The sequence below is a fragment of the Sorangium sp. So ce1153 genome, assembly GCF_051521595.1.
Classification (GTDB): Bacteria; Myxococcota_A; Polyangia; order Polyangiales; family Polyangiaceae; genus Sorangium.
The window spans coordinates 12,622,826-12,853,511 of record NZ_CP150361.1 but is presented as its reverse complement, the minus strand read 5'-3'; the positions used below and the strand labels follow the sequence as shown (position 1 = coordinate 12,853,511).

Below are 230,686 nucleotides of genomic sequence, written 5' to 3'. Positions count from 1 at the left end.
GAGGAAGATGTTGTCCGGCTTGAGGTCGCGGTGGACGATGCCCGCCTCGTGGGCGCGGTGGAGGCCGCGGAGGATCTGCGCGGTCACGTGGAGCGCCTCGCCGAGGTCGAGCCTGCCGCAGCGCCGGATGCGGTGGCCGAGGTCCTCGCCGCGGAGCAGCTCCATGACGAGGAAGGGGACCTCGTCGGCGAAGCCGGCGTCGAAGATCTCGACGATGTGCGCGCTCTCGACGGCGCTCGCCGCCTGCGCCTCGCGGTGGAACCGGGCCACCGCGTCCTTGTTCTGCGCGAGGTCGGCGTCGACGAACTTCATCGCGACGCGCTTGCCGATGGCGGTGTTGACCGCCTCGTAGACCATGCCCATCCCGCCACGCCCGATGGCCCGTACGATTTCGTACTTCTGGACCCGCTTTCCGACGAGCGCCCCCTCGACCGGCTGAGTCGCTGCGGCAGTGGTGTCGGTGCTGCTAGGCATGGCGGTTGCGGCTCGGGGGGGTGGGCGGAGCCCATGAAGCCCTATGGACGAACCGTATCAAAGAAAGCTGCGCCCCGTCCCCGCGCGGCAGCTTATCACCTGCGCACGCCAGGTTGCACCTTCGCCGGCGGGACCCCTGCGCGCCCGGCCAGGGCCTCCGTCGCACATCGGCCGCCCGCGCCCCTCAGCGCGGCATGGCAGCTGCGTCCGCGCGCGGCGCCTCGGCGAGGCGCGGATCGAGGCCGCCCTTCTTCTCCAGGGCCGAGAGCTCGCTGAACCCGCCGATGCTGTCCCCATTGATGAAGATCTGCGGGACGGTCCGCTGCCCGGAGGCCTTGACCAGCCAGGTGCGGAGGTCGTCGCGGCCCTCCACGTTGATCTGCGTGAAGCGCACCTGCTTCTCGGTCAGCAGGCGCTTCGCCATGGCGCAGTATCCGCAGTATTCGGTGACGTAGATGGTGACTTCGGCTGCTTGCATGGGCATCTCGTCCTCTTTCCTTTCCCGGGACGGCCAAAGATGCAAGCGCACAGCGCCTTCCCTTGCGGTAGGCTGCGCGCATGGCCGAGAAAGAGGGGACGATTCACCTCGATCGCTATACAGGCGACGCGAAGCAAGTCGTCGCCGGCGCTCAGCAAATCGCGGATGAGCGCCAGCACGCCGAGGTCACGCCGCTGCACTTGCTGACGAGGCTGCTCGAGCGTGACCGGGGCGTATCCGAGGTGTTTCGGCGGGCCGGAGCCGAGCCGAACGAGGTGCTCCAGCTCGCCGAGAACGCGCTGAAGAAGCTGCCCAAGGCGGGAGGCGGGGTGGCTTACGTGAGCCCGCGCCTGCTCGACCTGCTCGGGCGCGCCGAGCGCGAGGCGACCCGGGACAAGTCAGCGAATGTGGGCATCGAGCACCTGCTCCACGCGCTCGCCCAGGAGATCCGGGGGCCCGCGGGCGAGATCCTCTCCTCGTTTGGCATCGGCCCCGGGGCGTTCCGGCCGCACCTCGGCGCGCTGGAGGCGGCCTCGCGGGAGCCGTCGCCCGCGCCGGCGGGCGCGTCCGAGCCGGGCCAGCCCGCGCCCTACACCCGGGACCTCGTCGCCGACGCCCGCGAGGGGCGGTTCGATCCGGTCATCGGGCGGGACGTCGAGGCGCGCCGCCTGCTGCAGATCCTCGAGCGGCGCTTCAAGAACCACCCGCTCATCGTCGGTGAGCCCGGCGTCGGCAAGACCGCGCTCATCCGGGGCCTGGCCGACCGGATCGCCCACGGGGACGTGCCCACGAACCTGGCCGGGGCCCACCTCTACGAGCTCGACACCGGCGCGCTCGTCGCCGGCGCGAAGCTGCGCGGCGAGATCGAGCAGCGCCTCAAGGTCCTGGTCGACCGCCTGCGCGGCGAGCAGGACGCCGAGAGCATCCTCGTCGTCGAGGATCTCGACGCGCTCTTCGGCCAGGGGGTGCAGGGCTCTGGCGTCGGAGAGCTCCTGAAGCCGCTCCTGTCGCGCGGCGAGATCCGGATCATCGCCACCACGACGCCCGAGGGCGTGCGCAAGATCAACGAGCGCGACCCGGGGATCATCCGCCGGTTCTCGACGATCACGCTGGAGGCGCCGAGCATCGATCAGGCGACGGAGATCCTGCGCGGGATCGCGACGAAGTACGAGGCTCACCACCGCGTGCGGGTGGGGGAGAGCGCCATCGCCTCGGCGGTCGCGCTGGCGAAGCGGTACATCTCGGACCGCGCGCTCCCCGACACGGCCGTGGACCTGCTCGACGAGACGTCCGCCCGCAAGCGGGTGGAGGTCGACGGGGTGCCGGCGGAGCTCGACACGCTCACCCGGCGCGTCGACGCGCTCCGCGCCCAGATCGCCGCGCTCGCCGACGACGACGACAAGCTCAGCGTCCAGACCCGCACGCGCCTGGAGGCGGAGCTCGCCGAGATCGAGCCGAAGGCGTCGTCGATGCGCACCCGCAATGCGTCGCGCCGGGGCGTCATCGCGGCGTGCCAGTCCATCCGCCGGGAGCTCGTCGCCGCGACGGAGGCCTTGAAGGCCGCCCAGCGCGACAAGGCGTTCGCCAGGATCGGCGAGCTCGAGCACGTCACGATCCCGGAGCTCAAGCGGCGGCTCCAGGCCGCCGAGGAGGCCGCGCAGCGGGAGGGGGTCGCGCCGACCTCGAACGTGGTCAGCGAGTCGGACGTGGCGGCGACGCTCAACGACTGGACCGGCATCCCGGTGGCCAAGATGCTCGAGGGCGAGGCCGAGAAGCTCCTCAAGATGGAAGAGCGGCTCGCGCAGCGCGTGGTGGGCCAGGACGAGGCGGTGCGCGCGATCGCGAAGGCGGTGCGGCGCGGGCGCGTCGGCCTGCGCGACCCGGGCAAGCCGATCGGCTCCTTCCTGTTCCTCGGGCCGAGCGGCGTCGGCAAGACGGAGCTCGCGAAGGCGCTCGCCGAGTTCCTGTTCGACGACGAGCAGGCGCTGACGCGCATGGACATGAGCGAGTTCATGGAGCGCCACATGGCCCAGCGCCTGATCGGCGCGCCCCCGGGCTACGCGGACAGCGAGCAGGGCGGCTTCCTCACCGAGGCCGCCCGGCGCCGGCCGTACAGCGTGCTCCTGTTCGACGAGGTCGAGAAGGCCCACGCGGACGTGTTCAACCTGCTGCTCCAGATCCTCGACGATGGCCGGCTCACGGACGGCCGCGGGCGGCTGGCCGACTTCTCGAACACGGTCGTCATCATGACGTCGAACATCGGGTCGAAGCGCGTGCTCGACACCGACGCCAAGCTCTGGGCGACGGAGGACGGCCGCGAGGCGATCCGCGACGTCCTGCTCGAGGAGCTGCGCGGGTTCTTCCGCCCCGAGTTCCTGAACCGCGTCGACGACATCGTGGTCTTCAAGGCGCTCAGCAAGGAGGACCTCCGGGGCATCGTCGACATCCAGCTGCGCCGCCTCGAGCAGCTGCTCACGGACAAGGACATCCGCCTCGCGCTCACGGACGCCGCGAAGGCCCGGCTCGTCGAGCTCGGTTACGAGCCGAGCCTCGGCGCCCGCCCGCTGAAGCGGGCCATCCTGCGCGAGCTCCAGAACCCGCTCGCCGAGACCATCCTGGCCGGCGGCTACCAGCCCGGCCAGAAGATGCAGGTCGACGTGATCGACGAGAAGTTCGTCTTCACCAAGGCCGAGGGGTGACGGCGCGACCGTGGCCCGGGCCAGCCCGGGCCAGGCTGGGCGGCGCCCGCCGGGCCACGCCCGGGCGCTTGCGGTAGCGCCGGAGCGCTGCCAGCGCGCTGAGCCAGTGGGTTTTTTCTCCGGGAGGCGATTGTGGGCGACCGACGGCGATGCGAACCACTTGCCAAGGCGAAGAAGGTCCGTATACTGCCGCTCCCTCGCACACCGGGCCCTCCGATCGAGGGCAATTGCGTGGCTAAGGTGAGGGATCGCGGTCCCCAGGTTGAGGAAGACGCACCATGTACGCGGTCATCAAGACGGGCGGCAAGCAGTATCGGGTCGCCGAAGGTCAGAAGCTCCGGGTCGAGAAGCTTGCCGGCAATGCCGGTGACAAGGTCACCTTCAGCGAGGTGCTCCTCGTCGGCGGCGACTCGCCCAAGGTTGGCAAGCCCCTCGTGAGCGGCGCCTCCGTCGCGGCCGAGATCACCGGGCAGGACCGCGGCAAGAAGATCGTGGTCTTCAAGTTCAAGCGCCGGAAGAACTACCGCCGCAAGAACGGCCACCGTCAGCCGTACACCGAGCTCAAGATCACCGGCATCACCGCCTAGCAGGAGAAGTAGACATGGCTCACAAAAAAGGCGGCGGCTCCTCCCGGAACGGCCGCGATTCGAACGCGCAGCGCCGCGGGGTGAAGATCTACGCCGGGGAGCCCGTGCGTGCGGGCAACATCCTGGTGCGGCAGGTCGGCTCCTCGATCCACGCCGGCCACAACGTCGGCACCGGCCGCGATTTCACGCTCTTCGCCCTCGTCGATGGCGTCGTGAAGTACGAGTGGAAGTCCAACACCAAGAAGCAGGTGTCGGTCTACCCGGCCTCCTGATTCGACTCCTCGCCCAGAGCGATGGCGCCATGAACGGTGCCATCGCGTCTCGCTTGCCGCGCCCCGTGCGCTTGCGACCTGCTCCAGCGCGGTGACCACCTACAAGCTCCTCGCCCTCGATGTCGACGGGACCCTCGTCCGTCGTGACGGCTCCATCCACGAGGAAGATCGCCTCGCGATCCAGCGGCTCCAGGCAGCCGGCGTCCCGGTGTCGATCGCGACCGGGCGCCTGTACTCCGGGACGCGGGAGGTCGCGCGGCGGGTCGGCGTGATCGGTCCGATCGCGTGCGTCGACGGCAGCCACATCGTCCACACCGAGGGCGACGCGCACCTGTACTCGCGCACGATCTCCGGCGCGGAGGCGGCGCTCCTGCGCTCGATCACCGAGCGGCACGCGACGGCGTCGTTCCTCTTCGCGCAGGACAGCATCGTCCACGACGCGACCGGCGCGCCGCACCTCCACTACGTCCGGGGCTGGTCGCCCGTCATCGCCGAGGTCGATCGCGTCTCGTCGCACCCGTACTGGGAGCACGAGCACGGCCTGCTCGCGCTGGTGGCGATCGGGACCGAGGCGCAGGTCTCGGCCGCCGTCGAGGAGGTCCGGTCCGAGCTCGGCCGAGCGGCGTTCGTCGTCTCGTTTCCCCTCTTTCAGGACGGTCCCACGAGCATCTTCGCGATGATGGTCCGCGCCGCCGGGCCCACGAAGGGGACCGCGATCGCGTGGCTCGCAGAGCACTACGGGTGCTCGCCGTCGGACGTGGTCGTGGTCGGCGACTGGCTCAACGACCTGCCGATGTTCGAGGTCGCAGGGCGGTCGTTCGCGATGGGGCAGGCGCCGGAGAACGTGAAGCAGGCGGCGACGGACCGCCTGAAGGCCGACGCCATGCTGGGCGGCGGCATCGCCGAAGCGATCCGCCGCGCCTTCGGCCGCTGAGCTTCGGCTGAGCGCCGGCGCCGCGGAGGCGCGGGCGAAAGAGGAGCTGGGGAGGGGCGAGGAGCGCCGGCAAGAGCAGCGGGGGAGCCACCGCGTCAGCAGCGCTCCCCCGTGCTCCTCGCGCGTGTCAGGCCTTGCGCTGCTGCCCCGGCTGGGCCGCCGCGGCGAGCTGCTGCTGCTGCTGCTGCAGGTACTGCGCGACGGCGCGCGAGCGCTCGATCGCGAACTGCTTGACCTCCTTGTTCGGAGATCCGGCGAGCGCGTTCAGCAGCTTGGTCACCTTCTCGAGCTGGCGGGACTGGAACAGCGCCTCGAAGTAGTTGTTGGCCAGGCGCACGTCGCGGCTCATCTTCGCCTCGTGCGGCTGGAGCAGGCGGACCACCGCCTCGAGGTCGTTCTTCTGCCCGTAGAGCGCCGACAGGCAGAGCAGCGCCAGCGGGTCGTCCGGGTTCAACGCGACCGCCTTCTTGGCGTACTCGACGGCCTTGTCCCGCGTCTCCTCGTTGCTCGCGTAGAAGCCCTGGATCGCGATGTACGGCGCGGCCGTCTTCTTGTCGGCCGAGACCTTCTCCATCTCGGCGACCGCGCTCGCCTCGTCGCCGCGCTGCTTCAGGTACTGGAAGAGGTAGGCCCACGCATCGATACATCCGGCGTCGATCGCGATCGCCTTGTCGATGTACTCGCGCTCCTTCGCGTCCTCCTTGCGCGCCTGGTAGAGCTTCGCGAGGTGCAGCGAGGGGTAGGGGTTGTCCTTGAGCAGGTTCTGCGCGCCCTTGAGCGTCCCCTCGGCCTTGTCGTGCTTCTCCTGCTGGAGCTGGGCGATGCCGAGCGCGAGCCAGTCGTCGCCCGTGCCGCCCTTCGCCACCACCTTCGAGAGCACCTGCTCGGCGCGCTGCAGGCGGTTATGCTTGAGGAGCTCCTGCGCGAAGATGCGCCCGCGATTCAGGTCGTCGGGCTGCTCGGTCCAGTGCTTCTCGAGGCCGGCGAGCAGGTCCTCCAGGCCGATCGCGATGGGACGCCCCTGATCGTCCTGCACCTGCACCGCCGGCCCGTTGAAGCCGAGCAGCTGCCACATCTGCTCGAGCGTCAGCGCCGCGGGGCCCTGCTCGAGGAGGCCCTTCAGCTCATCGGTCGGCTTGTTCATCGGGATGACGATGAGCGCGTTCCCCGGCACGCCGTTCGGGAACGCGCTCACGGGCGCGACGATCGCCGCCCCCCCGCTGATGTTGAGCCCAGCCGCCTGCTGCTGTCCGTTGGTCGTCATCGTCGATGCTCCGAGATCTCTCCCCCATGCGCGCCGAGGGGCAGGAATCGCCCAGCCTCGCCCCGGTACCCTGCGCGCTGCATTCATGGGGGCAGTCGTTCGTGTAGAGGGGGCGCGAACGCTAGCAGGGAGGGCCGAGGCCGGCAACGGGAGAGCTCGCACCGCGCGGGGCCTCCCCGCCGTGATTCCCGCGGTGGTTCCACCCGTGATTGCGCCCGTGATTCCGCTGCTGATTCCCCCCGCCGCGCCTGCTGGCCTTGCCACGCCTCCCGCGCTCCAGGCCAGCCGCGCTGGCGCCTGCGTCGAGGTCGTCTTGTTTACGTCGCGTTCCGCGTCGCGCGTCGCGCGCGCGCTCGTTTGATCGCTGTCGTGGTCGCTCTCGCCGTCGCCGTCACGGACGCTCATGGTCGCTCGCCCTCTCGCGCGCCGTCCTAATCGAGTCGCGGCCCGGCGGCGAGAGGTGGCTCGAGCGCCGCGCGGGCGCGCGCGGGCGCCGCGCTGCGCAACCGCTCGGCCAGATGGGTGCGCCGCTCCTCCTTGCGCGTCTCCGCCAGCGCCAGCGACACGGCCCGCGGATCCGCGACGAGCACCACCAGCCGCTTGCCGCGGGTCACCGCCGTGTAGATGAGGTTCCGCGAGAGCATGACGAAGTGCTGGGTGAGGATCGGCACGATCACCGCCGGGTACTCGCTCCCCTGGCTCTTGTGGATGCTCGTCGCGTAGGCGAGCGTCAGCTCGTCGAGCTCCGCCTCCTCGTAGCCGACCTCGCGCTCGTCGAAGCGGACCTGGAGCTTCCGCTCCTCGGCGTTCACCTCCGTGATGAACCCGACGTCGCCGTTGTAGACCTCGCGGTCGTAGTCGTTGCGGAGCTGCATCACCTTGTCGCCGAGCCGCAACGTGCGCGCGCCGCGCGTGACGCTCGGGCCCTCGGGGTTCAGCGCCGCCTGGAGGCGCGCGTTCAGGGCGATCGCCCCCGCCTCGCCCTTGTGCATCGGCGTCAGGACCTGCACGTCCCGCCGCGGATCCAGCCCGAACCCCTTGGCGATGCGCTCGGTGACGAGGTGCAGGATCAGCTCGGCCGCCGCCTCGGCCTCGGTCCGCTCGATCACGTAGAACTCGCCGCCGGGCCCGCGCGCGCCCTCCGGCGGCTCGCCGTCGTGGATGCGGTGCGCGTTCCGGACGATGAGGCTGCCCTCGGCCTGCCGGAAGATCTGCGTGAGCCGCGCCGTCGGCACCTCGCCCGAGGCGATCACGTCCCGCAGCACCGCGCCCGGCCCGACCGACGGGAGCTGATCGACGTCGCCCACCAGCACGAGCCGCGCCGCGTCGGACGTCGCCTGCAGGAGCGCGTCGGCGAGCGCCAGGTCGAGCATCGACGCCTCGTCGACGACGATCGCCCCCGCCTCGATCGGCCGGCCCCGCTGGCGCGCGAACTTGCGCTGCTTCGGGTCGAACTCCAGGAGCCGGTGGAGGGTGACGGCCTCGCGCCCCGTCGCCTCGCTCATCCGCTTGGCCGCGCGCCCCGTCGGCGCGGCGAGCCGCACCGGGAGCCGCGCGCGATCGAAGAGCGCCAGGATGGCCCGGACGATGGTCGTCTTGCCCACGCCCGGGCCGCCCGTGATCACCAGGACCTTGTTCCGCGCGGCCTGCTCCACGGCGGCCCGCTGCGCGGCCGCGAGCGAGACCTTCGTCTTCTCCTCGAACGCGGCGATCGCCGCGTCGACGCCCTCGGCGAGGCGCGCCTCGTGCGCCGCGCCTTCCTCGTCGTCCCCCAGCAAGGACCGCATCCGGCGCGCGAGCCGCACCTCGGCCTCGTAGAGGTCCTTCGGGTAGACGGCCACCTCGCCGGTCGACAGCGCCTCGACCCGCACGTGGCCGCTCGCCACGAGCGCGTCGATCGCGCCGTCGACCTCGGCGGCGTCGCGCTCGAGCATCGTCGCGGCGAGCTCCGCGAGCTCCGGCCGCTCCGCGAGCGTGTGCCCGCGCGTCGACAGGTCGACCAGCGTCTGCAGCACGCCCGCCTGCGCCCGCTCCGGCGAGTCGGCCCGGACGCCGATCGAGCGCGCGATCCGGTCGGCCGTCTTGAAGCCGATGCCCCACACGTCGAGCGCGAGCCGGTACGGGGAGCGGGAGACGATGTCGATCGCGTGGGGGCCGAACCGCTTGTAGATGCGGCTCGCCAGCGCCGGGGACGCGCCGTGCGCCTGGAGGAAGATCATGATGGCCCCGATCGCCCGCTGCGCCGCCCACGCCTTCGCGACCGCCTGCGCCCGCCGCTGGCCGAGCCCGGGGACCTCGGCGAGCCGCTCCGGCGACCGGTCGAGGATCTCCAGCGTCTCGGCGCCGAACGCCTCCACGATCCGCTTCGCGTACGCGGGGCCGATGCCCTGCACCATGCCGGAGCCGAGGTAGCGCTCGAGCCCGTCGAGCGTGGCGGGCGCGATCGGCAGCAGGGTCTCGACCTTGAGCTGCTCGCCGTGCTTCGGATCGCGCCCGTAGCGCCCCGTCGCGCGCACGCGCGTGCCCGGGCCGACCGGCGGGAACACCCCGACCCAGACCTCCGGCGCGGCGCCGGGCGTGACCTCCACCCGCAGCACCCGGAAGCCGCTCGACTCGCTCTCGTAGGTAACGCGGACGACCTCGCCCTCGACCGTCGCGGACCCGTCGCCCGCCACCTCCCTGGCCGAGAAGAGCTTCTGCTGGCCCCCGCCGCCCGGCTGCCGCTCGCCGGCCCCGGCCGGGCGGTCGCCGCGCTCGTGCGGGCGCGGCGCGCCGTCCGGCCCCGGGGGGCGCGCCGTCGCGGCCGCCCCCTGGGCTGCCGGACCGGGGCGGCCGCTCCGCTGGGACCCTTGCACGAGGGCAGCATGTAGCCGCCGCCCCGCCGGCGGCAACGCCCTCGTGCGCCGCGGCGCGTGATAGTCCTCGCGGGTGCCGGAGCTCCCGGAAGTCGAGCACGCCGCCGCCTCGCTGCGCCGCTTCCTCGCGGGCGACCGGATCGCGTCCGCCGAGGGCGACCCGACCCGCGTGTTCCGCCGATCGAGCCACGACGCTTTCGAGCGCGAGCTGCCGGGCCGCGCGCTCGAGCGCCTCACGCGCTTCGGCAAGTACCTCGTGCTCGAGCTCGACGCGGGCGTGGTGCTGCTCAGCCACCTCGGGATGTCGGGCAAGTGGGTGCGCCGCTCGCCGGCAGAGCCCGCGCCAGGGCACAGCCGCGCGCGGCTGCGGCTCGCCTCGGGGAGCGTGCTCCACTACAACGACCCGCGGCTCCTCGGCCGGCTCGCGGTCCTGCGCGGGGTCTCGCCGCGCGAGATCCCCGAGATCGCCGCGCTCGGCCCCGATCCGCTGCGCGACGGGATCGACGTGGACGCCTTGCTCGCGCGCGCGCGGGCGAGCGCGCGCCCCGTGAAGGTGATCCTCATGGACCAGGCGGTGATCGCCGGGCTCGGCAACATCCAGGTGACCGAGGCGCTCTTCCGGGCCGGCGTGCACCCGGCGCGGCCGGGCCGCTCCCTCTCGCGCGAGGAGATGGCCGCGATCGCCGCGGGCATCGAGGCCTCGATCGCGCACACGCTCGCGGCGATCGGCGCGGGGGAGATCGCGTACCTGTCCGAGTCGGGCGCCGTGCCGAACCCGTTCCAGGCCTACGCGCGCGCCGGCGCGCCGTGCCCTCGCTGCGGCGCGTCGCTGGAGACGCGCGCGATCGGCGGGCGCTCCAGCGTGTTCTGCCCGCGGTGCCAGCCCGAGCGCAGCCGCGCGCGGCCGCGCAAGCCGCCCTGAGCCGCCCGGGCGCTGAACACGCGTCGCGTGAAGGGCGCGGTGCGACCGCCGGGCCGCGGTTGGCGTGTCTTCTTCGTGCCGGTATAGTGCCGCCGCGATGGGCCGCAGCACCTTGGTTTCCGTCCTCTGCGCCCTCTGCATCGCGGGCTGCGCCGGGAGGGCGCCCGTGGCGGCGCGCTCCAAGGACAGCCTGATGCGCGCGGCCGCGGCGGTCTCGCCGGAGCACGGGGCGGGCGCGCCGTCGGCCTCGCCCGGGGCAGCGGCGGACGAGGCCGCGGTCGCGCACGATGACGAGGAGCACGACGACGGCGGGGAGGTCGACGACGGCCTGGAGCTGCCGGCGGAGCCGGGCGCCGGCACGCCGGCGCAATCGCCGCTCGCGGCGATGAGCGAGGCCCAGATCGAGGAGCTGCTGGCGAAGGACCCGGCGGCGCTGGGGCCGATGTCCGTGGGCGCCACCAACGCGGGCGCGCTGTTCAACGGGATCCGGATGCCCGAGGGCGACCGGTGGGAGCTCGTCGATCCGGGCCACGCGTGGGGGACGCGCGAGACGGTCGACGCGCTCGATCGCGCGATCGCCGAGGTGCACCGGCAGTTCCCGGGGAGCCCGAAGCTCTACATCGGGCACATCAGCGCCCGGGACGGCGGCCGCCTCTCCCCGCACAAGAGCCACCAGGCCGGGCGCGACGTCGACATCAGCTATTTCCTCGACGCGCGGCACCGCTGGTACCAGCGGGCCACGGCGGCCAACCTCGACCGCGAGCGCACCTGGGCCTTCGTCCGGGCGCTGATCACCGAGACCGACGTGGAGCTCATCCTCATCGACAGCAGCGTGCAGCGGCTGCTCAAGGAGCACGCGCTGAAGATCGGCGAGGACAAGGACTGGCTCGACGAGGTCTTCCAGTTCGGATCGAGGAAGCCGCGCCCGCTCATCCGCCACGCGCGGGGGCACGCGAACCACATCCACATCAGGTTCTACAGCCCGATCGCGCAGGAGTCGGCGGTGCGGGCGTATCCGCTGCTCGTGAAGCGCGGGGCGATCAAGCCGACGGCGCACTACGTGCGCCACACGGCGAAGAAGGGGCAGACCCTGGGCTCGCTGGCCCGGCAGTACGGCACCACCGTCGAGGCGATCAAGCGGGCCAACGGGCTGCGCTCCACGGCGATCCAGGCGAAGCGCGTCTACAACATCCCGCGGCCGTCGAGCGGCCCCGCCGCCCCGCCGAAGCACGTCGTCGTGCCGCCGCGGCGGCTGCCCCCGCCCAGGGCCGCGGACGCGTCGCCGCCGGTGCGCCACGACGAGGCCGGGCCCGCGCTGGGCGGCTGAGCCGCGGTCGCGTCGCGGCGGGTGCGCCCCGGGCACGGCCGCGGCGCGCCGGGCCCGCGCGCGGCGTCAGTGCTTCACGTCGACGACGAGCCGCGCCGGCTTGGTCAGCTCGAGGACGCGGTACCGGTTCGGCGAGGAGACCCCGAGCACCCAGGTCACCTCGGCCTCGAAGTCGCACGTGCGCTCGAGCTCCAGGGCCACGCCGAGCGCGAGCTTGCGCTCGCGGAACGGGATCGTGGGCTTCCCCGCGTCCGTGTGCGCCGCGGCGGGGGTCATGCGCACGGCGAGCCAGCCGTCGCCGGCGACCTCCGTCGCCTCGCCGGAGCCGCACTGCCGCACCGGCTTGTCGATGTAGTCGACGTGGTAGCCCGGCACCGCGTCCCCCTCGAACTCGAACACGATGCGGTCATAGTGCTCGTGGCGGGCCGCGCGCACGTCGCGCAGGACCGCCACCTTCGCGCCGGCGCGCGGCTTGTCGGTGGCGCCCGCGGTGCCCTCGAACGTGTCCGTGCTCGTGGGATCAGCCTCCTTCGGGGGCCGCGGCGTGGGCGGCTCGTCGTCGACGGCCGGATCGGCGGAGGCGCGCGTGTCGATCGGCGTGACGTGCGGGATGGGCTGAGCAGGCTCGCTGCTGCCCCCGCCGCGGCAGCCCGCGGCGAGCGACACGGTCGCGACCGCGAGCAGCAGGTTCGCTGTCCTCATGGGGTTCCTCCATGGCGCCACGGGCGTCGCTCGTCCACCGCGACGCGACGTCGCCCGCGCTCCTGGCCGCCAGCGCCGGCGGTGAGCGCGTTCGGCGATCAGCGCGCCGCCGCCCGTGCCCGGGCCAGGATCGCCTCGAGCCGGGGCACGATCTCGTCCACCGCGCGCTTGCCCTTCACCGACCCCTCGACACGGAGCGGCGTCGCCCGGCCGTCCTCGCCGGGCACGACGAAGAGCGGGATCATCTCCGATGCGTACCCGGCGGCGGCGAGCCGGTCGCGGTCCCGGTCGAGGTCGAACTCGAGCAGGCGCAGCGCCGGGAAGGCCGCGTCGAGCTGGCCCGCCTTCACGGCGTCGTGGAACCTCGTGCACGGCTCGCACCACGAAGCGCCCACGTAGACGACGAGCTCGCGCCCCTCCCGCCGCGCGCGGTCCCGCGCCTCCTGCACCAGCGCGGGGACCTCGCCGCTCGACGGCGCAGGCTCGACGTCGGCCCGCAGCGCCGCCGGCCGCGCGGAGCCGCTCCCCGCCGCCGGCTGGGACGCCTCTTCTCGCGAGCAGCCGAGGAGCGCCGCGCAACAGAGGACCAGCCCGGCTCGCGCCGCCCACTTCCGGCCATGACCGCTCACGTCGTCGTCTCCTCCCTCTCGGCGACTCTCTTGCTCACGGATGGCCTCGCCGCCAGCGCCTCTCGCGCCGCGGCCTCACCCCTGAGCCCACGGCCGGCGCTGGCGCGCTTCCTGCGGCCCGCGTTTCGGCGACGTCAGGGCGACGCTAGGGCAGCACGAGCTTGATCGAGAACACGTAGTCGACGTCGACGGGCCGGCCCTGGTAGGTGACCGGCCGGTAGCGGCTCGCCGCGAGGGCCGAGAGGACCGCCTCGTTCATGTGGGGGAGCCCCTTGACGATCCGGCAGCCGGTGAGGGTGCCCGCCGTCGTCACCACGCACCGCGCGAGGACCGTCCCCTCGACGCGGGCCTGCCGCGCCTCGCGCGTGTAGACCACCGCGGGCGCCGCGATCGGCACGGGGCGCGTCATCCCCTCCTGGAAGCGCAGGATCTCCGGGGTGGTCGCCGCCGGCGCCGGCGCGGCCGGCGCTGCGGCGGGCACGGCCGTCGGGGGGGGCGCGTTCGGCTGGTCGTCATAGGGATCGGCTGCGGCCGTCTCGGCTGCGGCCGGGTCAGTTGCGCCGGGCCCCGCGCGCTGCGGCTCCTCCGCGGGCGCTCGCTCCGGGAGCGCGCTCGCCGCGGCCTGCGAGCTCGGCGGCGGGGGCGCCGGCGTCGCGGCGGCGAGCGCCTCGAGCTCGGCCGAGGCGGTCTCCGCCTCGGGGCGCACGACCAGCTCGGCCGGCCTGTAGCCGGGCCTGGTCAGCTGCAGCCGGTACTCGGCCCTGCTCCCGGCGCCCTGCAGGACGAGCCGGCACGGCGTCGCCAGGCAGACCTCCGTCCCGCGGTCGGACACGCGGGCGCCGGGCGGGGCGCTCTCGATCCGCACGATCCTGAACTCGGCCGCCGCGCCGGGCTCCCTCTCCGCCGAGCCCTCGGCGGGGACGGCGATCGGCACGAACACGGACTGGACGACCGCGGGCGCGCTCGCGGCCTGCGGCGCGCGCCCGCCGAGCGCCAGCACCAGCCCCCCGCCGACGAACGCCGCGACGACCGCCACGAGGTAGAGCGAGAGCGGCCGGTGGCGAGGGGGCGCGACAGGGCCGCTGAACGTCGGGGGAGCCTGGGGGGGAGAGAGCGAGTCCAGCTGCGTCATGCGAGGCGACGCGCTCGGCTCGTTCGGCGGCGCCGCGAGCGCCGAGATGCGCGGCCCAGAGGCCGACGGCGCCGGCGGCAGCGCGCTGCCGGGCTGCGACACGGGCAGGCGCTCGGGGACGGAGGCCCGGTCGGGCGTGGAGACCCGGTCGGGCGTCGACGCACGCGCGACGTCGACCGGCTCGCCCGCCGCGCCCTTCAGCGCGAGGAGGCACTCCTTCATCGACTGGAAGCGCCTGTCCGGGCTCTTCTCGAGACACCGCATCACGATGGCCTCCATCGCGGGCGACACGAGCGCTCCCGGCGCGCCGCTGGCGACGCGCGCGAGCGGCGGCGGCGGCTCGCTGACATGGGCCATGAGCGTCGCCGTGGGCACCTTCTTGTCGAACGGCACCTTGCCGCAGAGCATCTCGTAGAGCAGGACGCCGAGCGAGTAGATGTCTGCGCGCGGCGAGAGCTCGTTGCCCATCGCCTGCTCCGGCGCGGTGTACCTGGGAGAGCCGATGAACAGGCCCTTCTGCGTCAGGTCGTCCAGCTGCTCACCCGAGACGTCCTTGACCAGGCCGAAGTCGAGCACCTTGACGAAGTCCTTCTCGTCCCCCTGGTCGACGAGGAGCACGTTGCTCGGCTTGAGATCCCGGTGCACGAGGCCGAGCCCGTGGGCCTCGGCGAGCGCGCGGCAGATCTGCCGCGCGATCCGGCTGGCGCGCGCCTCGGGGAGCGGGCCCTCGTCGTGGAGCACGCGGTGGAGCGTGCGTCCGGCGATGTACTCCATGGCAATGAAATAGATGCCGCGCGGATCGTCCCTGCCGTAATCAAAGACGGTGACCGAGTTCGGGTGGGTGAGCCTCGCCGCGGTCGCGGCCTCGCGTGAAAAGCGGCGGAAGAACTCTGGATCTTGCTCGCGCCGCTCATCGGGGACGAGGAGCTTGAGGGCGCAGATCCGACCCAGCGCGAACTGCTCTGCCCTGTAGACCTTGCCCATCCCGCCGCGCGCGATGAGCGAGATGATCCGATATCGACCGGCGATCGTGGCGCCGATGAGCGGGTCTTGACCGCTGCTCCTGGCCGCACCCATGTCGATCATCATACGCACGGCCGCGGGCGCACCGCTACCCCAACGCCCGTGTCGTTCCGATTGCGCGGCTCACGATCGTCCGTGCGGTTACAGGCCGTCCACCGGCGCGGCGAGGTCGATCCAGCGCTGCGCTGGCGGCGGGTTTCCCTGGTCGCCGCTCCGACAGGCGCGGCGCGGTGAACCGGAGAGCACAGGCAGATTGCGATTCTGTTTCGTGGCGACTCCACGCCTGCGAGCGCGCGCGTCCCGGGACGCGCGCGCAGGCCGGCGGCCTGGAATTTATTCAACGCCTGGACCGCGATCTTGCTGCTGAAAATCGTGTCGCGGGTCCGGAACCTGGGGCGGGGGGTGCTGTCGATCCCAGGCGTGAACGCGGTGCTCCGCGGCGCACGCAGAGCGCGGTGAGGCTCGCCGCGCGCGCGCCGGGGAGCGCCCGAGCGGCGGGCTCTCGCGGGCTCGCTCCATTCAGGCCGCTCGCCGCGCGGTTCACGTCACGCCGCGCGCGAGCAGGGAAAGGGCTGGTCTCCGATGGACACGTTCAAGGTGGCTCCGAGCATGGCATCGTCGAATCCGTTTCTTGGCAACCTGCCCTTCGGCCATTCGCCGGCCTGCGATGCCGAGGTGCCCGCGGACGCGCCGGAGGGGTCGTATACCTACGCGCTGGTCAAGAGCGCGCCCGAGGTGCCCGCGGACGAGTGCGAGACCGAGACGCTGGCCGTCGAGGTGCTCATCCGGTGGGGAAACAGCCTGCTCCACGTGGCCCACCTGACCCCGCCGCGCGACTTCCATGTGGGAGAGCAGGCCGGCGCGGAGGGCGGGTGCGACTTCTTCGTACCGGCGGAGCGGCTCGGCGCCGCGAGGGTGCCTCTCGTGCTCGTCGGCGAGGGCGGCGAGGTGAGCGCCGTGATCCCGCCGGGCACGACGGGCATGGTCGAGCTCGGGAGCTGCAAGATGACGGTCGCGCAGGCGATCGCGTCGGGCCGCGCCGTGCCCTGCGGGGCGCTCGACGGGGCGCGGCGGATCGCGCTGCCGCTCGGCGGGCGGGCGAAGCTCGATCTCGGCGACTTCGGGTTCGAGGTCGCCGTGGGCCGGGCAGGCCGCCGCGTGGCGGGCAAGGTGAGCTTCGACCGCCGCAGCCTGCCGTTCACCGCGCTCTCGACGCTGCTCCACGTGGGCCTGCTCGCGGCCATGGCCGCGTTCATGCCCCCGCTGGCGATGGCCGACGACGGCGGCGTGAGCGCGGAGCAGGCGTACCTCATGTCGCAGGCGCTCGCGGCGACCGCCGAGCGCGAGCCGCCCGAGGCGAGCGACGGCGCGGAGGCGCGCCCGAGTGAGTCAGAAGGCGGCACGGGCGCGGCCGCGATCGGCGAGTCGGGCAAGGCCGGGAGCGCGACGAGCCGGAAGACGGGCGGGCGCTTCGAGATCGAGGGGCCGAAGGACAACCTCGACGTGCGGATCTCGCGGGCGCAGGCGCTCGACGACGCGGCGCGGTTCGGCATCATCGGCGTGCTCGAGGCGGGCATCGGCGGCGATCCGAACGCACTCTCGGCGCCGTGGGGCGGCGTCGACACGCTCGGGAGCGGCGAGAGGAGCGTGATCGGCAACATGTGGGGCGCGACGATCGACGAGTCGGGCGGCGTGGGCGGGCTCGGGCTGACCGGTGTCGGCGAGGGCGGCGACGGGCGCCACCTCGGCGTCGGGATGGGGCCCCTCGGCACCATCGGCCACGGCAACGGCCTCGGCGACGGGCAGAGCTTCGGTCCTGGACACGGCGCTTCGCGCTTCGCGAGCGGCGCTGGCCACAAGCCGAGCGCGCCGCGCATGCGGACCGGGACGCCGTCGGTGTCGGGCCGGATCCCGCCCGAGGTCATCCAGCGCATCGTGCGCCAGAACTTCGGTCGATTCCGCCTCTGCTACGAGAACGGGCTGCGCAACAACCCGAACCTCACGGGGCGCGTGTCGGTCGGCTTCTCGATCGGCCGCGACGGCGCCGTATCCAGCGTTCAGAACGGCGGCTCCGATCTGCCGGACGCCGGCGTTGTCTCGTGTGTCGTGCGCTCGTTCTACGGGCTGTCGTTCCCGCCCCCGGACGCCGGCATCGTGACCGTGACCTATCCCCTCCTCTTCAGCCCTTCCGGCAGCTGACTCACCTCCTCGCCCGGCGGGCGGCGCCGCGCCCCGCCCGCCGGACCGGAAGGCCCCCTATCGATCGCCCCCCGCCGCGACCTGGCCGACGGCCCGCTCCGCCTCGGCGATCTCCCGCGCTCGCTGCTGGATCATCACCCCTTGCGGCGGGCCCTGGAAGCGGCGGCGCTCCAGCGCAAACCAGACGACGGCCGTCACCGCGAAGACGATGAGCATGATGACAAGGGCCTTGTCGTTCGGCGGCTGGACGCTCACCACGATCAGCATCAGGCAGGCGAGGACGCTGATGATCGCGAGCGGCCGGTACAGGGGCCCGAGGTCCCACGGCCCCATCGTCACCCAGGTGCGGCCGTAGGCGCGCACGCCCATGATCGTGGGCATGACGTACGAGATGTAGAGGAAGATCACGCAGACGGCCGTGATCGTCGAGTAGACCGGCGTGTACACGGTGAAGCCAATGGTCAACGCGCTGACGACCCAGATCGCGGTCGCCGGCGTGCGGAACTTCGGGCTCACCTTGCGCAGCTGCTCCGAGAACGGCAGCCCGCCGTCGCGGGCGAAGGCGAAGGTCATGCGCGAGGCGGACGTCACCGTCGCCAGCCCGCAGAGGTACTGGGCGATGGAGATGCCGGCGTAGAGCGCGATCCTCACCCGCTCCGGGACGACGCTCTCCATGATCCAGAAGAAGACGCCGCCGCCCTTCGACGCCGCCTCGTCCATGTTCGGGATCGCGAGCACGATCGCGCTCAGCATGAGCCACCCGAAGACGCCGGAGACGAGCACCGCCCGGACGATGCCCCGCGGGACGGTCTCCGCCGCGCCGATCGTCTCCTCCGACGTGTGCGCCGACGCGTCGTACCCGGTGATCGTGTACGCGGGCAGGAGGAAGCTCAGGAGGAACAGCATCGTCATGCTGCCCGTCTCCGGCCATACGTCGCCCCCCTTCGGGCCGCTGTAGTTCGTGAACGTGACGAGCCGCCCGAGGTCGATCTGGGGCGCGTAGAAGAGCACCGCGACCGTGAGGAGCACCGAGACGACGAGGATGAGGTATCCGCTGAAGTCGGTGAGCAACGTGGTGACGCGGATCCCGAGGTGGTTGAAGAGCGCCTGTGTCCCGGTGATGAGCGTGACCCCGACGATCTGCGTCAGGAGGGCCTGATTCGGATCCATCTTGGCGATATCGACGCCGAACAGCGGGCCGAGCGAGCTCATGATGAACAGGTAGGCGCCGACGTTGATCGCCGCGAGGACGGTGACGAGGCCGATCAGGTTGAACCACGCGGTGGCCCAGCCGAAGCCCCGGCCGCCGAGGATCGAGGCCCAGTGGTACAGGCCCCCCGCGGTCGGGAACGCGGACGCGACCTGGCCCATCGTGAGCGCGATGCAGAGCGAGAGCGCGCTGCAGACCGGCCAGCCGATGCCGATGCCGGCCCCGCCGACGCTGCACAAGCCCATCTGAAACGAGGTGATGCCGCCCGCGATGATGCAGATGATCGAGAACGAGATCGCGAAGTTGGAGAACCCTCCCATCCGGCGCAGGAGCTCCTGCGCATAGCCCATGCTGTGGAGCGTCTTCACGTCATCGGCGATCACGCCCTCCACGCTGCGCGGCCCGTCGCCAGCGCGCGGCCCGACGTCCCCCTTCGTCTCACGGCTCATGAGCGGTCCCTTTCATCACGGGTCTGGAGCCCGGGAGTGACGGAGCCCGCCGGGCCCGTCACGATCGGCGCGTCTCGCCGATGAGCCCCCCCTCGGGGATCTCGCCCGCGCAACGAGAGCCTACAGGGGGGCACGCGGTACTGCCTAGAGCGACAAGACGGATGGCTTGAGCCGCCAAGACGGCAAGGGCGCCAGGAGAGAGAAGAAAGTGGCTCATCTCTCTCTTCGCTCCTGGCGTTCTTGGCGGTTCTCTCTCTTCCAACCGCCGCTGCGCTGGACCGCACGGCGGCGAGAGCGACGGCCAGCGAAACCTGCTTGTCGCGATCCCGATACGAGGAGGCGCGCCGGGCGCCGGCGCCGCCTCCCCCGCTGCTACCCTCGCCGCCGATGGCCGCCCCGAAGCTCCCCCCGCTCTCGCGCCGGCGCGCGCTGCTCGGCCTGGCCGCGCTCGCCTCGACCTCGTGCCGGCGCCGCGGCGCGCCGTCGCCGCCGGAGCCGGCGGCAGGCGAGGCGGCCGCGCCGGGCTGGAAGGAGCTCGCGTTCGAGCCGGCCTCCGGGGGCGAAGACCCCCAGCGCGCGCTGCTCCTCGCGCCGGCCCCCGCGGGGGCGCCGCCGCTGCTCGTCGCGCTGCACGGGCGCGGGGAGGCGGTGCGAGGCGTCGAGGTCGGCGCGCGCGGGTGGCGCGACGACTACGCCCTCGACGCGACCCTGAAGCGGCTCCTCGCGCCGCCGCTCGCGCCGGAGGACCTCGGGGGGATGGTGACGCGCGAGCGGCTCGCGCAGCTCAACGCTTCGCTCCGGGACCACCCCTACGCCGGCCTGTGCATCGCCACGCCGTTCACGCCGGATCTCCGCGACCGCTCCGTCGAGGGGGCCGCCGGCTTCGGGCGGTTCGTCGTCGAGCGGCTCCTGCCGCGGGCGCGCGCCGAGGGCGGCTGCCAGCCCGCCCGGGAGGCGACCGGCATCGACGGCGTGAGCCTCGGCGGCCGCCTCGCGCTGCTCGTCGGCCTGTCGAACCCCGACGTCTTCGGCGCGGTCGGCGCCCTGCAACCCGCGGTGCGGGCGAGCGAGGCGGAGATGTTCTCGACCCTCGCGCGCCGGGCCATGGAGCGCCGCGCGGTCGCGCTGCGGCTCGTGTCGAGCGAGGCCGACCCGTTCCTCCCCGCCATCCAGGCGATCAGCGATCGGCTGCGCCAGGACGGCGTCGCTCACGATCTGCTCATTGTGCCCGGACCGCACGACTATGCCTGGAACCGCGGCCCTGGCGGCGTCGAAATGGTGCTCTGGCACGAGCGCATCCAGCGCGGGTTGAGCCCGCCGTGACCGGGGCTGGCCCGGGTCACATGCCCCTGACCCAGGCCGCCGAACCGTGTTACTTCCTCGGCAACGACGTGGCCGACCCGACACGCATCGCCCGCGCCGACAGCGCGACCGACCCGCCCTCCGTGCGCGAGTGGCTGAAGCCGCTCGAGAGCGCCGGTCAGCGCCGCCACACGAGCGCGAAGCGCGTCGGCGGCAAGGCGGCGTCGCTCGGGCGCCTGCTCCGCGACGGCTTCCCGGTGCCGCGCGGCTGGGTCCTCGACGCGCGGTGCTTCACCGAGCTCATCGACAGGCAGCTCCCGCCCGGGCACGACATCGCGACGCTGATCCGGCTCTCGGGCACGAAGGCGGGCGTCGACCGGGCGGCGCGGGCGCGCGACCGCATCCTGAGCGAGCCGCTGCCCGAGACGCTCTCGGCCGCGCTGCGGGCGCTCTGGCAGACCGTCGAGCCCGAGGCCCCCTGGGGCCTCGCGGTGCGGTCGAGCGCCACGTGCGAGGACAGCGACGAGACGTCGATGGCGGGGCTCGCCACGTCGGTGCTCGGCGTGCGCGGCGAGGCCGGGATCGACGCGGCGATCCGGCAGGTCTGGGCCAGCGCCTTCCTGCCGCGCGCGCTCGCCTACCTCGCGCACGCCGGCGTCCGCGACATCGCGATGGGGGTCGTGCTGCAGGTCATGGTGCGCGCCGAGGCCGCGGGCGTGCTCTTCACCGCGCCCCCGCCGGGGCTCGAGGGCGAGCGCTGGCACGCCGGCGAGCGGCTCGTGAACGCGACGCTCGGGCTCGGCGCGCCGGTCGTCGACGGCGCCGTGGCGGCCGACACCATCCGGATCGCGCGCGACGGCGGCAGGGTCGTCGCGGCGGCGGTGGCGCAGAAGCGGCGCGCGCTCGTCGTGGGCGCGGCGGGGATCGAGGAGGTCGCGGTGCCCGAGCCGCGCGTCGAGCGTCCGGCGCTCGACGAGGCCGCGCTGCGGCAGCTCGCCGAGCTCGCCGCGCGCCTCGAGCAGGGCGGCAAGGGCCCGTTCGACGTGGAGTTCGCGGTCGAGGGCGGCGACCCCGGCCGCCCGCCGGAGGGCGCCGCGGCGGAGGGGTCGCCCGCGGCGGAGGGGTCGCCCGCGGCGGAGGGGTCGCCGGCGCTGGTCGGATCGCCCGCGCCGGCCGCCGGGGTGCCCGCGCCAGCGGCGGCGCCCTCGCCGGCCGGGGCGCCGGCGCCGGCAGAGCGGCGCGTCTGGCTGCTCCAGGTGCGGCCGGTGAGCGGCGGCGGCTTCCCCGAGGGGGGCGGCGCCGACACGATCTGGTCGCGCGCCAACGTGGGCGAGGCGCTCCCCGGGGCGGCGACGCCGCTCACCTGGTCGGTGGCCCGCGCGTTCTCGGACCGGGGCTTCCGCGAGGCGTTCGCCGCGCTCGGCTGCCGCGTCCCGCGCGGCGCGCGCCTCGTGACCAACGTGTACGGGCGCTTCTACCTGAACCTCACCGCCTTCATGCAGATCGCGGCGCAGGTCCCGGGGCTCTCGCCGCGGGCGCTGCTCGGCATGAGCGGCGGGGCGAGCGAGCAGCTCATCGCGCGCCTCGCCCAGCAGAGCGCGGGCGTCTCGAGGCGCCGCTTCTACGCGCGGCTGCCGCTCACGGGGCCGCGGCTCCTGCTCCGGCAGGCGCGGCTCGAGCGCGAGGTCGCGGCCTACGAGGGCGAGGCGGTCTGGGCGCAGCGCGCCCTCTCGGAGCTCGACATGACGCTCTTGCCGGACGACGCGATCGGCACGACGCTGCGGAGCGTCTTCCTGCTGCTCGAGCGGACCGGCACGCTGATGCTGCACTGCGCGTCGGCGTCGCTCGCGAGCCACCTCGCGCTCTGCAAGGCGCTGGAGCGGGTCACGCGCCGCCGCGCGTCCGCGCGCTCGGCGACCGGGGAGGAGCCCCTCGACGACCCTGCCGGGCGCCCGGAGACGAACATCGAGCACCTGGCGCAGGTGCTCGCGGGCGGCGTGCGCGAGCTCGACAGCGCGGGGCCGGGCATCGAGCTCGCCCGAGTGGCCGAGCTCATCCTGCTGGATCGGGTCGCGCGCGAGCGGCTCCTCGCCGGCGAGGTGCGGTGGCCGCGCGACCTGCCCGAGGGGCCGGCGCGCGACGCGCTCACGCGGTTCCTCGACGCGTACGGCGATCGCGCGGTGCGCGAGGCGGAGCTCGCGACGCCGCGCTGGCGGGAGGACCCGTCGCCGGTCATCGCGATGCTCGTCGCGTCGCTGCGCGGGGCGCCTGGCGACCCGGAGCGCGCGCTGGCGCGGGCGCGCGCGCTCGCCGACCGCGAGATGGCGATGCTCGAGACGCGCCTGCCGCGGGTGGAGCTCGCGCTGCTGCGCGCGCTGGTCGGCCGCGCGCAGCGCTACGTGCGCCTGCGCGAGCGCATGCGCACGTGGGTGACGCGCGTGCTCGGCATGCTGCGGAAGGTCGCGCTCGACATCGACAGGCGCCTCCGGCGCATCGAGCCCTCGCTCTCGCCCGGGAGCGTCTTCTTCTGCACGTACGAGGAGCTCGTGACGGCGCTCTCCAGCGGCCGCGCCGACGTGGGTCACGTCGTGCGGCTGCGCCGCGCCGAGCACCTGCGCGACGCCGCGCGCCCCGATCCGCCGCCCGCGTTCATCGGCCGGCCGCCGCCGGTCGTGCTCCCGCCGGCGGCGGGGGTCCGCCTGCTCGGGCTGCCGGCGAGCCCTGGCGTCGTGGAGGGCCGGGCTCGCGTGCTCGACCCGGGCGCGTCGGCGCTCGACGCGGTGGAGCCGGGCGAGGTGCTCGTCGCGCGCACGACGGACATCGGCCTCTCGCCGCTCTTCCTGGTGGCCGCCGCGGTCGTGACCGAGCTCGGCGGCCCCATGTCGCACGCCTCGATCGTCGCGCGGGAGTACGGCATCCCTGCGGTGGTGAACGTGCCCGGCGTGACGCTGGCGATCAAGACGGGCGACCGGCTGCGGATCGACGGCGATCGCGGCCTGGTCGAGCGGCTGAACGAACGCGACGAGCGCGCCGCGCCGCCGTCGCTGGGCGACGGCGCGGGGGGCGCGCTGGGCGACGCCGCGCCGCCCGGATGACCGCGGCGCGGTGGCGCGTGGGGCCGTCGGACGGCCCCACGGTGGCGGACGTCCTCGAGCGCATGGGCGGGGCGTCGCGCGGCCTCGCGGGCGCGGCGGCGGAGGGGCGGGCCTTCCTGAACGCGCGCCGCGCGCGGCCTGACGACGCGGTGGTCCCTGGCGACGAGCTCGCCGTGTGGCCGGCGCGGCGCGACGCGCCGGGCGCGCCGCCGGTCGAGGTGCTGGCGCGCTGGGGGGAGATCCTGGTCGCGTCGAAGCCGGCGGCGTTGCCGACCGTGCCGGAGCGCCGTGGCACGCGGTCGCTGGTCACCGAGGTCGCGGAGCTGCTCGGCCTGCCCGCCCCGCCGCACGCGGCCTCGCGGCTCGACGTCGGCGTGAGCGGCGCGGTGCTCTGCGCGACCGGCCCGCGGGGCCAGCGGCACCTCGCGGCGGTGCGCGAGGCGGGGCGCGTCGCGCGGGTGTACGTCGGCGTCGCTGGCGGGCGCGTCGAGGGGGCGGGCACGTGGGACGCGCCCATCGGCGTGGCGCGGGCGCGAGGCGGCCGCAGCTTGCCTGCGGTCGGCGGCGCCGGGGCGAAGGAGGCGTCGACGCGCTACCGGGCGATCGCCTCGGCTGGCGGCGGGGCGGCGGTCGCCACGCTGCTCCGTCTGGATCCGGTGACGGGCCGCATGCACCAGCTCCGGGTGCACGCCGCGCACGCGGGCGCGCCGCTCCTTGGCGATCGCGACCATGGCGGCGCGCGCTCCGTGACCACGGCGCGGGGCCGCGTGCTTCCGCTGCCGCGCATCGCGCTGCACGCCTTGCGTGTCGCGGTGCCGGACGAGGGCGGCGCGGAGCGGACGGCGCTGGCGCCGGTCCCGGACGAGCTCCGGGATCTCTGGGCAGCGCTCGACGGCGACGGCTCCGCGTGGGAAGAGGTGCTGACGACGCCCGAGGCGGCCCTGCTGCCGGGGGTTCCCGCTGGTATCCGATGACCTCGCCTCGTCCTCTCGTCCGTGTTGCCTTTGCGACCCTTGCTGGCCTCGCGCTCGCCGCTGCTGGCGTCGTCGCGGTGGCCGAGCCTGGGGATCCGCCGTCCCGCGCCGGGTATGCGCCGGACCCTGCGGTGCAGCCCAGCGAGAAGCAGTGGGTCTTCGAGGTGCAGTACGCGAAGGGGCGGGGCTCGGTCGCGCGCGCGCGACCGGTGAAGCTCGCCAGGGCCGCGGCGACGGCGCGCGTGATGGGCCGCTTCGCGATCGAGCTCTACGTCGGCAAGGAGCTGCTCGATCGCGTCCGCTTTGACGTGCCGCTGACGGGTGACGCGCCGGAGCGGTCGTCGAACATCCTGTATCGCCGGCCGACGTTCGACGAGGGCGTGACGTCGCGGCTGCGGGTGCAGATGGCGGACAATCCGCGCGCGAGCTGGGCCAAGCTGGTCGACCGGAAGACGGGCGTCGAGGAGCGTTTCCTGTGGCCCCCGGAGCCGGACGGCCGGCTCGTGTCGCTGGACGCAGCCCCCGCGGCGCTGGACGGGGGTGCTCCGGCGGACGCGGGCAGGCTGCCGGTGGATGCGGGGCCGTCGGACGCGGGCAGGCTCCCTGTGGATGCGGGGCCGTCGGACGCGGGGTGGCCGCCGGTGGACGCCGGGCGGCCGGATGGCGGGTGGCCGCCGGTGGACGCGGGGCAGCCGGACGCGGGGTGGCCGCCGATGGACGCCGGGGTTCCGGATGCCGGTTGGCCGCCGGTGGACGCCGGGCGGCTGCCGGACGCCGGGGTGCCGCCGGATCCGTTCAGGCCGCGGCGGAAGTAGCTCGCTGCGTCGAGGTCGACGGGGAGGGGCCCGTCAGGGTTGCCTGGCGTTGTCGGCCTGTGCAGCAAGGTTTCCCCATCGAGGCGCGGCTGCGGTACCTTGGCGGGCATGCAGGACCGCTCGCTTGCTGTCATCGCCTCGTTTGCTTTCGCTGTCGTCGCCGCTGCGGCGCCGGCCGCTGCCCAGCAGCCGGCTGCGGACTCCGCGGCGCCGCCTGCTGCCGCGGCCACATCGCCGAAGGATCCCGAGGGGCGGAGCGGCATCAGCCCGTACACGGAGCAGATCCTGAAGGGGCAGGGCTCGTTCGTGGCGCGCGACATCCCCGGCGCGATCTCGGCCTTCCAGGAGGCGATCAAGCTGGATCCCACGAAGATGCTCGGCTTCTACCGTCTTGGCGAGGCGATGCTCGAGTCGGGCAACCAGGCGGAGGCCGAGACGGCCTGGACGACGGCGCTCGGCAAGAAGGGCACGGACGCGCTTCACGCCAAGGTGCTCTTCTGCCTCGCGGATCTGCGCGAGCGTCAGAAGAACTGGCAGGGGGCGCGGGATGCGTGGGGCGCTTACGGCGCGTTCCTGACCAGCAATCCCAAGGCGGGTGGCTATCCGGCGACCGTGACGGAGCGTCAGAAGCAGATCGACCGGCGGGTGAAGGACGAGAAGGACTACGCCGCGGTCAAGGAGCGCATCGTCCAGCGCGAGGCCGAGCGTCAGAAAGAGGCCGAAGAGAACGCCAAGAAGGACAAGCTGAACCGCTAGCCGCTCCTCCGCACGCGCAGTCCCCCGCCTCGCAGCATCGTCAGACGGCGCCCCCTGCAGCGCACCCGTCGGCCGTCTCGACCTCCCCCCTTCTTCAGGAGCTGGCGCCGGGGGTAGAGAGCGCTCTGCGCGCGCGCGGGGAGGGCCGATGTCTGAGCGCCCCTTGCCCGTGCTTGTCCCTCGCGCAGCGAGGGGCAAGCACGGGCCCACGCGAGTTCGGCGGGCCCCCGCGCGCGCGCAGAGCGCTCTCTACCCCCGGCGCCAGCCGTCGCCCGGCTGGGGCCCCGCCTCGGTCCACCGGTAGAACCCCTCGCCCGTCTTCTTCCCGAGCCTCCCCGCGCGCACCATCTGCCGCAGGATCACCGGCGGCCTGAACTGCTCCCCGACCTCCCGGTGCAGGTGCTCCAGGATCGCGAGCCGCACGTCGAGCCCCACCAGGTCCGTCAGCTTGAGCGGCCCCATCGGGTGCCGGTACCCGAGCTCCATCGCGCGATCGATGTCGACCGCCGACGCCACCCCGGCCTCCAGCATCCGCATCGCCTCCGCGCCGAGCGCCACGCCGAGTCGGCTCGTCGCGAAGCCGGGCGTGTCGTTCACCACGATCGGCGTCTTGCCCAGGCGCCTCGCCACCGAGAGCGCCGCGGTCACCGTCGCCTCGTCGGTCTCCAGGCCCCGCACCACCTCGAGCAGCTCCATCACCGGCGGCGGGTTGAAGAAGTGAAGGCCCACCGTGCGCGCGCCCGCCCCGAGCCGGCGCCCGAGCTCCGTGATGCTCAGGCTCGACGTGTTCGACCCGAGCAGCGCCCGCTCCGGCGCCGCCGCCATCGCCCGGCCGAGCACCTCCACCTTGAGGTCCATCCGCTCGGGCACCGCCTCGATCACGAGATCGACGTCCGCCGCCGCGCGGTCGAGATCCGGCGACGCGACGAGCATCCCGATCATCTCGCTCCGCGCCTCGTTGAGCATCTTGCCCTTCTGCACGAGGCGATCGGTCGAGCGCTTGACGTCCTCGATCGCCGCGCCGATCCGCGCCGCGTCCACGTCGTGGAGGCGCGTCACGTAGCCGGCGACCGCCGTGACCTGCGCGATCCCCTGGCCCATGGTGCCCGCGCCGAGCACGAGCACGGCGCGCACGCGTGCGGCGGCGGACTCCACCACCGGCTCGCTCACTTCGGCGGAGCCGGCGCCCGCGGCGCGCCTTCCTTCTGTCGCGCCTCCTGGATCTGCCTGCGCACCCGCTCCACCTCCTCGGGCGTGAGCTTGCGCAGGTTCGCCGAGCCCGGCGCCGCGGGCGCCGCCGACCCGGCGGCCGCCGCGCGCAGCGTCTCCGCGGCCGCCCCCGCGGCGGGCCCGGTCGGCGGCGCGGGGCGCGCGCCCGGGCGGGCGTCGGCCGGCGGCGCGGGGCGCGCGTTGGCCGGCGCCGCGGGGCGCTCGTTCGCAGGCGTCGCCGGGCGGGCATCGGCCGGGCGAGCGTCGGCCGCGCGGGGGCTGGCCGGCGCGGCCTGCCCGGCGTCGCCGCCGTCGCTGCTCGTCGCGAGGAACGTGACGCCCGCGACCACGAAGACAGCGAGCCCCAGCGCAGGCACCCAGTTCGGGGTGGGCGGCTCGTCCGCCGGCAGCGCGCGGGCGGGCTCTCCGTCGAAGCCGTGGTGGTCGCTCGCGTCGTGCGCCGCGGCCGCGTGAGTGTCTTGATGGGCCGTGCTCATGCGCGGGACAGTTGCCGCACTTCGACAGCGGCGTCGAGGGGGTTCCACGCCCGGGCGGCCCGGGCGGCCGGGCGCGCGGCCGCGGCCGCGCGGCCCTGCGCGCTCAGCCCGCGAGCCTCCGGTGGCTGTCGAGCGCCGCGCGCTGATCCTCGAGGTCGTCGCCGTAGACGGCCTCGATCGCCTCGGCCGCGAGGCGGTGCTGCCGCTCCGCGGCCGCCTTCGGCTGCATGCCGTACGCGGCGTCGCGGATCAGCACCGTGCAGAACTCGAACCGGTGCTCCCCCATCCGCGACCAGATCCGCTGCGCCTCGCCGAAGCGCAGGTGGTCCACGAGGACCGACGCGTCCGGGATCATCCGGGCGAGCACGCGCGTGTCGAACTCACGCCCCAGCACCGCCGCGGAGATGACCGTCTGCCGCGTCCGGGGCTCGAGCCGCTCGAGCCGCGCGACGAGCAGGCTGTCCACGGTCCGCGGCGGCATGAACCGGCTCGAGCGCACGGCCTCGTGGGTCGACCCGTACCGGCCGTCCTCCAGCCAGTACGCGAGGATCTCCTGCGCGAAGAACGGGTTGCCGCCCGCGGTCTGGCCGAGCAGCGACTCGAGCATCGTGGGCATCGGACCCCCGAAGAACGGCTCCGCGAGCGCGAGCAGCCGCTCCTGCGGCAGCGGCGCGAGCTCGATGACCTGCGACGGGATGCCCGCTTCGAGCGGGATGCGCACCGCGTCTTCCTCGCCCCCGGGCGCCGCGGGGCGCGCCGAGCAGATCACCGCGAGCGGCAGATCGCGGCAGGCGGTCGTGATCGCGCGCACCGCCTCGAGCGAGGTCGGGTCAGCCCACTGCGCGTCGTCGAGGTGAACCACGACCGGCTGGAGCGAGCTCTCCGCGACGAGCAGCGCGGCGAGCGCGGCGAGCGCCTCGGCGCGCCGCTCGGCCTCGGCCTCCGGCGTCGCCGGCTCCTCGCCCCGCAGCCGGAGCAGCCGCGCGAGCGCCTCGCGCGACCTGTCGATCCCGTCGCGCACCTCGGTCCAGCCCTCGGGCAGCCGCTCCAGGAGGAGCTGGAGCGCGAGATCGAGCCCGGCCTGCTTGGCGCGCTGGCCGATCTCCGACGAGATCCCGAGGTACTCCTTCAGCGCGAACTCGAAGGCGTAGAGCGGGGTCTTCAGCGTCTGGTCGCAGCGGGCCTCGATCCAGAGCAGCGGGCGCATGTCCATGAGCTGCGCGCGCTGGTGGCGGTAGCTGTGCACGAGGTAGCTCTTGCCGATGCCCGCCTCGCCGAGGATGTACACGACCCCGGCGGAGCGGCCGGCGAAGATCGGCTCGAGCGCGCGCGTGAGCCGCTCGAGCTCGACCTCGCGCCCGATGGGGCCGAGATCGTAGAACTCCTCCTGCACGGCGATGCGCCGCCGCTCGAGCGAGTAGACGAGGATCGGCAGGTCGAACCCGTCGAACCGGAAGATGTTCTCGGTCGACCACTGGTGGCTCGCCTCGCCCGCGAGGAACGCCCGCTCGTCCGCCCAGATCGACGACGGCGCCGCCTTGCGCGCGATCTGCGCGGCGAGGTGGACGGCGCGGCCGACGCAGGCGAACTCGCGGCGGCCCCCGGCGCCGAAGAAGCCGACCAGGCAGCGCGCGCGGGTGATGCCCACCGCGAGCCGCGGCACGCCGAGGCCGTTGCTCTTCAGCTCGAGCGCGAAGTCGAGGGCGCGATCATGGTCGCTCTCGTGCGAGACCGGCGCGCCGAAGTAGAACAGCGCGCCGAAGCCGCGCTCCGTCACGTTCATGCCAGCGAACGTGGCGCCGTACATCGCCGCGATCTCGTGCAGCTGCTGGAGGAGCTCCGTCGGGCTCTCCACCCGATCGAGCGAGACCGAGACGGTCGTCACCTCCCGGATCTCGCCCTCCGGCGCGAGGTCGCCCGCGCCCGGCGGCAGGAACGACTCGGCGTCCGCGTCCCGCGGGGTGTCCGTGACCGTCAGCGAGGGGGGCTCGGTCAGGAGATCGGCCTCGTCGAACTCCACCGCGCTCTCCCGCGCGCTGGCGGTGGGGAGCCGCTCGCGGAAGCTGCGATCGAGGTGGAGCTCGCTGTCGTCGACGCCGCGGTCCGTCGCCTGGCAGGCCTCGATCGCGGGGCCATAGAGCAGGAAGTAAGCCCGATCGTCGGCGATGCGCACGATCGTCCAGTGGACCGAGCCCCACGCGAGCCCGATCCGGAACGGCATCTGCCCGCCTCCGGCGCCGAGCGCGCGGCGCGCGGCGAGCTCGAGCAGGGTTCGCCGTATCGCGAGGGCCGCGCTGCGGGCGTGCCGGGTGACGTTGCGCCCCGGCCGATCAGGGAAGAGCGCGGTGAACCCGCCGCCCGGCGAGAGCGCCGCGACGAAGCCGCCCGACTGGTGCACGGCCTCGAAGAGCGGATCGAACAGCGAGCGCAGCGCGTCCGGATCGATCGCCTGACGCGCGATCATCTGCTCGGCGAGATCGACGACGGCCGGGAGCGACACGTGCAGGACGGCCGCGTCGACCGCTCCCGCGTATTGCCCTTCGGCATCCTGTTCGAGGATGAAGTCCGGGACGAGCGGATTCATGTCGAAACTGTATCGGGGATCTCCTCCCGACACGAGCATGGCGGGGGGCTTTCGACCCCCCGGCGGACGTGCCTGGAGGCGCGTGGAAAAAGGCTGTTCGGGCGGTGCGCCGGGGCGGCTGTCGAGAGGCGCGCCCGGAGGCGGTCGAGGAGCGCGCCGGAGGGGCTGTTCAGGAGAAAGGCGCGGCGTGTGGGCCGGGGTCACCCGGGCCGGAGCGCGCCTGGGGGACCCTACCGCCAGGGGACGTCGTCGGCCGGCACCAGGCGGGAGGTGAAGAAGACGCGCACCGTGCCGAGCTCGCGCCGCGCGCCGTCGAGCGTGAAGGGCACCTTGCGCGTCTCCCCCGCGAGGCGCAGGGTCAGCTCGCCGCGCAGGACCTCGGGCGCGCCGGGAGCGGCGGACGGCGAGGGGCCGTCCCCGGTCGACGCGCGCGCGATCTCGACGATGTAGCTCCCCTTGGGCAGGCCCCGGAGCGCTAGCGACTCGGCGCGCGTGCTCGTCGCGTCGCGCGAGCGCACACCCACCGACCCGAGGGTGGACCCCATCCAGGAGAGGCGCCGGCCCTGCGCGTCGATGAGCGCGAGGTCGAGATCGGCGCCGCCGCTCCACTCGGCGCTGAGCTGCACGTCGCCCGAGAGGACGGTGGACGGCGCCGCGTCCGGCTGCGCGAGCCGCCGGTCGACCTCCGCCCGGATGGCGGAGGTCACGTCGAGGCGGAGCTGGCTCGCGAGCTCGCCCATGCCGCTCTCGCCGGCGCACCGGATCGCCGCGGCGACGAGCTGCGCGTCGGCGGGCGCGAGGTCGGCGAGCGCCACCCGGTGCTGGCACGCGAACGCGGGCCGGCCCGCGGCGTCCCAGAGCTCGGCGAGCCGCGTCTGGACCGCCCTGTCACCGGGGCGCACGTCGGCGAGTCCCCCGAGGATGCGCGCGGCGCGGTCGCGCTCGCCCTGCCGGGCCGCGAGGTCGGCGCGGGCGATCAGCGCGCCGGGGTCGAGCGCGTCGCGCCCGCTCCAGCGCGCGGTGAGCTCCTGCGCCTCGCCGAGGCGGCCGGTCGTGGCGTAGAGCGCGTAGAGGCCCATCGTCCGATCGCGGCTGTCCGGGGCCGCCGCGAGCGCCGCCTCCGCGGCCGCGGTCTTCGCGGCGCCCTCGGGCGCGAGCGTGTTCGTGGCGTCGAAACTCACGTGGCGATCGAACACCCGGCGCATCGGGATCATCCGCCGCGGCGCGGGCGGGAGCGACACCGGCGGCGGAGGAGGCGGCCACGACTGGTTGGCGTTGAGCTCGCCGCGGCTGCCCGGCGGGGGCTCCTGGGCGGGGCGACGCTTGAGGGCCGGCGATGGCGCCTCGCGGGGCGCCGGCGCCGGGGCGGCGGACGTCGGCGCGGGCGCGGGCGCCGGCCTCGCCTCCATGTCGCTCTCGGCGATGGAGTCGCTCGGCAGCTCGTCGAAGGAGATACCGGGGGACGCCGGCAGCGCCTTGCCGCCGCCGCCCAGCCCGAAGCCCGACAGCCCGAGATCCCCCTTGGTCGTGGCCTCTTTCTTCTCCAGCGCGGCGCTGTCGTCCGCCGCGTCGTCCGGCTGCTCCCCCGCGGCGCTCGCGCTCACGCGCTGGGCCTGCTCCTCGCCCGTGAAGGCCGAGGCGAGGCCGCCCCGCTCGAGGCCGAACGCCTTGAACATCGCCTCGCTCTCCAGCACGAGCAGCGACGTGAACCGGCTCGCCACGGAGAAGCGCCGCGACAGCTCGATGATCGCGGGCTTCTGCGCGTCGCCGCCGGTGTCCTCGAGCTCCGCGATCTTCGCGGCGGCGTAGAGGCGCGGGACGAAGGCGTTGCCCGCGCCCGTCCCGGCGGCGATGGTGACGGGGTAGGTCTGCTCGAAGCGCTCGCCCGAGACGCGGCCCCGGAGGCGGATCTCGCCGGTGACGCCGGCGCCGGAGCTCATCCGCGCGACGACGAACGCCTCGCCGCCGGCGCGGATCGGGTCGAGCCGCGCCGGCGTGACCTGGGTGAGGCCTGGCGGCAGCTCGATCTCCGCGTCGCGCAGCACGAGGCCGTAGGCGGCGCCGAGGACCGACTGCGCCGCGCTCGCGACCCGCTGGCCGGGCACGTAGGGGACCATCACCCCGCCGCCGCCGCGCGCGAGCGCCCGGAGGGACGCCGTGTCCGCGTCGCTCCCGAGCGCCACCGCGACCACGGCGGCGCCGTCCGCGGGGACCGCGCCGCGCACCGCGGCCTCGATGTGCGAGGGGCGCGTCGGCCCGACCGAGGGCGTGCCGTCGCCGAGGTAGAGGATCCGCAGCTCCTTGCCCTGGAGCGGGCCGGCGGCCGCGCGCGCCGCGATCATCGCCGCGGCGAGGTCGCTGCCGCCGTCGGGCTCGATGCCGCCGAGGAACCGCTCGACCTCGTCGGCCGACGCGGCGCCGGGCGCCATGGGCCGCGCGGCGCCGCCCTGGCCGCCCTCGCCGAGCGAGCGGCAGAGGGTGTCGCACGCGAGCACGACGACCTCGTCGCGCCGGTCCATCTCGCGGACGATCGACGAGGCGAGCCGCGTCGCGCGGGCGAAGCGCTCGCCGACCATCGACCGGCTCGAGTCGACGACGATCGCGTGGAGCCGCGACGCCGCCTCCTCCCAGCGGGGGAGCCGGGGGCGGAGCGCGATCGCGACGTAGGGCGAGGTGTCGCTCGCGATCGCGCGCGCCGCGGCGAGCGACGCCTCGTGCTCGGCGCCGTCGCCGTCCGGCGCGGCCGCGCCGCCGCCCCTCGACCCGCCGGCCGGCCGGCGCGGGGCGGCCGGGGCCGCGGCCGCCTTGTCGGGCTCCGGCGCCGCGGCGGGGGGCATCTGGTAGGCCCACGCCGTGACCGGGCGATCGCGATCGGGGAGCGCGTACTCGACCGTGAGGTCGCCGGCCGGCGTGAACCCCTGCGCCTGCAGCGTACGCCGGTCTGCGGCGCCCTCGGCGGGCGCCGCGGCGAGCTCGTAGCCGCGCGTCTCGACGCCGAACTCCCGGTCGTGGCCGAGCACCTGGAGGTCGAGCGAGAAGTCGCCGATGTTCGTGGTGCCGCTCTGGTCGTGCGCGAGCGGGTAGGTGAAGCGCCGGACGCCGCCCGCCTGCTCGACGAGCTGCGTGTAGGTGAGCACGACGCGGCGGGCGCCGCGCTTCGGGATGGGGAAGATGCGGAGCTCGAACCGGCCGCCGCGCTGCCACTCGAGCAGCGCCGGGTCGCGCCACGGGCCGGGGACCCAGATGATCTCCTCGCGCGGTCTGGGCGCCTTGGGGGCGGCGTTCTGGATGACGCCGCGCCAGATCGCGGCCCCGCGATCGCGGTCGACGAACGCGCCCTCGATCAGCTTGCCGTCGACCTCGAGCGCGAGCCGCTCGATCTGCGCGCCCGGCGGGAGCGGGAAGCGGAAGATGCCCTCGAGCTCCTCGTCGGTGTCGTTGGCGAAGGTCTCGTCGATCTCGGTCCGCGCGACGACGTCGACGATCCGCACCTTGACCGCGTGCCTGGCGAGCCGCACGGCCCGCTCCTTCTCCTGCGTGGCGCCCGGCCTGCGCGCCCTGAGCTCGCCGAGGCCGCGGAGCGCCGGGGCGTCGGCCTCCTCGGCGGACCGGTCGCTCCACGCGAGCGTGTCGGCGAGCGACGTCGCGCTCGCGACCCTGGGCGCGGCGCCCTTCGCGAGCGTCGCCTCCTCGCCGGCGCGCACCTCGACCGGCGCGCCCTGCTCGCCGGTGACGCGCACGGCGCCGCGGGCGACCTCGACGGAGGCGCGCTCCGCGCTCGCGGTGACCGCGAGCTTCGTCCCGAGCACCTCGATCTCGCCGTGGGGGATCTGGATGCGCGCGGGCGGCGCGCCGGCGGTCGGGGTGACGTCGAGGACGACGGCGCCGGCGTCGACCCGCGCGCGGCGGGCGTCGCCGGCGCCGAGCCACACGCGGGAGCCGCGGTCGATCGCGAGCGCCGAGCCGTCCTTGAGCGCGACGTGCGCGCGCGTGCGCGCGTCGGTGCGCAGGGTCGCGCCCTCGGGGAGCTCCGCGCCCGGGGCGAGCGGCGCGCAGGCGCCGGCGGCGTCGCACGCCTCGAGGCCGCCCGACCTGTCGGCCGACGCGCGCGACACCGAGGCGACCTTGCCGGACCAGGGCGAGCTGACGGCCGCGGTGCTGGCCGGACCTTCCTCGCCGCCGCGCCGCAGGAAGACCCCGGCCGCCACCGCGGCCGCCGCGGCCAGGGCGGCCGCGGCGATGGCCGGGCGCCGCCCGAAGAGCGGGCCTCGCGCGCGGCGCTGCGCCGGAGAGACCCGCTCGGCGCTGGAGGGGCGCGGCCCGCCGGTGCGCGCGGCGGCTGGCGCACCGCCCTGGCGCGCGTCGGTCGAGGCGTCGCTGGCGCGCGCGTCCGCGAGGGCGTCGCTGGCGCGCGCGTCCGCGAGGGCGTCGCTGGCGCGCGCGTCCGCGAGGGCGTCGCTGGCGCGAGCCTCGGTCAGCCCGCCGCCCTCGCGCGCGTCGACCATCGCCTCGCCATCGCGCGCTTCGCTGGAGCGCGCGTCGATCCGGTCGCCGCCGGTGCGCTCGTCTCCCTTCGCCTCGCCATCGCGCGCCTTGCTGTCAGCGGCGCCGATCACCTCGCCGCCGTCGCGCGCGTCGGCCGTCGCCCCGCCCTCGCGCGCCTCGCCCTCGCGCGCCTCGCGCGCCTCGCGCGCCTCGGGCGCCGCCTTGAGCACGGCGCCGCTCGACGCGCCTCCCGAGGGGCGCGCCGCCTCGAGCCGCCGGAGCAGCGCCTCGGCGAAGTCGTCCGCCGGCCGGAAATCCGCGCCCGCCGCCGCCACGATCTCCGCGGCCCGCGCCGCGTCGTGCCGGCGGTCGCGGCACGCGTCGCAGCCAGCGATGTGCTCGTACAGCGCCGGCCGCGCCGTCCCGTCGAGCACCTCCGCGAGCTGCTCCTCGACCTCGCCGCAAAGCCCAGCCGAATCCGTTCCTGTCGCGCTCATCGCCTACTCCTCGCCCAGCTCGGCCCTGAGCCGCCCGAGCGCCCGGCTGACCCGCTTCCGCGCGGCCGCCTCGTCGATCCCGCACGCGATGGCCACCTCCTTGAAGGAGAGCCCCGCCTCGAAGCGCAGCACCACCGCCTCGCGCTCGCTCGGCTTGAGCCGCGCCAGCGCGGCGCGGGCGCGCTCGGCCCGCTCGCGCTCCACCGCGAGCTCGCTCGCGTCCGGGCGCGGCCGGGTGTCGTGTACCAGGCGCAGCCGCGCCTCCCGCCGCGCCTTGAGCTCCGTGTGTCGCCCGCACAGGCGCCGCGCGATCCCGAAGAGCCAGGCCCGCACGCTCCCCTCGGCGCGGTACTGGGGGAACGCGTCGAACGCAGCGAGCAGCGTCTCCTGCACCAGCTCCTCGCTCTCGGCCTGCGACCCCGTGAACGCCATGCACAGCCGGCCGAGCGGCATGGCGTACGCCCTGGCGCACCGCGACAGCGCTTCCCGGAAGTCGCCTGCCCCGATCAGCCCCTCGATCGCGCGCGCTTCGTCGGCCCGCGCGTCGCCAGCCCGCGCGTCGCCCTCCGTCCGCGCGTCGACCGCGGTCCGCGCGTCGCCCTCGGTCCGCGCGTCGCCCTCGGTCCGCGCGTCGACCCCCGCCCCCACGAGCGCTAACCCAGCTGCCATCGCTGCCTCATCGCCGGCCATGTGCCCCCGACCCCCGAGTTCGTGACCGGATTTTTTCGCGCCCCGCCCCCCGGCGGACTCCGGTGCCCGATCCCACACTACAGGGCGGTCCGACCTTTGCCTTTTGCAATACGATCCCAGCCGCAGCAGAATCGGCAGTCGCCTCAGGAGCCGCGCTTATGAATGAGACAAGCCTGTCTGTGTTCGCGAAGGCCATCGCGCCCGGAGACGCCGGACCGGGCGCGCCCGTTGACACGTCGCCTGTGAAGCGATGGAGACGGTCCCTGGCGTTCGCCCTCGCCCTTTCCGTCGCCGGCGCGCTCGCCTCGCCCGCGGCGCGCGCGCAGGACGCGCCGGACGAGGAGGCCCAGGAGGCAGAGGACGAGGCCCCGCCGCCCGTCCAGCAACAGAAGGGACGCCGGAAGGTGATCCCGGCCCGGGTCGACGTCGGCGGGAAGGACCGGAGGGCGACCGCCGCGGACGCGAAGGGGGGGCCTTCCGAGAAGGACAGGGGCAAGGCGGAGCTCCCTGTCGAGGAGCGCGCCGCGCGCGGCGTGGCGATCATCGAGCGGGGCGGTCAGGTGCTCGGCCTCGGCGCGTTGCTCGCGGGCGACGGGCGCATCCTCACGGCGCTCTCGCCGCTCGGCGCGGGCAACGACCTGACGGCGCGCCTCGCCGACGGGACCACCGTGCGGGTGAAGCTCGGCCACCACGACCGCGCGTGGGATCTCGCGCTGCTCGTGCCGCAGACCGGCAAGTGGGCCGAGGGGCTCACCGCCTCGTCGCGCGATCCGGTGCGCCCGGACGCGCAGATCCGCTCGTTCACCGCGACGCGCGGCAAGGTCGCGGCCGTCCCGCTGGTGCTTCGCTCGCACCGGTCGCTGATCGGCGGCGACGACCGGCAGCTCGAGGAAGCGATCGAGCTCGGGTCGCGCATCTCGCCGCTCGATCTCGGCGCGCCCATCGTCGACGAGGACGGCCGCGTCGTCGCGGTCCTCGGCCGTGGCTGCGCCCCGAACGAGGGCAAGCCCTGCACGCCGGTCGCCTTCGGCGCGCCGATCAGCGCGATCAGGGGCTTTCTCCGGACCGTACCATCGACGGCGGTGCAGCCCGCGGCGTGGCTCGGGATCCAGGGGGTGAGCGAGGCCTCGCAGGTCGCCAAGGGGGTCCGGGTCACGGTGGTGCACCCCGAGAGCCCCGCGGACGAGGCGCGCTTGAAGGGCGGCGACCGCGCCGGGAGCGACATGATCCTCGCTGTCGACGGCGTGCCCGTCACCACCCCCGAGGCGCTCGCCGACGCGATCCGCACGCACGCGGTCGGCGAGAAGGTCCCCTTGACGCTGCTCAGCGGGGGCAAGTACCGGCAGGTCACGGTGCTGCTCCGCGCCGCGCCGGATCCGAAGGCCGCCGCGTCGAAGAAGCCGGAGGCCGAGCTCCCGCCGCCGAGCTCGAGCGGCAAGGCCACCGAAGAGTACCGCAAGTAAGCGAAAAATGATGTGGGCCCGCGGGCGGATTCTATAAGCTCGGCCCTCGGGCGCGATCCGGTTGACACTTCGTCAACCGAACCTCCAGGATCGGGCTTGAGCGGCTCGGTCTGGCGCGCTCGCGGTTCTCATTCAGCCTCGCGCCTCGCGCGGGGCCTTCGATCGGGTGATCCGTGTCCCAAACGTTTCGAATCGAGGTGGCCGGCGAGACGAACGTCGGGCGCAAGCGCAACCACAACGAGGACAACTTCGGCATCATGGTGGAGTACGGCCTCTTCATGGTCGCCGATGGGATGGGGGGGCATGCGTCGGGCGAGGTCGCGTCGAAGATGGCTGTCGACGCGATGCAGGACTTCTTCGCGCAGACGCAGGACGACCCGGAACGGACCTGGCCCTACAAGATGGACCGGTCCAAGGGCTATGAAGAAAACCGGCTGATCACCGGGATCAAGCTCGCGAACCTGCGTATCTACGAGACCGCGCAGCGCGAGGCGAAGAAGCGGGGAATGGGGACGACGTTCGTCGGCATCTTCACGGCGAACGACGGCGTCTACGTCGCCCACGTCGGCGACAGCCGGGTCTATCGCTTCCGCGAGGGCCGGCTCGAGATGCTCACCGAGGACCACTCGCTCCTCAACGACTACATCAAGATGAAGCGGCTCACGCCCGAGGAGATCGCGAACTTCCCGCACAAGAACGTGATCGTGCGCGCGCTCGGCATGAAGGACACGGTCAAGGTCGACACCCGCTTCGAGGTGCCGCAGCTGAACGACCTCTATGTCCTCTGCTCCGACGGCCTCTCCGGCCCCGTGAGCGACCACGAGATGGCCCAGATCCTGACGGAGCACCAGGACATCCAGGTCGCGACGTCGAAGCTGATCGAGCGCGCCAACGAGAACGGCGGCCCCGACAACGTTACGTGCGTCCTCGTGCGGTGGACGCAGTGAGCGGCGGGCACCCGCTTCGGATACGGGCCCACCTCGACGTTTTCGGTGCTCGGCGTACTGAAGTACGCCTCCGCGCCGAAAACGCCGATCTGGGCCCGTCTCCTGTGCGGGTGACCGCCGCTCGGCGACCGCCACTCCGGTGAGCGCCGCTCAGGGCAGGGCGCCGCCGCTCCAGGGGACGAGGACGAGGAAGATGAAGGCGATGAGCGCGAGCATGAACAGGCTCGTCATCAGGTAGGTCGAGCGCGGCGAACGCGCCGTGCTCCAGCCGTCGCCGTAGAACTTTCCTCGCGAGCGCGTGCGGATCCGCTGCTGCACGCCGCGGAGCAGGCTCGGCGGGGCCGCGGGGGGCGCGCGCATCGCGCCGCGGACCAGCTCGCGCAGATCGACCTCGTCGACGAGCGGCAGATCGCCGTCGTCGGGCAGATCGCCGTCGTCGGGCAGATCGCCGTCGTCGGGCAGATCGCCGTCGTCGGAGAGATCGCGCGGGGGCGCGGCGGGCTCGCGCGGGGGAGCGGCGGGCTCGCGCGGCGGCGAGGCGGCGTCGCGCCCTCGCTCGACGGGGGGCGCCGTGGGACGGCTGCCGCTCTCCACGCCAGAAGCGGCCGGGTCCTCGGCTTGCCCAGCGCTCCTGGGGTCGTCCGATCCGCTCATTTCCCGCCCCTCACCTTCTCGCCCATCACCTTCTCGACCAGCGCGCGGAGCTGCCCGCGCGCGCGATGGATCCGGCTCTTCACGGTCCCGTCCGGCAGCCCTGTCACCGAGGCGATCTCTTCGTAGGACATGTCCTCGACGTCGCGAAGGATGAGCGCCTCCCTGAACTCGGGATCGAGCTGGCCGATGGCGTGCTTCACGACCGCCTCGAGCTGCATCCCCTCCACGAGCTCGTCGGGGCGGCTCACGTCGCCGACGCTCACGCCCTTGGCGGCCGACAGCGGCACCCGCTCGGCCATGGCGTCGACGTCGTCCTGGGCGCCGGCGTGGCGCCGCGAGAGGTACTTCGTCCGGTTCTTACAGAGATTCACGGCGATGCGGTAGATCCAGGTCGAGAGCTTCGACTCGCCGCGGAACTGGTCGATCGCCTTGAAGACCTGCACGAAGACCTCCTGGGACAGGTCCTCGGCCTCGTCACGCCGGCCGAGCATGCGGTAGACGAGCGCGAACACGCGGCGCTCGTACATGACCACGAGCTCGTTGAACGCGCTCTCGTCGCGCGCGACGAGCCGCGCGATGAACTGGGCCTCGTTCACCTCGAGCTGCGCCGCAGGCTCGCGCTCGATCTCCACGCCCGCATGGGTCGGGACGGAGCGCCCGCGATCCGCATCCGCGCGGGCGGGGACAGCGCGCGCGTGGTCCCCGCCCGCGCGGGTCGGAGCCCCGCGTTCGCGGTGCGCATCCGCACGGGTCGGGGCCCCGCGTCCGCGGTGCGCATCTGCACGGGTCGGGGCTCCGCGTTCGCGGTCCCCTTCATCGCTCGCCACGCCGTCCGGTCCTCCAGGATTCAGGGCCTCGCCCCCGCCGTACGGCAGGCGCAGAGCCCTCGGTGAGACCACGGTAAACAACCCCGGCGCGACCGCGCCAGACAATAGCGAGCAGCCAACGGCGCCCGTCGCGCCCGCCGCGCGGCGCGACCGCGCCAGAGGCGCTCACGTGCGCTCGATGGAGACCGCCCGCCACGATCTCCTCAGAGAGCGCGGGCGCTCGATTGGTTCCGGCGCGTGGATTCGAACCACGATTAGGGGATTCAAAGTCCCCCGTCCTGCCCTTGAACGACGCCGGAGTGCTGCGGAAGCGGAGCGGACCGCCGCGCGGCGCGCACCTTAGCGCGAGTCGCGCTCGATCGCACCCGTCCCGGCCCATGAGCCAGGTCCGCGGCCCGGATAGCTGATCCCGCGCGCGGTGTCCGCCTCGGATCGACCTCGCCGCAGGCGGAACTGCCCGCGCTCGCGGCGACCCACGGGCGCCGGCTTCGCGCCGTCCGCCGGCGCCCTGCCCGCGCGGTGGAGCGGCAGCGCGGGCGCGCCGGCGCCCTCGGCCGACGCCGCGCCGTCGAGCGCGGCGTGCGCGGCGTCGGAGAGCGCCGCGGCCGCGGGCAGCCCGGCGGCGGGGAGCGCCGCGGCCGCGGGCAGCCCGGCGGCGGGGAGCGCCGCGGCGCCAGCCGCCCCGGCGAGCTCCGGGGCGGGGAGGACGACCTGGGCGGCCGCCGCAGCGACGCCCCGCGCGACGCCGATGTGCGCGGCTGCGCCGGCTGCGCCGGCCGCAGCCCTCGCCGGCGCGCGCGCGGGGGCGAGGGCGCTCAGGACCGAGAGGCCCAGCGCGAGCACGAGGGCCGCGCTGCCCGCGGCGAGCGAGACCGCGCCCCGCGAAGCGCGGGCGCGCCGCGCGAGCCGCGACCACGTGCCCGACGCCCGCCCGCGCGCCGCCTGATCCGCGTCGCGCGCGCCGCGCGCCGGTCGGAGCTTCGCCGCGACGAGCCTCGGGGAGCCGGCGCTCGGGAGCGTGTCGGGCGGGGAGGAGGGGATCGCCGGAAAGCAGGACGGGATCTCGAGGGAGATCGGCGGCGCGGGGGTCTCGTGCGGCGCGGCCGCCTCGGTCAGCGGGAGCCGGCCGAGCGCGAACGACTCCGCGCGCTCTCCGCCGGCCGCCGCGAGGACGTCCTGGTGGAAGCGGGGCGCGACGGCCCTGAGATCGTCAGGCGTCAGCGCGAAGCTGAGCGGGCCGGTGGACTCGGGCGCCTCGCACACGGCGGAGAGGGCGGGCGCCTCGTCGCGCGGGGGCGGCTGGGAGATCGTCCAGCCGAGCGCCTTCACCTCGCCGGCGGGCGTCCAGCACTCGATGCCCTCGCGCCACACGCGCGTGCTGTGCGGGAGCTCTCCCAGCTCGAGCGCGCGCCACAGCTCGACCGTGCTCATCGCCTCGAGCCGGTCGCCGTGGTCGACGCACCAGGGCTTCGACTCCGTCGGTTCCTCTCTGCTGGCGGTGTGCGAGCTGAACGGCATCGTGGGAGCGCTGCAGAGGCTCAGATGCCCCTGCCTGCGCGCCTCCCCGCCGCTCGGCGCCGGCACCCCGTCGCAAAGCCCCTCCACCTTGTACGCCGCGCTCGGGCCCATCAATGTCTCCCTAGCGAACCGCGGCGACCCACCCGATGCTGCTTCCGGGTGCACCACCGCTGCTCTCGTGCGTCGGTAGCGGATGGTGGCGCGGTGGGCCAAGAAAGTGCGGGGCGGAGCCGGGGGCCCGGGACCCGCTGTGCTGCCTGGCGGGCGGCGTCGGCAGCGGCGGGCGGCGTCGGCAGCGGCGGGCGGCGTCGGCAGCGGCGGGCGGCGTCGGCAGCGGCGGGCGGCGTCGGCAGCGGCCGGCGGGCCGCGCCGCCGTCAGAGGTCCGTGTAGTTGTCGGAGAACATCGCGCGCTGGCCGAGGAAGCCGATCTCGAGCATGCCTCCGACCTCCGTCTCGCCGGTGGAGCTCCGGATCACGCTGAGCGCCGGCATCAGCCGGATGAGCCCGCGGTACTTCGTGCCTTCCGGCGCGCGCGCCAGCGTCACGTAGACCGGGGCGCGCACGCTGACGCGGACGTCGGCCGGCGCCTCGTCGTTGAGCGCGACCGCGACCCGCGCGCCGATGGCCGCGCGGAACGTCGCGTTCGCCACCTTGTCGACGAGCCCGGCGTGCGCCGCGAACGTGAGCTCCTGGCTCTGCCTCGGCGCGCCGAGCACCTCGCGCCGGCAGCGCGTGACCGGGGCGTACGTCGCCGACTGGGTGACCGGATCGACGCCGCGGACGACGTCGCCCACGGGCTCGCACCAATCGAGCGTGTCCGTCGACGGGGTCCAGCGCGAGTCGAACGCGATCTGCCCCTCGAGGGTCGGCGCGAGCTTCTTCCCGCCATCGCCGACGTAGACCGCCGCCGCGCCGACGCTCCAGGGCACGGCGGTGAGCTCGCGCGGCACGAAGGTCGGCGGCAGGCTCTCGTCGCGCCGCTCGGGGCCGGGGCCGAGGTAGCTGAACCTGGTGCGGCCGACCGCGCCGCCGACATAGAGGATCAGCGGCGGATAGGCCGAGCTGCCCTCGCCCTCGAAGTCGAGGCGCGCGAACGAGGCAGACAGGCGCAGGCTGCCGACGGGCGCCTGGGCCACCTCGTCGGCGCTCGAGAGGCCGATCAGCGTGGCCAGCCCGCTCTGGGTGGCCACCTCGGCCTGGAGCACGGTGCTCACGTCCCACGCCGTCGGATCCGTCACCTCGCCGAACCCGGCCAGCACACCGAAGCCGACGCGCGCGACCGCCGCGCCGTCGGAGGTGCCCGTGACCTCGGCGGGCACGAGGTAGACGAGCTCGCGGCCCGTTTCGGCCGGCGCGATCGGCGCGCCGGCGGCGGGCGAGACCGGCGCGATCGGGGCGCCCGACGCGACCGGCGCGATCGGGGCGCCCGACGCGACCGGCGCGATGGCGCGGCCCGGCTGCGCGGGCGCCGCGGCGGCGCCGGTGTCCGGCGCCGGGGCCGGAGGCGCGCTCGGGGCGACGCCAGGCGGGACGGGCGCCGCGGGCGAGGCCGGCGCCGTGGCGGGCGTGAAGGGCGCCGCGGGGGAGGCCGGCGCCGTGGCGGCGGGCGGGACGGAGGCTGCGGGAGCGGCGGGCGCGCGCCGGGCGGCGCCGGGCGCGGCAGGCGGAGCGCCCGGCGGCGCGGGATCGGAAGGCGGCGCCACGCCCTGGGCGAGCGCGGGCGCCGCGAGCGAGAGCGCGGCCGCCGCGGCCGTCAGCGAGAGCGACAGCAGCGCTGCGGTGGGCCGGAGCAGCAGGGATGTCCTCATGGAGCCACCGTGAACTTGAACGTGAGGCACTCGGCGCCGCTCGACGTGTCGTATTCCGCGCGGATGCTCTGGTTCGTCTTGGGGTCGAAGGCGAAGATCTGGAACTTGCCGCTGCCGTTCCGGACCCTGAAGCGGAATACGTAGTTCCCGGGCTCCAGATCGAACTCGGGGAAGACCGTGTTGCGGATCGAGAACGGCCTCACCCCAGCCGGATCCGCGTCGGGGGCGGGGTCCTCGAACAGGTAGCCGACGGCGCTGAGGTGGTACTCGTCGCTGTGGAGCTTGAGCTTGATCCTCTTCATGGGCGAGAGCGATCCTCTCACACGCGCGCGGCACGGTACAGCGGGCTGGAGGGCGCGCGACGCGGCGGTGATCGGCTTTGCCCGAGCATCGAGGCGGCCGGCGTCGACGGCGCGGTGCTGGATGTGCGCGGTCACAGGGTACCGCAGAGGATGCGCCTCATTTCCCAGGCGGCGGCAAGCGCTTGCGGCCCGGGTCAGGGGCGGCGTCGACAGCCGCTTCCGGTACTGAGACGACGGGCGGCCGTGGGGAGACAAGGGGCGGGCGCGGGGAGACAAGGGGTGGGCACGGGGAGACAAGGGGCGGGCGCGGGGAGACAAGGGGCGGGCGCGGGGAGACAAGGGGCGGGCGCGGGGAGACAGGGGGCGGCCGCGGGGAGACAAGGGGCGGCCGCGGGGAGACAAGGGGCGGCCGCGGGGAGACAGGGGGCGGCCGCGGGGAGACAAGGGGCGGCCGCGGGGAGACAGGGGGCGGCCGCGGGGAGACAAGGGGCGGCCGCGGGGAAACACAAGCCAAGTCTCGTGGTCGTTGTCGTAGGAGATGCGCCGAAGGATGAATTTAGCCCTGGGTTCGTCCGTGCGACGCCGGCCGACGCGCGCGCTCAATCCCTGACGCACGTCCAGCACATGGCGCGTTGCTGGCGAAAGGTGTCCGGTCGGAATCCGGTTCTGTCCGCCGACGCTGTGGGCGCCGGTCGAGCACGGAAGGACCTCGTAGAGCTGGGCATTTATCAAGCAGGATACTTTCCTTGGGTGGACGGACGCGCGCTCACCCTGTCTCGATTTGACGCGCTGTTGTTGTCCTGTCTCGGCAAGGGCTGGGTGACAGCAGTAGACGTGTTACCGCGCTGACGCCAGCCGCGTACAGCCACCCCGATGAATGCCTTGAGCTCGGCATAGGGAAGGGGTACTGACTTCAGATCAGCGCTTGACCCGGGCCTCCGCGCCATGGCCTCCTCGGTGCGAGGGAGGCTGCGATGGCGCACGTTCTTCGACGCGTTCTCCGGGCGATGATCCCGTTCTGGATGTTTCTCGTTTGCGTGCTCGCGCAGGGGGGATGCCAGTGCATTCTCGACCCGCCCCTGGAGCCACCTCATGGCCTCGTCCTCTGCCGGACCCAGAGGGCACACAGCCCTGCCGTGGAGCGCCCCGCGCCGGAGGTCGAGACCGCCTCCGCTGGTACCATCCCGGGGACGTTCTCGATCACGAGCACCGGGGAGGCCGTGTACACTATGGACCTGGCCTCGCTGCCCGCGCGGGCGGGCGTCGGTCCTCGGATTCAGCTCGTCTATCGCAGCGACGGCGGTGATGGCGTCCTCGGCGCTGGCTTCTCCATCGCCGGGATGTCCGCGATCACACGATGTCCGAGCAGCCTCGCGCAAGACGGGGAGATCCGCGGCGTGAGGTACGACGGCGATGACAAGCTCTGCCTCGACGGCCAGCGCCTCGTCCCCGTGGGACAGGGGTCTGCAACCATCGAGTACCGGACGTTCCCGGATACCTTCGTCAAGGTGATCGGACACTACCCTCCGGAAGGCGGTGCGCCCGCCGAGGCGCTCTTCTTCGAGGCGTACCTGCCAACCGGCCGCGTCGTCGAGTACGGGCGCACCGAGGGCAGCAAGCCGCTCGCGCGGGGCGGCGTCCCGCGCGCGTGGCTCGCGAACGAGACCCGTGACGGCCGCGGCAACGCCATGACGTACGCGTACTGCCTCGCCGAGGCGGAGGACGGCCATGCCGCCGAGTACGCCGTGGATGAGATCCGGTACACGAGCTTCGAGGGCGCGCCGTCGCTCGAGCCTTCCCGGGCGGTACGCTTCGTGTACGGCACCAAGGATGCGGCTGCCATTCGTACCGGCTACTCGGGCGGCATGGCGCTCCAGCGCTCGCTTCGCCTCGAGGAGATCCAGATGCTGGGCCCAGGCGATGCGCTGGTCCGGAGCTACGGATTCCGCTACGAGCTCAGCCCGACCACGAGCCGGACGCTCCTGACCGAGGTCGAGGAGTGCGCGAGCGATGCGGTCTGCAAGCCTCCCACGCGTCTTCAGTACAGCCACGCGAAGCCCGGATTCGACCGGCTGGCGACGGACGTCGACAAGCCGATCTCCATACTGGCAAGCCCCATGGTGTTCGACGTCGACGGCGACGGGCGCGACGACCTCGTGATTCCCGACAGCGACGCGGCGCTCAGCACGCCGTCGAATCCGATCACCGCGTGGTGGGCGGCGCGAAACCTCGGGCCGCGCGCCTCACCGGCGTACCTCGCACCGGCGGAGCTCGCCTTCATCGAGGAGTGGCCGTTCGTCGCCGATCCGGCTGGACCCTCCGATCCGGTCCTTCTTCAGCCCGAGCTCGGGACCGTCCTCGACTACGACGACGATGGGCGCATGGACGTCCTGCTCCACGACGTCTACGACGCCAAGACCACGTGGCATGTGCTCCTGTCCCGGCCTGACTGGACCTTCGCGCTTCACGACACGGGCATCCGCCGGCCGTTCCCGCTCGGGGCCAAGCCCGCACCGCCGAGCCTGAGCAGCCCCGGCGCCTCGATGCACCTCGCCGACCTGGACGGCGATGGCGCGGCGGATCTGATCCAGTGCGAGGACCACGATCGCGAGGGACAGGCGCCGATCCCGGTCTCCCCCGCGTGGGCCGTCCACCTCTGGAGGCCTGCGCGCGGCGCGACGCCCGCGGGATTCGACCCCGCGGGCGAATCGATCGAGCTGCTGACCGGCTATCGCTGCGATGCGGAGCTCCACACGCTCGACGTTAACGCCGACAGCAAGATCGATCTCGTCGTGCCGTCTCTGGTGCGATTCGGTGACGGAACAGTCGTCGCCGGATCGAACTATGACGCGATCATGCGCCGGGGCGACGGCCGCTGGGAGGTGATCGACACCGAGCTGCCTGTCGTGTGGTCCGGGGGCCGCGTCGTCTTTCTCGACGTGAACGGCGATGGCCTGCCCGATGCCGTCGAATCCGGCTCCGGCGACCACCAGCTCTACACCTACCTCAACACGGGGCCGACCTTCGTGGCCTCGCCGTTCCGGAGCGTCGACGCGATCAGCTTCGGCGATTTTCTGGGTTTCCCTGATCAGGACGTGTTCTTCCCGCTCGCCGTGCCTCTCGACTTCAACGGCGACGGGCGGCAGGATCTCTTGATGCCTGTCCCTCCGGGCATGCTGCTGGGCGGCTCCGACGCGCTGCCATCGTGGGCGATCCTGCTGGCGACGGGCGACCGCGCGGGGCCGGCGTTCAGGCTCGTCGACCCGCAGGTCCCGTTCGAGGCCAGCCTCGGCGAGGCCGTCACGCTGGCTGATCCACGCGGGGCGCGCACCGGAGACGTCAACGGGGACGGCGCTCAGGACGTGATCCTGTCGCTCGGCGGCGTGTTCAACGTCTTCCAGAACCGCTCGGCGGATCAGGATCTCCTGGTCGCGGTCTCCGACGGCATGAACGCGCACGAGCCGACCGAGCCGGGCTTCGTGCCCAACGTGAGCATCTCGTACGGCCATCTGACCGACGCGTCGGCGGCGACGGGCGACAGGGCGGAGGATCCGGCGCGGGGGAGCCCGCTCTACCTCGCGCGTTCCGGCGCGGCGGGCGACTGCGGCTATCCGCGCCGCTGCGTCGTGGGGCCTCGGCGGGTGGTCAGCGCGTACTCCCTCAACAACGGCGCGGACCGACCGCGGCGCTTCGAGGTCAGCTACCGGAGCGGGCGCTACCACCGGCTGGGCCGGGGATTTCTCGGGTTCGGTGAGCGGATCGTCACCGATCTGGATACGGGCGCTGTGACGATGGACGCCTACGATCACGTCACCTTTGACGAGGAGCTCCAGGTCTTTCCGTTCGCGGGACACGTCCAGCGGACGTGGCGCTGGGCTCCGGGGCTGCCGAGTCAGCCCAGGCCGGAGCAGATCGAGCTCTCGTTCCTCGACGTGACGCGGACGCTCGTACCGACGAACGACGGCGCGACGTACTTCGCGCTGCCCACCGATCGCCACGTGAGACGAGTGCAAGGTGTCTATCCGCCCCCGAGCGGCGCGACGCCCGCCATCGAGGCGTATGTGCGGGAGATCGAGCGCGGCGGTGACGGCGCGACGCTGCTGCGCGACTCGGTGTCGAAGGTGACGGACTTCGACACGTTCGGCAACGTGCGCGCCGAGGAGGTCTCGACGGGCGGCGTCGACCTGACGTTCGAGGTCACGCGAAGGTTCAAGAACGACACCGAGCGCTGGGTCCTCGGGCAGCTCGAGACGCAGAAGGAGTGCAGCGCCGCGGCGGGGATGTCGCAGTGCCGGAGCCTCACGCGAACGACCACGATCTACGGCGAGGTGGAGACCGAGTCCACCGAGAGCGACGACGGCCTCCCGGACACGAAGCTGACGCTCACCTATGCGCGCGACGACTTCGGGAACATCACCGGCGTCACGGCGGAGGACGCCTTCGGCCACCGGCGGGCGTCCAGCACGGCGTACGACGAGGAGGGCATCTTCCCCGAGAGGTACGTGAACGCGGCGATGCACACCACGCTCGTGGAGTTCGACGACGCGCTCGGCGTGCTCCTCAAGCAGGTCGATCCGAATCAGCTCGTGACGACATGGGCGCACGACGGCTTCGGGCGCCTCGGCGTCGAGACGCGCCCGGACGGCACCACGACGACGGTCACGCTCTCGCGAACGAAGAGCGGCGCGCCGGAGCAGGAGGCATGGCGGGTGACGCAGCGGAGCACCACGACCGGCGGGGACGACGACACCGTCGAATTCGATGGCCTCGGCCGCCCGATCCGGTGGTGGTGGTACGGACCCGCGCCGAAACCGGCGCAGGGCTCGGGCGATGCGAAGCGCATCATGCAGGAGATCGGGTACGACGCGCTGGGCGAGCACATCGCGCGGCGCTCGCTGCCGGTCAGCGAAGATACGCCCGCGAGCGAGAGGCTGTACGACCGCTACGAGCACGACGCCGTGGGCCGCGAAGTGCGCCATACGACGCCGTGGAACGCGCTCACGGCGACCGAGTACGATGGCGTGATCGCGCGCGTCAAAGGCCCGCTCGAGCACGTGACGGTGACCGAGCAGGATCCGCTGGGGCGAACCGCGTCGATCACCGACGCAGCCGGCGGGATCACCCGCTACAGTTACGGGCCGTTCGGCATGCTGCACACGGTCACCGATCCGGGCGGCGCGGTGACGCGCATGACGCGCGACGCGTTCGGCCGCGTCCGGCAGCTTGATGATCCTGATCGAGGCACGACACTCTCGATCCATGACGGCTTCGGTGAGCTGACGTCGTCGACCGATGCGCTCGGGCGAGAGACCACGTGGGCGTACGACGCGCTCGGGCGACCCCGCTCGCGCCTGGACCAGGACGGGGCCGAACGCCTGACGACCACGTGGACCTGGGACACCGCGGCGCATGGCATCGGCAAGCTCCACGCGCTTGCGAGCCCCGACGGGGAGAAGACGTACGGGTACACCGACCGCAGCCAGCTCGACACGATCTCGCTCCGCATCGACGGCGAGCGCTCTCCCCTGGAGGCCAGGCTCGGCTACGACGAGCTCGGTCGCGTCGAGACGGTCACGTATCCGGTGCCAGCGGGCGCGGCGCCGTTCGTCGTGGGGCACGACCACGACGCGCACGGCCATGTGGTCGCCGTGCGCGACCGCGGAACGAGCCTCGCCTACTGGCGCTTGACGGACGTGGACAACGCGGGGCGCTTCCGGGAGGAGGTGTTCGGCAACGGCGCCGTCACGGAGCGGAGCTACTTCGCCGACAAGCAGCGCCTGAGGCACATGGCGACGCAGAGCGGCGCGGGTGAGGTGCAAGACCTGGACTACGGGTTCGACGATCTCCTGAACCTCACGCGCCGCACCGATGCGCTCCAGCCCGAGAACACGACCGAGCGCTTCCGCTATGACCCCCTCCAGCGGCTGACGTGCGCGTATTTCAGCGACATCGAGCGCGCGTCGGCGCCCTGCGCGCTCCGCTACGACCACGACCCGAACGGTAATCTCACCTTCAAGTCGGACGTCGGAACGCTCTCCTACGATGACCCGCTGCACCCGCACGCCGTCACCGGCGCAGGCACAGGCAGCTTCACGTATGACGCCGTTGGGAATCAGATCGCCCGGCCCGGCGGCACGACCGTGCGCTATACGGCGTTCGACCTGCCGGAGCGCATCACGCAGGGGGCGAGCACCATCACCTTCGGCTACGACGGCGACCAGCAGCGGATCCGCAAGACCACGCCGGAAAAGGAGACGCTCTACTTCGGCGATCTGTACGAGCGGGTGACCGCTGCGGCGTCGGGCACCGTGGAGCATCGGTACCACGTCCACTCGCCGGAGCGCGTGGTCGCGATCGTGACCCGCGGGGGCCCGGACGACGGCACCCGCTACGTGCACGTCGATCACCTCGGCTCGGTCGATGCGCTCACCGATGAGGACGGCGACGTGATCGAACGGCGGAGCTACGACCCGTTCGGGCAGCGCAGGAACCCCGTGTGGGGAGAGCCCGTGCCGGCGTCGTTCTCCAGCGAGACGACGCAAGGGTTCACCGGGCACGAGAGCGACGACGAACTCGGGCTCGTGAACATGAAGGGCAGGATCTACGATCCCAGGATCGGGCGGTTCTTGACCACGGACCCGATCGTTTCGATTCCGTCCTTCGGCCAGAGCTGGAATCCGTACAGCTACGTGCTGAACAGCCCGCTCAGCTTCGTGGATCCGAGCGGGTTCGAGCAGGAGTACCCGCTTCCGGTGGATCAAAATTATGCAGACTACCGCAATGATCCCGAGGTACAGCGTACCCTGACTTGCAGCGGGCTCGAGTGCCTCAAGTCGATGCCCAATCAGGTGGCAGGATCGCGCGAGGCGGCGGAGGTCGGCGCGGCGGCGCCGCCGGTCGACGTCAGCACGACCGGGAGCGCGTCCGGGTATGTGCCGCAGCCGGTGACCACGGCGCCGGAGCACACGGGCGCCGGCACCGTGGTTGGCCAGAGCTTGCTGGGCGCCGCGGAGGGGACGGGCGAACTGGCGATGGCGGTCGCGCGGTCGCTGGTGCTGAACGCGCTCACGCTCGGGATCTACAGCGGGTACGAGTTCGGCAGCGCGGCCTGGGAGGGGTACGAAGAGGGCGGGCTCCTCGGCGCGCTCAACGCCGTCAACCCGCTCTACCAGATCGCGCGTACTGGGGCCGACACAGCGCTCGCCATCAACCGGGGCGACCACCGGGCTGCGGGCGCGGCGGGGGTGAAGACGATCCTCCTCGGCGCGGCGACGGTGTACGGTGCGGGCAGAGGGCTAGGGGCGCTCGCGGAGGAGTCGGCGGCCGCGGTGGGGGCCGCAACGGCAACACCGAAAGCGTACTCGGTGGCGTTCGAGACCACCATCCCGAAGGCCGGGACCGGCAGATACCCTGCGCACTTCGCGGCAGCCAATGAGAATTTGCTTCGAGCGATGGCTGAGCCGCAGCTCGCACCAATGCTTCGTCAGACTCTAGGTCAACAGTTTGAGAGCACGATCCTGAGCCCAACAGGCCGCGTTCTTGGAAGATCACCGGCGGGGTGGACATGGCATCATGTTTCCGGTAGACCTGGCGTACTTCAGTTGGTTCCAATCGAGCAGCACGCGTCCGGTTCGTCCTGGCAGCATCTACTGCATCCAAACGGACAGGGAGGGATGAGTGAATGGGGACATTTCTACTAAAAGAAGTTCTCCAGAACTGGCAAAAGTATGAGCCCGATGAAGACGTCTATGTTCCATCCGGAACGAGCGTTACCTTGGACACCGTTGTCACCGTTCTTCCGTTCGACCGGCATCGTCCTCGGAGGTTCGAAGGTCTCGAATACATCTTGAGTTTTGAGCAAGTCAGGGACGCCGTCGTCGGGCTTGAGGCCCAGCTTCGACGCGCGACATCGGCTGAGGAGCGGCTCGCAGCAGTTCTTCACTATGCGCGACATGATGCGTTCATCGATCCCCAGCATCTGCCGGTGGTTAGATTACGGGAATGAATCGGCTCGCCACGAGCAAGCCGCTCAGCTACAGGTTATCGGCGCAATGCTGCGCAGCGAGCTCGGGTGACCCCGCTCGCGCCTGGACCAGGACGGGGCCGAGCGCCTGACGACCACGTGGACCTGGGACACCGCGGCGCATGGCATCGGCAAGCTCCACACGCTCACGAGCCCCGACGGGGAGAAGGCGTACGGGTACACCGACCGCGGCCAGCTCGACACGATCTGGCTCCGCATCGACGGCGAGCGCTCTCCCCTGGAGGCCAGGCTCGGCTACGACGAGCTCGGTCGCGTCGAGACGGTCACGTATCCGGTGCCAGCGGGCGCGGCGCCGTTCGTCGTGGGGCACGACCACGACGCGCACGGCCATGTGGTCGCCGTGCGCGACAGCGGAACGAGCCACGCCTACTGGCGGTTGACCGACGTGGACAACGCAGGGCGCTTCCGCGAGGAGGTGTTCGGCAACGGCGCCGTCACGGAGCGGAGCTACTTCGCCGACAAGCAGCACTCGCCGAGGAGCCGACGGTTGGGGTGCAAGCCGCAAGGGTGGGAACGAAGGCGCTCCCGGAAGGGTCCTTCTCAATCATCGATTGGACGGGATATCCTGCTGGCGCGCCGCGCCCCTCCGGTCCGTTCCGATTGCTGAGTGGCGCCGACTATGCCGCAGCTCGCAGCGCAGCGAACGCCACGAACCAAGCTCTACACGCTATCGACCCCACATTAAATGGTTTTCAAATTCACGAAATTATTCCAGTCAAATTCGGCGGCAATCCTACAGACCTATCCAACAAGATTGTGGTAACACAGGCTGAACACGCACCACTCACAACGTTCTGGAACCGTATGCGAGTCCACCTGGAAGGGGGAAGCAATAAATGATCGACATCGACTTGCTCACCGCGCAACTCGCGCGGAATCCGGCTGCATCGACCGAGAAAATCCGTGAATTTGCAACGCGATCCAAGGCTAGCCTTCCAGCAGGATACATCGAGTTCATGCAGCGTTTCGATGGCGCCGAGGGACCCATCGGAAGAAAGGGACGATATCTCGTCCTGTGGCCCGTGGCGAGCATCATTCATCTAAACGAGCAGTACCACTTCGACGAGTTTGCACCACACTTGCTTGCGTTCGGCTCGGATGGCGGCGGAGAAGCGTTTGCGTTCGATCGTCGGACTGAGCCGGCAACGATTGTGCGAGTTCCATTCATTGGGATGGACGAAGAGGTGCACTATGGGACTCGATTCGATGAGTTTTTGTCTCGACTAAGCGAAGAGTAGTCCGATGCCTCACCTCGCGTAAGTGAATGGAATGCCGCGAGAGAGCTAAAAAACTCCCGGTGGGCACACCGCGGGTTGTCGCTCGGGTTGGTTCGTTTCGCTGGCGTAGTTCATGAGTTGCTGGACGCCGCGGGCGTGCTGGCCCATGGTACGCCGGAGGCCAGGGGGGCTGGCTATCCGGCAGATCGTGGGTGGGCTCGCCCTCACGATCGGGCACTTATCGAAGGTGCCGGAGCGCAACCCGTAACACCCCTGAAGATGCCATGATGCAGCCAAATCTCCGACTCGATTCATTCTCGCCGGCATTGTCCGAGCGGTTTCGTAAGGCAACCCCGCAGAAGCGTCGGCTGGCAGCAGTCGTCGCTTGTGAACTTGCATCGGCGGCGGCTCACCTCTCGGGTCAGGAGGTCGCCCTTGCACTCGAGGCGCTTCGTCACGGCAGGGCCGCCCCGCCCGTTCTTCAGCAGCGACTCGAACATCTGGCCACTCAGCTCGACGACGAGTACCTCCGCCTTGATCAGGAAGAAGACGAGTCGAAAAAGCCCGAAAGTCTGACGCTATTCTCGAAGGCTCGTGCGATATGGGCGGTCGTGTTCGCCCTATTCCATGATCCCGAACAACTTCACGAGGCCATCTATGAGGCCATCGCAGCGATGAGTGATCCTGAGGAACTGGTGCGGGCGATAGAGAACGAGCTTGAGTGAGCTCACCCGACGCCGGCCGGCTCACCCCACCGGCTCGCGTTCGGGCGACTTGCATCGCCCGCGCGCGTGACGGATCAGGCTGCCGACAACTTGGCCGTTTCGGTCAGCGTCGCTCCGCCCGGGAGCGCGCCCGCTGCAGAGACACCTGGCGTTGAGGACGGGTTTGTGGTCGATTTCGCGCCCGAGAGTCGAACGGCTCTTAAGGATGGGCTCGAAAGGATTCTGGGTTGAGGCACCACGGTCGGGGAGGTCGATGCGTACGTTGGCGAGCGCCGTGCGGCCGCCGTCCACCTGGCGAGCGCTCGGGCCTGACGCGATCGACGAGGACCTCGTGCGTGAGCGCGGACGCCTTCCCGGGGTGAAGGTCCGGCGTCCGGCAGGATGGGGCCAAGGTCGTCCTTCAACGGTTGCAGCAGAGCACGTGCGTGTCACCGGGCTCCAACTCGCCGCTCACCACCTTGGAATCGGTCGAAGGGGCGCAGGTCGGCTCGTCCTTCACGAAGATGGACCGCAGCGCGCCGATCTGCCCTTCGATCGTGTCCGTGCAGAGCGGCTGCTCCAGCCCGGAGATAAGAACCGAGCCGAGCTCCTCGGAGCAGTCTGCCTGATGATACAGCGTGGTCTGCACGCGGCACTTGTCGCTGGTCGGCGCGCCACAGGAGCACGGGCTGCACGTGCGCGTGTCGTTGTAGAGGGAGAACTCCCGCCGAATCCGGTAGGAGTCCCAGCACTCCCCGCTCGGCTGCGGCGAGTAACAATGGAGGAACCTCGTGGACACGACGTCCATGTCTGGACCACACGCCCGGATGAAGGTCATGTTCGTTCGGCGCAACGGAGGCACCGGGGATACAGGTTGACAGTCAGTGACAAGTGGCGGCTCGATCGTCACAAAATCGTAGGAGTCACTGGGAATGGGATGACTAAGACCCATGCATGTGCCATTCCAATCGCTGCCCGCATCGATCGTAGCGACGAGGTCGCTACTGGAGCAGCGAGAAGAGGAGTGTAGGAGCACCCTGTCCGAGAGCAGACATTGAGCCGGTTTGCACTCGCAAGGCTCGCACTCGACTGACCCAGGCGTCCCTACCCACCCTTCCCATAAAACGTTGACATCGTTGAGCGGATCGCATGGTTCAGCGTTCTCGTATCGGCCGCTGTAGAGCAGGATGAGCTGGCTCGGTTCGGGATCCGGCAGGGTATCGGGCACCGGCGAAGAGCAGCCGATTAGGACATAGGTGGCCAGTGTGAAGAGCGCAACAGAGCGCAGTGCGGCTGCTACCCACCTGCCTTGGTCAATTGTCAGCGTTGCCATAAATCACCTCCACCACCTCCGCGCTGGAGCAGCAGAACGTTCGGGTCTCGCCGCTCTCGATCGTGCCGTCGACCATGGAGACGGTGGCTTTCGGCGAACACGTGCCCGGCTCGTCCCGTGCGAACACCACGCGCACCCCTGCCAGAGGCGAATCGGCAGGTGCGCCATAGCAGAGTTCCTCTTCTGTGCCGATGCCGTTGATCGAGATCAGCATGTCGGAGCAACTCGTGTCGCTGAAGAGCAACACATCCGCCACGCAGCTCCCGCCGGTTGGTTTTGCACATTCACATGGAGTGCAGGTACGGGCGTCTCGGATCTTCTCCCGAAACTCGAAGCGCGCGGAGAAGCCTGGCCGACACGAGCCGTCGTGTTCGGGGGCGATACAGACCAGCCCCTCGAAGTCTGCGTCATACTCACCGATCCACGGGCAAGCTCGTGCAAAGGTTCCGCTGAGAGGTGGCGGAGCGAACTGATCCGAGGGCCTGCACGCAAGAGCCATCGTCGGCGGCCTGATGGTGACCGAGGCGAACGCGTCGCCCGGGACAAGGGGCGAAGTCTCGATGCAGTGTCCCGGCGGGTCGGCTGCCCCGGCGAACTTGACCTTGATCCCTTCGTCGGCGCAGAGAGGCACCTCGTGCGCTATCACCCTGGCCGGCAGCGCGCACGCGGCAGGGCTGCAAGCGCATGTCCCGCATTCGTTCTGGTACTGAGGATCCGTGCGCACGTCGGCCCAGCCATCCCAGTAATCAAGTCGACCGTCCGGACAGATAGGAAAATCCGGCGTTTTGCTCACCCACAACAAGACCGGATGATCGTCCGTCCGGGGCCTGGGGATCTCGAGGTCCGCCCCGCAACCGAGCAGCGCAGCCATGCTGAGAGCAAACCAAGGTATTGACCGCATGAGAAGCCCTCCCGCTGCTCAGTAAAAGACCTTCTGGCAAGGCAGCAGACCGTCACAGGGATCGGGCTCCTGCGCCGGCGTCTTCAGGGTCTGCCATGTGGGAGCGGCGGGCCGCTTCGTACGCGGCCGCGCCGCGACGGGCGGCGGGGCGGCCCCCGGGAGCGGCTCTGGGCATCGCTCGAGCGGTCGAGCGGAAGGCGGGGTGGCTCGAACCGCGGCGGCCTGGACCACTGGCCCCAGGGGCTCAAGGCGCGGCGCGGCGCGACGAGGCTGCTCGCGCCACAGGACCGCGACCGCGCTGCCCAGCACCAACGCCAGCGCGAGCCCCGCGCCCAACCAGCGCGCGGGGGAGCGTCGCCCTGGGTCGCTCGGGCGTGGAGTGGGCAAGGCCGAGGGCGCCGGCGTCGCGGCGGGCAGCATCGGAGAACGCGGCGGGGTCGAAGGCGCCGGCGCTACGGGCACCATCGGCTCGAGGTCCGGTAGATCCGGCACTGGAGGCGACCACGGCGCGACGGGAGGCGCGTGGGGGGCGTGGTCCCGCGCGTCCCGCGGCGGCACCGCGCTCTTGAGCGTATCGGGCGTCTCGGGAGGGCGCGGCGCCTGCTCGTCCGGCGTGTGCCGAGCGCCGGCCGGCTCCGCAAAGATGTTCGCATGGGGAAGCTCCGGCGGTCCGCCAAGCTCTTCCCACGCGCGGGCAAAGGGAGTCAGGACAGAGAGCATATCTCCGATGCTCGGCTGCCGCCGCTCGGGGTTCTCCTCAAGGGCCCTTCGCATCATCAGCTGGAGCAGCGGAGGGATCCCGCTGGGAAAGCTCGGGGGCGGGAGCCACGGCGAGAGGGCGCGCTTGCACATGAGCTCGTACGTGATCGTGCCGAAGCCGTAGACATCCGCGCGAGAGTCCAGCCATCCACCGGTGAGGAGCTCCGGCGGTGCATGCCCGTACGGATCTCGACGAGCTTCTTCCGCACCGAGCTGAAAGAGACGAACAAAGCCGAAGTGCGTGATCGCGTATCGGCCGTCGCCCACGACGACGACCCGGTCCGGACCGAGGGCGCCGTGGATGAAAGAGAGCTCATGCGCGCGCAGGAGGCAGCGCCCGACGTCGATCAGCACCTGGAGATCCGTCGGCCCGAGATCGCTTCCGCGCGTGGCGTCGATGAGCGGGACCGCGTCGCCGAGCACGGGCGACGCTGCCCATGCCACGGAGCCGCTCACCCCCCCGTAGAGCACAGTGACGACCTCCGGGACCTCGACGGCGAGGCGCTGCAGGCGCGCGATCTCTTCCGCGAAGACTCCCTCATCGAGGCGCGAGCCCTCACGGATGTGCAACCAGACCAGATCGCTCGCGTCACCTACCTGCCGCGCGAGGAAGTGACGGACCATGCCGAGCTCCTCGTTGAGGAGCTCGTGGCCTTCCCAGATGTCGCCGACGGCTACCATACGAGCTTGACCTCCGCGCCGGCGCCTCGCGGGCGGATCTCGGCCTTCCGCGGCCAGACGACGTACACAATCGTTGCGGCGCCGAGCGTTGCGCCGGCGACGAGCGCAGCCGAGCCGAAGCCATGGAACAGGCTCGCTCGCGTGTTCGCCGCGTTCGCATCGTCGTACGTCTTGCGGAACTGCGCGCTGCTCGGGAGCATCGAGCCGTCCGAGAGGCGCGACACCTTGGCGGCCGTTTCGGCCTCCGCGGCGTCGCCGGCGAGGTGAAGGCCGACGCCGGCGCCGAGCAGGGCCGCCGAGGCGGCCGCGCCGGTGCCGATGATCCACGGCTTGCGCGCCCGGGCCTGGGTGCTGGCGGCGGCAGCCTTCGGGACCTCGAAGGCAAGGGCGACGCGCCGCGACTCCCCCGCCCGCACCCTCACGAGCGCACGGGCTACCTCACCCTGCTTGCCCGCCGCCGTGACCTCGTGCTGTCCAGGGGCGACGAAGACGGGGCCGCCCGTGCTCACCTCGCGATCATCCACGACGAGCCGCGTCGTGCCCGGCGGGGAGCTCACGTGGAGCTCGGCCACGCGCTGCCGAACCGCCGCGAGATCGGCGCGCCTGACCTCGTAACGGCGGCGCTCGATGTCGTTGGTCGGCGCGGGCATCTGCTCGACGCACTTGGAAAGCTCGGCCGCGGCCTCCTCGAGGCGGTCGAGGCGCAGATCGAACACGCCAAGCTGGCACAAGGCCATGGTCATGGGCTTGAGCGCGTAGATCCGCGCCCAGAGCTCGCGGGCGCGAGCGATCTCGAGCCGCTTGGCGGCCTTCTCCGCCTGTTCGATGAGCTCCTGGACCTCGCGGTCCCGCGGAGGAGGCGCCGCAGCCGCGGCCTGCAGGGGGAAGGTGGAGGCAAGAATGACGGCCAAGGCCGCAGCACGCGATGGAAGGGCGAGCAGAGTAGAAGCACCCACGGTTCACCTCGGTGCGAGCGAGGGGGACCCCACCGCCGCGGTAGCCCGTCCATCGCGGCTGCGTTGTCATACCACGGCGAAGCGACGGCCGACCAGCGAGGTAGGGCCCTGGAACCGGGTGCCAATCATTGTGCGCAGGTGCCTGAAATTCTCATCGAGAGCTGCGAAAAAGAACGAAGGCTCGCGGGTCTCCCGCGACCGGAATCAGCTGGGACAACCGCCGGCACGGCGCCGGGGAGGTGCCGGACGCACGAGACCGAGCGGCGCGCCGCCGTGGAGCGGGCTGGCACGGCCGCAGCGATCCACAGGCCACCAGAGCAGCGCTGCGCCCAACGCTCGAGCTCACGACCGGGCACGAAACCGACTGAGCCCCAACGCTCGAGCTCACGACCGGGCACGAAACCGACTGAGCCCCAACGCTCGAGCTCACGATTGGGCACGAAACCGACTGGGTAGGGCTCCTCTTTTCGCTGGACACTCCAGGCCGGCGGCGGTGCCATCGCCCGATGGCCACTAAAAAGACATCCTCGAAGACATCCTCGAAGGAAGAGCACCATGCAACGCTGGATGAGGACCAGGACGCGACCCACGCACTCGAGCTTCTCGCCGCCAAGGTCGGCGAGCCTGCCAGGTCGTCGCTCCAGGCGATCCTCGCCGGCACGACCGACGCGGACCTCGTGAGCGTCGGCAAGACGATCCTCTCCAGTCGGATCGTCACCGATGCTGCGCGGATCTACCGCAAGGCCTGGGATTTCTATCAAGAGGCGACGGACGAGCAGCGAAAGAGGCTCCGCGGGTTCTCGAAGCCGCTGCTCGCGGTCGCCGTCCAGCAGGCGCTCGCTCTGGAGAAGCTCGATCGCCAGCTCGCTGCCAAGAGCGCTTCCGCGGGCGTCGCCAGGGCAGCGCACGACAAGGCGACCGAGGCGGCGCAGTCGAGGGCGATCGAGCTCCGCGATCAGGCCTATGACGCGCTCCGCGATGCGGCGGGACGCGACGAGGGGCTGCGGGCGCAGGTCGACGCCGCGTTCGGGACCGCGACCACGAGCGAGACCCTATCGCGCGGGCTCGATCAGACGGCGAAGCTCTTGCGTGAATGGCTCGGGAGCGACGACGAGGCGCTCACGGTCAGGCTCGGTCTCGCGAATCTCGACGACGCGTATGCGAGGGAGCTCGTGGCCGCGGCCAAGGACGTCCGCAGCGCCGCAGCCAACGCGACGAACCGCCCCGCCGATGGGACGGTGACCCAGGGTGCGCTCGATCGCGCCGACGGGATCAACATCCTGATCATGGGGCAGATCCTGCGCGCCTTCGAGGGAGCCCACGGCATCGACCCGACGATCCCGCGGCTCGTGCCGATCTCGACGCGGCGGCTGTTCAACCGCAAGACCAAGAAAAAGGCCGCCGAGACCCAGCCGCCACAGAACGGCGATGGCGCACAGCCGATCGGCGACGGAGCAACGCTGAGCGACGGTTAGCTCCGCGCGGCAGACGCCCCCATCCCTGACCGGACTTCTCGCGGGCGGGCCTGACCGCTAGCAGCGGCCGCAGGTCCTGTTGCAGAACCCTTGCATCCAGGATTCGTTGCACTTGCCCCAGCTTGCCTGTTGAGCACAGGTATACTGGCTGCTGGGCGTCGTATCGCTGCACGTCCCGCCGCTGGTGCCACCGCCGGTGCTTGTCCCGCTGCCGCTGGTCCCGCCGCCGATCTCACCGTAGCCTGCCGAGTAGTCCGTCTCGCACGCGTGCCGCGCGGCAGAGTCCGCCAGCCGCAGGCTGGAGCGCCCACCCGAATTCCCGGCGAGCCTCTTGCCCTCCGGCGCGGCGACCTCCAGGCTCGCCGCATGAGCCGCCGCTTCAATACGGCCGGCCCCTGCCGCCCGGACCTGCACTACATGATCCCTGCGGCTCAGCGCCTGCCGAAGGCGCCGTCGCTCGTGGACCAGGCGAGCTACTTCGCCCTGCACGCGCCCCGTCAGACCGGCAAGACCACGACGCTGCGCGCGCTCGCCGAGGAGCTCACCTCGTCCGGCCGCCACGCGGCGCTCCACTTCTCGTGTGAGACGGGCGAGACGGCCGGCGACGATTACGCGGCCGCGCAGCGCGCCCTCCTCGACGCGATCCGCAAGCGCGCCGAGCAGGCGCTGCCCGCCGAGCTCCGCCCGCCGCCGTTCCCGCCGGCCTCGGACACGGGCTTGCTCGTGGCGGCGCTTGGCGCGTGGGCCGAGGCGTGTCCGCGCCCGCTCGCGCTGTTCTTCGACGAGATCGACGCGCTCCGGGGCCAGGGCCTCCTCAGCGTGCTGCGCCAGCTGAGGGCGGGCTTTCCCGAGCGGCCCGATCACTTCCCCGCGTCGGTCATCCTCTGCGGCCTGCGGGACGTGCGGGACTACAAGGCGCAGAGCGGCGGCGACCCGTCTCGGCTCGGGACCAGCAGCCCGTTCAACGTCAAGGTCGAGTCCATCCGCCTGGGCGACTTCACGCAGGATGAGGTGCGCGCGCTCTACGGGCAGCACGCCGCGGACACCGGCCAGCAGTTCACCGACGGGGCGATCGCCCGCGCCGTGGAGCTCACCGGCGGCCAGCCGTGGCTCGTCAACGCGGTCGGCCGCGAGATCGTCGAGAAGATGCAGGTGCCTCCCGCGGAGGCGATCACGACGGCGCACGTCGAGGAAGCGAAGGAGCGCCTCATCCTGGCGCGCGCGACCCACCTCGACTCGCTGGTGGCGCGCCTCCTGGAGCCGCGCGTGCGCCGCGTCCTCGAGCCGCTCCTCGAGGGGGGCTTCGCGGGCGGCGACACGTACGATGACGACGCGGCCTACGTGCGCGACCTCGGCCTCGTCGCGCCGGACAGGCCGCTCCGGATCGCCAACCCGATCTACCGCGAGGTGATCGTCCGCGTCCTCGCGAGCCCCGCAGAGGACGCGATCGCCGTCGAGCCGCGCGCGTTCGTCCGGGCCGACGGGCGCTTCGATATCGAGCGCCTGCTGCGCGAGTTCGCCGCGTTCTGGCGCGAGCACGGCGCCGTGCTCGCCGGCCGCATGCCCTACAACGAGGTGGCGCCGCAGCTCGTGCTCATGGCGTACCTGCAGCGCGTGGTGAACGGCGGCGGCCACGTGGACCGGGAGTACGGCGTCGGCCGCGGGCGCATCGATCTGCTCGTGCGCTGGCCCCACACCGGAGAGGACGGCAAGCGCGCCTGGCAGCGGGAGGCGATCGAGCTCAAGGTGTGGCGCGCCGGCGAAAAAGACCCGCTGCCCAAGGCGCTCGCCCAGCTCGACGCCTACCTCGACGGGCTTTCGCTCCCCACCGGCGTCGCCGTGATCTTCGACCGCCGCCCCGCCGCAGACCCCGAGTCCTGCACGCGCTTCGAGGAGGCGCTCACGCCGTCAGGCCGGCGGGTCACCGTCCTCCGCGCCTGACCGGACCTGACGGAGGACGCCGCCCGCCGCGCCGCCGCCGGCGGAGGACGGCCGGCGGGAGCGCGCCGTCACCGCCGCACGACGAACATCGCCGCGAAATACCCGTCCGTGCCATGCACGTGCGGCAAGAGCCGGAACGCATCCCCGCCGCCCGACAGCTCCCGCGCGATCTCGGCGTCGAACGGCGCCGGCTCCAGCCGGACGCCGAGGTCGTCCTCCGCCGGCGCCGCGAGCCGCGCCGCCACGGCCTCGCACTCCTCGCGCAGCACGCTGCACACAGCGAACACGAGCCGACCACCGTCCCGGGCGCGCGTCGCGGCGCGGCGCGCGATCGCGACCTGAAGGTCGGCGAGGCGCGGGAGGTCGTCCGCCTCGCGCCGGAGCGCGATCTCGGGGCGCCGCCGCAGCGTGCCGACCCCGGAGCACGGGGCGTCGACGAGCACCCGGTCGTAGCCCTCCGGGACGTCGCCCGCGCCCACGGTCCAGTCGACGGCGTACGTCTCGCCGACAAACGCCGCCGCCCGCGCCAGCCCGGCGCCGGCCAGCGCGCCGCCGGCCAGCGCGCCGCCGCCCTCCGCGCCCGCGCTCTCCGAGCTCGCCGGTGGCGCGCTCAGCGCCTCGCGGAGCTGCGAGAGCTTCGCGGGGTACAGGTCCGCCGCGTCCACCGCGCCGCCAGGGAGCACCGCGCGCGACAGCAGCCACGACTTGTTGCCCCGGCCGGCACAGGCGTCGAGCACGCGCTCGCCGGGCAGCGCGCCCAGCGTGAGCGCGAGCGCCTGCGCGCCCTCCTCCTGGCCGATCCACGCGACGCCGAAGCCGGGGAGCCGCCGGAGGTCGCCCGCGCCGCGCGCCACGATCGCGCGCGGCGAGACGCGCCCCGCCTCGAAAGACCCGGCCGGCGCGGCGCCCCGCAGCGCCTCGAGCCACGCGTCGCGGTCCTCGCCGGGCGCGAGGCAGAGGCCGGTCGGCGGCGGCACCGGGCCGGCCGACAGGAAGGCCTCGGCCGCGGCGCGGCCGAGCGAGCGGCGCAGGGCGCCCCGCAGCCACCCCGGCGCCGACGCCACCACGGCGCCCGCGAGCGGCGGGCGACCGCTGGACTCCACGGCCGCCGCGAGCTTGCGCAGCACGGCGTTCGCGAACGCGCCGACCCGCGGACCGCCAGCGGCCTGGGCGCCGTCCACCGCCTCCGAGACGGCCGCGAACGCCGGGACCCGGTCGAGGAAGCACAGCGAGTACGCGCCCATCAGCACGTGCGCGCGCACCAGCGGGTCGGTGGTCCAGCGGCCCTTCGCGGCGAACTCCGCGATGCGCGCCTCGAGCGCCGCCTGCGCGCGCAGGACGCCGTAGACGAGCTCGGTCGCGAGGCCGGCGTCCCGGGGGTCCAGCGCCTGCGCGCGGCGCAGCTCGGCGTCGAGGGCCGCGGAGGCGAAGGCGTCCGAGCCCCACACCCGCGCGAGCACGCGCGCCGCCACCGCGCGCGGCGCGCTCTCCCGGGGACGCGCCGCCGCGCTGGCAGCGTCGCGCGCATCGCGCCCGTCGCGCCCGTCGCGCGCATCGCGCCCGTCGCGCCCGTCGCGCCCGTCCCCCTCTGCCCGGTCAGCCAACGAGCTCCTTGAACTGCCCCTGGATCACGTCCCAGCGGCGCTCGACGTCGTTCTTGAAGGCGATGCCCATCAGGCCGATGAGCACCATGAGCCCGACGAGGCTCGCGATCTCGCGGACGCGCAGCGGCAGCGGGCGCCGCAGCACGGCCTCGAACGTGAAGAACAGGAGGTGACCGCCGTCGAGCACGGGAATGGGCAGCAGGTTGATGAGCCCAAGGTTGATCGAGATCACCGCCATCGCCCAGACGAAATAGCTGACCCCCTTCGCGCCCTCCTCGCCGATCACGTCGTACACCGTGATCGGACCGCCCAGCGTGGAGATGCTGACCTTGCCCTCCATAATGCGGACGATCCCGACCACGATGAACCGGATGACGTCGTACGTCTCGTCGATCGCGCTCTCCAGGGCGAACCGGAAGGCCGACGGGCTGTCGACGTAGGGCTCGGTCACCATCGGCGACCAGTTCGACGCCCGCAGGTAGAAGCGCGGGCGGTGCTGGCCGTACTCGTCGATCCAGTCCTCGCGGCGGAGCTCGATGGTGCCGCTCTTGCGCTGGCCCGAGCGCTGCCAGGTGATCACGTGCGGCCGGTCGGGCGCCGCGAACAGCCGCTCGACGAAGTTCGACCACGCGGTGACCTCGACGCCGTCGACCTCGCTGATGCGGTCGCCCGGCCGGAGCTCGGCGTCCCACTCGGCCGAGCCCTGGGGCACCTCGGCGACGTAGAGATCGGCCGGCTCGATGCCGGTCCGCGCGAGCAGGTCGCCGTTGCCCGTCTCGGGGGTCAGCGCGGCGACGCCCGACTCGTAGACGGCGAGCTCGGCCAGCCCGCCGAGCGCGCGCGGCACCGTGACCGGGCGCAGGTACGTGACCGGCACCGTGGCGCCGCGGTTGTCCTCGAGCGCGACCTCCAGGTCGGCGAAGGTCTTCACCGGCGTGCCGCGCACCTCCGTCACGACGTCGAACGTGCGCAGCCCCGCGCGGAACGCGGGCGAGTCGGGCCGCGAGACGCCGACCACGGCCGCAGGGCGGCTCGGCTTGATGCCGATCTCGCCCACCCGGTCGACGATCTCCAGCGGCTTCTGGACGACCTTCTCCTCCGGGACGACCGTGACCTCGACGTGCTCCTTGTCGCGGAACACCTTGAGCCGGAGCTCCTGGTTGGGGCTCTTCAGCACCTTCCGGTGGAGCTCGGCGAAGGTGCTGACGCGCTCGCCATCCACCTCCAGGATGCGATCGCCCGGGACGAGCCTGCCCTCGGCCGGGTGCCCCGGCAGGACCACGCCGACGGTGGGCGGGAGGAAGCGGGTCTCGCCGATGAAGACGGCGAAGTAGAGGAGCACCGGGAAGAGCACGTTCATCGCCGGGCCGGCCATGACGATGATCACGCGCTTCCAGAGCGCCTGGGACTCGAAGGTGCGCTTGCGATCCTCGGGGAGCACGGCCTCCTGCCGGTTCTCCTCGAGCATCTTCACGAAGCCGCCGAGGGGCAGGAGCGCGACGCAGTACTCCGTCTCACGGCCCCGCAGGCGCAGCACCCGGGGGCCGAAGCCGATCGAGAAGGTGAGGACCTTCACGCCGAAGATCTTCGCGCACACGAAGTGGCCGAGCTCGTGCACGAAGATGAGCACGGAGCAGAGCAGCGCGAAATACAGGAGGTCCACGGCGGCGGCTCTCTTTACGCGAGGCCGGGCCCGGTGGCCACTGGCCACTGCAGGCGCGCCGGGCGCGGCGCGTCGCGCGTCGCGCGGCGCCGGCCGAGCTCTCGGGTGAGCGGCGGCCTCGGCTTCGTCGCCCGCCGTGGGGCGCTCGGGTGAGCGGCGGCCTCGGCTCGTCGCCCGCCGCGGGCGCTCAGGTGAGCGGCGGCCTCGGCGCGGCGCCGTCAGCGCCGTCGGCGCCGTTCGCGCGGGCGCGCGCCCGGACGACCCGGTGGCGGGCGCGGCGCAGCCTGAGCTCGGCGTCTTCGTCCTCGTCGCGGAAGCGGTCCTCGAGCGCCGCGAGGAGCTCGTCCGACCAGGGCTTGCCCTCGGACGCCTCGATCGCCTCGAGGAGCAGGCGCGCCCGCGCGCGCTGCTCGGTCTCGGCGCGGTACCGCTTGCGCTGCACGAGCAGCGTCGCCACCCAGGCCGCGAGCGCGACGGCGATCGCGCCGAGGACCCACGTGATCGTGCTGACGAGCTGCGCCCCCCGGTCCGCCAGGTGGCCGATGCTCGAGAACATCGACTCGCTCTCGGGCCTGCCGCTCCGCTGCTGCACCTCCGTGAGCGCGTCGCTCGCGCCGGCCACCATCTCGCGGCCGATGACCCGCGCCGTGGCGCCCAGCGCGCGCTGGAAATCCTCGCTGCCGAGCATCGCGGTCACCCCGGGGCCGAGGTTCTCCGCGATCACGACCTGGAGCGCCGGGCCGAGCTGCTCCCGCAGCGCGGACGACATCACCGGGCCGAGGTCGGCCTCGTCCAGGCTCTCCTTCAGCTGCCGGACGCTCGCCTGCACCAGCGATCCCGTCATGCGCCGGAGCTCGCGCTCCCCGTCCTCGCTCAGCGCTCCGTCCAGCGCCCCGTCCATGGCGCTCCGCACCACCCCTCGCGCGTACCGCGCGGTGAGCTCGCCGATGCGCGCGGAGCGGTCCGCCTCGCTCAGCGAGGCGAGCGTGCCGTCGATGAGCCCGGCGACGAGCTGCCGCTGCGCCGCCTGCACGTCGGGGCTCGCCAGCATCCGCTCGATCCGCCGCTGCGTCTCCGCCTCCTCCAGCTTCCTGAGCCCCTCGTCGATCGCCGCCGGCGTCTGGATCCTGGCGACCTCCTGATCCACGCCGGTGATCCGCGTCGGGAGGGAACACCCGCCGGCGCCCCACAGGAGGGCCAATGCGGCCATGAGCCCCAGGAGATCTCCGGACCGAGCGCCGCGAACACGCATGAGAGGACGCTTTGCATTCGCGGTGCCTCCCGCCGGGCGCCTCGCGCCGCGCGCCAGGCAATCCAGCGCGCGGCGCGGGAGAGACCACAAATACCGGCAAGTCCGCCTCGTGGCGAAATGCCACAGAGCGCAGAAGTGAGTCAGTGGCTGTCCGGGGACGCGGACTCAGCGCAGTCGTGATATCTCATGGATCGAAATCGGCCGGGCGCCTCTGCTCGAGCGGACCGGAGCGGACGTCTCCGGCACGGACGGTTCCCCGGCCGGTTCTCGCGATGTGCCCTGATACGAACTGCGAGGTCCCATCATGAAGCACTCTATCGAGCATGATCTGAACGACACCGAGGCGAAGCTGGCGACCGAGCGAGCGATCGCGCAGTACCGGGAGCGTTACGCGGAGTACGAGCCTTTCCTCGTCTGGCGCGACGAGAAGCGCGCCGAGCTCGGCTTCTCGGTGAAGGGGGTCAAGCTGAAAGGCAGCATGGAGCTCCGCCCCAACGCCGTGGACGTCGATCTCGACGTGCCCTTCCTGCTGCGCCCCTTCAAGGGGGTCGCGCTCGCGGCGATCGAGAAGGAAGTACGCCACTTCATCGAAGAGGCGCACAAGGAACGGGCTCAGGGAGCGGGCAAGGCGACCTGACGAGCGGCCTGTTCCGGTGTGGACATGAGCGCCCCGCGGCGCTATCTTGCTGCAACACAGTATCAACTTCGCCGGCCGAAGCGCGCCCCGCACCATGACTCACTCCAGCGCTCGGCCGGCAGGGGGCTGCCTCCTCGCCAGCTTCGCCGACGGCGCTCAGCGCGGCCCCCTCCGCGGGCGGAGGGCGCTCACGGGGCGAGCGCCCTCACGGCCGTCAGCTTGATCGAGGCGAGCACGGTGTGCATCGCCGTGATGCGGCCTTGCGCGTCGATGTCGCAGCGCAGGACGTACCGCGGTGCGAGCTTGTCCATGCCCATGCCGGGCGCGCGCTCCGGCTCGACGACGAGCGCGGGGAGGCCGTTGAGGATGCGGAACTCGTGGCGCAGCTCGCTGCCGGCCTCGAGCCTCAGCAGGCCGACGAAGAGGCGCGCGACGCGGTTCTTGCCGACGACGATGCGGCGCGCGGCCTTGTACTCGCCGTTCGCGTCGTTGACGACGCGGACGTCCTCGCTGAGGAGGGCCTCGATGGCGGGGACGTCCTGCGCCGCCAGGGCCTGCAGGAAGCGCACGAGCGCCGCGCCCGAGCGCTCGACGAGCTCGGGCGAGGGGCGGCAGCGGTCGCGGTCGTACGGCTCGAGGGCGCGGCGGGCGCGGTGGTGCGTCGTCTTCACGCTGGCCTCGGAGATGCCGAGCGCGGCGGCCGCCTCCTGCACCGAGTAGTCGAAGACGTCGCGGAGCAGGAGCACGGCGCGCTGCTGCGGGGTGAGCGCCTCGAGCGCGATGAGGAACGCGAACGACGCGCTCTCGAGGAGGTCGTAGCGGCCCTCGGTGCCCTCCTTGCCCGGGATCTCGAACGACGGCGGCTCGGGCTCGGTCTCGACCGGCGAGGGGAGCCACGGGCCGTCGTAGGGGCGGCGCTTGCGGCGCCGGAGGGCGTCGCGGCCGAGGTTCAGCGCGACGCGGGCGAGCCACGGGCGGACCGGCTCGTCCGTGCGCGCGGGCGGGTGCTCCAGCGCGCGCACGAACGTCTCCTGCACGATGTCGTCCGCGTCGGCGGCGCTGCCGGTGAGCCGGTAGGAGAGGGCCCAGAGGAAGCGCTCGTGCTCGCGGTAGCTCGCGGCGACGAAGCCCGGGGGAGGGGCGGGCGCCGCGCGCGGGGCGGGAGAGGCCGTGGAGCTGCTCATACGGATCCCGGCTAACCCCGTCACGCCGCGCGGTCGAGCGGACGGCGCGCGTCTCGCGCGAGGATGGCGCCGGCGGCGTCCCGCGCGCTGCCGAGGCTCGCGTCGGCGAGCATGCCCGTCGGGCCGACCCAGTCGCCCGCGAGGAAGAGCCCGTCGAGGTCCGGGACGCGGACACCCGGGCGCGCGGCGTAGCCGCCCCCCTCCGCGGCGACGACGGCGTTGGAGACGACGAGCGAGGGGAGGAAGCGGCGCTCGACGAGCGCGTCGCGGTAGCCCGGCTGGGCGCGGTCGAGCAGGTCCTCGAGCTCGCGCTCGGCGGCGCGGCCGGCGCGCTCGGGGCCGTACTGGACGGCGTGGAACAGGGCGCCGCCCGCGGGGGCGAGGCGCGCGGCGTCGGAGTGGAGCGACAGGTAGAGGGGGCGGTCGACGCCGAGCGCGAAGCGGAAGCGCGGGCGGGGCAGCCTGGACAGCGCGACGTCGAGGCACGCGGCGTGGACCGGGACGGCGCGCTCGGCGTGCGCGGCGAGGGCCGGGCTCCCGGGCGCGAGCGCCGCCGCGGCGCGCGGGCTCGCGGCGACGAGCGCGGCGCCGGCGCCGAGGCGCTCGCCGTTCGCGAGCTCCACGAAGGAGACGGCGCCGCCCTCGGTCCCGATCCGCGTCGCCCGGACGCCGGTGAGGATCTCAACGCCGGCGGCCGTGGCGGCGCCGCGCAGGCCGTCGACGAGCGTCTTCCAGCCGCCGTCGAGGTAGAGCACGCCCTTGGCGAAGGCGAGCTGCAGCTGGGCGAGCGCGGCGCCGGCGCTCTGGCGTTCGTCGTCGGCGCAGTAGGTCGTGAGCCGGACGAGCATGCCGACGAAGCGGCGCACCTCGGGCGTCCGGAAGGCGTCGCGGAGCCAGGCCGAGACCGGGACCGACGCGAGCGGCGCGGGGTTCATCGCGGCGAGGCCGCCGAGGACGCGGGCCATCTCGACCTTCGCGGCGAGGCCGAAGAGGCCCGTCGTGAGGAGCGACAGGGCGCCGGACGGCATGGTGTGGAAGGTGCCGCGGTCGAGCGCGAACGCGCCCGAGGGGGGCGGCGGGGCGCCGGTGAACCGGACGCCGAGCTCGCCGAGCACCTCGTGCGCGGCGCCCCCGCAGTAGAGCGCGTGGGCGCCGAGGTTCATCGAGAAGCCGTGGCTCTCCTGCGTGGCGGCGCGGCCGCCCGGCGCGTGCGCCTTCTCGATGAGGGCGACGGACCGCCCCGCCCGGCCCAGGTACGCCGCCGCGGCGAGGCCCGCCAGGCCGCCGCCGATCACCACCACGTCTTTCGTATTTTGCATCACATGTCCCCTTTCCTGGCGGTACCACGATCGGGGGGCCGGAAAGGTTACGCGGCCTCTGTCGATTTGCGTCGATTTGCGTCGATTTGCGTCGATTTGCGTCGATTTGCGGAGCGGGGCGCGGGGGCCGGAAGAGCGGGGGACGAGGGGGAAGGTGAGGTGCCGAGGGAGGGAGGCGCGTCAGGTGGCGCGGACGAGCGGCGTGTCGACGAGGTGCTCGGAGAGGAACCACACGTGCAGCTCGTTCGTGCGGAGCACGTCGCTCATGAGCAGATCGGCGGTGCCGTCGTCGCGGTTGTCGGTCGTGATCTTCACCGCCTCGCGCGTCTCCGCGAGGATCACCTCGTGCGCGTCGAGGAGGCGCGACAGCTGGGTCGGCACCTGCTCGCGGCCGCGGGGCGGCCGCTCGACCTTCGTCATCTCCGCGACGTCGTGCGCCATGGCGACCGCGATGCCGCCGAGGGTCTGCACCCGCTCGCCGAGCAGGTCGATGAGCGCGGTCTGCTCCTTGAAGTGCTTATCGAAGAGCAGGTGAAGCTGATAGAAGGTCGGACCGGACACCTGCCAGTGGTGCTTCTTGTACATGTCGCGCAGGACGAGCGTGTCCGTCAGGATCTGATTGAGCAGCTTGACGCTCTCCGCGCGCGCCTTCGCGTCGAGCGCCAGCGGATACTCCACGAGCGTCCCGAAAGGCTGGATCTCCTTGCCCCGCTGGCGGAGCAGGGGTTGGGCCTCCCTCGCCCGCGTTTCTCCGTCCTTGCCCCGTCGCTGCTGCTGGCCCTTCGATGCCATGGTCCCCTCCGCGTCGCTCGGTTCACTACGTATCTAGAGCCCCGGCCCGCGCCGTCGATGGCCGCACGTGCCCTGTCGTGTCCGCGGGCCGCGCGCCACGCAGCCGCGCGCCACGCGGCCGCGCAGCCCGCCGGACGTGCCCGCGGGCCGCGCCTGCGTGGCTGCGCGGCTGCGCGGCGCGCGCGCCGCGGCGCACCGGCCGCTCGCCACCGGCGGGATTTTCGTGCAAAGTCCGGCCCTGTATGAAACGGCTCCTGCTCACCAGCGCGCTGCCCTACGCCAACGGGCACATCCACATCGGTCACCTCGTCGAGTACACGCAGACCGACATCTTCGCCCGTTACTGGCGCATGACCGGGCGGAGGAGCATTTACCTGTGCGCCGACGACACGCACGGCACGGCCATCATGATCCGCGCGCGGCAGGAGGGGCGGAGCGAGGTCGACGTCATCGCCGACATGAGCGCGGCGCACCAGCGCGATTTCGCGGCGTTCCAGATCCGGTTCGATCATTACGGCAGCACGAACTCCCCGGCGAACCGCGCGCTGTGCGAGCAGATCTGGGCGTCGCTGCGCGAGCGCGGCATGGTGACCACGAAGGAGGTCACGCAGCTCTTCGACCCGAAGGAGGGCATGTTCCTGGCGGACCGCTTCGTCAAGGGCACTTGCCCGAAGTGCGCCGCGCCGGACCAGTACGGCGACAGCTGCGACCGGTGCGGCTCGACGTACGCCGCGACCGATCTCGTCGAGCCGAGGAGCGCGCTCACGGGGGCGCGGCCCGAGGTGCGGAGCGCGCAGCACCTGATGGTCGCCATCGAGCCGGAGCGGCCGTTCCTGGCGACCTGGACGCAGGGCGAGGGGCGGATGCCGAAGGAGATCGCGAACTACCTCGCGGGGCACTTCCTGTCGGAGCCCCTGCGCGACTGGGACGTGTCGCGGCCCGCGCCGTACTTCGGGTTCGAGATCCCCGACGCGCCCGGGAACTACTGGTATGTCTGGTTCGACGCGCCGATCGGCTACATGGCCGCGAGCAAGGAGTGGTGCGACCGGGAAGGCGAGGCGTTCGACGACTGGTGGCGATCCGAGGAGACCGAGATCGTCCATGTCATCGGGAAGGATATCGTCTATTTCCACACGCTCTTCTGGCCGGCGATGCTGCGGGCCGCGCGCTTCTCGCTGCCGTCGCGCGTGCAGGTGCACGGGTTCCTCACCGTGAACGGGGAGAAGATGTCGAAGAGCAAGGGCACGTTCGTGCTCGCCTCGACGTACCTGAAGCACCTCGACCCGGCGTACCTGCGTTATTACTACGCGAGCAAGCTGAGCTCGAAGGTCGACGACATCGACCTGAACCTGGAAGAGCTCGTGAACAAGGTGAACGCCGAGCTCGTGAACAAGGTCGTGAACCTGGCGAGCCGGTCGGCGCGCTTCGTGGCGCAGACGGGGCTGTCGGCGGCGTACCCGGACGACGGGGGGCTGTTCGCGGCGGCGGCGGCGGAGGGGGAGGCGATCGGGGCGGCGTACGCGGCGTTCGATTACGCGCGGGCGACGCGGAGCATCGTGTCGCTGGCGGATCGGGCGAACGAGTATGTCGACCGGATGCAGCCGTGGGCGCTGGCGAAGCAGCCGGAGAAGAAGGCGGAGGTGCAGGCCGTGTGCACCGTGGCGCTCAACCTGTTCCGGCAGATCGTGATCTACCTGGCGCCGGTGCTGCCGAAGCTCGCCGAGGACGTCGCGCGGCTGCTCGGGTGCCCGATGGACCGGTGGGAGCTCGCGAAGACGCCGCTTGTGGGGACGAAGGTGGCCGCGTATGAGCACCTCATGAAGCGGGTCGATCCGGGTGCGGTGGAGAAGATGATCGCGGAGAGCCGCCCGGCCGAGGAGGCGGGGGCGCAGGGCGGCGCGGGGGCGGCGGCTGCCGGGGCGGGGGTGGCGGCTGCGGGGGCGGTGGCGGCGCAGGCTGGCGCGGCGCAGGGCGCGGGGGCGCCGGCGGCGGCGAGCCCTGCGGCGGCGCAGGGCGAGGCCGCCGAGGACGACGGCGCGGCCCTGGCGAAAGAGCCGCTCGCGCCGGAGTGCACGATCGACGACTTCACCAAGGTCGACCTGCGCGTGGCGCGCATCGTCGCGGCGGAGCACGTGCCCGAGGCGAAGAAGCTGCTCAAGCTGACCGTGTCGCTCGGCGGGGAGGCGCGCAGGACCGTGTTCGCCGGGATCAAGGCGTATTACAAGCCGGAAGATCTGATCGGGCGGCTCGTCATCGTGTGCGCCAACCTGGCGCCGCGAAAGATGAAGTTCGGCCTCAGCGAGGGAATGGTGCTGGCGGCGGGGGACGAGACGGTGCATCTGCTGGCGCCGGACTCGGGGGCGAAGCCGGGGATGCGGGTGCACTGAGCGACGGGCGCCCCGCCGGCGAGGCGCCGGCCTCAACGACGAGGCGGGGCGGCGCTGGCGGGCCACCCCGCGGTCAGTCGAGGTCGTCGCGCTGCTCGAGCGACGGGAGCGCCTCGCCCTCGCGGGCGAGGTAACTGACGACGATGGTGTTCCCGCGCCCGTCCGGGCGTGGCGGCGTCGAGAAAGTGTCCGCGTTCCAGATCTTCGAGTCGGGGTTCTTGAACGCGGCGTCGAAGAACCGCCCGCCGTCCGCGGGATCGCGATAGGCCACCTCGACCCGGCAGAGCGATGCGCGGCACTCGACGGACCGGAGGGCCGACGAGCGAGGCAGCGCGGCGGCGATCTTCTCCTGCAGGGCGATCTCGGCCTCTCGCGCCCAGTCCGGGTCGGGGGCCTCCTCGTGAAACACGCGTTCGACGCGAGCTTGCCCGTCCGCCAGGCTGAGCGACTTGCGTCCGTCCGCAAGCTCCACGCTGGTGCGCGGCGGCGGCGCGGCAGGCAGCTCCGTCGCGTCCTGCCCGTCGTCGTCATCGCCGTTGGACGGTGCCGCTTCGCGTGCGCGCGCCACGGCTGCGGCGCGCGCGCGCGCCTGCGCACACCGCGCGTCGGCTTGCGCGATCGACGCTTTCAGCGCGGACACCTGCTCGCCGAGGCCGTCCAGCTGGTGCTGCTGTGCCCGCACCTTGGCGACGCACAGGCCGAAGCCCGCGGTGACCACGGTCGCGGCGCCGAGTACGTACACGATTCGCATGCGCTCCTCCGCAATGACGGCGGCAACTCGACGTTCGCGCCAGGGGTTGCGCCCCCGCGCGCGAGCTGCGGGTGAACCAGCGGAGAGGGGCCGCGCCGCGGGTTTCGCCGCCGCCGACGCGCGCCGTGGCCCCTCTCCGTGCTCGACGTTCGAGCCCTGGACGACGTACCCCTTGCTCCCTGAAGGCAGGTTCAGGGCGCGCGGCAGGAGATCACAGCGTCGTTGCCGCCGCCGTCGGCGCAATAGGCGGACAGCAGGTCGGAGCGGACCACCGGCCCGTACGACGTGCACGTGGCGCCGCTGCCGCAGGTCGACGACACACCGGAGCCCGGCGAGGCCGTGTCGTCACACGCGACTGCGACGGGGATCGAACCCGCGACGTACTTGTCGCAGACCTCCCCCAGCATGACCAAGCTGCAGTTGCCCCAGCACTCGACCTTCACAGCGCCATACGACTCGGCGAGCGCAGGGAGCGAGGCGAGGCCGACGCTGGAGCTGATCATCAGGGCCACGACCCGGGGGCACGTCACGGCGAAGCGATGTCTGAACATGGATATCTCCTTCTGGCACGGCTCCTCCGCGCGGCGGCTCCTCAGTCGATACCGTATCTCCTGTCCTCGGCCGCCGCGCTGCTGGTGAACCGTGTGCCTGGCCTTGTTGCAACCGCCACGCCAGCCTCGAGGCAGCGTTCCAGAACGGCCGCGAGCCGTGGGATAGCGAGTGGAACGTGTCGCTGAGCTGCCACGGCATCCGGCCGTGACCCGGAGGTGTCATGGGACGTCACGCGGGCCGCCCGCGCGCCGAGCGGCAGGTGGAGGGCGCTGCCGTGTCATGGCATGCGTCGCCGACAGGGATCGAGGGAGGCCGTGCGCGTCGACGCGCACTCCCAGGGCCTGAGCGCCGCTATGCTCGGACGGCGAACCCATGACGCCATGGCAGTACGGGTATCGCAGCGTGGGCGTGCCGAAAGGCATGGACGCACGCGTTGTGGTGCGACGGAGTCCAGGGCGTTGGGTGGAATTCGGGTGCTCGATTTCTGACGAGGGCGCTCGATGAACGCAAGCGATCGCCCCCGGCCCTGCCGTGCCAGATCCGGCCCGCACCCGCTCTAGCCTAGATCGACCGTATCTGCTTGAGGTTGGGGACCGCAGCGACCCCGGGGCGATCGCGCGCATCCACGATCACCAGCGCACCGGGCCTGTCGAAGCGGTACTTCGTGCCCGACACGGGACCTATCACCGTCAGGCCGGTCTTGCCGGTGTACTCGAACACCACGCCGCTCGGTGCCTCCCGCCTCGGCATGCGCTGGTGGGGCACCACGCTTGCTGGCGCTGCTCTGGCTTCTGCTCTCTTACTTCCGCAGCATGACATCGTCCTCCTCCCGATCTTCCCTGTACACGGCAGGCGGTGCCGCCTCCGACCGCTTCGTCGCCCGTTCGAGCAGGATCGCCGCACCCGAGAGCGCGGGCCAGAGCAGGAGCTTCTCCCTGAAGCTCGCCCCGAGCAGCAGCGCAAGCGGCGCCGCGACCCAGACGCTCGAGCAATAAAAGCAGGCGAGGACGGACCCAAGGAGACCGCCGCCCGCGCGAGCGCGCAAGCGTGCGATCACGTCGAGAGGCCCGACCTCGGCCTGAAGCAGGTGGGTGACGCGCCAGACGGCGAGAGCGCCCACAATGAACCAGATCGTCGAATGCACTGGCAATATGCCCGGTCCGGTCAGGGCGCTCAGTGATCGCGGATCACGGTGAAGCTCTGCTGAGCGACGTTGCGGTCAGCGAGCTCCGAGGAGCAGCCAACGAGCGTCCGCTTGACGACCTGAAGCTCGAGCAGGTAAGCGCACTCCTCAGGGAACGCCAGGGCCGCGTCCACCCGGTACTTGAAGGTGCCGCCCGTCCAGACCGGGGATGTGGCCCCCTGCTTCTTGGCGGTGGCATAGCTGCTGCCGCCGGGAGAGAATCCCGTGATCTCGCCGCTCGCGATGCTCGCCGGCTCGACCGTCGCGTCCTTGAGCGCGAGCAGGTCGCGCACGAGGCTGTCCCCGTACGAGAGCCTGAGCTTGTAGTGGTCGAGGTGGCCGTCAGCATCGTACGCCCTGAACTCGATGACAAGCTGCTTGCCCTCGATGTTCCCGACGACGCCGCAAACGCCTACAGCGGTTTCGGCCCCCGACACATCGACGATCTTGACGCCGAGGATATCGGCGATGGGCTCGTCGGTGCGGAGGTGGATCGACCCGGCGATCGGGCTTGCAACCCGGTTATCGATCGTCAAGACGATGCCGTTGCGGCTCTCCGTCGCGCACGTCGGCAGGTCGTGGTCGTCCTTCAGCACACCGCCTTCGAGCCGGTAGCCCTTGAAACGGAGGCGGTACGTGCCGTCGGAGCGCATGGGGGACGTCGAGCTGTCAGAAGCCCTCCTTCTCGTCTTCCACAGCGCGAGCAGGTTCACGTTCCCCGTCCCCCAGAACCGCGAGATGTTCCAGGTCGCCGGATCGTGGGTCTTCTGGTAGTGCTTCCGCGTCTCGTAGACGAAGCGCTCTCCGCCGCCCTCGTGCGGCAGGTACGCAGGCGCGAAGAGGACGGGCGCCGACTGGAAAACCGACCCAGGGCCGGACGCCCAGTGCACGCGACGAGCAAACGAAGCGAGCTCGTCGGGCATGAGCGGCTCGTAGGTCACGCCGCCATCGACCGATATCTCCGGCTCGTAGAAGTCGGTATCGGTCGCGTCCCCGAAGTTCCCATTCAAGTAGATGTCGCCTCCGAAGGGCTGATCGCTCGATCCAGGGTTGGCGTAGCCAACCGGCTGCGCTGCGGTGCCGGAGTTGCCCCCGACGTCGCTGAGCGGTATGGAGCAGGCGCTGTCCACGAGCACGCAGTCCCCTTGCGGCTCGTCCGTCTGGTCGACAGCGCACGCGTTCGTGCCGGCGCGGAGCGTGACATCGATGGACGTCGAGATGTTCCACCGCGCGTCGAGGACCGTTTCGTCCACGATCGTCTCCTCCGTGCCGTCGCACCGCTGCCGGACCCTGAAGATGACGTCCGGCGAGCAGTCGAACCAAGGCTGCCAGGCGTACCAGGGCCAGAGCCGCAGCGGCTCGATCTCCGGCACTCGCGGCAAGATGGGCCGGATCTTCTGACGCAGATCCTCGAGCCGCGCGGGGTCGACTTCCCCTCCACGGAGGAGCAAGGAGGGCTCCTGGTCGGAGACGAGCCACCGGAACGCGGAGAGATCGGCGTTCGGCGACGGTGGAGGCACCTCGCGGACGATCCTCGCCGCCTCCAGCGCCGTGGCGATCGAGCGATGCAGCGTCGTATCGAGCTGCCAGCGGCGTCGCTTGTACCAGACCCTGGGGAGCAGGCCGCAGCACCACGTGAACTCGATCTGGAAAGCCCCGTCGATGCCGGTCGTGGCGCTGCCGAGCCGCTGCTTGCTGCTCCACCACCACCATATGTCGACGTCGAGCGCCGTGACTTCGGCGCCGGGTACTGGATTGCCCGCTTCATCGATGACCCGTCCGGTGATGACGAACTTGCGGCACCACCGGAGCCACCTCTTCCAGAAGGTGGCCGCGATCTTGACGGGCGGGAGCCTGAGCGTCGGCGTCACGCGCGCCCTCATCGTCAGCGTCTGCATGTTGACGAGCTCGGCGTCGTCGATCCCTTCAGGGCCGAACGCGATCGTGACGGTGCCTGGATCTTCGGCGAAGTCGAAGATCGCAGCGCCGTTGCCTCTCTCGTCGACGTTGACGAGGCGGCTCGTGACGCCGCCCGTCCTGTCCACGGCGACGACCTTGAGGCGTTGTCCCAGCTCGCGAAGCGCGCCGAGATCGGAGAGAACCGGAATTTCGAGGTGGTACTGGCCGGACATTGATCAATTTCTCCTGGGCTTTACGGCCCTTGAGCGGGGCAGCAGAACGGCGCGAGGCTCCGGGCGATGAGCGCGAAGCTCGATCTCCCGTCGCATCTGTGAGCCCGTGAGTTGCTGCTCCCAGCGATGATGGTGAACGCAGGGGTTGTCGGCTGGAGCGAGGAACCCAGGTGAGGTGACGTGCTATCCCGTGCAACGCCGCGCCTCGCCCTGAGCTCGAGTCGACAGAGCCCGTGCCGGCGTGCGGCCAGGCGTGCTGCCGTCGACTCCCCGGAGGCACGGGTGAAGCACAGGTCGCGCCAGTCCCTGAGCCTGCCACGGGGTCGTGCTCGGCCGCCGCGCGGGCGGAGATCTCTGGTTGCTCGTCGCTGCGCGAGGGGACGTCCTCACGGTCGCGAATCGGTAGGCGCAGCGTTGCGACGAGCAATGCGATCAGGGCGGAATGGCGGAGCCCGGGTTGAGCGCGCCCAACCGGACGGGCCCACGCGCCTCGGCGCGATGCTCCATGCACGCGAGCGACCCTTGACGATGTTAGGACGCCCGGGGAATGGCGGATGGGCGGCCCACGCGCGCGCCCGCGCGCCGTCCCGTGCGCGTCCGGCAGCGGGCTCGGGAGGGTCGGGAGGCGGCGCGGGCGCGCCGGGTGCAATGGCGCCAGCGGGGCCCCGGCGATAGCGCCGCGCCCGTACGCTCTGGCCCGATGCGCGAGGACACCGCCGCTCCACGCAGAGGCGCAGCTTCAGCCGCCATGTTGGAATCACCATCGCCACAGACGCTCCAGGAAGACCCTTGACAGCAGACCAGAACTCGCGACATGTCATGATAATGCAGCACGGCGAGCGCATTCCCGGCCCTCACGCCAATCCCGGCGGCGAGCGCCAGCACCACCCCCGCCTCGTTGCCCGCGACGAGGTCTTCCATGAAATCGACGACCTCTTCCGGAGAGGAGCGACCTCGGTCCTCGTCACGGGCACTCCGGGCGTGGGCAAGAGCGCGATCCTCGCCAGCTACCTTCAGCGCGTCAGCGCGGCCTGCGAGGTGGAGCGCGTGCGCGGCGTCATCGCCGGCGCGAGCCGCTACATCGCCCGCTGGGCCGAGCAGGTCGAGCGCAGCGTGCGCACGGAGGAGCGCTGGGCCGTCGCCTCACACTTCTTGAGGACCAGCGCGCTCGACCGGCCCGAGGTTGTCGCCCATTCCCTGGCGACGCAGATCGAGGACCGGTTCATCGACATGCGCGACGAGCACGCGCGCCCCGACCGTCGCCTCGCCGACCTTCTCGAGCGTGTCTCGCGCCGCGTCCTGGAGCCCGAGTCCATGCGCCTCCTCCTCCTCATCGACGACCTCGATGAAGCCGAGGACGAGAGGGGGTATTCCGATCTCGCCCGCCTGCTCCCGGCCCCGCTCCCGCCGCGCGTGGTCATGCTCGCCTCGTCGCGCCCCACCACTGACCTCACCTGGTTCATGCGGTACGCGCCGGCGCACGTCGACCTCGACGCTCCGCGATGGCTCCCCTCGAACCACGCGGCGTGCCGCGCCTTCTGGGACGGCGTCATCCGGGAGCTCCACCTGCCGCCGCACGTCGCCGATATGGCGGTGCAGCGCGCCCAGGGCAACATGCTCTACTCGGTCGAGCTCGCCGAATGGTTGAGACGGCTGCCCCCTGACCGCCGCCTCGCCGAGCCTCTCCCCCGCACGCTGCGTGGCGTCTTTCTCAAGCTATGGAGCCACGTGAACCGCCTCCCCGCCGAGCCGGAGGCGCTGGTCAAGCGCAGCCTCGCTCTGCTCTGCGCCGCCCCGTCGCCGCTCCCGCTCTCGTATATCGCCGCGCACACCGGCTGGAGCAACCGCCTCGACGCGACCACGTTTCTGCGCGTCGCTCGCCCCTTCCTCCAGCGCTTCGCGAGCCCCGGCGCCGAGGACACGTTCCGGCCCTTTCACGACGAGCTCCGGACCCTGATCACGGAGCAACTCGCCGCCGAAGCCGCTGCAACCAGGGCCGCTGCGCAACATACCAGTTCGACGCCGCCTGTTTCCTGTTCGACCTATCAGGCGCCTCCGCCGCCGAACGCGCCGCCTCCCGTTGCGGCGCCGTCCCCGCGCAATCAAGGCACGCTGGTGATGCGCGCGGTCGAGCCGCCCCAGGCACCGGCACCCCCTCAGGCGACGGCGGTACGCGCAGAGCGGCCTCTCGCCCGCGGAGAGGAGGCAGCGACCGATGAGGACGCGACGCTAAGCGCCCTGGCCGCTGCGGAGGCGCAAGTGCTCGGTCCTGTGGCCGGTCGCCACGCCTTCCTCGTCGGCGTGCGCCGCTACGACGACCGCAGCATCGGCGACCTGCGCTTCTGCGTGAACGACGTCGTGCAGCTCGGGGAGGCCCTCCAGAACGATCTGGACTACACGACGGTGATGGCGATGCATGACGACGTCAAGGAAGACCGCATGCTACCGCTCCGCAACCGCGTCTTGCACGAGCTGAGCGTCTTCGCCAACGGACTGAGCCCGAACGACCTGCTCCTCGTGCATTTCTCCTGTCACGGCACCCTGCACAAGGGCAAGCCAGTCCTCCTCTTTCGCGACACCAGCAAACAGGCGCTCTCGGAGACGTCTCTCTCGGTCGACAGGATCAAGCGGATCCTCCTCAAGTCCCCTGCACGCCGCAAGATCCTCTTCCTCGACGCCTGCCACGCCGGGGTCGAGCTCGGACGCTCGCTCGACGGTCCCGCCCTCGATCCTGCGTTCGTCCACGATGTCTTCGAGCTCGCCGAGGGCCTCGCCGTCCTGTCGGGCAGCACGTCCCAGCAGATCGCGATGGAGCGCGCTGAAGCCAGGCTCGGCGTGTTCACGTCGTTCGTGCTCGATGGCCTCCTCGGCAAGGCCGACCGCTCCAAGGGCTTCGTGACCGTCGATGACCTGAGCTATTACGTGACGCGCGGCGTCCAGCAATGGAGCCGCGAGCAGTCGCTCTCCCTGCAGATCCCCACGGCGAGAATCGAGGGCACCGGGAGCATGATCCTCGCCGACTTCCGCCATCGAAGATCCTGACGAGCCCACGCTCTGAACAGCGGATCCCGAGCTGGCTACGCCAGCAACTCCGGCTGCTTGGACGTGAAGCTTGCAGACGGCTCCTCCGTACGCTGGGAGGCGCTGGTGAGCATGAAGGACCGACCGTTCGGACCCCGCTCGGACCGGCTGGTCGGCTCGCGCGCGAGCCCCGCTTGCGGCTCGCGATGAAGTGGCCGCGACGCTCGCTCACGTCCAGGGGGACGCTCCGCCGGAATGGCAGTGATTTCATGCCCTCGATGCGATCTGTACGCCGCGCAATCGAGAGGCAGACACGGGATACAAGCCGGGATTCTCGACCACGTCAGTCATGGTCCGTTCTGCGGGCCGAGTCGCGATCCGTGAGCCCGGTCTCCGGCGCCGATTCAGGGTCGGCTGTCCAGGCCCTCGACCCGCGGGGCGCGCTGGTGCGTCCCGCGGTGCCTCAACGCTCGAGGCGCGATCATGCACCGATCAGGAGCTCACGGTGGATCCATCCGGGCTGTCCTTCTTTGCTTCGGGAGCCCCGGTCCGGGAATATGCGTCCTTCTCGGTCGCTACTCCGGGCTTCGGATGGCGCCCGTCCAGCGCGTCAGCGATCTCCTTGCGGCTGAGGACGCGCAGCGAGCTCAGCACCAAGAGCTTCCCTGGTGTCGGTACGACGAACCAACCCGTCGCCGGGACGCGCTTGGTCTCACCGGCCGTGGCCCGGATGGTCTCGCCATCTGCCGGGTACGTCGTGATGACCCGGCTGGGCTCGGCGATGTGCACGAGGTACACGTAGGCATCGCCATCGACTTGCCCCTCGAACGCTATCTTCGTGCCGGCTGGGGCCAGGAAGCCCGTCACCGCCTCAGCGGAGAGCTTCTTGACTGCATTGCGGACGAACACGGAGAGCTCCCACGGTAGGCGCTGGAGCTCGCTATCCCTCGTGGAGGGAGCGCCCTTCTTGGATCTTCGGATGAACGACTTCTTCGACGCCGTGTCGGGCTGTGGTGCCGGCCTGGCTCTCGCAGCGGTATTGCGGATCGGCATGATGGTCTTCTCCTGGGACAGTGTTGTTGGGTAGAGTAGAGCCTCACGAGGCTCGATGGGTTGTCGCAAGCAAGACGCCTGGCGACCAGGCGCCCGTGATCAGCTGTGTCTTGACTCATCGCGGCCGCCGTCGCGTCCTGCTCGGATCACCGCTCCCAGAGAGCGGTCCTTCACCGCGAGGCGCAACGAAAGCCCAGCGCGGTCCGCCCTTCGATGCGAAGCCCGCGGCCGCGCGTCGCACCACGAGACATCACATCGGACGATGCCCATGAGCCGCCTCGGCGTATGCGCAGGTCCTCCTCGCGCGGTGCGCCGGGCTTCTCCATCACCGGGTCGATGCAAGCGCCGCATTCCTCGTAATGGGGAAGCAAGAACTGATCCTGCACCCATTCCGCCGCATTTCCGCCGAGATCCCAGACCCCGTCAGGTGTCCTGTCCTGCGGGGACGTGCCCACGTCGTGCTCCCCCTTCGGAGAGCTCTCGCAGAGACCCTTCTCGCTCCGCCCGAAGGCGACGCCGTCGCATCGCGGCGGGTCCGCGCCCCAGGGAAACCTGCGCGACGTCGTTCCGCGCGCGGCGAACTCCCACTCGGCCTCCGTGGGGAGGCGTTTTCCGCGGGCCTTGCAGTAGAGCGACGCGGCGTCCCATGTCACCTGGATGACCGGCTTGCGTTCGTGACCCTCGCGGGGCACGAAGCGTCTGTCCGGGAGCAGGACAATCCCTGAGAACTCGGGGAAGAGATCGACGAGCAGAATGCCCCGCGCGCGCTCGTACACGTAGCGCGGGATGCGGTGCTCGGAGTCCTCCTTGATGTCGAGGGTCGGCGAGGTCACATCGAGCCACGCAGCGAAGTCTGCGTTGGTGGTCTCATGAGCATCCATGTAAAAGGGGGCCACGGTGACCTCCCGGAGCGGCTGCTCTCGCTCGAGCAGGTCCCGGCGGCACTCGGGCCCGAGGCGCTGGCACTCGGCCTCGATCTCGGCGCGCGTGCTGCCCATCCGGAATTGGCCTCCCGGGAGCCGCACCATGTTGGACAGTTGCATGCCGTCGCTGGTGTCGTTGCTGGCAGCGGACGGGCCAGCGGAAGCGTCGTTGCTGGCAATGGACGAGCCAGCAGAAGCGCCGCTGCTGGCAGGGGACAGGCCAGAGACCGCGTTGGTCTTATCACGGAACAGGCCTGAGCCGGTGAGCCCGAGCGGCACGAGGAGCGCGAGCACGCTGAGGATGAGCAACCTCCGCCGCTGCCGCGCGATCCTCCCTGGCGTCGCGCGCAGCATGACGCGCGCGCTCGCGGCGAGGGCGCGCAGCCGTCGCCACCGCGCGTTCGGCGCGGCGCCGTCCATCGTTTCGTTGAGGTTTCCACGGACCACCTCATGCGCCGTCGCCTGGAGTCCTGCCGGCGGTGGTGGCGCGGTCCCCGGGCGGGCGGCCTCGGTGTCCCTGGCGACCTTGGTGTTGCCTCGATGAGGCGTCTTCGGGCGCGTGGTCAAGGCCCGCAGGGCTGCCTCGTCCAGGTGGCCACTGGCGCCTTGCGGCGGCGCTGGCTCCGGTGGGATCGCCTGCGCGACCCTCGCCTCGCCGACGTCGCGGCGCATGGCCTCGTTGACCTGGGTCATGTCCGGGCGCAGCGACGGCGGCTTCGCCAGCATGCGCCCGATCAAGCTCGAGATCTCGCGCGGGATCTCCGGGGCGAGCTCCTCCAGCGGGCGCACGTCCTGGAAAAGGTGCATGCGCAGGACCTCGGCGGACTGACCGTTGAACGGCGGCCTCCCGGCGAGCAGCTCGTACAGAACGACGCCGAGGGCGTAGACGTCCGAGCGGCCGTCGACCAGCGACTCGCCGGCACATTGCTCTGGCGACATGTACAGCGCCGTGCCGAGCACGGCGCCCGGCGCGGTGAGATCGGCCCCCTCGCCGGCGACCCGGGCGATGCCGAAGTCGAGCAGCTTCAGGCGCTCTCCGCCCGGCGCCTCGTCATCGGCGACGAGCATCATGTTGGAGGGCTTCACGTCGCGGTGGACGATCCCATTCCTGTGGACCGCCGCCAGCGCGGACGCAGCCTGGCGGCCGATATGGAGCGCCTCCGAGAGGGCGAGCTTCCTGCTGCGAGCCAGGCGGCTGCGCAGCAGCTCGCCTCCGAGGTACTCCATCAGAATGTACGGCTCGCCCCGGGGGGTCTGGCCGAAGTCGAAGATCTTCACGAGCCCCGGGTGAGCCACCCGGCTCAGCGCCCGCGCCTCGTTAGCGAAGCGACGAAGGTGGCTCTCATCGCGGGCGAAGTGGCTTGAGAGCACCTTGACCGCCGCGAGCTGTCCAACGCTCTGATGGACCGCCCGGTAGACGATCCCCATCCCCCCACGCCCGATCTCCTCGGCGATGAGGTACTGGCCGATGCACGATCCGATGAGTGAATCCAAGCTGCGCCTCGGGTCAGGCTCCGCGGCCTCGATCTGCTCGGGAGAACCCTATAACGGCGAACTGTGGGGGAAAGAAGACATATCGATGGCCGGGAGTACGCGGCGTGGCCGAGGCAGCATCGGCGTGCCGCCCATGCTGTAACCATCTTCGTGGTCGGCGGGCCGAGGGCAACGCGCCTGCGGTGAGCGGCACGTCAGCTGCGGAAGCGCTGCACGTCGAGGTTGTGATGGGCAATCCACCGATAGATCTGCTTGCGCGACCGGCGCATCGCCCGCGCGATGTCCGCCACCACGCCGCGGTGGGCGCGGAGCAGCTCCTCGAGCTGGGCTCGGTCGGGCGGAGGCTCCCTCTCTTCAGCTTCGCGCCGCGCTTCTTCCTCGCTGGAGGCCACGCGGTCCGACGGTAGGCGCCGGTCGGGGGCGGTCGTCGGCCGTGACGCTGCGGGCGCGGCGCTGGAGGGAGGCTCCAGCCTGTCGGCCACGAGCTCGAGATCGAGCACCTCCGCCTCGCCTCCTCGGATGCGGAGCTGGGCGGCGAGAGCGAACAACTCGCGAACATTGAACGGCCACGGATGCAGGAGCAGTGCCTCCGCGAGCGCCGGGCTGATCCGCGGGCGCGGCGCGCCGAGCGCGTGCTCGAGAAGGAGCAGGATGTCCTCGCGGCGCTCGCGGAGCGCGGCGATGCCGAGCGGGAACTCCGAGAGCCTCGCGAAGAGATCGCCGCGGAAGCGGTGCGCCGCGATGTCCGCCGTGAGGTCGCGGTTCGTCGCGGCGACGATGCGCACGTCGCAGGCGACCGGAACGGTCGCCCCGACGGGGAGCACCATGCGATCCTGCAGCACGCGAAGGAGCTTGGGCTGCACCGCCTGCGGCAGGTCGCCGACCTCGTCCAGGAAGAGCGTGCCCCCATCGGCGGCGCGGAACAGCCCCGGGCGGGCCACTGCCCCGCTGAACGCATTGGCCAGGTGGCCGAAGAGCTGGCTCTCCGCGAGGCCCTCGGGGATGGCGCTGCAGTTCACGGCGATGAACGGCCCTCGCCGCCTGCTGGCGTCGTGCACGGCGCGCGCCACCACCTCCTTGCCGCAGCCGCTCTCGGCGAGGAGCAGCACCGTGACCGCGGTGGGGCCGACGCGGTGGATGGCGGCGCGCAGCGCGCGCATCGACGGGGCGTCGCCGAGGAGCGACGGCACCGGCGCGTCGGCCTGATGCTCCGGCTCGGCGCGCACCACGAGGTACGAGTCGCCGATCGAGAGCACGTCGCCGTCCTCGAGCAACGCCTCGTCGACGCGCTGCCCGTTCACGTACGTGCCGTTGCGGCTCTGCTCGTCGACGACCCGCAGCCGGCCCAGCGCGTCGGCGTGGAGCGTCGCGTGGAGCCGCGATGCGCGTCCGTCGCGGGGCAGGGGGATACCGCTCCTCACGTCGCGTCCCATGGGCGTCGCGCCCCGCGACGGCGTGAAGAGGACCGGCGGGTTCAGGATGTCGTGGCTGGAATAGACCAGGCGCAGGCGGAACACCTGTGGCAGGCCGCGCCGGACCACCGGCGGCTTCTCCTCGGTCGTCGCCTCGAGCTTGACCTCGCCTGGCCTGCTGGTGGTGGGGAAATCCTGGGCCATGCACCCGACAAATAGCGCATCGAGGAGGCCACCTGGAACGCCGACGGCTCCGGGACCGCTCGCAGCGACACTTGCAAGATTACATCGTTGCTGGATTCGTTGAAGGTGTCGGGGCGCGCGGGTCATGGGACCGCGCGCGGGCCGCCCGCGCGATGGGTATCAAGGCTCGGGCTGACCCGGAAGCAAGGCGACAAGACCCCCGGCGCCTGAGGCGCTGCGCGCGCCCCCGCAGCACCGTCGCGACCCCCGCGGCGTCGCGGCGTCGCGGCGTCCGGCGCTATCTTCGGCCTCCCACCCCGCCGAGATCCCGTGAGACCCCTTGTCGCTCTCGCATATTACCCGCTCTGGGCCGTCGCCGTGACCGTCGCGGTCACCGCGCTGCGCCTCGGGCGCAACGTGGGCCGCGGCCTCGTCGCCCTCTGCTTCTTCCTCGCCTTCTGGGTCACGGGGCTCATCCTGCTCGAGACCGACAGCACGATGACGCTCGCCGAGCACGTCGTCCCGAGCGGGATCATCGTCGCCGCGGGCCTCGCCCACGCCTACGCCGACGTCGCGGGCGCCTCGCGCCGCCCCGTCGTCCTGGCCTACGCCGCGAGCGCCGCGGTGGCGCTGCTCGGGGCCGTCGCCCCGCGCCTGCTCTACGGCCCTGGCGCCCGCTCGCCGGGCCCGCTGTTCTTCCCGCTCTCCGCCGTCATGGCCCTCGCCGTGGTCGCGGTCGTCGCCCTCCTCGGGCGCTCGGTGCTCGCGGCCCGGGGGCTCCAGCAGCGGCGCATCGCCGCGCTCTTCCTCGGCAGCGTGCTCGCGACGCTCGGGGGCGGCTTCGTCGTGGGGCTGCGCGTGCTCGGGCTCGGCGACGTGCTCCTCGGCGCGCCGGTCCTGCTCCTCGCCATCCTGATCGTGGCCTACGCCGTGCTGAACAGCGAGCTCGGGCGCTCCCGCCGCGTCGTCATGCAGGGGCTCGCCTACGCCGTCCTCACGGCGCTGCTGTCCACGTTCGGGCTGGCCGCCTTCTTCAAGCTCTTACCGTACCTCTCCCCCGGCGGCGGCGCGTCGCTCCCCTGGCTCCTCTTCGTCCTGTTCCTCGCCGCCCTGCCGCTCGATCCGCTGCGCCTGCTCGTCGTGGAGCACGTCGGGCGCCGGCTCTTCGACAGGCCCATCGGCGTCCGCGACCTCGCCGACGAGGTCGAGCGCGTCGAGGTGCGCGCCGACCAGGCCGAGCGGCTCGCCGAGCTCGGGCGGCTCGCGAGCGCCGTGGCGCACGAGATCCGCAATCCGCTCGGGGTCATCGCCGCGCAGGCGAAGCTCCTCGAGCGCCAGGGCGCCAGGCCCGAGACCGTGGCGTCGCTGCGCGCCCAGGTCGACCGGGCGCGGCGCTTCCTCGACGACCTGCTCCGGTACAGCCGCCCGCGGCCGCTCGAGGTGACCGAGGTCGACGTGCTCGCCACGCTCCGGCTCGCGGCGAGCCACGTCCGGCAGATCGTCGGCGAGGGCGCGCCGCCCATCGAGATCGCCTCCGAGGCACGCGGGTCGATCTTCATCGAGGCCGACCGCGGGGCCTTCCTCGACGCGGCCACGGCGCTCCTCCAGAACGCGGCCATCGCGCTCGACGGGAGCGCCGAAGGGCGGATCCGCGTCGTCGTCGCGCGCGGTCAGGAGCAGCAGCAGGACGCGGGCTTCGTCGTCGTGCGCGTGGAGGACAACGGCCCAGGGGTGCCGGAGGAGATCGAGGCGCGGCTGTTCCAGCCGTTCGTGACGGGGAGGGGGCGAGACGCGAAGCACCCGGGCACCGGCCTCGGCCTGGCGGTCGCGGCGCGGTGGCTGGAGCGGCACGGGGGCGGGCTGCGCCACGAGCGCGCGCCGGGAGGCGGCGCGCGCTTCGAGGCGCGGTGGCCGGCGCGGGCGGAGGAGCCGGCGGGGTGAGGCGATGACCGCCGCCCGGCGAGCGTGAGCGTGAATGCCGGGCGAGAGACCTCGGCTTCCTCACCCCGCGTCGCGGCGAGCGGCGCGGTCGCTGGAGGTCGATGAGCGCGGGCGAGAGGGCGCGGCCCGGGCTCAGCCTCCGGGCTGGCTCGCCGGATCCGCCGGATCGGTCTCCGCGTCCTCCTCGTCACCGTCGAGCGCCCCGTCGCCATCGCGGTCGAGCGCCATCCGCACCCCGGCGCCCGGCGGCGCGCAGGTGTAGGTCAGCGCGCTCGCCGCGGTCGCGAGCTGGCGCAGCGCCGACGCGCCGAGCGCCGCGCTCGCCGCCCTGTTCCGGCGGAACGTGCCATTGCCCTGGTAAAGGAAGCCCACTTCCTTGTTGTGCACGCGGCCTTTCACCACCAGATCGCACTCTCCCGCGTCGGCGCGCGCGATCAGGAGGTCCACGCGCTGCTCGGCCGCCGCGTCGCCGGCGCCGGCGAGCGTCGCCTGCTGGCCCACGATCGGCGCGAGGTTGTTGTCGAAGGCGTGCAGATAGGAAGTCACCTGCCGCCGCAGCACGTCGCCTGCCTCGCCCGGCGGGAAGCCGGCGACCCCGGGAGCCTCGTTGAAGCCGCGCTGATCGTGGAAGCGGAAGATCGTGTCCGCCGCCCCGTCGTGGGCGAAGCCGAAGCCGCGGATCTGATCGCCCTGGAACGCGTTGTCTCGGTCGTTGAAGCGGGGGTTCTGCACCATGCCGAACATGCCGACCTTCTGGTAGACGTTGCGCAGCTGGGCGACCTTGAAGCTCTGGAAGATGAAGTCGAACGTGTAGCGCCCGTCGGTCCCGAAGAAGCCGGGAAATGGAACTCCGTGCTCGGCGTTGCCTGCGGGATCGAGCACATGACACGTGCTGCACGCGCCGCCCGGCTGGGTGAAGAACGCCTTGCCCGCCTCCTGATCGGGGGTGAGCGAGTTGTCCAGCCGGCGAATGGGGTTGGGGGGATACATCACCTGGAGGACGAAGTCGGTGAACGCCTGCATGTCCGCCTCGGGGATGGTCGTGCTCCGGCCGAGCAGGCCGACGAAGGCGACGTTGAACTTCTTGAACGCGGCCTCCTCGTCGAAGGTGCCGCTGTCCGGCTGCGCGCTCGGCGCGTCGTTCCCACCCGTGCGATCTCCCCGCCAGTGCATCGGACCGTGGTTGGCCATCCCGCGCAGGCTCTGCGTCGTCATCGGCCCCTTGAGGGCGGCGAACTCGGCGGGCTGGCCGAAGAGCGTCGGATCGACCACGAAGGGCCCTGGCATCGGCGTGGTCGTCGCGTCGGGGTCGCCGAGGTCCCACGCCAGGCTGTCGGCGTCGCCGAAGACATGGCAGCTCGCGCAGGCCGAGTCACCGTGGCTCGACGAGAACGAGGCGTCGTAGAGGAAGCGCCGGCCGCGGACCACGCTCTCCGGCTCGGGGCTGTACATGGACACGTGCCCGACCTCGGCCCGGTCTTCGACGTCGAGGATGGAGATGGAGTTGTCGAAGCGGGTGAGGACGTAGAGCTGCTCGCGCGCCTCGTCCAGCACGACGCCGGTGGGCCCGCCGCCGGAGACCGGGATCTGGTGGGCGAGGTCGGGCGCGAAGGTGTCGGCCTCGAGCGCCGCGGTCGAGAAGACGCCGATCTTGTCCGAGCCGAGCGCGGCGACATAGAGCCTCTCTCCGTCTCCCGAGACGGCCATGCCCTGAGGCAGCGCGAGGCTTTTCTGGTTCTCGGCGCTCGGGACGGGGGCGCAGCACGCGCTGTAGTCGATGTGCTTGTTCAGGTGCCGTGGGGCCACGCCGCCCGTCGCCGGGTCGACCACCGTGATGCGGTTGTGGTTGAAGCGGCCGCGCACGCTGTGGCCCGCGAACACGCCAGGGCCCTCGAAGCGCTGCTCGTTGAACGCCTCCGTGTTGGCCACGTAGACGCGCCCGCTCACCGGGTTGACGGCCATGTTGTAGAGGACCGTGCCGACGCCCTGGAAGGCGCCCGCGGGGCCCGCGACCGGCGCGGGCGGGTCGGCCGTGGCGTCGAGGACGAAGACGTCCTTGTCGGGCAGCGCGAAGTTCACCTTGTCGTCCCAGGAGCGATTCAGCTCGTCCACCCAGTGCTGGCCGTCGAACCGGACGATGAGGGGCGCCGACGGCTGCGCGACGCCCGCGGCGTTGGTCGTGGGCGGGGGCAGGCCGAGGCCGAGGTTCACCACGTTGGTCTCCACCACCGTGGTGCGGTTGCCGGAGTGGAAGGCCGCCGCGTAGACGCGCGCGCCGTCGGGCGTGGCGGCGAGCGCGCGCGGCGTGTCGCTGAAGAGGGTGACGATGGTCAGCGGCGTCGGGCTCGGGCTCGCCGCGGAGAACACCCAGACGTCGGCGCGGCCCACGCCCGGCGTGGTGAGCGCCGGGTCCACCGGGCTGTTCTGGCCGCGGTGCGCGGTGGTGACGAAGGCGCGGCCCTTTCCGGCGCCGGCGAAGACGATGTCGCGAGGCTCGTCGCCGACGAGCAGGGTGCGCACCACGCGGGGCTTCCTGGGCTGCGAGACGTCGACCACGCTCACGCTGTCGGAGAGGTGGTTGACGACCCAGACCTCGTCGTTGTTGCGGGCCGCCACCGCGACGGGCTCCAGGCCGACGGCGACCGAGCCGCGGTGCTGGAGCCTCCCCTTCTTGACCTTGAAGATCTCCAGCCGGTTATCGGGCGTGTTGACGGCGAAGAGCGTCGACCCGTCGGGCGAGAGGGCGAGAGGGCGGACCTGGCCGCTCTCGAAGAGGGTGTAGGAGCGGGCCGCGGCGAGCGCGCTCGGGGCGGTCGCGGCAGCTCGGGGTTCGTCGACGAGCGGGCCGGTGTCGCTGCAGGCGGCGATGGCGAGCGCCGGGAGCGACCAGAGAACGAGCTTCATCAAGGACACCTCGGAGGCTGAGGGGGGAACAAACAACAAATGATACCATGGAGATGCGGTCGCCGAGCAAGCGCTGCCCTGGATCCGCGCCCGGGCGGTGCGGTACGGTCACGCGTGACCGAGACTGTCCTGCTCATCGACGACGATCCCGGCTTCCGCGACGCCTACCGCGAGCTCCTCGCGCAGGAGGGGTACACCGTCGCCGAGGCCGGGGTCGCCGCGAAGGCGCTCGCGGAGCTCCGCCGGACGAGCGCGCGCCTCGTCGTGCTCGACCTCATGCTGCCGCCGTCGGGGCGACCCGAGGAGGGCGCGGCGCTCGCGGAGAAGATCCTCGCCGAGCGGCCGGCCGCCAAGGTGATCGTCGTCTCCGGCGCGGGCGAGACGCCGCTGGCGCTGCGCCTCGTCCAGCGCGGCGTCTACGACTTCCTGGCGAAGCCTGTCGATCCGGACGTGCTGCTCGCCGTGGTCGCGCGCGCGGCGGCGCGCCTCGAGCTCGAGGACCGCGTGGCGGAGCTCGAGCGCTCCCTCACCGCCCGCGAGGGCGACGCCTCGACCCTGCTCGGGCAGTCGCCGGCCTTCCTCGAGGCGAGGACGCTGTGCGAGCGCGCGGCGCCGACCGACGTGCCGGTGCTCATCACGGGTGAATCGGGGACAGGCAAGGAGGTGTTCGCCCGTTACCTGCACGCGAGGAGCCGGAGGAAGGAAAAGCCCTTCATCGCGGTCAACTGCGGCGCGCTCGCGCCGACCCTGCTGGAGTCGACCCTGTTCGGCCACAGGAGAGGCGCCTTCACGGGCGCGATCAAGGACGCCCCTGGCCTGTTCGTCGAGGCGGACGGAGGCACCCTGTTCCTCGACGAGATCGGCGACATGGATCCGGCGCTGCAAGTGAAGCTGCTGCGCGCGCTCGAGACGGGCGAGATCCTGCCCGTGGGCGCGGCGCGCCCGGCGATCGTGGATGTCCGCATCGTGTCGGCGACGCACAAGGCGCTGGAGTCGATGGTCGCGGGCAAGACCTTTCGCGACGACCTCTACTGGCGTGTGCGCGGGATCGAGATCGCCTTGCCGCGGCTCGCCGACCGGGTGGGCGATCTGCCGCTGCTCGCGCAGCACTTCCTGAACGTGTCGCGGGCGCTCGTGCCGCGCTCGCCCGTGACCACGATATCGCCCGGCGCGATGCGCAGGCTCGAGGCCTGCGACTGGCCCGGCAACCTGCGCGAGCTCCGGCACGAGATGCAGCGCGCGCTGGTGATGGCCGGCGGGAGGGGAGAGATCCTCGAAGAAGACCTCTCCCCGGCGCGGCGAGGCGGCGCGCCCGCGGCGGCGGGGGGCGACGAGCCCGCGGAGGGCGCGACGCTGGAAGAGAAGATCGCGGCGCTCGAGCGGCGCGAGATCGCCGCCGCGCTCCGGGCGACCCAGGGGAACCGGAGCCAGGCGGCGGCGCGGCTCGGGCTGTCGCGCCAGGGGCTGCTCAACAAGATGGATCGGTACGGGCTGAAGGGATGAGCCCGGTGGAGATGCGATGGTGAGGTAAAAGTTCACTCACCTGAGATCTCGCCGTGAATCTGCAGGCGACCACAAAAACATGAGCCGCGCCGAGCCCACGCCGGCACTGAAGGACCGAGAGCGCGGCTCGCCAGGCACCGTGGCCAGTTCAGCCCGATCGAGAGCGTTGTCTCCGTCGATCAGGGATCACGGGTGCATCCGATCGGCGCGACGCCGGCCGCTCAGCACGTGCGATGTCGCTCGCTTGCTCCTCGCGAGGAGCGACCATCACCGATGAGAACTTCAGGAGGAGTCATGGCGCTTAGCAGGATGATGCTTGTGGGATGCCTGTCGCTGGTCGGATCTGCCCTCGTCGGCTGTGGGCTCGCCGGCGCCGATCGCCTCGGCGAAGGGAGCGGCAACGTGGTCGTGAGTCCGCCCACGTCCGATGGCGACGGCTGCACGCTCACGCAGGGCTACTGGAAGAACCACGAGGAGAGCTGGCCGGTGTCGTCGCTCACCATCGGCGGGGTGGAGTACTCGCAGGCGGAGCTGCTCGAGCTCTTCCGGACGCCCCCGAAGGGCGACGCCAGCCTGATCCTCGGACACCAGCTCATCGCCGCGCTGCTCAACACGGCGAGCGGCGCGAGCGACGGTGCCCTCGGCGGGGCGCTCGCGGACGCCGAGGCGTGGATGGCCGCCAACAAGGACGCCGACGGCCGGCTCCCGTACGGCGTGAAGCGGGGCAGCGCGGCCGACTCGGCCGTGTCGCTCTCGGGCTCGCTCGCGGACTTCAACGAGGGGGGGATCGGCCCTGGCCACTGCGACGACGGTCCCGGCAGCGGCTCCGGCGGCACGGGCGACGGCGGCACGGGCGGCAGCACCAGCACGGGCGGCAGCGACGGCGGCGAGGGTGGCTGCTCGCACGACGGCGGCACGGACAGCAGCAGCACCGGTACGGGCGGCACCGGCGGCAGCGACGGCGACCCCGACGGCGGCGAAGGCGGGTCTGCCTGGACGTGCGACGACCCCTGCGGCGGCGGCGACGGGTGCTCCGACGGCTACTCCTGCGTCCTCGGTTGCTGCACGTTCGTCGTCAAGTGAACCGTACCTAGAGCACCGGTCAGCTTCAAACGCCCGGGAATGAAGAGATGTGAACCACAGAGAGGCACAGAGGACACAGCGTTTTTCTTCCTGTTGTTCCTCTGTGTCCTCTGTGCCTCTGTGGTTTCATTTTCTCAGAGTTCCAACCTGTTCGGTGTCCTGACAAGCGCCAGACGCTCGGACCCCCATCACGCCGCGCCGGCCAGCCGAGGCAAGAGCGACGGCCAGCTCCGCGGCGGCTTGAACAGGTAGCCCGGCGCGGGCCCGTCGACGAGGTGCTCGACCTCGTCCAGGTGACCGCCCGGGAGCAACACCCCGCCCAGCGACTCCCGCACGAGCGGTATCCGCGCCGGATCGAAGCCCATCCCCTGCGACGCGACCCCGTCGACGAGGCTCGGGTCGAACCCGCCGATCAGGAGCCCCGCGCGCACCGGCGTCGCCCCGAGCGGACCCTCGCCCTCGCCCGCGACGATGCCGTCGACGATCGTCAGATACCGCCGCTGCGGCGTCCCGCGCAGCGCGCCGCCCCGATCCGCGAAGAACAGGATGCGGTTGAGATCCAGGATGGTGCGCCAGAGCGTGTTGTTCCCCTCCCAGCTCCCATCGATGACCTTCGGCGGCGCCCCGAGCCGCGGCGCGCGCGCCACGAGCGAGTGATCGCCCGGGAGCGGGAGCCGACTGAGCTTGTTCTCCACCGCCTCGCCGACGCCCTGCGGCCGATCGAACTCGTCGCCGCCCACCGACGGATCGCCCTCGGTGAAGTGCGGGAGCCAGTACTTCTCGTTGGTGAGCCCGATAACGCTCTTCAGCGACAGCGTGACCCCGGTCTTCTTGTGCGTCTTCAGCTTGGGAAGGTTGATGACGACATCGGCGTCGAGGAGCGTCTGCGGAATGCTGTACTCGTGCCGCTGCCCGCTGTGGTGCGGCACCGGGGTCGCGTAATGGCTCCGGTGGAACCGCAGCGCGCCCGGGCGCGGGGCGCCCGCGCTCGCGAAGAAGCTGTCCTGGCCGAGGTCGACGACCCGGTAGCCCCGCGGATCGCCGGGCAGGCGGCGGCGCAGGAGCAGGCCGAGGTTCCACGAGCGGCCGAAGCGGCGCACGTCGTCGAGGGCGAACACCGGCGCGACCCGGAAATAGCGCAGGTCGATGAAATCGACGTCGTGACCGCGGGCCTTGAGGTGATCGATGACCTCGAAGATGCCCAGCGGGCCGGCGACCTTCTCGATCTCGCAGCCCTCGACCGGCGAGTCGACGACGCGCACCCTGCCGCGCGGGCCCGCGGCGCGGAGCGCGTAGTCGAGCACGGGCCGGAGCAGCGAGCCGTGCGTGCTCGACGCGGCGAGCCGCTCGCCCGTGATCTTCTGGTGCAGGTTCTTCGACGAGACGAGGTTCGGCTTGATGACGACGCGGTCGCCCGGCGCGATCAGGTCGCCGAGCGGGTTCCACTCCGGCGTGCCCGCGCGGCCCGCGTCGAGCCCGAGCCGCCGGAAGAGCGCCTCGACGGCCTCGTACACAGGGCCCGGCGGGTCGAACGGCGCGCGATCGACGTAGCTCACCCCCGGCCTCGATACGGTCACGACCCGGTTCATCGTCGCTGCCATCCCGAGCTCCTCGCTAGCCCGCCGCGCCGTCCTGCCCCGGGGACAGGATCACCGCCGGCGCGGCGCGCTGGAAGTCCACGTTGAGCCGCGAGACGCTCGCGAGGTGCTTGCCCGTGCGGATGAGCGCGATGTCGTCCGCGAACTCGACCGCGATGCGCATCCGCTCGCCGAGGTAATGGCGGAACGTCGCGAGCACGTCGTCCAGCACCTGCTGCGAGAAGCGGCCGCCCTTGACGACGCGGAACGTGATGGCGTCGCGCTCCTCCTGCACCACCTGGAACCGCTTGATCGCGTAATCGAACTCCTTGAGATAGTGCGCGAAGAACGTGCCGGGCAGGTACCGCCCGTCCGTGCCCCGGATGATCGACTGGACCCGCCCCTCGATGCGGCCCACGCGCGGCGCCCCCCGGCCGCACGGGCACGGCACGGCCGGATCCATCGCCTCGGCGAGGTCGCCGATGCGGTAGCGCACGAACGGCATGCAGAAGTTGTTGAGATCGGTGATCACGACCTCGCCGATCTCCCCCGGCTGCGCGGGGCGCCCGTCGCGCAGGACCTCGACGATGTACCCCTCGGCGACGACGTGATGGCCCTCGTGCGCGTCGCACTCGTACGCGATGCCCGAGAACTCGCGGCTGCCGTACTTGTCGAAGACCTTGCAGCCGAACGCCTCCTCGATGAGCCGGCGGCTCGGCAGCGGCAGCGTCTGCGCGCTCGACATGATCGCGCGCGGCCGGGCCGCGACCTTGCCGGTGCTCTCGACGTTCTTGACGTAACGCGCGAGGAAATCGAGCGCCTCGGCGTAGCCGTCCATCAGCACCGGCTGGACGCCGGCGATCCGCTCGATCGTGCCGCTCAGGTTGTCGTCGGACAGCTCGAAGATCGGGATGAACGTCCGGTTCGACAGGATCGCGTCCGCGCGCTCGCGGGCCGCCTGCCACCGCGTCATCCCGATCGTCTGGTGCCACAGCCGCACCGTGGGGTCGCCGAAGCGGTAGCCGGTCCACTCCTGCGCGCGCAGCGTCGCCGCCCAGCGGAACTCGAGCTGCGCCCGGTCGGCGTAGCAGACGAACGGCTCGCCGGTGGAGCCGCTGGTCGTGATCTTGAGGACCTGCGACTTGTCGTGGTTCTCCGACATGATGTCGAAATAGAGGTGGCGCCGGATATCCGCCTTCGTGAGGAAGGGCAGCTTGTGGAGGTCCTCCTGGCCGTGGATGTCCTCGGGCCGGAGCTTCAGCTCCTGCATGCGCGCGCGGTAATAAGGCACGTTGCGGTAGCAGTGGCGCAGGAGCCGCCGCAGCTTCTCGTCCTGGAGCTCGCGGGTCTGCTCCGGCGTGAGCCACTGCGTCTTGCGCAGCGTCTCGTAGTAGTGCTCGACGTCGCGCGTGATCATCCAGTGGGTGTGGTTGAACGCGGCGAGGTAGGCGCGCCACCGCCCCGCGGTGACCGGATCGCGCTCCGGCGAGCGGTCGACGACCGGGTGGCGGCGGAGGTACTGCGTGGCGACGTCCGCCGGGATCCGGTCCACGCGGTACTCCCACACCGCCTTGCCGAGGTCGTAGAACGACCTCGCGACGGCGCCCACCTCGTGCCCGTCGAGGAAGGAGACGCCCTGTCGCCGCTGCTCGAAGAGCGTCTCGACCTCCTTGTACGAGTAGCCCTTGGCGTGCGCGGCGACGAGGATGAACGACTGCCAGTAGAAGTAGCTCCCCTCGTACGTGAGCAGGTCCTGGAAGACCTCGCGCGCGCACATCACGAAGCCGCTCTTGCTGTCCTGGAGCGACATGCCGAAGGTCTTGTTGAGGAGGTAGTTGAGCCCGCGGCTCAGGTGGTACCGGCGGTCGCGGCGCCGCCCCACGGCGCTCCGCCAGCCCTGGACGACATCGACGCTGTGCTCGTAGAGCTCGCGCCGCAGGCGCAGGAGGTCCTCGGGCTGGTACTGGAGGTCGGCGTCGATGATGGAGACGAGCTTGCCGCGCGCGGCGGCCGCGCCGGTGCGCCACGCCGCGGTGATGCCGCGGTTCTGCGGGTGGAAGCACCCCACGACGAGCCCCGGGTGCGCGGCCGCGAGCGCCTCTATCGTGGTCTTCGTGCCGTCGGTCGAGCCGTCGTCGACGAGGATGAGCTCCCCCGCGAGGCCTCCCTCGCGGAAGACGCCGAGGACGCGCTCGACGAGCTCGGGGACGTTCAGCTCCTCGTTCAGACAGGGCACGATGACGGAGAGCTCGATCGGTGTCTCCGGAGCAAGCTCAGATCGGGTGTCGGACATGGTGTGTTCGCCTATCTTGCCTGAGAGGGGAGCCCGCGTCCGGGCGAGGCGCGCGATGAGCGCCCGCGCGCCCGGGCGGCGCGGCGGCGCGGCGGAGGTCACAGCGGGACGCAGCGGAAGCACGCGCGGATCGGCAGCGCGCCGTGGGGCGCGGCGCGGCGCTCGGTGACGCGGAAGTGGCGCGCGAGGAGGCGGCCGAACTCGTCGGGAGTCCACTGGTGCAGGTGGTAGACGTCGCCGCCCCACTGGACGCGATCGCGCAGGAGGTAGCCGACGGGCGTGCGGCGGACGAGGCCCTTCAGCCGCGCGATGAGCGGGTCGTTCGGCACCGTGATGGCCGCGACGCCGGCCGGGCGCAGCAGGCGGGCGATGGCGGCGAGGACGGCGGAGGGGTCGACCGTGTGCTCCAGGACCTCGGTGCAGATGACGCGATCGAAGCTCGCGGCGGGGAGGTCGAGCCGGTCGACCTCGCCCTTGAGGAAGCGGGCGTCGTAGCCGGCGAGGTTCTTGCGGGCGGTGTCGAGGAAGACGTCGGAGACGTCGATGGCCGTGATGCGCGCCCGCGGGAACATCCGCAGCACGTGCCCGCCGCCCGAGCCGATCTCGGCGAGCTCGAGGCCGGCGCAGTCGCCGAGCATGTCGCGGATGATGGCGAGCCGCTCGCGCTCGATGAGCCGGATCGGCAGCGGGGCGCGGTCGTAGTAGTCGTCGATCGGGTGCTCGCGGGCGAGGCGGTCGTTCAGCGCCTCCACGTCGATGTCGCCGGCGGCGTTCGGCATGGCCGCCCCATAGCACGGGGGCGGCGGAGCCTCACCCGCGCGCGCGGCCGGGCTGAGCCTTCAGACGACGGCTCTGCGTGGGCGGCGCGCTCGTGCGATGGCTCGCGCGCGGGATGGAGCGCGTCCGCCCGGCAGGCCGCCGGCGCGGCGCCCTCAAGGCTCGACGCGGCACCTCGCGCTGCACCCGTCGCCCCCGGCCGTGTTGCCGTCGTCGCACGTCTCGAGCCCCTCGAGCTCGCCGTCGCCGCACGCGATCGCGGGATCGACCAGCGAGCGGCGCAGCTTCAGGTCGTTCCGCAGCGCGCTCACGCGCGCGGTGAACCCGCTCAGGTCGCTCTGGGTCGCCTCGCCGGCGCTGGCCGTGCCGATCAGCTGCGCCACCTCGTCGACGACCGTGAGCACGGCGCGCTCGTCCCACGCCGCGCTCGCGACCCGGGCGAGCTCGGCGTGGAAGCGCTCGTCGAGCGCCGGGATCGCGCGGATCCGGCCCGGCAGCACGGCGACGGGCGCCGTCTCGGGGTCGAACCACGCGTCCTCGAGGATCCGATCCATGCCGTGGGCGATGAACACGAAGCGCCCGTCGGCCGGGTTCTTGTAAAGGTAGTAGTTGTTCGCGCGGAATGCGTAGCCGTCCCAGTGACCGAGGAGCGCCTCGAGCGCGAAGCCCGTGATGAACCGGTCGAGGTCGAGGCGCTCGCTCACGCGCGCCTCGAGCTGCTCGTCCGGCGTGTCCCGGATGACGCCGGCCAGCGCGCGGAGCTCGGCCGCGCCTTCGTCCTCCCCGCCGTCGAGCTCCACGGCGTCGAGGTCCTCGACGAAATCGCCGCAGCAAGGGCCCTCGTAGAGGGCTCCCTCGTCGTTCACCTCGCCGAAATGGCGCCGCAGGAACCGCTTGTCGACGGCCTCGGTGACGACGTAGATCCCCTTGTCGACGCCGTTGAAGGTCACCACCGCGTGCGCGCTGCGCGCCGCGGGCACCCCGGCGCGGTCGTGCAGCTCCTCGCCGATCTGCTCGCGCAGGAACGTCGGGTCCTGCTTGGCGCTGTTCAACAGGAGCTTCTTGAGCCCGCGCAGCTCCGCCTCCTCGTCGAACTCGTCGATCTTCAGGCTGAAGCTCGGCTTGTCGGAGAGGTCCACGAGCGAGTTGCCCTTCTGCCGGATGCCGGCACCGCTGACCTCCTCGCCGTCATAGACGATGGTGCACGGGACGCGGTCATCGAGGTCCGTGGCGAGCTGGTCCAGGTGGCCCTGGTCGACGGTGATCGCGACCGTGTGCAGCACCGTCCGGTCGAAGACCGCGGCGGCGTCGTCGCTCGCGTCGCTCACCGCGCAGCCGCTCTGGCTCGCCGCGACGAGGAGGAGGGGGAGGACGGAGGAAGCGCGACGGAAGCTCATGGCGCTCAGCGTACCGTCGAACACCGCCGTGGACCCGCGCCTTTCCACCATGGCCGATCGCCTCGGTGGGGCGTGGCCGCCGACGGGCTCACGGGCCCCACGGGAGCTCCTGGAAGGAGGGCGCGGCGCTGCCGGCGTCGAACACGACCATCAGCGCGCCCGCCGCGAGCGAGGGCGCGAGCCCCTCGGGCTTGAGCCCCGGGAACCGCTGGACGAGGCGCGGCGCGAGGACCCCGGCCTCGGGCCGATCCACCCGCCACAGCGCGCCGGCGTCGCCGTCCTCCGTCGAGGGCGTGGACGTCACCGCGAGCGAGCCGTCCGGCATGAACAGGAGCTCCGAGATGCCGCCCGGCGCCGGCCGCCCGGCGAGCTCCACGTCGACGCGCGCGCGCGCCCACAGCGACACGCGCGCCGCCTCGAAGCGCCTCGCCTCATCGGCGGAGCGCTGGCGCTTCGGCCCCCCGGCGGCGGTGACCGGCGCGGGGCTCTCGTCGCCGAAGAGCGCGCCCGGGGCGGCGATCCGCCAGATCATCGCGTTGCCCTGCGGATCGAGCGGCGCCTTCAGCCCGAGGTACAGCGCGCCTTGCCGGAAGGTGAGGCCCTCGACGTCGAGCGCCCGCGTCCCGCCGGGCAGGCCGAGCGCGGCGGCGCGCGCGGGGGCCGCGTCGAGGACCTCCGCCAGGTGGATCTCGCCGTCGACGCGGAAGCCGCGGCCCTCCGGGCGGAGGCGGAGGAGCGCGCTCCGCTCCGGCTTGCGCTTCCCCTTCTTGCTGTAGCTCTGCGACGACAGGAGGTAGATCTCGCCCGCGTCGCCCGCGGCGATCCCCTCGACGTCGCTCAGCTCGTCGACGCCGCTCACGGTCACCGGCTCCGGCTCGATCGCGCCGCCCGTGGACATCGCGAAGAGCCACGGCGCGCCCTCGTCGCGGCGCTCGTGGCCCGTGTCGTCGCTGACGATCAGGTACCGCGACTCGCCGGGGCGCGCGAGGATGCCCGACGGCTCCAGGCGCGACCGGCCCGCCAGGGCCGGCGGCACCTTCATGAGCGCCTGGGCCGACGCCGCGGGGGGCCCGGGCGGCGCGGCGGGGGCGGGCTTCGGCGGCGCGGCGGGGGCGGGCTTCGGCGGCGCGGCGGCGGCCGCGCCGCGGCGGGCGCCGAACGTGATGTCGAACGCCTGGCCGGGGACGAGCGCCATCGGCGTGTCCAGCGCGATGGTGACGACGCGGCCCCACGCGGGCATCTCCGGCGTCGGCCAGCAGCGCGCCGGGAGCTCCGAGACGAGCGGGCCCACGGCGATGACCGAGCCCGGGATCGAGGCGCCGAGCTGGTCCCGGATCCAGAGCTCGGCCGCGTCCCCTTCCTGGAGGCCGAGCGCGGAGCGCTCGGGGACGCAGGCGACCGCGCGAGCGCCCGTGCGCGCGCTCAGGAGCTGCACCAGGGGCTCGCCGGCGGGGACGACCTCGCCGGGCTGCTTGTCGATCGAGGCGACGCGCCCCGCGTTCGCGGCGCGCAGCACGTACCCCTCGCGCCGCTGCTCGAGCAGCGCGATGCTCTCGGACGCGACCCGCACGTCCGCGTCGAGCTTCGCCGCCATCCCGGACCCGCGGTCCCTGAGCTCGCTCCGGCGCCGCTCCGCCGCCTTGAGCTGCGCGTTGAGGAGGCCCAAGGTCCGCGGCTTCTCGCCCGCGATCGCCGTGGCGGTCGCGTGCTGTACGTCGAGCTTCGTCAGGTCGCCGACGACCGCCAGCCGGTCGTCGACGAGCTGCTTGATCCTCGAGATCTCGCCGTCGAGCACCCTGGCCTCGGCGACCGCGCGGCGCTGCTCCTCGCGCTGCGCCGCGAGGTCTCGCTCGATCGACGCGCGATCCACGTCGAGCTCCTGCTCGAGCAGGGCGAGCTCCATCTGCAGATCGGCCTCGACCTGCGCCTTCTGCGCCTTCGCGATGCTGATCTCGGCGTCGATCACCGAGGTGTCGAGCTTCGCGATGACCTGCCCGGCCGAGACCTCCTGGCCGACCGTCACCTCGATCGAGGCCACCCGCGCTGTCTCGATCGGCGAGACCACCTCGGGCAACGCCTCCGCGAAGCCGAAGACCCGCCCGCGCGGGCTGCCGTCCAGGTGGAGCCACAGGGCGGCGCCCAGCGTGAGCACGAGGGTGAACACGGGGCCAGCGTCCTGGAGCGCCGAGCGGAGTCGCGAGTAGCTGTACATCGATGATCCTTGCGCGGTTGTGTCACGGCGGTCGCGTCGACCGGTCGAGCGGCCGCCAGCGCGCGAGCCGCCCGCCTCCCGGCGATGGATCTCGGCCGCTAGAGATCCAGCGTCGGCTCCTGGAGCATGAGCGAGACGTCCTGCACGCCCGGGATGGCCTGCAGCCGCGAGACGAGCGGGGCCCGGAGCTCGGGCGCGCGGACGCTGATCTGGTAGGCGTGCTCCATGACGGTCCCCTGGGCGGCCTCCCGGAGCGTCACGAGCGAGAAGGTCCGGCAGTGCGCGCGGAGGACGCTCGCGAGCGCCTCGTCCGCCTCGGGCCTGGCGGGCACGGTGAAGCGGAGCAGGCCGTCAGGCTGCCGCCGCGCGCCGTAGTTGGTGAAGTGCAGGAGCAGCGACCCGCCCCCGAAGACCGCCGTCCCGATGAGGGCCGCGCCGAGCGCCTGGAGCCCGCAGGCGACGCCGACGCCGAGCGCCGCGAAGACGAACATGATGTCGCGCGGATCGCGCATCGTCGTGCGGAACCGGACCGCGCTCAGGCCCACGGCGACGCCGATGCCGGCGGCGATGCTGCTGCCGACCGAGAGCATCAGCATGCACGTGATCACGCTGCCCATCGCCATGCTCTGCACGGACGATCGGGAGTAGGAGAGCCCGCGGAACGTGGTCATGTAGACGACCGCGATCGCCTGGCCGAGCCCGAACGCGAGCAGGAGCGACACGACGGCCCGGCGGAGGTCCACGACGCTCCCCTGGGTGATCCATCCGAGCCAGTCGGCCGTCATGACCCGCTCTTCCCCGCGGCGATCGAGGTCGCGGCGCGGCGCGGCCCGCCCCGCCGCGACCGCCTCACTGCGCCTCCGCGGCGGCCCCGCGGCCGGGGTAGGGGCGCGCTTGCTTGATGTAGAGCGTCGGCGGCTCGCCCGGGCTCGCGTCGTCGTCGAACTTGAACTCCACGTCCATCGCGTACCAGCCGCTGTTGCCCGCCGCGGGCCCGTAAGCGGGGGAGAACCGGGTGTGGATGGCGTCGAGCGCCAGGCCGAGCTGATGGACCTGCGCCGCCGTGAGGACCGTCTGGCCCTCTGGCACGAGGCTCGAGTGGGTCAGGTAGGTGATGGGCTGGTTGGGCTGGTTGAAGAAGTGGAGGAACTCGTCGTTGGTCACGCCGGCGGGCGGGGCCACCACCTCGACGTCGCCGCCCGCCTGCACGTTGACGTAGAAGGCAGGCTGGACCCCGGACGGGTCGAACGGGTTGTTGGTCACGGCCACGCCGTTCGCCTCCTCGGCGGGGAAATTGTGGTGCACGAGCAGCGCCATCCCGATCGTCCTGTGATCGATGCCGTAATAGGTGCGCTCATCGAAGGTGCGGAGCTTCCAGGCGCTCGCGTACGTCTTGCGGATGGCGTCGAGGACGTCCTCCCAGTCGGCCGGATCCCCTGTGTTCGAGTCGTAGCAGCCGGCGCACGGGAACCCGTCGAGATCCTCGCTGTTCGTGCTGGTGCGGAAGCGCATCTTGTGACCCGGGTACTCGGCCTCGATCTTCGCCTTGAGGAGCGCCTGGAAGTCGGCGTCGATGGGCGCGCTCTTCATCGCGTCGCGGAGCGCCTTCAGCTTCTCGTCGCGGGTCGCGGCGTCGGTGTTGAACTTCGCGTCGGCGAGCAGCGCCTCGATCTCGTCGTAGAACCCGTTCGTCTTCATGAACAGGTCGTAGTAGTAGACAGGGATCGCGAAGGCCTTCTGGATCGGGACGTCAGGGGTCCTGGCCAGGATGGAGTAGTGGGCCGCCTTGCCGCCGAAGGCGAGGACGGATTTCTTGATGGCGTCGCGGAGCGACTCGCCGTCTGCCGGCTCGGGGGTCACCTCCTCGAGGTCGCGCAGATCGGTGACCGTCAGGTCCAGCGTGGGGAGCGTGACGGGCTCGGGCTGGTGCGCCTCCCAGAACGCCTCGGCCTCCGCCTCGGTGACCTCGCGGACGCTCCAGGACGACGCTTCCGCGGTGAGCTCGACCAGCTTGTCCTTCAGCGCGAGCAGCTCCGGGTTGCTCATCGCGTCGCGCAGCCCCATGTTGGGCGTGCGCCGGTTCTGGGAGAGCACGTTGACGTGCGACAGCGGCGTCTGGAACTCCTCGGTGATGATCCCCTGGACGACCGAGATGTCGTTGGGCGCCTCGTCGAGGACGACGATGTCCTGGTGGGACAGGTACTCCGAGTCGAGATCCGCCGCCTTGGCGAAGTGGAGCCGCCCCACCGCCTTGCCCAGCGAGAGCGGCTGGTAGTTGATGCCGGCGTAGAGATCGCCGGTGGTGACCACGGGGATGTCGGCGGGGAGCTTCTGCGCCTCGACCGCCACGGCCTCCGACGTCGGGTGGAACGCGAGCTTCGACCCGAAGAAGGACGCCCCCTGGACCGCCTTGAACAGGGCGGCGATCATGTCCGCGGACGCGGTGTCGTACGGGGAGAGCTCGAGCGCCCACACGCCGGGGCCCTCGTAGTGCGTCACCGCGCCGAGGACGAAGCGGCGGTCGGGCGTGAAGTACTCGGTCGCGTTGAACTCGGCCAGGGTAGGGACGTAGGGCAGCCCGTCGCCGGAGAGGTGCGTCGATACGAAGTCGTAATGGATGCGGTAGAGCACGCTGTTCTGGAAATACAGCGCGTTCTGGTCGGCCTGATCCATGACCACCTTGACCGACCGCGCGCCGGGCAGGCTGGCGTCGACGGGCTCCGACGCGAGCGCCTCGAAGTCCGCGCCGCACCCGACGCGCTTCAGGAACTCCGTCGATCCGTCCTGGCTCGTGCCTTCGCAGACCTCCACGACCGCGCCGGGGCCCTCCGGGGGGTCGCTGCTGCTGCACGCCGCCGGCAGCAGGGCGGAGCCCAGCGCGAGCGCGAGGATGGACGTGATGCGGGTGCCTTCGTACATGAGTCCTCCAGAGACAAGTAAGCTGGCCGAGGGGTGGCGCGCGCGCCGGGGAGCCTGCGTCAGGGCGTCAGGGCGTCAGGGCGTCAGCGCGAAGCAGTAGATCCCGCCGTATCCGCCGCCGGAGCCGACGGTGGTCGTGCCGGGCAGCGGTCCGCCCTGCTCCAGGAGGTTGATGCCCGGCGCGCACCCTGCCTCGTCGAGGGAAGACATCCAGTTGGCCATGTTGATATCGCCGCCGGGGCCTCCGCCTGTGGGGAAGCCTCCGGACCCGCTGGACCCGCCAGGGGCACCGGCGCCGCTGGAGCCGCCGGGGAAGCCGCCGCCGAAGTTCCTCGGCCACGAGTGACCGACGCGCGGCCTGCCCTCGGCTTCCGTGCCCTCCGCGCTCGTCCAGTCCTTGCACGTCGCCGTCGCGCTGTAGAGCTTCCCTTCGTCGTTGGTCCCCGTCAGGATGTCGTGGTTGTCCACCTCGGGCTGGCTCGGATCGGGCTGGTGGTTGGGGACGCCGTCCTCGTTCGGCAGATCGTCGATGATCGCCTCGTCGGCCGCGGTGGGACGGTCGTTGAGCAGCTCTGTCTTGTTGTTGGCGACCAGCCGCCCGAGCCGGTCGTACCAGGGCCCCTCGCCGATCCGGTCGATCGCGTTGACCTGATTGCCGTCCTCGCCCGCCACGGCGCTCAGGAAGGCGCGCCACGTCTTGCCCCCCGCGCCCGGCATGCTGCGCTCGGCGATCGTCGCGCAGATCTTGTCCGCGCCGCGGAGGCCGGCGCCCGGGCCCGTCTCCCCGAAGCGGAAATCGCCCCCGAAGCCGTCCTGGGAGCCCGACAGGTCCTGCATGGCGACGAGGCTCGTCACGAAGAAGCTGAACTTCTCGGTGGTGCCGCCGCCGCTGGTCGTGGTGGTGCCGCCGCCGCTGGTCGCGGTGGTGCCGCCGCCGCTGGCCGCGGTGGTGCCGCCGCCGCTGGTCGTGGTGCCGCCGCCGCTGGCGGTGCCGCCGCCGGTCGTCGCGCTGCCGCCTGACGAGCTCGATGACGTGCCGGTCGCTCCGTCGCTCGACGACTCCGCGTCCGAGCCGGAGCAGCCGACCACGTGGGAGAGCAGCGCGATGGCGAGGGGGAGAAGCAAAGGACGATAGGTGCGTGTCATGGTGTCGGTCTCCTCATCGGGTCAAGCAAGGGTCAAGCAACGTTGTCGACCTCGCCGGGGATCGGCGAGGTTCATTTGCAGGTGAGATCGGCCTGGCAGGTCTGGCCTTCGGGGCACTCGGAGGTGTCGCTGCACGAGGTGAGCCCCGCGATCACCACCGCCTGCTCGATCTGGGACGAGACCACGAGGTCGACCCGGCCGGGCGCGATCGTCGTGGAGCCCACGGACCTGCGCGTGACGATGATGGTCGGGAAGCCCGCGACGCCGAGGTCGAGCAGCTGCGTGACGAGCGACGCCGGCAGCTCGAGAGAGCCCGTGTCGTCGGCGACGCACTCGATCATCCCCTTCGTGCCGCCGTGATGGCTGATATCGAGCTTCACGTAAACCGTGGAGACGCCGGTCTGCCCTGGCGGGGTCCACTCGAGCTGCACGGCCTGATCGGGCTGGAGCTCGATCGTGTCGTTCAGGAGATCGAGGGGGCTCACGCCCTTGGCCTCCAGCGTGAAGGCGCCGAAGTAATCGCCGCTCGCCTCGAAGCGGACCGGCTGGCCCTCGTCGGCGGGCGGGTAGCGGAGCTTCACGCCGGCGGGAGGCTGGTAGTTGTTCGCCGTGGGGGTCATCACGAGCGACGCCTCTTCCGACTCGAGGTTCAAGCCGGTGACCGTCACGGGCCCGGCGCTGTGCGCGCTCGGGTAGGCCTGGCACGTGTCGTCCTCCACGCAGACGGCGCTGCCCCCGCAGGGCTGGTTACAGAACGGGACGCGCGGCGTGAGGACCTTGCAGCTCCCCTCCTCGGCCGCCACCTCCCAGACCACCTGGGAGGGCGTGGGCCCGTCGTAGAGCTTCCCGATCACCGATGTGCTGCCGGACGCCTCCGCCGCGGTCGTGTCGGGCAGCGAGCGCACCTGGAAGGCGCCGATGAGGCGCATGGGGTCGCCCGTCTCTCCTCCCTGGCCCGGGGGATCGGCGTCCGGAGCGCCGGCGCCGTCGCCCGCCGAGGTCGAGCAGCCGAGGGACAGGAGGCCCAGCGCCCCGCCAAGGAAGCCGGCGCGCGAGGCGCCTTTGGAAAGGATTTTTACAATCGAGCGGACTTTTCGCGACATCTCGGTGACCAGGTGGTGACGTCGCGAGATGCCGGGTCAATTTTTTTTGGAGGCGTCAGCCCCGGGCGCTCACCTGCCGTCGAGCTCGGCGAGGCGCGCGCGCAGCCGCGGCGCGTGGACGCTGTCGCCGTGACGGGAGAGGAAGTCGGCGATGGCCGCGCGCTCGTCGGCCGCTCGCCCGAGGCGGCGCAGGCACTGCACCCGCCCGACCCGGGCCTCGGCGGCGAGGGGGCCGGCGCCGGCGAGGTAGCGGTCGAAGTAGCCGAGCGCCTCCGCGGCCTTGCCCTGCTGGAGCGTGATCTGGCCGAGCGAGACCAGCGCCGCCCGCGCCTCGGGGCTGGACGGGTGCTGCGCGAGCAGGGCGCGGTAGGCCGCGCTGGCCTCGGCGCTCTTGCCCTGCCCGAGCCGGGACTGCGCGCGCACGAGCAGCGCCTCGGCGCTCATCGCGCCCTCCTCCGCGCCCTGCCTGGCGGGCTGCGGGGCGCGCTCGCGGGCCTCGACGCCGCCGGCGGCCGCGGGCCCGGTCGCCGCCGCGCCGGCGCCGCGCGACGGCTCGGTCGCCGCCGCGCTGGCGCCAGCGGCGGCGGGCGCGCCCGCCGCGCCAGCGGCCGCGGGCTCGTTGGCCGCGCCAGCGGCCGCGGGCTCGTCCGCCGCGCCGGGCGAGGGCTCTGCCGGCGGCGCGGGCGCGGGTAGGCCCGGGGCCGCGCGCGGCGCGCCGCTCGGATCGAGCACCTCGTTCCCGCGCGGCGCGGGCGGCGGCGCCTCCGCGGGCCCGTCGATCAGCTCTGCCGCGAGCGCGGCCAGCAGGGTCGCCGCGACGGCCACGCCCGCGATCGACCCCGCCAGCCCGCGCCGCAGCGCCGGCCGCGGCGCCGCGCGCGGCCGCGCCCTGCTCGCCGGCGCGGGCTCGCCGTGGGCGCGCGCGAGCACCCGCTGCAGCATGGCGGCGTCGCTGAGCTCCCGGCCTTCGCCGCGCGGGTCGCCGAGCTTGCCGAGCGCCGCCCAGAGCGGCGCCTCGCCGCGGAGCTCGGGGTCGTCCTGCTCGGCGCGGCGGAGGAGCTCCGCGTCCTCCGGGCCGATCGGCTCGCCGCGCGCCTCCGCGGCGAGGATCGCGGGCAGGCGGTCCAGGTCGATCTCGGATTCTGGCGTCGCGGTCATGCTGTCCTCTTCCTGCCGACGGCGATGTCCTGGCGCACCTGCTTGCGGAGCGCGCCGATGCCGAGGCGGAGCCTGCTCTTCACCGTATCGGGGCTGACGTCGGTCATTCCAGCGATCTCCTCGATGGAGTAGTCGAGCGCGTGGTGCAGGAGGATCACGTCGCGCTGCGCCTCCGGCAGCGCTTCGAGGTACGCGCGCGCCTCGCGCGGGAGGGCCTCGAACGGGGGCTGGTGCGGCGCCTGGGCGATCTCCTCGTCGATGGCGCTCTCCGGCGCGGCCGGCGCGCCGTCCCGGCGCTGCTGCTTGACGTGCCGGAGGATCGTCCGGACGGCGATGCGCCTGGCCCAGGCCTCGACGGTGGCCTCGCCGCGGTACGTCGAGGCGCTCTCGAGGATCGCGAGCAGCGCGAGCTGCGCGGCGTCGTCGGCGTCGGCCGAGCTCCTGTGGAACGCCCGCGCGATCCGGCGGACCCGCCCCATGACGTGCGTCATGAGCCAGGCCTGGGCCTGCGGGTCCCCCGCGCCGGCGCGGCGCATCCGCTCGAGGTCGAGCGGCACGGGAGCGGCGGGTGACGGGGCGGGCGCGGGGCGCGTCATGGCGCAGGCCAGGCGCGGCTCGGGCAGCGCTCCGAGGCTCGCGCCGAGGGCGCGTGTCTGCTCAGCGTCCATCGCCGCGATCTGGTGCGGTGATGGGCCCGGATCGGGTCAATTTCTTTTACGCGAGGGGTCACGCCGCCCGGGCGCTCATCGCGTGCCCGCCGCGCCCGCGGCCGCCGGCGGGGACGGCAGGGCGACGCCGAGCTCCAGCCCCATGCCGGCGAGGATCCGCACCGGATCGGGCTGGAGCGCGAGGCCCGGGTGGACGGAGGCGTCGGGCCGCGTCAGGAGGAAGTCGACGCCCAGCATGGTCTTGAGGCGCAGCCACGGGGTGATCGGGTAGCCGAGCTCCGCGACCGGCGCGACGCTGAAGAGCACATCGGTCTGGGGCTCCGGCGGCGGCAGCTGCCGCGGGGCCATCCGCGGCCACGTCGCCATCGGCGGCCACGTCCAGGGAGGGGCGTACGGCGGCCGGTACGGCGGGGCCCGCAGCGGCTCCTGCGGCGGCGAGGCCGACGATTGCGTGCCGCTTTGCGGGACGCGCTGGATCACATCGACGCTGGCGCGCGCGCCGACCTGCAGGTCGAGGCCGAGCGGGAGGCGGAACCGGAGCTGGCCGCTCGTGCTCACCGGGTGGCGCACGAGGTCGAAGGCGAACCGCTCGTCGCCGACGGAGGTCGAGGGGACGAGCTCGTAGCCCAGGCCGAGCACGGCGCGGTCCACCGGCGCCCAGGAAGCGCGGAGCGCGGCGGCGCTCTGCCAGGGCGCCTCCCCGCTGAAGTTCGCGCCGGAGTAGCCCGCGAGGAGGGCGAGCGTGGGCAGCCGGCCCGGCTCGCGGCGGGCGCCCTGCTGGAGAGCCGCGGGCGCGCGCGGGCGCGGCGGGGCGTCGTCGGGCGTGTCAGGCGGCGCGGCGGGCGCGGGGACCGCCTCGGGCGCGAGCGCCGCGGTCGCTGGCGCGGCCGCGGCGACGTCCACCCGGGCCATGCCGGCGATGTGGCCCTCGCGGAGCTCCTCGGCGACCGCGCCGGCGATGTTGGCGAGCGACTCGAGGGCCGTGGCGGTCTGCCCGGGCGGGACCGGGATCCGGCGGCCGTAGATCTGATCGCCGTCGCGCTCGACCACGTACAGGGCGAGCTCGCCCTTCGACCCCGCGTCGATCCAGAGCACGCCCCGCGCGTCCCACGCCTCGGCGAGCGCGCGGGCCTCGGGCAGGAGGCTCTGCAGCGCGGGCCTCGGCGCGTCGGGGCGGACGATCTGGAGGCGGACGCCGAGGGGGCGCACGTGGGCCGCGACGAGGTCGACGGCGCGCTTGTCGGTGCGGTCGGCGCTCGCGGAGGCGGCGAGGACGAGCACCGGCTGGGCGGCGGCAGGCGCGTCCGCCGCGGCGGCCGGCAGGGCGAGGAGCGCGCAGGCGGCCGCGCTCGCGGCCGTTCGGGCAGCGCGGAGGGCGAGCGCGAGCGAAGCAGCCGGCACGGGCTGCGGAAAATAACATCAACCAGGCCGGGGCACCATCGAGACGAGGCGGGAGGCGAGCTCGGGCGATGGGGAGATCTGCCTATCGACGCGGGAAGGCGAGGTGGAAAAATCAATGATCTTCCCGCCTTCATGGGAGCTCGCGCCGGGAGCTCGCGCGGCCGGCGCGAGGAAGGAGCCCGGGGCGGCGATGCTGGGCGGGCGAGGCTGCCCACGCCGCGCCCCGCTGGCGCGGCGGCATCCCGCGTCGCCGCGGCGGGCATCCCGCGTCGCCGCGGCGGGCATCCCGCGTCGCCGCGGCGGCATCCCGCGTCGCCGCGGCGTCAGCGCGCGCCGGTCGAGCGCGGGTAGCTCCCGAGCACCTTCACCATCTCGCAGCGGGCGCGCAGCCGCTCGATCGCCTCGGCCACGCGCGGATCGCTCCGGTGCCCCTCCAGATCGACGAGGAAGACGTAGTCCCAGTGCTTCTGCCGGCTCGGGCGCGACTCGATCCTCGTCAGGTTGATGGCCGCGTCGTCGAAGATGGCGAGCACGCGGCGGAGCGCGCCGGGCTCCTCCTGCACGGAGAAGACGAGCGACGTCTTGTCGGTGCCCGTGGGCGGGGCGTCCCCCGGGGCGATGACGATGAAGCGCGTCGCGTTCTCGGGGCGGTCGTGGATGCGCTCGCGCAGGAGCGGCAGGCCGTAGAGCTCGCCGGCGCCGCGGTTGCCGACCACGGCCGCGGCCGGGTCGCCGACGGCCTCGTGCGCGGCCGCGGCGGCGGAGACCGTCTGGATGATCTGCGCGCCGGGCAGGTGCTTCGTGAGCCAGAGGCGGCACTGCGAGAGCGCGTGCGAGTGCCCGTGTACCCGGGTGATGCCGCTCAGCCCCTCCGCCTTGCTGAACAGGCAGTATGCGACGTCGAGCACGAGCTCCTGCCGGATCTGGAGATCGCTCTCGATCAGGGCGTCTGCCGTCAGGGTCACCGAGCCGTCGGTCGAGCTCTCGATGGGGACGACGCCGCACGCCGCCTCCCCCGCGCGCACCGCGTCGAAGACGCCCTCGATGGTGCCCGTCTCGCGGTAGCGCGCCGCCAGCCCGAACAGGTGCCGCGCCGCGACCTCCGCGAAGGCGCCCTCTGTCCCCGGGAAGGCCACCTTCATCGGCTCTTCGAGCGACAGGCAGGCGCTCATCACCTCGCGGAAGATGACCCGGATGGCGTCGCGCGGGAAGCCGCCCGCGCCCTTCGCCTGGAGCCGGGTGAGCACGCGCCGTTCGCGCTCCGGGTCGTGGAACTGCGTCGCGTTCGCGGCGCGCTTCGTGTGCGCGACCTCGACGGCCACCTCGGCCCGCTCGGCGAGGAGCTCGAGGATCCGATCGTCGATGCTGTCGATACGCACACGGAGCTCGTCCAGGGTCGCCATGAGCTTCTTCCACCTCGCGATGAGAACGGCGGCCATCAAAGCGCAGGGGGCGGCGCTCCGCAAGGCTCGCTTCGGCGCGGGGAACGCGCGGAACGCGCGCGACGGAGACGCGCGTCAGGGGCGAAGCGGCATCCGTGCGGGCTCGACGCGCGGAGCCGATGGGAGGGAGAAAAACCGGCAAGGGCGAAGGGGAAGAAGAGCTCTGGGCGGGAGCGATCGGGGCGGGAGCGGGAGCGATCGGGGCGGGAGCGGGAGCGATCGGGGCGGGAGCGGGAGCGATCGGGGCGGGAGCGGGAGCGATCGGGGCGGGAGCGGGAGCGATACGACGCCAGGTGTGCGGTACGGCGCGCACGAGGAATGTCGAGCATGACCTTTGATGGGTGCTGTCGAGAGAGAGGTGTCAACGGTGTTCAACGCGGCTGCGCGTCTGAATGCTGCTGCGCCGATTGGCAGGCGCAGCATGCGAGGGAATGCGGCCGCTGAGGGGAGGATGAAGTGTCCTGTAATTGCTTGTTATCGAGCAGGTGTTGACACGCTGCGTCCTGGCGTAGATACCTGGCCGTGAATTCAACGAACCTTGCGTCGGGAGATCCTCGAATGCGACAGGCGGGCTGGTTCTATCGTCTCGCGGTGTTCTGTGCGGTGGTGCTGCTGCTCGGGCGGGGGCATGAGGGCCTCGCGCTGGCGGGGCCTCTCGGGCCACCGCTCTTGTCGCAGTCGCCTCCGGGCGGAGGGGTGGCGCTCTCGTCGATTCCCTTGCGGCTGCCGAGCGACGGAGTCGGAGGCCTGTTGCTCGGGCCCCGGGTCGACGCGCCGCTGATCGAGGACGTGGGGGCACCCTATGGAGAAATGGTGCTCCCCGACCAGGCGCGCGTGGTGGCGTTCGAGGGGGCCGTGCTGGAGATCCCCCAGGGAGCGGTGGACGAGCCCGTTCGCATCACGATTCGCCCGCTGCCCCTGGGCGAGGTGCAGCCGATGGGGCGCGCGATGGTCAACGTCACGTCCGGCGGAAAGGCCTACCGCTTCGGACCGCACGGGCTCCGGTTCAAGAAGCCGGTGCGGCTGACGCTGCCTTATGACGAGCACGCGATCCCGCCGGGGATGACGGCGCAGCACGTGATGGGCTTCTATTTCGACGAGGCGCTCGGCACCTGGCAGCGCGTCGAACGGGCCGGCGAGGCGGCGAAGGGCAAGCTGGCGAGCCTGACCGACCACTTCACCGATTTCATCAACGCGACGCTGGCGATGGCCGACGCGCCGGGCGCACGCTCGTTCGATCCGAGCAGCATCAAGGGGCTCGCGCTCGGCAGCCCGTTCGCCGGGGTGACGCTGGTCGCGCCGCCGGAGGCGAGCTCGAGCGGCTCGGCGCACCTGAGCCACCCGATCGAGGTCCCGCCGGGGCGCAATGGCATGCAGCCGTCGCTCTCCATCGGCTACGACAGCGAGCGCCGCAACGGGTGGCTCGGCGTGGGCTGGGATCTGCGGCTGTCGAGCATCGAGATCGACACGCGCTTCGGCGTCCCGACGTACGCGACGGGCGAGGAGCGCTATGCGCTCGATGGGAGTGAGCTCGTGCGCGTCGGCGACGCGTCGAGCGATCCGCGCGTCTACCGGCAGCGGGTGGAGGGGCGCTTCGCGCGGATCCTGCGCCACGGGACCGGGCCGGACAGCTATCACTGGGAGGTCACCGACAAGAGCGGGACGACCTATGTCTACGGCCGCAGCGCGACCGCGCGGCTCGACGATCCGGACCCGAGCCGCCCGCGCAACGTGTTCCGCTGGTACCTGGAGGAGGTCCGCGACACGTTTGGCAACCAGATGCTCGTCCACCACGCGCGCCGGGCTGACCCGGCGGGCCCGGCGCCGCGCATCGAGGTGCATCCCGAGCGCATCGAGTACACGGCCAACACGTCACAGGGCGTCGAGGCGGCCTATGCCGTGGACTTCATCTCGGAGGGCGGACGCCCGGACGTGATGCTGAGCGGCAGGCCGGGGTTTCTGGAGCAGACCAGCGAGCGGCTCCGGCGCGTGGACGTGCGGTTCGGCGAGACGATCATCCGCAGCTACGCGCTCGAGTACACAGAGGGTGATTTCGGCAAGAGCCTGCTCCAGGCGATCGCGGTCCGCGGCAAGGGGAGCCGCGACGCCGACGGGACGCTCACCAGCGAGGAGCTCTATCGCCATACGTTCGAGTATTTCACCGCGCCGCGGACGGCGTCCGGGCAGCCCGCAGCGTTCGCGGCCGACGCCGAGACGTGGGGGCAGCTGGGGTCTCAAAACGGCCTGTCACGTACGGAGGACTCGACCTTCGGCGGCAGCGTGTCGGTGGGGCTCCTCGGCATCGTCAGCGTGGGCGGCGGCGGGTACAGCGGCAATCAGACGACGCGCGCCAGGCTGCTCGACCTGAACGGTGACGGATTGCCCGACCTCGCCGATGACGGCGGGGATGCGCTGCGCAACCTGCTGCGCCTTCCGAACGATGATCACTTCGATCCGTTCCACCTCAGCGGACTCTACACCGACGACCTCGGGCTCACGGATACCTCGGGCTGGAGCGTTCACGCGGGCATCAACGTGGGCGATGCGCTCAGCGCGTCGGCGGCGTACACGCGCAGCCGGGCGGAAGACGAGCGGGTCGTCTCGGACCTCAACGGCGACGGGTTCCCTGATCTCGTGTCGGTGGGGGACGTCGGACAGCTCCAGGTCGCGATCAACGATCGGCGCGGCGGGTTCCAGGGCGTGAGGGATTGGGGAAACATCGACGCCAGCGCACCGTCGGGTCGCCCGGACTTCGCGCTGGCGTCGCGCGCGGACTTCCATCCGGCCGACCCGATGCTCCGGTGGACCGCGCCGTTCGAGGGGGATGTCCGCATCGGGGGCGCGCTCCAGAAGCAGGAGGCGGGGGGCGACGGGCTGCGCGTGGAGCTCGTGCGCAACGGGGAGCTGCCTGCGTTGTTCAGCCACGCCTTCGGTCCGGACGAGCTCGGGCCGTGCGCGCTGGGTGCGGGCGATTGCGGGGGCGCGCCGCTCTCGGTGCACGTGCTCGCGGGTGATCGCTTCTATTTCCGGGTGAGCGCGGCGCCGGAGATCGACCCGGAGCGGATGGTGAACACGGCGTCCGACCTGCTGTCGTGGAGCCCGTCGATCACCTACGAGGTCAGCGAGGAGCTGCTCGGGCAGGTGGGGCCGGACGGGCGGCCCATCCATCGATTCGAGTATGCGCAGGACCACCGCCTCGGAGGGCTGCCCGAGGTGCCGTGGGTCGCGTCGTCGGACGGGCTCGTGAGCATCACCGGCGATCTGGTGAAGGGGCCGACGAGCGATGCGCTGAGGGTCTCGATCGCGCGGGAGAGCGAGGGCGCGTTCCACAGCGTCATGGACGAGGAGGTGGTGAGCGCGGACGCGGGGGTGCTGGCGCTCGCGGGGCGGCTCCACGGCGACGCGAACGGCCTGGTCGAGGTGAAGGACGGCGATCGGCTGTGGTTCCGGGTGAAGTCGGACGTACCCGACGACCCGGCACGCATCGCCTGGACGCCGACGGTCGACTACCGGACCTATTGCCGCGCGGATCGGCAGACCGGCGAGCGGCGGTGCGGGCCGGTGCAATGCGGGGTGCAGCCGAATGGCCGCGCCGGCTGCAAGCTGGACAGCGACACGGCCGAGGACGCGCCGCTGCCGGTGGCGTTGATCCAGCAGCAGCCGTACGTGGCGATGCCCGTGCAGCGGTGGACGCCCGGGACGCGGCGCACGCCCTGGATCGCGCCGGAGACGGGGACGGCGCGGCTCGAAGGAACGGTGGTGGTGCCGGGGACGAGCACGTCGGCTCAACCGCTGACGCTGCTGGTGCAGGGCGTACACCGGCTGCTGTACAAGCAGTCGTATGTGGCGCCGAGCATCGCTGGAACGGCGTTCCCCTTGGCGGTGGACCTGGAGGTGCAGGCCGGCGAGCCGATCTACGTCGCGCTGTACTCGAAGGGCTCGCCCGGGAGCAGCGCGGGCCTGAGCAGCGCGTCGATCGACGGGGCCCCGGTGCCGGTCGCCCTGCTCGTGCCCGACGCGGTGTCCGAGACGCTGATCGACGGGGCGCCGCAGGATCCGACGGCGGGCGGGTTCCACGGCTGGTCGATCGGCTTCATGAACGGGGACCGCGCGTTCTCCGAGGCGGACATCCTGTTCCCGACCCGCGACCCCGAGCGCGGCTTCACGCTCGCGGTGCCGCTCTCGCCGGATGGAGGCGCGCCGGTCTGGGGCGCGGCGGCGTCGGAGGCGTTCGTGGGCAGCGATCGGGTGCTGCCGTCGGTGGTGGGGCGGCTCTCGGGGCGGCCTCAGCGGGGCAGCGTGCGGTATGCGGAGACGTGGAACGCAGAGCTCACGGCGGGCGCAGGCCCCGTGGGAGGGGGTTACAGCTTCGGCAGCACGACGACGGATCTGGAGCTGATCGACCTGAACGGCGACCGCTACCCGGACAGTGTCACGCGCGCGGGCGCGGTGTTGAACACCGGCAAGGGATTCGGTTCGAGCGCGCCGTTCTCGCTGCCGGACGCGCTGCGGCGAGTCGAGCACCGGACGGTGCGGCTGAGCGGCGATCTCGCATCGCTCACGTTCAGCGCGGGGAATGAGGAGGAGCAGACGCTCAACAAGACCGACAGCCGGGGGCGTTCGCAAGGATACCTGCGCACGAGCTTCAGCGCCGGGACCAGCTACGGGTTGTCGGCGGCGCACGTGGATCTGCTCGACATCAACGGCGATGGGCTGGTCGATCAGGTGACGCAGAACCCCGAGAGCGGGCAGATGACGGTGGCGCTGAACCTCGGCTACCGGTTCACGGCGCCGGTGCCGTGGCAGCGGGAGGGATTCAACAAGGCCAGCTTCAATGCCGGCGCGCTGAACGACGCGCTCGGCGAGGTGCTGGGCTTCTTCACGGACGCGGCGGGCGTGGAGGCGGTGCGGCTGGAGGATACGGGCGCGCAGAGCATCGGGTTCGGGGCGAGTGCAGGCGGCTCCAGCGGCGGGGTGAGCGCGAGCGTGGGCGCGGGGATCGGGTACACGCGCACAACGGCGCGCACGATCGTGGACTTCGTGGACGTGAACGGCGACGGGCTGCCGGACAAGGTGATGAAGGATCCGGAGGAGACGTCCTTCCGGGTGCAGCTGAACCTCGGCGACCGGTTCGCCGCGGAGGAGCAATGGCCGGCCGGCAGCTGGGGAGTGAACCTCGACCCGCCGGAGTACGCGTTCATGGGCAGCGGCGATGCGGTGGGCTTCCGGCGCTCGGAGAGCCACGACGGCAGCGTGTCGCTCCAGGTCTGCTATTTCGTCTGCATCGGCGGGTCGGTCTACTACTCCGAGGGAACCGGGGCGTCGCACCTCGGGTTCGAGGACATCGACGGCGACGGGCTGGCCGACCACGTGCTGAAGCGGGACGGCGACAGCGCGGTACGGGCGCGGAGGAACACGATCGGCAAGGCGAACCTGCTCTGGCGGGTGCACCGGCCGCTCGGCGGGAGCGTGGAGATCGATTACCGGCGCGAGGGCAACCTGGTCGTGCCGAGGCAGGTCGCGGGCGACGCGCCGGTGGGCGAGAGCGGCTTGCCGGTGGACGACGCGCGCACGGGGTTCGATGACCGCACGGCGGCGGTCGACATGCCGACGAGCCAGTGGGTGCTGAGCGATGTGGTCGTGCACGACGGTGTGGAAAGCGTGAGCGGCGCGCAGGGGGTGCACACATACCGGACGCGGATCGAGACGTACGCGGACGGGGTGTACCACCGCGACGAGCGGGTGGACCTCGGCTACAGGCACGTCACGACCACGGCGCTCAGCGAGGATGGCGTCGCCGCGATGTCGGTCGAGGAGGTGGGGTACGAGAACGAGGACGTCTACCGGCGTGGGCTGGTGGCGCGCTCGACGCTGCGCGATGCCGAGGGGATGCTCTACACGGTGGAGGAGGTCGATCACCTGCCGGCCGACCTGGCGCACATCGCGGCGAACGGGTGGTTCTTCCCGAGGGAGACGGAGCGGAGGGGCGCGTTCTACGAGGGGACCACGGACGACCCGGAGGCGGTTCACAAGAGCACGCGGGAGACGCGGTCCTTCGACGACCTCGGGAACCTCACCGACGTGTTTGCTTACGGCGAGGAGGGGACGGCGGCGGACGACGTGCACCACCACGTCGAGTACGAGCAGGACGACGCTCCTTATTTCGTGAAGCCAGAGCTCGTCCGGACCACCGACGCGGAGGATCGCGTGCTGCGCGAGCGGACGGCGACGTACTGGCCGGGGACAGGCGCGCTCGAGACGCTCACGAATGTCATCACCGGGGGCAAGCGGCCGGACGGCTCGCCTTATGCGGGCGACGAGGCGACCTGGCACTTCGGTTATGACGAGCTGGGCAACCTCGAAACCTTCACCGATCCGAGCAGCTTCACGCTGACTTACGGCTACGACGCGGTAACACAGAGCTACCGCACGTGCGTCACCGACAGCTTCGGGTACCGCTCGAACAGCGTGCCCAATCCCCTGTTCGGCACGGTCGCGCAGGAGACCGACGTCAACGGGCACACGATGGTGCACCGATACGACGACTTCGGCCGGCTGATCGGGGTCTGGGGACCCGGCGATCTCGCGGGGGAGGAGGCGGTTCCGGTCGGGTGCATGCCGGGCAAGATCTGGAGCGAGGAGGAGCTCGACGGAGAGGGCGAGCCGGCGATCGGGTTCGAGTACGCGCTCCAGCCGGATCAGTCGGCGGCGCTGCCGGCGTGGGCGAAGACGAGCCACAAGGACGAGGAGCACCCGGGCGATCCGATCGTGACGGTGACGTTCGCGGACGGGCTCGGGCGGGTGATCCAGACGAAGAAGGACGTGGAGCGCGACACGGGCACGGGTACCGAGGTCGGGATGACGGTGAGCGGCGCGGTGGCGTTCGACGCGCTCGGCCGCGTGGTGGAGCAGGGGCAGCCGGCGTTCAGCGCGGAGCCGGACACGACGTTCACGGCCGTGGAGATGCTGAGGGCCACGCGCTACCAGCACGACGTGCTGTCGCGAATTCGGCTCGTCGAGGTGCCGGACCCCAAGGCAACCGAGACGGACGAGCATGCGCAGACGTGGGTCGAGCGGGACCTGGTGCAGTTCGAGGGGCAGCTGCGGTTCCAGGAGACGGTGATCGACGCGAACGGCAAGTCGCGGAACACCTACCGGGACGTGGGCGGACGGATCGCGGCGGTGGAGGAGTGGAACACGATCGCCGGCGTCGAGCAGCAGATCGTGACGCGGTACGAGCACAACCCGCTGGACGAGCTGGTGCGGGTAACGGACGCGCGCAACAACGCGACGACGGCGACGTACGACACGGTGGGCCGGATGGTGGAGCTCGTGAGCCCTGACGCGGGCCGCACGGAGTGGCGGTACGACCTGGCCGGGAACCTGCGAGCGAAGCAGACGGCGGAGCTCGCGCTGCGCGGTCAGCTGATCCGGTACGAGTACGACTACAGTCGGCTGAAGAAGATCGACTATCCAGTGACGCAGGACGTGGTCTACACGTACGGCGGCACAGGCCAGGCGGGCGACGCGCAGGGCAACCGCGCGGGGCGGCTGAGCCAGGAGACGAGCGCGGCGGGGACGCGGAGCTACCGGTACGATCGCTTCGGCAACGTGGCCGAGCTCGCGGCGGAGTTCCCGCGGCTGCGCGAGCCGCACCGGGGGCCGTACCAGGCGACGCTGAAGTACGTGTTCGATTCGCTGGGGCGGATGCAGGAGATCCACTTCCCCGGGAGCGGCGAGGAGATCGTGCGCTACGGGTACGACCACGGCGGTTCAGTGGTGTCGGTGGTCGGGGAGAACCAGCGGGTGAATCCGCAGCACCCGGACGAGCCGATGACGACGGAGTACCTGAGGCACATCGGCTACAACGAGTTCGGGCAGCGGGTGCGCGTGGTGGCGGGCAACGGGGTGGAGACGAAGTACCGTTACGACGAGTCGACGCGGCGGCTGTCGGACGTGGACGCGGACCACCAGACGCCGCAGATGCGGTCGATGGGGCGCGCGCCGCGGGCGTTCCAGCGGCTGCATTACGAGTACGACCTCGTGGGCAACGTGCTGGGCCTCGACAACGAGGCGCCGTTCGACGAGTCGCTGGGCGGGGCTGTCATGGTGGGGACGACGCAGCAGCGGTTCGCGTACGACGACCTGAACCAGCTGACCGAGGCGTCGGGGATCTACCAGGAGCGGGGGAACGAGCAGCAGCGGTACGCGCTGGCCATCGAGTACGACGTGCTCGGGAACGTGAAGAAGAAGGGGCAGGAGGTCGCCCGGTACGTGCCGAATGGGCCGGGGCAGTGGCGGTTCGACCAGCCGATCCGGGAGCGGACGTACCGGAACGAGTATCGCTATACCGGGCCGCGGCCGCACGCGGCGAACGAGGTGGACGAGTTCGTGCCGGCAGAGACGCAGCCGCGGCTGCGGGAGCTTTCCTACGACGCGAACGGCAACCACAAGCAGTGGAGATACCGGAACAGCCCGCAGCGCAGCTTGAGCTGGGACGAGGACAACCGGCTGGTGTCGGTGAGCGAGAACGGGCAGGAGCTGTCGCGGGCGCTGTACGACGGCGCCGGAGAGCGGCGCGTGCACCTGCACCGAGTCGCCGGGGAGGAGGAGACGGCGTACGTCGACCAGCACCTCGTGGTGCGCAACGGGGTGGTCGCGACGAAGCACCTGTTCGCGGGCGCGACGCGGATCGCGAGCAAGATCGACGCCGACTGGTTCCAGGAGCCGCCGGTGCTGTACTACCACCCGGACCAGCTCGGGAGCACGCAGTATGTCACCGACCAGGACCAGCAACTGAGCCAGCATGTCGAGTACCTGCCGAGCGGGGAGCTGTGGGCCGACCAGACGGATTCGCGGTTCCAGAACCGGCAGCCGTACCTGTTCACCGGCAAGGAGCTCGATCTGTCGACGGGGCTCTACTACTACGGGGCGCGGAGCTATGAGCCGCGGCTCGGGGTGTGGCTGAGCCCGGATCCGGTGCTGGCAGAGTACATGGCCGGCAGGATCAACGGCGGGGTGTACCGGCCCATCAACCTGGGCCTGTACACGTATACGTGGAATAACCCGGTTGTGCTCACAGATCCCACGGGACGGTGGCCTACGGCCGAGGAGATCGAGGCAGGCCTCACGCGTGCAGAGGATACCGTGCTCGGATTCTCCTACGGATTTGTGCTCGGTGCGACGCCTGTTGTCGGCAATCTGCTGGGCTTCTTGCCACCTCCGAAGGATACGGCGTCTTTTCAAGTCGGCATGGGAGCCGGGCAGATGGCAGGCGGCGCGGTGCAGATGGCTGTCGGCGGAGCGATCGCGGGCGGTTCAGCTGCAGGCGGCGTGGCGGCCACCGCCGGTTCGGGCGGTGCAGCGGCCCCTGCAGCAGTTCCGGTGGCTGTCGCGGGCGTCGAGGTGGGCGCGGTGCTCGTGACGAGCGGCCGTGCCGCCGTGATGCAGGGCGCCATGACCATGCAGATGGCGGCGAACGGGGGGGACAGCAACGGTGGAAAGGCGGTGGCTCAGGCAACATCAGGGGGAGAAACGCCAGGTGGGCTAAAGCATACGACGCACTCGAGCCAGCGGGCGACTCAGCGCGGTTTTTCGGATAAAGCCATTGACAACATCGTGAGAAATAACTCAAGAAACAGAGTTGGAAAGATGGATGAGCGTGGGCGCAAAACGTGGGAGTACTCCGATCCGCGTGGCAATACGGTGGTGACGAACGAGGGTGGAGAAATAGTGACGGTTTTTTCGCCCGCTGAGGGTGGAAACTATATCCCGAAGCCATGAGGTAATGTATTGATATGGAAGACGTGTCCCAAGCAATATCGATCGAGGTTCGAAGTGTACTCCGCAGCGGTTGGTCGTTGGCTACCGAGGGATCGATGCTCGTGGTGGTAGGCCCGGACGCACAAGATTTCATTTCCGAGGTTTGGCGCATCGCTCGGTTCGTTGCCTACGACGACTATGTATCTATTGAGCGCCAAGCCGGACCAGGAAAAAAATATAGAATATTCTCACGGTCGCGAAACGATCTCGCTTTTGAGATGACCGTTCGGGCGATTGAGTGAACCATGTTCATTGATTCGTTGATCCAATAGTTGTCCATTGGTGCATGATATTTGTCGCGTGCGGTGAGTCTGGAGCGGACGCAGCGATGAGAGCCCGTGGCTCTAGGGTTGGGGGGCCCGAAATTCGAATGATGTTCGACATGTTTTTTTTTGTGCTCGGTGCGGCCCACGAGCAGGAGTGCCTCGGTCTTGAAGGAGAGCGTGTTAGATGGCTGCTCGCCTCTGTGGTTTCATTGGATTCGGTAAGTGGTGAGCTGATGGGTGGGGTCGAGATCTGCTCGGAGCTTGTGGAGATAAGAGCAGGTGAAGCTGTAGATTTCGATCGCGGATTTACTCCAGAAAATCTGAGCCAACGCAGACCGTCAAATTGGTCTCTCGGCCGGAGCTCGCGCCGGCTTTCCCATGCAGCAGCACGTAGGGGAGCATGTACCAAGCGCAGCTGTCGCGGGCGCTGTACGACGGCTCCGGGGAGCGGCGGGTGCACCTGCTGTTATCGTGCCCGGTAGATGCGATTTTGGGGGCACTTTGTGAGCCGACTCCTTGATGGCCATCCGGAGCCTGGAACCCCCGGCCGGCGGCATCTTGTCGAGCCGACACCTGCTGGAGAGATCATCCTTGTCGGTGCTGTCGTTGTAGGATCTACAGGCTACGCGGGCTATCTGATCTTTGACGCTGCCGCGAATGGAGATCCTCCCAAGCCCCCGAGTCGTTCCCCATACCCGAGGACACGCCCAAGGATATCTCGGCGCCGCCGACGGCGACTGCCGGCCGGGGGCCTCTCACAGAAGCAGACTTGTGGGCCTCACATCCGGCTCTTCGGGACGCCGGCCGCTCAACCGCTCAGGTCGTCCTCGTGGGCGCCGCCGACCAGATCGTCCGTCTCGCCGGGCGCGAACCCGACCAGATCCGGCTCCGGCGTCAGCGCCACGCCGAACCTGTCGAGCACCCCGCGCCGCACGCGCCGCGCGAGATCGAGGAGCTCCGCCGCGGTGGCGCCGCCGCGGTTCACCAGCGCGAGCGTGTGGCGCGTCGAGATGCCCGCGGCGCCGTGCCGCGTCCCCTTCGCGAAGCCGGCGCGCTCGATCAGCCACGCCGCCGACAGCTTCACCCGTCCGCCGTCCGCCGGGTACCGCGGGATCGACTCGCCCGGCGCGAGCACGCCCGCCGCCTCGATGCGCGCGACCGCGCCCGCGGCGGCGCCGGCCTCGAGCGTCGGGTTCATGAAGAACGACCCCGCGCTCCGGCCGTTCTCGTCCGCCGGATCGAGCACCATCGACTTGCCGCGGCGGAGCGCGATCACCGCGCGGCGCACCTCGTCGAGGGGCGGCGCGGGCCCCCCCGCGGGCGCGGCGAGCGCCCGCTGGAGCTCGGGGTAGCGGACCGCCGCCGCGCCGCCGGGGCGCAGCGCGAACGTGACCGCCGTGATCACGTACCGCCCGCGCCACGCGCGCTTGAACCGGCTGTCGCGGTAACCGAAGCCGCAGTCCGCGCCGGCGATGACGGCCGCCGCCCCGGTCGCGCGGTCGACCGCGCGGACCTCGGCGATCGTCTCCGCGACCTCCTGGCCGTAGGCGCCCACGTTCTGGATCGGCGTGGCGCCGACGTCGCCCGGGATGCCCGACAGGCACTCGACGCCCGCCCACCCCTCGGCGACCGCGCGCGCGACGAGGTCGTCCCAGCCCTCGCCCGCCCCGGCGCGCACGAGGACGCGCGGCGCCGGTCCGCCGGTGACGTCGTGGTCCACCGCGCCCACGGGCCCGCGCACAGGCTCGATCCCGCGGACCCGCACGCGCAGCACCAGCGCGTCGACGCCGCGGTCCGCGACGAGCAGGTTCGAGCCGCCGCCCAGCACGAACAGCGGCACGCCGCGGGCGTCGGCGAAGCGGAACGCCTCGACCACCGCCGCTTCGTCCGCGGCCTCGGCGTAGAAGCGCGCCGGCCCGCCCACGCCGAGCGTCGTGAGCGGGGCCAGCGGGACCGACTCGCGGATGTCGAGGCTCAGGGCTTCTTCTCCGGCTTCTGCGGGCTCTCCGCGCCGCCCGGCTTCTGCGCGCCGCCCGGCGCCTGCGCCGGCTTCTGCGCGCCGCCCGGCTTCTGCGCGCCGCCCGGCGCCTGCACCGGCCGCGCCACCCGGATGCCCGCCATGAAGCCGCTGTCGACCGCCTGCACCCGCTCGACGAACGCCCGGTACTCGTCGATCGCCACCGTCCCCGTCGGCAAGCTGAGCGCGAAGTCCTCCTCGATCGCCGCGCCGTAGCTGCCCTTGCGCGACGCCGCGAGGCCCGCGTCCTCGACGCGCACGCCCTCGGGCGCGCGCGCGACCGCGTAGCCCGCCGGCAGCTCGATCCGGCGGCGCACGTGGTACTGGAGCGCCGTCTCGATCGCGAGCGCGCTCTTGCGGGCGCCGCGCGAGGCGTACGTCGCGCCGAGCGTGCCCGTGAACGCGCGCGGGAACACGAGGTGCACCGGCTCCAGCCCCGGCAGCGTCCACGCCGCGCCGTCCTTGCCCTCCGGCCGCGCGAAGCCGTGGATCGTCACGGCCGCGCGCAGCGCGACCTCCCACGACCCCTCCGTCGACGACACGACGACGTCCTCGACGTCGGCCCACGGGAGCCAGCCGAGCACGACGCCCCGGAGCATCTCGCGCCGCGCCGTGCCGACCACCGTCTCGAACGCCTCCGACAGCGCCTGCGCCGCCCGGCCGTGCAGCAGAATCGTGAACGTTCCCGCGGCGTTACCCTGCGCGTCCACCGCGAGCCGCAGGTCGACCTCGTCGCCCGTCTCGCCGCTCGTGCCCGCCACCGTGACGAGCTCGCCGCCCGGCAGCATGGCGGCGCGGCCGCGCAGCTCGGGGCTGATGCGCCCGGGCGGCAGCGGCGGGCCCTCGACGTCGGCGTCGATCCACACGTCGCCGCCCGGCAGGCGCGCGACGACGAGCGGGTGGCGGAAGCGCCCCACGTGCGGCGGGAAGTCCGCCGACGAGCTGAACGGCTCGGTCTCGGCGATCGCGAGGTCGGCGCGCACGCCGAGCTCGCGCAGCGCGCGGTAGATGACCCACGACCGGCTGCCCTGGCCGAGCTCGATCATCGCCCGCGCCGTCGTGCGCTGCGGGCCGCCGCCGAGGAGCGCCGCCATGTCCGAGAGCTCGGCGCCGCCGGCGACCTTCACCGCCTTGCCGGCGGCCGCGACGACGCGCTCGAGCAGCGCGGGCGACGGCGCCCGCTCCGGGCCCGCCGCCTCCCGCGCCCAGCGGGTCATGTACGGGTCGCGGTCCGCGAGCGCGCGGATGTTCTCGTCGATCGCCGCGGCCACGTGGCCCCAGGTCTGCGTCCCCAGGCTGACGCCCACGCCCATCTCCATCCGCGGCACGCCGTCCTCGATGCGCCGCGGCGGCTGGTCCTTGATGCGCCAGACGCTGACCGTGGAGCCGCCCTCGGTCCGCTGCTCCGCGGCGCCGAGCAGCGGGTGCGACCAGACGGCGAGCCGGAGCGACGAAGGGCGGCGCACCTCGATCTCGGCCTCGCGGACGCTCGTGCGCTCGGGGAGCAGGTCCCACGTGTCGATGACCAGCTGGCCGCTGTCGCCCGGCAGCGCGTAGCCCTCGGTGACCTGCTCGACGTAGTCGCCCTGCTCGAGCTGCGAGAGGTCGCTGTGGTCCTGCGCGGCGTTCGAGGCCGCGTCGGGCGCGAGGACGCGGCCGTCGCGCTTGTGGATGCGGCGGCGCAGGAGGCGCGCCGCGCCGCGGCCCTCGATGAGCGGGCCGTACGCGACCGCGCCCTGGGCCACGTCGGTGGTGCCCGAGACGCGGCGGAGGTCGTACGTCACGTAGTGGACGAGCCCGTCGGGCGAGATCGTGAACCGCTCGACGTGGCGCAGCACCGCCGTCGCGGCGCCGGGGAGGAACGCCTTGGCCTGGTCCTCGAGCACGAGCTTGCGCCCCTCGGCCTCGAGCGGCGGCGCCGGGTCCGGCGTGAGGCCGAGCGCGCGGGCGATCGGGCCGATGCCGGCGGGGGTGTCGCGCGCCGTGGTGCGGTCGCGGGCGAGGCGGCCCCGCGCCGCGCGGACGTCGCCGCGGCCGGCGGCGAGGCCGAGCGCCTCCAGCATCACGCGCTCGCCCGGCGCCATCGCGTCGTACACGGCGAGCGCGCCGCGCAGGTCGCCGCGGGCGACCCGCTCGCGGAGCTCCACGTCGCGCAGGGCGTCCGGCGCGCGGCGGAGCCGGCGCAGCCGCTGGATCTCGGCGAGCACCGCGTTCCTGTCGCTCGCGCCGAGGAGCGCGCCCAGGCATGCGGTGCCCGAGCGGTCGAGCCCGCCGTCGCAGGCGGCCTTCACCGCGTCGGCGCCGACGCGGCCGTGGATGCGGTCGTCGATCGTGGCGAGCAGCGCCGAGCCCGGCGCCGCGGCGGCGAGCTTCGCGTACGCGGCCTCGGCGACGTCGGTGACGCCGGCGCGGCGCGCGAGCGTCGCGAGCTCGGCGAGCACCATCCTGTCGGCGTCGGGGACCGCGGGCGCCTTGAGGCCGCCCGGCCCGGGGGGCGCGACCTTCACCCCGAGCTCCCGGAGGGCGGCCATGGTGCCCTCGCCCTGGCCGCCGCGGCGCTCGGCGAGCTCCGCCTCGTAGAGGCGCGCCTCCCACGATGCGGGCCACGCGGCGAGCACGCGCTCGAGGGCGGCGCGGGTGCGCTCGACGACCTGGGTCTCGGGCAGGTCGCCGACGCGGCGGATGGCCCGCGCGTAGAGCAGGTCGTGCCGCGGCGCCCGCGGCGCGCGCGCCGCCGGCCCGCGCGCCGCGCCGTCGCCGGCGGGGCCGTCGCCGGCCGGGTCGAGGAGGTGCTCGGCCGCGCGGGCGTCGCCGAGCGCGAGCAGCGCCGCGGCCGCGACCTCGACGGCCGCCGGGCCGCCGCGCGGGGCCGGGGCGAGGTCGACCGGGGCGGGCTGCGACGCGGCCGCCGTCGCGGCGGCGCCGGGGCGCGGCGCGCGGGCCCGGAGCGGCAGGCCGTTCTCGCCCCACGCGCCGAGCTCGATGGCGCCGCCGTCGCCCTTCTGCGCCACGCGGACGACCACGCGCAGCGTCCCTGGCTGGGCCTCCACGGTCGCGAGGCGCGTGACCTGCGCGCCGCCCGACGCGTAGTCGCGCTGGATCGCGGTCACGCCGCCCACCTCGAGCACGGCCGCGGACGACGAGGCGAGCGCGAGGCTCACCCGCTGGGCGACCGGGTTGTGGAGGTCGATGATCACGGCGCGCGTGCCCTGGAGGGCGCTCACCGCGTCGACGTCGATCGCGCACGCGTCGGCGCGGACGACGATGGGCGAGGCGCTCGCCGCGAAGGGCGCGATCCCCGGGTAGGACCGCGCGAGGGGCGCGCCCGGCGCGGAGCTCAGGGGCGAGGGCCGGGCGAGGCTCTGGAGCGGGGCCGGGTCGAGCGGGCCGACGAGGGCGGCCTCGCCCGCGCAGCCGCGGCGCGCGCCCCACGTCGCGGCCGCGGCGTCGTCGCCGACGTGGAGGGCGACGCGGTGGAGCGCGGCCGCGATCGCGCTGCGCACGAACGGCAGCGTCCGCTCGCCGCGGCCGGCGACGTCGGCGAACGCCCAGGCGCGCTGGAGGCGGCGGGCGACCTCGGGGAGCGCCTCGCGCGAGCGGAAGGCGATCGCCGAGGCGTCGGCGTCGGGGCCGCTCGCGGTGCCGGCGCCGAAGACGAGCGCGTCGAGCGACGCGAGGACGGTCGCGAGCGCGCCCTCGTCGCCCGGCGCGTCGACGGCGCGCTCGATGGCGTCGAGGTACGGCGCCGCGGCGGCGGAGCTCGCGATCTCGGCCTCCATGGCGGCGGCGAACGCGGCGGGGAGCGGCGCCTCGGCGGCGAGCGGGGACGCCGCGCCGCGCGGGGCGCAGCCCGCGGGCGCGGCGGCGGCGAGCGCCAGGGCGAGCGCCAGGACGGCGCGGGGCGCGACGAGGGCGCGCGCGCCGCGGCGAGGGCTGCGAGCGCTGGCCGCGCGCTGGCCGACGTTCCTGGTGCTGCGGGGCTCGGTGGTCACGATCGGCGTCTCCCGGCGCCGCGGCGGCGGTGCCTGTCCGCCGTTCCTTACGGGCCTGGGATTGCCGACGCAAACGTGAAGTTCGGCGGGCGGGAGCGGTCTGGCCGACCGCGGGGCGCGTCCCTGCGAGCGGCTCGCTGGCGCGCGAGGGGGTGCGCGGGCTTCGCCGGCGAGGGGACAGCCGGCTGCGGCCCGCTCTGCCGCGGCTCTGGCTGGCTCGGATGGGCCTATGGAGGTCGCCTGAGCCCGGATCGCGCCGCGGCGAGGTCGCCCGGACCTGCGCCGGAGGTCGCCACGCCCCGGGCCGCGCCGCGCCGCGCCCTCGAAGCGGCCGCCTTCTTGAGGCAGGGAATCAAGCCTTGTGGCACGCTGGCAGGACGACGATGAGAACACTGCCCCTGCAGGAGCTTTGCCGCCGTGCCGCAAACAACTGATCTCCACTTCCGCCGCGCCCTTCCCGAGGACGAGGTTCGCCTTCAGGCGATCCGGCGCGCGGCCTTCGCGCCGGTCTTCGCGTCCTTCCGCGCGATCCTCGGCGACGAGATCTACGAGCTGGCGCAGCGTCGGGGAGACGAAGCGCAGGAGGGGCTGCTGACGTCGCTGATGGCGGCCGACTCGGGCTGGGAGATGTACGTGGCGCAATCCGGCGACCAGCTCGTCGGCTTCGTGGCGCTCCGGCTCGATCGGGAGACGCACGTGGGCGAGATCGGTCTCAATGCCGTCGACCCCGCGCAGGCCGGCAACGGGATCGGCACCGCGATGTACGAGCACGCGGTGGCATGCATGAGGCAGGCAGGAATGAAGGTCGCCACCGTCGGCACAGGTGGAGATCCGAGCCACGCCCCGGCGCGACGCGCGTACCGGAAAGCTGGGTTCGACGTCGAGATCCCCAGCTTGTGGATGTGCCGCAAGCTCTGATATGGATCCCCAGGCCGAGAAGCTCGCCGAGCTCGCCGAGGTAGCCGAGCGGATCGAGCGCGATCTGAAGCGCTTCGATGAGCTCGCGATCATCGCCGCGCAGATCGCGCCTGTGCGGGAGCGGGAGAGCGCGCCTCATGGGCTCGCTCGCGTCCTCGCAAAGCTTCGACGATGGTTGATTCCTCGGCCGAGCGCCAGGGAGGAGGAAACCCGTCGATTCGATGAGGTCCAACGCCGCCTGGAATCACTCGAGAATTACGGTGCGGCAATGGCACGGGCTGCCGCGCAGGAGGCTGCGAACGTCAAGGAATGGGAGCTGAACGCGAAGCTCGCGGTTCGAGCCGGCGACGATGACCTCGCCCGCCACGCGCTCTCCTGGAAGCGGGAGGCGCTCGAGCGCGCGGCGACACTCGAGCGGCAAGCCGCGACGATCTCCGCGGCGATGGCCGAGTTCACGTCTGCTCTCGCCGCCATCAAGGCCTCCTCGCGCTGATGCGCGGGCGAACCATCCCAAAGAAAGGGTACTGATACAGTGACCGAGAACCGAGAGTCGGAGGCGCTTGAGATCGCTCCTGAAGCGATCACAGGCAGCGTGGCAGCCGGGCTCATCACAGCCCTGAATGCGGAGCTCTCCGCGCGCTATCACGAGCCGGGGGCGAACCACTTCCGTCTGGATCCAGACGAGGTCGCGCCTGGCGCCGGCATCTTCCTTGTCGCCCGCTGGCACGGTCGCCCCGTCGGGTGCGGCGCGCTACGTCGGCTGCGAGAGGCGCTGCTGGTGCAGGAATTCGGACCTCGCGTCGGAGAGCTCAAGCGCATGTACGTCGCGCCCGAGGCGCGAGGACGGGGGATCGGCCGCGCGTTGCTGCGGCGCCTCGAGGCGGAGGCACGGGAGCTCGGTCTCGACCGCCTCGTCCTCGAGACCGGGACGCGCCAGCCGGAGGCGCTCGCCCTCTATCGGAGCGCGGGATTCGCAGAGATCCCCCCGTATGGCGAGTACGTGGCGTCAGCCGCGACCAGCGTCTGTTTCTCCAGGAGCCTGTGACGCCTTGACGCGGCTGGCCGCCGGCTCGCGCCGCCTGACACGGCGTTGCAGCTGACGGGTCGAGCGGTTGAGAGCTGAACAACCTCTTGCGATGTGCCGGCCAACCTGTCGACACGACCGAGGAATCAACCCCGCATCGGGAATTCCCTTCCGGTGGCCGCGCAGGAGCCGTGTCGGTGCCTGCAAGAAATTGGACCGCGCCGCGCAGATTCTGCTAGGGGGAGTGACTTATGATCATCGCGCTCACCGGACAGAAAGGTGGGATCGGCAAGAGCACCACGGCCGTGAGCCTCGCCGTGGCCGCGCTGGCGAAGGGCCGGCGCGTGCTGCTCGTCGACGCCGACCCCCAGGGGACCGTCCGCACGTGGGGCGACGTGGCCGCCGAGGCGGGGCACGAGATCCCGACCGTCATGGCCATGGGCGCCTCGATGCACAAGCCGGGGCAGCTGCCGGAAGTCGCCGCCGCGTACGACCTCACGGTCATCGACTGTCCCCCTCGTCACGGTGAGATCGCGCGGTCGGCGCTGATGGTCGCCGACGTCGCCATCTATCCTTGCGGCCCCACGGCCGCGGACGCCTGGGCCCTGACCGCCGCGCTCGAGGTGTTCCGCGAGGCCGCCGCGCTGCGGAGCGCGATGAAGGGCTGCATCCTCATCACGCGCAAGCAGGGCCGCACCGCGCTCGGCAAATCGGCGCGCGCGGTGCTCGAGACCTCGGGGTTGCCCGTGCTCGCCACGGAGCTCGGCTATCGCATTGCCTACCAGGAGTCCCTCGCCTGCGGGCAAGGGGTGACGGGCTACGCGCCGCGGGACGCCGCGGCCAAAGAGATCACCCACCTTCTCGAAGAACTGGAGAAGCTTCATCATGGCGAAAAAGCAAGTCGCGGTCTCGCTAAGAAAGCCGCCGTCGCCTGAAAAGGCCGACGCGTTCGTCGCGGGCGCCACCGACGTCAAGCCGGCGCAGGACGCCGTGAAGTCGCGGCCGGCCGTCGACAAGCGGGCGCACGAAGACGGCAAGCCGGCCGAGGCGAAGCAGGAGCGGGCGCCGGCGCGCGCGCGCGCCCCGGAGGCGCAGCCGAGCGTCGCGGAGGCGCAGCCGAGCGTCGCGGAGGCGCAGCCGAGCGTCGCGGAGGCGCAGCCGAGCGTCGCGGAGGCGCAGCCGAGTGCCCCGGAGGCGCAGCCGAGCGCCGAGCCAGCTGCGGCCGCCGCGCCCCAGCCGCTCGCCACCACCTCGGAGCCGCCGGCCGTCCCGCCGGTGCTCGTCGGGAACGACGGCCGCGCGCGGCGCGCGGTCACGGTCTACCTCCCCGATCCGCTCGCGGATCGGCTCGTGCTCCACTGCATCGAGCACGACCGCGACGTGAGCAACCTGATCGGCGAGGCGATCGAGGTACACCTCGACCGGCGCCTCGGCCCGGCGTCCGTCTCCGCGGCGCCGGCCGCGGACGGCGCCGCCGCCGCGGCGGAGGCGCCCGCCGGCCCGAGCTACCGCGCCGACCCGTTCCGCGCCGCGGACACGAGCCCGAAGGGGCGGATCGACCGCATGGTCCAGGTCGGGCGGGTGCTGATGACGCTCTGGCGCCAGCGACCGCGCGTGAGCTGATCGGCAGCGCGCCGCGACTCACCCTTCTCGAATGTGGCCGGCGCCACCGCCTCTGCGGGCATGCCGGATCTGCGCAGGAGGCGAGGGGAGAGAGAACAAGGATCTTCCTGCCTTCCCTCCCTCCCACCTTCCTGTGAGCCTCTCTGGGGCCAATTGACATCCTTCAGGTGGGCGGGCAGGCTCTGAGTCGCGACGCCGCGCGATAGGCTCCGAGCCCGCCGCCGGGTGCGTGATGATCCGCCGCGCCACGGAACCGATCGCCGCGGCGGCAACTGGCCACCAGGACGAGCGATGACCCAGCATTTTCGGGACGACGGGGCGGCTGCGCGCGGCATCAACCAGAAGGAGGCGCAGCCCACGTCGGACGCCAGCCGCTCGGTTCACGCGCTGTTCGTGGAAGCGCCCACCGCCATCGCGGTGTTCCGCGGCCCCGACTGGGTGATCGATTTCACGAACCGGCTCGCGCAGCGCCTCTTCCGCGACCGCACCGCGGTGGGCAGGCGCCTCTTCCAGTGCGCCCCGGAGCTCGCCGGCTCCCAGGTGGCCGAGCTGCTCGATCGGGCTCACACCTCGGGGCGGCCCGCCGCCGCGTGCGAGCTCTTGATCCTCCTCGACCGGGGCGACGGCGAGCTGGCCGAGGGGTACTTCAACGTGACCCTGCAGCCTCTCCCGGCCGCCGCCGGCGGCACGGAGAGCGTGGTGCTCTTCGCGGTCGAGGTCACCGACCAGGTGCTCGCGCGGCGCCGGATCGAGCAGCTCGCCGAGCAGCTCGAGCACGAGCGCCACAAGCTGGAGCAGGTCATCCAGCAGATGCCCCACGCCGTGTACATCGCCGACGCCCCCTCCGGGCAGCTCGTGATGGGCAACGCGCAGGGCGCCGAGCAGCTCGGGCGCCCCTTCGTCGCGTCGGCGGATGTCGCCGCGTACAGCGCGGCGTACCAGGGCTTCCACGCGGACGGGCGCCCCTACGCGCCGCACGAGTGGCCGCTCGCGCGCGCCGTCGCCAGCGGCGAGCTCGTCCGGTCAGAGCCGGTGGAGATGCAGCGCGCCGACGGCTCCCGCGCGATCATCGAGTACAGCGCCGCGCCCATCCGCGACGCCTCGGGGCAGATCGTGGCCGGCGTCGTGGTGGGCGTCGACGCCACGGCGAGGATCCGCGCCCTGCGCGACGAGCAGCGCCGCAGCGAGCAGCTCAGGGGGCTCGCCGAGGCCTCGCTCGCCGTCAACTCGGCGCCGTCGCTCGACCGGATGCTCGCGGAGATCACCGAGCGGGCGCGCTCGCTCATCGGGGCGCACCAGTCGATCATCAGCATGGCCGACGACCAGGACTGGGCCCAGGCCATCAGCGCGGTCAGCCTCTCGGACAAGTACGCCGCGTACCGCGGCTACGAGGCGAGGATCACCGGGGGCGGGGTCTACACGCTCGTCTGCGAGCAGAACAGGCCGCTCCGCATGACGCAGGCCGAGCTCGAGGCGCACCCGGCGTGGCGCGGCTTCGGCGGCGAGGCGCCGCGCCACCCGCCGATGCGCGGCTGGCTCGCCGCGCCGCTCGTCGGCCGCGACGGGAGGACCCTCGGGCTCATCCAGCTCTCGGACAAGGTCGACGGGGAGTTCACCGGCGACGACGAGTCCATCCTGGTGCAGCTCGCGCAGCTCGCCAGCGTGGCCATCGAGAACGCGCGGCTGCGCGAGGAGGCGCTCGCCGCCGAGAAGCGCTTCCGCTCGATGGTGGAGGCGACCACGGTCGTCGTCTGGCGGACCAGGCCGAACGGCCATGTCGTGGACGACTCCCCGTCCTGGCGCGACTTCACCGGGCAGAGCTACGAGGAGTGGATCGGCTACGGGTGGCTCGAAGCCGTCCACCCCGACGATCGCGAGCACGCGGACGCCGCGTGGCGAGGAGCGGTCGAGTCGAGGAAGCGGTACGAGGTGGAGTACCGGCTGCGCCGGCGCGACGGCTCCTGGGCCCACACCGTCGCGCGCGGCGTCCCGCTCCTCGCGGACGACGGCTCGATCTACGAGTGGGTCGGCTGCAACGTCGACGTGAGCGACATCCGGCGCGCCGAGGAGGCGTTCCGGGTGCAGCACCAGCTCGTGCGCACCATCGCCGAGAACGCGACGCTCGGCCTGCTCATGATGGATGCGCACCAGCGCTGCACCTTCATGAACCCGGCGGCCGAGAAGATCACCGGCTTCACCTTCGACGAGATGAAGGCGCTCGATCGCCCCCTGCACGACCTCATCCACCACACGCGGCCGGACGGCAGCCCCTATCCCATGGACGAGTGCCCGATCGACAGGGCGCTGCCGCGCAAGAGCCAGGAGCAGGGGGAGGACGTCTTCGTCCACAAGGACGGCTCGTTCTACCAGGTCGCCTTCACCGCGAGCCCGATCCTCGACGGCAGCGTCCCGGTGGGCACGGTCGTCGAGGTCCGCGACATCACCGCGCAGAAGCGCGCCGAGGAGGAGCGCGAGCGCCTCATCGCCGCGCTCGAGCGGAGCAACAAGGAGCTCGATCAGTTCGCGTACGTGGCGAGCCACGACCTGAAGGCGCCGCTGCGCGGCATCGCGAACCTGGCGCAGTGGATCGAGGAAGACCTCGCCGGGACGCTCGAGGGCGAGTCGCGCGAGCACATGAGCCTGCTGCGCGGCCGCGTCCGGCGGATGGAGGCGCTCATCGACGGGATCCTCGACTACAGCCGCGCCGGGCGGGTGCGGCACGCGGTGGAGCCGGTCGACGTCGGCCAGCTCCTCGCGGACGTGATCGAGCTGCTCGCGCCGGCGCGCGGCGTCGGGCCGCGCGTCGAGGTCGAGCCGGGCCAGCCGGTGCTGCGGACCGAGCGGATCCCGCTGCAGCAGGTGTTCATGAACCTCATCAGCAACGCGCTCAAGCACGCGCGGCGCGCCGACGTGCGCGTGCGCGTCGGCCACCGCGACGCGGGCCTGCACCACGAGTTCTCCGTGGAGGACAACGGGCCAGGCATCGCGCCCGAGTTTCACGATCGCGTCTGGGGGCTGTTCCAGACGCTGGAGGCGCGCGACAAGGTGGAGGGCACAGGGATCGGGCTGTCCGTGGTGAAGAAGATCGTCGAGAGCCGAGGGGGACGCATCTGGATCGAGTCCGCCCAGGGCCAGGGCGCCACGTTCCGCTTCACCTGGCAGAAGCGCGATCCGAACGAGCGCTGAGGCCTGGCGGCGCGGCGGCGGCGCGCCGGATCCTTGGCAGGCTCAGCGGCGTGAAGAGCGGCGCTCCTCATTGGAGTTGAACCGGGCGTACCGGTGGTCCAAGCTCGAACAATGGGACACCCCGGGAGAGCCTGCGCGAACGTGAGCAGGCCGGAGTGCGCCCAGGCACAACGGCGGCCGCGAGACCTCCGCGGCGGTCGCCCTCTTGCCCTGGTAGGTGCCGCGGCGGCCATCGCGCGGAGGTTGACGTTCTCGTCCTTCCCGCCAAGGAGAACGGGGAGACAATGAACGTTGAAGAAAAGCTCCTGAACATCCTCCTCGTCGAGGACGACGAGGTCGACGTGATGAACGTCCGCCGGGCGTTCAAGCGGAACAACATCTCGAACCCGCTGTGGGTGGCCGGGAACGGGGTCGAGGCGCTCGAGATGCTGCGCAGCGGGGTCATCCCGGTGGAGCGGCGGCTGATCCTGCTCGATCTGAACATGCCCAAGATGAACGGGATCGAGTTCCTGCGCGAGCTGCGGGCCGATCCGGATCTCGTGTCCACGTCGGTTGTCGTGCTGACCACATCGAACGACGATCGTGACAAGGTGGGGGCCTTCAACCTCAACGTGGCCGGCTATCTCCTCAAGCCCGTCACCTTCCTCAGCTTCGTCGAGCTGATGGCGGCGCTCAACAAGTACTGGAGACTTGTCGAGCTACCCTAGCGAAACTCGCTGGCATTCTGGCCGTCGTCGCGGCGGAGCTCACCGACAGATCCACCACGCTTTGCCGAGCTGCCCGGCCCCCGGAGAGGGTGCTCGTCGCGCGGGGCGCGGACGGGCTGAACTCGCGTGGGACGTCCTGTGCCCGTCGTGCTGCGCACGCCGGACACAGGACGTCAATTGCGCTCAGACATCAGCCCGTCCGCGCCCCGCGCGACGAGCACCCTCCCCGGGGGCCTACCAGGGGCGAGGGGCCTGGCGAGGGCGCAGATTGCAACGGCGCCAGAACTGCTGGGACCATGGGCCATGCGCCTACCCAAGCTCCAGATCAGCGTCGCGATCACGGCGCTCCTCGGCCTGTGCTCCATGGGCACCTTCTGCGTCTTGCCCGATGCCAATGAGGGCGCCCCGCCGGATCCCTCGTTCGCGTGCGACGACAGCGAGCCGCCCGCGGCCGGCGAGGCCAGCTTGTTCTTCAGCGATCCGGGGGGCGGCGCGAGCCCGCTCCCCGCGGACGCCGTGCTCCAGCTGGAGTACGGCCCCCAGGGCGGCCAGCACGTGATGGTGGCCGTCCGGCACCACTCGAGCCGCGACGGCGTGTGGGCCTACCGGCTCGCATTCGAGCCGGAAGCGGCGGAGCCGGGCACGCCCGGGCCGGACGCGCCGCGCGCGCCCGTGCTCGAGGGCTCGAACACCGTGCCCGTCAACGCATGCGCCTCCGGGTGGACCGAGACGACAGCGCCCGTGTTCATCAACATCATGGACAGCGGGCAAGCAGACGCGGCAGGAGAGATCCCGAAGGCGCGCGGCGTGCTCCGCCTCGTCGCGACCCCCAAGGAGGCCGGCGAGAAGGCGTCCGCGGAGATCCAGGTGCAGATCGCGCTGTGACCGGCCGCTACTTGCCCCGCTTGACGACGCCGAGCGCCCGCTGCGCCGCCTTGACCGCCGCCTGCGCTTCCTTGCCCTCGACGCCAGCGAGCGCGGCGGTGACGGCGGCCGCGACCTCGCGCTTGCTGTGCGGGTGCACGTCCGCGAGCTTCAGGTAGAGCTGCGCCTTCTCCGGGAAATCAGCGTCGCCGCGCCGCGCCTCGACCCGCTCGAGCAGGCAGCCCGCCACCGCGGCCTCATCCATCTTCTTCAGCGCGTCGAGCGCGGCCGCCCGCTTCGCGATCTCCGGCCGCGCCTCGATGAGATCCACGAGCGGCGCGAGCGCCACCGGGCCGAAGGCGCGGATCGCGTCCGCCACGATGCCAGGCTTGTACCCCGCGGCGTACGCCGACAGGAGCTCGCTCAGCCCGCGGACGTCGCCGAGGTAGCCGAGCGCGTACGCGGCGATCTTCGCCTCCCGCTCGTCCTCGCCGCGGCTCGCCAGCATCCGCACGAAGGTCTCGACCATCTCCACGTCGCCGAGCTGGGCGAGCGCGTAGGCGGCCTCCTCGCGCACGCCGCGGGCGGCGTCCGCGTAGAAGGCGCGGCGGAGCGCCGGGAGCGCGGAGAGGTCGCCCAGCTCGGCCAGCGCCTTCAGCGCCTCGCCCCGCTCCTCCTTGTTCGGCGCCGCGCCGAGCGCCTTCGCGAGCTCCTGCACCCGCTCCATCCGGGCGGCGCGGCGCGCGCGCACCGCCTCGCCGCCCCGCCCGGCCGCCTGCGTGGCGTCGATCACGTCCAGCGCGTCGCGGGCGAGCGCCCGCAAGCCGGCGTCCTTCGCGTGCTCCGCGACCCGGCCGAGCATCGCCGCGGCGTCGGCGCGCGCCGGGCCGCCGTGCAGGACGACCGCCTGCAGCACCCGCACCGCGGTCAGCTTGGCCACGCGGCCCGCCTTGACCGTGAGCGCCTTCTCCGCGGCAGCGACCGCCTCGGCCCCGAGCGGCGCGAACGTCCTCGCGATCGTCGGCGTCGCGGTGCCGTCCGCCCAGATGGGGAAGATGCTGTCGACGAGCTCGCTCGCCGGCAGCGACGCGTAGTAGCGGGCGTGGTGGACCGCGGCGACGTAGCGGTTCATCTCGCCCGCCGCGCGCCGCCGCGCCACCTCGTCGGGGGTGAGCGTCTCGTCGGGGCGCGCCACGGTGACGCTCTCGTAGGTCGGCACGCGCTCGGTCGAGGCGCTGTCGATGTGCGTCGCGCCGGCGAGGCGCACGAGCGCCATCTCGAGCACCTGGTAGAGCTTGATGAAGTCGTCGAGCCGATCCGCCGGGTCGGGCCGCTGCGGGAGGCCCTGGAGCAGCGCGGCCTGCTTCTCGAGGCGGAGGTCGCGGAGCCGCGCGGCGAGCGGGTCCGTCACGCGGGCGCTGAGCCCGGTGAGCCCGGTGGCGAGCGCCTCGGCGAGCTCCTCGCGCACCTCGCCCAGCGCGATGGCCGCGGGCGAGGCGCCCGCCTCCCGGGCGGCGGCGTTCCACGCGGAGCCCGCGAGGGCCCCGCTCCGCGCCGCGGCGCCCTGCTCCACGCCCGAAAAATCGATGACAGCCCGGAGCTCCAGGCCGAGCGGGCCCTCGACGACCGCGGCGAGCGGCCACAGCGTGGGCAGCGCGGCGTCGATCCCCACATCGCCGAGCAGCGCGCGGAGCCGCGCGTCGCGGAGCGAGCCGGCGAGCCGCTCCTCGAGCGCGGCGTCGTCGGGCAGGTGGAGGGCCTCGCCCTTGTCGTCGACCGCCGAGAGCCGCGCGCCGCGCGCGAAGAGCGTGTCGATGCGCACCGCCACGGGCACGAGGTCGGGCGCGAAGACGTCCTTGCGGTGCTCCTGGAGCGCCGCGAGCGCCGCGCCCACATCGGGCAGCGCCCGCGCGAGCACGGTTTCCAGGGCGCCGGCGTCGAGCGGGCGCTTGTCGCCGAGATCGCTGAAGTCGACCCGGAGCGGCGGGTAGCCGGGGTAGGTCGTCGCGCGCGCCCCGGCGAGCACCTCGCCGGCGAAGCTCCGCTTCGGATCGCTCCGCTTCGCCATGAAGGCCGGGAGGATCTGCTTCTCGCTGAAGTGCCGGCCGGACTCGAGGTCGAGGAAGCGGCTCTCGCGGATGACATAATCGTCGCTCGTCGTCCGCGTCGAGAAGGCGTACTCGACCAGCGTGAGCCCCTCCGCGGGCTTCCTGTCGGACGCCTTCCACGTCTTGCCGACGAGCTCCTCGACGTGGCGGTCGTCGAGCGGCTCGCCCGCGAGGTGCTTCTCGAGCTTGCGCGCGGTGAGCAGGAGGTCGGCCATCAGGTTCGCGTACGCGACCGCCGGGAGCGCGCCGCGGCGGGCGCCCGCGGCCGGTCCGCGCAGCAGCGCGGCGAGGTCGAGCGTCCGGGCCGAGAGCCGCCGCAGCCGGTTCTCCCGGAGCCCCTCGGCGAGCTTCTCCAGCTGCTCGATGCGGTCGCCGCCGATCGCCGCGACGCCGGCCACGCCGAGCTCGCGCACGAGCGTGCTGACCTGCTCGACGCCCGACTTCATCAGGGCCGGCGCGTTCGCGCTGCCCTTCTTCACGCTCTTGCGCGCGGTCTCGCCGCCGGGCGCGCCGGGCGGCGGCGCGTCGCTCACGACGAACGACTCGGGCGCGCGCGCCCAGGCGACGAGCAGCGCCGCCGCGTGCTTGCAGAACGCCGTGTTGAACGTCCGCGCCGGGCAGGTGCAGCGCCCCTTGAAGCCGGGCGCCGGCGCGTCGCTGTAGACGAGCGTCACCTTGTACGGCGAGGCCCCCGAGCCCCTCGCCTCGCAGAACAGCTTGTTCTCGTGGCGGGCCAGGTTCAGGAGCTGGCCGCCGTCGTAGAGCAGCGTGCCCTTCTTGAGCTCCCCTGCGTCCTGGATGAACGCCCGGAGCTCGCCGGCCCCGATGCGCTGCACCTCGCCCGGCGCCGCGCTCACGGCGCCTCCGCGGGCGAGCGGACCGGGCCAACTTCGTCTCTCGGGAACAGCAAAGCGACCGCCGCCATCGGCCCCGGAGCCTACCATGGGCCGCGGCGCGAGGGCCGCTGGCCCGCCTCCGCCGGACGACGCGCCCGGGGCATCCGGCGGCCGCACCACCCCCGCCGGGCCGCCAGATCAGGCGGACGGCTGCGCGGCGGCCACCTGCGCCTCGCCGAGGCGCGGGTAGTCGGTGTAGCCGCGCGGGCCCTCGGAGTAGAAGGTCGAGACGTCGGGCGGGTTGAGCGGCGCCCGGCGCGACAGGCGCTCGGGCAGATCGGGGTTCGCGAGGAACGGCGCGCCGAAGGAGACGAGATCCGCCGCGCCGGTCCGCAGCGCCTGCTCCGCCGTCTCGAGCGTGTAGGCGCCGTTCGCGATGAGGGCGCCGCGGAACCGCTCGCGGAGGAGGGGCGTCACGCGCTCCGGCGCGTCGAACGCCTGCCCTTCCAGCGGCTCCACGACGTGCAGGTAGACGAGCTTGCGCGCGGAGAGCTCGGCGGCGACGTGGCCGAAGATCGCCTTCGGGTCCGAGTCGCTCATGTCGTTGTAGCCGCCCCGCGGCGAGACCCGCACGCCGACCCGGTCCGCGTCGAAGACGCCGGTCACGGCGTCGACGATCTCGAGCAGCAGCCGCGCCCGGTTCTCGACCGAGCCGCCGTACCGATCGGTCCGGTTGTTCACGCCGTCGCGGAGGAACTGGTCGATGATGTAGCCGTTCGCCGCGTGGAGCTCGATGCCGTCGAAGCCCGCGGCCCTGGCCCGGCGCGCGCCGTCCTCGAACTGCGCGACGACGCCGGCGACCTCCTCCGTCCCGAGGGCGCGCGGGGTGCTGTACGGCTGCGGGCCCTCGGGCGTGTGCGCGTGGCCGGTGCGGATGGCGAGCGCCGACGACGAGACGGGCGCCTGTCGCCCCGGCTGGAACGAGACGTGCGACGCCCGCCCGACGTGCCAGAGCTGGGCGAAGATGCGCCCGCCGGCCCGGTGGACCGCGTCCGTCACGAGCCGCCAGCCCGCGACCTGCGCGTCGGTGTGCATGCCCGGCGTGCGGAGGTACCCCACGCCCTGCGGGCTGACCTGCGTGGCCTCGCTGAGGATGAACCCGGCGGACGCGCGCTGCTGGTAATACAGCGCGTTGAGCTCGGTCGGCACGTTGCCCTCGGCCGCGCGGCAGCGCGTCATCGGCGCCATCACCAGGCGGTTCGGCAGCGAGAGGGGGCCGAGCGCGTAAGGGCTGAACAGCAGGTCAGAAGCGGTGGTCACGATCATGCTCCTTGTAAAGGAGACGTACCTTCCGAAATGGAAGCAGCATCCTTCAGGGAAGCAGCATGAATCGTTACTACCTACTGTCAAGGGACTTCCTTTTTGGTAGTGAAGCGGTCATGCTCGTGTCCAGGACGAGGAATGAAGCACTCATGCCAGCACCTCTGCGAGACGTTCCAGGCCGCGATGGACGTGCTCGCGAAGCCCTGGAACGGCCTCATCATCGCGACGCTCGAGGAGGGCGCGCTGCGCTTCGGCGAGATCGGCGGGCGGCTCGAAGCGATCAGCGACCGGATGCTCTCCAGCCGGCTGAAGGAGCTCGAGGCGCTCGGCCTGCTCGTGCGGCGCGTCTTGCCCGGGCCGCCCGTGCGCGTCGAGTACGAGCTGACCGACACAGGGCGGGGGTTCGGCGAGGTAGCGCAGGCGATCTCGAGGTGGGGAGAGATGCTCGCGGAGAGCTCGGCGCGCGGCGTCGCGGCGCGCGCCTCGACGCCGCGCGCCGCGGTGAAGACCAGCGCGCGGCGTGGAAGCGCGCGGCAGGAGCCAGCGGCGAAGCGCGCGCGAGCGCGATCGCCGCTGGCGCGCGTGACCCGCGTCACGAAGGGGTCAGGCTGATGCCTGTGCTGCGCTCAGGGAGGGCCTGACGCCGATTCACCGCATGACGAAGAAGCGGGATGAAGGCCTGTTCCCGCTCCCAGGAAGCCCTTGCCCATCGGGTGAAATGGTGATGTGATTCGAGGGCTTCGTGCGTTCGGCCCTCCTGATGACGCGAAGCGCTGACGCGATGGTTATCCTGAGGGCGTCGCGGTGGATCGTCGTATGGCAGTGGAGCACCAGCGCCGACCCGCGGGGATGAGGCTCGCACACCAGTTCTGGTTGTCTCTTGTCCTCCCGATCGCGATCGCCATCGTGCTGTATGGCGTCTTCGCCTCGGCGCACCGCAAACAGGTCCTGCGGGACGAGGCCACGGCGGAGCTCCGCAACTACGCCACCCTGCTCCAGGCGTTCGTCGAGAGCGCGCTCCAGCGCCGGGACCTCGCGCTCGTCCGGCGGCGCGCCGAGCACTTCGCGAGCGCCGAGCGCATCCTGGGTGTCGCCGCCTTCACCCAGGAAGGGGAGGCGGTCTTCATCACGGAGGGGGTGAAGCGCGAGGCGGCGCGCCTCGGCGAGCTCGCCCATCGGGCGTTCATCGAAGGGGGAGACATCGAGGAGACCTCCATCCTGGGCGGGCAGTCGGTGCTGCTCCGCACCGTCTCCATCCAGCCGAGCAGCGCCAATCCACCCCTGGTCGCCCTCCTGGTGCGCGATCGCCACTACATCGAGGTGCTGGAGAGCTCGCTGAATCACGGCCTCGCGGCGACTGGCGTCGTCCTGCTGCTGGTGAGCGCGATCGTGGCGGGGCTCGTGGGCCGCTTCACCGTGGCGCTCCCGGCGAGGGCCATCCTGTCCGGGGCCGAGCGGGTGGCCAGCGGCGACCTGGACGCGGCCGTGCCCGAGAAGGGCGCGGAGGAGCTCTCCCGCCTGGCCCATGCCTTCAACACGATGACCTCGTCGCTCCGGGAGGCGCGGGAGCGCGCCGAGCGAGAGGAGATGGCGCGGGTGAACGTGGAGCGCCGGCTCCAGCAGGCGCAGGCGCTCGCCGCCGCCGGGCAGGTGGCGACCTCGCTCGGCCACGAGATCGGGTCGCCGCTGAACGTGATCCAGGGCCGCGCGCGCCGCGCCGCCGACCTGCCCGGGTGTCCAGAGCAGCTGCGGGCCGAGCTGGAGACCATCGCGCGGCAGTCGGAGCGGATCACGCGCGTCGTCTCCCGCCTCGTCTCGCTCGCTCGGCCGTCGAGGCCTCCGCAGGAGGAGAGCGATCTCCGGCGCGTCATCGAGGACGTTGTCGCCTTCCTGGGCCCGGAGTGCAGGAAACGCGACATCGAGACGAGCGTCGTGTGTCCGCGCGATAGTGGGGAGTGGGCGCGCGTCGCCCTCGACTCCGATCGTCTGTTTCAGGTGGTGTTCAATCTCTGCCTGAACGCCATCGAGGCCCAGGACGGCGGCGGGGAGCTCGTGGTGCGCGTCCTCCCCGCGTGCGACGGCCCGGCGGGCTCTCGCGCCGTGTGCTTCGAGGTCGAGGACGCGGGGCCCGGGGTCCGCGCCGAGGACGTGCGCCAGATCTTCGAGCCGTTCTTCACGACGAAGTCGACCCGCGGCGGCAGCGGCCTCGGGCTGGCGATCGTCCACGGGATCGTCGAGGAAGCGGGCGGCTCGGTCGAGGTCGCCCCCTCGACGACAGGGGGAGCGCGCTTCCGGGTCACCCTGCCAACGGCTCAGCCCGCCTCGCCGCAAAGCGCGAGGGCGAGCACGGCGGCTGACGCGCGCGCGCGCGCGTCAGAGCGCGCGCCAGAGCCAGAGGATGCGCGCGTGTCGGGGGATGCGCCCGGGGAAGTGCAGAGAGACGTGCGGGAGGGCATGGAGAGGGACGTGAGTGAAGACGTGAAGGCGTGAGGGCCTGAGGGCCTCATGGAAGGACAGGAGCGATGAGTTCAAGCTCACCGAACGTGATGATTGTGGAGGACGACGACGACCTGGGCCGGTTCGTCGTTGACATCGCGACAGATCACGGCTACCACGCGACGCACGTTGCCGATGCCCTGTCCGGCATCAAGCTGCTCTCCTCGGCGAAGTTCGAGCTGCTGATCACGGACATCCGCATGCCGGGGATGGACGGCATCGAGCTGATCGCGCGAGCGAAGGAGCTCGACCCGTTCCTCGCGGTCATCGCCATCACCGCGTTCGGCTCCGTCGAGACGGGGATGCGCGCCCTCCGCGTCGGCGCCTCCGATTACCTCTCCAAACCTTTCCGTTCCGATGAGCTAAGCTCTCGCATGCGTCGCGCGCTCGAGCGCCGCGCGCGTGACATCGAGCACGCTCGACTCCAGCGACAGGTCGAAGAAGTTTTGCGCCGCGGCAAGTCGTGAGACCGCGGCCCGCCCCGGCCCCGTGACGCCGCTCTCCCCCGGCATCGACGGGCCTCGGCACCCGAAGCAGCACCGAGATTTCCAGGCGCGCACTCGTCGTCAGGAAGGTATTCATGCAACAGAACAACATCGCGGCGACGTCGAAGGACAAGAACGGGGGCGCGAGCAAGAAGAAGCCGCCGTCCCGGAGGCGCGGCGCCGACGGCCTGAACCTCGACGTGCGGGAGATGCAGCTCCAGGCGATCCTGGAGGTGCTCAAGGCCGTGAAGGCGGGGAATTTCTCCGCGCGCGTCGGCATCGGCGAGGTGCCCGGGACGATCGGTCAGATCGCCGATGAGGTGAACGACGTCGTCCAGCAGCTCCAGACCGTCGGCTCGGAGATCACGCGCGTCGCGCGCGAGGTAGGCACCGAGGGCAAGCTCGGCGCGCAGGCCGAGGTGCAGGGCGTCAGCGGGACGTGGAAGGACCTCACGGACAACGTGAACGTCCTCGCGGGCAACCTGACCAACCAGGTGCGCAACATCGCGGTGGTGACGACGGCGGTCGCGAACGGCGACCTGTCGAAGCAGATCACGGTCGAGGCGAAGGGGGAGATCCTCGAGCTGAAGAACACCATCAACAAGATGGTGGAGCAGCTGCGCGCGTTCGCGTCGGAGGTGACGCGCGTCGCGCGCGAGGTAGGCACGGAGGGCAAGCTCGGCGCGCAGGCCGAGGTGCGGGGCGTCAGCGGGACGTGGAAGGACCTCACGGACAACGTGAACGTCCTCGCGGGCAACCTGACCAACCAGGTGCGCAACATCGCGGTGGTGACGACGGCGGTCGCGAACGGCGACCTGTCGAAGCAGATCACGGTCGAGGCGAAGGGGGAGATCCTCGAGCTGAAGAACACCATCAACAAGATGGTGGAGCAGCTGCGCGCGTTCGCGTCGGAGGTGACGCGCGTCGCGCGCGAGGTAGGCACGGAGGGCAAGCTCGGCGCGCAGGCCGAGGTGCGGGGCGTCAGCGGGACGTGGAAGGACCTCACGGACAACGTGAACGTCCTCGCGGGCAACCTGACCAACCAGGTGCGCAACATCGCGGTGGTGACGACGGCGGTCGCGAACGGCGACCTGTCGAAGCAGATCACGGTCGAGGCGAAGGGGGAGATCCTCGAGCTGAAGAACACCATCAACAAGATGGTGGAGCAGCTCCGGACGTTCGCCGCGGAGGTGACGCGCGTCGCGCGCGAGGTAGGCACGGACGGCAAGCTCGGCGGTCAAGCCCAGGTGCCCGGCGTCGCCGGCACGTGGAAGGACCTCACGGACAACGTGAACCAGCTCGCCGGCAACCTGACCAACCAGGTGCGCAACATCGCCCTGGTCACGACGGCCGTCGCGAAGGGCGATCTCTCGCAGAAGATCACCGCCGAGGCCCGGGGCGAGATCCTCGAGCTGAAGGACACCATCAACAAGATGGTGGAGCAGCTGCGCGCGTTCGCGTCGGAGGTGACGCGCGTCGCGCGCGAGGTAGGCACGGAGGGCAAGCTCGGCGCGCAGGCCGAGGTGCGGGGCGTCAGCGGGACGTGGAAGGACCTCACGGACAACGTGAATGTCCTCGCCGGCAACCTGACCAACCAGGTGCGCAACATCGCCCTCGTCACGAAGGCGGTCGCGAGCGGCGACCTGTCCCAGAAGATCGCGGTCGAGGCGAAGGGCGAGATCCTCGAGCTGAAGGACACCATCAACAAGATGGTCGATCAGCTGCGCGCGTTCGCCGCGGAGGTGACGCGCGTCGCGCGCGAGGTAGGCACGGACGGCAAGCTCGGCGGTCAAGCCCAGGTGCCCGGCGTCGCCGGCACGTGGAAGGACCTCACGGACAACGTGAACCAGCTCGCCGGCAACCTGACCAACCAGGTGCGCAACATCGCCTTGGTCACGAAGGCGGTCGCGAGCGGCGACCTGTCGCAGAAGATCACGGTCGAGGCGAAGGGCGAGATCCTCGAGCTGAAGGACACCATCAACAAGATGGTCGATCAGCTGCGCGCGTTCGCCGCGGAGGTGACGCGCGTCGCGCGCGAGGTAGGCACGGAGGGCAAGCTCGGCGGCCAGGCGCAGGTGCCCGGGGTGTCCGGGACCTGGAAGGACCTGACGGAGAACGTCAACGTCATGGCCTCGAACCTCACCTCCCAGGTGCGCGGCATCGCCAAGGTCGTGACCGCGGTCGCGAACGGCGATCTCCGCCAGAAGCTGGCCCTGGAGGCCAAGGGCGAGATCGCGTCGCTCGCGGACACGATCAACGACATGACCTACACGCTCCGCGTGTTCGCCGAGCAGGTGACCACGGTGGCGCGCGAGGTAGGCATCGAGGGCAAGCTCGGCGGCCAGGCCAAGGTGCCCGGCGCGGCGGGCACGTGGCGGGACCTCACCGACAACGTGAACCAGCTCGCCGGCAACCTCACCACGCAGGTGCGCGCCATCGCCGAGGTCGCGACCGCCGTGACCAAGGGCGACCTGACGCGGGCCATCTCCGTCGAGGCGCAGGGCGAGGTCCTTCAGCTGAAGGACAACATCAACCAGATGATCTCGAACCTGCGAGACACGACGCGCGCCAACCAGGAGCAGGACTGGCTGAAGACGAACCTGGCGCGCTTCTCCGGGATGATGGCCGGGCAGCGGACGATCGAGGCGCTCTCTCGCCTCATCATGTCCGAGGTCACGCCGCTCGTCTCGGCGCAGCACGGGGCGTTCTACGTGCTGGAGTCGGAGGACAAGCACCCGACGCTCAAGCTCACGTCGAGCTACGCGTTCCAGAAGAGGAAGGGCATCTCGAACCGGTTCGCGCTGGGCGAGGGGCTCGTCGGGCAGTGCGGCCTCGAGAAGAAGAGCATCGTCGTCACCGACCTGCCGGACGACTACATCCGGGTGAGCTCGGGCCTCGGCGACGCGCCCCCGCGCAACATCTGCGTCCTGCCGGTGCTCTTCGAGGGCGGCCTCAAGGCGGTGATCGAGCTGGCGAGCTTCCAGAACTTCACGCCCATCCACCTGACGTTCCTCGAGCAGCTCACGCAGTCGATCGGCGTCGTGTTCAACATGATCGGCGCCAGCATGAGGACGGAGGAGCTGCTCCAGGAGCTCCAGAGGTCCAACACCGAGCTCGGCTCGCGCTCGCAGGAGCTGGAGGAGAAGGCGTCGGAGCTCGAGATCAAGAACCGCGAGATCGCGCGCGCCAGCGCCTCCCTGGAGGAGAAAGCCAGGGAGCTGTCGCGCACCTCGAAGTACAAGTCCGAGTTCCTCGCGAACATGTCGCACGAGCTGCGCACGCCGCTGAACAGCCTGCTCATCCTCGCCAGGATCCTCGCGGACAACGAGGAGCACACGCTCACGCCGAAGCAGGTCGAGTACGCGAAGACGATCGCCGCCGCCGGGCAGGACCTCCTGCAGCTCATCAACGAGATCCTCGACCTGTCCAAGATCGAGGCCGGCAAGATCGACGTGAAGACCCAGCGGGTCGCGCTGGCCGAGCTCTCGGAGTACGTCGAGCGCAGCTTCCGGCAGATCGCCGAGCAGAAGGAGCTCGAGTTCTGGGTCCGGGTCGCCACCGGCGTCCCGGCCACCATCATGACGGATCTGCAGCGGCTCCAGCAGATCCTGAAGAACCTCCTGTCGAACGCGTTCAAGTTCACGTCGTCCGGCCGGATCTCGCTCGAGATCGAGGTCGCCAGCCGGGGGATCCCGTTCAAGCGGGACACGCTCGTCAAGGCGAAGACCGTCCTCGCGTTCGCCGTCACCGACACGGGCATCGGCATCCCGCCGGAGAAGCAGACGCTCATCTTCGACGCGTTCCAGCAGGCCGACGCCTCGACCAGCCGCACCTACGGCGGCACGGGCCTCGGCCTGACCATCAGCCGGGAGCTCGCCAGCCTGCTCGGCGGCGAGATCTCCCTGCACAGCACGCCGGGGCTCGGCAGCAAGTTCACGCTGTACCTGCCGGCGGAGCGGCCGGAGCAGAAGGCCACGAAGCCCTCGCGCGCCGAGCTGCCCGAGCCGGTGGCGCCGCTGCTCACGAACGGCTCGTCCTCGGTCGCGCTCTCGGGGCGGAGCGTGCTCGTCATCGACGATGACGCGCGCAACGTCTTCGCCATCACGAGCCTGCTCGAGCGGCGGGGCGCGCAGGTGCTCCTGGCCGAGAACGCCAGGCACGGCATCGAGATCCTCCGCGAGGGCGACTCGACCGTCGATATCGTCCTCATGGACATCATGATGCCCGAGCTCGACGGCTACGAGGCCACCCGCGAGATCCGCAGCGACCCCCGCTTCAGCGAGCTGCCGATCATCGCGGTCACGGCCAAGGCGATGCCGGAAGATCGGCAGAAGTGCCTGGACGCCGGCCTGAACGATTTCGTGGCCAAGCCGGTGGACGACGCGCGCCTCATCTCGGTCATGCTGCACTGGCTGCGACCCGACTGAGCGACGGAGCCCCACCGTGTCCTCCGCTCCCGCGACGACCAGCATCCTGCTGGTGGACGACCAGCCAGAGAACCTGGCGGCCCTCAAGGCGATCCTGGCCGACGAGAGCTACCGCCTGGTCACCGCGGCGAGCGGGAAGGACGCGCTCCTCAGGATCCTGTCCGAGGATTTCGCGGTCCTCCTGCTCGACGTCCGGCTCCCCGACATCGACGGGTTCGAGGTCGCCTCGCTGGTGAAGCAGCGGGAGCGGTCGCGCCACACGCCGATCATCTTCCTCACCGCGGCGAGCGACGATCTCTCGGCCATCTACAGGGCGTACGCGGTGGGCGGGGTCGACTACCTGCTGAAGCCGCTCGAGCCGGAGGTCGTCCAGGCGAAGGTCGCCGTGTTCGTCGAGCTCCACCGGCGGGGCGAGCAGATCAAGGAGCAGGCGGAGCTCCTGCGCATGGCCGAGCAGCGGCGGCGCGACGCGGAGGTCGAGGAGCTCCGGCGCGCCGCGCAGGCGAGGTACCAGAACCTGGCGGACGCCATCCCGCAGTGCGTCTTCACGGCGAAGCTCGACGGCGCCGTCGACTACGTGAGCTCGCGCTGGCTGGAGTACACGGGGCTCGCGTTCGAGGCGCTCCGCGGCTGGGGCTGGCAGGCCGCGGTGCACCCGAACGACCTGAACCAGTTCGTCGGCAAGTGGCGTCGCTGCCTCGAGGCGGGCGAGCCCTTTCAGGGCGAGTGTCGCCTCCGGTCCGTTCACGGGGCGTACCGGTGGCACCTCTGCCAGGCGGTCCCGGAGCGGGACGTCTGGAAGCGGGTGGTCGGCTGGCTCGGCAGCTTCACCGACATCGACGACAGCAAGCGCCACGAGCAGGAGCGCATCCACCTCCTGACCCGCGAGCGGGCGGCCCGCGCGGAGGCCGAGGCCGCGGTGCGCCGCTCGGAGCTCCTCGCCGAGGCGTCGAGCTCGTTCTCCGCGTCGCTCGACGAGGACAGCGTCGCGAGGGCCCTGGTCCGCCTCGTCGCGGAGCGCATCTGCACCTGGTGCGTGCTCGACCTGCGGCGGGACGGCGGCGCGTGCAGGCTCGCCGCGGCGCACCGGGACCGCGAGGCGGCGCCGTTCGCGGAGCGGCTCGTCCCGCGGGAGCTCGCCCTGACCGGCGACGGCATCGGCGCGGTGATGACGACCGGGCGCCCCGATCTGCGCGTCGAGTGTGCGCCGCGCGACGTCGTCCAGGCGCTCGACGCCGACGATCCGGGCCTTGTCCACGAGATCGGCGCGAGCAGCTACCTGTGCGTGCCGCTCGTCACGCGCGGCAACGTGCTCGGCGCGCTCAGCATGGTCTGGGTGGAGCCGGGCGAGCGCTTCGATCCCCCTGATTTCGCGGTCGCCCTCGACATCGCGCAGCGCGCGGCGCTGTGCCTCGAGAACGCCCGCCTCCTGCGGATGACGCGGGAGGCCGTGCAGGTCCGCGAGGACTTCGTGTCGGTCGCCTCCCACGAGCTCAGGACGCCGCTCAGCGCGCTGGTCTTGCAGGTCCAGGGCCTCGCCCGCGCCGTCGGCCGCGCCGACGGCGGGCTGCCGGCCGATCAGGTGCTCGCGAAGCTGTCCCAGGCAGAGGGGCAGATCGACCGGCTCACGCGGCTCATCGACACGCTGCTCGACGTGACGCGCATCAACAGCGGTCAGCTCGAGCTCAGCCTCGAGGACGTGGACCTGTGCGACGTGGCGCGCGAGGTGGTCGCGCGCCTCGAGGCCGAGATCGCGCGGGCGAGCTGCTCGCTCCAGCTCGATCTGCCGGAGAGGGCGGTCGGCCGGTGGGACCGCCTGCGGATCGACCAGGTGATCACCAACCTGCTCACGAACGCCCTCAAGTACGGGCGCGGCAAGCCGATCCAGCTGCGGGTCTCGGTCGACGGGAAGTCCGCGGTGCTCCAGGTGATGGATCAGGGCATCGGGATCGCCCAGGAGTACATCGGCCGGATCTTCGGGCGCTTCGAGCGGGCGGCGCCGGCAAGCTCGTACGGCGGGCTGGGCGTCGGGCTGTACATCGTGGACCAGATCCTGCGGGCCCACGGCGGGACGATCCAGGTCGAGAGCACGCCGGGCATGGGGGCGAGGTTCCAGGTGGCGTTGCCGCTCCCACCCCGCGCGGCTGGATCATCGGGGCCGCTGGGCGAGCGCCCTGGATCATCGTTGACCGGACCTGCCGGCTGAGCAGCCCTCTGCCCGGGTTCGGCCGGCGTTCTGCCGGCGTTCTTGCCTGGACACCGCCGCATTGCGCCACGGTTGCAACCGGTGATTTCACTCGTGAAAGGCGCCCCACCGCCATCCCCGTAAAAACGGCGATGCGCGGATCGTGGCACCGTTGGCCTGCATCGTGCAACGACTCCGTGACAGAGCGCCCGGTGCGACACCCGGGGCATCCCTCGCCAGATCACCACGGAGACACGGAGGCACGGAGCGAACCCAGACCCGTGCCTTCGTGCCTCCGTGGTGCGTGCGTCCGTCGTGAGAGGCGGAAGGCGAGTGGGTCTCCCGGGTGGACATGTTCACGTCCGGACGGGCGCTCCAGGGCTCGTGATCTTCGCGCGGCGACGCTGCGTAAAAGATCAAAACAGTTTATAGGTGATGAGTCCTCCGCTGCATGACGTGATCGGTCCACCACCTCATCGGTAGTTCAAGTGAAACTTTCAATCAGCCTAGTTGGCCCCTCGATCAGCGCGTTCGGCAGCACGGGTCCGGCCCTGGTCACGTCGCCCTCGAGGGCAGAGGCGGTGCGCTCGGCCGGCACCCGCCGGCGGACCTCCGCGGGCTCTGCCCGGAGCTCGTCCCGGGGCACCACGCCGCGGAAGCGCGCCGCTGCCCGGACGGAAGAGCGCGGGGCGCAGGCGCTCCGTCGCCCCCGCTGACGCGGGCGGCGCGGCGGCGGACGCCGTTCAGGGCACGTCGACCAGCGCGCGTTGACGTTCGAAGGACGCCGGGAGCTCCGGCGTCGCGACCGCGCCGGCGAGGGTTGATTCAGGCTCCGTGAGGCCACGGGGGCACAGAGGACGCAGAGGAGAGAAAAGAGCCTCTGCGTCCTCTGTGCTTCTGTGGCTCCGGTGCGGCGGGGCGGCGTGGAGCGTTGCGTGGGGCGTTGACCGCGCCCTCACCTCGCCTCGGCGTCGAGCAGCGGGCCGAGGTCCTGACCTCTCATGAGCCGCTCCACCACCTTGACGAGGAGCTTCGGCGTGCAGCCGAAGCACGGGGTCCCGAGGGCGGCGAGCTTCTGCGCCATCTCGTGGTCGTACGACGGCTTGCCGCTGTCCGACAGCGCGAGCAGGCAGATCGACTTCACCTTGCTGTCGGCGAGCTGGCGCATGCGGGCGACGAGCTCCTCGGCGTTGCCGCCCTCGAACAGGTCCGTGATCAGGATGAGCAGCGTCTTCTCGGGGCGCTCGATGAAGTTCGCCTGGGCGTAGGCCACGGCGCGGTTGATGTCGGTGCCGCCGCCGAGCTGCGCCGTGAACAGCACGTCGACCGGGTCGACGAGCATCGGTGTCACGTCGACGACCTCGGTGTCGAAGAAGAGGAGCCGAGTGCGGAGGACGTCGAGCGACGCGAAGATCGCGGCCATGATGGAGCTGTAGACGACGCTCTCGCCCATGGAGCCCGACTGGTCGACGAGGATGGCGACGTCCCACTCGTGCCTCCGCGTCTGGTTCGCCCAGAAATAGAGCTTGTCCGGGACGAGGCGGCGCCGCTCCGCGTCCCACCCCCTCAGGTTCCTGCGGATGGTGCGCTTCCAGTCGAGGTTCCTGAGGACGCGCAGCGGGCTCGTCGTGTTGCGCCGCAGGGCGCCGAGGACGGCGGTGCGGACCTCGGACTCGAGCGCGCGCCGCACCTCCTCGACGACCTCGCGCACGATCTGCCGGGCGGTCTCCCGGGCGGCGTCGGGGATGAGGCCCCGCGCGCTCATGAGCGTGGCGACGAGCTCGACGTTCTTCTCGAGGAACGGCAGCGTCTCTGGCTCGAAGAGGAGCTGAGTCAGCCCCTTCTTCTCGATGGCGTCCTTCTGGACGAGGGCGACGATATCGTGGCTGAAGAACTCGCGCACCGCCGCGAGCCACTCGGGGACGTACGGCCGTGAGCCGCCGAGGTTGCCCGCGCGCTCGTCGTAGATGAACGAGAGCGCCCGGTCGAGGTCGCCGAGCCGCCGCGGGTCGACGTGGACCGCGGGCGCCGCGCCGCCGAGCCCGCCGAGGGAGAGGCGCGGGTCGACCCGCTCGGCCTCGGGGCCGAGCGCGAGCCGCCAGCGCAGGAGCGCGTCGCGGTCGCCGTCGGTGAGGTCGTCCTGCGCGCCGGCTGGGCCGGCGGGGGAGGCGGGCGGCGGGGGCTTGCGGGGGGTGCGGGCGGGCATGGCGATGGAGTGTCGGGGAGATGGGGGGGCACCGTCCAGAGGGGTCGCCGATCGGCTGTCCGGGCGCCGGCGCCCCCGGCCGGCGCGGGGCGCCGGCGCTGCCCCGACCGCCGCGCCGCCGCAAAATGGCGCCCGGCGCGGCGGCCGCGGCGAGCCTGGGCGTCCGGCGATCGTCCGCTACACTCCGCTGCGATCCTGGAGCGTCGGTGGTCGCCGGTCGACGCGTTCTTTTCGTGCTCGCGTCATGGCGGATCGCCCCTGCGCGCCGAGGAACATTGCCGGCGTGGCCGGAGTTGACAGGTCGCCGCGCTCGTGGAGCTGGGAGCTTTGAAGGCATGAGCAATGGACTTTTCATCGCATTCGAGGGCACGGACGCCTCGGGGAAGACGACCCTCACCTATGCCTTGAAGAAGGCCTTCGAGGAGGCCGGCCGGACGGTGACCCTGGTAGGGCACTCCGAGTTCCTGCGCTCCGGGTTCGACACCGAGACCTACCTCGGCCGCAAGCTCCAGGCGCTCGACCCGGTCGTCTGGGGAGGCAGTCGGCCCCACGACCCGATCGACCAGGTGCCCGTGGACTGCTGGATCTACCTCCTCGGGACCTGGTACACGCTCCTCTCCCTCCATCTCATCGAGCCGCAGCGCCGGGCGGGGCACGTGATCATCGCGGACTCGTGGGTTTACAAGCAGATCGTGCACCACAACCTCGCGGGGACGCTCGACGAGGCGTACGTGCTGCGCCACTTCGCGCTGGCGGCGAAGCCCGACCTCACCTTCTTCCTGCGCGTGAGCCCCGAGGTGACATGGCAGCGGCGCGACGATCACCTCCCGCGCGATTACGGGGTCTTCAGCGGATCGAAGGAGCTCTCGCGCGAGGCGTACCTGGGCCATCAGCGGCGCCTCGGCGCCAGGTTCCAGCCCTACGCGGAGCGGAACGGGTGGGTGACGCTCGACGGCGAGAAGGACCCGGATGAGCTCAGGGACGAGGCGCTGAGCCACGTGAGGCGGCAGCGATGAATCGGTCGCGCCGGCGAGGCAGGCGGCAGAATCCTGCTCTCCGGCGTGGACACCCTCCAGGGCGAGCTACCGGCCGAGCTCGCCGAGACGGCCCGCGCGCCGGTCTGGTACCCTGCGGATCTTCAAGTGAGGAGATCTGCCCAGATGACCCCTGAGACCGTCGATGTCCTCGATCCCGACCTGTATCTCGCGGGCGCGCCGCACGATCGCTTCGAGGTCCTCCGGCGGGAGGCCCCCGTCTACTGGCACCCCGAGCCGGCGGGCAGGGGGTTCTGGGCGATCACGCGGCACGCCGACGTCGCCCGCATCTCGCGCGATCCGGCCGAGTTCTGCTCGGGTCGCGGCCTCTTCATCGAGGACTTCCAGCCAGGGGACATGCGCGACAACCCCGATATCATGATCATGATGGACCCGCCCCGGCACGGGCGCTTCCGGGCGCTGGTCAGCAAGGGGTTCACGCCGCGGGTCATCCAGCGCCTCGAGGGGCACGTGCGGGAGCTCGTGACGCGGCTCATCGACGAGGCCTGCGCGCGCGGCGGGTGCGACTTCGCGAGCGACATCGCGGGCCAGCTGCCCCTGGCGGTGATCCTCGAGGTGATCGGCGTCCCGCGCGAGGATCAGGAGCAGATGCTCGACTGGACGACGCGGTTCTTCGGGGCCAGCGACCCCGACTACGGCGTCACGCCCGAGGAGCTGAACAAGATCCTCAACAACATGAACGCCTACGCGCACAAGCTCGCCGAGGAGCGGCGGCTGGCGCCCAAGGACGACATGCTGAGCCTGCTCATGGCCGCCGAGGTGGACGGCGAGAAGCTCTCGTACACGGAGTTCGGCGGCTTCTTCAACCTGCTGCTGACGGCCGGCCATGACACGACGAAGAACCTCATCTCCAACGGGATGCTCGCGCTGATCGAGCACCCCGACCAGCGCCGGCGCCTGCTCGCGGATCCCTCGCTCCTCCCGACCGCCATCGAGGAGATGTTGCGCTTCACGCCGCCGGTCTATTATTTCCGGCGCTCGGCGGTGCGCGACACCGAGGTTGGCGGGCAGCGGATCGCGGCCGGGGACAAGGTGGTCCTCTGGTATGTCTCGGCCAACCGCGATGAGGCGGTCTTCAGGGATCCACATCGATTCGATGTCGGACGGACGCCCAACGAGCATCTCTCCTTCGGCATTGGCCCCCACGTGTGCCTGGGCCTCGCGCTCGCGCGCATGGAGGCGCGGGTCGCCTTCGAGGAGCTCCTGCGCCGGCTCCCTGATCTCGAGCTCACCGCGCCGGCCGTGCGGCTCCGCTCGAACTGGGTGAGCGGCGTGAAATCGATGCCGGTCCGGTGCGTTAGCCCTGCGAGGTAGCGCGCCCTCCAGGCGGGCGACGTTGCACCCGGCGCCGATCCGCATCAATCGCTGGAGGATGGAATGGCCCACGCCACGGATCCCGAGCTGGCTCCGCCTCCCGCGGCCCGCACGCCTGAGCGCGCTCCTCGGGGCTGCCACGCTGCTCCTCACGACCGTGGCCATCGTGGTCGCCGGCGCGCTGATGGTCGCGTCGACGACCATGCAGCAGGCCACCCGGATCCTCGGCGACACGATCGAGAGCGTCCGGCTCGTGGAGAGGCTGGAGGTCGACCTCCTGCTCGACGCGCAGCAGAGCGGCCGCACGGTCGGCTCCGGCCGCGGGGAGCTGGCCCCCTCGCTCGCGGCGTGGGAGCAGGGCCTGAGGCGAGGCCTCACGGCGGCTCGCCACCACGTGAGCAGCCCGGAGGAGGGCAGGATCCTGGAGGACGCCGAGCAGCGCGTGGAGGAATACCTCTCGCGGCGTCTATCCGCCGATGCCGGCGCGCTCGCGCCGGCACCCAGCGCGCCCGGCGCGCCCGACCCCAGCCTCGACGCGGCGTTCAGGGCGCTCGATCGCCTGGTCGAGATCAACCTCGATCAGGCCCGCGCCTCGGAGGCGCTCGTCGCGCACCTGACCCGGCGCACGAGCGGCATCGGCGTCGCGGCGACGGTGTTCTTCCTCGCCGGCGCGTCCACGGTCCTCCTCAGCGCGCGGCGGCTCATCCACCGCCCCATCGTCGCGATCCAGGAGGCCATCGGGCGCTACGGCGCGGGCGACCGCGCCGCGCGCGTGCCGCTGACCGGGCCGCGCGAGCTCGGCGAGATCGCGCTCGCCTTCAACGAGATGGCTGAGTCGCTGGAGCGCCAGCGCGAGGCGCAGTTCGCGTTCCTCGGCGGTGTGGCCCACGATCTCCGGAACCCGCTCTCCGCGCTCCGGCTCTCCATGCACGTCCTCGACCCCGGCGACCTGCCGCCGGCGTCGCAGATACGCCGGACGATGGCCATCGTCCGGCGGCAGCTCGACCGCCTCGAGCGCATGGTCGGGGACCTCCTCGACGCGTCGCAGATCGAGGCGTGCAAGCTCGATCTCCGGGTGGAGGAGCGCGATCTGCGCGAGCTCGCGCGCGAGGCGGTGGAGCTCTATCGCCCGGTCTCGCCGGAGCACACGATCGCGCTCTCGCTCCCCGAGGCGCCGGCGCTCGTCCGCTGCGACGCGACCCGGATCGAGCAGGTCTTGAACAACCTCCTGTCGAACGCGCTCAAGTACTCCCCCGCCGGAGGGCAGGTCGACGTGGAGGTCCGCGCCGGCAGCGATGGAGTCGAGATCGCCATTCGTGACCAGGGGGTCGGGATCGAGCCCGCGGACATGGCGCACCTCTTCGAGCCGTTCCGGCGCCTCAAGTCCACGTCCGGATCCATCCCAGGCACGGGGCTCGGCCTCGCCGTGGCGAAGCGCATCGTCGAGGCGCACGCCGGCCGGCTCCTCGTCGAGAGCCGTCCGGGGTCCGGCTCGGTCTTCCGGGTCGAGCTGCCGCGCGCGTCCTGACCCGGGGCGCCGCCTCCGCCGGGGGCCCGGCGAAGCTCGTTCGCGAGCGAGCCACCCTGGCCCGCGTCAAGGGACCAGGCCGAAGGCTCGCGCTGCGTCTCTCACGGAGGAGTCGGCGGGGATCCGCAGGCCGGAGCGCGCCGCGCGCAGGAACTCCGCGAGCGACGTGAGCGCCTGGAGGTCGCGGGGCGCCAGCCTGCTCGCCGTGGCGTAGAGCTGCTGGCGAGCAGAGTCGACGGCGCGAGAGCTCTGCAGCTCAGCGCCCCGCGCGCTCGGACCGGAGTGCTCGAGCGGAACGGGCGTCAGGCCGCGGTCGTGGAACCACTGGAGGATGGTGGCCCGGATCTGCTCGATCCGGAAGACGCGCCAGCGATGGAGCTGCTCCGGCCGCTCCGAGAGCGCGGCCTTGAACCGCCGAAACGTCCCTTGCCCCTGCATGCAGTGCAGGAGCGCCAGCCGGAGCTCCAGGTCGTCCACCGTCGGAATGAACGCCTCCAGCCATCGGTACTGGTCCCGCGCGGCGATGGGCTCGATGAGCACGCAGCCCGGATCCTCCTCGACGCGCGCGCGCGTGGCGGGGTCGACGAGGCCGTCGTTCAGCCGGAGGACGGCGCCTGTGTCGAGGTGGATGAAATGTCGGACGCCTCGCGCGATGTTGTCGAAAGCGTTCGCGAGCGCGATCCAGTCGACAGGGACTCTCCGGCCCGCAACAGCAGCAGACTTCGTCGTGGTGGGGCTCATGATCGCGCCCGACCCGCAAGCAGGGCTCATGCCACCACCGCGGCTCGCGCGCGCCGGTAGTGCTGTCATTTGAACATGAAGGCGGTAAGGCGGGAAGAAAATCTCAATGATCTTCCCGCCTTACCGCCTTCATGTGAACCCTCTCTGGGCAAATGACAGCACCACCCGCGCGCCCGCGAGCCGCTGCTTGCCGCGGGGCGCCGCGGGTGTCGCGTTGTGCAACAGGCCAGTCCACGAGCGGAGTCGCCGCCGCAAAGCGGCTTTGATAACCCACCTCCGGCGCGAGGCCGGAAGGGTCACGGCTTCGGGTCGCTCGAGCGTCCCGCGCGCAGGCCGTACCGCTCCAGCTTCCGGTACAGGGTGGCTCGATCGAACCCCAGGATGTGGGCTGCCTGGCTCTTGTTTCCGCCGACCACCTCCAGGACGCGCAGGATGTAGCGCCGCTCGACCTCCTCCATGGGGACGAGCTCGGTCGGGTCGTCGCTCGAGACAAGCACGTGGGAGCGCCGGTACGTCCGGACCTTCTCGGGCAGATCGTCGACCGTGATCTGGTCGAACCGCGCGAGCGCGACCGCCCGCTCGATGCAGTTCTGGAGCTCGCGGACGTTGCCGGGCCACGCATAGGCCACGAGCTTCTCGGCCGCTGGCGCCGAGAGGCCCTTGATCGGCCGCTCCTTGACGGTCGCGAAGCGCTCGAGGAAGCGCTGCGCGAGCAGCAGCACGTCGGCGCCGCGGGAGCGGAGCGGCGGCAGATCGACGTGGACCACGTTGATCCGGTAATAGAGATCCTCGCGGAAGCGGCGCTCCTCGATCGCCGTCTCCAGGTCCCGGTTCGTCGCGGCGATGAGCCGGACGTCCACGGGGATCTCGTCGTCTGTGCCCACGGGCCGGACGGCGCGCTCCTGGAGGGCGCGCAGGAGCTTCGGCTGGAGCCCGACCGGCAGCTCGCCGATCTCGTCGAGGAACAGGGTGCCGCCGTGGGCTCGCGCGAACAGGCCGCTCCGCTGCCCTTTGGCGTCGGTGAAGGCGCCCCGCGCGTGCCCGAAGAGCTCGCTCTCGAGCAGGGCGTCCGGGACCGCCGCGCAGTTCACCGCGACGAACGCGCCGCCCCGCCGGCTGCGCTGGTGCACGGCGCGCGCGACGAGCTCCTTGCCGGTGCCGCTCTCGCCCGTGATGAGGATCGATGTGTCCGAGTCCGCGACCCGGTCGAGCAGGTCGAAGACGCCCCGCATCGCCGGGCTGCCGCCGAGGATCTGCTCGTACCGGTGGGCGTCGTCCACGGCGCGCCGCAGCCGGCGCACCTCCTCGCGGAGGGCGCGGTGGCGCAGGGCGCGCTCGACGGTCAGCCGGAGGGCGTCGAGCTCGAACGGCTTGGTGACGAAGTCGTAGGCGCCGGCGCGGATCGCCGACGTGGCGGTGTCGAGGCTCCCGAAGGCGGTGATGACGATGACCGGCAGATCGGGCCGGTTCTGGACGATGCGCTCGCAGAGCTCGAGGCCGCTCATGCCGCGCATGGTCATGTCGGTGACCACGACCTCGAAGTCCTCTGCGTCGAGGAGCTCGAGCGCCTCGGCGGCCGACGTGCGCCATGCCGTCCGGAAGCCCCGCTTCTTGAGCCCGGCGTCGAGGAGCTCGCAGACGCCCCGCTCGTCGTCGACGATGAGGACGCGCCCCGTCATGGCTTCTCCTGCGGCAGGTACATGGTGAACTGGCTCCCCGAGCCCGCCTGGCTGTCGACCTGGATCCAGCCGCCGTGCTCCTTGATGATGCCGTAAGCGACCGGCAGGCCGAGCCCTGTCCCCTCGCCGACGGGCTTGGTCGTGAAGAACGGCTCGAACACGTGCTCGAGGACGTCCGCCGACATGCCCTGTCCCTCGTCGCGCACGGACAGCGCGATGTAGTCGCCCTCGGCCCCTCCCTGGTCGGCGGGCGGGCTGGCGCGGCAGGGCCGGACGCCCACCGTGATCGTGCCGCCGGACGGCATGGCCTGGATGGCGTTGACCACCACGTTCGTGAGCGCCTGCTGGAGCTGGTCGGCGTCCGCGTGGACCATCAGATCCGGCGCGCCCCCTTCCTCGGCGATCGTGACGCCCTGCTTGTCCGCCAGCGGCTTCAGCATCGTGAACGTGCCGCGGATGACGCTGCTCAGCGCGGTCTCCTGCTTCTCGGCGCTGCGGCGCCGGGCGAAATCGAGCAGCTGGCGGATGATCTGGGTCATCCGCTGCGACTGCTCGAGGATGATCTGCCCGTTGCCCGGCACCTCGTCGCCCGAGACGTCCCCGTCGACGAGCATCCGCGCGCGCCCGGTGACGACCTGGAGGGGCGCGCCCAGCTCGTGCGCGATCCCGGACGCGAGCTTGCCGACGGTCGCGAGCCGCTCGGCGTGCCGGAGCTGCTGGAGGGCGGCGATCCGCGCCGCCGCCTCGGACTCGAGCTTCTGGTTGGCCGCGGCGAGGCGGTCGCACATGGCGTTCATCTCGCGTCCGAGCTCGCCGATCTCGTCCGCCTGGCGCAGCGACAGGCGCCCGGAGAGATCGCCGGCGCCGATGCGGCGCGCCTGATCGATCAACGTGCGCATGGGGCGTCCCACCAGCCAGACTCCGAGGCTCGTCGTAAGCAACCCACATACCAGCGTCAGGGCGCCGGTGGTGATCGCGGTGCTCAGGATCATGCTCCGGATGTACCGGCGCGCGCCCGCGAGCGACTCGGAGAGCTCCAGCGCGCCGGCGCGATCGCCGGGCACGGGCACTGGCACGCAGGTCACGAGGAGGTCCGCGTCCTCGTCGGGGATCCGGCGCACGACGACTCGCCCGCTGGCGGCGGGGAGGAGCAGCTCCGGGGCCAGCCGGGGTCGATGGGCCTCGGTCGTCTGTCCGTCGAGCCAGACCCAGCGGATGTTCACCTGCTGCTCCCGCTCGTTGGCGTCTGTCACCAGGCGCAGCGCCCGCGCCGAGCCCTCGGCGCGCCACACCTCCATGACGGCGGCCGCCAGCGCGCGGCCCATCGTGTGGTGATCGCGCTGGACGTCGTTCTCGAAGACGCTGGCCTCTCTGCGGATCTGGGTGTAGGCGCTCAGCGCGAGCACGAGGAAGACCCCGAACACGAGGGCGAGCGTCAGCTTGCGCGCGAGCTTCATGCCCGGCGTCGTAGCGCAGGTGGCGCGCGGCGCAGGCGGCGCGCGCCCAACCATCCGCCCGGCGCCGCCGCAAAATACGACATGCCGCATTTTGCGGCACCCGTGTGCGGCACCCGTGTCAGCCGTCCTGCCCGCGGCGGCGCGCGGGATCGCGGGGCGCCCGGCTGCTGTCCGATCGGGTGCTCGCTCGCGAAGGGGCAAGGGCGCTGCGCGCCGCGGGGAGGGACGCCGCTGGCGCGCCGATCAAGGACCGTTCTTGTCGGCGAAGCGGTACACGACGGTCCCGAGGGCGTGCACCTTCCGAGATGCGCTGTCGACGACGGTGACGCTCGTCCAGCAGATGCGCGCGTCGCGCGCGCGCACGACGGCGCGCGCGACGAGCCCGTCCCCGGGCAGCGGCCCGAGGACGTGCGCGTTCAGCGCGATGGTCGCGCCCGAGGCCCCCGGCAACGGCGGCACGACCGTCCACGGGCAGGTGGCGCCCGCGGCGTCGATGAGCGTCAGGACGGCCCCTTCGTGGATGGCCCCGTCGCCATCGAGGTTGGCCGCGGTGGCATCCAGCGCCATCTCCACCGCGCCGCGGCGCATGCTCACCAGGCGCAGCCGCCTCCGCGACAGGAACGGACTGGCCGCCATCGCCGCGCGGATCGCCTCCGCGTCGGCCGCCCCCGCGTCCTCCGAGGGCGCGGCGAAAGGCCCCTCTCCCTCGGAGGGAGGGATCGGAAGAGGGGAATCCGCTGATGCGCTGTCCGACCCGCCCTCGCTCACGGTCGACGAGGCGTGTGCGACCGGGTTCCCGTCCACGTCCTTGATGAGCGTCTCGAAGAAGCCCAGCTCGCGCACGCGGCGCACGGCGCGCGTCTCCACGGTCAGCGATTTGCGCGCCGCGCGCACGTAGCCCACGTGCAGCGCGGCGGTGCGGAGCGGCCCCTCGACGGCGCGAGGCGACGCGCGCGCGATGGCGAGCGCGGAGATCGACGCCAGCGACGCGACCGCGCCGCCGTGCACCAGCCCGAACATCGTGTTGCGCTCGTCGTAGGGCAGGGAGAGGCGCGACTGCGCTTCGTCGGCGGACTCGACCGCCACCCCGAGATCGGAAGGGTAGGAGCCGTCCTTGAACCAGGTGCTGACGTTCTCGGTCATGCCGCAGTCTCGCGGGGCTGGCCGGAGTCGTCCAGCCTTCAGGCTGCGGGGAAGCGAACGCGCAGCGAGCTCGGCCCGCGGTCCTGCAGGTTGGAGCCGGCGTAGCTCAACGTCTCTTCGGCGAGCTCCCAGCGCGGCAGCGAGAGCAGGGCGCGCAGCGACTCTTCCACTTCCATCCGGATGAGCGGGGCCCCCGGGCAGTAATGAGCGCCGCTCCCGAAGGTCAGGTGCCGGCTCTGCTGCCGGGTGATGTCGAAGCGGTCCGGCTCGGAGAACAGCCCGGGATCGCGGTTCGCCGCGGCGACCATCGCGAAGACGAACTGCCCCTCGGACACCCTGGTGCCCCGGAGCTCCGTGTCCCTTTTGCACATGCGGCTGAGGGAGAGCACGGACGGCTCGAAGCGCAGGCTCTCCTCGACAGCGCCGCGGACGAGGCCCGGCGACTCCCGGAGCTTCGCGAGCTCCGCGGGGTGGTTGAGGAGCGCGAGCACCGTGTTCGCGATCTGGTTCACGGAGGTGACGAACCCCGCGGCGACCATCTGGAAGCACTGCATGGCCGCCTCGCCCGCGAGCTCGGTGTCCCCGTCCTCCGCCGCGATGAACCGGCTCGCGACGTCCTCGCCCGGCGCCTTCCGGCGCTCCTCGACGAGCCTCATCATGTAATCGACCATGTCGCAGCAGCTCTGCTTCACCGCCCGCTTCTGCTCCTCGGAGCTGACCCCGCCGCCGGCGAGCTTCAGGAGGTCCGTCGACCATCTCATGAACTGCGGTCGATCGGCCTCGGGGATCACGAACATCTCGGCGAGCGTGTTGAGCGCGACCGCCTCGGAGAACGCCGAGACGACATCCATCTCGCCGTCGCTGCGCGCCTTCGCGATGGCGCGCTGCACGAGCCCCACGACGCGCGGGCGCATCCACTCGACGGCCGCGGGCGAGAACCCCTTCATGATGAGCTGTCGAAGCTGCGTGTGGCGCGGCGGGTCCTGGAAGAAGGCGAGCCGCGACAGGGAGTCGAACGTCTTCCTCGAGAGCTCGTCCTCGCCGAGCATGCCGAGGCCGCCGAGGAGCGCCGTCGCCCGCCGCGCGGTGAAGCTCGAGTCCCTGACGAGCCCCTCGATATCGGCAGGAGCGGTGATGAGGAAGCACTGGAGCGGCTCGAAGAAGTAGACCGGCGCCTCGGTCCGTAGCCGCTCGAGCGTCGGGAATGGGTCGGCGAAGAAGCGCTCGCTCGTGAGGTCGAATCCAGAGGGAACGGCCATGAGTCCTTCTTTCCTTGTGGCGCCCGTGGCGCGGCTTGTGGCGTCGTGGCGCGGTGAAGATTCAGGGCCAGGCTACGGTATCGTCACGCCGCCGTGAAGCGCGCTGCCCGCGCGTCGATCGCCGCGCGACGGCGGCCGCGATGGGCGCGCGAGGCGCTGCAGAGTGCGCCCTGCGCTCAGCCTGCACGCGCGGCGTGTGGGGCGTTTGCGGCAGGTGTGGCGCACGCGCGCAGGGCGGCCGCGCTCCGGGCGAGCGGCGTGTGTGCGCGCCGCAGGGGAAGCGGGCGGAGCGGATCAGCGCGATCCGGTGGAGGCCTTCTCGGGACAGCAGAACAGGTGATCTGGCACCAGCACGGCGCAGCCGTCCTTCCAGGGGTCGTCAGGCGCGTAGTCCGTCCGGTTCTCCGCAGGATAGAAGTACGCCCTGGGCTTCGCTGGATCCGCGCAGGCCTTGTCGCGCTCCGGCGCCGCCTCGCGGTGCTTGGGCGTGCCGGTGCCCTTCGAGCAGGCGGCGAGCAGCGCGCCGGCTGCGAGGAGCGCGCACAGCGCGGCGACGCCCTGCGCGGGCCCGCGGCGGTGGCTTCGGTCGAGCGCCGGAGGCATTCCCATGTCCCGCATGATGCACCTGCCCGCCGCTCGGCGGAAGGTGATCCGGCTCGGCCTCACGCGCGGACTCCAGCTGCGCCGCGCCGACGCCGGCTGCCTCGATGTCGGGAGCTCCCCCGCGCCCTCGGCGGGGTCCCTTCACCGGCCGTCGCCGCCGGTCGCGCTTGCGATGTCCGTCAAGGCGTAATGCCTCATCTCCTGGATACGGTCGAAGAAGGGCTTCACCTTCGCGAAGAACGACGGGAACGCCGCCGACCTGCGAAAGCCCTGGAGATGGCCTTCCATCGAGTCCCAGAGGATGCGGACGACGTAGCTTGTCGGCTCCTCGACGCACCGGGAGATCTCGTGACCGAGGCAGTGCTCGGAGCCGCGCAGCTCCGCCGCCGCGTCGCGGTAAGCGGAGAGGAACGCCTGCTCCTGCTCCGAGGGGATCGTGTAGCGGATGTACTCGATGATCATGGCAGCTTCCTGTGTCGGGGGAGGGGCGCTCCGCGGCAGCGGCGCGCGCCGTCTGGCGACCAGGGATAGGCGCCCGCGGCCTGGCCGTCGAATCGACAGTCGGCGCCCCATCCCATAGATGCTGTCGATGGGTCGGCGTGCTACCCATCGAACATGCGCCTGCAGTCGGTGGACACCCACCTCGTCGTGGCGTTGCACGCCTTGCTCCAGGAGAAGAGCGTCACGCGGGCCGCGCGCCGCGTGGGGGTGACGCAGCCCTCGATGAGCCACGCGCTCTCGCGGCTGCGGGCCCATTTCGAGGATCCGCTGCTCGTCCAGGTCGGCAGGCAGATGACGTTGAGCGAGCGGGCGCGGGACCTGGTCCCGAGGGCGGCCGAGGCCGTCGAGCGGCTCGAGCAGGTCTTCTGCCCGGTCGAGCGGTTCGACCCGCGGCGGTCCCGGCGCACGTTCCGGCTGGCGGCGACCGACAACCTGGAGCTGCTCGTGCTCCCGCCGCTGATCAGGCTCCTCGCCGTCGAGGCGCCGCACGTCGACCTGCGCTGCCGGAGCATCCCGGCGGACTTCGCCGAGCTCCTGCGGCGCGGCGAGCTCGACGCCAAGCTGGGGCGCGGCGGGCCGGTGCCCGACGGCTGCCGGTCCACGCTGCTCGCGGCCGAGGAGATCGTGTGCGTGATGCGGCGGGGCCACCCCGCGTCCCGGAGGGCGCTCACCGCGGCGCGCTACGCCGCGTGCGAGCACCTGATGGTCTCGCCGCACGGCGAGGACCACAACGTGATCGATGGCGAGCTGGCGGAGCGGGGGTTACGCCGGCGGATTGCCCTCACCGTGTCGCATTTTCTTGTCGCCCCGTTCATCCTCGCCGGCTCCGACCTGCTGCTCACCGTGTCCGGCCGCGTCGCGGAGACCCTGGCCCGGAAGCTCGACCTCGTGGTGCGGCCGTGCCCGGTCGGGACCAGGAGCTATACGCTGACGCTCGTCTGGCCAGAGCGCGCCGAGGGCGACGAGGGGCACCGCTGGCTGCGCGCCGCCATCCAGAGGGCCGTCGCGGTGGACTCGAGAGCGGCTTTGCCGGGCGCGTGACACGCTGCTTGCGCCCACGGCGCACATCCGGAGGACACGCGCGATCGCGGACGAGGCGACCCTGAGAGTGCCTGACGCTTCTTCGAGGAGCACCCGATGTGAGGGTGGTGGCCTGATTTGCCCCGGAGTGATTCACATGAAGGCGGGAAGGCGGGAAGATTATTGATCTTTTCTTCCCGCCCTCCCGCCTTCATGTTCAAATCCGGCCACCACCGATGTGAGAGCATGGCCGAGCCGACGCACCCCCGCTCCATGCGATGACGCATCCCGGCTCCATGCGATGACGTGTCCCGATCCATGCGATACGGCCTGACCTTTCTCGCCCTGAGCGCCTCGATCGCTTCGCTCGCCGTCCTCGCCGGCGGGGCAGCGCTCGCCCTCCTCTGGCCGGCGCTGAGCTTCGGCCTTGTCGGCGCCGCGTACCTGGCGCGCCGGCCCGCGATGCTGGGCAAGAGGCCTGACGGCACGCAGGCCGCGTGGGCGCTCGTCCTGCTCGGTCCGTACTTTTTCCTGAGCTGGGCGATCTGGCGCGCGGAGCGGGCGCTCGGGCGGGCGGACTGCGCCAACGAGGTCGCCCCCGGGCTGTGGGTCGGACGGCGCCCCCTGGCGCACGAGCTGCCGGCCGGCGTGCGGCTGGTCGTGGATCTGACGGCCGAGTTTCCGGCGGCCGCCGCGGTGCGCCGCCATCCCGGCTATCTCTGCGTGCCGACGCTCGACGGCACGGGCCCCGAAGTGGAGAGGCTCCGGGAGCTCCTCGAGCGGCTGCGCGGCGTGGACGGCGTGTACTTGCACTGCGCCTCCGGCCGCGGCCGATCGGCGACCCTCGCGGCCGCGCTGCTGCTCGAGCGCGAGCTCGCGGACGACGTCGACGCGATGGAGGCCCGGCTCCGGCTGCGCCGGCCCGGGATCCGGCTGAACGCCGCGCAGCGGGAGCTCCTGCGCCGGGCGCGCTCGCGTCTCGGCACCCGATGACCGCATGAGCGTCGAGACGGCTGACGGGCCGCCTCCCACCGGGGCTCGCACCGGTCATGGAGCGTCGGCTCGCGAGGCCGGTGACGGGGCTCCGCTGCCACGCGGCGTGGGCGGGCGGCGACACGCGGCGACACGCGGCGACGGCCGCTTCCGGCGCGCGGCGCGGGCTTCTCTGGCTGCGCTCCGCGGCACGCGGCATGCTCCTGCGGGTCCGCATGCCGTGCACCCGACCTGCTGCGTCGATCGTCTCGCTGATGCTGATCTCCGGTTGTGCCGCCGGACCCCGGCCGGCGCCGCCCGCCGCCACGAGCGTCCAGATCGCGCCCGCCCCGCGCTCGCCCGAGCCCGATGCGGCGGGGGACGACGCGTCCGGAGAGGTGGTCCTCGTCTGGGGCAGCACGGGCGATGAGCCGCCGAGGACATGGCATGTCGCCGCGGGCGGCGCGGTGGTCCGCGAGGAGCCCGGGATCGTCGTGGCGACCCGGTGCGGGGAGTGGCGCTGGGAGGCGCGCGAGAAGCAGGTGGAGACCACGGCCTGCGAGCTCTGGGACGGGGAGACGCGCGGGCCGGGCGAGGGCACGGCGATCGACGCGGAGCTCGTGCTGCGCGGGGACGGCGCGCGCCAGGCGGTGATCACGTCGCCGGACCAGGACGAGGGCAACGTGTTTCAGCACAGCGCCGCGGTGATCGGGAGCGTGGGACCGTACCTGTTCATCGAGGAGCGGACGTACATGGACCTGTGCGGCGCGCACGGCTCCGAGACCGTGGCGTTCACGGTGTGGGACGCCGAGCGCGGCGCGGCCGTCGACCTGCTCGCCGCCGTGCCCGGGGTGCCGGCGCTGCAGCGCGCAGGCGAGGCGCTCCTCGACGAGCTCGAGGACGACCCGGCGGTCGCGCGGACGTCGCAGGACGCGCCGGAGCTCGTGAAGCTCGCGCCGGCCTACGACGCCCGCGGCGCGCTCCGGCTCACCGCGCAGCTCGCGCGCTTCGCCTGCTATGCCTGCAGCGACGGCGCGTGGACGTCGTACTCGCGCTCGGCCGTGGTGCCGGTCGTGCGGAGCCCGGCTCGCCTCGCGGCGTGGGCGTCACCGCCGCCCGGTGTGCAGGAGTTCCTGGCGCGGACTCCGGGCGTCACGCTCGGCGGCTGGTCGCGCGCCGGCCAGCAGGACGAGTGAGCCGGGCGGCTGGGGCGCTAGCCGGCCGGAAGGGCGAGTGAGCCGGGCGGCTGGGGCGCTAGCCGGCCGGAAGGGCGAGTGAGCCGGGCGGCTGGGGCGCTAGCCGGCCGGAAGGGCGAGTGAGCCGGGCGGCTCGGGCGCTAGCTGGCCGGCAGGGCGAGTGAGCTCGGAGCAGCCGCCCTGCCGCTCGCGGCGCGGTAGCTCTTGAGGGTGATGGCGCTGGCGGCCCGCCGGATGTCCCGGGTCATCAGCGAGAAGACGAAGTCCTTCCAGGGGAGATAGCGCAGCATCCTGAGGTTCGTGTTGCGCGACCAGACCTCCCAGCGCGTCTCGGGCGCGAAGCCCTTGGCGATCGCGAGCGCGCTCTCCTGGCTCCTGTCGACGTAGCCGCGCATCTCGTCCTGGTAGCGGGCGAACGCCGCGCGATGGTCGCCGCCCGCGGCCGCGAGCTCGCCGGCCAGCACATAGGCGCCCACGAGCGCGAGGCTGGTGCCCTGCCCCGTGAGCGGCGAGGCGCTGTAGGCGGCGTCCCCGACGAGCGCCACGCGGCCGCTCCACCACGGATCCATGCGGATCTGGCTGGTGGCGTCGAAGTAGAAGTCCGGGGCGTCGCGCATCGCCTCGAGCACGCGGGGCATCTCCCAGCCTGCCCCGGCGAACGCCTCGGCCACGAGCCGCCGCTGCTGCGCGGCGTCGCGGTGGTCGTAGCGCAGCGGCGCGGAGGCGAAGAAGAGGCTGACCTTCAGCTCGGCGTTCCCGCGCGCGCTCTTGAGGCTCACGACCCTGCCGGGGAGGTTCAGCATCAGCTGCCAGCGGTCGAGGCCCAGGTGGTTCGGGGCCGTGAAGATGGCGAGGTGGCTGCCCAGGTGGCGGACGAAGCGCGACTCCTCCCCGAACACGAGGCGGCGCACGTTCGAGTGCAGCCCGTCGGCCCCCACCACCAGGTCGAACACGCGCGGCGCGCTCCGCTCGAACGTGACCTCGACCCCGTCGCCGCGCTGCGCGATGGCGGTGATCGAGTCGCCGAAGATGTACTCGGCGTCGCGCCGGGTCGCGTCGTGGAGGAGGTGCGCGAGGTCGCCGCGCATGATCTCGATGTCGGCCGGGTCGAGCACGCCGAAGCCGCGCTCGAGGTCCGCCACGCGCCCGCCGCGCTCGTCGATGAACGAGGTGCCGAGGGTGTCGGTGCTCGCGCGCCGGGCCGCGTCGCCGAGCCCCATGCGCGCGAGCACCTCCAGCGCCGGGCCGCGGACGTCGACCGCATAGCCGCCGTCGCGCAGCGCCGGCGCGCGCTCGACGAGGGTGGGGTTGAAGCCGTGGCGCCGCAGCCAGTACGCCAGCGCCGGCCCGGCGATGCTCGCGCCGGAGATGAGGATGTTTCGGTTCTGCATCGGAGGCTCTCCCGTCGAGCTCCAGCACGCCGGGCAGGCCGAGGAAGGGCGCAGCTGCCAGGTCGCTGGCGGTTGAATGTACGCCGTACATCGTGATGAGTACGGCATACACAGTCCACTGAATTTGATGTTTATCGAGGAGATTTTCGGAATTGCGGCGCACTGTGTACTAGTTCAATGCGGCCCAGGAACGGCTGCTCTTGGCATCGAGGCTCGAGAAGTGCTGCTCACCGTCCAGAAGTGTACTAGAACAGTTCGGCGGCGCGCCGCAGGCACGCGTGCTGCGGGTCGGAGCCCGCGCGCGCCCCGGCGAGGCGGGCCGCTGTCCGCCGAGCGCCGCCAGGAGGCGAACGTGAACCGAGCCGGTGACCAGCCAGAGCCGCCCTCCGTGCAGATCGCAGGCGAGCTGCGCCGCCGCATCCTCGCGGGCGAGCTCCGCGCCGGCGAGCGGGTGCCCTCGACGCGACAGATCACCGAGGCGTGGGGCGTCGCGATTGCGACCGCCACGAAGGCGCTGTCGATGCTGCAGCGCGAGGGGCTCGTGCGCGCCGTGCCGGGCGTCGGCACCGTCGTGGCCCCCCGCGAGCCGGCCGTGGCGCCGCCGGTGCGCGCGCCGCGGCGGCGCGAGGCGCGCGACGCCGAGCACGCGATCACCCGGGAGCGCGTCGTCCAGGCGGCGATCGATCTGGCGGACGCCGAGGGACTGGCGGCGCTCTCGATGCGGCGGATCGCGGCCGAGCTCGACGTGGCCACGATGTCGCTCTACCGCCACGTGCCCGGCAAGGACGAGCTGGTGCTCCTGATGGTCGACGCCGCGTTCAGCGAAACGAGGCTCCCGGAGCCTCCGCCGCCGGGCTGGCGGGCGCGCGTCGAGGTGGCGGCGCGGCTGCAGTGGGCGCTCTACCGCCGCCATCCCTGGCTCGCGCCGGCGCTGTCGATGACGCGGCCGCAGCTCATCCCGAGCGGGATGGCGCACACCGAGTGGCTGCTGCGCGCCATCGACGGGCTCGGCCTCGACCTGGGCACGATGCTCCGCGTGGCGATCACGATGGCCGGCTACGTGCGCGGCGTCGCCACCAGCCTGGAGTCGGAGGCGCAGGCCGAGCAGGACACGGGCGTGACCAGCGACGAGTGGATGGCGTCGAGGCAGGCGAAGCTCGAGGCGATCGTCGCCTCGGGGGATTTCCCCACCATCGCGCGCCTCGCCACGGAGCCCGACCACGACACCTCGCTCGACACGCTCTTCGAGCTCGGGCTGGGGCTCATGCTCGACGGCATCGCCGCGCTCATCGAGCGCGCGCGCGCGCAGCGCTGAGCCGCGCGCCGGGTGGATCGGCGGATCACGAGCGCGGCTGCGGGCAAGGTGCGCGGAGCGCGCGTGGGGCCGGGCGCGAGGAGCGCGCGTGGGGCCGGGCGCGAGGAGCGCGCGTCGGGCGGCGGGGAACGGCTATCCTCCTCGCGTGCCGAAGATCCTGGTCATCGACGATCAGCCCGCCGTCTGCGTCGCGCTGACGACGCTCTTCGAGCTGCACGGGCTGGAGGTCCGCGTCGCGGCGACCCCGGACGAGGCGATCGCGGCGATCCTCGGCGACGAGCTCGGGGCCGTGGTCCAGGACATGAACTTCCGGCAGAGCGCGACGTCGGGCGAGGAGGGGATGGAGCTGCTCCGCCGGATCAAGTCGATCGACCCCGAGCTGCCCGTCGTCGCCATGACCGCGTTCACGTCGATCGCGGGCGCCGTCGAGCTGATCAAGGCGGGGGCCAGCGACTACGTGCCGAAGCCGTGGGACGACCAGAAGCTCGTCGCCGTCGTGAGCAACCTCGCCCGGCTGCGGTCGCTCGAGCAGGAGCACGCGCGCCTCGTGGCGCAGCGCGGGCGCGCGCGGCACAGGCTCGCCGAGCGCCACGACCTCGCCGGGCTCGTGTACGCGAGCGACGCGATGCACGAGGTCGTGAGCCTCGCGGTCAAGGTCGCGCCCGCGGACGTGCCGGTCCTCATCACCGGGCCGAACGGGACCGGCAAGGAGCTCCTCGCCAGCATCGTCCAGGCGAACTCGCGGCGGCGCGACAGGCCGTTCGTCAAGGTGAACGCCGGCGCGCTGCCCGACGAGCTCGTCGAGGCGGAGCTGTTCGGCGCCGAGGCGGGCGCCTTCACCGGCGCGACGCGCCTGCGGATCGGCAGGTTCGAGGAGGCCGACGGCGGCACCCTGTTCCTCGACGAGATCGGCACGCTGTCGCTGAACGGCCAGAAGAAGCTGCTGCGCGTCCTCCAGACGGGCGAGTACCAGCGCCTCGGGAGCAGCGTCACCCGGCGGGCCGACGTGCGCGTGCTGAGCGCGACGAACCGCGATCTCCCGCGCGCCATCGCCGAGGGGGCCTTCCGCGAGGATCTCTACTTCAGGCTCAACGTGATCGAGCTCGCGCTGCCCGCGCTGCGCGACCGCCCCGAGGACATCGCGCCGATCGCGCGCCACCTGCTCGAGCGGCGCCTCGCGGGCGCCGCGGCCGCCGGCGAGCGGGTAGTGCTCAGTGAGCGGGCGCGCCACGCGCTCGCCGAGCACGACTGGCCGGGCAACGTCCGCGAGCTCGAGAACCGCCTCACGCGCGCGGTGCTCGTGCGCAAGGGCGACGCGATCGAGCCGTCCGACCTCGGGCTCGACGCGGCCTCGCGCGCCCCGCCGGCGCCGGCCGCCGCGTTCTCCGCCGCGTCCGCCGAGCGCGCCGCGTTCCCCGCCGCGTCCGCCGAGCGCGCCGCGTCCGCCGAGCGCGCCGAGATCGAGCGCGCGCTGGTCGAGGCGCGGGGCGTCGTCGCCAAGGCCGCGGCGTCGCTCGGCCTGAGCCGGCAAGGGCTCTACCGGCGCATGGACCGGCTCGGGATCCAGATCGAGCGCAAGCTCAGGTAGCGCGCTCGTCCAGCGGCGCGGGCGGCAGGCGGCACTCCACCTCGAGCCCTCCGCCCTCGCGGCGCCGCAGCGCGAGCGCGCCGCCGTGCGCGGTGGCGATCTCGCGGCAGAGCGCGAGGCCAATCCCGCGGCCCTGCTGCTTCGTCGAGTAGAAGGGCAGGAGCGCCTTCCCGAGCGCCTCGTCCGTGAGCCCGCAGCCGCGGTCCGCCACGGTGATCGCGAGCTCGCCGGTCGGGAGGCGCCGCACCGCGACCTCGGTCTGGTCCGGCGGGCTCCCGGCCTCGGCGGCGTTCTTGAGCACGTTCAGGAGCAGCTGCTGGAGCTGCGCGGGGTCGAAGAACCCGGGCTCGGCCGGCGCCTCGCGGAGCGTGAAGGGCGCGAGCCCGCTCAGCCGCTCGAGGAACGGGCGCCACGCGACGCGCTCGGGCGCGGGCGGCGGGAGGCGCGCGAGCTCGGCGTACGCGGCGAGGAAGCGGACGAGGTGCGCGCTCCGCTCCTCGATGGTGTCGAAGACGACGCCGAGCCGCTCCCGATGCCCCGGGCGATCGAGCAGGAGGCGGCCCGAGTGGATCAGCGACGAGATGGGCGCGAGCGAGTTGTTGAGCTCGTGGCTGATCAGCCGGATCGCGTTCCGGTAGAGCTCCGCTTCCTTGCGCGAGATCTCGCGGGTGAGCGACCGGATCGAGACAAGGACGTGCGCCTGGGTGTTCAGGCGGAACGAGCGGCGGGCGACGTACAGCGTCTCGAGCTCGCCCCGGCGCTCGACGGACACGAGCGCGTCCCGGCCCGCGGCGATCGCGGCGCGGAGCTCCGCGGGCTCGCCGGCGAGCAGCGCTTCCAGCGTGCGCTGGCCGAGCCCCTCGCCCGCGGTGAAGAACGCGCGCGCGGCGCCGTTGCCGTAGACGATCCGGCCTGCCTCCGTGTGGAGCACCATCGCGACGGGCGTGGCGTCGAGCGCCGTCTCGAGCAGGAGCTCCTTCTGGTAGAGGTCGTCGCGCTGCGCGCGCAGCGCGTCGCCGAGGCGGTTGTGGCGCTCGACGAGGTCCCCCAGCTCGTCCCGGCGCTCCTGCCGGACGCGCAGCGTGTAGTCGGCCTCGGCGAAGCTCGCGAGGCCGTCGGTGACCGCGCGCAGCAGGGCGAGCGCGCGCCCGAGCAGGAGGCGAGAGGCGAGCGCGCCGGCGACCAGGGCGAGCCCGAGCCCCGCAGCGGCGGACGCGGGCAGCGACGCCTGCGCTCGCGCGGCGGCGAGGCTCCCGGCGCACGCGGCGGCCGAGCTCAGGGCCACCACGAGGGCGTGACGGACGCGGATCGGCACGCGGAACGGTGGCACGCGGAGCGGTGGCACGCGGAGCGGTGTGGAGCGCGGCGTCACGAGCGCGAGGCCTCGGCAGGAGAGACCGCGCTCGCGCGGAGCGCGGGCACGAGCGCCGCCGCCATGCCGGCGAGCCAGACGGCCGCGGCGACGAGGCCGAGCCTGAGCGGATCGACGGGCAGATCGAGCCCGGGGGCGACGGCGCGCGCCGCGGCCCGGAGCCCCGCGAGGGCGAAGGCGCCGGCCGCGAGGCCGGCCGTCGTGAGCACCGCGTTCTCGACGAGCACCAGGCGCGCGACGTCGCCGCGGGTCGCGCCGAGGGCGCGGCGGATGCCGAGGGCCTGGCGGCGCTCGGAGACGAGCAGCGAGGCCATCCCGACGCGCCCCAGGAAGACCACGACGAGCGTCATCCCGATCAGCGTGAGGGCGAGGCCGCCCGCGCCGCGGCTCGTGCCTGTGTCGAGCTCGGCGCCCTCGTCGAGCTTGCGGACCATCACGAGGCGGCGCGCGTCGGCGCGCTCGAGGGCCTCTCGCACCCGCGCGATGGAGCCCTCGTCGGCGGCCCGGTCGCCGCCCTCGCCGCCGGTAGGGCCGAGCCGGATCAGGTAGCTCAGCGTGCGGCCGAGCGGCGGCTCCTCGGCCGCGAAGAGGACGGCGTCGGGATCGGGCCCGAGGGAGGCGCGGAACGACGGCACGACGCCGACGATGGCGAGCGGCTTCTGTCGGGCGCTCCGGCGAACGACCTGCCCGACCGCGCGGCCGCCCGGGAAGAGGCGCGCCGCGAGCGCCTGCGTGACGACGGCGGGCGTCGCCGCCGCAGCCGCGGCGTCCCCGGGGACGAGCAGGCGCCCGTCGAGCGGGGCGAGGCCGAGGACGGCGGCGGCACCGCCGCGGTCGTCGAGCATCCACGCGAGCGCGCGCTGGGGGGCCCGGTCGTGCGGGGCGAGCGGGTCGTGCGGGTCGAGCGGGGGGGGCGAGGGGTGCGAGTCGTGCGAGTCGTGCGGGTCGTGCGGGTCGTGCGAGGGGTGCGAGTCGTGCGAGTCGTGCGGATCGTCAGCCGAGATCGCCTCGACGACCTCCCGGTGCGTGAGGTTGTACGGCGACGAGGTCGCCTCGGCGGCGCCGCGGACGCCGGCGGCGCGCGAGAGGGCCTCGGTGTCGCGGCGGACCACGGCCTCGCGCTCGTCGCGGGAGGCGAAGCTCGGGCCGTCGCGCTCGGTCACCGCGAGCAGCAGCGACCGCGTGTCGATGCCGCGCGGCGCGGACGCGGCGCGGGTGTAGTGGAAGGCGAGCCCCGAGGCCTGCACGGCCAGGGCGAAGCCGAAGGCGGTCTCGAGCACCACGAGGAGCGCGGGCGTCTTCTGGCGGGCGAGCGCCCGGACGACGGGGCCGATCACGAGCGTCCGAGCCCCTCGGCAGGGGATCGCCGCGCGGCGCGCAGGGCCGGGTACGCCCCGGCGCAGAGCCCCGCGACGAGCGCGGCCGCGAGCGCCGCGGCGGAGGAGCGCGCGTCCAGGTGGTAGTCGACCGGCCGATCGTGGATGACGTGGTTGACGACCGCGAGCGCCGCCGCGGCCACGCCGAGGGCGAGCGCGGCGCTGCCCGCGGCCGCGAGCGCCGCCTCGAGCAGGAGCTCGAGAAAGACGCCCCGGGAGCTCGCGCCGAACGCGCGGTAGACGGCGATCTCGGCGCGCTTCGACCGGAACTTCCCCTCGAGCAGCCGCGCGACGTTGAGCGTGCACGCCCCGAGGAGCACGTCGGCGAGCAGGGCGAAGAGCACCGTGCCGGCGTCGTCGGCGCGGCGGGCGTGCATGCGCTCGCGCGGCACGAGCTCGGCCCCGAGGACGCGCCGGCCGCGCGCGCGCTCGCTCGCGGCGTGGGCGTCGAGCTCGGCCTGGAACGCGGCTCGGCGGGGCTCGTCGCGGAGCTCGACCAGGAGCCCTAGCCAGCCGTTGTCGGAGGCCGCGAACGCGTCGAAGCTGCCGCCCGGATCCTCGCGCTCGTGGAACAGCAGCGGCCGGACCCCGAGCGCGATGCCGACGGCGCTGGGCGCGAAGACCAGGGCCTGGCGCGGGGTGCGCGCGCCCGGGGCGGCCGGCACCGCGACGACGCCGGCGACCCGGAAGGGCTCGCCGAAGAGGCGCAGCGTGCGCCCGAGGCCGCTCGACCCGGGGAACAGCGCGCGCTCGGCCGACTCGGAGAGCACGACCGGGCGCTCCTCGCCGTCGCCCTCCGCCTGCGACCAGATCGCCCCGCGCCGGACCGGGGCGCCCATGATCCCGAAGAGGTCGCGCATGCAAAAAATCACCTGGACTGGAACGAGCGGGCCGCCGTCGGCGCTCCCGGCGGCCATGGCTGCGTACATGTCGCTCTTGCGCGATGGGTGGGCGCTCTCGAGGAGGACGCGGTCGCGGAGGCTCGGGGGATCGATCGCCGCCGGCTCGATGAAGGCGCCGCCCTCCCGCGGGATGGAGACGAAGTAGACCCCGCGCACGGACGCGAACGGATCGGACCTGCGCTCGCGGAGGACCGCGCGCGCCGCCGTCCATGCCGCGAGGCCGAGCGTGAACGAGAGCAGCAGGATGGCGGTATGACCCGGCTGCCGGCCGAGGCTCCTGAGGGCCAGCCGGAGCGCGTGGCCGAGCGTCATGTGCGGCCCTCCGCCGCCGCGTCCGTCTCCGCGGGGGCGGCGGGGGATGCGGAGGTCGCCGGGGCCGCGGGCGCCCACGGATCGATGAGCTTGCCGTCGAGCACGTGCACCTTGCGGCGCGCCCGCGCCGCCAGCTCGGGGTCGTGCGTCGTCATGACGATCGTCGTGCCGCCGGCGTGGATGCGCTCGAGCAGGTCCAGGATCTGCCGCGCCGAGCGCGAGTCGAGGTTGCCCGTGGGCTCGTCGGCCAGGAGGAGCGAGGGCTCGCCGACCAGCGCGCGGGCGATCGCGACGCGCTGCTGCTGGCCTCCCGAGAGCTCGCTCGGGCGGTGGTGGAGGCGCCCGCTCAGGCCCACGTCCGCGAGGGCGCGCTCGACGCGCTCGCGCCGCGCGCGCGCGCCCATGCGGCGGACGCGAAGCGGCACCTCCACGTTGTCGAACACGTCGAGGTCGGCGATGAGCTGAAAGCTCTGGAACACGAAGCCGATCTTCCGGTTCCGGATCGCGCTCGCGCGCGCGTCCGAGAGCCCCTGCACCGGCTCGCCTTCGAGCAGATACTCGCCCCCGTCGAGCGGATCGAGCAGACCGGCGACGTTGAGGAACGTCGTCTTTCCGGAGCCGGAAGGCCCCATGACGCTGAGGAACTCGCCGCGCGCGACGTGCAGCGTGAACCCGGAGAGCGCGTGGGTCTCGAACAGGCCGCGCCGGTAGACCTTCGTGACGTTCGTCATCCGTATCATCGCTGCCTCGGCCGCGCTCCGGGAGCGCCCGCCCTCCTCGCCGAGGTTAGCAAGCGCCGCGCCCGCGCCGGATCGGCCTCCGGGCGCCGGCGACGCCGGCGAGCCAGCGCCGCACCGTCGCGGCGCCGCCGCCGCGACGCCGGAGAACGACACATGTCCGCCCTCGGCGCGGACACCTGTCCGGACGCGGACAGCCGGCGGCGCGCGCGGCCCGGCGGCGAGGGCCGATCGGCGCGGGCACACCGCCTGCTTTGCCGCCGCGCATGCGTTCTCTCATCCTCTCTCTGCCGCTCGCCGCGACGCTCGTCTCTGGCTGTTCTCCCGAGGCGACGTCGAGCGCGAGCGCACCGACATTCCACAGGGACATCGAGCCGCTGCTCCAGAAGAGCTGCCTTGGCTGCCACGCCGAAGGCGGCGCCGCGCCGGTGAGCCTGTCGTCATACGCCAGCGCAAAGGCGCTCGCGCCGCTCATCGCCGAGGAGACCGCGGCGCGACGTATGCCGCCGTGGGGAGCCCTCCCAACAGACGAGTGCGCGCCGCCCCGCCCGTTCCGAGGGGACATGCACCTCTCCCTCGACGAGATCGCCATGCTCCGCGCCTGGAGCGACGCCGGCGCGCCGGAGGGGGATCCCGCGGACGCCCCGGCCCCCTACGCGCCTGTCGCTCAGGGCCTGTCGCGAACGGACCTGGAGCTCGTGCCCAGGATGCCGTACGCCGCGGCGGATGGGCCCGATCAGTTTCGATGCTTCGTGCTCGACCCTGCGCTCGCGGAGGAGGCGTGGGTCCAGGGCTATGACGTGCTGCCGGGAAATCGAGAGGTGGTGCACCACGCGCTGCTCTACATCGACGCTCGCCGCGAGAGCGAGGCGCTCGGCGGCGAGGGCGGCAGCTACGAGTGCTTCGGCGGCGTGCACCTCTCCGAGACCACGCTGCTCGGCGGGTGGGCGCCCGGCACGGAGGCGTTCGAGCTGCCCTCGGATATCGGCATCTCGCTGCCCGCGAACGCGCTGATCGTGATGCAGGTGCACTACCACCCGAAGCCCGGCAAGCCGCCCTCGCCCGACGCGACGAGGGTCGCGCTGCGCCTCAACGAGGCCAGGCCGCGCCGCGCGCTCCGGAACCTGCTCCTCGGCAACGCGGAGGAGCCGCTCTCGAACCGGGGGGCGCTCCTGCCCGGTCCGGGCGACCGAGGGAGCGTCGAGTTCAGGATCCCGGCCGACGCCAGAGGGCACGTGGAGCGGATGCAGTTCAACATCGACCTCCCGATCCCCGAGGTATCGATCTACGGCGCCGGCGTCCACATGCACCGGGCCGGGGTCGACATGAAGGTCGAGCAGATCCACGCGGATCCGGGGCGGGCCGGGGCCGAGAGCACCTGTCTGCTGCAGACGCCAGCGTGGGATTTCAACTGGCAGAGGGTCTACAGCTACGACGCGCCGATCGACGAGCTGCCCGCGTTGCGCTCGGGCGACCGGATCGACCTGCGCTGCACCTACGACAACACGAAGGACAACCCGGCGCTCGCCGCGCAGCTCGTCGAGGAGCACCTGCCCGCGCCGAGGGACATCGTCCTCGGCGAGTCGACGCTCGACGAGATGTGCATTGCGTTCCTGCCCATCGTCCACCCGAACCTGTGAGGAGACGCCGATGCGACACAAAACTCTCCATGCATGCCTCGGCGCGCTCGTGCTCGCCGCCTGCTCTTCTCCTGGCGCTTCGCCGGACGACACGCCGTCCGGGCACGGGGCTCCGTCGCAGGATCTCTGTCCGCAAGGGTTCGCCGATTGCGACGGGATCAGCGAGAATGGTTGCGAGGCCGCGCTCCAGACGAGCGTCGGGAACTGCGGCGCGTGCGGCGTGCGCTGCGCGGACCCCGGCGGGGAGGGCGCCGCGGCGCTCTGCACGGCGGGCGCGTGCACCATCGCGTGCGACCCCGGGCGGGCCGACTGCGATGGCGACGCGGACAACGGGTGCGAGGCTCGGGTCCTCGAGGACGAGGGGCATTGCGGAGCCTGCGGCGTGACGTGCTCCGATGCTTGCGATCGCGGCACGTGCGACGCCACCGTGCTCGCCGGGGAGCTGCCGCTGCCGACGTTCCTCAGGATGGACGAGTCCGGGCTCTACTGGTCGAACCAGGGCTCGGGCGACGCGCCGGATGGCAGTGTCATGCGGCTCGACGCCGGGGGCGGGACGCCGGTGGTGCTCGCGGAGGAGCAGGCGCAGCCCGGGCCGCTCGTGCTCGACGAGGCGACGGTGTACTTCGCGCACCGGGGCGGCATCGCGGCGGTTCCGAAGGCCGGCGGCGAGGTGACCGCGATCGCGTCGAAGGTCCATAACGTCACGGCGATGGCGGTCGATCGCGGCACGCTCTACTGGGTCGAGGCGGGGACGCCCCCGGCGTTCGACGACGGCGGGCTGTTCGCGCTCTCGCTGGGCGCCGCGGCGGAGAGGGTGTTGCTCGCGGCCATCGCGGGCCTCCCCAGCGGGGTCGCGCTCGACGCCGACCACGTGTACGTGACCGCCGCGGGCGCCGGCGCGGCGGACGGGGCGATCTACCGGGTCCGGCGCGATGCCGCGCCGCCGAGCGAGGCGGAGAGGCTGTATGACAAGCTGGAGCGGCCGCAGGGCCTGAAGGCTCACGGCGGCGCGTTCTGGCTGGTGGTGAAGAAGGCGATTGCCACCTTCGCGCCCGGGAAGGCCCTGGAGCGGGTGGTTCCGGATCTGCCGCAGGAGCCGGCGGAGCTCGCGTTCGACGACGCGCGGGTCTTCTGGACGACGGCGCGGGAGACGGATGGCCAGGTGCAGAGCGCGCGGTTCGACGGGAGCGACCTCGCGACGCGCGCGCGCAACCTGAACTATCCGTGGGGGATCGCCGTGGACGGGAGGAATGTCTACTGGACCAGCGTGTGGGCCGGCGGGCCAAAGACAGGGGCGTTGCGCCGCGCGCCGAAGTGACGGGCGGACCCGACCCAGGTGGCGGACCCGACCCAGGTTGGCGGCTGACCGGCGACGGACCCGACCCAGGTTGGCGGACCCGACCCAGGTTGGCGGACCCGACCCAGGTTCGGCTGCTGACCCGACCCAGGTTGGCGGACCCGACCCAGGTTGGCGGACCCGACCCAGGTTGCGGCAACCGGCAACCGTGGCCACCCAGGTTGCGTCAACCGCGGCTACCGCACCCAGGTGCGGCAACCCAGCGCAGATTCGCAGTCCCTTGCAGGTTGCGGTAGCGTCGCGCTTGACGGCTCCGGGTGGCGGAAAGTGACGGAAATCGGCGGTCGCCACCCCCGCAGCGGGACAAGTTCCTGAGATCATTCACGCCGGCTCATGGCGCAGCGCTTGTCTGCGTGCTCCGGCCATGAGTCAGCCTCGCGAGATCAATCCAGGCGCCACGTACCTGATCACCCGTCGCGTTCTCCGCCGGCACTTCCTCTTTCGCCCCGATCGGGCCATCAACCAGTTCCTGGTCTACGCCCTCGCTGTCTCGGCACGCCGCTACGGCGTTGAGGTTCATGCCCTTTGCGCCATGTCGACGCATCTGCACCTCGTCGTGACCGATGTGCAGGGCGTCTTGCCCCGCTTCTTGCAGTTCTTCCACCGTATCGTCGCGCTTGGGACGAAGGTACTGCGAAAGTGGGAAGGGCCGGTATGGGATCATGAGGCCACGAGCGTGGTGCGGCTGCTGACGCGCGCGGCCGTGGTGGAAAAGATCGCCTACGTCCTTGCGAACCCCGTGGCCGCCGGCCTCGTCCCGTATGCGAGGGAATGGCCAGGCGCCAAGGTGGATGTGGGTGAGATCGGCCGTGGCATGCTGCATGCCTCTCGTCCCTCGGCGTATCTCGATCCGGAAAACCCACAGTGGCCCGAGGAAGTTGCGCTGCCACTCGCGCTGCCGCCCACCGTCGAGCAGGACACTGCGGAGGGGTTTCGCTGTGAGGTTGCGGCAGAGCTGGAGCGACAGGAAGCGGAGGCCCATGCGGAGGTGACGCGGCAAGGGCTCCACTTCATGGGCGCCGAGCGCGCGGGCGAGGTCTCCCCTTACGAGCGTGTCACGAGCTTCGAGGCGTTGCGCGGTCGGAATCCGACATTTGCAGTTGGTCGCGAGCAAGGTGGCGCGTGGAAAACCGCTGCTGGTGCAGTGCGGGCTTTTCGGGCGTCGTATCGCGCTGCGCTCGAAAGCTGGCGTGCGGGTGTACGTGATGCCGTATTCCCGGCCGGCACATGGTGGATGCGCATGTTTCATGGTGTCAGCGTGAACGACGTGGTGCTCGTGGTGTAGGACCATGCTGCGGATTCTCGACAGCAGGACGAGCAAGGGCAGGCGGCGCTACAGCGGGGCAAGTAAGGCGGGCGACGGCATCGACTCGCCGTCATGGGGAACGCTCGTCCTGCGAATGTCTCGCGCTGCATGCCGCGCATGGACGCGCATGCGAAATGCCGCGCTCGAAGCGGCGGAGAGGCAGTCCACCCGGGGGCTCTGCGTAACCGAACGGATATTTCTTCTGGTAGACGAACCCAGCTTGAGGATCCTGAGAGCTCAACCTGGGTCGGGTAGGCCAGAACTCAACCTGGGTTCGGTCGCGCGCGGTCGTGTCAGGGTTCGGTTGCGTGTCAAACCTGCGTCGCGTGTCAAACCTGGGTCGGGTCGTGGCTAACCTGGGTCGGGTCGTGGCCGTCAGAGCAGCTCATCCAGGTCGTCCATCGCCTGCGAGAGGTCCTCGCTCATCTCCTTCAGCTTCTCGCGGTCCTTCTCCAGGAGCACCGCCTGCGCCGCGCGGGCCTTGTCCCCGAGCTTCCGCGCCGCGAGCACGTTCTCGAGCAGATAACGCCGCTCGGTCACGCCGAGCCCCGCGAACGCGCGCCGGAGGATCGGGAGCGTGTCCTTGAAGCGCTCCGGCGCGATTCCCCCGAGAAACTCATCGAGCGCCTCGACCACGGGGCGGCTCTTCACCAGCACCAGCGCGTTCACCTCGAGGAAGCCGGCCAGGAACGCCGCCGCTGCCTCGGGCTCCGCCGCGCCCCCGAGCCGCAGGCCCACGATACGCGTCACCTCGGCGTCGTCGATCGCCTGCGCCAGGTAGAGCAACCCGCACGCGAGGCCGGACGCGGTCGGGTTCACCACCTCGCTGTCCACGAGCCCCCGCGCCGCGTCGAGCCACGCCCCGCGATCGACGATCGGCTGTGACAGCGCCACGTCGTGCAGCGTACGCAGCGCCTCCTTGGCCGCGGCGACCGCCTCGTCGCTGCCCGTGCAGCCCCCGTGGACGCGCAGGACCGCGCGCGCGAACGTCTTCTCCAGCATCGGCGCGATCACGGCGTCGCCGAGGGACGTCAGCGACCGCGACGACCCGAACGACGCGAGCCCCGCGAAGGCGCGGCACGCGCGGGCGAGCGACGGCAGGTCGCTGTCGCCCGCGGCGAACTGGTCGCACGCGCGCAGCGCCGCGGCTGTGGCGCGGGCGCTCGACGCGAGCACGCCGTTCAGCAGCACGTCGGCGGCTTCGCCCGTCGTGTGGCACGCCGCGAGGTCCTCCTCGAGCAGCCGCGTCGCCACCTCCTCCAGCGTATCGCCGAGGACGATCTTCTCGACCAGCGCAACGTCGGTCGCCGGCGTCCACTGCGCCTCCCACGTCTCGCTGAGCTGCCCGAGCAGCTCGTCCGGCGGCACCTCCTGTGCCGCCTGCCCTCGCCGCCGCGTCGCGCCTCCCGTCCGCCGTGTACCGGCGTACGCCGCGTAGGGAATCTTCGCGATGCGGAGCCGGTGCAGGAGCACGCTCGTCCCGACCTCAACCTGGTTCGTCAGCGAGAGCCGGAACGTCTCGGGCGCATCCGTGGCGGGGAGCCTGCGCTCGCGCACCTCGCGCCAGAATTCCTCCTGGAGAGAATTCTTCCCGATGCGGCTCCCGACGCGACCGACGTTGCGTCCGATGACCGCCGGCCAGAGAAATCCGTCAACGTGGGTCGCGTCGCCGCGGCACATGGTCGCGATGGTCGCCTCGCGCACCTCGTCGAGGCCGGGCTCTGCCTTGCCGCGGAGGTCGGCGAGCGCGACTGCGAGGCGGAAGGCCTCGATGGTATCGGCGAGCGAGGCCATGAAGCCGCGCAGGCGGAGGTGCTCGGTGAAGTCGATCAGCACCTCCAGCGTGGCGCGCCGGAAGTCGCCGCCCGCGTCGTGCGCGCGCTGGTAGTACTGCGGCGCCCGGTTGCCAGCGCCGTAGCCGAGCTGCTCGCTGAGCCGCGGGAAGCTGAACGGGATCAGCGTCACCGCGCACGGCACCGGCGCTGGCAGCCGCGCCTCCAGCGCGGGGTCGACGTCGCGCGCCGCGAACGCCGCCGCGTGCGCCGCGCCGAGCACGGCCGCGACCTCGTGCGGCGCGAGGTCCGGCCCCATGCGCTCGAGGATGCGCCGCGCCATGTACGCGTCGCGCGCCCGGTGGACCAGCCGATCGCCGTCGCCGCGCGCGAGGTCCGCGTAAGCGAGCAGCGCCTCGCGGAACGACGTTGGATCGTACCTGGGCGCCTCGAACGAGGCCTCCCAGAACTCCTCGAACGACCGGAACCCCCGGGCCCGCGCGCACGCCTCGTAGATGCTCTCGTGTTCGCCCCCCGCGCTCGCCGGCCCGCCGCGCTCGTCGCCCTCGCCGTCCGCGTCCCCCTCGCGCCCCGCCTCGCCCTCGTCCTCGCCCTCGTGCCCCCCCGGGTCCTCGGCGTCGTCGTGGCCCACGGTGGCGCCCTCGAACGGCGCGAGCGTCATGCCGACGGGCACGTCGATGAGCTCCACGCGCGCGCCGTGCTCGAAGGCCCATTTCACCGCCACGTACTCGGGCGAGTAGGCCGCGAACGGCCACAGCGACGACGCGGGCGTCCCGTCGGTCCGGTAGCCGAGGATCGCGACCGGCGGGACCGTCTTCGGGTCGACGAGCGCCTCGAGGAGCGCCGTCGCGTCGCTCGGGCCCTCGACGAAGACCGCCTTCGGGCGCACCTCGTCGAGGTACGCGCGCAGCGTCGCGCTGGAGCGCGGCGAGTGGTGGCGCACCGGGAAGAGGTGGACGGCGGCGAGCCGGTCGAGATCCATCGGGGTTCCCTCAGGGCGCGAGCCGCTTCTTCGAGGCGGCGTAGAACTCCTTCCAGAGCCCGGCGCGCCCCTTGACCACGGTCTCGCAGTACTCGCGGACCGCCTTGAGGTCGTCGCCGCCTTCCTTGCTCACGGCGCCGAGGAGCGACCGGGTGAGGTCGTCGGCCGTGACCTTCCCCGTGCCGAAGTGCTGCGCGAGGATCCCGCTGTTGAAGAGCACGCTGATCGCCTCCGCGGTCGACAGGACCGAGCCGGGGGTCTTCACCTTGGTCTTGCCGTCCTTGGTGACCCCGGCGCGGAGCTCCTGGAAGAGCGTGACGAGCAGCTTGGCGAGCTCGGCGGGCGGCTCGACGCCGACCTGGTAATCGCCGCGCAGCTCCGCCTCGCGCTTCTGCACGATGCGGATCTCCTGCTCGAGGTCGTCGACCACCGGGACGGTGATGAAGTTGAAGCGGCGCTTGAGCGCGGCGCTCATCTCGTTGACGCCGCGGTCGCGCGTGTTGGCGGTGGCGATGAGGTTGAACCCGCGCTGCGCCGAGACCACCTGGTCGAGCTCCGGGACGGCGATCTGCTTCTCGGACAGGATGGAGATGAGCGCGTCCTGGATCTCCGACGAGGTGCGGGTGATCTCCTCGAACCGCGCGAACCGCCCGTCGCGCATGGCGCGGAGGATGGGCGAGGGCACGAGCGCCTTCTGCGACGGCCCTTCGGCGAGGAGCAGGGCGTAGTTCCAGCCGTATTTGACGTGCTCCTCGCTGGTGCCCGCGGTCCCCTGGACGACGAGGGCGCTCGTCCCGCTGATCGCCGCGGAGAGGTGCTCGGAGAGCCAGCTCTTCGCGGTGCCGGGCTCGCCGACCAGCATGAGCGCGCGGTCCGAGGCGAGCGTCGCGAGGGCGACCTGCACGAGGGAGCGATCGCCGATGTACTTGGGGGTGATCGCCACGCCGCCGACGGGCTTGTCGCTGCCGAGGATGTAGGTCTCCACGGCCCTCGGCGAGAGGCGCCACCCGGGCGGCTTCGCTGCGGTGTCCTCGGCGGCGAGGGCCGCGAGCTCGTGTTCGTACTTGGTCTCGGCGGGCTGGCGCAGGTCGCTCATGGGGCCGGGAGAGGCTACCGCAGAACGGGGTGCGGCGGCACGTCCGAGGCGTCGCGCGCGGGCAGGCAGAACCCTGTCCGCGAAGCGTCGCCGGGCGAGGTGATGATCCGAGCCCAGCGGGTCTCCGGTGTCGCGTCGCTCGAGAGCCATCCCCCGGGAGAGCACGGGGGCCTCTCGTGGGCCGAGAGGAGCCGCCTCGCGCCGGGCGAAGCGATGATCCACGCCCTGGATGACACCTGACCCGGCGGGGGCCTCCTGCGCGCGATGCTCGGCGCGGAAGCGAAGTGGCGCGTGCAGAACGGGAAAAGGCCCCGAAGGACCCCTGAGCCCGTGGCACTGGAGGGCTCGATGGATCAGGCGATGGGTCGGCTCGGTTCCCTGTTGAAATACAGTGCCCGGTCCGATGGCTACGCTCCTTGACGAGCTCTCTGAGCGCGATTGGCCCAGCTGGCTTCACAGCGCTCTTGAATCGCCGCTCGCACGATTGCTCGGCCGTCTCGTCGTCGATCCGCTGGTGAGGTCGGCGCACCGCGGCGAGGCGCTCGGCCAGCGCCGGAGACGATAAGCTGCTTGCCCCGGATGTGCCTTGACGTCGCGTCTCCTTGCGGAGGACGCTGCCCTCTTCCCGGCGCACGTTGCACCGGCAAGCGGTACAGGGGATGAGCGATGAGGCGCAAGCGCGGCGGACGAGGTACGTGGGTCGGAGTCATCGCGGCGGTCGTCCTCGCCGGCGGTTGCGCGGATGGCTGCGGCGCCGATCCGGAGCGGGACGCGCCCGGCGAGGGGGGAGGCGCGGCCGGCGGGGGCGAGGCGGGCGGCGGGGCGACGGGCGGCGGCGGAGCCGGTGGGGCGGGCGGCGGCGGGGCGACGGGCGGCGGCGGAGCCGGCGGGGCGGGCGGCGGCGGGGCGACGGGCGGCGGCGGAGCCGGCGGGGCGGGCGGCGGCGGGGCCGACGCGGGCGGCGGCGGGGCCGGGACGGGCGGCGCGGAGCCGGTTGCGCCTCCAAGCTGCCGCTCAGGAGAGCCAGGGGTGGAGGCGCTGTGCGGACCCGAGCGCATCAGCAGCTGCTGTGACAGCAAGCTTGTCCCGGGCGGCACGTTCAAGCGGCATTTCGACGGCGTGGTTCACACCGACGACTCCTATCCGGCGACGGTCAGCAGCTTTCTCCTGGATACGTACGAAGTGACGGTGGGACGGTTTCGCGCGTTCGTCGACGCCGGACAGGGAACGCGGGCGAGCGCACCCGATGAGGGCGCGGGGGAGCACTCGAAGATCCCGGGGAGCGGCTGGGATGGCTACTGGAACGGCTGGCTCGAGCAGGACACCGCGGCGCTCAGGGCGGCGCTGCGCTGCGATCCGGTTCTGGCGACCTGGACCGATGACGTCGGACCGAACGAGGACCTGCCCATGAATTGCATCAAGTGGACCGAGGCCTTCGCGTTCTGCGCGTGGGACGGCGGGCGCCTCCCGACCCTGGCAGAGCTGAACTACGCTGCTGCCGGCGGGGACGAGCAACGGGAGTACCCGTGGGGCCAGGGGATCGACCTGGACCATGTGAGCTACGGCTGCCTCGGGGATGGCAGCCCGGAGGGCGAGTGCGCGCTGAGCGACATCTTCCCTGTCGGGTCGAAGCCGATGGGGGCCGGGCGGTGGGGACATCAGGATCTCGCCGGAGGCGTGACGGAGTTCGTGCGGGACTGGTCGGGCCCGAGGCCGGTCCCGTGCGTCGACTGTGCCGTCGTGGAGGAGCCGACCGGCTACGTGTACACCCAAGGCGGGAGCTACCTCGAGGGCGCGCCGAGGCAGCGCGCGGCCGCCGGCGGCATCAACCGTATCTCGGCTCGCTACGACCTCGGGGTCGGGTTTCGGTGCGCGAGGAACCCGCCCTCTACGGAGTGAGAGGACCACGTGGAGCGTGCGCCCCCGAGACCCGCGACGGCGCCGCGCCGGACGGGGGCACGCCCGCGGCCGGCCGGAGAGCTCACGTGCGTCGCTCGAGGGCGAGCCTGACGCCCAGGCCCACCATGACCGCGCCGCTCGTCCGGTACACCCCGGTGAGGACCCTGGGGCGCGCGCGCAGCCATCCGGACAGGGCGCCGGCGAAATAGCCGACCAGCCCCTTCACCAGGAGGGTCGACGCTGATGCCGCCCGCGGTCGCCATGCCCGCCGACGAGCCCTGCGCGAGCGAGCGCGACATCACGAGGATCATGTCCTGTCCAGGAGCCACGATGACGAGAAGCGAGGTGAGCAAGAACAGGATGATCTGGGTGTTCGACGTCGCGCCGGCCCTCCTGGTTGCGCTGTCAGGGATCCTGCCCTCCCTGGCAGCCAGGAACGCCGAGAAGTATCAATACAATCGATCAGCCCAGAAACACGTTTTCGTTGTCCAGGACAGCAGCGCGTTGGAGGGTCTGTCGGCGGCTCGACTCGGCACGTGGAACTGCTTGCCGTGCAACGCGTAGTAGGTGCGACCGTTCGAGTAGTCCTCGCGAAGGCGCCTGCTCACCTCCAACCTGTGCTCCAGGGTCACGGTGACTCAGGAGAGCGCGGCGAGGGCGACCTGCACGAGCACGCGATCGACGATGTGCTCGGGGGTGCTCGGGACGCCGCCGATGGCGTGTCGCTGCCGAGGAGGTAGGTCGGTCCGCTCCCTGTCTGTTCTCGCGCTCGCGGTTCAGGCTGCCTCTTGCCGCGGCCACGCCGTGTCGAGCGGCGGTATCCCGAACCGCGCGCGCACCTCGTCGAGCGGCAGGTGGACGACGTCCCAGAAGTTCCAGCGATCGCTCAGGTCGACCTTGCAGGCCGCGCCGCGCGCCACCGCGCGCAGCACCTTGCGCGCCTCGAAGAGGCCCACCTGCGGCGCGGCGATCGGCGTGATCTGGATCCCGAGGTGGAAGTGCAAGATCACGAAGAGCAGGAAGGCGAACCCGTCGCGCCGGATGAACCCGGCCTGGAAGGAGCCGGCCTGGATCTCGCCCGCCGGATCCGTGTCGTACTCCGCGAGCACGTGGCCGAGGTCGTGGAACACGGCGCGTTCCGCGATCGCGTCCCTGCTCTCCCCCGGGAAAAGGAAGCCGCGCGCCGTGCTGTGCTCCCAGAACACCCGGCCGAGCGTGCCCTCGGGCAGGAGCCCGAGCTGCTTGAAGCGGAAGGCCCGCGCGCGATCCTCGACGCCCGCGCCGAACAGCGGCCCGATGAGCTCGCGCAGCCCGGCGAGGCCCTCGTCTCTCAGCGCCTCGCCCGCGAGCGCGCCCACGACCCGGCGCCGCATTGCGGCCTGGGCGAGCCGCCTGTGGCCGCGCGCCACGAGGCGGAGCACGCCGACCCCCTGCTCGCGCACGCCGAGCGCCCGGGCGAGCGCCTCCGCCGCGTCCACCTCGGCCGCCGTGACCTCGCCGTCCGCCATCGCGACCACGAGCGCGAGCTGCACGATCCGCTTGCGCCGGTGCGGATCCGGGATCGCGCGGGCCACCGCCTCGGGCGCGACGCGCGGCAGCCCGTCGACGTCGACCCGGGCCCCGTGCAGGGCCGCGAGCTCCTCGAGGACGGCGCGCTCGGCGGCTGCGAGCGCGCCGTCGGCCAGGGCCACCTCCCGCAGCGCGCCGAGCGCGATCGGGATCTCCTGAGACGAGAACACGACGATATCCATGTTGACCTCCTCTTCACACAAGGGGTTTCACTCGAGACATCACACAAGAGATCGCACGCGAGGCATCACACAAGGGGTTTCACTCAAGACACCCGACGATGAGGCTCACTCTCCCCGGAACGCGCGGACCGCCGACAGGATCGCCGCCGGGACGTCCGCCGGCAGCGACCTGGCCGTCTCCATGATCACCCGCACCCGCTCCACGCTCGCCTGGTCGACGAAGCGGCGGCCGAGGGGCGTGAGCGCGAGCGTCTTCGCCCGGCGATCCTCGGGATCCTCCTGCCGCGCCAGGAGCCCCCGCTGCACCAGCCCATCGGCGAGCCGGCTCCCGGCCGAGGCCGAGAGCCCGAGCGACGTGGCGAGGGCAGTGACGCGCATCGGGCCCTCCTGATCGACGAGGTGCAGCGCGGCGATCTGCGCCACGCTGAAGTCCTCCTCGTGCAGCGTGCGCGCGAGCCCCGCGATGATGCGCGAGAACATCATCCGCGTGAACTGCTCGAACATCGAGCCGAGGACCTTTTGCTTGGTCACAACATTATTGATTACGCATCAGTTGCGCACGCGCAAGTAATTTCGACGCGGTCGCGCGCGAGCTCCGGCGCGCGTCCGTCCACCGCCGGGTAGTGCTCAAATCTGGCCGGAGAGAGTTCACATGAAGGCGGGAAGGCGGGAAGATCATTGATCTTTTCTTCCCGCCTTCCCGCCTTCATGTTCAATTTTGAGCACTACCCACCGCCGAGCGCCTGCAGGTCCGCCGCGCGCCGGTTACCTCGACGCGCCGGTCACTTTCGCGCGCCGGTCACCTCGACGCGCCGGTCACTTTCGCGCGCCGGTCACCTGGATCTCGCGCAGGCGCGCCCGCGTCGCCGCGTAGTACGGCTCGATCTCCTTCGCCGCCGGCGTGCCCCAGAGGTTCTTCCGCTCCTCGGGGTCGCTCGCGAGGTCGTACAGCTCGAACCGAGCGCCGCCCGAGATCGTCAGCTTCATGTCGCCGCGGAGGAACGACCGCCGCGCGTCGTTGTAGGGCCCGGCCGGCATGTCGATCAGCACGTCGCGCGCCGGCGCCTGCTCGCCGGGGGCGAGGAACACGTCGGGCAGGAGCGACGTGCCGGACAGGAAGTCGGTCGCGGGAGCGCCCTCGGCCGGGCCCGGGACCCGCATGAGGTCGAGGAGCGTCGGCGCGAGGTCGATCAGGCTGCGCCGCGCCTGGACCCGCGACGGCGCCGCGCCCGGCACGTGGACGAGCAGCGGCACGCGCACGAGCTCCTCCCACAGCTCGAAGCCGTGGCGGAACATCTTGTGCTCGCCGAACGCCTCGCCGTGATCGCTCGTCACCACGATCGCCGTGCGCCCGGCGAAGGGCGCCGCCGCCACCGCGTCGAGCAGCCGGCCGATGTGCCGGTCCGTGAACGCCACCTCGCCGTCGTACAGGTCCCGCTGCGAGGACGCGCCGAAGCCCGGCACGTCGTCGTGCCGGAGGTAGTCGGCGTGCGGGTCGAGGTAGTGGACCCACAGGAAGAAGCGCCCGCCCGTGTTCTCGGGCGACCCGAGCAGCCGCAGCGCGGCGTCGGTCAGCGCCGGGCTCGTCGCCTTGTTATCGACGTCCCACGGCGCGCCCTCGGGCGGCGCCGCGGACATGTCCACCACGTCGAAGCCGCGATCGAGCCCGCCGAAGCTGCCGAAGTAGCGGTGCCCGTGCACGCTCATCGTGCGCACCCCCGCGCCCTTCAGCCGCTCCGCGACGAACGTGTCCTCCTCGCCGAACTTGTTGAAATGACCCCAGTTTCTGTGGGTCTCGCTCCCGTACTTGCCGATGAGCATCGGGCCGATGCTCTTGCCCGTGTACGACGCGAGCGAGTACGCGCGCTCGAACACCGTCGAGCGGGCCGCGAGCGCGTCGAGGTTCGGCGACACGGGCCGCGGGTTGCCGGCGTAGCCGAGGTCCCAGCGGAGCGTGTCGATCGTCACGAGGACGACGTTCAGGTCCGCCGGCACCCGCGCATCCGACGACGCGCGGGCCTCGGCGCGCGCCGCGCTCGGGGCGGGGGCGAGCTGGGCGAGCGCCGCGGCGGTCAGGTCGCCGCCGGTGCAGTCGTCGTCGACGCCGTTGTCGAGGATCTCCTCGGCGAGCGGGTGGACGCGCGGATTGCGGTCGTCGCAGTCGCCGCCGCCGAAGAGCGCGGCCGCGCGGTCGCCGTCGCGATCGGCGGCGCGGCGCAGGATCGCGAGGCTCTTGCCGCCGACGGGCGCGTCGCGCTCGAGCGCCTGGGCCACCGCGGGCTCGGCGTTGAGCGACGAGGCGGCGCGCGCGGTGAGCGCGAGCGGCACGAGCGCGAGGACGAGCGCGAGCGGGGCGCGCAGCGTCCGGACGGCGGCGGGCGCGAGGAAGGCGGCGAGCGCGACGACGAGCAGGAGCGCCGGCGCGCGCAGGTCGAGCTCGGGGCGCTTGAAGACGCCGTAAATACCGAGGAAGCCGCCCTCGCCGGAGACGCCGCCCGTGGCGACGCCGAGCGCGAAGAGGGTCGCGGCGACCCCGAGCGCGACGCCGCCGGTGACCGCCGGGTCGACGCAGGCCGGGCGCCCGTCGCTCGCGTTGGCGAGCGTGCGCCGGAGCGGCGGCGTCAGGGCGAGCACGGCGAGGCCCGCGATGAGGCCGAGGCCGAGCGCGCCGGCGGCGATCGCCGTGCCGACGAGGAGGGGGGCGGCCTCGAGCCCGAGCAGCGCGCGGGCGAGGTGCGCGCACAGGGTCATCCAGAGGAAGGCCGCGAGCACCGCGAGCGGCACGAACGCCGCGATGTCGGCGGGCCGGCCGATCGCGCGCACCCGCAGCGAGGCGACGAGCGTGGCCGGCGACGGCGGGCGCGACGGGTCGACGAAGATCGCGAAGGCGCCGCCGAGCAGGCCGACGGCGAGCGCGACCGGGGCGAACACGCCGATGTCGGCGAGGTAGGTCGCGCGCTGGAACGCGGCGTCGTCGACGGCGCCCGCCGTGGCCCAGCCGGCGTCGAGGGACGCGGCGAGGGCGCCGAAGACGCTGGCCCCGAGCGCGCTCCTGGCGAGCCGCCCCGCCCACGCGCGGGCCAGCGTGGGCACGGCGTTCCCCGGCGAACTCGGGGTGCGCTTCACGACGGGCTCCGCTTCCGCGCCATCGGGTGAGCGGCGTCGTAGACCTTGAGCAGGTGGTCGATCGAGACGTGCGTGTACCGCTGCGTCGTGGCGAGCGAGGCGTGCCCGAGCACCTTCTGGATGGCCCGGAGGTCGGCGCCGCCGTCGAGCAGGTGGGTCGCGCAGGTGTGCCGGAGCGCGTGCGGGTGCAGGTCGGCCCGGCCGGCGCCGAGCGCGCCGTAGCGCTGGACGAGCGCCTGGACGCGGCGCACGCCGATGCGCGCGCCGCGGCGGGACAGGAACAGCGCGCGGGGGTCGCGGGCGCCGGTCGTCGGATCGGCGAGCTCGCCGCGCCGCTCGAGGTAACGCTCGATGGCGGCGAGGGCGTGGGAGCCCAGCGGGACGATGCGCTCCTTGTCGCCCTTGCCGACGACGCGCACGGAGGCCTTGTCGCGCTGCCTGTCGACGTGGGCGAGGTCGAGCCCGCAGAGCTCGGAGACGCGGAGGCCCGCGCCGTAGAGGGTCTCGAGGATGGCGCGGTCGCGGAGCCCCTCGACGGTGTCGGCGCCAGGGATCTCCATGACCTCGGCGGCCGCGTCGACGTCGAGGAAGGTCGGCAGCGGGCGCCGGACCTTGGGCAGGGCGAGCTGGGCGGCCGCGTTCTTGTCGACCTCGCCCCGCCGCTCGAGGAACCGGAGCAGGGCGCGGGCGGCGCCCACCTTGCGCGCGATGGAGGCGGGCGCGTGGGTGCGCGCGAGCGAGCCCAGCCAGCCGCGCAGGAGGAGCACGTCGACGCCGTCGACGGTCGTGGCGTCGCCTGCGGCCGTGGCGTCGCCCTCGGTCGGGGCCTCGCTGGCGGCCGGGGCCTCGCTGGCGGTCGGGGCCTCGCTGGCGGCCGGGGCCTTGCCGGCAGCCAGGGCCTTGCCGGCAGCCAGGGCCTTGCCGGCAGCCAGGGCCTTGCCGGCAGCCAGGGCGTCGCCTGCGGCCGGCGTCTTCCCCGCGGCCTTCGCCTTGGTCCGCGCCGGCGCCGGGCGGCCTTCGGCGTTCGCGGCCGCCTTCTCGCGGGCGAAGCGCGCAAGCTGCTCGAGGTCGCGCCGGTAGGCGTCCACCGTGTGGCGCGAGGCCCGGCGCTCGGCCGTGAGGTAGGTGAGGAAGCGCGCGATCGCCTGCTCCAGCGTGGTCCCGCCGGATCGATCGCCGCTCCGCCGCGCGTGCATCACGGGGTTTGCCCTACCACCAGGACGCGGCGGCAGGCAAAGACTCGCCGGCGGTCGAGCTGAGGCGCCGCCCGGCGGGACAGATGGCCTGGAGGCCGGCCACCTGTACGGCGCGGGGGTGGATCGCCCGGGGCATGCGGTCCGCCACCGGCTGCGCGCGGTCCGCCACCGGCTGCGCGCGGTCCGCCACCGGCTGCGCGCGGTCCGCCATCGGCTGCGCGCGGTCCGCCACCGGCTGCGCGCGGTCCGCCACCGGCTGCGCGCGGTCCGCCACCGGCTGCGCGCGGTCCGTCACCGGCTGCGCGCGGTCCGTCATCGGCTGCGCGGTGTGATACGACGGCTCGTCCCGGGGGCGCTGTCGCGCGAGGAGCATGAAATGACGAACGCAGTCGTGAGCGAGCCATCCAACGCGGCTCCGCCGAAGCTCTCCTTTGCTCAGACCATCAGGAGCCTGCCGCGCTCCTTCTGGATGGGCTGCACCATGGAGATGTGGGAACGGCTCGCCTACTACGGCGTGCGCGTCGTCATGCCCATCTACATCGCCCAGGCCGACGAGCCTGGAGGGCTCCACTTCAGCCAGCAGGACAAGGGCACCATTTACATGGTCTGGGCCCTCATCCAGTCGCTGCTGCCGATGATCACCGGCGGTTACGCCGACCGGTACGGCTACAAGCGCACGATCTTCATCACGGTCTGGCTGAAGATCATCGGTTATCTGCTGATGGCGACCCAGCGGAGCTTCACCGGCTTCCTGCTCGGCGTGGTCGTGCTCGCGACGGGCACGGCGCTCTTCAAGCCCGGGATCCAGGGCACCCTGGCCCAGTCGATGGACAAGTCGAACTCGTCCGTCGGCTGGGGCCTCTTCTACTGGCTCGTGAACGTGGGTGGGGCGATCGGCCCGCCGCTCGCCGGCTACCTTCACGGCAAGGGCTGGCCCTGGGTGTTCTATGGCTGCGCCTGCATCATCTCCCTGAACTTCCTGATGCTGTTCACCTACAAGGAGGTCGACTCCGGCGCCGACAAGACCTCCGACGCGTGGAGGGTCTTCAAGGACACGATCAAGAACATCTGGGACGCGCGGCTCATCACCGTGATCCTGCTGCTCTCGGGGTTCTGGCTGATGATGTACCAGCTCTGGGACCTGATGCCGAACTTCTACACGGACTGGATCAGCAGCACCTCGTTCGTGCAGAACAACCCCTGGCTCCCGTCCTCCTGGCTCGACGTCAAGGACCCGCGGGGGGTGCAGCTCAAGCAGGAGAACGTCATCAACGTGAACGCGGTGTGCATCGTCCTCTTCCTCGTGCCCTTCTCGTACCTCGTGGCGAGGATGAAGGTGCTCTCGGCGATGACGCTGGGCATCCTGGTCGCGATCGGCGGTATCCTCGTCTCCGGGACCACGACCTCGCTCTATGTCCTCTTCCTGGGCATCCTGCTCTTCTCCATCGGAGAGATGCTGACCGGCCCGAAGAAGAGCGAGTATTTCGCGCTCATCGCTCCGAAGGGGAAGAAGGCGCTCTACCTCGGCTACGTCAACATCCCGGCGGCGATCGGCCCGGCGATCGGCGCGCAGCTGGCGGGGGTCCTGTACGGCACGCGAGGCGAGAAGGCCACGCTGGCCCTGCGCTACCTCGCCGAGAAGACCGACCACGCGCAAGGGAAGGCCTGGGACGGCGACGTGTCGTCGCTCTCCGGGCTCCTCGGGGTGTCGCGCCAGGACGCCTTCAAAAAGCTCCAGGAGGTGCTGCACCTCGACGCCGTCGAGGCCACGCGCCTGCTCTGGGACACCTACCAGCCCTACGAGATCTGGTACTCGTTCGCGGCGGTCGGGGTCGCCTCGCTCGTCGGCATGCTGATCTTCACCCGCCGCTCGAGGCGGTGGAAGGACCTCGACGTGTAGAGCGCGGGGGCGGTCAGGCGCTCGAGAGGCGCACGCCCTCACGCCCGGAGCAGCGCGACCCGGCGCCCGCCCGGCGTCGTCGCCTCGCTGAAGCGCGGCCCGCTGCGAGGCCGCGCCCCGCGGCTGTCGAAGATCACGAGCGTGCCGCGCCGGAGACGCAGCCTCGCGAGGTAGTCGTCGAGCTGCGCGAGCCCCTGCTCGAGCGGGTCCTTCTGGCCCTTGCGCCAGACCTTCAGCTCCATCGCGCGGCGCTGCACGGCGCGGGAGCCGTCGGGCTTGCGGTACGGAAAGCGGATGAGCAGGTCGATGCGACCGCGGCCGACGCCGTACTCGCAGTCGATGAACCCGCCGCCGTTGATCACCCGCTGGAGGAACGCCATGAGGACGAGCTGCGCGGCGACCTCGGGGTACGGCATCCCGGAGGCGAGGATCTCGCCGTGCTCGTGCCAGAACGCGGCGAAGGCCCGGAGCATGCGCCGGAAGGCGAGGCGACCGTCGGGCAGGAGGAAACGCGCGGGCGAGGCGTCGAGCCGCTCCTCGGCCGACGAGGAGAGCACGCGGACGATGACCTCTCGGTAGATCGGATTGGCGATGCGAAGTGGCCTGTCCTGGGCCACGAGGCCGAGATCTCGGACATACGAGGCGTCGTCGTCGAAGGCATCACCGCCGCCCTCGTAGGTCCCTGCGAGCACCGGCTCGAGCACCCGCCGGACGCGCGGCTCGACGAGCTTCTGGGCGAGCGAGTCGAGGTGCGTCGCGCGGGCGAGGATCAGGCGCTCCTTCGCCAGATCGACGTGCGCCTCCGTGACTGGCTCGCCCGGCGGGACGGCCATCTTCTCGACGATCTCCCGGCCAAGGGCGTTGACGAGCCACGGCTGCCCGGCCGTCACCTCGAAGGCCCGCGCGAGCGCCGCCTCGGTGAAGGCCTGGCCGGTGTCCTCCGTGTGCTGGGCGTAGAGCGCGCGCACCTCGTCCCCGGAGAAGTCGCCGACGCGCAGCGACTCGAGCTTGATGTTGAACGAGCTCGAGGTGCCGAGTCGCTCCGGATCACCGCCGCTCGCAGCCTTGTAGTCGCGCACGTCGCGCAGACCGCAGAGGATCGTCGAGGCGGGATAGGCGCCCGGCCGGTCGGCGAAGCCCGCGCGGAGCTGGCGGAGCACGCTGAGCAGGCTCTGGCCACGCAGGGAATCGATCTCGTCGAACACGACCACGAGCGGCCGCGGGCAGGCGCGCGCCCAGGCCGAGAGCGTGCGCCGGAGCAGGTTGCCCGGCGAGCCGGAGACCGGCGGCGGCGGCCAGAGCTCGCGCGGCAGCGTGCCCTCGGCCCTCTCGCGGAGCTCGTCGAGCAGCACGCGCTCGGCCGCGGCGATGTCCTCGTCCCACGCTCCTGCCGCCTCGCACGAGAAGAGCACGGCGGCGTGGCGCCCGGACGCGGTGAGCCGCTCCGCCAGGGCGCGCAGCGCGGTGGTCTTGCCCGTCTGCCGGGGGGCGTGGACCACGAAATACCCCATCTGCTCGACCAGGTGAGGGGCCTCCGGGATCCTGCTCTCGGCCGAGACCATGTAGTGCAGGTCGGGGCGGCACGGGCCGGCCGTGTTGAAGCGCCGCTTCATCGGCGGGAGCGTGGGCTCAACTGCGCTGCAAAAGCAAGGAAAGCCCCGCGTCCCACCGGTGGCGACGGCCTACTTGCACGCCTCGCCGAGGATGTACCCGTGCTTGCAGATGCAGCGGCACTCGACCTCGAACTCGGGCTCGTTGCACGCCGGCCGGACCTGCCTGACCTCCTTCGCCATCCGGCCCTCCCTGTCCTTCACCTGCACCACGATCTCGTAGTCCTCGTCGAAGAGGTTCCGGCCGGACCAGTTGTTCGGGCAGACTCCCACGTTCGCGAACGTCGAGATGTCGGCGTCGACGCTCGCGCCCCAGCCGTCGCCGGTCGGCTTCAGGTTGACCGTCCTCGACTCGGACATCACCCGACCGGTTTCAGGATCGCGGAGCGAGCCGGAGAGCTGGACCGCGCATGCGCCCAGATTCGTCGCGCGGACGCCCAGGAAGAGCACCCGCCCGCCCTGCGGCGGCATGATGATGTCGAGCCCGTCGCCGTCGCTCACCGGGCGCGCCGCGTCGCTCGAGTCGAGCGCGATGACCTCCATCCGGATGTCCGCGCCCTCCTCGCCCAGATACCCGAGCTTGCACGCCCCCTCGTCCGGGGGAGGCTGCTCTTCAGGCGGGGGAGGCTGCTCATCGTCGCCGCACGCCGGCGCGGCGAGCAGCAGCGCGACCAGCGCAGCCCCGGCCCGGCGCGACAGGCCCCGCGCGCGCCCCGTCCCCGGTCGCCGCGGGAGCGCGGCGCGCCAGGCCATCAGCGGTCCCGCCTCTCCGGCGCCGTCGGGTGGCTCGGCTCGTCGTCCGGCTCCTCCCGCGGGATGGGCGCGCGCGGCGGGCGCCGCGAGGCGCCGAACGAGCTCGAGCTGATCGGCGGCGTCGCGCGCGAGTCGGGCGCCGCGTGCTGGGACGGCGAGCCGCCGCGCCACCTGCCGTCCGCGTCGGCCTCGGCCAGCCCGGGCGGCTCGCCGGACGACGCGCCCCAGTCGTGCAGATCGGCCTGCGGGAACGGCGTGCGCTCGGCCAGGTACGCCGCGAGCAGGCGGTCGCGCTCCAGCTCCTCCGTGCTCGGCGGCGGCGGCGGATCGAGCGTCGGCAGGTCGTCGGTCCAGGTCAGGTCCGCGTCCTCCAGGCTCAAGGCGGTCCCGCCCCCGGAGAGCCCCCGCGACGCGTTCCGCTCGGTGGGCACAGGGTCCGGCGCGTAGCTGAGGGCACGCTCCGGCGCCTGGCTGGAGCCACGGTCCGGCGGATACCCGGGAGCGCGCCCGGGCGCGAAGCTGGGGCTGGGGCTGGGGCTGGTGGCGCGGTCCGGCGGATAGCCGGGAGCGCGCCCGGACGCGACGCCGGCGCTGGAACCGCGGTCCGGCGGATAGCCGGGAGCGCGCCCGGACGCGATGCCGGCGCTGGAACCGCGGTCCGGCGGATACCCGGGAGCACGCCCGGACGCGACGCCGGCGCTGGAGGCGAGGTCCGGCGGATACGTGGGAGCACGCGTGGGCGCGAAGCCGGCGCCGGGCGTGCGGTCCTGCGCAGCCGCCGGAGCACGCGTGGGCGCGAAGCCGGCGCCGGGCGTGCGGTCCTGCGCAGCCGCCGGAGCACGCGTGGGCGCGAAGCCGGGGCTGGAGCCCCGGTCCGGGGCCTGGCTGGGCGCCCGGCCCGGCGGCAGGCTGGAGACGCGGCCCGCCGGGGCCTGGCTGGGCGACCGGTCCGGCGGCAGGCTGGAGACGCGGCCCGGGGCGTAGCTGGGCGCCCGGTCCGGCGGGCGGCTGGGGACGTGCTCGGGTGGGAAGGAGGGGCTCCGCGACGTCGGCGGGGGCGCGGGCGGCGGCGGATCGATGGTCGGCAGCTCGTCGTCCCAGTCCCAGCTCTCCGGATCTGCTCGGGAATCCGACCGGCGCGTCGGCGGGCCGAGCGGGGCGTCCCCCGGCCTCCGCGACACAGGGAACGCCGCCGCCGGCGGCCCGATCGTCGGCAGCTGGCCCACGCCCTGGTCCCGCGAGGGCGGGTCGTCCCGGCGCTCCATCCGCCGCGACGGGCGCGTCGGCTCGGGCGCGGGCACCGCGTACCTCGTCGACGCGACCTGCCCGAACGGCCGCGAGTCCCGCGGCAGCCGCGGCGGGGGAGGGACCGCCGTCGCCGCGCGCGCCGCCGCCGTCGAGGGAGGCGGCTGCGTCGAGATCAGGTTCTCGTTGCGCGACCGCTCGGCCGGCGGCGGGCGCTCCGGCGCAGGCTGCCTCGGCTGCACGCTGGCCGGGGACGGCGTGGCGTGCGCGGAGCCCGCCAGCGGCCTGCCCAGCCACGCGGCCTCCTTGCGCGACGGGACAGCGCGCCCGCCCTCGTCGGCAGGGCGGATCGCGCGCGGCGCGAGCGTGTCGCCCGGCTCGGTCGGGGGGACCTCGTCGCCGAAGAGCACCGGCGCGGCGGCGGTCACGCGCGACTCGACGCCCGCGGCGCCCCTGCCGGCGCGGAAGCCGAACGCGGCGCGGATCGCGCGCTCGTGGTGCGGCTCCACCTCGACGGGACGGACGATGAAGCACGGCTCCGCGCCCGGCGCCCGCTGCGCGAGATCGACGTCGAACGGCGCGCCGAGCAGGTGCCCCTGCTCGTCGAAGAGGATGCGCACCGGGGGCTGCGCGAAGTGCGCGGGCGACGGCGGCGTCGAGAGCACGACGCCCAGCTCGCCGGTGCTCAGCTGGACGAACGTCCCCGTCGGGATGATGCCGAGCGCGCCGATGAGCAGCTTGCCGATCGCCCGGTCGGTCGCGCTCTCGGCGCCCGCCACCATCCGCTGGAGCACGGCGTCGAGCGACGAGGCGCCGCCCGGCACGCCGTCGAGCGCCGGGAACGGCGACGCCCGGAGCTCCGTGAACTGGCGGGCCGCCGCGAGGATCCGCGCGAGCACCGTGGGGCTGCGCCGGCCGCCGTAGAGCGGCCCCTGCCGGCCGCCCGGCCGCAGCCCGAGCGCCTCGTAGGCGATCACCGTGCGCGTGATCGACGGCGCGTGCAGCTTGCCGAGCGCCGTCAGCATGACCGCGGCGCTCGCCGGCAGCCGCTCCTTCTCGTCGTCGCTCAGGCTGCGCTCGAGGAGCGAGCGCCCGGCGGGCTCCTCGCCCTCGGCCGAGCCCGCGAGCGCCCCCGTGAGCCGCAGCCGGCTCACGTCGTAGAGGAGCGCCGCGGTGACGAGGCTCCCGAGCATCCGCCGGTCGGTCGTGAGCTGGCGGGCGATGCCGAGCGCGACGATCGCGGTCGACACGCTGAGCCCCGCCTCGTCGGGGTCGGCGACCTTGCCCGCGGCGACCGAGAGCAGGAGCCGCGCGTCCTCCTCGGCCGCGGCGACGAGCTTCTGCGCGACGCGCTTCACCCGCTGCGGCAGCGCCGCCTCGGACGAGCGCAGGGCCGCGTAGAACGAGCGCATCACCAGGATCGCCGCCGCGTAGGTGCGGCTGATCCGGCCGATGCGGGTGCCGTCGCCCTCGATCGACCCGCCGGGGAACGGGTTCGTGAGCTTGCGGACCCGGACGCCGCGCAGGTTCGACTGGAGCAGCCGCGCGGCGATGCTGCGATCGCGCTGCGCGTCGGCGAGGAGCCGGGCGAAGGCCGCGAGCTCGGCGCGGCGCACCGTCTTGTCGAGCACGAGCTCGGAGACGTCGCACGCCTCGAAGAAGCTGCCGAGCTCGAGGGCGACCTCGTACGTCTCGCGCGAGGCGCGGAGCATCTGGCCGTTGAGGAACAGGGTGTTGCCCGCGAACACGAGCGTCGCGGCCTCGCTCCCCGAGAGATCGCAGAACTGGACGACGCTCTCGATCGCCGACGGCACGAGCGACAGCACCGCCTGGTTCGAGTCGCTGTGCAGCAGGCACGCCTTCGCGAGCCGGTAGATCATCTGCACGAGGCCGAGCGCCGCGCGGCGCCGCCCGTCGGCCTTCACGCCCGAGATCGCCGTCTCGCCGGTGATCTCGTGGAGGTTGGCCTTCTCCTCGCTCACGGCTTCCTCCCGCCGCGCGGCGACGGAGACGGCGCCGGCCTCGTCGACGGGACGGCGCTGCCGGGCGCCGGCTCGATGGCCGGGCGGGCCGACGGGCCGAGCGGGATCGACACGGGGCCCTGCCGTACGCTGTACGGCGGCGCGGTGGCGCTGGAGGGCGGGGTGGGGGACCGGGGCGCCGAGACGGGCCGCGGCATCGACGGCGGCGCGGCGGTCGGGGTGGACGCCGAGGCCGCGGAGGGCGGCGGCATGCGCCGGCTGAACGGCACGGAGTTGGGCGGCGCCGAGGCGGCGCCGGAGGAGCCGGGGACGGGCGAGACCATGGGCGGCCGGTAGGCGGGCCGCCCGGCGTCGGCGCCGTGGGGGTGCGGGCCGACGGAGCCCGGGCGCGGGGTGCTCCACGGCTCGAGCTGGTCCGGCAGGCTGAGCGGCGCGGCCGGGTTCGCGCGCCGGACCGAGACCGGCGAGTACGACCGTGCGGCGCGGGAGGGCGGCGGGGCGCTCGTCTCGGCGAGCGACGGCGACGGCAGCGACGCGGCCAACGGCGGGCGATCGCTCGGGCGGGTCGGCGCGACGAGGCGCGCGGCGATCGCGACCGCGGCGCGGGCGGCCGCGTCGCGCACCGGCGGGGTGTTCCACCAGCGCGGCTTGGTCGCCTCCTTCACGGCGCGGAGCGCCTCGTAGCTCCGCGCCTGGCAGAGGAAGTGCGCGGCCAGCTCGCGGGTCTGCTCGATCGCCTCGGAGGGGATGAGCTGGCGCTTCTCGAGCAGCTCGATCGCGAGCTTCTCGGCGCGCGCGGGGTTCAGCTGCGCGACGGTCTCGATCCACTGCCGCCGCTCCGTCGCCGGCAGGTCGTGGAACGACGGCGCGACGATGCGCCGCACGAGCGTCGGGCCGGCGGCGAGGACGCCGAGCTTGCCGATGAGGCGCAGGGCCTCGCGGCGCACCGGCGGCGCGGGGTCGTCGAGCAGCTTCTGGAGCTCCTCCCGGACGCGCTCGGCGGCGGCGCCCGCGCCGGAAGCGCCCTCGCTCCCCGCCGCGTCCGGGAGCTCGGCGAGCGCGCTGATGCGCACCTCGACGTGCGGGCTCGCGAAGCCGGCCTCCAGCGCGGCGAGCGCCTCGGGGGTCTTGAGCTGCGAGAGCAGCTGGATGAGCGTGAGGGCGAGGGGGGCCGGGGCGCGCGAGAGCAGGTCGCCGAGCTCCGCCTCCCGGCCGGGCGCCCACCGCCGCAGGTACGCGAACAGGATCTCGCGCAGGCGCTCGGACTGCACCGCGCTGTAGCACTGGCAGGCAGCGCTGAAGAGCGAGCCGTCCTCGAGCGCGTCGAGCGCGCGCGCCAGGCCCTCGACGATCGCCGGGTCGAGCGGCGCCAGGCTCCGCCCCGCGGCGGCCTGGGGCGCGCCGCGGCCCGCGCCGGCCGGCGTCGCGGCGCCCGCGGCGTCGGCCGGCGAACGCGACGCGCTGCGGGCCGCGGCAGCCTGCGCCGCGGCGTCGGCCGGCGAACGGGGCGCGCCGCGGGCCGCGCCGGCGAACGCGGCGCTGACGGCCGTTGCGCCGTGGCCCGCGGCGCCATGATGGCCCGCGGCGCCATGATGGGCCGCGGCGCCGTGGCCCGCGGCGCCATGATGGGCCGCGGCGCCGTGGCCCGCGGCGCCATGATGGGCCGCGGCGCCGTGCCCCGCGGCGCCAGCCGCCGCCGGGGCGCCCGCGCCGGCGGCCGCCGGCTCCTCCGGGTGGGCCGTCGCGAGGTCGTCGAGGATCGCCCGCAGCGCCTCGACGGGGAACATCGCGTGCGCGAGCGTCCGGTCGACCGAGCGCAGCGAGATCTGCGGCAGCGCGGCGCCCTGCCGGTGCTGCGCCCCCGGCGCGCCCCGCTGGACGATGTCGAGCCGCCCGGCGAACGCGCGCCGGAGCATCGCCTGCACCTCGAACGCGAGCTCGTAGCTGTGCAGGACGATCTGGTCGGCGGTCCACGCGGTGAGCGCCGTGGTCAGGCGGTCGACGTCGCCGTGCCGGACGGCGTCGACGTACCCGTCGACGAACGCCTCCATGTAGCGCTCGCTCCACTGCTCCGAGGGCAGCGCGATCTGGGCGCCGAGGGTGCTCCGGGTCAGCGGGTCGATGGCGAGCGCCGAGGCCGCCGCGCCCGTCTCCGCGAGCGCGGCCTCGACGTTCCGCTGGAGGGCCCTGCCCGCGAGCGAGCTCTCGTCCCAGAGGCTCTCGATCTGCGCGAGGGCGCGCGCCCCCGTCGCGATCTCGCGGCACTGATCCTCGAACTCCTCCGGATCGACGTCGCCCTCGGCGAACTGGTCGATCGCCATGTAGGCGATGTGCTCGAACCGCCGGTCCCAGAGCGCCGTCACCGCGTCGTCGTCCTCGCCGATGCCGAAGCTCTGGTCGCGGAGCAGGATGGCGGCGAAGTCGCGGAGCTCGGCCTCGGTGACGCCCGCCTTGATCTGGATCTTCCGGACCCCGTCGGCGAAGAGCTGGTACGGGATGCGATCGAACGGCGGCCGGTCGGGCTGCCAGATCGGCTGGCCGCCGGAGGTGAACGCGCTCGGCGTGACCTCCCAGCGGACGCCGAGCGGGTTCTGCGACAGCGTGCGCGTGATCTCGTCGAAGGCGAAGTGGATGCCCTTGTTCACGTGCGGGTGGTTCCACCCGTACTGGCGGATGTTGCTGAGCACGAGGGCGAGCTGCTTCCAGACGCCGACGAGCCGCTGGCACGTCTGCTCGACGACGGCGATCGAGGGCGGCTCCTGGTCCTCGTCGATCGCGTCGTTGCCGCGGACGAGCACGCGCGGCGCCTTCTTCTCGCGCGAGGGCGTGAGCTGGCCGGCGGCGTGCGCGGCGGTGAGCCGGCGGAGCTCGGCGCGCATCGCGGCGGCGCTCTGGAAGCGGCTCCCGCGCTCGAAGGCGAGCGCCTTGTCGACGAACGCGACGATCTCGACCGGCAGGTCGGGCACCTCGGTCGCGATCGACGGCGCGGTCTGCGTGGCCGCGAGGAAATACGACTCGGACTCGCTCCGGCCGCGGTTCAGCCGCTTGCCGGACAGCAGGGTGAAGAGGCTCGCGCCGACCGACCAGAGATCCGAGCGGCCATCGATGCCCGAGACGCCCATGGCCTGCTCGGGCGACATGAAGGCCGGGGTGCCGAACGTGAGCCCCGCGCGCGTCGCCTGCCGCTCGGGGTCGCGCATCCGGGCGATGCCGAAATCGAGGACCTTCACGTGGCCGGCGCTCGTGACGAAGATGTTGGCCGGCTTGATGTCGCGGTGGACGATGCCGATCGAGTGGCACTTCTCGAGCAGGTCGAGCACGACGTCGAAGACGGGCAGCACCTGCGCGACGGGGAGGGTGCCGCCGGCGCTGCTCGCGAGCCGCTGGAGCGTCGTGCCGGCGAGCAGCTCCATGACCAGGAACGGCTCTCCCCTGTCGCTGAGGTCGTCCTCGATCACGGCGACGCGCGCGGGGTGATCGACCCGGTTCGCGATCTTGCCCTCGCGCAGGAAGCGGTCGCGCAGCTCGGCGTTGCGGGCGAACTCGATGTGGAGGACCTTCACCGCGGCGCGCGAGCCCCGGCGGTGCGTCGCCGCGAACACGGCGCCCATGCCGCCGACCCCGAGCAGGTCATCGAGCCGCCACTTGGCGTTCAGGGCTGTCCCGATCCGCGCAGCGGCTGTGTCTACGAGGTTCGGCTCCTCGGCATGCGGGTCGAGCGGGGCCATATACCGGGCGGCGAATCGGGCGGCGAATCGGGCGGCGAATCGGGCGGTGAATCGGGCGATGAAAGAGACCGCGCCGTGCGCGGCAGAGGGCGAGTAAGCCAGGGCGAGCATACATGGTTCCCGGTGAAGCGCGAACCATGACCATGTCGTCCACCCTCACGAGAGAAAGGTAGGAGAAGCGCTCCGAGGGGTGAAGGTGACAGACCTGCGACTCACGCGCGCAGCCGAGGACAGAGGATCACCGCCAACGCGGCCAGCGCGGCCGACGACGGACAGCCCGGCCGTTGCCGCGTCGGCCCGGAAGGAGCTCGCGTGAAGGAGGTAACGCCAAGAAATCATTGAGCATTTCTCCCCACCTCGCCGGCCCGTCGCCCGCCCGCCTCCCTCTCCGATCCGACAACCACCGACAGCCACCGACGCGCCGCCTCGGCGCTCAGCACACCTCACCGCACGGGCGGGGGCGGCGCGGCGCCGGCGTCCTGCTCGGGCGCGCCAGGCCACTCGTCGCAGGTGGCGCGGTACGTGATGTCGGGCATGAGCTGCGCCCATTCCTCGCGCGTGAAGTTGCGCCCGGCGTAGGCGCACGCGCGCGCGATCAGCGGCTCGGCCGCGATCGAGAAGACGCGCGCCGCGCCGTCGTTCGCGGCGGCCACCACGCGGGCGGCGTCGGGGCTGAACACGGCGTCCGTCAGCGTGACGCCCTCGGCGCGCAGGGTGATCGCCTCGCCCTGCCCGTCGACGGGGAGCACCCGCGCGATGCCGTCGCTCGACACGGCCACGATACGCGCGCTGTCGCTGCTGAACCCCACCGCCCGCACCGTCGTGCCGAGGCCGTTCAGGACGAAAGGCTGGCCCTGGCCATCGGCGCGCAGCAACCGCACGCCGTCGTCGAGCGCGGCGATCGCGATGTGGTTCCCGTCCGGGCTCACCGCCAGCGCGGTGATCGCGCGCTCCTCGTACCCTGACGGGATGACGCGCGGGACCCCGCGGCCGTCCGCGGGCCACACCTTCACGTTCGGACCCGAGGTCGCCACGATCTGCTTGCCGTCCGGGCTGAACGCCGCCCGGATCAGCCCCGCGCGCTCGTCGCGCAGCACCACGGGCTCGCCCTGCACGCCGACCTCGAACACGCGCAGGATGCCGTTCCACGAGGTCGTGACGATCCGCGTCCCGTCCGGGCTGAAGGCGACGCCGACCACCCGGTCGTCATGAACGCCGAGCACGACCGGCTGGCCCTTTCCGTCCGTTCGCCACACCCGCGCGGTCCTGTCGGCCGAGCCGGTGACAAGGCGGTTGCCGTCCGGGCTGAAGTCGATGCTGAGCAGGTGCTCCTCGTGCCCGCGGAGCACGACGGGCTCGCCCGAGCCGTCGGCGCGAAAGACGCGCGCCGTCCGGTCGGTCCCGGCGGTGGCGATCCTGGCGCCGTCCGGGCTGACGGCGACGGCGGTCAGCGGCCCGTCGTGGCCGTGCAGGAGCAGCGGCTCGCCCGGCGCGTCGAGGCGCCAGACCCGCGCGGTCCCGTCGTCGGACGCGGTGACCACGCTCTTGCCGTCGCGGCTGAAGGCGGCGCTGTTCACGGCCGCCTCGTGCCCGTAGAGGACCGTGGGCGTGCCCTTGCCGTCGGCCCGGAAGATGTGGGCGGTCCGGTCCGCCGAGGCGGTGACGATCGCCGTGCCGTCGGCGCTGAAGGCGGCGCTGCGCACCGGCCCCGTGTGCCCGCGCAGGACGATGGGCTCGCGCTGGCGGGGGACGAGCACGCGCGCCGTCCCGTCGCCCGCCGCGAGCGCGACGCGGTCGTCGACGGGGCTGTAGTCGGCGACCTCGACCCCCTGCCCGTGCCCGTCCAGCACCACGGGGGCGCCCTGCCCGTCGGTGCGCACCACGTACACCGTCCCGCTGACGGCCGTGGCGAGGATCCGGGTGCCGTCGTGGTTGAAGACAGCGCGCCGGATGAGCCGCTCGCCAAGCGTGACGACGAGCGGCGGCTCGTCCCCCATGCCGGGGCGCCACACGTAGACCGCGCCGTTCGTCGTCCCGGCGACGAGGCGGCTGCCGTCAGGGCTGAACGCCACGCTCGCCGGCGCGGCGTCCCGCGTGCCGAGCGTGCACTCCTCGTGGCCGTCCGCGCGCCACAGGCGCACCGTGCCGTCGGTGGACGCGGTGGCCAGGCGGCTCCCGTCGCGGCTGTAGGCGACGGCGACGACCGCGAGCTTGTGGCCGCGCAGCACGATCGGCTCCTCGCGCCCGTCGAGGCGGAAGATGCGCGCGGCCCCGTCCGCCGAGGCGGTCGCCACGGAGCGGCCGTCCGGGCTGAAGACCGCGTCGTGGACCGCGCCGCCGTGCCCGGCGAGCACCTCCTGGCCGACCGCGGGGCCCCAGACAGCGTCGCCGAGCGCCTGCACCACGGTGGGGCCCGCAGGGCGGCCGCTCTCCCGGGCGGCGAGGCCCGCCTCCACGGCGAGCAGGCGCGCGCGCTGCAGCTGGCCCTCGGCGAGCTCCTTCCCGGCCTGGGCCGCGAGCCGCCGGGCGTCCTTCTCGCGCGACTCCTGCTGCGCCCGGATCCGCGCCTGCTCCTCCTTCCCCATCTGCCAGAGGAGCACGAGGATCAGGCTGCCGAGCAGCGTGACCGCGACGGCGAGCACGGTGAGCAGCCGCCGCATCGACCGCTTCTGGACCTCCGCCCGCGCGCAGGCGGCGAGGAACGCCCGCTCCTCCGCCGAAAGATCGCCGCGGCCGTCGCACCACGACGTGAGCTCGGCGAGGGCCGCGCCGCCCACGAGGAAGTCGTCTTTCCGCCCGTTCGTGAGCCAGCGCGCGAGCGGCTCCGTGATCGCCCGATCGGCCTCGCGCGACAGGACCCACGCCCGGTCGAAGACAGCGCCGAAGATGCGGTTGCGCACGTCGAGGCACGGCCCGCCCGCGGGCCTCGTCCGCTCCGCGGAGAGGCCCGCGAGCCGCAGCGCGAGCTGGACCGGATCCCCGCTGTCGACCGGGACCCGGTGGCCGTCGAGCAGCTGCTTGTACAGCCTGAGGAGCTTCGGCGCGTGCGCGTGGTGGTGGGGCCCCGGCGCCTCCAGGCACCGCGCCGCATAGCGCAGGTTCGGGTCCTCGGTCCGGCCGTGGGCCAGGAACCGCCGCTGCACGGCCTCCTCGACGCTGAGGCCGCGCCGCTCGCCGACGAGATCCGCGCAGAGCCGCTGGGTCATGTAGGGGTGCCCCGCGGTCCACGTGTAGACCGCGTCGAGCAGCGCGTCGGGATCGGCCACGAGCCCGTCGAGCCCCGCGCGGAACCCGCGCGCCTCGGCGCGGGTGAAATCGTCGAGCCGGATCGCGCGGCCGATGTTGAACGGCGTCCGGGTCGGATCGGCGACGAGCTCCCACGGCGCCGCCACCCCGAGCAGGCAGAAGGTCAGCCGGGCGTTGGCCGGGCGCTCCGCCCGCCGGTTCACGAACGAGCGGATCACCGCGAAGAAGTCGTCTCGCGAGAACGGCAGAGACAGCGTGGCGTCGATCTCGTCGATGAACAGGACGATCGCGGAGGAGATGTCCACGAGCACGACGTCCTCGAGCCAGCGTAACCAGCAGTGCACCGGCCCGAGGTGCCAGTGCTCGTCCCAGAACTCGTCCGGCGGCTCCAGCCCGAGCTGCTCGGCGATCTCCGACGCGATCCCGAGGTACCAGCCCGCCGGCGTGGCGGACTCGGGGCCGAGCGCCTCGAGGTCGACGCTCGCGCACTCGACCTGCTCGGCGCGGAGCCGCCTCGAGACCCGCAGTCGCAGGCTGGATTTCCCGATCTGCCGGGTGGACAGCACATAGCAGAGCTCTCCGCCCCGCAGCGCGTCGAAGAGCTCCCTGTCCGCGGAGCGCTCGATATAGATCGCGCCGTCTCCCACGGTCCCGCCCGCCTCGAACCGGTGCCTTTGATCTACGGGACTGGCTGTAGCCAGATCGAGATCGGGAGGCGTCGGGAAAGTCACGAATCTGACGGTGCCATGCCACGCCGGTACCGTCAACGGAACGACATCCCGCGCCACAAGCGTCCGTGGTGAAACAAGAGAGCTCGTGACGGCGCGATGGACTTCGCGATCATGTCAAACGTCGACAGCATGGGCCACGGCTCACGCGAATTCCGCGGCGGCGGCGCGCTCGGGCGTCGAGCGTCGTCCGACGCGCGACGCGCGACGCGCGACGCGCGACGCGCGACGCGCGACGCGCGACTCGGGCGCCGCGAGCGACCGCCGCGCCTGCGAGCCCGCGGACCCCGCGCGAGGGCGACTGCGCCGGTCGCGGCGCGCCTCGAAAGCCACTCGCGAGCTCGATAAATCGTGGACCGCGCGACTGCCGCTGGTGTAGCTTTCGCGCCGTGCGAGGCGCGTTGAGGGCGGGGGAGCATCGCGTCGTGGCCGCGCTGGTGGCCATGTCGCTGCTCGGTTATGCATTGCGCTCTGCGGCTCAGCAGGTTCCTGCCGATACTACGGCTTCTCCCGATACCGCGGAAGCGCCTGCCGGAGAGACCCCGTTGGCGCCGCCAGAGGCCGTAGAGACGGCTCCGCCGCCGCAGCCGGCCGGTCCGCCGGGAGCGGCGCCGGCGCAGCCAGCGGCTGTCCGCCCGGAGCTGCCCGGCGAGGCCGCGACGACTTCGTCTCGCGGGCGGGCCGATCCGGGTGCGCCCGCGGCGGCCACGCCGCCGCCCGTCGCGCAATCCAGACAAGATGGGTTCTCCTTCGGTTCCTATGGTCGCGTGGTCGCCGCGACCGATTTCCGGGGGCGCCCGGGTCGCGACGCCGATATCGTCGCTCACGGCTCGCGGCTCGACGAGTCGAGCTATGTTGAGCTCACGCTCCGCCGCGACGATCACTGGCAGAAGACCGGCGCCTCCACCGTCGTGGTGACGACCCTCGCCGTCGCTCACCCGATCTTCCATCATGACGGCGTCTTCGACGCCTCGATGGCGGTGCGCAACCTCTATCTCCAGGTGAGCGATCTCGGCGTGAAGGGGCTCTCGCTCTGGGCCGGCTCCCGCATGTACCGGGGAGACGACATCTACCTGCTCGACTGGTGGCCTCTCGACAACCTCAACACGCTCGGCGGCGGGGTCGGATACGCGATCGACGAACGGACGAGCGCGGCGATCCAGGCGGGCTTGTCGAAGCCGCAGGGGCTGTTCTTCGGCCAGATCGTCGAGCGGCCGAGCCCCTTCAACCAGGTGGGCGCCGCGTCGGTCGAGGTGCTGGCGCGCCAGAAGTTCATCGGCAGCGCGCGGGCGGCCCACGTCGTCCCGCTCCCGGGGGGCGCGGGGCTCAAGGGCGTCGCGTACGGCGAGCTCCACACGCTGGCGCGCGGGCAGCGGCAGACCGAGCCCAACGTGCCCGACGTCTACGAGCGGCTCCCGGCGGACAGCGGCTATGTGCTCGGCGCCGAGATAGGCGCCTATACCGGCGAGCGCGACACGCACGTCAACCTCTTCTTCCGGTACGCGGGCGGGCTCGCGGCTCACGGCGAGTTCGCGACCCCGGTGCAGCTCGCGGCCGACGGGACGACCTCGGGCGCGCGCGAGATCGTCGTGGCGCTCGGGGGCAACTGGGAGCGCGGCCCCTTCGGGGTCATGGTCGCCGGCTACCTGCGGAGCTTCCGCGACGCGAGCCCCGACCTCGATCTCCACGACGTCGACGAGGGGATCGCGATGGTCCGCCCGCACGTCTTCCTCGGTGATCTCGGCGGGCTCGCGGTCGAGGCGTCCTACCAGGCGCAGCAGCGCGGCGTGCTCTCGACCCCGGGGGCGCCCCCCGGCTCGCTCGAGGCGCCGGAGGGGCCGCACGCCGCGAGCCTCGTGCGCTTCGGCGTCTCCCCGTTCGTCACGCCCGCCGGCCGCGGGGACCTGAGCCGCCCGGTCGTCCGGCTCATCTGGGCGCTCACGCTGCGCGACGCGGGGGCGCGCGGGCTGTACCCGGAGGACGATGTCTTCGGCCTCCGCGAGACAGAGCACTTCTTCGGTCTCGGGGCGGAGTGGTGGTTCAACACCCCGAGCTAAGGTGGTCACGATGTACCGGCAGCGATCGAGACATTCTCTCTGGCAAGCGGCGCGAGCGGCGCGATCGGGCGCGCTGGCCCGGGCGGTCGCCGCCGCCGCCCTCGCGCTCCCCGTCGCGGGGTGCATGTCGTTCGACGAGGGCGTCGCGCAGGAGGTCTCGCTCGGGGCGCACGTGAGCGACTGGCGGGAGGAGATCATCTATCAGGTGCTGATAGACCGCTTCGCCGACGGCGACGCGGGCAACAACACCCGCGTCTCCTCGGCGCTCGGCCGGTGGCACGGCGGCGACTGGAAGGGGCTAGAGGACCGGCTGCCCTACCTCGAGCAGCTCGGCGTCACCGCGATCTGGATCTCGCCGATCGTCAAGAACGTCGACACCGACGCCGGCTTCGACGGGTACCACGGCTACTGGACGCAGGACTTCACCGCGCTGAACCCCCATTTCGGCGATCTCGCGTCGCTGCGCCGGCTCGTCGCGTCGGCCCACGGCCGCGGGATGAAGGTGATCCTCGACGTCGTGGCGAACCACGTCGGCCAGCTCTTCTATTACGACATCAACCAGAACGGGCAGCCGGACGAGTCCGTCCATGGCAGCGGCAGGCCCGGGCAATCGCCGCTCGAGCGGATGAGCGAGTACGACCCCGATTTCGACCCCCGCGGCGTCCAGGCGCGGACGTCGCTCGGCGAGTCGGGCCCGGCGCCGGTCATCTTCCGTTACGACCCCGCGACGAACCACCTCCCGCCGCTGCCCGAGCTCTTCCAGGACCCCGAGGTCTACAACCGCAAGGGGCGCATCTTCAATTTCGACGACGTCGACCAGCTCGTGCACGGCGATTTCCCGGGCGGCCTCAAGGACATCGACACCGCCCGCTGCGACGTGAAGCGGACGATGGTCGACGTGTTCGTGCGCTGGGTCGAGCTCACCGACATCGACGGGTTCCGCCTCGACACGCTGAAGCACGTCGAGCACGAGTTCTGGCGCTACTTCACGCAGAACGTCCGGCTGCGGCTGAAGGAGAAGGGCAAGACGAACTTCTTCATGTTCGGCGAGGCCTTCGACGGCAGGGACGACCTCATCGGCAGCTTCACGAGGCACGAGGTCCCGGCCCACCCGAACGACGAGGCGCTCGGCGGCGACCTCGACCGCGAGAACGCCAGCGAGGCGGAGGGGGGCTGTCCGGGCGACGCGCCGATCACCGGCGACATGGTCGACGGCGTCTTCTATTTCTCCCAGTACTACCAGGCCTTCCGCGACGTCTTCCGCGACGCGCTCGGCACGCGGCGGATCGAGGACCTCTGGGACGCCCGGGAGGCCCACTACGGCACGGAGCCGAACGCGAACGGCACGGGCCTGCCGCCGACGAAGACGCTCGTCAACTTCATCGACAACCACGATGTCCCGCGCTTCCTCTACGCCGGCGCGGGCGTCTCGCCCTTCAAGGCCGACCCCGAGGCGGCGCTCAAGAACGCGCTCCTGTTCCTCTTCACCGAGGACGGCATCCCTTGCCTCTATTACGGCACGGAGCAGGGCTTCAGCGGCGGCAACGACCCGGCGAACCGCGAGCCGCTCTGGATCAGCGGCTACGACACCCAGCACCCGCTCTTCCGGTGGGTCCAGCGGCTCACCGCGCTGCGCCGGGGCTACCGGGCGCTCACGGTCGGAGAGCAGCGGGTGCGCTGGTCGACGGACCGGACGGGCGGCGCGGACGAGGACGCCGGCATCTTCGCCTTCGAGCGGGGCGACGCGGGCGGCGATTACGCGCTCGTGGTGCTCAACACGCACCCGAAGAAGCACAGCTCCCCGAGCTTCGGCGGGGAGGCGATGACGACGGAGCTCGAGCCGGGGACCGTGCTCATCGACGTGCTCTCGCCCGGGAAGAAGACGTATACCGTGGGCGCCGACGGCGCCGTCACGATCAAGCTGCCTCCGGTGAGCGGCGCGCTGCTCGTCCCTGAAGAACAGGTCATCCAGGGTCTCTGACCCTCCCCAGCACCCCTGCCCCCACGAGAGTCTTCAACATGGCTTCTGTCAAAGTGCGCGGACTCAACAAGCGATTCGGCCAGACCCACGTGCTGCGCGGCGTCTCCGTCGACGTGCCCGACGGCTCGTTCGCCGTCCTCGTCGGCCCGAGCGGCTGCGGCAAGTCGACGCTGCTCAGGCTTCTCGCCGGCCTCGAGGAGGCCGACGACGGCTCGATCGCGCTCGGCGAGCGCGACGTGACGCGCCTGGAGCCGCGCGATCGCGACGTCGCCATGGTGTTCCAGTCGTACGCCCTCTACCCGCACCTCACCGTGCGCGACAACCTCGCATTCGGCCTGAAGCTCCGGAAGACGCCGTCGGCCGAGATCGAGGCGCGCGTGAAGGAGGCGTCGGAGATGCTCGGCCTCGGCCCCCTCCTCGACCGGTTCCCCCGGGCGCTCTCCGGCGGCCAGCGGCAGCGCGTCGCCATGGGCAGGGCGATCGTGCGGCGGGCGCAGCTCTTCCTCTTCGACGAGCCGCTCTCGAACCTCGACGCCGCCCTGCGCGCCCAGGTGCGGGTCGACATCCGCAAGCTGCACGACCGGCTCGGCGCGACGAGCGTCTACGTCACCCACGACCAGGTCGAGGCGATGACGCTCGCCGACGAGATCTTCGTGCTCAACAAGGGCGTCGTCGAGCAGTCCGGCCCGCCGCTCGAGGTGTTCGCCCGGCCGCGCACGCAGTTCGTGGCGAGCTTCCTCGGCAGCCCGGCGATGAACTTCTTCGAGGCGCGCATGGAGAGCCGGGACGGCCGGTGGTTCGCGGCCCAGGGGGACCTCGCGGTCGAGATCGACGCGGCCGAGTTCCCGGGCGCGCTCTCGTCGGGGCGGCGGGTGACGGTCGGCGTGCGCCCGCACGAGGTGGATCTCGCCTCGGGCGACGACGGCGCCCGGTTCCAGGTGGCGATCGTCGAGGCGCTCGGGGCCGAGTCGTACGCGCACGGCACCGTCGCGGGGGCGCCGTTCGTGGCGCGCCTGGATCCGGCGGCGCCCGTCGCGAAGGGGGACACCGTGAAGATCGCGCTCCAGAAGGTGCACCTGTTCGACGCGGACTCGGGGCTCAGCCTCCGGGAGGCGTGAGGCGCGCGATGACGAGCCGCTCGAGCCGCCCGAGCCGACCGAGTCGACCGAGTCGACCAGGCCGCCCCGCGCCAGCGATCGCGCTCGCCGCGCTCGCCGCGCTCCTGCTCGTCCTCGCGCCGGCGCTCGCGGCCGCGGCGCCGATCCGGCTCTGGCACGCCTACCGCGACGACGAGGCCAAAGCGCTCGGCGCCATCGTCGCGGCCTTCAAGGGCGAGGAGGTCGAGCTCCTCGCCCTGCCGTTCGACGCCTACGCCTCGAAGCTCCAGGCGGCGATCCCGATGGGCGAGGGGCCCGACCTGTTCATCGACGCCCACGAGCGGCTCGGCGACTACCGCGCGCGCAAGCTCGTCGCGCCGGTGGGCGACGCGCTCGAGCCGAACGGCGAGGCGCTGTTCCAGGGGCCGGCGCTCGCGGCCGTGCGGCAAGGGGGCGAGATCTTCGGGCTGCCGATCAGCCAGAAGTGCATGGCGCTCTACATGAACACCGCGCTCGTCCGCGAGGCCCCGGCGTACCTCGAGGACATCGCCGCGCTCGCCGGCGCGCTGCCGCAGGGCGTGTACCCGCTCGCGTACGAGGCGTCGAACGCCTACGCGCACATGCCGATCCTCGCCGCGTTCGGCGGCACGATGCTGGACGAGAACGACCAGTTCGGCTTCGTCGGCCCGGGGCCGGAGCGCTCGCTCGAGCTCGTCCGCTCGCTGATCGCGCGGCGGGTCGTCCCGGAGGACGCGAACGGCGCGCTGGTGACCGACCTCTACAACACCGGCCGCGCGGCGTTCGTGATGAGCGGGCCGTGGTTCGTGGGCGGCCTCAAGGACGAGGCGAAGCAGCGCTCCCGCGTCGTCCCGCTCCCGAAGGTGCGCGAGACAGGCCAGCCGATGCGGCCGTTCATGACCGTCGAGGCGGTGATGCTCTCGCCCCAGGGCGCGCAGCGCGTCGAGGCGCGGGCGCTCGCGCGCCACATCGCGGGCGCCGCGGCCGCGGCCACGCGCCTCGAGGTGGCGCGGACGCCGCCGGTGCGCAGCGACGTGGCGGTCCCGGCCGACGACGCCTTCATCGCGGCGTTCACCGAGCAGGCGAAGGTGGCGATCCCGATGCCGACCTCGCCGGCGATGCGCTCGACCTGGGAGCCGTCGGCGCGCGCGATCCGCAAGGTGCTGCGGGGCGACGCGTCCCCCGAGGTCGCGCTCTCCGAGGCGAAGCACCGCTTCGACGACGTGCGCCGTCCGCTCCCGCCGCCCGCCTCGCCGGCGCCGCTCCTCGTCGTGCTCGGCGCGCTCGCGCTCGCCCTGGTGCTCCGGTGGGTCCTCGCCGCGAAGCGCGCGGTCTCCAGCCCGGCGCGCCCGGCGCTCCGTCGCTCGCTCGAGCGCTCGCTCTCGGCCTACAAGTACGTCGCGCACGCCGTCGTCGCGATCGGCGTGCTCGTGATGGTGCCGCTCGTCATCGGCGCGGCCACGTCGCTCTTCGCTGGCAGCGGCGAGGGCCTCCGGTACGTCGGCCTCGCCAACTTCATCAGCATCCTCACGGCCCGCGGCGAGCCGCTCTTCTCCAGCGGCTCGTTCTACCTCGTGCTCGCGGTGACCGTGCTCTGGACGGTGGTGAACCTCCTCTGCCACGTCGTCCTCGGCGTCTCGCTGGCGCTGCTCCTGCACCGCCCGACGCTGCGCCTGCGCGCGGTCTACCGGGTGTTGCTCATCGTGCCCTGGGCGGTGCCGAGCTACGTGACCGCGCTGTCCTGGAAGGGCATGTTCCACCGGCAGTTCGGGGCCGTGACCGGCCTCATCGAGGCGGTGAACTCCGCTTTCGGCACGAGCATCGAGCCCATCGCCTGGTTCTCGAGCTTCACGACCGCGTTCACGGCCAACGTGACCACCAACGTATGGCTCGGCTTCCCTTTCATGATGGTGGTCACGCTCGGCGCGCTCACCGCCGTGCCGGAGGACGTGCTCGAGGCGGCCGAGGTCGACGGCGCCACGCGCTGGCAGCGCCTCTGGAGCATCACGCTGCCGCTGATCAGGCCGGTGCTCGCGCCGGCGGTGACGCTGGGCGCGATCTGGACGTTCAACATGTTCAACGTGGTGTTCCTCGTCTCCGGCGGCGATCCGGACGGCACCACGGACATCCTCGTCTCCGAGGCGTACCGGTGGGCGTTCACCCGCGAGGCTCAGTACGGCTACGCCGCGGCGTATTCGGTGCTCATCTTCCTGCTGCTCACGCTCGCGACGCGCGCCTCGGGGTGGCGGCGGCGGACGCCCGGTTCCTACATCCCGCAGGGCGGCGGGGCCGCCGACGGGTCGGCGCCCGCCCCGGTGGCGGCGACGGAGGCCGTATGACGCGCAAGCCTTCTCCGGTCGAGTCGGTCGCGGTGCACGTCGCGCTGCTCGCGGCGGTCGCTTTCGCGCTGTACCCGGTGCTGTGGGTCATCTCGATCGCCTTCTCGGGGTCGCGCCCGCCGGTGCCGGAGGTCCTGCCGTTCCCGAACCAGCCGACGCTCGCGCACCTCGAGGCGGTGGTCACCACGTCGCAGAAGGTCGGCGGCGAGGAGATCTGGCTGTTCCCGCGCCAGCTCGCGAACTCGATCGTCGTGGCGCTCGCGACCGCGGTGGTCGGCGTGACCATCGCGGTGCCGGCGGCGTACGCGCTCGCGCGCTTCCAGTTCCTCGGCAAGGAGCGCGGCGTGCGCGCGCTGCTCGCGACGCAGATGTTCCCCACGGTGGCGAGCGCGATCCCGCTGTACCTCTTGCTCGACGCGCTGGGGCTCTTGAACTCGCGGACGGGGCTCGTGCTCTGCTACGCGTCGACGGCGGTGCCGTTCTCGATCTTCCAGCTCCGGGCCGCGTTCGAGGCGATCCCGGTCGATCTGGAGGAGGCGGCGATGGTCGACGGGGCGACGCGCTTCCAGGCCTTTTTGCGGGTCGTGCTCCCGGCGGCGCGGCCGGCGATCGCGGTGACGGCGCTGTTCGCGATCATGACGGCGTACAACGAGTTCATCCTCGCGGCGACGCTGCTCGGCAAGGAGGAGATGTTCACGCTGCCGGTCGTGCTGCAGCGGTACATCGGCGAGTACGACGCGCAGTGGGAGCGGTTCGCGGCGGGGGCGCTCCTCGTGTCGCTGCCGGTCATGGGGGCGTTCTACCTGGTGCAGCGGCACCTCGTGGCGGGGCTGACGACGGGCGGGGTGAAGGGGTGAGCCCTGCCCGGCGCGACCCGAGGCGCTCACTCCGTGCAGGGCCGGGATCCGGAACGGAAGAAGTAACGGCCGCTGTCAGCGGCTGAATGCGGCGCTGCGCTGTAAAAGTCGGCCAGGCCTGTTTGCGGTTCGCGACGCCGCTCAGCGACCGTTGAGCGGACACAGCGTCCCGCTCTCGAGCTGGCTCGAGGTGACGCCGCCCTCGTACCGCCAAAGTGGTATGGCGGCCGAGCGCTCAATTGAGCAAGACTGCATGACGCGTGCACCGGTTGTACCGGTGTCGTGTGCAGCGTCCAGAGCACCGGCGAGCAAAGGGAGCAACAGGCGCTCATCGAGGAGAGCGCGCTTCTTGTCGGAGAAGGGGGCTGCCAGCACGGCTCGTCGCGGCGGCCTTAGTCTGGCTTGGAGCTGCCAGCAACGAGGGCGTCGGCCAGTCACAGCGTCAGCGCCTGTCGGCGCAAGGTGATTCGACGAGCGAGCGCAGCGCATGCGCCTCGCGCGCGTGCGCGTCAAATAGAGGCGTCCATCGTGTGTCATGAGCTGGGGCGTTCTGGTGTGTCGTTGTCGAGAGATGCGAAGCGACTCTGGCCGAAGTCCGGTGTCGGCCTGAGGCGCTCGAACGGATCTTCATGGAGGGCGTGATGAAATCATCGTCGATGGTGTTCAGTGGCTTGCTCTTGTGGACCTTGGCTTCCCTTGTCGGATGCGTGGTCACGACCGAGGCGGACGACGATAGTATCTACGCTGAAGGTGATGACGTTCATGCCGAGGCCGAGGAAGATGAGCAGGTCGGCGAGGCTGAAGGGGCGTTCGTCGGCTCGCGCGGAGATTATTATTATACCATCATGCCTGGGGAAGGTATCTGGGGGACCTGGCGACAGGATATCTACTGCAATCCGGGTTCGTGGGCCATCGGTTACACGCTCCGCGTTGAGCGTGACCAGGGTACCCGCGACGACGACACTGCCCTGAATTCAGTGAGGCTCCTGTGTCAGGACGCGCGGGGCAACACGATTGAATGGATCTCGTCTTATGACGGGCTATGGGGTGACTGGGGCAATGCCGCCTCCTGCTCAGGTGCGGCCAACTTCCTCACATCGGCGCAGTTGCGTGTCGAAGGTTCGCGGGGTGGTCGCAGGGACGACACGGCGGCGAACGACGTCAAGTTCGGGTGCAGGAACGGTGGCACTGCCTATACGACCAACGGTGGCGGCTGGGGTGGATGGAGAGATTGGGCTTATTGTCCCACAGGCACAGCGGTGTGCGGGCTGTCCATCCGATTCGAGGACTCGCAGGGCGGGGGTGACGACACGGCCATGAACGGCCTGAAGCTCCATTGCTGCAGCTTGTGAGCGCCACGTAGGCGATACGCATCAGGATCGGGACCGGCGATGATGCCGGCCAGCGAGGCCCGCGCATCGCCGCGATGGCCATGAACCTGCCGGACCTGTTCGCGCTCCCTGCAGTGTCCTGCGCTGACAGCGAGGGTTGCCTACGAGGATCGGCCCCACGCGCGACGCCCTGCCCGCACGATCGCGGCCGGCGCCGCGCGTCCGGTCGCCCCGGGCGCAGGACCCCGTGTTGCCCGCCGGCGCCCCCCCTCCGTCACGGCCATGGACGCCCCCTCGCGACCCCGCTATCTCCATGGAGCCATGCCGAAGGCCGAGGATCCCCCGCCAGCCGCCGCGCCGGGGACCGTCAGCGCGGAGCCCCGCCCCCCCTCGGGCGGCGACGGCCGCCTCTCGCCCGGCGGCGACGGCCGCCCCTCGCTCGTCGCCGACGGCCGCGTCTCGCTGGTCGGCGAGCCCCGCCTCTCGCTGGTCGGCGAGCCGCGCATCTCGTTCGTCGCCGACGGCGACGGCCGCGGCACCTTCCTGCCGGCGCCCTCCGCGCGGCGGCCGCGCCTCAGCCGGCCCTCGTGGGAGAAGCACCTCTTGCCGCTGCTGGGGCCGGTGCTCGCCCTGCTCGTCATCGGCGCGGTCGCCACGCTCGAGGCCGCGCTCGACTGGAACATCCCGAACCCGCCCGCGATCCTCTCGATGATCATCGTGTTCGCGGCGTTCAGCGGCGGGCTCTGGGGCGGCATCATCACGGCGCTCATCTCGTGCGTCTACTTCGCCATCTACTTCTCCGACGACGGGGCGCCCTTCTCGTACACCGCGGACAACCTGCTCCGGGTCATCGTCTTCGCCGTCACCACGCCCGCCATGGCGGTGATGGCCAGCATCGCCAAGCGGCGCGCGGACGCGATGGGCGAGGCCTCGCTCGAGAACGAGCGCGAGCACTCGGCGAGCCTGCGCGCCCTCTTGATGCAGCGCCAGGAGGTCGAGGCCGAGCTCCAGCAGGCCAAGGAGGCCGCCGAGGCCGCGAGCCGCGCGAAGAGCGAGTTCCTCGCCAGCGTGAGCCACGAGATCCGCACCCCGATGAACGGCATCATCGGCATGACGTCGCTCGCGCTCCAGACCGAGCTCACCCAGGAGCAGCGCGAGTACCTCGAGATGGTCAAGATCTCGGCCGACGCGCTCCTCGCCATCATCAACGACGTCCTCGATTTCTCGAAGATCGAGGCCGGCAAGCTCGAGATCGAGCCCGTCGTCTTCGAGCCGAGCGAGATCATCGGCGACGCCGTGAAGACGCTCGCGCTCCGGGCCCACGAGAAGCGGCTCGAGCTCGCCTACCACGTCAGCCCCGAGGTGCCCGAGGCGCTCGTCGGCGACCCGCTGCGCCTGCGCCAGGTCCTCGTGAACCTCGTGAGCAACGCGGTGAAGTTCACCGACGCCGGCGAGATCGTCGTCCGCGCCGCCATCGACGCGCGCTCCCCCCTCTCGCCCGAGGAGGAAGAGGCCGGCGCCGACCGCCCGAGCGCGGCGGACCTCTACTCGGGCGAGGCGCTCGGCGACGTCGTGGTGCTCCACGTGCGCGTCATCGACACGGGCATCGGCATCGCCCCCGACAAGCAGCGGCTCGTCTTCGACGCGTTCGCGCAGGCGGACGGGTCGACCACCCGCAAGTACGGCGGCACGGGCCTCGGCCTCACGATCTGCGCCCGGCTCGTCGAGATGATGGGCGGCAAGATCTGGATCGAGAGCGAGGTCGGCAAGGGCAGCACCTTCCACTTCACGCTCCAGCTCAGGGCGCTCGAGGGCGCCGCGCGGTCGCGCCGGCCGCAGCTGCCGAAGGACCTCCAGGGCACGCGGGTCCTCATCGCCGACGACAACACGACGACGCGGCGCATCCTCGCGGAGACGATCGAGGGCTGGGGGATGAAGCCGGTCCCCGTCGACTCGGGGGCGGCGGCGATCGCGGCGCTCTCGGAGGACTCGGGGGTGTGGGCGCTGCCCTGGGGCAAGCCGGGGGGCAACGCGGTCGGGCCGAGCACCTCGTTCGGCCTCGCGATCGTCGACGCCCGCATGCCGAAGGTCGACGGCTTCGCCGTGGTGGAGCACTGCCGCCGGCGCGAGATCCTGAAGGGGCGCACCATCATGATGCTGAGCTCGACGTCCGCGCAGGCGGACGCCGCGCGCTGCCGCGACCTCGGCGTCTTCGCCATGCTGACGAAGCCCGTGAAGCCATCCCACCTCCAGGAGGCCGTGTTCCACGCCTTCGGCGTCCCGACGCGGAGCGCGCTCCGGTCGGCCGACGTGCGCCGCTACATGCCCGGGCCGCGCGCCCGCGGCCTGCGCGTGCTCGTCGCCGAGGACAACGCGATCAACCAGAAGCTGATGCGCCGCTGGCTGGAGCGGCAGGGCCACCACGTGCACATCGTCGAGAACGGCCGGCTCGCCGTCGAGAAGATCGCGAGCGGGCAGTACGACGTGGCCCTGCTCGACGTGGAGATGCCCGAGATGGACGGCCTGCAGGCCGCGCGGGTCGTCCGCGCCCGCGAGCGGCGCGAGGGCGGGCACATGCCGCTCATCGTCGTGACCGCTTACGCGATGAAGGGCGACCGCGAGCGCTGCCTCCGGGCGGGCTTCGACGGCTACGTGTCGAAGCCGGTGCAGGTGGAGGAGCTCTACGACATGATCGACCGGCTCGCCGCCGGGCCCTCGTCGCTGGAGATCGAGGACCCGGCGGGCCTGTCGCTCGGCGCGCAGAGCTCGTACCCGTCGGTGCCCTCGTCGTCGTTCGACAGCGGGCCGCCGAGCGCCCGCTCGGAGCGGCTGACCGGCTCACCTTCCTCGATCGCGAGCCGGCCGATGTTCGACCGCACCCGGGCGCTCGAGCGGACGGGCGGCGACGCCGACCTCCTGCGCGAGCTCGCCGAGGTCTTCCTGGAGGAGTGCCCGCGGTGGATGGCCGACATCGACGAGGCGGTGACGTCGGGCGACGCCCGCAAGCTCCAGCGGGCCGCGCACAGCCTGAAGGGCGGGGTCGACAGCTTCGGCGCGCGGGCCGCGTTCGAGGCCGCCTTCGCGCTGGAGAAGATGGCGCGCGCGAACGAGCTCGGCAGCCTGGCGGAGGCGCAGTTCGCGCTGCGCGCGCAGGTCGAGCGCCTGATCCCCGAGCTCGCCGCGTTCGTGCGCGAGGGCGTGCCGGCGGACCCTGCGACGCCGGTGCAGGGCGAACCACGCTCTGATAACGAGGTGACGCGATGGTGAGGGTGCTCGTGGTGGACGACTCCCCGATGGATCGGCGCCTCTCCGGGAGCCTGCTCAAGAAGCGCGCCGGCATGGAGCCGATGTACGCCGAGAACGGCGTCGAGGCCCTGCAGACGATCGCGCGGACGACGCCCGAGATCGTGCTGACCGACCTCCAGATGCCGGAGATGGACGGCCTGGAGCTGGTCGAGGCGATCCGCCGCGAGCACCCGTACCTGCCGGTGATCCTGATGACCGCGCACGGCAGCGAGGAGATCGCGGTGCAGGCGCTCCGGCGCGGCGCCGCGAGCTACGTCGCGAAGCGGAACCTCGCGGCGGAGCTCGTGAACACGGTCGAGAACGTCCTCGCCGTGGCGCGGCTCGACCGGCGCGAGCAGCAGCTCCTCTCGTGCCTGACGGCGACCGAGTCGCACTTCGAGCTCGACAACGACGTGGCGAAGGTGCCCGCGCTGGTGGGCCACATCGAGCAGAGCCTCGGCCGGATGCGGCTGTGCGACGAGACGGGCCGGATCCAGGTCGCGGTGGCGCTGCGCGAGGCGCTCGTGAACGCGATCGTACACGGCAACCTCGAGGTGAGCTCGACGCTGCTCGACGAGGATCCGGCCGCGTTCCAGGCGCTGGTCGAGCGGCGCCGGGGGGAGAGCCCCTACCGGGACCGGCGCGTCCACGTCTGGGCGCGGGAGACGCGGACCGAGGCGACCTACGTCGTGCGCGACGAGGGGCCCGGCTTCGACCCGCGCGACCTGCCGGACCCGACCGACCTCGCCAACCTGGAGAAGCCGAGCGGCCGCGGCCTGATGCTGATCCGCACCTTCATGGACGAGGTGCGGCACAACGAGAAGGGCAACGAGATCCGCATGCTGATGCGGTGTCGCTCGCCGGAGTCCGAGGGCGAGCAGGACGGCCACGACGGCTGACGCGGCCTCGTTCCGAGCGCCCCCGGGCGGCGGGGGGGTGGGTCACGCCAGCTCGGCCACCAGCGCTCGATGACCCAGGTCCAGCGACTCCAGCCGTCGCAGCCCCCCGTACTTGCGATCCCACGCCCCCGACGCGAGGTCGGCCCCGAGACGCGCGAGCCCTTCCGCCAGGCTGCCCTCCTCCGCGAGCGCGAAGTTCGAGATGTTCCGCTGGACCTCCACATCCAGGTACATCTCCGGCCGCGCCCAGTACGCCGCGAACAAGCCGTCGGCGCAGTCGCGCGGCAGCGGACAAGGCAGCGCCTTCACGGACGGGAGCTCTTCTCTGATCGCGTCGCGGATGGCGGCGATCCGCCGAGACGGGTCGAGCGAGGGGAGGTAATCCTCGGTCAGCCAGAACGGTTGACCGCTCGGCGGGTCGCGCAAAAAGATGACGATCCGCTTGCGTGCGACCCTGCGGAGCTCGCGCAGGCCCGCCCGCGCGTCCGTCCAGTGATGTAGCGTGTTGACGGCCAGGGCGGCGTCGAAGCTCTGGTCGGGGAGGGGCAGGCTCTCGGCGCTGGCCTGGAGGGCTGGCGCCGCGCCGCGCCGCCTCTGCGCGATCATGGTGGCCGAGGGTTCGACCGCGAGCACCTCCCGATCGGCCGGCTCGTACGCGCCGGCGCCCGCGCCCACGTTGACCACCGAGCGCGCGTCGCCGAGGGCGTCCCTGATCAGCGCCTCGATGCGGGGATCCGTCCTTCGCGTGGCGGAGTAGCCTGCGCCGATGCGATCGTAGAGCGCGCTCATGTCCCTCCGGTCCTGAGGGATCCTAACCCGCATTCCCGGGCAGAGGAGCCTTGCAGGCGTGGCCCGGGGAGATCAGGAGGTGAAGCCGCCGTCGATCTTGAGGTCGGCGCCCGTGACGAAGGCGCCCTCGGGGCCGGCCAGGTACGCCACCATGCCGGCGATCTCGTCGCCCTGTCCGTAGCGCTGCACGGGGATCTGGTCCTTGAACTTGGCGGCGAGCGGGCCGTCGGCCGGGTTCATGTCGGTGTCCACGGGGCCCGGCTGGATGTTGTTGACCGTGATGCCGCGCGGACCGAGATCCCGCGCCCAGCCGCGCGTCAGGCCGGCGACCGCCGCCTTGGTCGCGCCATAGACGGCCATCCCGGGGATGAGCGCCACATCGCCGCTGACGCTCCCGATGTTGATGATGCGCCCGCCCTCGCCCATGTGGCGGACGGCCTCCTGCGTGGCGGCGAAGAGGCCCCTGACGTTCACCGCCATGAGGCGATCGAACTCCTCCAGCGAGAACTGATCGATGGGCGCCATGGCGGCGACGCCGGCGTTGTTCACCAGCACGTCGAGCCGGCCGAAGGTCTTCACCGTCTGGGCGACGGCGCTCCTCACCGCCTCGACGTCGGCGCTGTCCGCCCGGACGGCGACCGCCCTGCCCCCCGCCGCCTCGATGCCGTGCACCACCTCGGCCGCCTTCTCGGGCGACGCGGCGTAGGTGATGACCACGGCGGCGCCCTCGTGCGCCAGGCGCCTGGCGACCGCCGCCCCGATACCCCGCGAACCCCCGGTGACCAGCGCAACCTTGCCCTTCAACGTACCCATCGAGAAGTCCTCCTCTTTTTTTTGGAACGATCGTTCCATAAAAGGAAGGTAAGTAGGTTGATGCTGTCCGTCAAGCGATTTATGGAACGATCGTTATGAAAAAAGCGGCGGGGCAGGTCCAGCGGGGGCGAGGGCGGCCGCGCTGCTTCGATCAGGACGCGGCGCTGGAGCGGGCCATGCTCCTCTTCTGGGACCGGGGCTACGAGGCGACGTCGCTCGACGAGCTGAGCGCGGCGATGGGCATCAGCCCATCGAGCCTCTACGCGAACTTCGGTGGCAAGGAGCAGCTCTTCCGGGCGGCGGTGGATCGGTATCTCGCCAGGGGGGGCGGGCACATGGACCGCATCCTTGCCGAGGAGCCGACGGCCCGGGGCGCGGTGCAGCGGATGATCGAGACGGCGGTCGGCGAGTTCACCCGGCCCGATCAGCCGTCCGGCTGCATGATCGCGCTGGCCGGGACCCAGTGCTCCCCCGGCGCCCGGCCCTTGCAGGACCTGATGCGAGGGCACCGCGAGGCCTGGCACGCCTCCCTCCAGGCGCGGATCCAGCGGGCCATCGAGGAAGGCGAGCTCGCGTCGGACACGGACGCCGCCGCGCTGGCCACGTTCTACGTGACCGTCTTGCTGGGGATGTCGGTCCAGGCGCGGGACGGCGCGTCACCGGAGAGCCTCCGCGCGGCCGTGGACGCCGCGATGCGGGCGTGGCCTGGGCCCGGCGCCCCGCGCGGCCCGTAGGCTCCGGCGTCGTCCCGTGGGGAGCTGGGTGGGTCGATGCACGGATGACAGCACCCGCGCGCCGCCGCCCGCGAGCGCGCCGCCGTTCGCGAGCGCGCCGTACATCCGTGCGAAGGCGCGTGCGTTCGCGTGGCCGTTCAGCGCCGAGATCTCCGCGCGCGGGGCGCGGGCGGTGTTGACGAAGAAGCCGAGCGGCCGCGGCCTGCTGCTGATCCGCAACTTCATGGACGAGGTGCGGCACAACGAGAAGGGCAACGAGATCCGCAGGGTGATGCGGTGTCGCTCGCCGGAGTCCGAAGGCGAGCAGGACGGCCACGACGGCTGACGCGGCCGCGACCCGCAGCGCTCTTGCTCTCCCCTCGATGTCCTCTGTGTCTCCCTCTCTCATGAGACCGGAGGCGAGCTCGAGCGACGCGCGCCCGGGCTCGAAGGCAGGAGTACACGGCATCGAGCAGCGCCTCCAGCTGCCCGTCGCAGCGTCAGCCCGACGCCATCGCGATGGTCGAGCTTCGGGTCGCTCCACCTGGGGGTGCCAGAGGAGCAGACTGAGCCCTGCCCGTGACATGTCACGCCGAGAACCGTGACATGTCACGCCGAGAACCGTGACATCCCACGTAAGATCAGGCCGCATGTCATGCCGGGAGTCTCAATGACCGGCGCGCGGGGCGCGGCGGACAGCGAACTGAGGCTATTTCTGACCGTGGCACGGGGCATGCAGTCGCCCTCAAGCGACCGGGCAGCAGCGTGCACACGACCGCAGCGACGCGCCGACCCTCGAAGGGATCATGAATGCTCGGAGTGCGTCGGGTACCTCTGGCAATCAGGAGCGCGAAGCGTCGAGGGATCGAGTGTCAGCGCTCCGCCGGCCGTCGGTCGGACCTCTTGGAGATCATTTAGATCAACATTTCATCATAATATTTGAGGAGATTGTCATCATGAAGCGACTTCACGTCATGGCTCTTCTGGGTGCGGCTGCTCTTGGGATCACCTCCAGCGCCTGGGCAGGAACCTGGTACGACTCCGCGGCGATCGATACGATCGATACGGTGCCGGGGATCGGGTATCGGATCTACACCACCACCGGGAACCCGGCGGACTGCGCGAATACCGGCCGTCTCGACCCGATTTCGACGATAACGGCGGCAGAACGGCAGCTGATGGACAAGACGATCCTGTCGGCGTTCCTCGCCGGACGGAAGGTCCAGGTCAACGTCTCCAACTCCATCTGCACCGCCGACGGCTATCCGACCTACGTATGGGTCCGGCTCTCCAAGAATGAGTGAGTGATCGCCCGATCCCGTGACTGCAGCGGCGCTCGTTCGGCGCCGGCGCATCCTGCAGATGGCGCGCGGACTACCAGAGACTGCCATCTTCTGGACGGACCGCGCGCCGGCTCTGAGGAACACGCGGCGCGCTGATCTCCTGTGCCTCCGTCGCTTCCCTGACTTCGCGCGAAGGGCAATGGCGCGCGGCGGTCGAAGGCACAGGCGGCTCCAGCCCGTCTGCACCGCCGGGGGCTATACGACCCACGCGTGGGGGCTGCTCAACAAGGATCAGTGAGTGATCGCGGGGCCTCGTGGACACCGCAGCGACCGGAGCTGGCTGCTGGCCATGCGAGGAGGGAGAGCCCGGGCCGCGCGGACGACGAGATGAAGCGGAACAGATAACGACGAGGTACAGGTATGGTGATGATGTCCAGACGCACGTTTCAAGCATCGGGCTACGTCCTCGTTGCTGCTCTGAGCGCCTGCGCGGAGCAGGACGTCGCAGTGGGCTCCGAGGGATACGTCCCGACGTGGGAGGAGTTCCGAGCCAGCGCAGCGAGGGAGGTGGACGGGGATCGGTTCTACATGGTCGATTGGGACATTCCCATACGATCCGAGGAGCGGCTGTGGAGTTACTATCAGCAGACCTACGCCGACGAGGAGGTCGGCAGCAGCGCTCAGCCGCTCATCATCCATCAATTCAGCGGATCGGACGATGTCTGGTCGCACCAGGAAGCGGCAGATCTGCGCTATTGCGTGAGCACGAGCTTCGCGGATTACCCGAGGGCCGTCGCAGAGATGCAGAAGGCCACGAGCGCCTGGATGAGCGTGATCAACGTGCGGTTCACCCATGTCAGCAGCGAGGATACAAACTGCACCAACACGAACACCAATGTCGTCATCCCGGTCCGGCCCTGGAGCTCGGGCGGAGCGTGCGCCTTCGTTCCTCATGACCCCGTTGGTGACTGCGTCGCTGACACCCTCGTGATCGACTACAACGACTTCGATACCAATCCAGATTGGCCGGTGGTCGCGCCCAATATGGATACGATAGGCGTGCTTCGGCACGAGCTGGGGCACGTCCTCGGCTTCCATCACGAGTGGTTCCGGAGCCCGTCCAGCGTGAAAGGTGACAGCACCAGCACCTGGCGCGCGGTGACGGATTTCGACCCCGCTTCGGTCATGCAATACCCGTGGAAACCCGGCGCCTTGGAAGAATCGGACATGTCTCTGACAAACGATGACGACGCCGGTAGCATGTCGGTCTACGGCATGTCCACGGCGCTGATGACGGCGATCTTCTGAGTCATCATCCCGCGCGCCTTGCCGGCGCGTGGGCTCTCGTCGCCCGCAGCCGTGTCCCTCGTCTCCCCCGAGATGCCCTGCCTCGGCGCGCGCGAGGCGCCGACCTGGGTCGCGCTCGAGAACAACCACGGCGCGCAGCTCGTGTTCGGCGTCGACGCGGCCGGCGTCCGCTTCGGCAAGCGCAAGGAGCGGCAGCGGGACGACGCCGCTCCGGCCGCAGGGCCAGCACGAGGCCTGCCGGACAGAGCGCCCGTGGCGGTTCCCCCCACCGTCGAATGGGCGCTCTGCCTTCGTGCGCCGGCACGGCAGCGCTCAGACCCTGCGCCGCGGCGGCGATCGTGCGCGCATCGTGTGGTGGAGCGAGCGCGTGGTAGGGTCGCGGCCCCGTGATCCCCGCCTCCGACGAAAAGCAGGCCGCTCCCGGCGAGGAGCATCCAGCCTCCGACGAAAAGCAGGCCGCTCCCGGCGAGGAGCATCCAGCCTCCGACGAAAAGCAGGCCGCTCCCACCCTGAACCTCGAACCCGGGACCTCCCCTCGCGTGTGGCGTCGGCGGTCATGGGTCGTACCCTGCGCCGTGTTCGGTGCGATCCTGGCCATGTCACGCCCCTTCGTGATCAACCAGAACACGTACCTCGTGCACGCGGCGCGGCGCGGCGCTCCGGCGCCTACCCGCAGCTCGAGGCGGACTGGTTCGCGCACACGGCGGATCCGACGCCGTTCTTCACGTGGCTCGTGTCGCCGCTGCTCTCGATCGCGGGCACCGGCAGCCTGCTCGCGCTGAACGCCCTGCTCGGCGCCGCGTGCCTCGCAGGCCTCGTGTTCGCAGCCGAAGCGCTGCTGCCGGACGCCGCGCCGCGCGCGCCGCGCGCGCCGCGGTGGGCCGTCGCCTGCGCGCTCGCGGCCGCGTGGCTCGCGGGTCCCTGGAGCGAGATCGCCTTCGAGGGGGTCGCGGGCCAGTACGTGCTCCGCGATTTCCTTCAGCCATCGAACTTCGGCGTCCTCCTCCAGCGCGCGCTGCCCCGCGCCAGGCGCATGGGGACGCGAGCGTCCGAGCTTCGAGCGTCAGCGTCCGCTCCCACGCCAGCAGGGAAAGACGAACCGTGGGACGGATCCAGGGCGATGCGGCGCGCGATCCACAGGCGCACCGCGATCTCGACCTTGGGGACGCGGCGTTCGGGCTCAGAGGCAGGCGTACACCGCGTCGATCAGCGCCGGCCACCGCGGGTCGCCGCCCGCGCCGCTCGCGAGGGTCTGGTTCGGGGTGTAGCCGAAGCCGAGCCCCGCGTCGGGGTCGGCGAAGCCGAGCGCGCCGCCCGCGCCGGGGTGGCCGAAGGTCCGCGGGCCGCGGCCGAAGGGGCGCAGGGCGCTCGGGAGCATGAAGCCGAGCGAGAACCGGCTCTCCGCGAGGAGCACGGCGTCGGGGCCGCGCGAGCGCTCGGCGAGGGCGGCCTCGATGGCCCCCGGCGAGAGCGCGCGCGGGGTGTCGGCCGCGAGGGCCCCGCCGTTCGCGAGGGCGCCGTACATCCGCGCGAGGGCGCGCGCGTTCGCGTGGCCGTTCAGCGCGGGGATCTCCGCGCGCCGGGCGCGGGCGGTGTTGACGAGGCCCGGCGCCGCGAGGTCGCGCGGCCTGGTGAAGGCCATCGACGTGAGCGACGCCGGATCGCGGAAGCTCGCGGCGAAAGCGCCGCCCAGGCCTGAAGGGCTCGCGATCGTCGGCGGCACCTCGGCGATCCGCCCGTCGTGCTCGGCGCCGGTGCCGATGTGGAAGTCGAGGCCGAGCGGGCCCGCGACCGCCTCCCGGAGGAACGCGCCCACGCGCCGGCCGCTGGCGCGCCGGATCACCTCGCCCACCAGGAAGCCGAACGTGACGGCGTGGTAGCCGTGCCGGGCGCCTGGCTCCCAGAACGGCTCCTCCGCGGCGAGGGCGGCGGTCATGGCCTGCCAGTCGTAGAGCGCGCCCTCCGGCGGCTCCGCGCGGAGCGCCGGCAGGCCGGCGCTGTGGTCGAGCAGCTGCGCCACGAGGACGCGCCCCTTGCCGGCCGCCGCGAACTCCGGCCAGGACGCGGCGACCGGCGCGTCGAGGTCGAGCGCGCCCCGCTCGGCGAGCGCGTGGGCGCACAGCGCGACGGCGCCCTTGGTCGCCGAGAAGACGTTCACGATCGTGTCGCCGCCCCACGGCGCGGTCCTCGCCGCGTCCCGGAAGCCGGCCCAGAGGTCGACGACCACGCGGCCGCGCACGGCGACGCTCACGGCCGCTCCGAGCTCGGGGAACCGCTCGAAATTCGATGCAAACGCGGCGCGCACGGGCGCGAACGCGGGGTCGCAGTAGCCATCGATGGCGAGGTTCATCGCTCGTCCCTTTCCTGTCACCGCGGGCGCAGGGCGCGCGCGGGCGTCCCGCCCGGCCGCGGCGATGCTCATGGGAGGTTGAGAAACTTTGGTTTCGCAACCGTGGTTGATTGATACGGCCGCCGCCCCGATCCGTCAACTTCATTTGCGCAACCTTGGTTGCGCGGTACAGGCTCCCGCCGTGAAGCCCGCGCCCCCGGACGAGGACCTCGTGCTGCTCTTCGCCGCCATCGCCGCCGCGACCAGCGACGAGGTGATGCGCCGCGTGGACAGGGCTGGCCACGGCGATCTCCGCCCGAGCCACGGCTACGTGTTCCAGCACCTGATCCCCGGCCCGGTGAAGGTGCGAGAGCTCGCGGAGCGGCTCGGCATCACGGCGCAGGGCGCCTCCAAGGCGGTGACGGAGCTGGAGGAGCTCGGCTACGTGCGCCGCCGCGTCGCCGACGAGGACCAGCGCAACCGGCTGGTCGAGCTCACCGAGCGCGGGTGGGCCGCGGTCGAGGCGGGGCGGGCCGCGCGCGCCGCGGTGAACCGGCGCATCCGGGCGCTGCTCGGGGAGGAGCAGGCCGGCGCGCTGCTCGGGTCGCTCCAGCGCGTCGCGGAGCGCACCGGAGGGCTGGAGCTCCTGTCCTCGCGCCGGCTCCGCCAGCCGTAGCGCGCCCGGGTAGTGCTGTCATCTGAACATGAAGGCGGTAAGGCGGGAAGAAAATCTCAATGATCTTCCCGCCTTACCGCCTTCATGTGAACCCTCTCTGGGCAAATGGCAGCACCACCCGCGCCCGGGTCCGAGCCGGCTGCCGCAGGTCGACCCACGACAGCGGGCTCTTCGTGTCAGTCTCCTGGCGCGGCAGGCCCGAGGAGCGAGGAGTCGACGCGCAGCACGCGGGCCGTGAAGGGCCCCACGCGTGACGCCTGCGTGCGCAGGGCCACGGTGAGCTCCGTGCCGAACGCGGAGACATCGACGAGCGGGTGACGCTGGTACACATCGCTGAAATGGCTCTCGCCCGCGATCGCGGGGAGCGGCAGCGTCACCGCGACCGCGGGCGCCCCTCCGGCGGCAGGCACGCGCACGAGGCGCAGCTCGCCGCGGCTGGCGTCCGCCGCGATGTTGCCGACGCACGTCGGCAGATCGGCGTTCTGCACCTCGTAGGCGATCGTCCAGTCGATGTGGCTGATCACGAACGCGATCCACACGTCGCCATCGCTCGTGCGCGCGGCCGAGAAGGCCGACCATTCGAGCCCGGAGGTCACCTCGTGGCAGTCGGTCGGGCAGCCAGGCGACGCGGGGTCGCCGAAGCCGCGCTGGCAGCTGTACGTCGGCGTCGCGGTGCCGGGGATCGCCACCTCGTCGAAGCCGTCGCCCTCGTCGCCGCTCGCCAGCCGCAGCCCGTCGGGGTGCTGCACGATCGCCGTGACGCGCGGGATCGTCGCTTGCCCGGCGGGCTGCGGCGGCGGGACGGGCTCGTAACGGAGCGGCGAGCTCCCGGAGACCGGAGCGCCAAGGCTCCGCTCCGCGGTGCCGTCGAGCACCTCGAGCTGCCAGCTATCGAAGCGCGCCTGGACCATGCCAAACGCCAGCGGCGCGTCGTCGGGCGCGAGGGCGAAGCGGGTCCAGTCGCTGCCGCTCGGCCGGCTCGTCGGCGCGACGTCCCAGGCGCCACCCGACGTGCGCGTCGCGTGCGCGACGCTCTCCGGCGCGTCCGTGACGATCCAGATGTGCGGCTCTCCCCGGGAGTCCATCGCGACGTCGATAACTGGCACGTACTTGTCGTCGCGATCGAACACCCCCTGTTTCTCGGCCGCGCTGCCGGGGAGCGGCAGGAACACGACACCGCCGGGATAGCCTTCAAGGCTGCCCTCCGTCTCGTCCACCGCGGCATATGCCTTTCCGTCCGGCGACAGCGCCACGTTGACGCTATTGCTCTGCACGTCGAAGTCGCGTTGCGTCGCCCCGTCGTCGTCGAGCTCGAACAGCCGCGTCGGGGCGTTGCTGCTCGTCACGAGGTACGTCGCGTCCGCCGCCGGAACGGCCCGCACCCCGCCCGCCGCGAAGTCGGGACCGGTGCACGTCACCTCCACGTCGAGCGTGATCGCGCAAGGCGCGTCCGCGGGACAGGCGTCGCCGTGGTCGCCCCGCTGCGAATCGCACATCTCCGGGCCGCCGCCCGCGCCGCCCTGACCGCCCGCGCCCTGACCTCCCGCGCCGCCCTGACCGCCCGCGCCTGCTTCACCCCCGGCGCCACCGGCCCCTCCTGCGCCGGCTGGCACGCTGGTATCTCCCTGGCATCCGAGCGTCAGCGGCAGGCCGGCGAGCATGCCGATCCCGAGGACTCGAAGGATGTGCATAGGCAGTTCCGTGTACATGAGCGCTCGCCTCCTTGCGATGCGCTGATCCCGGCCGGCGAGTCCTCCCGCTCGACCCCTCAAGGGCTCACGCCACGCGCCCGGGCGCGATCCGGAGCCGCGCGAACTCCGCCACGAAGCCCTCGCCCGTCGGGCTGCACGCGTAGAGCCCGCACGGCACCTCGCGCGCGCCGTCGTCCTCGTGCAGGTGGGCCATCCGGATCTGCGTCCACGCCGCGCCGTCGTCCGAGCTCTCGACGAGGTAATCCGGGCCCTCCCGCCGGATGCGCAGCCAGATCTCGCGCCGATCCGAGGGGAACGGCTGGGTCGACCAGTCGCTGTAGCCCGCGTTCGTCACCACCGCGCCGAGGCGGCTCGGGCCGTCTGGCTCGAACTCGACCGATGTCTTCAGCCAGCACGAAGCGGAGAGCCTCACCATGAGCCCTGCCTGGTCGTACTGGTGCGCGGGCCGGAACCGCACCTGCGTGGTCATCACGAAGTCGCCGCCGACGCGCGCGAACAGGAAAGGCCCGTTGTCGTTCTGGAAGCCGTAGTGCGTCCGCTGCCAGTAGTCCGTCTTCGCCCCGGGCTCGACCACGAGCACGCGCCGCTCCGGCTCCACCACCCAGCGCGCCGGCGGGTTGCGCCACTCGAGCCGCGGGTCGACGCCAAGTTGGGTGAATTCCTCGTCCAGGAGCAGCTGTGTCATGACGCCGGCCTCCCCAGGTCACATTCGATGGGATCTGCCCGTGCGCGGACCCGGGGCGCGGAGCCTACCACGGCGCGCCGCCGCCGAGAGCGCTCCTGCGCGCTCCACCCGCGGGGCTCGCGCGGCTCGCGCGGCCGCTCACGCCGAGGGCGCGCGCGGGCCGAGCACCGCGTCGTGGAGCTGTTCGAGATCGAAAGGCTTGGCGAGGAACCGCGCGAGCCCGAGGTCCGCGGCGCGCTCCGAGATGTCCACCGCCGCGCTCACGAGCACCACGCGCACCGCCGGATCGATCCGCTCATGGATCGCCCTCGTGCACTCGCAGGGAGAGAGCCCGGGCATGAAATAGTCGCACAGCACCGCCCGCAGCCGGCCGCGCTCGCGCTCGAGCAGCGGGAGCGCCTTGGCGCAGTCGGCGACCTGGATGCAGTGGAGCCCCCACTCGCCCAGGGTGAGCGCGACGAGCTCCCGGAAGTCGGGGTCGTCGTCGATCACCAGCACGCGGTTTCGCAGCATGTTCCCCCCTGTCAGCTAGCGTCGGAGTTCGAGTGAGAAGACCACGAGGTCACCGGGCGT

The 230,686-nt window shown here is 72.3% G+C and carries 154 protein-coding genes and 1 tRNA gene (2 of these 155 cut by a window edge); 67 read left to right on the top strand and 88 right to left on the bottom strand.

Annotated elements, in window-relative coordinates; translation table 11 throughout:
• Together WME85_RS46705 and grxC are read right to left on the bottom strand one after the other, a co-directional pair.
• Positions 1-474, bottom strand: the 5' portion of a protein-coding gene (locus WME85_RS46705) for a serine/threonine-protein kinase (protein ID WP_437831119.1). Its footprint begins 1,218 nt before the window's first position; the window shows 474 of its 1,692 coding nt (coding positions 1-474); it begins with the start codon at positions 472-474; the stop codon falls past the left edge of the window.
• A 184-nt stretch (positions 475-658) separates the two neighbouring features.
• On the bottom strand, positions 659-952 hold the full coding sequence (gene grxC / locus WME85_RS46700; RefSeq protein ID WP_437831118.1) for a glutaredoxin 3: 294 nt from the start codon (positions 950-952) through the stop codon (positions 659-661).
• An 80-nt stretch (positions 953-1,032) separates the two neighbouring features.
• Here grxC and WME85_RS46695 point away from each other — a divergent pair, with 80 nt between their 5' ends.
• The 4 genes from WME85_RS46695 (at position 1,033) to WME85_RS46680 (ending at position 5,444) form a co-directional block, all read left to right on the top strand.
• Positions 1,033-3,651: an ATP-dependent Clp protease ATP-binding subunit gene (locus tag WME85_RS46695; RefSeq protein WP_437831116.1), complete on the top strand. Its 2,619-nt coding sequence runs from the start codon at positions 1,033-1,035 to the stop codon at positions 3,649-3,651.
• Positions 3,652-3,929: 278 nt separating this feature from the next.
• A complete protein-coding gene (rplU, locus tag WME85_RS46690) occupies positions 3,930-4,238 on the top strand; it encodes a 50S ribosomal protein L21 (RefSeq protein ID WP_437504512.1) in 309 nt (102 codons plus the stop codon).
• Between the two features lie 14 nt (positions 4,239-4,252).
• On the top strand, positions 4,253-4,510 hold the full coding sequence (rpmA, locus tag WME85_RS46685) for a 50S ribosomal protein L27 (RefSeq protein ID WP_436620024.1): 258 nt from the start codon (positions 4,253-4,255) through the stop codon (positions 4,508-4,510).
• A gap of 91 nt (positions 4,511-4,601) precedes the next feature.
• Positions 4,602-5,444 carry an HAD family hydrolase gene (locus tag WME85_RS46680; RefSeq protein WP_437831114.1) on the top strand — a complete coding sequence of 281 codons (843 nt, stop codon included), beginning with the start codon at positions 4,602-4,604 and terminating at the stop codon, positions 5,442-5,444.
• A gap of 127 nt (positions 5,445-5,571) precedes the next feature.
• Here the strand turns inward: WME85_RS46680 and WME85_RS46675 are convergent, their stop codons facing one another.
• Positions 5,572-6,708: a tetratricopeptide repeat protein gene (locus WME85_RS46675; RefSeq protein ID WP_437305528.1), complete on the bottom strand. Its 1,137-nt coding sequence runs from the start codon at positions 6,706-6,708 to the stop codon at positions 5,572-5,574.
• Between the two features lie 431 nt (positions 6,709-7,139).
• Positions 7,140-9,563: an SF1B family DNA helicase RecD2 gene (gene recD2, locus WME85_RS46670; RefSeq protein ID WP_437831112.1), complete on the bottom strand. Its 2,424-nt coding sequence runs from the start codon at positions 9,561-9,563 to the stop codon at positions 7,140-7,142.
• A 73-nt stretch (positions 9,564-9,636) separates the two neighbouring features.
• On the opposite strand from recD2, the gene mutM reads away from it, so the two are divergent.
• Positions 9,637-10,485, top strand: coding sequence for a bifunctional DNA-formamidopyrimidine glycosylase/DNA-(apurinic or apyrimidinic site) lyase (gene mutM, locus WME85_RS46665; RefSeq protein ID WP_437831110.1), 849 nt, complete (start codon positions 9,637-9,639; stop codon positions 10,483-10,485).
• Positions 10,486-10,597: 112 nt separating this feature from the next.
• Positions 10,598-11,812: a LysM peptidoglycan-binding domain-containing protein gene (locus tag WME85_RS46660; RefSeq protein WP_437831107.1), complete on the top strand. Its 1,215-nt coding sequence runs from the start codon at positions 10,598-10,600 to the stop codon at positions 11,810-11,812.
• Positions 11,813-11,878: 66 nt separating this feature from the next.
• On the opposite strand, the gene WME85_RS46655 is transcribed toward WME85_RS46660, so the two are convergent.
• The 3 genes from WME85_RS46655 to WME85_RS46645 form a co-directional block, all read right to left on the bottom strand.
• A complete protein-coding gene (locus tag WME85_RS46655; RefSeq protein WP_437831104.1) occupies positions 11,879-12,514 on the bottom strand; it encodes an AMIN-like domain-containing (lipo)protein in 636 nt (211 codons plus the stop codon).
• Between the two features lie 98 nt (positions 12,515-12,612).
• Positions 12,613-13,143, bottom strand: a complete 531-nt coding sequence (locus WME85_RS46650; RefSeq protein WP_437831101.1) for a TlpA family protein disulfide reductase — start codon at positions 13,141-13,143, stop codon at positions 12,613-12,615.
• A gap of 145 nt (positions 13,144-13,288) precedes the next feature.
• Positions 13,289-15,352 carry a TonB family protein gene (locus WME85_RS46645; protein ID WP_437831099.1) on the bottom strand — a complete coding sequence of 688 codons (2,064 nt, stop codon included), beginning with the start codon at positions 15,350-15,352 and terminating at the stop codon, positions 13,289-13,291.
• Positions 15,353-15,907: 555 nt separating this feature from the next.
• Between WME85_RS46645 and WME85_RS46640 the strand changes: the two genes are divergently transcribed.
• Positions 15,908-17,497, top strand: coding sequence for an AgmX/PglI C-terminal domain-containing protein (locus tag WME85_RS46640; protein ID WP_437831097.1), 1,590 nt, complete (start codon positions 15,908-15,910; stop codon positions 17,495-17,497).
• Between the two features lie 57 nt (positions 17,498-17,554).
• Here WME85_RS46640 and WME85_RS46635 read toward each other — a convergent pair whose 3' ends face one another.
• Positions 17,555-19,156, bottom strand: a complete 1,602-nt coding sequence (locus WME85_RS46635) for an amino acid permease (RefSeq protein WP_437831096.1) — start codon at positions 19,154-19,156, stop codon at positions 17,555-17,557.
• Between the two features lie 315 nt (positions 19,157-19,471).
• Between WME85_RS46635 and WME85_RS46630 the strand changes: the two genes are divergently transcribed.
• The 5 genes from WME85_RS46630 to WME85_RS46610 all read left to right on the top strand — a co-directional run bounded on the left by WME85_RS46630 (position 19,472) and on the right by WME85_RS46610 (position 26,098).
• Positions 19,472-20,479 carry an alpha/beta hydrolase gene (locus WME85_RS46630; RefSeq protein WP_437831095.1) on the top strand — a complete coding sequence of 336 codons (1,008 nt, stop codon included), beginning with the start codon at positions 19,472-19,474 and terminating at the stop codon, positions 20,477-20,479.
• The gene (locus WME85_RS46625) at positions 20,476-23,553 is read left to right on the top strand and encodes a PEP/pyruvate-binding domain-containing protein (RefSeq protein WP_437831094.1); all 3,078 of its coding nucleotides are present in this window, start codon (positions 20,476-20,478) and stop codon (positions 23,551-23,553) included. Before WME85_RS46630 ends, WME85_RS46625 begins: the two co-directional genes overlap by 4 nt.
• Entirely contained in the window at positions 23,550-24,527 is a 978-nt protein-coding gene (locus WME85_RS46620) for a pseudouridine synthase (RefSeq protein WP_437831093.1), read from the top strand. The genes WME85_RS46625 and WME85_RS46620 overlap by 4 nt, the downstream gene beginning before the upstream one ends.
• On the top strand, positions 24,524-25,342 hold the full coding sequence (locus WME85_RS46615) for a hypothetical protein (RefSeq protein ID WP_437831092.1): 819 nt from the start codon (positions 24,524-24,526) through the stop codon (positions 25,340-25,342). Before WME85_RS46620 ends, WME85_RS46615 begins: the two co-directional genes overlap by 4 nt.
• A gap of 108 nt (positions 25,343-25,450) precedes the next feature.
• Positions 25,451-26,098 (top strand): tetratricopeptide repeat protein, encoded by a 648-nt coding sequence (locus WME85_RS46610; protein ID WP_437831089.1) that lies wholly within the window; start codon positions 25,451-25,453, stop codon positions 26,096-26,098.
• Positions 26,099-26,347: 249 nt separating this feature from the next.
• On the opposite strand, the gene WME85_RS46605 is transcribed toward WME85_RS46610, so the two are convergent.
• The 5 genes from WME85_RS46605 to WME85_RS46585 all read right to left on the bottom strand — a co-directional run bounded on the left by WME85_RS46605 (position 26,348) and on the right by WME85_RS46585 (position 36,039).
• Positions 26,348-27,268, bottom strand: coding sequence for a 3-hydroxyacyl-CoA dehydrogenase family protein (locus WME85_RS46605; RefSeq protein ID WP_437831088.1), 921 nt, complete (start codon positions 27,266-27,268; stop codon positions 26,348-26,350).
• Positions 27,265-27,804 (bottom strand): hypothetical protein, encoded by a 540-nt coding sequence (locus tag WME85_RS46600; RefSeq protein WP_437831087.1) that lies wholly within the window; start codon positions 27,802-27,804, stop codon positions 27,265-27,267. Before WME85_RS46600 ends, WME85_RS46605 begins: the two co-directional genes overlap by 4 nt.
• A 103-nt stretch (positions 27,805-27,907) precedes the next feature.
• On the bottom strand, positions 27,908-30,388 hold the full coding sequence (locus WME85_RS46595) for an AAA family ATPase (protein WP_437831086.1): 2,481 nt from the start codon (positions 30,386-30,388) through the stop codon (positions 27,908-27,910).
• Positions 30,389-30,618: 230 nt separating this feature from the next.
• A complete protein-coding gene (locus WME85_RS46590) occupies positions 30,619-35,370 on the bottom strand; it encodes a VIT domain-containing protein (RefSeq protein WP_437831083.1) in 4,752 nt (1,583 codons plus the stop codon).
• A gap of 3 nt (positions 35,371-35,373) precedes the next feature.
• Positions 35,374-36,039, bottom strand: a complete 666-nt coding sequence (locus WME85_RS46585; RefSeq protein ID WP_437831081.1) for an RNA polymerase sigma factor — start codon at positions 36,037-36,039, stop codon at positions 35,374-35,376.
• Between the two features lie 263 nt (positions 36,040-36,302).
• Between WME85_RS46585 and WME85_RS46580 the strand changes: the two genes are divergently transcribed.
• Entirely contained in the window at positions 36,303-37,523 is a 1,221-nt protein-coding gene (locus WME85_RS46580; protein ID WP_437831078.1) for a S1C family serine protease, read from the top strand.
• Positions 37,524-37,696: 173 nt separating this feature from the next.
• A complete protein-coding gene (locus WME85_RS46575; RefSeq protein WP_436620046.1) occupies positions 37,697-38,470 on the top strand; it encodes a Stp1/IreP family PP2C-type Ser/Thr phosphatase in 774 nt (257 codons plus the stop codon).
• A gap of 150 nt (positions 38,471-38,620) precedes the next feature.
• On the opposite strand, the gene WME85_RS46570 is transcribed toward WME85_RS46575, so the two are convergent.
• From WME85_RS46570 to WME85_RS46545, 6 genes are all read right to left on the bottom strand, one after another.
• The gene (locus WME85_RS46570; protein WP_437831076.1) at positions 38,621-39,124 is read right to left on the bottom strand and encodes a hypothetical protein; all 504 of its coding nucleotides are present in this window, start codon (positions 39,122-39,124) and stop codon (positions 38,621-38,623) included.
• Positions 39,121-39,756: a sigma-70 family RNA polymerase sigma factor gene (locus tag WME85_RS46565; RefSeq protein WP_437305500.1), complete on the bottom strand. Its 636-nt coding sequence runs from the start codon at positions 39,754-39,756 to the stop codon at positions 39,121-39,123. Before WME85_RS46565 ends, WME85_RS46570 begins: the two co-directional genes overlap by 4 nt.
• 420 nt (positions 39,757-40,176) lie before the next feature.
• A tRNA-Gln gene (locus tag WME85_RS46560) sits at positions 40,177-40,250 on the bottom strand.
• 40 nt (positions 40,251-40,290) lie between these two features.
• Positions 40,291-41,580 (bottom strand): hypothetical protein, encoded by a 1,290-nt coding sequence (locus WME85_RS46555; protein ID WP_437831074.1) that lies wholly within the window; start codon positions 41,578-41,580, stop codon positions 40,291-40,293.
• A 264-nt stretch (positions 41,581-41,844) separates the two neighbouring features.
• Positions 41,845-43,278, bottom strand: a complete 1,434-nt coding sequence (locus WME85_RS46550) for a hypothetical protein (RefSeq protein WP_437831072.1) — start codon at positions 43,276-43,278, stop codon at positions 41,845-41,847.
• A complete protein-coding gene (locus WME85_RS46545) occupies positions 43,275-43,580 on the bottom strand; it encodes a hypothetical protein (protein WP_437831069.1) in 306 nt (101 codons plus the stop codon). The genes WME85_RS46550 and WME85_RS46545 overlap by 4 nt, the downstream gene beginning before the upstream one ends.
• Before the next feature lie 1,022 nt (positions 43,581-44,602).
• On the opposite strand from WME85_RS46545, the gene WME85_RS46540 reads away from it, so the two are divergent.
• The 4 genes from WME85_RS46540 to WME85_RS46525 all read left to right on the top strand — a co-directional run bounded on the left by WME85_RS46540 (position 44,603) and on the right by WME85_RS46525 (position 53,566).
• Entirely contained in the window at positions 44,603-51,280 is a 6,678-nt protein-coding gene (locus tag WME85_RS46540) for an RHS repeat-associated core domain-containing protein (RefSeq protein WP_437831067.1), read from the top strand.
• Positions 51,262-51,585, top strand: coding sequence for a DUF7716 domain-containing protein (locus tag WME85_RS46535; protein WP_437831065.1), 324 nt, complete (start codon positions 51,262-51,264; stop codon positions 51,583-51,585). The genes WME85_RS46540 and WME85_RS46535 overlap by 19 nt, the downstream gene beginning before the upstream one ends.
• Positions 51,586-52,460: 875 nt before the next feature.
• Positions 52,461-52,862, top strand: coding sequence for an SMI1/KNR4 family protein (locus WME85_RS46530; RefSeq protein ID WP_437831063.1), 402 nt, complete (start codon positions 52,461-52,463; stop codon positions 52,860-52,862).
• Positions 52,863-53,125: 263 nt separating this feature from the next.
• Positions 53,126-53,566, top strand: a complete 441-nt coding sequence (locus tag WME85_RS46525; protein WP_437831061.1) for a hypothetical protein — start codon at positions 53,126-53,128, stop codon at positions 53,564-53,566.
• Between the two features lie 400 nt (positions 53,567-53,966).
• Here the strand turns inward: WME85_RS46525 and WME85_RS46520 are convergent, their stop codons facing one another.
• From WME85_RS46520 to WME85_RS46505, 4 genes are all read right to left on the bottom strand, one after another.
• Complete coding sequence (locus tag WME85_RS46520; protein ID WP_437831058.1) at positions 53,967-54,344, bottom strand: hypothetical protein; 378 nt, start codon at positions 54,342-54,344, stop codon at positions 53,967-53,969.
• Positions 54,345-54,858: 514 nt separating this feature from the next.
• A complete protein-coding gene (locus WME85_RS46515; RefSeq protein WP_437831055.1) occupies positions 54,859-55,749 on the bottom strand; it encodes a hypothetical protein in 891 nt (296 codons plus the stop codon).
• Positions 55,750-55,797: 48 nt separating this feature from the next.
• Entirely contained in the window at positions 55,798-57,219 is a 1,422-nt protein-coding gene (locus tag WME85_RS46510) for a protein kinase (RefSeq protein WP_437831053.1), read from the bottom strand.
• Positions 57,213-58,130 (bottom strand): hypothetical protein, encoded by a 918-nt coding sequence (locus WME85_RS46505; protein ID WP_437831050.1) that lies wholly within the window; start codon positions 58,128-58,130, stop codon positions 57,213-57,215. The genes WME85_RS46510 and WME85_RS46505 overlap by 7 nt, the downstream gene beginning before the upstream one ends.
• 551 nt (positions 58,131-58,681) lie before the next feature.
• Between WME85_RS46505 and WME85_RS46500 the strand changes: the two genes are divergently transcribed.
• Both WME85_RS46500 and WME85_RS46495 read left to right on the top strand, forming a co-directional pair.
• On the top strand, positions 58,682-59,650 hold the full coding sequence (locus tag WME85_RS46500; RefSeq protein ID WP_437831047.1) for a hypothetical protein: 969 nt from the start codon (positions 58,682-58,684) through the stop codon (positions 59,648-59,650).
• A 366-nt stretch (positions 59,651-60,016) separates the two neighbouring features.
• Positions 60,017-61,591 (top strand): AAA family ATPase, encoded by a 1,575-nt coding sequence (locus WME85_RS46495; RefSeq protein WP_437831045.1) that lies wholly within the window; start codon positions 60,017-60,019, stop codon positions 61,589-61,591.
• A 68-nt stretch (positions 61,592-61,659) separates the two neighbouring features.
• On the opposite strand, the gene WME85_RS46490 is transcribed toward WME85_RS46495, so the two are convergent.
• From WME85_RS46490 to WME85_RS46480, 3 genes are all read right to left on the bottom strand, one after another.
• Positions 61,660-63,195, bottom strand: coding sequence for an RsmB/NOP family class I SAM-dependent RNA methyltransferase (locus WME85_RS46490; RefSeq protein WP_437831043.1), 1,536 nt, complete (start codon positions 63,193-63,195; stop codon positions 61,660-61,662).
• Positions 63,188-64,858 carry an RIP metalloprotease RseP gene (rseP, locus tag WME85_RS46485; protein ID WP_437305493.1) on the bottom strand — a complete coding sequence of 557 codons (1,671 nt, stop codon included), beginning with the start codon at positions 64,856-64,858 and terminating at the stop codon, positions 63,188-63,190. Before rseP ends, WME85_RS46490 begins: the two co-directional genes overlap by 8 nt.
• 187 nt (positions 64,859-65,045) lie before the next feature.
• Positions 65,046-66,005 (bottom strand): hypothetical protein, encoded by a 960-nt coding sequence (locus WME85_RS46480; RefSeq protein ID WP_437831041.1) that lies wholly within the window; start codon positions 66,003-66,005, stop codon positions 65,046-65,048.
• Positions 66,006-66,414: 409 nt separating this feature from the next.
• Between WME85_RS46480 and WME85_RS46475 the strand changes: the two genes are divergently transcribed.
• A complete protein-coding gene (locus WME85_RS46475) occupies positions 66,415-66,747 on the top strand; it encodes a polyhydroxyalkanoic acid system family protein (RefSeq protein WP_437831040.1) in 333 nt (110 codons plus the stop codon).
• A gap of 188 nt (positions 66,748-66,935) precedes the next feature.
• Here WME85_RS46475 and WME85_RS46470 read toward each other — a convergent pair whose 3' ends face one another.
• From WME85_RS46470 to WME85_RS46460, 3 genes are all read right to left on the bottom strand, one after another.
• On the bottom strand, positions 66,936-67,931 hold the full coding sequence (locus WME85_RS46470) for a sigma-70 family RNA polymerase sigma factor (RefSeq protein WP_437831037.1): 996 nt from the start codon (positions 67,929-67,931) through the stop codon (positions 66,936-66,938).
• A gap of 20 nt (positions 67,932-67,951) precedes the next feature.
• Positions 67,952-69,250, bottom strand: a complete 1,299-nt coding sequence (locus tag WME85_RS46465) for a phytoene desaturase family protein (RefSeq protein ID WP_437831034.1) — start codon at positions 69,248-69,250, stop codon at positions 67,952-67,954.
• Between the two features lie 180 nt (positions 69,251-69,430).
• Positions 69,431-70,042: a Dps family protein gene (locus WME85_RS46460; protein WP_437831032.1), complete on the bottom strand. Its 612-nt coding sequence runs from the start codon at positions 70,040-70,042 to the stop codon at positions 69,431-69,433.
• Positions 70,043-70,284: 242 nt separating this feature from the next.
• On the opposite strand from WME85_RS46460, the gene metG reads away from it, so the two are divergent.
• Positions 70,285-72,429, top strand: coding sequence for a methionine--tRNA ligase (gene metG / locus WME85_RS46455; protein WP_437831030.1), 2,145 nt, complete (start codon positions 70,285-70,287; stop codon positions 72,427-72,429).
• A gap of 73 nt (positions 72,430-72,502) precedes the next feature.
• Here the strand turns inward: metG and WME85_RS46450 are convergent, their stop codons facing one another.
• The 5 genes from WME85_RS46450 to WME85_RS46430 form a co-directional block, all read right to left on the bottom strand.
• Positions 72,503-73,180: a hypothetical protein gene (locus tag WME85_RS46450; protein ID WP_437831028.1), complete on the bottom strand. Its 678-nt coding sequence runs from the start codon at positions 73,178-73,180 to the stop codon at positions 72,503-72,505.
• Positions 73,181-73,371: 191 nt separating this feature from the next.
• Positions 73,372-73,731 (bottom strand): hypothetical protein, encoded by a 360-nt coding sequence (locus WME85_RS46445; RefSeq protein WP_437831026.1) that lies wholly within the window; start codon positions 73,729-73,731, stop codon positions 73,372-73,374.
• 562 nt (positions 73,732-74,293) lie between these two features.
• Positions 74,294-74,500 carry a hypothetical protein gene (locus WME85_RS46440; protein ID WP_437831024.1) on the bottom strand — a complete coding sequence of 69 codons (207 nt, stop codon included), beginning with the start codon at positions 74,498-74,500 and terminating at the stop codon, positions 74,294-74,296.
• 31 nt (positions 74,501-74,531) lie between these two features.
• Positions 74,532-74,789, bottom strand: coding sequence for a DUF1360 domain-containing protein (locus WME85_RS46435; RefSeq protein ID WP_437831022.1), 258 nt, complete (start codon positions 74,787-74,789; stop codon positions 74,532-74,534).
• 116 nt (positions 74,790-74,905) lie between these two features.
• Complete coding sequence (locus WME85_RS46430; protein WP_437831019.1) at positions 74,906-77,047, bottom strand: carboxypeptidase-like regulatory domain-containing protein; 2,142 nt, start codon at positions 77,045-77,047, stop codon at positions 74,906-74,908.
• Positions 77,048-77,866: 819 nt separating this feature from the next.
• Between WME85_RS46430 and WME85_RS46425 the strand changes: the two genes are divergently transcribed.
• Positions 77,867-80,089 carry a caspase family protein gene (locus tag WME85_RS46425; protein WP_437831017.1) on the top strand — a complete coding sequence of 741 codons (2,223 nt, stop codon included), beginning with the start codon at positions 77,867-77,869 and terminating at the stop codon, positions 80,087-80,089.
• Positions 80,090-80,560: 471 nt separating this feature from the next.
• Here the strand turns inward: WME85_RS46425 and WME85_RS46420 are convergent, their stop codons facing one another.
• From WME85_RS46420 to WME85_RS46410, 3 genes are all read right to left on the bottom strand, one after another.
• Complete coding sequence (locus WME85_RS46420; protein WP_437831014.1) at positions 80,561-80,977, bottom strand: hypothetical protein; 417 nt, start codon at positions 80,975-80,977, stop codon at positions 80,561-80,563.
• Between the two features lie 314 nt (positions 80,978-81,291).
• On the bottom strand, positions 81,292-83,538 hold the full coding sequence (locus WME85_RS46415; RefSeq protein ID WP_437831012.1) for a bifunctional serine/threonine-protein kinase/formylglycine-generating enzyme family protein: 2,247 nt from the start codon (positions 83,536-83,538) through the stop codon (positions 81,292-81,294).
• 194 nt (positions 83,539-83,732) lie between these two features.
• A complete protein-coding gene (locus WME85_RS46410) occupies positions 83,733-85,154 on the bottom strand; it encodes a sigma 54-interacting transcriptional regulator (RefSeq protein ID WP_437831009.1) in 1,422 nt (473 codons plus the stop codon).
• A gap of 309 nt (positions 85,155-85,463) precedes the next feature.
• Between WME85_RS46410 and WME85_RS46405 the strand changes: the two genes are divergently transcribed.
• Complete coding sequence (locus WME85_RS46405; RefSeq protein ID WP_437831006.1) at positions 85,464-87,074, top strand: ATP-binding protein; 1,611 nt, start codon at positions 85,464-85,466, stop codon at positions 87,072-87,074.
• Between the two features lie 132 nt (positions 87,075-87,206).
• Here WME85_RS46405 and WME85_RS46400 read toward each other — a convergent pair whose 3' ends face one another.
• Positions 87,207-89,978 (bottom strand): hypothetical protein, encoded by a 2,772-nt coding sequence (locus tag WME85_RS46400; RefSeq protein ID WP_437831003.1) that lies wholly within the window; start codon positions 89,976-89,978, stop codon positions 87,207-87,209.
• Between the two features lie 114 nt (positions 89,979-90,092).
• Between WME85_RS46400 and WME85_RS46395 the strand changes: the two genes are divergently transcribed.
• Both WME85_RS46395 and WME85_RS46390 read left to right on the top strand, forming a co-directional pair.
• On the top strand, positions 90,093-91,481 hold the full coding sequence (locus WME85_RS46395; protein ID WP_437831001.1) for a sigma-54-dependent transcriptional regulator: 1,389 nt from the start codon (positions 90,093-90,095) through the stop codon (positions 91,479-91,481).
• A 309-nt stretch (positions 91,482-91,790) separates the two neighbouring features.
• Positions 91,791-92,564 (top strand): hypothetical protein, encoded by a 774-nt coding sequence (locus WME85_RS46390; RefSeq protein WP_437830998.1) that lies wholly within the window; start codon positions 91,791-91,793, stop codon positions 92,562-92,564.
• A 188-nt stretch (positions 92,565-92,752) separates the two neighbouring features.
• Here WME85_RS46390 and WME85_RS46385 read toward each other — a convergent pair whose 3' ends face one another.
• The 13 genes from WME85_RS46385 to pheA form a co-directional block, all read right to left on the bottom strand.
• The gene (locus tag WME85_RS46385) at positions 92,753-94,165 is read right to left on the bottom strand and encodes a DUF362 domain-containing protein (protein ID WP_437830996.1); all 1,413 of its coding nucleotides are present in this window, start codon (positions 94,163-94,165) and stop codon (positions 92,753-92,755) included.
• A 13-nt stretch (positions 94,166-94,178) separates the two neighbouring features.
• The gene (locus tag WME85_RS46380) at positions 94,179-96,434 is read right to left on the bottom strand and encodes a glycosyltransferase (protein WP_437830993.1); all 2,256 of its coding nucleotides are present in this window, start codon (positions 96,432-96,434) and stop codon (positions 94,179-94,181) included.
• Positions 96,435-96,532: 98 nt separating this feature from the next.
• A complete protein-coding gene (locus tag WME85_RS46375) occupies positions 96,533-97,213 on the bottom strand; it encodes a methyltransferase domain-containing protein (protein WP_437305481.1) in 681 nt (226 codons plus the stop codon).
• Positions 97,214-97,366: 153 nt separating this feature from the next.
• Positions 97,367-98,659: a CotH kinase family protein gene (locus WME85_RS46370; protein ID WP_437830990.1), complete on the bottom strand. Its 1,293-nt coding sequence runs from the start codon at positions 98,657-98,659 to the stop codon at positions 97,367-97,369.
• Between the two features lie 37 nt (positions 98,660-98,696).
• Positions 98,697-100,820 carry an HlyD family secretion protein gene (locus tag WME85_RS46365; protein WP_437830988.1) on the bottom strand — a complete coding sequence of 708 codons (2,124 nt, stop codon included), beginning with the start codon at positions 100,818-100,820 and terminating at the stop codon, positions 98,697-98,699.
• A gap of 98 nt (positions 100,821-100,918) precedes the next feature.
• Complete coding sequence (locus WME85_RS46360; RefSeq protein WP_437830985.1) at positions 100,919-101,605, bottom strand: DUF4956 domain-containing protein; 687 nt, start codon at positions 101,603-101,605, stop codon at positions 100,919-100,921.
• A gap of 64 nt (positions 101,606-101,669) precedes the next feature.
• The gene (locus tag WME85_RS46355; protein WP_437830983.1) at positions 101,670-103,739 is read right to left on the bottom strand and encodes a PEP/pyruvate-binding domain-containing protein; all 2,070 of its coding nucleotides are present in this window, start codon (positions 103,737-103,739) and stop codon (positions 101,670-101,672) included.
• Positions 103,740-103,814: 75 nt separating this feature from the next.
• Entirely contained in the window at positions 103,815-104,885 is a 1,071-nt protein-coding gene (locus WME85_RS46350) for a hypothetical protein (RefSeq protein ID WP_437830981.1), read from the bottom strand.
• Positions 104,886-104,956: 71 nt separating this feature from the next.
• The gene (locus tag WME85_RS46345) at positions 104,957-105,988 is read right to left on the bottom strand and encodes a hypothetical protein (RefSeq protein WP_437830978.1); all 1,032 of its coding nucleotides are present in this window, start codon (positions 105,986-105,988) and stop codon (positions 104,957-104,959) included.
• A gap of 69 nt (positions 105,989-106,057) precedes the next feature.
• Positions 106,058-107,146, bottom strand: a complete 1,089-nt coding sequence (locus tag WME85_RS46340) for a tetratricopeptide repeat protein (protein ID WP_437830975.1) — start codon at positions 107,144-107,146, stop codon at positions 106,058-106,060.
• Entirely contained in the window at positions 107,143-107,814 is a 672-nt protein-coding gene (locus tag WME85_RS46335; protein WP_437830972.1) for an RNA polymerase sigma factor, read from the bottom strand. Before WME85_RS46335 ends, WME85_RS46340 begins: the two co-directional genes overlap by 4 nt.
• Before the next feature lie 75 nt (positions 107,815-107,889).
• Positions 107,890-109,215: a hypothetical protein gene (locus tag WME85_RS46330; RefSeq protein WP_437830969.1), complete on the bottom strand. Its 1,326-nt coding sequence runs from the start codon at positions 109,213-109,215 to the stop codon at positions 107,890-107,892.
• Between the two features lie 323 nt (positions 109,216-109,538).
• Positions 109,539-110,618, bottom strand: coding sequence for a prephenate dehydratase (gene pheA, locus WME85_RS46325; RefSeq protein ID WP_437830966.1), 1,080 nt, complete (start codon positions 110,616-110,618; stop codon positions 109,539-109,541).
• Positions 110,619-111,215: 597 nt separating this feature from the next.
• Here pheA and WME85_RS46320 point away from each other — a divergent pair.
• Positions 111,216-120,440, top strand: a complete 9,225-nt coding sequence (locus WME85_RS46320; protein ID WP_437830965.1) for a SpvB/TcaC N-terminal domain-containing protein — start codon at positions 111,216-111,218, stop codon at positions 120,438-120,440.
• A gap of 1,113 nt (positions 120,441-121,553) precedes the next feature.
• Here the strand turns inward: WME85_RS46320 and WME85_RS46315 are convergent.
• Both WME85_RS46315 and WME85_RS46310 read right to left on the bottom strand, forming a co-directional pair.
• Positions 121,554-122,669 carry a UDP-N-acetylmuramate dehydrogenase gene (locus WME85_RS46315; protein WP_437830963.1) on the bottom strand — a complete coding sequence of 372 codons (1,116 nt, stop codon included), beginning with the start codon at positions 122,667-122,669 and terminating at the stop codon, positions 121,554-121,556.
• Positions 122,670-122,719: 50 nt separating this feature from the next.
• Positions 122,720-126,754, bottom strand: coding sequence for a hypothetical protein (locus WME85_RS46310; protein ID WP_437830960.1), 4,035 nt, complete (start codon positions 126,752-126,754; stop codon positions 122,720-122,722).
• Positions 126,755-127,171: 417 nt separating this feature from the next.
• On the opposite strand from WME85_RS46310, the gene WME85_RS46305 reads away from it, so the two are divergent.
• From WME85_RS46305 to WME85_RS46270, 8 genes are all read left to right on the top strand, one after another.
• Positions 127,172-127,672, top strand: coding sequence for an N-acetyltransferase family protein (locus WME85_RS46305; RefSeq protein WP_437830958.1), 501 nt, complete (start codon positions 127,172-127,174; stop codon positions 127,670-127,672).
• Complete coding sequence (locus WME85_RS46300) at positions 127,578-128,165, top strand: PspA/IM30 family protein (protein ID WP_437830956.1); 588 nt, start codon at positions 127,578-127,580, stop codon at positions 128,163-128,165. The genes WME85_RS46305 and WME85_RS46300 overlap by 95 nt, the downstream gene beginning before the upstream one ends.
• Positions 128,166-128,264: 99 nt before the next feature.
• Positions 128,265-128,717: a GNAT family N-acetyltransferase gene (locus tag WME85_RS46295; protein ID WP_437830954.1), complete on the top strand. Its 453-nt coding sequence runs from the start codon at positions 128,265-128,267 to the stop codon at positions 128,715-128,717.
• Positions 128,718-128,947: 230 nt separating this feature from the next.
• On the top strand, positions 128,948-129,631 hold the full coding sequence (gene parA / locus WME85_RS46290; RefSeq protein ID WP_437305463.1) for a ParA family partition ATPase: 684 nt from the start codon (positions 128,948-128,950) through the stop codon (positions 129,629-129,631).
• Complete coding sequence (locus WME85_RS46285; RefSeq protein WP_437830952.1) at positions 129,582-130,319, top strand: hypothetical protein; 738 nt, start codon at positions 129,582-129,584, stop codon at positions 130,317-130,319. Before parA ends, WME85_RS46285 begins: the two co-directional genes overlap by 50 nt.
• A gap of 291 nt (positions 130,320-130,610) precedes the next feature.
• On the top strand, positions 130,611-133,505 hold the full coding sequence (locus WME85_RS46280; protein ID WP_437830950.1) for a PAS domain S-box protein: 2,895 nt from the start codon (positions 130,611-130,613) through the stop codon (positions 133,503-133,505).
• A gap of 284 nt (positions 133,506-133,789) precedes the next feature.
• The gene (locus tag WME85_RS46275) at positions 133,790-134,212 is read left to right on the top strand and encodes a response regulator (protein ID WP_433930487.1); all 423 of its coding nucleotides are present in this window, start codon (positions 133,790-133,792) and stop codon (positions 134,210-134,212) included.
• A gap of 303 nt (positions 134,213-134,515) precedes the next feature.
• Entirely contained in the window at positions 134,516-135,097 is a 582-nt protein-coding gene (locus tag WME85_RS46270; protein ID WP_437830948.1) for a hypothetical protein, read from the top strand.
• A gap of 7 nt (positions 135,098-135,104) precedes the next feature.
• Here WME85_RS46270 and WME85_RS46265 read toward each other — a convergent pair whose 3' ends face one another.
• Positions 135,105-138,041 carry a HEAT repeat domain-containing protein gene (locus WME85_RS46265; protein ID WP_437830946.1) on the bottom strand — a complete coding sequence of 979 codons (2,937 nt, stop codon included), beginning with the start codon at positions 138,039-138,041 and terminating at the stop codon, positions 135,105-135,107.
• A 177-nt stretch (positions 138,042-138,218) separates the two neighbouring features.
• Positions 138,219-139,346, bottom strand: coding sequence for an alkene reductase (locus WME85_RS46260; protein ID WP_437830943.1), 1,128 nt, complete (start codon positions 139,344-139,346; stop codon positions 138,219-138,221).
• A 135-nt stretch (positions 139,347-139,481) separates the two neighbouring features.
• Between WME85_RS46260 and WME85_RS46255 the strand changes: the two genes are divergently transcribed.
• From WME85_RS46255 to WME85_RS46235, 5 genes are all read left to right on the top strand, one after another.
• Complete coding sequence (locus WME85_RS46255) at positions 139,482-139,955, top strand: winged helix-turn-helix transcriptional regulator (RefSeq protein WP_437830942.1); 474 nt, start codon at positions 139,482-139,484, stop codon at positions 139,953-139,955.
• A 237-nt stretch (positions 139,956-140,192) separates the two neighbouring features.
• The gene (locus WME85_RS46250) at positions 140,193-141,833 is read left to right on the top strand and encodes an ATP-binding protein (protein ID WP_437830940.1); all 1,641 of its coding nucleotides are present in this window, start codon (positions 140,193-140,195) and stop codon (positions 141,831-141,833) included.
• Positions 141,834-141,889: 56 nt separating this feature from the next.
• Positions 141,890-142,306 carry a response regulator gene (locus WME85_RS46245; protein WP_437842548.1) on the top strand — a complete coding sequence of 139 codons (417 nt, stop codon included), beginning with the start codon at positions 141,890-141,892 and terminating at the stop codon, positions 142,304-142,306.
• Between the two features lie 113 nt (positions 142,307-142,419).
• Positions 142,420-146,751 (top strand): HAMP domain-containing protein, encoded by a 4,332-nt coding sequence (locus WME85_RS46240; RefSeq protein ID WP_437830938.1) that lies wholly within the window; start codon positions 142,420-142,422, stop codon positions 146,749-146,751.
• 16 nt (positions 146,752-146,767) lie between these two features.
• The gene (locus tag WME85_RS46235; RefSeq protein ID WP_437830935.1) at positions 146,768-148,957 is read left to right on the top strand and encodes an ATP-binding protein; all 2,190 of its coding nucleotides are present in this window, start codon (positions 146,768-146,770) and stop codon (positions 148,955-148,957) included.
• Between the two features lie 934 nt (positions 148,958-149,891).
• Here WME85_RS46235 and WME85_RS46230 read toward each other — a convergent pair.
• Positions 149,892-151,142 (bottom strand): VWA domain-containing protein, encoded by a 1,251-nt coding sequence (locus WME85_RS46230; protein ID WP_437830933.1) that lies wholly within the window; start codon positions 151,140-151,142, stop codon positions 149,892-149,894.
• 335 nt (positions 151,143-151,477) lie between these two features.
• On the opposite strand from WME85_RS46230, the gene WME85_RS46225 reads away from it, so the two are divergent.
• The 3 genes from WME85_RS46225 to WME85_RS46215 all read left to right on the top strand — a co-directional run bounded on the left by WME85_RS46225 (position 151,478) and on the right by WME85_RS46215 (position 155,039).
• Entirely contained in the window at positions 151,478-152,158 is a 681-nt protein-coding gene (locus tag WME85_RS46225; RefSeq protein WP_437830930.1) for a dTMP kinase, read from the top strand.
• 144 nt (positions 152,159-152,302) lie between these two features.
• Positions 152,303-153,511: a cytochrome P450 gene (locus WME85_RS46220; RefSeq protein WP_437830928.1), complete on the top strand. Its 1,209-nt coding sequence runs from the start codon at positions 152,303-152,305 to the stop codon at positions 153,509-153,511.
• A gap of 58 nt (positions 153,512-153,569) precedes the next feature.
• Positions 153,570-155,039: an ATP-binding protein gene (locus tag WME85_RS46215; RefSeq protein ID WP_437830926.1), complete on the top strand. Its 1,470-nt coding sequence runs from the start codon at positions 153,570-153,572 to the stop codon at positions 155,037-155,039.
• Positions 155,040-155,105: 66 nt separating this feature from the next.
• On the opposite strand, the gene WME85_RS46210 is transcribed toward WME85_RS46215, so the two are convergent.
• The 7 genes from WME85_RS46210 to WME85_RS46180 form a co-directional block, all read right to left on the bottom strand.
• Positions 155,106-155,810, bottom strand: a complete 705-nt coding sequence (locus WME85_RS46210) for a UPF0158 family protein (RefSeq protein ID WP_437830923.1) — start codon at positions 155,808-155,810, stop codon at positions 155,106-155,108.
• Positions 155,811-156,076: 266 nt separating this feature from the next.
• Positions 156,077-157,459, bottom strand: coding sequence for a sigma-54-dependent transcriptional regulator (locus WME85_RS46205; RefSeq protein ID WP_437830921.1), 1,383 nt, complete (start codon positions 157,457-157,459; stop codon positions 156,077-156,079).
• Positions 157,456-158,916, bottom strand: coding sequence for a sensor histidine kinase (locus tag WME85_RS46200; protein ID WP_437830919.1), 1,461 nt, complete (start codon positions 158,914-158,916; stop codon positions 157,456-157,458). The genes WME85_RS46205 and WME85_RS46200 overlap by 4 nt, the downstream gene beginning before the upstream one ends.
• A 243-nt stretch (positions 158,917-159,159) precedes the next feature.
• The gene (locus WME85_RS46195) at positions 159,160-160,059 is read right to left on the bottom strand and encodes a hotdog fold thioesterase (protein WP_437830917.1); all 900 of its coding nucleotides are present in this window, start codon (positions 160,057-160,059) and stop codon (positions 159,160-159,162) included.
• Positions 160,060-160,097: 38 nt separating this feature from the next.
• Positions 160,098-161,318 carry a cytochrome P450 gene (locus WME85_RS46190; protein ID WP_437830915.1) on the bottom strand — a complete coding sequence of 407 codons (1,221 nt, stop codon included), beginning with the start codon at positions 161,316-161,318 and terminating at the stop codon, positions 160,098-160,100.
• A 294-nt stretch (positions 161,319-161,612) separates the two neighbouring features.
• Entirely contained in the window at positions 161,613-161,927 is a 315-nt protein-coding gene (locus WME85_RS46185; protein WP_437830912.1) for a hypothetical protein, read from the bottom strand.
• Positions 161,928-162,062: 135 nt separating this feature from the next.
• Positions 162,063-162,383 carry a putative quinol monooxygenase gene (locus WME85_RS46180; protein ID WP_437830910.1) on the bottom strand — a complete coding sequence of 107 codons (321 nt, stop codon included), beginning with the start codon at positions 162,381-162,383 and terminating at the stop codon, positions 162,063-162,065.
• Between the two features lie 153 nt (positions 162,384-162,536).
• Here WME85_RS46180 and WME85_RS46175 point away from each other — a divergent pair, with 153 nt between their 5' ends.
• From WME85_RS46175 to WME85_RS46165, 3 genes are all read left to right on the top strand, one after another.
• A complete protein-coding gene (locus tag WME85_RS46175; protein WP_437830908.1) occupies positions 162,537-163,463 on the top strand; it encodes a LysR family transcriptional regulator in 927 nt (308 codons plus the stop codon).
• 297 nt (positions 163,464-163,760) lie between these two features.
• Positions 163,761-164,435, top strand: coding sequence for a phosphatase domain-containing protein (locus tag WME85_RS46170; protein ID WP_437830905.1), 675 nt, complete (start codon positions 163,761-163,763; stop codon positions 164,433-164,435).
• A gap of 56 nt (positions 164,436-164,491) precedes the next feature.
• Entirely contained in the window at positions 164,492-165,610 is a 1,119-nt protein-coding gene (locus WME85_RS46165) for a hypothetical protein (protein WP_437830903.1), read from the top strand.
• A 140-nt stretch (positions 165,611-165,750) separates the two neighbouring features.
• On the opposite strand, the gene WME85_RS46160 is transcribed toward WME85_RS46165, so the two are convergent.
• Positions 165,751-167,001 (bottom strand): FAD-dependent monooxygenase, encoded by a 1,251-nt coding sequence (locus tag WME85_RS46160; protein WP_437830900.1) that lies wholly within the window; start codon positions 166,999-167,001, stop codon positions 165,751-165,753.
• 352 nt (positions 167,002-167,353) lie between these two features.
• Between WME85_RS46160 and WME85_RS46155 the strand changes: the two genes are divergently transcribed.
• Positions 167,354-168,316 carry a TetR/AcrR family transcriptional regulator C-terminal domain-containing protein gene (locus tag WME85_RS46155; RefSeq protein WP_437830898.1) on the top strand — a complete coding sequence of 321 codons (963 nt, stop codon included), beginning with the start codon at positions 167,354-167,356 and terminating at the stop codon, positions 168,314-168,316.
• A gap of 145 nt (positions 168,317-168,461) precedes the next feature.
• Complete coding sequence (locus WME85_RS46150; RefSeq protein WP_437830896.1) at positions 168,462-169,904, top strand: sigma-54-dependent transcriptional regulator; 1,443 nt, start codon at positions 168,462-168,464, stop codon at positions 169,902-169,904.
• On the opposite strand, the gene WME85_RS46145 is transcribed toward WME85_RS46150, so the two are convergent.
• Genes WME85_RS46145 through WME85_RS46130 form a run of 4 tightly spaced genes read right to left on the bottom strand, consistent with a single transcriptional unit; the run spans position 169,897 to position 174,606 of the window.
• Positions 169,897-171,219, bottom strand: coding sequence for a sensor histidine kinase (locus tag WME85_RS46145; RefSeq protein ID WP_437830893.1), 1,323 nt, complete (start codon positions 171,217-171,219; stop codon positions 169,897-169,899). The genes WME85_RS46150 and WME85_RS46145 overlap by 8 nt on opposite strands.
• 53 nt (positions 171,220-171,272) lie before the next feature.
• On the bottom strand, positions 171,273-172,613 hold the full coding sequence (locus WME85_RS46140) for an FtsX-like permease family protein (RefSeq protein ID WP_437830891.1): 1,341 nt from the start codon (positions 172,611-172,613) through the stop codon (positions 171,273-171,275).
• The gene (locus tag WME85_RS46135; protein ID WP_437830888.1) at positions 172,610-173,866 is read right to left on the bottom strand and encodes an ABC transporter permease; all 1,257 of its coding nucleotides are present in this window, start codon (positions 173,864-173,866) and stop codon (positions 172,610-172,612) included. Before WME85_RS46135 ends, WME85_RS46140 begins: the two co-directional genes overlap by 4 nt.
• A complete protein-coding gene (locus WME85_RS46130; protein ID WP_437830886.1) occupies positions 173,863-174,606 on the bottom strand; it encodes an ABC transporter ATP-binding protein in 744 nt (247 codons plus the stop codon). Before WME85_RS46130 ends, WME85_RS46135 begins: the two co-directional genes overlap by 4 nt.
• A 263-nt stretch (positions 174,607-174,869) precedes the next feature.
• Between WME85_RS46130 and WME85_RS46125 the strand changes: the two genes are divergently transcribed.
• From WME85_RS46125 to WME85_RS46115, 3 genes are all read left to right on the top strand, one after another.
• Positions 174,870-176,243, top strand: a complete 1,374-nt coding sequence (locus WME85_RS46125) for a hypothetical protein (RefSeq protein WP_437830884.1) — start codon at positions 174,870-174,872, stop codon at positions 176,241-176,243.
• A 10-nt stretch (positions 176,244-176,253) separates the two neighbouring features.
• Complete coding sequence (locus WME85_RS46120; protein WP_437830881.1) at positions 176,254-177,561, top strand: hypothetical protein; 1,308 nt, start codon at positions 176,254-176,256, stop codon at positions 177,559-177,561.
• 403 nt (positions 177,562-177,964) lie between these two features.
• A complete protein-coding gene (locus WME85_RS46115; RefSeq protein ID WP_437830879.1) occupies positions 177,965-178,885 on the top strand; it encodes a transposase in 921 nt (306 codons plus the stop codon).
• Between the two features lie 396 nt (positions 178,886-179,281).
• Here the strand turns inward: WME85_RS46115 and WME85_RS46110 are convergent, their stop codons facing one another.
• Both WME85_RS46110 and WME85_RS46105 read right to left on the bottom strand, forming a co-directional pair.
• A complete protein-coding gene (locus WME85_RS46110; RefSeq protein ID WP_437830877.1) occupies positions 179,282-181,681 on the bottom strand; it encodes a DUF5682 family protein in 2,400 nt (799 codons plus the stop codon).
• A gap of 10 nt (positions 181,682-181,691) precedes the next feature.
• On the bottom strand, positions 181,692-182,777 hold the full coding sequence (locus tag WME85_RS46105) for an ATP-binding protein (RefSeq protein WP_437830876.1): 1,086 nt from the start codon (positions 182,775-182,777) through the stop codon (positions 181,692-181,694).
• Positions 182,778-183,443: 666 nt separating this feature from the next.
• On the opposite strand from WME85_RS46105, the gene WME85_RS46100 reads away from it, so the two are divergent.
• The gene (locus WME85_RS46100; protein ID WP_437830873.1) at positions 183,444-184,676 is read left to right on the top strand and encodes a formylglycine-generating enzyme family protein; all 1,233 of its coding nucleotides are present in this window, start codon (positions 183,444-183,446) and stop codon (positions 184,674-184,676) included.
• A gap of 82 nt (positions 184,677-184,758) precedes the next feature.
• Here the strand turns inward: WME85_RS46100 and WME85_RS46095 are convergent, their stop codons facing one another.
• The gene (locus tag WME85_RS46095) at positions 184,759-184,902 is read right to left on the bottom strand and encodes a hypothetical protein (RefSeq protein WP_437830870.1); all 144 of its coding nucleotides are present in this window, start codon (positions 184,900-184,902) and stop codon (positions 184,759-184,761) included.
• 17 nt (positions 184,903-184,919) lie between these two features.
• On the opposite strand from WME85_RS46095, the gene WME85_RS46090 reads away from it, so the two are divergent.
• Positions 184,920-185,240 (top strand): hypothetical protein, encoded by a 321-nt coding sequence (locus WME85_RS46090; RefSeq protein ID WP_437830867.1) that lies wholly within the window; start codon positions 184,920-184,922, stop codon positions 185,238-185,240.
• 212 nt (positions 185,241-185,452) lie between these two features.
• Here the strand turns inward: WME85_RS46090 and WME85_RS46085 are convergent, their stop codons facing one another.
• From WME85_RS46085 to WME85_RS46065, 5 genes are all read right to left on the bottom strand, one after another.
• Entirely contained in the window at positions 185,453-186,427 is a 975-nt protein-coding gene (locus WME85_RS46085) for a hypothetical protein (RefSeq protein WP_437830864.1), read from the bottom strand.
• A gap of 105 nt (positions 186,428-186,532) precedes the next feature.
• Complete coding sequence (locus WME85_RS46080) at positions 186,533-186,958, bottom strand: MarR family winged helix-turn-helix transcriptional regulator (protein WP_437830861.1); 426 nt, start codon at positions 186,956-186,958, stop codon at positions 186,533-186,535.
• 285 nt (positions 186,959-187,243) lie between these two features.
• Positions 187,244-189,553 carry a sulfatase-like hydrolase/transferase gene (locus WME85_RS46075; RefSeq protein ID WP_437830859.1) on the bottom strand — a complete coding sequence of 770 codons (2,310 nt, stop codon included), beginning with the start codon at positions 189,551-189,553 and terminating at the stop codon, positions 187,244-187,246.
• Positions 189,550-190,749, bottom strand: coding sequence for a tyrosine recombinase XerC (locus tag WME85_RS46070; protein ID WP_437842545.1), 1,200 nt, complete (start codon positions 190,747-190,749; stop codon positions 189,550-189,552). Before WME85_RS46070 ends, WME85_RS46075 begins: the two co-directional genes overlap by 4 nt.
• A 13-nt stretch (positions 190,750-190,762) precedes the next feature.
• Entirely contained in the window at positions 190,763-191,122 is a 360-nt protein-coding gene (locus WME85_RS46065) for an alanine-zipper protein (protein ID WP_437830857.1), read from the bottom strand.
• Between the two features lie 3 nt (positions 191,123-191,125).
• Here WME85_RS46065 and WME85_RS46060 point away from each other — a divergent pair, with 3 nt between their 5' ends.
• Entirely contained in the window at positions 191,126-192,649 is a 1,524-nt protein-coding gene (locus WME85_RS46060; RefSeq protein ID WP_437830855.1) for an MFS transporter, read from the top strand.
• A 38-nt stretch (positions 192,650-192,687) separates the two neighbouring features.
• Here the strand turns inward: WME85_RS46060 and WME85_RS46055 are convergent, their stop codons facing one another.
• The 5 genes from WME85_RS46055 to WME85_RS46035 form a co-directional block, all read right to left on the bottom strand.
• On the bottom strand, positions 192,688-194,262 hold the full coding sequence (locus WME85_RS46055; RefSeq protein WP_437830853.1) for an ATP-binding protein: 1,575 nt from the start codon (positions 194,260-194,262) through the stop codon (positions 192,688-192,690).
• 69 nt (positions 194,263-194,331) lie between these two features.
• The gene (locus WME85_RS46050; RefSeq protein ID WP_437830851.1) at positions 194,332-195,012 is read right to left on the bottom strand and encodes a hypothetical protein; all 681 of its coding nucleotides are present in this window, start codon (positions 195,010-195,012) and stop codon (positions 194,332-194,334) included.
• A complete protein-coding gene (locus WME85_RS46045) occupies positions 195,012-198,239 on the bottom strand; it encodes a hypothetical protein (protein WP_437830849.1) in 3,228 nt (1,075 codons plus the stop codon). The genes WME85_RS46050 and WME85_RS46045 overlap by 1 nt, the downstream gene beginning before the upstream one ends.
• Positions 198,236-201,967, bottom strand: coding sequence for a protein kinase domain-containing protein (locus tag WME85_RS46040; protein ID WP_437830846.1), 3,732 nt, complete (start codon positions 201,965-201,967; stop codon positions 198,236-198,238). Before WME85_RS46040 ends, WME85_RS46045 begins: the two co-directional genes overlap by 4 nt.
• 443 nt (positions 201,968-202,410) lie before the next feature.
• Positions 202,411-205,860, bottom strand: a complete 3,450-nt coding sequence (locus WME85_RS46035) for an AAA-like domain-containing protein (RefSeq protein WP_437830845.1) — start codon at positions 205,858-205,860, stop codon at positions 202,411-202,413.
• Between the two features lie 848 nt (positions 205,861-206,708).
• On the opposite strand from WME85_RS46035, the gene WME85_RS46030 reads away from it, so the two are divergent.
• From WME85_RS46030 to WME85_RS45995, 8 genes are all read left to right on the top strand, one after another.
• A complete protein-coding gene (locus WME85_RS46030) occupies positions 206,709-207,998 on the top strand; it encodes a carbohydrate porin (protein ID WP_437830844.1) in 1,290 nt (429 codons plus the stop codon).
• Between the two features lie 10 nt (positions 207,999-208,008).
• A complete protein-coding gene (locus WME85_RS46025) occupies positions 208,009-209,979 on the top strand; it encodes an alpha-amylase family glycosyl hydrolase (protein ID WP_437830842.1) in 1,971 nt (656 codons plus the stop codon).
• A 38-nt stretch (positions 209,980-210,017) separates the two neighbouring features.
• On the top strand, positions 210,018-211,097 hold the full coding sequence (locus WME85_RS46020) for an ABC transporter ATP-binding protein (RefSeq protein WP_437830839.1): 1,080 nt from the start codon (positions 210,018-210,020) through the stop codon (positions 211,095-211,097).
• Positions 211,098-211,105: 8 nt separating this feature from the next.
• On the top strand, positions 211,106-213,433 hold the full coding sequence (locus tag WME85_RS46015) for an extracellular solute-binding protein (protein WP_437830837.1): 2,328 nt from the start codon (positions 211,106-211,108) through the stop codon (positions 213,431-213,433).
• A complete protein-coding gene (locus tag WME85_RS46010) occupies positions 213,430-214,290 on the top strand; it encodes a sugar ABC transporter permease (RefSeq protein ID WP_437830836.1) in 861 nt (286 codons plus the stop codon). Before WME85_RS46015 ends, WME85_RS46010 begins: the two co-directional genes overlap by 4 nt.
• A 641-nt stretch (positions 214,291-214,931) precedes the next feature.
• Positions 214,932-215,642, top strand: coding sequence for a hypothetical protein (locus WME85_RS46005; protein WP_437830834.1), 711 nt, complete (start codon positions 214,932-214,934; stop codon positions 215,640-215,642).
• Between the two features lie 300 nt (positions 215,643-215,942).
• Positions 215,943-218,888, top strand: a complete 2,946-nt coding sequence (locus WME85_RS46000) for a response regulator (protein WP_437830832.1) — start codon at positions 215,943-215,945, stop codon at positions 218,886-218,888.
• Entirely contained in the window at positions 218,882-219,805 is a 924-nt protein-coding gene (locus WME85_RS45995; protein WP_437830830.1) for a response regulator, read from the top strand. The genes WME85_RS46000 and WME85_RS45995 overlap by 7 nt, the downstream gene beginning before the upstream one ends.
• Positions 219,806-219,847: 42 nt before the next feature.
• Here the strand turns inward: WME85_RS45995 and WME85_RS45990 are convergent, their stop codons facing one another.
• Both WME85_RS45990 and WME85_RS45985 read right to left on the bottom strand, forming a co-directional pair.
• On the bottom strand, positions 219,848-220,594 hold the full coding sequence (locus WME85_RS45990) for a class I SAM-dependent methyltransferase (protein ID WP_437830827.1): 747 nt from the start codon (positions 220,592-220,594) through the stop codon (positions 219,848-219,850).
• Between the two features lie 72 nt (positions 220,595-220,666).
• Positions 220,667-221,407 (bottom strand): 3-oxoacyl-ACP reductase family protein, encoded by a 741-nt coding sequence (locus WME85_RS45985; RefSeq protein ID WP_437830825.1) that lies wholly within the window; start codon positions 221,405-221,407, stop codon positions 220,667-220,669.
• Positions 221,408-221,502: 95 nt separating this feature from the next.
• Between WME85_RS45985 and WME85_RS45980 the strand changes: the two genes are divergently transcribed.
• From WME85_RS45980 to WME85_RS45965, 4 genes are all read left to right on the top strand, one after another.
• Positions 221,503-222,141: a TetR/AcrR family transcriptional regulator gene (locus tag WME85_RS45980; protein ID WP_437830822.1), complete on the top strand. Its 639-nt coding sequence runs from the start codon at positions 221,503-221,505 to the stop codon at positions 222,139-222,141.
• A gap of 28 nt (positions 222,142-222,169) precedes the next feature.
• Complete coding sequence (locus tag WME85_RS45975; protein ID WP_437830819.1) at positions 222,170-222,466, top strand: hypothetical protein; 297 nt, start codon at positions 222,170-222,172, stop codon at positions 222,464-222,466.
• Between the two features lie 610 nt (positions 222,467-223,076).
• Positions 223,077-223,424, top strand: coding sequence for a hypothetical protein (locus WME85_RS45970; RefSeq protein WP_437830816.1), 348 nt, complete (start codon positions 223,077-223,079; stop codon positions 223,422-223,424).
• Positions 223,425-223,823: 399 nt separating this feature from the next.
• Positions 223,824-224,711, top strand: a complete 888-nt coding sequence (locus WME85_RS45965) for a matrixin family metalloprotease (protein WP_437830814.1) — start codon at positions 223,824-223,826, stop codon at positions 224,709-224,711.
• Between the two features lie 1,180 nt (positions 224,712-225,891).
• Here the strand turns inward: WME85_RS45965 and WME85_RS45960 are convergent.
• On the bottom strand, positions 225,892-227,061 hold the full coding sequence (locus WME85_RS45960) for a serine hydrolase domain-containing protein (protein WP_437830812.1): 1,170 nt from the start codon (positions 227,059-227,061) through the stop codon (positions 225,892-225,894).
• A gap of 181 nt (positions 227,062-227,242) precedes the next feature.
• Between WME85_RS45960 and WME85_RS45955 the strand changes: the two genes are divergently transcribed.
• Positions 227,243-227,716: a MarR family winged helix-turn-helix transcriptional regulator gene (locus WME85_RS45955; protein WP_437830810.1), complete on the top strand. Its 474-nt coding sequence runs from the start codon at positions 227,243-227,245 to the stop codon at positions 227,714-227,716.
• 176 nt (positions 227,717-227,892) lie between these two features.
• Here WME85_RS45955 and WME85_RS45950 read toward each other — a convergent pair whose 3' ends face one another.
• The 4 genes from WME85_RS45950 to WME85_RS45935 all read right to left on the bottom strand — a co-directional run.
• Entirely contained in the window at positions 227,893-229,425 is a 1,533-nt protein-coding gene (locus tag WME85_RS45950) for a hypothetical protein (RefSeq protein WP_437830808.1), read from the bottom strand.
• Between the two features lie 67 nt (positions 229,426-229,492).
• Positions 229,493-230,113, bottom strand: a complete 621-nt coding sequence (locus WME85_RS45945) for a DUF1349 domain-containing protein (RefSeq protein ID WP_437830805.1) — start codon at positions 230,111-230,113, stop codon at positions 229,493-229,495.
• Positions 230,114-230,251: 138 nt separating this feature from the next.
• Positions 230,252-230,626, bottom strand: a complete 375-nt coding sequence (locus tag WME85_RS45940) for a response regulator (RefSeq protein WP_437830803.1) — start codon at positions 230,624-230,626, stop codon at positions 230,252-230,254.
• Between the two features lie 15 nt (positions 230,627-230,641).
• Positions 230,642-230,686: the 3' end of a sensor histidine kinase gene (locus tag WME85_RS45935; protein ID WP_437830800.1), read on the bottom strand. It continues 1,419 nt past the right edge of the window; 45 of the gene's 1,464 nt are visible here — the last part of the coding sequence; the start codon falls outside the window, past its right edge; it ends in the stop codon at positions 230,642-230,644.

Coding starts and splice junctions, on each gene's coding strand:
- grxC (WP_437831118.1), bottom strand. CDS start 952: ATGCAAGCAGCCGAAGTCACCATCTACGTCACCGAATACTGCGGATAC.
- WME85_RS46695 (WP_437831116.1), top strand. CDS start 1,033: ATGGCCGAGAAAGAGGGGACGATTCACCTCGATCGCTATACAGGCGAC.
- rplU (WP_437504512.1), top strand. CDS start 3,930: ATGTACGCGGTCATCAAGACGGGCGGCAAGCAGTATCGGGTCGCCGAA.
- rpmA (WP_436620024.1), top strand. CDS start 4,253: ATGGCTCACAAAAAAGGCGGCGGCTCCTCCCGGAACGGCCGCGATTCG.
- WME85_RS46675 (WP_437305528.1), bottom strand. CDS start 6,708: ATGACGACCAACGGACAGCAGCAGGCGGCTGGGCTCAACATCAGCGGG.
- WME85_RS46655 (WP_437831104.1), bottom strand. CDS start 12,514: ATGAGGACAGCGAACCTGCTGCTCGCGGTCGCGACCGTGTCGCTCGCC.
- WME85_RS46645 (WP_437831099.1), bottom strand. CDS start 15,352: ATGGGTGCGGCCAGGAGCAGCGGTCAAGACCCGCTCATCGGCGCCACG.
- WME85_RS46640 (WP_437831097.1), top strand. CDS start 15,908: ATGGCATCGTCGAATCCGTTTCTTGGCAACCTGCCCTTCGGCCATTCG.
- WME85_RS46635 (WP_437831096.1), bottom strand. CDS start 19,156: ATGAGCCGTGAGACGAAGGGGGACGTCGGGCCGCGCGCTGGCGACGGG.
- WME85_RS46620 (WP_437831093.1), top strand. CDS start 23,550: ATGACCGCGGCGCGGTGGCGCGTGGGGCCGTCGGACGGCCCCACGGTG.
- WME85_RS46615 (WP_437831092.1), top strand. CDS start 24,524: ATGACCTCGCCTCGTCCTCTCGTCCGTGTTGCCTTTGCGACCCTTGCT.
- WME85_RS46610 (WP_437831089.1), top strand. CDS start 25,451: ATGCAGGACCGCTCGCTTGCTGTCATCGCCTCGTTTGCTTTCGCTGTC.
- WME85_RS46600 (WP_437831087.1), bottom strand. CDS start 27,804: ATGAGCACGGCCCATCAAGACACTCACGCGGCCGCGGCGCACGACGCG.
- WME85_RS46595 (WP_437831086.1), bottom strand. CDS start 30,388: ATGAATCCGCTCGTCCCGGACTTCATCCTCGAACAGGATGCCGAAGGG.
- WME85_RS46590 (WP_437831083.1), bottom strand. CDS start 35,370: ATGAGCGCGACAGGAACGGATTCGGCTGGGCTTTGCGGCGAGGTCGAG.
- WME85_RS46585 (WP_437831081.1), bottom strand. CDS start 36,039: ATGGCAGCTGGGTTAGCGCTCGTGGGGGCGGGGGTCGACGCGCGGACC.
- WME85_RS46570 (WP_437831076.1), bottom strand. CDS start 39,124: ATGAGCGGATCGGACGACCCCAGGAGCGCTGGGCAAGCCGAGGACCCG.
- WME85_RS46555 (WP_437831074.1), bottom strand. CDS start 41,580: ATGGGCCCGAGCGCGGCGTACAAGGTGGAGGGGCTTTGCGACGGGGTG.
- WME85_RS46550 (WP_437831072.1), bottom strand. CDS start 43,278: ATGAGGACATCCCTGCTGCTCCGGCCCACCGCAGCGCTGCTGTCGCTC.
- WME85_RS46545 (WP_437831069.1), bottom strand. CDS start 43,580: ATGAAGAGGATCAAGCTCAAGCTCCACAGCGACGAGTACCACCTCAGC.
- WME85_RS46540 (WP_437831067.1), top strand. CDS start 44,603: ATGTTTCTCGTTTGCGTGCTCGCGCAGGGGGGATGCCAGTGCATTCTC.
- WME85_RS46535 (WP_437831065.1), top strand. CDS start 51,262: ATGGGGACATTTCTACTAAAAGAAGTTCTCCAGAACTGGCAAAAGTAT.
- WME85_RS46530 (WP_437831063.1), top strand. CDS start 52,461: ATGATCGACATCGACTTGCTCACCGCGCAACTCGCGCGGAATCCGGCT.
- WME85_RS46525 (WP_437831061.1), top strand. CDS start 53,126: ATGATGCAGCCAAATCTCCGACTCGATTCATTCTCGCCGGCATTGTCC.
- WME85_RS46515 (WP_437831055.1), bottom strand. CDS start 55,749: ATGGCTGCGCTGCTCGGTTGCGGGGCGGACCTCGAGATCCCCAGGCCC.
- WME85_RS46510 (WP_437831053.1), bottom strand. CDS start 57,219: ATGGTAGCCGTCGGCGACATCTGGGAAGGCCACGAGCTCCTCAACGAG.
- WME85_RS46500 (WP_437831047.1), top strand. CDS start 58,682: ATGGCCACTAAAAAGACATCCTCGAAGACATCCTCGAAGGAAGAGCAC.
- WME85_RS46495 (WP_437831045.1), top strand. CDS start 60,017: ATGAGCCGCCGCTTCAATACGGCCGGCCCCTGCCGCCCGGACCTGCAC.
- WME85_RS46475 (WP_437831040.1), top strand. CDS start 66,415: ATGAAGCACTCTATCGAGCATGATCTGAACGACACCGAGGCGAAGCTG.
- WME85_RS46470 (WP_437831037.1), bottom strand. CDS start 67,931: ATGAGCAGCTCCACGGCCTCTCCCGCCCCGCGCGCGGCGCCCGCCCCT.
- WME85_RS46465 (WP_437831034.1), bottom strand. CDS start 69,250: ATGCAAAATACGAAAGACGTGGTGGTGATCGGCGGCGGCCTGGCGGGC.
- WME85_RS46460 (WP_437831032.1), bottom strand. CDS start 70,042: ATGGCATCGAAGGGCCAGCAGCAGCGACGGGGCAAGGACGGAGAAACG.
- metG (WP_437831030.1), top strand. CDS start 70,285: ATGAAACGGCTCCTGCTCACCAGCGCGCTGCCCTACGCCAACGGGCAC.
- WME85_RS46450 (WP_437831028.1), bottom strand. CDS start 73,180: ATGCGAATCGTGTACGTACTCGGCGCCGCGACCGTGGTCACCGCGGGC.
- WME85_RS46445 (WP_437831026.1), bottom strand. CDS start 73,731: ATGTTCAGACATCGCTTCGCCGTGACGTGCCCCCGGGTCGTGGCCCTG.
- WME85_RS46430 (WP_437831019.1), bottom strand. CDS start 77,047: ATGTCCGGCCAGTACCACCTCGAAATTCCGGTTCTCTCCGATCTCGGC.
- WME85_RS46425 (WP_437831017.1), top strand. CDS start 77,867: ATGATAATGCAGCACGGCGAGCGCATTCCCGGCCCTCACGCCAATCCC.
- WME85_RS46410 (WP_437831009.1), bottom strand. CDS start 85,154: ATGGCCCAGGATTTCCCCACCACCAGCAGGCCAGGCGAGGTCAAGCTC.
- WME85_RS46400 (WP_437831003.1), bottom strand. CDS start 89,978: ATGAAGCTCGTTCTCTGGTCGCTCCCGGCGCTCGCCATCGCCGCCTGC.
- WME85_RS46390 (WP_437830998.1), top strand. CDS start 91,791: ATGATGCTTGTGGGATGCCTGTCGCTGGTCGGATCTGCCCTCGTCGGC.
- WME85_RS46385 (WP_437830996.1), bottom strand. CDS start 94,165: ATGGCAGCGACGATGAACCGGGTCGTGACCGTATCGAGGCCGGGGGTG.
- WME85_RS46380 (WP_437830993.1), bottom strand. CDS start 96,434: ATGTCCGACACCCGATCTGAGCTTGCTCCGGAGACACCGATCGAGCTC.
- WME85_RS46375 (WP_437305481.1), bottom strand. CDS start 97,213: ATGCCGAACGCCGCCGGCGACATCGACGTGGAGGCGCTGAACGACCGC.
- WME85_RS46370 (WP_437830990.1), bottom strand. CDS start 98,659: ATGGTGGAAAGGCGCGGGTCCACGGCGGTGTTCGACGGTACGCTGAGC.
- WME85_RS46365 (WP_437830988.1), bottom strand. CDS start 100,820: ATGTACAGCTACTCGCGACTCCGCTCGGCGCTCCAGGACGCTGGCCCC.
- WME85_RS46360 (WP_437830985.1), bottom strand. CDS start 101,605: ATGACGGCCGACTGGCTCGGATGGATCACCCAGGGGAGCGTCGTGGAC.
- WME85_RS46355 (WP_437830983.1), bottom strand. CDS start 103,739: ATGTACGAAGGCACCCGCATCACGTCCATCCTCGCGCTCGCGCTGGGC.
- WME85_RS46350 (WP_437830981.1), bottom strand. CDS start 104,885: ATGACACGCACCTATCGTCCTTTGCTTCTCCCCCTCGCCATCGCGCTG.
- WME85_RS46345 (WP_437830978.1), bottom strand. CDS start 105,988: ATGTCGCGAAAAGTCCGCTCGATTGTAAAAATCCTTTCCAAAGGCGCC.
- WME85_RS46340 (WP_437830975.1), bottom strand. CDS start 107,146: ATGACCGCGACGCCAGAATCCGAGATCGACCTGGACCGCCTGCCCGCG.
- WME85_RS46335 (WP_437830972.1), bottom strand. CDS start 107,814: ATGGACGCTGAGCAGACACGCGCCCTCGGCGCGAGCCTCGGAGCGCTG.
- pheA (WP_437830966.1), bottom strand. CDS start 110,618: ATGGCGACCCTGGACGAGCTCCGTGTGCGTATCGACAGCATCGACGAT.
- WME85_RS46320 (WP_437830965.1), top strand. CDS start 111,216: ATGCGACAGGCGGGCTGGTTCTATCGTCTCGCGGTGTTCTGTGCGGTG.
- parA (WP_437305463.1), top strand. CDS start 128,948: ATGATCATCGCGCTCACCGGACAGAAAGGTGGGATCGGCAAGAGCACC.
- WME85_RS46285 (WP_437830952.1), top strand. CDS start 129,582: ATGGCGAAAAAGCAAGTCGCGGTCTCGCTAAGAAAGCCGCCGTCGCCT.
- WME85_RS46280 (WP_437830950.1), top strand. CDS start 130,611: ATGACCCAGCATTTTCGGGACGACGGGGCGGCTGCGCGCGGCATCAAC.
- WME85_RS46275 (WP_433930487.1), top strand. CDS start 133,790: ATGAACGTTGAAGAAAAGCTCCTGAACATCCTCCTCGTCGAGGACGAC.
- WME85_RS46270 (WP_437830948.1), top strand. CDS start 134,516: ATGCGCCTACCCAAGCTCCAGATCAGCGTCGCGATCACGGCGCTCCTC.
- WME85_RS46260 (WP_437830943.1), bottom strand. CDS start 139,346: ATGATCGTGACCACCGCTTCTGACCTGCTGTTCAGCCCTTACGCGCTC.
- WME85_RS46255 (WP_437830942.1), top strand. CDS start 139,482: ATGAAGCACTCATGCCAGCACCTCTGCGAGACGTTCCAGGCCGCGATG.
- WME85_RS46250 (WP_437830940.1), top strand. CDS start 140,193: ATGAGGCTCGCACACCAGTTCTGGTTGTCTCTTGTCCTCCCGATCGCG.
- WME85_RS46245 (WP_437842548.1), top strand. CDS start 141,890: ATGATTGTGGAGGACGACGACGACCTGGGCCGGTTCGTCGTTGACATC.
- WME85_RS46240 (WP_437830938.1), top strand. CDS start 142,420: ATGCAACAGAACAACATCGCGGCGACGTCGAAGGACAAGAACGGGGGC.
- WME85_RS46230 (WP_437830933.1), bottom strand. CDS start 151,142: ATGCCCGCCCGCACCCCCCGCAAGCCCCCGCCGCCCGCCTCCCCCGCC.
- WME85_RS46225 (WP_437830930.1), top strand. CDS start 151,478: ATGAGCAATGGACTTTTCATCGCATTCGAGGGCACGGACGCCTCGGGG.
- WME85_RS46220 (WP_437830928.1), top strand. CDS start 152,303: ATGACCCCTGAGACCGTCGATGTCCTCGATCCCGACCTGTATCTCGCG.
- WME85_RS46215 (WP_437830926.1), top strand. CDS start 153,570: ATGGAATGGCCCACGCCACGGATCCCGAGCTGGCTCCGCCTCCCGCGG.
- WME85_RS46210 (WP_437830923.1), bottom strand. CDS start 155,810: ATGAGCCCTGCTTGCGGGTCGGGCGCGATCATGAGCCCCACCACGACG.
- WME85_RS46205 (WP_437830921.1), bottom strand. CDS start 157,459: ATGACGGGGCGCGTCCTCATCGTCGACGACGAGCGGGGCGTCTGCGAG.
- WME85_RS46200 (WP_437830919.1), bottom strand. CDS start 158,916: ATGAAGCTCGCGCGCAAGCTGACGCTCGCCCTCGTGTTCGGGGTCTTC.
- WME85_RS46195 (WP_437830917.1), bottom strand. CDS start 160,059: ATGACCGAGAACGTCAGCACCTGGTTCAAGGACGGCTCCTACCCTTCC.
- WME85_RS46190 (WP_437830915.1), bottom strand. CDS start 161,318: ATGGCCGTTCCCTCTGGATTCGACCTCACGAGCGAGCGCTTCTTCGCC.
- WME85_RS46185 (WP_437830912.1), bottom strand. CDS start 161,927: ATGGGAATGCCTCCGGCGCTCGACCGAAGCCACCGCCGCGGGCCCGCG.
- WME85_RS46180 (WP_437830910.1), bottom strand. CDS start 162,383: ATGATCATCGAGTACATCCGCTACACGATCCCCTCGGAGCAGGAGCAG.
- WME85_RS46175 (WP_437830908.1), top strand. CDS start 162,537: ATGCGCCTGCAGTCGGTGGACACCCACCTCGTCGTGGCGTTGCACGCC.
- WME85_RS46170 (WP_437830905.1), top strand. CDS start 163,761: ATGCGATACGGCCTGACCTTTCTCGCCCTGAGCGCCTCGATCGCTTCG.
- WME85_RS46165 (WP_437830903.1), top strand. CDS start 164,492: ATGGAGCGTCGGCTCGCGAGGCCGGTGACGGGGCTCCGCTGCCACGCG.
- WME85_RS46160 (WP_437830900.1), bottom strand. CDS start 167,001: ATGCAGAACCGAAACATCCTCATCTCCGGCGCGAGCATCGCCGGGCCG.
- WME85_RS46135 (WP_437830888.1), bottom strand. CDS start 173,866: ATGACGCTCGGCCACGCGCTCCGGCTGGCCCTCAGGAGCCTCGGCCGG.
- WME85_RS46130 (WP_437830886.1), bottom strand. CDS start 174,606: ATGATACGGATGACGAACGTCACGAAGGTCTACCGGCGCGGCCTGTTC.
- WME85_RS46125 (WP_437830884.1), top strand. CDS start 174,870: ATGCGTTCTCTCATCCTCTCTCTGCCGCTCGCCGCGACGCTCGTCTCT.
- WME85_RS46120 (WP_437830881.1), top strand. CDS start 176,254: ATGCGACACAAAACTCTCCATGCATGCCTCGGCGCGCTCGTGCTCGCC.
- WME85_RS46115 (WP_437830879.1), top strand. CDS start 177,965: ATGAGTCAGCCTCGCGAGATCAATCCAGGCGCCACGTACCTGATCACC.
- WME85_RS46110 (WP_437830877.1), bottom strand. CDS start 181,681: ATGGATCTCGACCGGCTCGCCGCCGTCCACCTCTTCCCGGTGCGCCAC.
- WME85_RS46105 (WP_437830876.1), bottom strand. CDS start 182,777: ATGAGCGACCTGCGCCAGCCCGCCGAGACCAAGTACGAACACGAGCTC.
- WME85_RS46100 (WP_437830873.1), top strand. CDS start 183,444: ATGAGGCGCAAGCGCGGCGGACGAGGTACGTGGGTCGGAGTCATCGCG.
- WME85_RS46090 (WP_437830867.1), top strand. CDS start 184,920: ATGCCGCCCGCGGTCGCCATGCCCGCCGACGAGCCCTGCGCGAGCGAG.
- WME85_RS46085 (WP_437830864.1), bottom strand. CDS start 186,427: ATGGATATCGTCGTGTTCTCGTCTCAGGAGATCCCGATCGCGCTCGGC.
- WME85_RS46070 (WP_437842545.1), bottom strand. CDS start 190,749: ATGCACGCGCGGCGGAGCGGCGATCGATCCGGCGGGACCACGCTGGAG.
- WME85_RS46065 (WP_437830857.1), bottom strand. CDS start 191,122: ATGCTCCTCGCGCGACAGCGCCCCCGGGACGAGCCGTCGTATCACACC.
- WME85_RS46060 (WP_437830855.1), top strand. CDS start 191,126: ATGACGAACGCAGTCGTGAGCGAGCCATCCAACGCGGCTCCGCCGAAG.
- WME85_RS46055 (WP_437830853.1), bottom strand. CDS start 194,262: ATGAAGCGGCGCTTCAACACGGCCGGCCCGTGCCGCCCCGACCTGCAC.
- WME85_RS46050 (WP_437830851.1), bottom strand. CDS start 195,012: ATGGCCTGGCGCGCCGCGCTCCCGCGGCGACCGGGGACGGGGCGCGCG.
- WME85_RS46040 (WP_437830846.1), bottom strand. CDS start 201,967: ATGGCCCCGCTCGACCCGCATGCCGAGGAGCCGAACCTCGTAGACACA.
- WME85_RS46025 (WP_437830842.1), top strand. CDS start 208,009: ATGTACCGGCAGCGATCGAGACATTCTCTCTGGCAAGCGGCGCGAGCG.
- WME85_RS46020 (WP_437830839.1), top strand. CDS start 210,018: ATGGCTTCTGTCAAAGTGCGCGGACTCAACAAGCGATTCGGCCAGACC.
- WME85_RS46015 (WP_437830837.1), top strand. CDS start 211,106: ATGACGAGCCGCTCGAGCCGCCCGAGCCGACCGAGTCGACCGAGTCGA.
- WME85_RS46010 (WP_437830836.1), top strand. CDS start 213,430: ATGACGCGCAAGCCTTCTCCGGTCGAGTCGGTCGCGGTGCACGTCGCG.
- WME85_RS46005 (WP_437830834.1), top strand. CDS start 214,932: ATGAAATCATCGTCGATGGTGTTCAGTGGCTTGCTCTTGTGGACCTTG.
- WME85_RS46000 (WP_437830832.1), top strand. CDS start 215,943: ATGCCGAAGGCCGAGGATCCCCCGCCAGCCGCCGCGCCGGGGACCGTC.
- WME85_RS45995 (WP_437830830.1), top strand. CDS start 218,882: ATGGTGAGGGTGCTCGTGGTGGACGACTCCCCGATGGATCGGCGCCTC.
- WME85_RS45990 (WP_437830827.1), bottom strand. CDS start 220,594: ATGAGCGCGCTCTACGATCGCATCGGCGCAGGCTACTCCGCCACGCGA.
- WME85_RS45985 (WP_437830825.1), bottom strand. CDS start 221,407: ATGGGTACGTTGAAGGGCAAGGTTGCGCTGGTCACCGGGGGTTCGCGG.
- WME85_RS45980 (WP_437830822.1), top strand. CDS start 221,503: ATGAAAAAAGCGGCGGGGCAGGTCCAGCGGGGGCGAGGGCGGCCGCGC.
- WME85_RS45970 (WP_437830816.1), top strand. CDS start 223,077: ATGAAGCGACTTCACGTCATGGCTCTTCTGGGTGCGGCTGCTCTTGGG.
- WME85_RS45965 (WP_437830814.1), top strand. CDS start 223,824: ATGGTGATGATGTCCAGACGCACGTTTCAAGCATCGGGCTACGTCCTC.
- WME85_RS45960 (WP_437830812.1), bottom strand. CDS start 227,061: ATGAACCTCGCCATCGATGGCTACTGCGACCCCGCGTTCGCGCCCGTG.
- WME85_RS45950 (WP_437830808.1), bottom strand. CDS start 229,425: ATGTACACGGAACTGCCTATGCACATCCTTCGAGTCCTCGGGATCGGC.
- WME85_RS45945 (WP_437830805.1), bottom strand. CDS start 230,113: ATGACACAGCTGCTCCTGGACGAGGAATTCACCCAACTTGGCGTCGAC.
- WME85_RS45940 (WP_437830803.1), bottom strand. CDS start 230,626: ATGCTGCGAAACCGCGTGCTGGTGATCGACGACGACCCCGACTTCCGG.